The organism is Parabacteroides sp. AD58 (assembly GCF_023744375.2).
Lineage (GTDB): Bacteria > Bacteroidota > Bacteroidia > Bacteroidales > Tannerellaceae > Parabacteroides > Parabacteroides absconsus.
This window is the reverse complement of sequence record NZ_CP146284.1, coordinates 2,595,343-2,826,028: the sequence shown is the minus strand read 5'-3', so window position 1 is coordinate 2,826,028 and position 230,686 is coordinate 2,595,343. Positions and strand designations below refer to the sequence as shown.

The 230,686-nt window shown below is 43.0% G+C and carries 167 protein-coding genes, 1 tRNA gene and 1 pseudogene (1 of these 169 cut by a window edge); 87 read left to right on the top strand and 82 right to left on the bottom strand.

Annotation, left to right across the window (positions count from 1 at the left end):
• Nucleotides 1-785 carry the 5' end (the start) of a nucleoside kinase gene (locus NEE14_RS12050; protein WP_251966707.1) on the bottom strand. It extends 883 nt beyond the left edge of the window, so the window shows 785 of its 1,668 coding nt (coding positions 1-785); its start codon is at nucleotides 783-785; its stop codon lies beyond the left edge, outside the window.
• An 83-nt stretch (nucleotides 786-868) separates the two neighbouring features.
• Here NEE14_RS12050 and NEE14_RS12045 point away from each other — a divergent pair, with 83 nt between their 5' ends.
• Both NEE14_RS12045 and NEE14_RS12040 read left to right on the top strand, forming a co-directional pair.
• Nucleotides 869-2,554, top strand: coding sequence for a Na/Pi cotransporter family protein (locus NEE14_RS12045; protein ID WP_251966706.1), 1,686 nt, complete (start codon nucleotides 869-871; stop codon nucleotides 2,552-2,554).
• A gap of 41 nt (nucleotides 2,555-2,595) precedes the next feature.
• Entirely contained in the window at nucleotides 2,596-3,840 is a 1,245-nt protein-coding gene (locus tag NEE14_RS12040) for an ectonucleotide pyrophosphatase/phosphodiesterase (protein WP_251966705.1), read from the top strand.
• Nucleotides 3,841-3,888: 48 nt separating this feature from the next.
• Here NEE14_RS12040 and NEE14_RS12035 read toward each other — a convergent pair whose 3' ends face one another.
• On the bottom strand, nucleotides 3,889-5,280 hold the full coding sequence (locus NEE14_RS12035) for a family 16 glycoside hydrolase (protein WP_422394710.1): 1,392 nt from the start codon (nucleotides 5,278-5,280) through the stop codon (nucleotides 3,889-3,891).
• Between the two features lie 311 nt (nucleotides 5,281-5,591).
• Here NEE14_RS12035 and NEE14_RS12030 point away from each other — a divergent pair, with 311 nt between their 5' ends.
• A complete protein-coding gene (locus tag NEE14_RS12030; protein WP_251966703.1) occupies nucleotides 5,592-8,852 on the top strand; it encodes a DUF2723 domain-containing protein in 3,261 nt (1,086 codons plus the stop codon).
• Nucleotides 8,853-8,859: 7 nt separating this feature from the next.
• Complete coding sequence (locus NEE14_RS12025) at nucleotides 8,860-9,471, top strand: polysaccharide deacetylase family protein (RefSeq protein ID WP_251966702.1); 612 nt, start codon at nucleotides 8,860-8,862, stop codon at nucleotides 9,469-9,471.
• A gap of 17 nt (nucleotides 9,472-9,488) precedes the next feature.
• On the opposite strand, the gene NEE14_RS12020 is transcribed toward NEE14_RS12025, so the two are convergent.
• Entirely contained in the window at nucleotides 9,489-10,511 is a 1,023-nt protein-coding gene (locus NEE14_RS12020) for a Fic family protein (RefSeq protein WP_251966701.1), read from the bottom strand.
• A 223-nt stretch (nucleotides 10,512-10,734) separates the two neighbouring features.
• Here NEE14_RS12020 and queG point away from each other — a divergent pair, with 223 nt between their 5' ends.
• Both queG and NEE14_RS12010 read left to right on the top strand, forming a co-directional pair.
• Nucleotides 10,735-11,676, top strand: coding sequence for a tRNA epoxyqueuosine(34) reductase QueG (gene queG / locus NEE14_RS12015; protein ID WP_251966700.1), 942 nt, complete (start codon nucleotides 10,735-10,737; stop codon nucleotides 11,674-11,676).
• Between the two features lie 2 nt (nucleotides 11,677-11,678).
• Nucleotides 11,679-12,968 (top strand): S28 family serine protease, encoded by a 1,290-nt coding sequence (locus NEE14_RS12010; protein ID WP_251966699.1) that lies wholly within the window; start codon nucleotides 11,679-11,681, stop codon nucleotides 12,966-12,968.
• 6 nt (nucleotides 12,969-12,974) lie between these two features.
• Here NEE14_RS12010 and NEE14_RS12005 read toward each other — a convergent pair whose 3' ends face one another.
• The 9 genes from NEE14_RS12005 to hflX form a co-directional block, all read right to left on the bottom strand.
• Nucleotides 12,975-13,826 carry a helix-turn-helix domain-containing protein gene (locus NEE14_RS12005; RefSeq protein WP_251966698.1) on the bottom strand — a complete coding sequence of 284 codons (852 nt, stop codon included), beginning with the start codon at nucleotides 13,824-13,826 and terminating at the stop codon, nucleotides 12,975-12,977.
• Nucleotides 13,827-13,900: 74 nt separating this feature from the next.
• A complete protein-coding gene (locus NEE14_RS12000; RefSeq protein ID WP_251966697.1) occupies nucleotides 13,901-15,013 on the bottom strand; it encodes a glycosyltransferase family 4 protein in 1,113 nt (370 codons plus the stop codon).
• Nucleotides 15,010-15,831 carry a glycosyltransferase family 2 protein gene (locus NEE14_RS11995; protein WP_251966696.1) on the bottom strand — a complete coding sequence of 274 codons (822 nt, stop codon included), beginning with the start codon at nucleotides 15,829-15,831 and terminating at the stop codon, nucleotides 15,010-15,012. The genes NEE14_RS12000 and NEE14_RS11995 overlap by 4 nt, the downstream gene beginning before the upstream one ends.
• A 1-nt stretch (nucleotide 15,832) precedes the next feature.
• Entirely contained in the window at nucleotides 15,833-17,326 is a 1,494-nt protein-coding gene (locus NEE14_RS11990; RefSeq protein ID WP_251966695.1) for a glycosyltransferase family 2 protein, read from the bottom strand.
• A gap of 6 nt (nucleotides 17,327-17,332) precedes the next feature.
• A complete protein-coding gene (locus tag NEE14_RS11985; protein ID WP_251966743.1) occupies nucleotides 17,333-18,049 on the bottom strand; it encodes a glycosyltransferase family 2 protein in 717 nt (238 codons plus the stop codon).
• Nucleotides 18,050-18,376: 327 nt separating this feature from the next.
• Nucleotides 18,377-19,162, bottom strand: coding sequence for a porin family protein (locus tag NEE14_RS11980; protein ID WP_251966694.1), 786 nt, complete (start codon nucleotides 19,160-19,162; stop codon nucleotides 18,377-18,379).
• Between the two features lie 79 nt (nucleotides 19,163-19,241).
• A complete protein-coding gene (locus NEE14_RS11975; protein ID WP_251966693.1) occupies nucleotides 19,242-20,102 on the bottom strand; it encodes a hypothetical protein in 861 nt (286 codons plus the stop codon).
• A 6-nt stretch (nucleotides 20,103-20,108) separates the two neighbouring features.
• Nucleotides 20,109-20,681: a DUF4254 domain-containing protein gene (locus tag NEE14_RS11970; RefSeq protein WP_251966692.1), complete on the bottom strand. Its 573-nt coding sequence runs from the start codon at nucleotides 20,679-20,681 to the stop codon at nucleotides 20,109-20,111.
• A 43-nt stretch (nucleotides 20,682-20,724) separates the two neighbouring features.
• Entirely contained in the window at nucleotides 20,725-21,936 is a 1,212-nt protein-coding gene (gene hflX, locus NEE14_RS11965; RefSeq protein ID WP_251966691.1) for a GTPase HflX, read from the bottom strand.
• A 92-nt stretch (nucleotides 21,937-22,028) separates the two neighbouring features.
• On the opposite strand from hflX, the gene NEE14_RS11960 reads away from it, so the two are divergent.
• The gene (locus NEE14_RS11960) at nucleotides 22,029-23,762 is read left to right on the top strand and encodes a T9SS type A sorting domain-containing protein (RefSeq protein ID WP_251966690.1); all 1,734 of its coding nucleotides are present in this window, start codon (nucleotides 22,029-22,031) and stop codon (nucleotides 23,760-23,762) included.
• A 298-nt stretch (nucleotides 23,763-24,060) separates the two neighbouring features.
• Here the strand turns inward: NEE14_RS11960 and NEE14_RS11955 are convergent, their stop codons facing one another.
• Nucleotides 24,061-24,384 (bottom strand): hypothetical protein, encoded by a 324-nt coding sequence (locus NEE14_RS11955; RefSeq protein WP_338578730.1) that lies wholly within the window; start codon nucleotides 24,382-24,384, stop codon nucleotides 24,061-24,063.
• Nucleotides 24,385-24,977: 593 nt separating this feature from the next.
• Here NEE14_RS11955 and NEE14_RS11950 point away from each other — a divergent pair.
• Nucleotides 24,978-25,760: a DUF6261 family protein gene (locus NEE14_RS11950; protein WP_251966688.1), complete on the top strand. Its 783-nt coding sequence runs from the start codon at nucleotides 24,978-24,980 to the stop codon at nucleotides 25,758-25,760.
• Nucleotides 25,761-25,861: 101 nt separating this feature from the next.
• Here NEE14_RS11950 and NEE14_RS11945 read toward each other — a convergent pair whose 3' ends face one another.
• The 4 genes from NEE14_RS11945 to NEE14_RS11930 all read right to left on the bottom strand — a co-directional run bounded on the left by NEE14_RS11945 (nucleotide 25,862) and on the right by NEE14_RS11930 (nucleotide 29,581).
• On the bottom strand, nucleotides 25,862-26,485 hold the full coding sequence (locus tag NEE14_RS11945; RefSeq protein ID WP_251966687.1) for an outer membrane beta-barrel protein: 624 nt from the start codon (nucleotides 26,483-26,485) through the stop codon (nucleotides 25,862-25,864).
• Between the two features lie 15 nt (nucleotides 26,486-26,500).
• A complete protein-coding gene (locus tag NEE14_RS11940) occupies nucleotides 26,501-27,130 on the bottom strand; it encodes a DUF4136 domain-containing protein (RefSeq protein ID WP_251966686.1) in 630 nt (209 codons plus the stop codon).
• Between the two features lie 36 nt (nucleotides 27,131-27,166).
• The gene (locus tag NEE14_RS11935; protein ID WP_422394709.1) at nucleotides 27,167-27,727 is read right to left on the bottom strand and encodes a DUF4251 domain-containing protein; all 561 of its coding nucleotides are present in this window, start codon (nucleotides 27,725-27,727) and stop codon (nucleotides 27,167-27,169) included.
• Nucleotides 27,728-28,057: 330 nt separating this feature from the next.
• Nucleotides 28,058-29,581 (bottom strand): GH3 auxin-responsive promoter family protein, encoded by a 1,524-nt coding sequence (locus NEE14_RS11930; RefSeq protein ID WP_251966684.1) that lies wholly within the window; start codon nucleotides 29,579-29,581, stop codon nucleotides 28,058-28,060.
• Nucleotides 29,582-29,663: 82 nt separating this feature from the next.
• Between NEE14_RS11930 and NEE14_RS11925 the strand changes: the two genes are divergently transcribed.
• The 5 genes from NEE14_RS11925 to yidD are packed head-to-tail and all read left to right on the top strand — an operon-like array spanning nucleotide 29,664 to nucleotide 32,804.
• On the top strand, nucleotides 29,664-30,677 hold the full coding sequence (locus NEE14_RS11925; protein ID WP_251966683.1) for an ATP-dependent 6-phosphofructokinase: 1,014 nt from the start codon (nucleotides 29,664-29,666) through the stop codon (nucleotides 30,675-30,677).
• A 43-nt stretch (nucleotides 30,678-30,720) separates the two neighbouring features.
• Entirely contained in the window at nucleotides 30,721-31,443 is a 723-nt protein-coding gene (locus NEE14_RS15860; RefSeq protein WP_422394653.1) for a DUF4271 domain-containing protein, read from the top strand.
• On the top strand, nucleotides 31,440-32,189 hold the full coding sequence (locus NEE14_RS11915; RefSeq protein WP_251966742.1) for a uroporphyrinogen-III synthase: 750 nt from the start codon (nucleotides 31,440-31,442) through the stop codon (nucleotides 32,187-32,189). The genes NEE14_RS15860 and NEE14_RS11915 overlap by 4 nt, the downstream gene beginning before the upstream one ends.
• 7 nt (nucleotides 32,190-32,196) lie before the next feature.
• Nucleotides 32,197-32,586: a ribonuclease P protein component gene (gene rnpA / locus NEE14_RS11910; RefSeq protein ID WP_251966681.1), complete on the top strand. Its 390-nt coding sequence runs from the start codon at nucleotides 32,197-32,199 to the stop codon at nucleotides 32,584-32,586.
• Entirely contained in the window at nucleotides 32,583-32,804 is a 222-nt protein-coding gene (yidD, locus tag NEE14_RS11905; protein ID WP_251966680.1) for a membrane protein insertion efficiency factor YidD, read from the top strand. Before rnpA ends, yidD begins: the two co-directional genes overlap by 4 nt.
• Before the next feature lie 7 nt (nucleotides 32,805-32,811).
• Here the strand turns inward: yidD and NEE14_RS11900 are convergent, their stop codons facing one another.
• Complete coding sequence (locus tag NEE14_RS11900; RefSeq protein WP_251966679.1) at nucleotides 32,812-33,348, bottom strand: GNAT family N-acetyltransferase; 537 nt, start codon at nucleotides 33,346-33,348, stop codon at nucleotides 32,812-32,814.
• Nucleotides 33,349-33,456: 108 nt separating this feature from the next.
• Between NEE14_RS11900 and NEE14_RS11895 the strand changes: the two genes are divergently transcribed.
• From NEE14_RS11895 to bla, 5 genes are all read left to right on the top strand, one after another.
• On the top strand, nucleotides 33,457-36,204 hold the full coding sequence (locus NEE14_RS11895) for a DNA gyrase/topoisomerase IV subunit A (protein WP_251966678.1): 2,748 nt from the start codon (nucleotides 33,457-33,459) through the stop codon (nucleotides 36,202-36,204).
• Nucleotides 36,194-37,048 carry a DUF3316 domain-containing protein gene (locus NEE14_RS11890; protein ID WP_251966677.1) on the top strand — a complete coding sequence of 285 codons (855 nt, stop codon included), beginning with the start codon at nucleotides 36,194-36,196 and terminating at the stop codon, nucleotides 37,046-37,048. The genes NEE14_RS11895 and NEE14_RS11890 overlap by 11 nt, the downstream gene beginning before the upstream one ends.
• 5 nt (nucleotides 37,049-37,053) lie before the next feature.
• Nucleotides 37,054-38,073, top strand: coding sequence for a S41 family peptidase (locus NEE14_RS11885; protein WP_251966676.1), 1,020 nt, complete (start codon nucleotides 37,054-37,056; stop codon nucleotides 38,071-38,073).
• Between the two features lie 69 nt (nucleotides 38,074-38,142).
• A tRNA-Leu gene (locus NEE14_RS11880) sits at nucleotides 38,143-38,224 on the top strand.
• Nucleotides 38,225-38,296: 72 nt separating this feature from the next.
• On the top strand, nucleotides 38,297-39,202 hold the full coding sequence (gene bla, locus NEE14_RS11875) for a class A beta-lactamase, subclass A2 (protein WP_251966675.1): 906 nt from the start codon (nucleotides 38,297-38,299) through the stop codon (nucleotides 39,200-39,202).
• 618 nt (nucleotides 39,203-39,820) lie between these two features.
• Here the strand turns inward: bla and polA are convergent.
• Nucleotides 39,821-42,589, bottom strand: coding sequence for a DNA polymerase I (polA, locus tag NEE14_RS11870; protein ID WP_251966674.1), 2,769 nt, complete (start codon nucleotides 42,587-42,589; stop codon nucleotides 39,821-39,823).
• 101 nt (nucleotides 42,590-42,690) lie between these two features.
• Between polA and NEE14_RS11865 the strand changes: the two genes are divergently transcribed.
• On the top strand, nucleotides 42,691-43,662 hold the full coding sequence (locus NEE14_RS11865) for a polyprenyl synthetase family protein (protein WP_251966673.1): 972 nt from the start codon (nucleotides 42,691-42,693) through the stop codon (nucleotides 43,660-43,662).
• Nucleotides 43,663-43,719: 57 nt separating this feature from the next.
• On the opposite strand, the gene deoC is transcribed toward NEE14_RS11865, so the two are convergent.
• The 19 genes from deoC to NEE14_RS11770 all read right to left on the bottom strand — a co-directional run bounded on the left by deoC (nucleotide 43,720) and on the right by NEE14_RS11770 (nucleotide 69,149).
• Complete coding sequence (gene deoC, locus NEE14_RS11860; RefSeq protein ID WP_251966672.1) at nucleotides 43,720-44,667, bottom strand: deoxyribose-phosphate aldolase; 948 nt, start codon at nucleotides 44,665-44,667, stop codon at nucleotides 43,720-43,722.
• Between the two features lie 3 nt (nucleotides 44,668-44,670).
• Nucleotides 44,671-45,006: a nucleotide pyrophosphohydrolase gene (locus NEE14_RS11855; protein WP_251966671.1), complete on the bottom strand. Its 336-nt coding sequence runs from the start codon at nucleotides 45,004-45,006 to the stop codon at nucleotides 44,671-44,673.
• 2 nt (nucleotides 45,007-45,008) lie between these two features.
• Entirely contained in the window at nucleotides 45,009-45,461 is a 453-nt protein-coding gene (gene dtd, locus NEE14_RS11850; protein ID WP_251966670.1) for a D-aminoacyl-tRNA deacylase, read from the bottom strand.
• Between the two features lie 11 nt (nucleotides 45,462-45,472).
• A complete protein-coding gene (gene uvrC, locus NEE14_RS11845; protein ID WP_251966669.1) occupies nucleotides 45,473-47,296 on the bottom strand; it encodes an excinuclease ABC subunit UvrC in 1,824 nt (607 codons plus the stop codon).
• Between the two features lie 81 nt (nucleotides 47,297-47,377).
• A complete protein-coding gene (gene mnmG, locus NEE14_RS11840) occupies nucleotides 47,378-49,255 on the bottom strand; it encodes a tRNA uridine-5-carboxymethylaminomethyl(34) synthesis enzyme MnmG (RefSeq protein ID WP_251966668.1) in 1,878 nt (625 codons plus the stop codon).
• Nucleotides 49,256-49,326: 71 nt separating this feature from the next.
• Nucleotides 49,327-49,800 carry a DUF4252 domain-containing protein gene (locus NEE14_RS11835; RefSeq protein ID WP_251966667.1) on the bottom strand — a complete coding sequence of 158 codons (474 nt, stop codon included), beginning with the start codon at nucleotides 49,798-49,800 and terminating at the stop codon, nucleotides 49,327-49,329.
• The gene (locus NEE14_RS11830; RefSeq protein WP_251966666.1) at nucleotides 49,797-50,204 is read right to left on the bottom strand and encodes a hypothetical protein; all 408 of its coding nucleotides are present in this window, start codon (nucleotides 50,202-50,204) and stop codon (nucleotides 49,797-49,799) included. Before NEE14_RS11830 ends, NEE14_RS11835 begins: the two co-directional genes overlap by 4 nt.
• The gene (locus NEE14_RS11825) at nucleotides 50,197-50,706 is read right to left on the bottom strand and encodes an RNA polymerase sigma factor (RefSeq protein WP_251966741.1); all 510 of its coding nucleotides are present in this window, start codon (nucleotides 50,704-50,706) and stop codon (nucleotides 50,197-50,199) included. Before NEE14_RS11825 ends, NEE14_RS11830 begins: the two co-directional genes overlap by 8 nt.
• Complete coding sequence (locus tag NEE14_RS11820) at nucleotides 50,696-51,151, bottom strand: DUF4252 domain-containing protein (protein WP_251966665.1); 456 nt, start codon at nucleotides 51,149-51,151, stop codon at nucleotides 50,696-50,698. The genes NEE14_RS11825 and NEE14_RS11820 overlap by 11 nt, the downstream gene beginning before the upstream one ends.
• A gap of 618 nt (nucleotides 51,152-51,769) precedes the next feature.
• The gene (locus tag NEE14_RS11815; RefSeq protein WP_251966664.1) at nucleotides 51,770-52,513 is read right to left on the bottom strand and encodes a NigD-like protein; all 744 of its coding nucleotides are present in this window, start codon (nucleotides 52,511-52,513) and stop codon (nucleotides 51,770-51,772) included.
• Nucleotides 52,514-52,654: 141 nt separating this feature from the next.
• Nucleotides 52,655-54,103 carry a subtype B tannase gene (locus NEE14_RS11810; RefSeq protein ID WP_251966663.1) on the bottom strand — a complete coding sequence of 483 codons (1,449 nt, stop codon included), beginning with the start codon at nucleotides 54,101-54,103 and terminating at the stop codon, nucleotides 52,655-52,657.
• Between the two features lie 121 nt (nucleotides 54,104-54,224).
• A complete protein-coding gene (locus NEE14_RS11805) occupies nucleotides 54,225-54,899 on the bottom strand; it encodes an ABC transporter ATP-binding protein (RefSeq protein ID WP_251966662.1) in 675 nt (224 codons plus the stop codon).
• A gap of 49 nt (nucleotides 54,900-54,948) precedes the next feature.
• Nucleotides 54,949-57,306 carry an ABC transporter permease gene (locus NEE14_RS11800; RefSeq protein ID WP_251966661.1) on the bottom strand — a complete coding sequence of 786 codons (2,358 nt, stop codon included), beginning with the start codon at nucleotides 57,304-57,306 and terminating at the stop codon, nucleotides 54,949-54,951.
• 19 nt (nucleotides 57,307-57,325) lie between these two features.
• Nucleotides 57,326-59,719: an ABC transporter permease gene (locus tag NEE14_RS11795; protein ID WP_251966660.1), complete on the bottom strand. Its 2,394-nt coding sequence runs from the start codon at nucleotides 59,717-59,719 to the stop codon at nucleotides 57,326-57,328.
• A 383-nt stretch (nucleotides 59,720-60,102) separates the two neighbouring features.
• Nucleotides 60,103-62,487, bottom strand: a complete 2,385-nt coding sequence (locus NEE14_RS11790; RefSeq protein ID WP_251966659.1) for an ABC transporter permease — start codon at nucleotides 62,485-62,487, stop codon at nucleotides 60,103-60,105.
• 243 nt (nucleotides 62,488-62,730) lie between these two features.
• On the bottom strand, nucleotides 62,731-65,100 hold the full coding sequence (locus NEE14_RS11785) for an ABC transporter permease (protein ID WP_251966658.1): 2,370 nt from the start codon (nucleotides 65,098-65,100) through the stop codon (nucleotides 62,731-62,733).
• Between the two features lie 35 nt (nucleotides 65,101-65,135).
• Nucleotides 65,136-66,383 carry an efflux RND transporter periplasmic adaptor subunit gene (locus NEE14_RS11780; RefSeq protein WP_251966657.1) on the bottom strand — a complete coding sequence of 416 codons (1,248 nt, stop codon included), beginning with the start codon at nucleotides 66,381-66,383 and terminating at the stop codon, nucleotides 65,136-65,138.
• An 11-nt stretch (nucleotides 66,384-66,394) separates the two neighbouring features.
• Nucleotides 66,395-67,867, bottom strand: coding sequence for a TolC family protein (locus NEE14_RS11775; protein ID WP_251966656.1), 1,473 nt, complete (start codon nucleotides 67,865-67,867; stop codon nucleotides 66,395-66,397).
• Between the two features lie 160 nt (nucleotides 67,868-68,027).
• Nucleotides 68,028-69,149 carry an ATP-binding protein gene (locus NEE14_RS11770; protein ID WP_022456064.1) on the bottom strand — a complete coding sequence of 374 codons (1,122 nt, stop codon included), beginning with the start codon at nucleotides 69,147-69,149 and terminating at the stop codon, nucleotides 68,028-68,030.
• Nucleotides 69,150-69,349: 200 nt separating this feature from the next.
• Between NEE14_RS11770 and NEE14_RS11765 the strand changes: the two genes are divergently transcribed.
• Nucleotides 69,350-70,717, top strand: coding sequence for a sigma-54-dependent transcriptional regulator (locus NEE14_RS11765; RefSeq protein ID WP_251966655.1), 1,368 nt, complete (start codon nucleotides 69,350-69,352; stop codon nucleotides 70,715-70,717).
• Nucleotides 70,714-71,982 carry a sensor histidine kinase gene (locus tag NEE14_RS11760; RefSeq protein ID WP_251966654.1) on the top strand — a complete coding sequence of 423 codons (1,269 nt, stop codon included), beginning with the start codon at nucleotides 70,714-70,716 and terminating at the stop codon, nucleotides 71,980-71,982. The genes NEE14_RS11765 and NEE14_RS11760 overlap by 4 nt, the downstream gene beginning before the upstream one ends.
• Nucleotides 71,983-72,225: 243 nt before the next feature.
• On the opposite strand, the gene ybeY is transcribed toward NEE14_RS11760, so the two are convergent.
• The 3 genes from ybeY to NEE14_RS11745 are packed head-to-tail and all read right to left on the bottom strand — an operon-like array spanning nucleotide 72,226 to nucleotide 73,406.
• A complete protein-coding gene (gene ybeY, locus NEE14_RS11755; RefSeq protein ID WP_243323405.1) occupies nucleotides 72,226-72,657 on the bottom strand; it encodes an rRNA maturation RNase YbeY in 432 nt (143 codons plus the stop codon).
• A 42-nt stretch (nucleotides 72,658-72,699) separates the two neighbouring features.
• Nucleotides 72,700-73,023 (bottom strand): nucleotidyltransferase family protein, encoded by a 324-nt coding sequence (locus tag NEE14_RS11750; protein ID WP_251966653.1) that lies wholly within the window; start codon nucleotides 73,021-73,023, stop codon nucleotides 72,700-72,702.
• A complete protein-coding gene (locus tag NEE14_RS11745; RefSeq protein ID WP_251966652.1) occupies nucleotides 73,005-73,406 on the bottom strand; it encodes a nucleotidyltransferase substrate binding protein in 402 nt (133 codons plus the stop codon). The genes NEE14_RS11750 and NEE14_RS11745 overlap by 19 nt, the downstream gene beginning before the upstream one ends.
• Before the next feature lie 113 nt (nucleotides 73,407-73,519).
• Between NEE14_RS11745 and NEE14_RS11740 the strand changes: the two genes are divergently transcribed.
• Nucleotides 73,520-74,323 (top strand): alpha/beta hydrolase, encoded by an 804-nt coding sequence (locus tag NEE14_RS11740; RefSeq protein WP_251966651.1) that lies wholly within the window; start codon nucleotides 73,520-73,522, stop codon nucleotides 74,321-74,323.
• Nucleotides 74,324-74,343: 20 nt separating this feature from the next.
• On the opposite strand, the gene NEE14_RS11735 is transcribed toward NEE14_RS11740, so the two are convergent.
• Entirely contained in the window at nucleotides 74,344-75,891 is a 1,548-nt protein-coding gene (locus NEE14_RS11735; RefSeq protein ID WP_251966650.1) for an ATP-binding protein, read from the bottom strand.
• A gap of 61 nt (nucleotides 75,892-75,952) precedes the next feature.
• The gene (locus tag NEE14_RS11730; RefSeq protein WP_251966649.1) at nucleotides 75,953-77,185 is read right to left on the bottom strand and encodes a nucleoside recognition domain-containing protein; all 1,233 of its coding nucleotides are present in this window, start codon (nucleotides 77,183-77,185) and stop codon (nucleotides 75,953-75,955) included.
• 136 nt (nucleotides 77,186-77,321) lie between these two features.
• Between NEE14_RS11730 and NEE14_RS11725 the strand changes: the two genes are divergently transcribed.
• From NEE14_RS11725 to NEE14_RS11715, 3 genes are read left to right on the top strand one after another with little or no spacing between them, the layout of a single operon-like run.
• On the top strand, nucleotides 77,322-78,284 hold the full coding sequence (locus NEE14_RS11725) for a 2-hydroxyacid dehydrogenase family protein (protein ID WP_251966648.1): 963 nt from the start codon (nucleotides 77,322-77,324) through the stop codon (nucleotides 78,282-78,284).
• Nucleotides 78,281-78,994 carry a DNA alkylation repair protein gene (locus NEE14_RS11720; RefSeq protein ID WP_251966647.1) on the top strand — a complete coding sequence of 238 codons (714 nt, stop codon included), beginning with the start codon at nucleotides 78,281-78,283 and terminating at the stop codon, nucleotides 78,992-78,994. The genes NEE14_RS11725 and NEE14_RS11720 overlap by 4 nt, the downstream gene beginning before the upstream one ends.
• A 39-nt stretch (nucleotides 78,995-79,033) precedes the next feature.
• The gene (locus NEE14_RS11715) at nucleotides 79,034-79,816 is read left to right on the top strand and encodes a TIGR02757 family protein (RefSeq protein WP_251966646.1); all 783 of its coding nucleotides are present in this window, start codon (nucleotides 79,034-79,036) and stop codon (nucleotides 79,814-79,816) included.
• A gap of 21 nt (nucleotides 79,817-79,837) precedes the next feature.
• Here the strand turns inward: NEE14_RS11715 and NEE14_RS11710 are convergent, their stop codons facing one another.
• Nucleotides 79,838-80,209, bottom strand: a complete 372-nt coding sequence (locus tag NEE14_RS11710) for a winged helix-turn-helix transcriptional regulator (RefSeq protein WP_251966645.1) — start codon at nucleotides 80,207-80,209, stop codon at nucleotides 79,838-79,840.
• A 147-nt stretch (nucleotides 80,210-80,356) separates the two neighbouring features.
• Between NEE14_RS11710 and NEE14_RS11705 the strand changes: the two genes are divergently transcribed.
• Both NEE14_RS11705 and NEE14_RS11700 read left to right on the top strand, forming a co-directional pair.
• The gene (locus NEE14_RS11705) at nucleotides 80,357-80,770 is read left to right on the top strand and encodes a cupin domain-containing protein (protein ID WP_251966644.1); all 414 of its coding nucleotides are present in this window, start codon (nucleotides 80,357-80,359) and stop codon (nucleotides 80,768-80,770) included.
• A 126-nt stretch (nucleotides 80,771-80,896) separates the two neighbouring features.
• Nucleotides 80,897-82,201, top strand: coding sequence for an alpha-L-fucosidase (locus NEE14_RS11700; RefSeq protein WP_422394708.1), 1,305 nt, complete (start codon nucleotides 80,897-80,899; stop codon nucleotides 82,199-82,201).
• Nucleotides 82,202-82,451: 250 nt separating this feature from the next.
• On the opposite strand, the gene NEE14_RS11695 is transcribed toward NEE14_RS11700, so the two are convergent.
• Nucleotides 82,452-83,177, bottom strand: coding sequence for a DUF6261 family protein (locus tag NEE14_RS11695; RefSeq protein ID WP_251966642.1), 726 nt, complete (start codon nucleotides 83,175-83,177; stop codon nucleotides 82,452-82,454).
• 527 nt (nucleotides 83,178-83,704) lie between these two features.
• Between NEE14_RS11695 and NEE14_RS11690 the strand changes: the two genes are divergently transcribed.
• A complete protein-coding gene (locus tag NEE14_RS11690) occupies nucleotides 83,705-84,211 on the top strand; it encodes a hypothetical protein (RefSeq protein WP_251966641.1) in 507 nt (168 codons plus the stop codon).
• A 115-nt stretch (nucleotides 84,212-84,326) separates the two neighbouring features.
• Here NEE14_RS11690 and NEE14_RS11685 read toward each other — a convergent pair whose 3' ends face one another.
• Nucleotides 84,327-85,535 (bottom strand): MFS transporter, encoded by a 1,209-nt coding sequence (locus tag NEE14_RS11685; protein ID WP_338578729.1) that lies wholly within the window; start codon nucleotides 85,533-85,535, stop codon nucleotides 84,327-84,329.
• A 292-nt stretch (nucleotides 85,536-85,827) separates the two neighbouring features.
• Here NEE14_RS11685 and NEE14_RS11680 point away from each other — a divergent pair, with 292 nt between their 5' ends.
• From NEE14_RS11680 to NEE14_RS11545, 28 genes are all read left to right on the top strand, one after another.
• A complete protein-coding gene (locus NEE14_RS11680) occupies nucleotides 85,828-89,772 on the top strand; it encodes a hybrid sensor histidine kinase/response regulator transcription factor (protein WP_251966639.1) in 3,945 nt (1,314 codons plus the stop codon).
• A gap of 217 nt (nucleotides 89,773-89,989) precedes the next feature.
• Entirely contained in the window at nucleotides 89,990-91,042 is a 1,053-nt protein-coding gene (locus NEE14_RS11675) for a family 43 glycosylhydrolase (protein ID WP_251966638.1), read from the top strand.
• 19 nt (nucleotides 91,043-91,061) lie between these two features.
• The gene (locus tag NEE14_RS11670) at nucleotides 91,062-92,030 is read left to right on the top strand and encodes a glycoside hydrolase family 43 protein (RefSeq protein ID WP_251966637.1); all 969 of its coding nucleotides are present in this window, start codon (nucleotides 91,062-91,064) and stop codon (nucleotides 92,028-92,030) included.
• 428 nt (nucleotides 92,031-92,458) lie between these two features.
• Nucleotides 92,459-93,022 carry a cob(I)yrinic acid a,c-diamide adenosyltransferase gene (locus NEE14_RS11665; protein ID WP_251966636.1) on the top strand — a complete coding sequence of 188 codons (564 nt, stop codon included), beginning with the start codon at nucleotides 92,459-92,461 and terminating at the stop codon, nucleotides 93,020-93,022.
• 136 nt (nucleotides 93,023-93,158) lie between these two features.
• Nucleotides 93,159-93,380: a DUF2795 domain-containing protein gene (locus NEE14_RS11660; protein ID WP_005633363.1), complete on the top strand. Its 222-nt coding sequence runs from the start codon at nucleotides 93,159-93,161 to the stop codon at nucleotides 93,378-93,380.
• Between the two features lie 220 nt (nucleotides 93,381-93,600).
• Entirely contained in the window at nucleotides 93,601-94,545 is a 945-nt protein-coding gene (locus NEE14_RS11655; protein WP_251966635.1) for a PorP/SprF family type IX secretion system membrane protein, read from the top strand.
• A 4-nt stretch (nucleotides 94,546-94,549) separates the two neighbouring features.
• Nucleotides 94,550-95,989 carry an SUMF1/EgtB/PvdO family nonheme iron enzyme gene (locus NEE14_RS11650; RefSeq protein ID WP_022455522.1) on the top strand — a complete coding sequence of 480 codons (1,440 nt, stop codon included), beginning with the start codon at nucleotides 94,550-94,552 and terminating at the stop codon, nucleotides 95,987-95,989.
• A gap of 28 nt (nucleotides 95,990-96,017) precedes the next feature.
• A complete protein-coding gene (gene gldL, locus NEE14_RS11645) occupies nucleotides 96,018-97,049 on the top strand; it encodes a gliding motility protein GldL (RefSeq protein WP_251966634.1) in 1,032 nt (343 codons plus the stop codon).
• Between the two features lie 53 nt (nucleotides 97,050-97,102).
• Nucleotides 97,103-98,671 carry a gliding motility protein GldM gene (gene gldM, locus NEE14_RS11640; protein WP_251966633.1) on the top strand — a complete coding sequence of 523 codons (1,569 nt, stop codon included), beginning with the start codon at nucleotides 97,103-97,105 and terminating at the stop codon, nucleotides 98,669-98,671.
• Between the two features lie 54 nt (nucleotides 98,672-98,725).
• Nucleotides 98,726-99,805, top strand: a complete 1,080-nt coding sequence (gene gldN / locus NEE14_RS11635; protein WP_251966632.1) for a gliding motility protein GldN — start codon at nucleotides 98,726-98,728, stop codon at nucleotides 99,803-99,805.
• Nucleotides 99,806-99,993: 188 nt separating this feature from the next.
• Complete coding sequence (locus NEE14_RS11630) at nucleotides 99,994-103,146, top strand: glycosyl hydrolase (protein ID WP_251966631.1); 3,153 nt, start codon at nucleotides 99,994-99,996, stop codon at nucleotides 103,144-103,146.
• Nucleotides 103,147-103,228: 82 nt separating this feature from the next.
• A complete protein-coding gene (gene uvrA / locus NEE14_RS11625; protein WP_251966630.1) occupies nucleotides 103,229-106,015 on the top strand; it encodes an excinuclease ABC subunit UvrA in 2,787 nt (928 codons plus the stop codon).
• Nucleotides 106,016-106,155: 140 nt separating this feature from the next.
• A complete protein-coding gene (locus tag NEE14_RS11620) occupies nucleotides 106,156-106,731 on the top strand; it encodes a superoxide dismutase (RefSeq protein ID WP_251966629.1) in 576 nt (191 codons plus the stop codon).
• A 293-nt stretch (nucleotides 106,732-107,024) separates the two neighbouring features.
• Complete coding sequence (locus NEE14_RS11615; RefSeq protein ID WP_251966628.1) at nucleotides 107,025-108,023, top strand: FecR family protein; 999 nt, start codon at nucleotides 107,025-107,027, stop codon at nucleotides 108,021-108,023.
• Between the two features lie 255 nt (nucleotides 108,024-108,278).
• Nucleotides 108,279-111,653 carry a TonB-dependent receptor gene (locus NEE14_RS11610; protein WP_422394652.1) on the top strand — a complete coding sequence of 1,125 codons (3,375 nt, stop codon included), beginning with the start codon at nucleotides 108,279-108,281 and terminating at the stop codon, nucleotides 111,651-111,653.
• Between the two features lie 14 nt (nucleotides 111,654-111,667).
• A complete protein-coding gene (locus NEE14_RS11605) occupies nucleotides 111,668-113,506 on the top strand; it encodes a RagB/SusD family nutrient uptake outer membrane protein (protein ID WP_251966627.1) in 1,839 nt (612 codons plus the stop codon).
• A 138-nt stretch (nucleotides 113,507-113,644) separates the two neighbouring features.
• A complete protein-coding gene (locus tag NEE14_RS11600) occupies nucleotides 113,645-115,639 on the top strand; it encodes an FAD-dependent oxidoreductase (RefSeq protein WP_251966626.1) in 1,995 nt (664 codons plus the stop codon).
• A 12-nt stretch (nucleotides 115,640-115,651) separates the two neighbouring features.
• Nucleotides 115,652-118,666 carry an FAD-dependent oxidoreductase gene (locus NEE14_RS11595; protein ID WP_251966625.1) on the top strand — a complete coding sequence of 1,005 codons (3,015 nt, stop codon included), beginning with the start codon at nucleotides 115,652-115,654 and terminating at the stop codon, nucleotides 118,664-118,666.
• A complete protein-coding gene (locus tag NEE14_RS11590; protein WP_251966624.1) occupies nucleotides 118,663-120,534 on the top strand; it encodes an FAD-dependent oxidoreductase in 1,872 nt (623 codons plus the stop codon). The genes NEE14_RS11595 and NEE14_RS11590 overlap by 4 nt, the downstream gene beginning before the upstream one ends.
• Before the next feature lie 446 nt (nucleotides 120,535-120,980).
• Complete coding sequence (locus NEE14_RS11585) at nucleotides 120,981-122,654, top strand: hypothetical protein (protein ID WP_251966623.1); 1,674 nt, start codon at nucleotides 120,981-120,983, stop codon at nucleotides 122,652-122,654.
• A gap of 14 nt (nucleotides 122,655-122,668) precedes the next feature.
• On the top strand, nucleotides 122,669-124,102 hold the full coding sequence (locus tag NEE14_RS11580; RefSeq protein WP_338578728.1) for a DUF3863 domain-containing protein: 1,434 nt from the start codon (nucleotides 122,669-122,671) through the stop codon (nucleotides 124,100-124,102).
• A gap of 149 nt (nucleotides 124,103-124,251) precedes the next feature.
• Nucleotides 124,252-125,232 (top strand): IS30-like element IS4351 family transposase, encoded by a 981-nt coding sequence (locus NEE14_RS11575; protein WP_005794072.1) that lies wholly within the window; start codon nucleotides 124,252-124,254, stop codon nucleotides 125,230-125,232.
• A 412-nt stretch (nucleotides 125,233-125,644) separates the two neighbouring features.
• Nucleotides 125,645-126,211 carry an RNA polymerase sigma-70 factor gene (locus NEE14_RS11570; protein WP_251966621.1) on the top strand — a complete coding sequence of 189 codons (567 nt, stop codon included), beginning with the start codon at nucleotides 125,645-125,647 and terminating at the stop codon, nucleotides 126,209-126,211.
• Nucleotides 126,212-126,327: 116 nt separating this feature from the next.
• A complete protein-coding gene (locus tag NEE14_RS11565) occupies nucleotides 126,328-129,933 on the top strand; it encodes a glycoside hydrolase family 38 C-terminal domain-containing protein (RefSeq protein ID WP_251966620.1) in 3,606 nt (1,201 codons plus the stop codon).
• A gap of 262 nt (nucleotides 129,934-130,195) precedes the next feature.
• On the top strand, nucleotides 130,196-132,169 hold the full coding sequence (locus NEE14_RS11560; protein WP_251966619.1) for a family 20 glycosylhydrolase: 1,974 nt from the start codon (nucleotides 130,196-130,198) through the stop codon (nucleotides 132,167-132,169).
• 176 nt (nucleotides 132,170-132,345) lie between these two features.
• A complete protein-coding gene (locus tag NEE14_RS11555; RefSeq protein ID WP_251966618.1) occupies nucleotides 132,346-133,146 on the top strand; it encodes a KilA-N domain-containing protein in 801 nt (266 codons plus the stop codon).
• A 133-nt stretch (nucleotides 133,147-133,279) separates the two neighbouring features.
• A complete protein-coding gene (locus tag NEE14_RS11550; RefSeq protein WP_251966617.1) occupies nucleotides 133,280-134,140 on the top strand; it encodes a head GIN domain-containing protein in 861 nt (286 codons plus the stop codon).
• 65 nt (nucleotides 134,141-134,205) lie between these two features.
• Complete coding sequence (locus NEE14_RS11545) at nucleotides 134,206-134,994, top strand: head GIN domain-containing protein (protein ID WP_251966616.1); 789 nt, start codon at nucleotides 134,206-134,208, stop codon at nucleotides 134,992-134,994.
• A 282-nt stretch (nucleotides 134,995-135,276) separates the two neighbouring features.
• Here the strand turns inward: NEE14_RS11545 and NEE14_RS11540 are convergent, their stop codons facing one another.
• Genes NEE14_RS11540 through NEE14_RS11520 form a run of 5 tightly spaced genes read right to left on the bottom strand, consistent with a single transcriptional unit; the run spans nucleotide 135,277 to nucleotide 142,316 of the window.
• Nucleotides 135,277-136,203: a bifunctional riboflavin kinase/FAD synthetase gene (locus NEE14_RS11540; RefSeq protein WP_251966615.1), complete on the bottom strand. Its 927-nt coding sequence runs from the start codon at nucleotides 136,201-136,203 to the stop codon at nucleotides 135,277-135,279.
• A complete protein-coding gene (locus tag NEE14_RS11535; protein WP_251966614.1) occupies nucleotides 136,200-139,778 on the bottom strand; it encodes a tetratricopeptide repeat protein in 3,579 nt (1,192 codons plus the stop codon). The genes NEE14_RS11540 and NEE14_RS11535 overlap by 4 nt, the downstream gene beginning before the upstream one ends.
• Nucleotides 139,779-139,825: 47 nt before the next feature.
• Nucleotides 139,826-140,629, bottom strand: coding sequence for a metal ABC transporter permease (locus NEE14_RS11530; protein ID WP_251966613.1), 804 nt, complete (start codon nucleotides 140,627-140,629; stop codon nucleotides 139,826-139,828).
• A gap of 18 nt (nucleotides 140,630-140,647) precedes the next feature.
• Nucleotides 140,648-141,067 carry a phospholipase gene (locus NEE14_RS11525; protein WP_251966612.1) on the bottom strand — a complete coding sequence of 140 codons (420 nt, stop codon included), beginning with the start codon at nucleotides 141,065-141,067 and terminating at the stop codon, nucleotides 140,648-140,650.
• A 13-nt stretch (nucleotides 141,068-141,080) separates the two neighbouring features.
• Nucleotides 141,081-142,316, bottom strand: a complete 1,236-nt coding sequence (locus tag NEE14_RS11520) for a 3-phosphoshikimate 1-carboxyvinyltransferase (protein ID WP_251966611.1) — start codon at nucleotides 142,314-142,316, stop codon at nucleotides 141,081-141,083.
• 153 nt (nucleotides 142,317-142,469) lie between these two features.
• Here NEE14_RS11520 and NEE14_RS11515 point away from each other — a divergent pair, with 153 nt between their 5' ends.
• Nucleotides 142,470-143,264 carry a nitrilase-related carbon-nitrogen hydrolase gene (locus tag NEE14_RS11515; protein ID WP_251966610.1) on the top strand — a complete coding sequence of 265 codons (795 nt, stop codon included), beginning with the start codon at nucleotides 142,470-142,472 and terminating at the stop codon, nucleotides 143,262-143,264.
• A gap of 254 nt (nucleotides 143,265-143,518) precedes the next feature.
• On the opposite strand, the gene dusB is transcribed toward NEE14_RS11515, so the two are convergent.
• Together dusB and NEE14_RS11505 are read right to left on the bottom strand one after the other, a co-directional pair.
• Nucleotides 143,519-144,502 carry a tRNA dihydrouridine synthase DusB gene (gene dusB / locus NEE14_RS11510; RefSeq protein ID WP_251966609.1) on the bottom strand — a complete coding sequence of 328 codons (984 nt, stop codon included), beginning with the start codon at nucleotides 144,500-144,502 and terminating at the stop codon, nucleotides 143,519-143,521.
• Nucleotides 144,503-144,578: 76 nt separating this feature from the next.
• Entirely contained in the window at nucleotides 144,579-144,740 is a 162-nt protein-coding gene (locus NEE14_RS11505; RefSeq protein ID WP_251966608.1) for a hypothetical protein, read from the bottom strand.
• A gap of 192 nt (nucleotides 144,741-144,932) precedes the next feature.
• Here NEE14_RS11505 and NEE14_RS11500 point away from each other — a divergent pair, with 192 nt between their 5' ends.
• Nucleotides 144,933-145,616 carry a DUF554 domain-containing protein gene (locus NEE14_RS11500; RefSeq protein ID WP_251966607.1) on the top strand — a complete coding sequence of 228 codons (684 nt, stop codon included), beginning with the start codon at nucleotides 144,933-144,935 and terminating at the stop codon, nucleotides 145,614-145,616.
• A 206-nt stretch (nucleotides 145,617-145,822) separates the two neighbouring features.
• Here NEE14_RS11500 and NEE14_RS11495 read toward each other — a convergent pair whose 3' ends face one another.
• Nucleotides 145,823-146,833 carry an aspartate-semialdehyde dehydrogenase gene (locus NEE14_RS11495; RefSeq protein WP_251966606.1) on the bottom strand — a complete coding sequence of 337 codons (1,011 nt, stop codon included), beginning with the start codon at nucleotides 146,831-146,833 and terminating at the stop codon, nucleotides 145,823-145,825.
• A 130-nt stretch (nucleotides 146,834-146,963) separates the two neighbouring features.
• On the opposite strand from NEE14_RS11495, the gene NEE14_RS11490 reads away from it, so the two are divergent.
• On the top strand, nucleotides 146,964-149,312 hold the full coding sequence (locus tag NEE14_RS11490; protein ID WP_251966605.1) for a lamin tail domain-containing protein: 2,349 nt from the start codon (nucleotides 146,964-146,966) through the stop codon (nucleotides 149,310-149,312).
• A 160-nt stretch (nucleotides 149,313-149,472) separates the two neighbouring features.
• Here NEE14_RS11490 and NEE14_RS11485 read toward each other — a convergent pair whose 3' ends face one another.
• The 5 genes from NEE14_RS11485 to NEE14_RS11465 form a co-directional block, all read right to left on the bottom strand.
• Nucleotides 149,473-151,002: a glycoside hydrolase family 10 protein gene (locus NEE14_RS11485; RefSeq protein WP_251966604.1), complete on the bottom strand. Its 1,530-nt coding sequence runs from the start codon at nucleotides 151,000-151,002 to the stop codon at nucleotides 149,473-149,475.
• A gap of 153 nt (nucleotides 151,003-151,155) precedes the next feature.
• Nucleotides 151,156-152,928 carry a signal peptide peptidase SppA gene (gene sppA / locus NEE14_RS11480; RefSeq protein WP_251966603.1) on the bottom strand — a complete coding sequence of 591 codons (1,773 nt, stop codon included), beginning with the start codon at nucleotides 152,926-152,928 and terminating at the stop codon, nucleotides 151,156-151,158.
• 18 nt (nucleotides 152,929-152,946) lie between these two features.
• Nucleotides 152,947-153,618, bottom strand: a complete 672-nt coding sequence (locus NEE14_RS11475; protein ID WP_251966602.1) for a DUF2461 domain-containing protein — start codon at nucleotides 153,616-153,618, stop codon at nucleotides 152,947-152,949.
• Nucleotides 153,619-153,828: 210 nt separating this feature from the next.
• The gene (locus NEE14_RS11470) at nucleotides 153,829-154,182 is read right to left on the bottom strand and encodes a thioredoxin family protein (RefSeq protein ID WP_251966601.1); all 354 of its coding nucleotides are present in this window, start codon (nucleotides 154,180-154,182) and stop codon (nucleotides 153,829-153,831) included.
• A 131-nt stretch (nucleotides 154,183-154,313) separates the two neighbouring features.
• Entirely contained in the window at nucleotides 154,314-155,828 is a 1,515-nt protein-coding gene (locus tag NEE14_RS11465) for a DUF6377 domain-containing protein (protein ID WP_251966600.1), read from the bottom strand.
• 563 nt (nucleotides 155,829-156,391) lie between these two features.
• Between NEE14_RS11465 and NEE14_RS11460 the strand changes: the two genes are divergently transcribed.
• Nucleotides 156,392-156,814, top strand: a complete 423-nt coding sequence (locus NEE14_RS11460; RefSeq protein ID WP_022455343.1) for a PH domain-containing protein — start codon at nucleotides 156,392-156,394, stop codon at nucleotides 156,812-156,814.
• A gap of 99 nt (nucleotides 156,815-156,913) precedes the next feature.
• Nucleotides 156,914-158,257, top strand: coding sequence for a dihydrolipoyl dehydrogenase (gene lpdA / locus NEE14_RS11455; protein ID WP_251966599.1), 1,344 nt, complete (start codon nucleotides 156,914-156,916; stop codon nucleotides 158,255-158,257).
• Nucleotides 158,258-158,321: 64 nt separating this feature from the next.
• Here the strand turns inward: lpdA and NEE14_RS11450 are convergent, their stop codons facing one another.
• Nucleotides 158,322-160,010, bottom strand: coding sequence for a SulP family inorganic anion transporter (locus NEE14_RS11450; protein WP_251966598.1), 1,689 nt, complete (start codon nucleotides 160,008-160,010; stop codon nucleotides 158,322-158,324).
• Between the two features lie 267 nt (nucleotides 160,011-160,277).
• Between NEE14_RS11450 and rnr the strand changes: the two genes are divergently transcribed.
• Entirely contained in the window at nucleotides 160,278-162,449 is a 2,172-nt protein-coding gene (rnr, locus tag NEE14_RS11445) for a ribonuclease R (RefSeq protein WP_251966597.1), read from the top strand.
• Between the two features lie 96 nt (nucleotides 162,450-162,545).
• On the opposite strand, the gene NEE14_RS11440 is transcribed toward rnr, so the two are convergent.
• Together NEE14_RS11440 and NEE14_RS11435 are read right to left on the bottom strand one after the other, a co-directional pair.
• Nucleotides 162,546-163,274: an SAM-dependent methyltransferase gene (locus NEE14_RS11440; RefSeq protein WP_251966596.1), complete on the bottom strand. Its 729-nt coding sequence runs from the start codon at nucleotides 163,272-163,274 to the stop codon at nucleotides 162,546-162,548.
• 113 nt (nucleotides 163,275-163,387) lie between these two features.
• Nucleotides 163,388-165,721 (bottom strand): family 20 glycosylhydrolase, encoded by a 2,334-nt coding sequence (locus NEE14_RS11435; RefSeq protein ID WP_251966595.1) that lies wholly within the window; start codon nucleotides 165,719-165,721, stop codon nucleotides 163,388-163,390.
• A gap of 430 nt (nucleotides 165,722-166,151) precedes the next feature.
• Between NEE14_RS11435 and ruvB the strand changes: the two genes are divergently transcribed.
• The 6 genes from ruvB to NEE14_RS11405 all read left to right on the top strand — a co-directional run bounded on the left by ruvB (nucleotide 166,152) and on the right by NEE14_RS11405 (nucleotide 174,967).
• Nucleotides 166,152-167,177, top strand: coding sequence for a Holliday junction branch migration DNA helicase RuvB (gene ruvB, locus NEE14_RS11430; protein ID WP_251966594.1), 1,026 nt, complete (start codon nucleotides 166,152-166,154; stop codon nucleotides 167,175-167,177).
• Between the two features lie 117 nt (nucleotides 167,178-167,294).
• Nucleotides 167,295-168,794 carry a lipopolysaccharide biosynthesis protein gene (locus tag NEE14_RS11425; RefSeq protein WP_251966593.1) on the top strand — a complete coding sequence of 500 codons (1,500 nt, stop codon included), beginning with the start codon at nucleotides 167,295-167,297 and terminating at the stop codon, nucleotides 168,792-168,794.
• An 83-nt stretch (nucleotides 168,795-168,877) separates the two neighbouring features.
• Nucleotides 168,878-170,242, top strand: coding sequence for a TIGR00341 family protein (locus NEE14_RS11420; RefSeq protein WP_251966592.1), 1,365 nt, complete (start codon nucleotides 168,878-168,880; stop codon nucleotides 170,240-170,242).
• A 4-nt stretch (nucleotides 170,243-170,246) separates the two neighbouring features.
• Complete coding sequence (locus tag NEE14_RS11415) at nucleotides 170,247-172,388, top strand: S46 family peptidase (RefSeq protein ID WP_251966591.1); 2,142 nt, start codon at nucleotides 170,247-170,249, stop codon at nucleotides 172,386-172,388.
• A gap of 261 nt (nucleotides 172,389-172,649) precedes the next feature.
• Complete coding sequence (locus NEE14_RS11410; protein ID WP_251966590.1) at nucleotides 172,650-173,564, top strand: dihydrodipicolinate synthase family protein; 915 nt, start codon at nucleotides 172,650-172,652, stop codon at nucleotides 173,562-173,564.
• Nucleotides 173,565-173,722: 158 nt separating this feature from the next.
• Nucleotides 173,723-174,967 (top strand): MFS transporter, encoded by a 1,245-nt coding sequence (locus tag NEE14_RS11405; RefSeq protein ID WP_251966589.1) that lies wholly within the window; start codon nucleotides 173,723-173,725, stop codon nucleotides 174,965-174,967.
• A 99-nt stretch (nucleotides 174,968-175,066) separates the two neighbouring features.
• Here NEE14_RS11405 and NEE14_RS11400 read toward each other — a convergent pair whose 3' ends face one another.
• The gene (locus NEE14_RS11400) at nucleotides 175,067-176,428 is read right to left on the bottom strand and encodes a TrpB-like pyridoxal phosphate-dependent enzyme (protein ID WP_251966588.1); all 1,362 of its coding nucleotides are present in this window, start codon (nucleotides 176,426-176,428) and stop codon (nucleotides 175,067-175,069) included.
• A gap of 135 nt (nucleotides 176,429-176,563) precedes the next feature.
• Here NEE14_RS11400 and NEE14_RS11395 point away from each other — a divergent pair, with 135 nt between their 5' ends.
• From NEE14_RS11395 to NEE14_RS11385, 3 genes are all read left to right on the top strand, one after another.
• Nucleotides 176,564-177,793 (top strand): hypothetical protein, encoded by a 1,230-nt coding sequence (locus tag NEE14_RS11395; RefSeq protein WP_251966587.1) that lies wholly within the window; start codon nucleotides 176,564-176,566, stop codon nucleotides 177,791-177,793.
• Between the two features lie 66 nt (nucleotides 177,794-177,859).
• Nucleotides 177,860-179,074 carry a DcaP family trimeric outer membrane transporter gene (locus tag NEE14_RS11390; protein ID WP_251966586.1) on the top strand — a complete coding sequence of 405 codons (1,215 nt, stop codon included), beginning with the start codon at nucleotides 177,860-177,862 and terminating at the stop codon, nucleotides 179,072-179,074.
• Nucleotides 179,075-179,078: 4 nt separating this feature from the next.
• Nucleotides 179,079-179,966, top strand: coding sequence for an SDR family oxidoreductase (locus tag NEE14_RS11385; protein ID WP_251966585.1), 888 nt, complete (start codon nucleotides 179,079-179,081; stop codon nucleotides 179,964-179,966).
• 515 nt (nucleotides 179,967-180,481) lie between these two features.
• Here NEE14_RS11385 and NEE14_RS11380 read toward each other — a convergent pair.
• Entirely contained in the window at nucleotides 180,482-181,981 is a 1,500-nt protein-coding gene (locus tag NEE14_RS11380) for a potassium/proton antiporter (RefSeq protein WP_251966584.1), read from the bottom strand.
• A 110-nt stretch (nucleotides 181,982-182,091) separates the two neighbouring features.
• On the opposite strand from NEE14_RS11380, the gene NEE14_RS11375 reads away from it, so the two are divergent.
• From NEE14_RS11375 to NEE14_RS11360, 4 genes are all read left to right on the top strand, one after another.
• Complete coding sequence (locus NEE14_RS11375; protein ID WP_251966583.1) at nucleotides 182,092-184,773, top strand: transglutaminase domain-containing protein; 2,682 nt, start codon at nucleotides 182,092-182,094, stop codon at nucleotides 184,771-184,773.
• A gap of 169 nt (nucleotides 184,774-184,942) precedes the next feature.
• A complete protein-coding gene (locus NEE14_RS11370; protein ID WP_251966582.1) occupies nucleotides 184,943-185,533 on the top strand; it encodes a non-canonical purine NTP diphosphatase in 591 nt (196 codons plus the stop codon).
• 8 nt (nucleotides 185,534-185,541) lie between these two features.
• The gene (locus NEE14_RS11365) at nucleotides 185,542-187,833 is read left to right on the top strand and encodes a two-component regulator propeller domain-containing protein (RefSeq protein ID WP_251966581.1); all 2,292 of its coding nucleotides are present in this window, start codon (nucleotides 185,542-185,544) and stop codon (nucleotides 187,831-187,833) included.
• A gap of 15 nt (nucleotides 187,834-187,848) precedes the next feature.
• Nucleotides 187,849-188,844 (top strand): acyltransferase family protein, encoded by a 996-nt coding sequence (locus tag NEE14_RS11360; RefSeq protein ID WP_251966580.1) that lies wholly within the window; start codon nucleotides 187,849-187,851, stop codon nucleotides 188,842-188,844.
• Between the two features lie 69 nt (nucleotides 188,845-188,913).
• On the opposite strand, the gene nadA is transcribed toward NEE14_RS11360, so the two are convergent.
• Nucleotides 188,914-189,897, bottom strand: coding sequence for a quinolinate synthase NadA (nadA, locus tag NEE14_RS11355; RefSeq protein ID WP_251966579.1), 984 nt, complete (start codon nucleotides 189,895-189,897; stop codon nucleotides 188,914-188,916).
• 406 nt (nucleotides 189,898-190,303) lie between these two features.
• On the opposite strand from nadA, the gene NEE14_RS11350 reads away from it, so the two are divergent.
• Both NEE14_RS11350 and NEE14_RS11345 read left to right on the top strand, forming a co-directional pair.
• Nucleotides 190,304-191,092 (top strand): alpha/beta hydrolase-fold protein, encoded by a 789-nt coding sequence (locus tag NEE14_RS11350; RefSeq protein ID WP_251966578.1) that lies wholly within the window; start codon nucleotides 190,304-190,306, stop codon nucleotides 191,090-191,092.
• 7 nt (nucleotides 191,093-191,099) lie between these two features.
• Entirely contained in the window at nucleotides 191,100-192,353 is a 1,254-nt protein-coding gene (locus NEE14_RS11345) for an alpha/beta hydrolase family protein (RefSeq protein ID WP_251966577.1), read from the top strand.
• On the opposite strand, the gene NEE14_RS11340 is transcribed toward NEE14_RS11345, so the two are convergent.
• The 6 genes from NEE14_RS11340 to NEE14_RS11315 all read right to left on the bottom strand — a co-directional run bounded on the left by NEE14_RS11340 (nucleotide 192,344) and on the right by NEE14_RS11315 (nucleotide 198,446).
• On the bottom strand, nucleotides 192,344-192,556 hold the full coding sequence (locus NEE14_RS11340; protein WP_251966576.1) for an immunity 17 family protein: 213 nt from the start codon (nucleotides 192,554-192,556) through the stop codon (nucleotides 192,344-192,346). The two genes, NEE14_RS11345 and NEE14_RS11340, sit on opposite strands and share 10 nt — an antisense overlap.
• A 26-nt stretch (nucleotides 192,557-192,582) precedes the next feature.
• Entirely contained in the window at nucleotides 192,583-193,002 is a 420-nt protein-coding gene (gene tsaE, locus NEE14_RS11335; RefSeq protein ID WP_022454982.1) for a tRNA (adenosine(37)-N6)-threonylcarbamoyltransferase complex ATPase subunit type 1 TsaE, read from the bottom strand.
• Between the two features lie 73 nt (nucleotides 193,003-193,075).
• Nucleotides 193,076-194,629: a PglZ domain-containing protein gene (locus NEE14_RS11330; RefSeq protein ID WP_251966739.1), complete on the bottom strand. Its 1,554-nt coding sequence runs from the start codon at nucleotides 194,627-194,629 to the stop codon at nucleotides 193,076-193,078.
• A 67-nt stretch (nucleotides 194,630-194,696) separates the two neighbouring features.
• On the bottom strand, nucleotides 194,697-195,476 hold the full coding sequence (locus NEE14_RS11325; protein WP_251966575.1) for a radical SAM protein: 780 nt from the start codon (nucleotides 195,474-195,476) through the stop codon (nucleotides 194,697-194,699).
• Nucleotides 195,477-195,610: 134 nt separating this feature from the next.
• The gene (locus tag NEE14_RS11320) at nucleotides 195,611-197,629 is read right to left on the bottom strand and encodes a helix-hairpin-helix domain-containing protein (RefSeq protein ID WP_251966574.1); all 2,019 of its coding nucleotides are present in this window, start codon (nucleotides 197,627-197,629) and stop codon (nucleotides 195,611-195,613) included.
• A gap of 10 nt (nucleotides 197,630-197,639) precedes the next feature.
• The gene (locus NEE14_RS11315; RefSeq protein ID WP_251966573.1) at nucleotides 197,640-198,446 is read right to left on the bottom strand and encodes a hypothetical protein; all 807 of its coding nucleotides are present in this window, start codon (nucleotides 198,444-198,446) and stop codon (nucleotides 197,640-197,642) included.
• Between the two features lie 225 nt (nucleotides 198,447-198,671).
• On the opposite strand from NEE14_RS11315, the gene NEE14_RS11310 reads away from it, so the two are divergent.
• Nucleotides 198,672-199,199, top strand: coding sequence for a DUF4294 domain-containing protein (locus tag NEE14_RS11310; RefSeq protein WP_422394707.1), 528 nt, complete (start codon nucleotides 198,672-198,674; stop codon nucleotides 199,197-199,199).
• Nucleotides 199,200-199,205: 6 nt separating this feature from the next.
• Here NEE14_RS11310 and NEE14_RS11305 read toward each other — a convergent pair whose 3' ends face one another.
• The gene (locus tag NEE14_RS11305) at nucleotides 199,206-199,736 is read right to left on the bottom strand and encodes an RNA methyltransferase (protein ID WP_022454988.1); all 531 of its coding nucleotides are present in this window, start codon (nucleotides 199,734-199,736) and stop codon (nucleotides 199,206-199,208) included.
• Nucleotides 199,737-200,393: 657 nt separating this feature from the next.
• Between NEE14_RS11305 and NEE14_RS11300 the strand changes: the two genes are divergently transcribed.
• The 8 genes from NEE14_RS11300 (at nucleotide 200,394) to NEE14_RS11265 (ending at nucleotide 208,479) form a co-directional block, all read left to right on the top strand.
• Nucleotides 200,394-200,753: a helix-turn-helix domain-containing protein gene (locus NEE14_RS11300; RefSeq protein WP_251968791.1), complete on the top strand. Its 360-nt coding sequence runs from the start codon at nucleotides 200,394-200,396 to the stop codon at nucleotides 200,751-200,753.
• Nucleotides 200,654-201,748 carry an IS3 family transposase gene (locus NEE14_RS11295; RefSeq protein WP_317259029.1) on the top strand — a complete coding sequence of 365 codons (1,095 nt, stop codon included), beginning with the start codon at nucleotides 200,654-200,656 and terminating at the stop codon, nucleotides 201,746-201,748. Before NEE14_RS11300 ends, NEE14_RS11295 begins: the two co-directional genes overlap by 100 nt.
• Before the next feature lie 466 nt (nucleotides 201,749-202,214).
• Complete coding sequence (locus tag NEE14_RS11290) at nucleotides 202,215-203,348, top strand: GNAT family N-acetyltransferase (protein WP_251967800.1); 1,134 nt, start codon at nucleotides 202,215-202,217, stop codon at nucleotides 203,346-203,348.
• A gap of 16 nt (nucleotides 203,349-203,364) precedes the next feature.
• Nucleotides 203,365-205,233 carry a DNA topoisomerase IV subunit B gene (locus tag NEE14_RS11285; protein ID WP_251967801.1) on the top strand — a complete coding sequence of 623 codons (1,869 nt, stop codon included), beginning with the start codon at nucleotides 203,365-203,367 and terminating at the stop codon, nucleotides 205,231-205,233.
• Nucleotides 205,234-205,237: 4 nt separating this feature from the next.
• Nucleotides 205,238-205,699: a pantetheine-phosphate adenylyltransferase gene (coaD, locus tag NEE14_RS11280; protein WP_251967802.1), complete on the top strand. Its 462-nt coding sequence runs from the start codon at nucleotides 205,238-205,240 to the stop codon at nucleotides 205,697-205,699.
• Between the two features lie 34 nt (nucleotides 205,700-205,733).
• Nucleotides 205,734-207,329, top strand: coding sequence for a S41 family peptidase (locus NEE14_RS11275; RefSeq protein WP_251967803.1), 1,596 nt, complete (start codon nucleotides 205,734-205,736; stop codon nucleotides 207,327-207,329).
• Nucleotides 207,329-207,871 carry a chromate transporter gene (locus NEE14_RS11270; protein WP_251967804.1) on the top strand — a complete coding sequence of 181 codons (543 nt, stop codon included), beginning with the start codon at nucleotides 207,329-207,331 and terminating at the stop codon, nucleotides 207,869-207,871. Before NEE14_RS11275 ends, NEE14_RS11270 begins: the two co-directional genes overlap by 1 nt.
• Before the next feature lie 56 nt (nucleotides 207,872-207,927).
• Nucleotides 207,928-208,479, top strand: a complete 552-nt coding sequence (locus tag NEE14_RS11265; RefSeq protein ID WP_251967805.1) for a chromate transporter — start codon at nucleotides 207,928-207,930, stop codon at nucleotides 208,477-208,479.
• Nucleotides 208,480-208,489: 10 nt separating this feature from the next.
• Here NEE14_RS11265 and NEE14_RS11260 read toward each other — a convergent pair whose 3' ends face one another.
• Nucleotides 208,490-210,688 carry a patatin-like phospholipase family protein gene (locus NEE14_RS11260; protein ID WP_251967806.1) on the bottom strand — a complete coding sequence of 733 codons (2,199 nt, stop codon included), beginning with the start codon at nucleotides 210,686-210,688 and terminating at the stop codon, nucleotides 208,490-208,492.
• A gap of 155 nt (nucleotides 210,689-210,843) precedes the next feature.
• Between NEE14_RS11260 and NEE14_RS11255 the strand changes: the two genes are divergently transcribed.
• Nucleotides 210,844-211,239: a VOC family protein gene (locus NEE14_RS11255; RefSeq protein WP_251967807.1), complete on the top strand. Its 396-nt coding sequence runs from the start codon at nucleotides 210,844-210,846 to the stop codon at nucleotides 211,237-211,239.
• A gap of 125 nt (nucleotides 211,240-211,364) precedes the next feature.
• Here NEE14_RS11255 and NEE14_RS11250 read toward each other — a convergent pair whose 3' ends face one another.
• From NEE14_RS11250 to tyrS, 9 genes and pseudogenes are all read right to left on the bottom strand, one after another.
• The gene (locus NEE14_RS11250) at nucleotides 211,365-213,287 is read right to left on the bottom strand and encodes a SusD/RagB family nutrient-binding outer membrane lipoprotein (RefSeq protein ID WP_251967808.1); all 1,923 of its coding nucleotides are present in this window, start codon (nucleotides 213,285-213,287) and stop codon (nucleotides 211,365-211,367) included.
• A gap of 19 nt (nucleotides 213,288-213,306) precedes the next feature.
• A pseudogene (locus NEE14_RS11245) lies at nucleotides 213,307-216,488 on the bottom strand (SusC/RagA family TonB-linked outer membrane protein).
• 446 nt (nucleotides 216,489-216,934) lie between these two features.
• A complete protein-coding gene (locus NEE14_RS11240; protein ID WP_251967809.1) occupies nucleotides 216,935-219,607 on the bottom strand; it encodes a 4-alpha-glucanotransferase in 2,673 nt (890 codons plus the stop codon).
• Between the two features lies 1 nt (nucleotide 219,608).
• Complete coding sequence (locus tag NEE14_RS11235) at nucleotides 219,609-220,988, bottom strand: SLC45 family MFS transporter (protein WP_251967810.1); 1,380 nt, start codon at nucleotides 220,986-220,988, stop codon at nucleotides 219,609-219,611.
• A gap of 22 nt (nucleotides 220,989-221,010) precedes the next feature.
• Complete coding sequence (pulA, locus tag NEE14_RS11230; protein ID WP_251967811.1) at nucleotides 221,011-223,014, bottom strand: type I pullulanase; 2,004 nt, start codon at nucleotides 223,012-223,014, stop codon at nucleotides 221,011-221,013.
• Between the two features lie 196 nt (nucleotides 223,015-223,210).
• A complete protein-coding gene (locus NEE14_RS11225) occupies nucleotides 223,211-224,803 on the bottom strand; it encodes a RagB/SusD family nutrient uptake outer membrane protein (RefSeq protein WP_251967812.1) in 1,593 nt (530 codons plus the stop codon).
• Nucleotides 224,804-224,818: 15 nt separating this feature from the next.
• Complete coding sequence (locus NEE14_RS11220) at nucleotides 224,819-227,800, bottom strand: SusC/RagA family TonB-linked outer membrane protein (RefSeq protein WP_251967813.1); 2,982 nt, start codon at nucleotides 227,798-227,800, stop codon at nucleotides 224,819-224,821.
• Between the two features lie 373 nt (nucleotides 227,801-228,173).
• Complete coding sequence (gene rbr / locus NEE14_RS11215; protein ID WP_251967814.1) at nucleotides 228,174-228,752, bottom strand: rubrerythrin; 579 nt, start codon at nucleotides 228,750-228,752, stop codon at nucleotides 228,174-228,176.
• A gap of 543 nt (nucleotides 228,753-229,295) precedes the next feature.
• A complete protein-coding gene (tyrS, locus tag NEE14_RS11210) occupies nucleotides 229,296-230,588 on the bottom strand; it encodes a tyrosine--tRNA ligase (RefSeq protein ID WP_251967815.1) in 1,293 nt (430 codons plus the stop codon).
• Nucleotides 230,589-230,686 lie beyond the last annotated feature (98 nt).

Here is a 230,686-nt window from a genome sequence, read left to right as displayed (position 1 = left end):
TCCGAAGCATGGCCTTGCTCCAGCGCCTTATTCAGATCGCCGACATTGTTCAGGCCGAGAGCCCGCTGCAGGTTCAAATGCTCTTTATAAGCTTCAAACATCTTGTTCTGAAGGACCTTTGGCGCCAAGACTTGCGGATTCGTCCGCTCCGGCACACGCAGCAATGCACCATCCAGATAAGGCTCCAGGTCAAAGACGGGTACATATCCGGTAGAAGGGGCCAGACCGCCATAGAAATAATTGACATATCCGTCCAGTTCATAATACGAAGCATAAAGCATTCCGCTCGATTCAATCAGAGTCGCTTTATCTTCCATCCCGACTTCACGGAACATACGAATAGCCTTTTCCGACTGTACCGTATGCAGTTTCAGAGGAATATCCGCATCCACTATCTCCTGCATCCGTTGACGGATCTGCGCCAGCATATCAATATCGGCAGACTTCCCGTTATGAATCGTACAGAAATAACCTTTTGAAATGGAGTGTTCAATATTTAATGTAGCTTCCGGAAAGACATCATGTACAGCCTTCGAAAGGACATAACACAACGTACGCACATAGGTACGCATACCCGATGGATTTGTGTAATCTACAAACTCAATATCTTTCGGTTGCCAGCAGGTATAAGTTAAATCTTGTGTCCGGTTATTCACCTGGGCATTCAACGGACGATAAGGTAAGGGCTCTCCTACAATTATATATATATCCAAAAGCGAAGATCCAACCGGCACCTCATAGTAGTTACCGGTGTTTTTGCAATAAATAGTAATCTGTTCAGCCATAAAATTCAGTCTATTTTATTATTTTTGCATCACTAAAGGTAGAAATATTAATCGGATATTCAATCCACTTAAACTTATTTTAGATGGACTATTCATTTTTTGACCTTCTCCGTCTGATAGGATCATTGGCTTTGTTCCTATACGGCATGAAAATCATGAGTGAAGGTTTACAAAAGTTCGCAGGAGACAGCTTGCGAAAGATCCTGACGGCGATGACAACCAATCGAGTCACAGGAGTGTTAACCGGAGTATTGATCACCGCCTTGATTCAATCTTCATCTGCGACCACCGTGATGGTAGTAAGTTTCGTCAACGCCGGACTTCTCACCCTGACACAGTCTATTGGAGTCATTATGGGAGCCAACATCGGAACAACCGTAACTGCCTGGATCATCTCGGCTCTCGGATTTAAAGTGGATATATCCGCCTTTGCTTTACCCCTGCTGGCTTTTGCCATCCCTCTTTTCTTTTCGGGCAAAAGTTCACGCAAGTCGGTTGGTGAATTTATCTTCGGTTTCTCTTTCCTGTTCATGGGACTGGCCAACCTAAAAAACAATGCGCCGGATTTGAGCGCCAACCCGGACATGCTGGCCTTCGTACAGAATTATACAGATATGGGCTTCTTCTCAATCCTGTTATTCCTGTTTATCGGAGCCATACTGACCATGATCGTACAGGCTTCGGCCGCAACGATGGCCATTACGCTGATTATGTGTGCCAACGGCTGGATTGACTATCATTTAGGTGTAGCCTTGGTTTTAGGAGAAAATATCGGAACAACCATTACAGCCAATCTGGCAGCATTGACAGCAAATACACAGGCACGAAGGGCCGCACTTGCCCACCTGATGTTTAACCTCTTCGGTGTAGCCTGGGTGCTGATTGTATTCTATCCGTTTACCGGAGCGGTTTCCTGGTTTGTCACCCATGTCATGAAGATTACAGATCCGGCAGTCGCAGTATCCTTTAAGCTGGCTGCTTTCCACACAGCCTTCAACATCAGCAATACATTCATTATGATCTGGTTTGTCAACGTGATAGAAAAAACCGTTTGCGGAATCATCCGGACTAAACAGGAAGATGAAGAATATCGTTTGTCGTATATCACAGGAGGTATGTTATCAACAGCAGAACTCTCTATCCTTCAAGCTCAGAAAGAAATTACCCTGTTTGCCGAACGGACGACAAAAATGTTTGGCATGGTAAAAGAATTACTATACGAAAAAGATGAAAACAATTTTCTCAAGACTTACAGCCGCGTAGAAAAATACGAGAATATCAGCGACCGCATGGAAATTGAGATTGCCAATTACCTTACCCAAGTAGCCGAAGGCCGGTTAAGCTCGGAAGGTAAAGAAGAAATCCGAGTTCTGCTACGCGCTGTCAGTGAAATTGAAAGTATTGCCGACTCCTGCAATAATCTGGCACGCTCCATCAAACGCCGGAATGAATTCAAATCCGTATTTACAGAGGAGCAGAACAACCACATTGATCAGATGTTCAAGCTGGTAAGCAGCGCCTTAGACCGCATGAACGCAATCATGCACAAATCGGATCTAAATCCGAACGACATTAATGAATCATACAATATAGAAAATGAAATCAACAACTACCGCAATCAGCTGAAAGCACGTAACATTGAAGATATCAACAACAAGCTGTACCAATATCAGGACGGTGTTTACTATATGGATATGGTCAGTGAAAGCGAAAAGCTGGGCGATTATGTTATCAATGTAGTTCAGGCTTTGATAGAAAAGAAAATTTAAAGGATAAATCTTGTCAGGCTTACGAACTAAAATTTATTTATATGAACCGTTTTAAATCATTTGTGCAGGTATCCGGCCTGTTGTTGATGAGCTGGATCCTGTTTTCATCTTGTTCAGAGAAAAAAGAACAGGAACATTATGTAGTAGTTCTGTCGATGGACGGCTTCCGTTCGGATTATCCGCAACGGGCTCATACGCCCATATTGGACTCGCTGGCACGCGTAGGAGTAAAAGCCGCTTTCCGCCCCTGCTATCCGAGTGTTACCTTCCCTAACCACTACAGCATGGCTACGGGTCTGCATCCGGATCATCATGGGCTGGTACACAACACCTTTTGGGCAACAGATTTAGACAGTAGCGTGTATAAGATCAGCGACCGGAAAGCCGTGGAAAATCCGGCTTACTACGGGGGTGAACCCATCTGGAATACGGCCGAACGCCAGGGAGTACGGACAGCCACTTATTTCTGGGTAGGCAGTGAGACCGCAGTAGGAGGAAAACAGCCTTCGATCTGGAAGAAATTTGATTCGAAGGTTCCGTTTATGGACCGGGCAGACTCGGTTATTGCCTGGCTGAAGAAACCCGAAAAGGAACGTCCGCACCTTATCATGTGGTATATGGAAGAACCGGATCACAGCGGACACGTCTATAGTCCGGATTCATCGGCTGTAGTACCGGTCATAGAAGACTTGGACCGTGTTCTGGCACATTTCTTTAACCAGGCACGCCAGCTGGATATTTTCAAACAGATTGACTTCATCATTGTTTCAGATCACGGCATGGCTACTTACAAGCCGGAGAATTACGTAAACTTAGGAGATTATCTTCCGCGTGACAGTTTCGAAATGGTGGTAGAAGGAGTTCCCACTTTGCTGTATCCACGAGCCTCATATACAGAAAAAGCCTATGAAATCCTTAAAACGGTACCCAACGTAACCGTATGGAAAAAAGGAGAGGTACCGGATCAATTCGTATACGGCACAAATCCGCGTATCGGCGACCTGATTGTTGCCCCCAACATCGGCACCATGGTTCATTTCCGCTCTAAGGAAGAAGCCAGTCCGGCTTTAGGAGGAGCGCACGGATATGACAACTTCCAGCCGGAAATGGAAGCCATCTTCTATGCGGCCGGCCCGTCATTTAAACAGGGGATAGAAGCACCGGCCATGGCGAATGTCAACTTATATGGTCTCATAGCGCATTTGCTACAGATTGAACCGGCGCCCAATGACGGAGATCTGTCTGTCGTCCTCCCATTATTACGTGAATCAAACGAACAGAAATAAAATCCGTTTAGAAAAGAGAAGGGGCGCCATCTGACGTCCCTTCTTCTTTTAGAACTTATTATAAATGACCACGGGACGGGTCCGGCGAATACTCATCGTCGGGAACCAGAGATCATCCGGAGTCAGACCACAAGCCTTAACAGCTTCCAGACTGTATTCCAGTTTTCCAAAGTTGGCATCTACGTTATTTGTACCAAAAGTAAACTTAATACCCCGCTCCTTCGCCATACGGATAATCTTCAGACTTGGGATCCGGTAACGGGCATTGATTTCGAGGGCAATCTGATACTTTTGCAGCACATCCAATACCCGGTTAATCCGGTCATCAGTCCAGTATGTATCATAATCAGCCTGCATATCTTCAGGCAGATAAGTCGGATTGGCAAAGATATCAGCCGGCTCGTTTGTCAGAATCTTTACCGTCTGGTCCACCAGATGATCCATGTACTGTTCTTTTGTGATACCGTCATAATGCACTTCTTCCGGACGATAGATACGAGAAAGACGGCCTTTATGATCGACAATCGTCATAGCATCCGTAAACAGATAGTCAAAAATTCCCAATGCTTCCTGTGAGAAAGTGGCCGTCCACTTCCGGCCTTCACCCTGTACGCCACAAAGGAAAGGCATATTCTTTACTTCATCATAATAAGCATAAACTTCATCATCATTTGCCAGCATACGGCCCACTCCGCCTTCTCCCGCATTAGGAGCCACGCCATAATTGATACCGTAATTCATCGACATGGCCTGCGCCATTTCTTTCGTCAGTCCTCCTTTCAGATGCACATGGTAATCAATTACCGGAAAGTCTTCCTGCTGAAAACGGATAACCAGATCCTTTTGTTCATCGACAGCCGGCATGGTATCACATTCATTGATCGCATCATCCGGCAATGCCGTGATCTGCAGATTCCGGAAAGACACCTCTCCCTGAACTCCACAGAGAGCGATATGACCGCTTCCCAGCAACTGCTTGGCATGAGCTTCCGTACGATAAGGCTGGGAAGGTTCGGTATAACAGACCACCGTCGTATCCTGCACAGAAATGGAAATGTTCTTTCCACGGACAGCGATCTCGAACGGGAACCAATCTCCGTCTTTTGCCAAGGAGCGGTACAAGTTGCGCACCGAAGCCAAACTACCCGTTTTACAAGACCCATCTATCGGACCGTTGTGGAAGATCACCTCGTATCCGCTTTTTCCATCCGTATGAAAACCTAACCGGGCCTCAGCCTCCGACTGGGTTAAGGCTTCCCCTTTCAAGATAAAGTTCTTATAGGTACCCTCTGCCAACCATGACGATCCGGCCGTCACCTTCAGTTCGTTACCTTCCAGCGTTTCTTGCTGAGCATTCGTAAACCGGTCTAAAGTCTGAGTCGTACGCGACTGCGTACAAGCGGTTAAGAATCCGGCACAGACAGCCATCACGATTCCCATCCGCTGCAGGCAAGTTCTAACCTGCCTCTTGAAAAAATGTCTGTTCATAAAAGAATTATTTTTAAGATCTGTAATAGCATCGCAAGTTATAAATTTTTCAGCTAATATCGAATTTCAGAAAGAATGGAAATATAATGATATTTGTCAGGATCTTATTCAGGTCTATCCGGATATTGTTTTTTAGTACTCTTACACAATTTATAGGCCAATCCATCGTTAATTTGTAAATGCAAATATGTACATTTGCATTTGCTTTGCATAAAAGCTTGTAGACTAAGGCAAAAATAATTAATAATTACTTTATACAACGTATGGAAAAGTATAAACTGATCAACAACACATTGGGGTGGATTGTCTGTATTATCGCTTCGTGTGTTTATTTGATGACGATGGAGCCCACCGCCAGCTTTTGGGATTGCGGTGAGTTCATTTCTTCAGCGTATAAACTGGAAGTAGGGCACCCGCCCGGAGCACCGTTCTTCATGCTGACGGCCAATCTGTTTACCCAGTTTGCTTCAGATCCTTCTACCGTAGCCAAAATGGTGAATACCATGTCGGCACTGTTCAGTGGTCTGACCATTCTGTTCCTCTTCTGGAGTATCACGCATCTGGCAAAGAAAATTGTAGTAGATGATACAAAAGAAATAACCATGAGCCAGATTATCACCATTATGGGTGCCGGTCTGGTGGGAGCTCTTGCGTATACATTCAGTGATACATTCTGGTTCTCAGCCGTAGAAGGTGAAGTATATGCTTATTCCTCTTTATTTACAGCCCTGGTATTCTGGCTGATCTTAAAATGGGAAGCCGTAGCTGATGCTCCGCATGCCGACCGTTGGATTGTGCTGATTGCCTATCTGATGGGATTGAGCATCGGTGTCCACCTGCTGAACTTGCTGTGTATTCCGGCCATTGTGTTGGTCTACTACTATAAGAAATTCCCGAACCCGACCATGAAGGGTACGCTGATTGCCTTGCTGGTGTCATTCGTTATCATCGCTTTGATGATGTACGGTGTGGTACAGGGACTGGTTGAGATCTGCGGATACTTCGAACTGTTCTTCGTGAACGTATTAGGCATGCCATACAATACGGGTGTTTATGTATACGTATTGGCATTAGCCGGCGTATTGATCTGGGCGATCTGGGAAACTATGCGGGATGAAATTCATCCGCTTCGCCTTCGGATCTCATTCTTATTATCCGTCATTCTGATTGGTATACCGTTCATTGGCAGCGGCTATGTCATTGCAGCCATATTGAGTATTGCACTGGCAGCCTACTTGTTCATGAACAAAAAATTAAATCTGAAATTACTGAATACAATTCTGATCAGCCTGATGGTCATTGTTGTAGGATATTCTTCTTATGCCCTGACATTGATCCGCGCTACGGCAGATACACCGATGAACCAGAACGCGCCGAAGGATATCTTTACATTACGAACCTATCTGGCCCGTGAGCAGTATGGACAGACTCCATTATTGTATGGACAGACCTATGTTTCAGAAATCAAACGAAAGAACGAAGGAGGTGCCTGTGTTGCGGATACAAAAGAAGGCGATCCGGTATGGACACGTATTTCTAAAAAAGATCCGAAAGAAAAAGACCGGTACTATGTATCACGTCATAACACCGAATATCAGTATGTAGATGAGCTGAATATGTTGTTCCCACGTATGTACAGTTCGGATGGGCGACATGTGCAGGCCTATAAGGAATGGGCTCAAATTAAAGGGCAGCCTGTGAAGTACAACCAATGTGGAGAAACCAAATCGGTAATGAAGCCGACGTTTGCCGAGAACCTGCGTTTCTTCTTCTCCTATCAGCTGAACTTCATGTACTGGCGTTACTTCCTGTGGAACTTCTCCGGCCGGCAGAATGATATTCAAGGACATGGAGAGGTACAGAATGGTAACTGGATCACCGGTATCAAGCCCATCGATACCATGCTGGTGGGTCCGCAAGACGATATGCCAAGCGATATTATCAACAACAAAGGCCATAATGTCTATTATATGTTGCCTTTACTGCTAGGTCTGCTAGGTCTTTTCTACCAGGTATATGCTGGAAAGAAAGGCATACAGGGATTCTGGATCACCTTCATGCTCTTCTTCATGACCGGTATTGCCATTGTGCTTTACCTGAACCAGACTCCTTACCAGCCCCGTGAACGAGACTATGCTTATGCGGGTTCCTTCTATGCCTTCTGTATCTGGATCGGTTTTGGTGTAATTGCTTTGGTAAAATTACTGGAGAAATATGTCAAGCTACCGTCTGTTGCGGCAGCCGGTATTGCTTCTATCGCGGCTTTATTGGTACCTATCCAGATGGCCGGACAGAACTGGGACGATCACGACCGTTCCGGACGTTATGTCTGCCGTGATTTCGGAGCCAATTACCTGGAATCTTGTGAACCGAATGCGATCTTGTTCACCAACGGTGATAACGATACCTTCCCATTGTGGTATGCACAGGAAGTAGAAGGCATCCGTACTGATGTGCGCGTCTGCAACACCAGCTATCTGCAGACCGACTGGTATGCTGATCAGATGAAGAAACAGGCGTATGAATCAGAACCGCTGCCTATCTCATGGACACATGATGAGTATGTGCAGGGTACACGCGACTTCGCTTATATCTTCCCGATGACAGACAAACCGATCGATCTGAACACAGCCTTGGAATTTGTACGCAGTGACGATCCGAAATACAAGAAAATCCCAGGATTCAGTCAGCCGCTGGATTATATCCCGTCTGAAACCCTGATTTATCCGATTGATTCGGTAGCTCTGGCACAAGGCGGTCTGTTGAAAAATATGGATGTGCCGGTACCGGCCAAGGAAATGACTATCAACCTGAAAGGCAAGGATGCACTGGGCAAGCAGGAACTGTTAGTACTGAACATGCTGCAAACCAACGACTGGAAGCGCCCGATGTATTATGCGATCACGGTTAGTCCGGATCAGTTCGTAAAACTGGATCCGTATTTCCAACAGACAGGTATGGCTTACCAGATTGTCCCGATGCAGACCAAGAACACGGTGAAGGCTGTCAATGCAGACAAGATGTTCGACAATGTAATGAACAAGTTCAAGTGGGGCGGTGTAGACAAGCCAGGTATTTATCTGGATGAAAATGTCATGCGGATGTGCAAGAGTTACCGTATGGTATTATTCGGAAAACTTGCAGCTACACTGATTCATGAAGGCAAAAACGACAAGGCTCTGCAGGTTCTTGATAAGTGTATGGAAGTATTGCCACCTGAAAATGTTCCGCTGGATTATAGCGCACTTTCAATTGGTGAATATTATTATACACTCGGACAAAAAGAAAAAGGACATAATATTCTGAAAGCGATCGGAGATGACTCTATGCGTAACCTGAATTGGTATTTCCGTCTGAACCCGAAACAGTTTGCTTCCGTTGCAGATGATTTGAATACCAACCTTTATGTTCTGCAGGAGATTATCAACATTACAAAGGATAAGGATCCGGAGCTGATGAATCAATATAAAGAAGAGTTCGACAACTTCCGTATGGCCCTCTCTTCTTTACAACCTAAAGAATAAAGACAAGATGTTTATCGAACAACCGCCCTGGTTTTACAGGGCTTTGTTCCCGGGGGTAACCTGGAGAATTCCGGCACAGCCGAAGTGTGTGTATCTCACCTTTGACGACGGCCCAATTCCCGAGGTTACCCCTTGGGTTATAGATATATTGGACCAGTACGGCGTGAAGGCGACCTTCTTCATGGTGGGAGATAATGTGCGTAAGCATCCGGATATCTACCGGATGGTGGTCGAGCGGGGACACCGTATCGGCAACCATACCTTCAATCACATCCAAGGAATCCGCTTCCTGACCCGTAATTATCTGGCAAATACTGACAAGGCTGCCGAGTGGATCCCGAGTAATCTGTTCCGTCCGCCCCATGGGCACATGCGTATCCCGCAGGTCTTCAAGCTGCGGAAAAAATACCGCATCATCATGTGGGATGTCGTGACCCGCGATTACAGTCCGCGGCTTACGCCCCCACAAGTACTCGACAACGTGAAGCGATACGTCCGTAACGGATCAATCATCGTGTTCCACGACTCACTCAAAGCCGAGAAAAACATGCGTTATGCCATGCCCAAGGCCATCGAATGGTTGTTGCAGGAAGGATACGAATTCCGCGTTTTTGAATAAAGGATTGTTTGATTATTCTAATCTATTTTTTCTATCATCTGCCAGTGCCCACCTTTATCCGGCCCAACGCGCTTGAGTATTCCTTCTGCCTTCATCTTGGCGATATGCTTTTCCACTGCTTTGGGGGTTATACCTATCCGCTCGGCAAGGGCAGCCGCACTTAATGAATTATCTTGAGATAGCAGAGAGATGATTTTCTCCCTGCTTTTCATCTTTTTCTCCCTAATTTCTGTCAGTTTCTCCCTACTATCCTGAATATCTTCAATGGAATTACGATAAGTTTCAATGTCATGAGTAAGGTTCTTGACCATAGTGGCAGTCATAAATTTCCGGAATATACTTAAATCATCATTTTCCCGGGTTTCCACCAATGCTTTGATATATTCTTCCTTATCACCCTTAAGGATTTTGGTTGGAATCAGCCCAAACTCAAATTGAAGCATGTTCATTACAAGACGTGCCATTCTGCCGTTACCATCAGCCCACGGATGTATGGTCACCAAATGATAATGAGCATCAAAGCTGAGCTCGTACAATTGCGCCATGCTTTTATTTACATAATTTTTTCGTTCTTGATTCAACCAATTACAAAACTCTGTGAGTTTTATCGGGACTTTACTGTAGTTTATATATGATTTGCCTCCGACTCCTGCCGTAACATTCAACAGACGCAAGTCTCCCTGTGCAGATGAAAAATCTCCCAATGCCGTCTTATACTCCTGTCCGGTATTCTTCATGACAAGAGCAGAAAGACTTTTCAGCAGATCAATGGTGATATCAGTATGTACATGAACCAATTTTATAGCCGTTTCATAAGCGTTTTTAAGATCAAGATTCATGTTCTGCTCTGTGATAGTTTTCCCTTTCAGGCTGATTCCCTGGTCGAACATGATTTGATTTTCAAGCTCTGTTATAGTCGATCCCTCGATAGCCGTAGAATGGGTAATAAGTGAATACAAATAGAACTTGTCATAATCTATCTGCTTGTCTATTTCCAATTCCCGATACAGGGAAATCAATTTTTCGAGTTCGGTTTGCATATGATCTTCTATTTTTCACAAATATATATTTTTCTCCCTACTTTTCGTTTTTTTCTCCCCACTTAATTTGATTTTCTCCCTACTTTTTAGCAATAAAAGAAAATAGAATCTGTATTCCTCTCCTGTTTTATATGTGATAAGTTTGTTGTATCTTCGTACGATAATCCTTTTGTACCAAGGGGAATGGTGCATAAAAGGGAGATACACAATTTTTTGTTTGTCGATGAGTGATCAAATAGCTATGACATCTCAAAAGATCAAGGAAGAGGCAACTCGGCTGGGATTTTCAGCCTGCGGTATCGCCCGGGTAGAGCCGGTGGAAGAGGAGATGCGACGACTGGATGCCTGGCTGGCGAAAGGCTACCAGGCAGGAATGGCTTATCTGGCAAACCATCGGGAGATACGTCGTGACCCGCAAGGACTGGTGGAAGGCGCACGAAGCATCATATCAGTCGCCCTGAATTATTATCCGGCTTGCAAACGTGATCCAGATCAGCCCCATATTGCCTATTATGCCTATGGACAGGATTACCATGTAGTGGTCAAAGAAAAGCTCCGCCAGCTCTGGCAGTATGTGGTCCGGAACCTCCCGGAGGGAACGGCAGAAGAGGCCCGTGTCTTTACCGACTCAGCCCCTTTGTTGGAGCGCTATTGGGCGTGGAAAGCCGGACTGGGATGGATTGGAAAAAATACCCAGCTGATTCTGCCGGGGAAAGGCTCATTTTTCTTCTTGGGAGAGATCGTGACAACCTGGGAAGCCGATGCTTACGACGAGCCTGTCCCGTCACGCTGCGGGAGCTGCGACCGTTGTCTGCGGGCCTGTCCAACCGGAGCATTAGAAAAAGCCTTTACCCTGAATGCCAATCACTGCCTGTCGTATCTGACAATTGAAAACCGGGAAGATATTCCGCCCAGAGAAGCCCAACTACTAGGAGATCGGTTGTATGGCTGCGACACTTGCCAGCAGGTCTGCCCCTGGAACCGTTTTTCCCAACCAACCCAAGAAGCGGCCTTTCAACCTTCGGAAGCTCTTCTCCGTCTCCAAAAAGAAGACCTGAAAATGTTCACAAAAGACGATTATAGTCGTATCTTTGCCAAGTCGGCCGTCAAACGGGCGAAATATGAAGGATTGTTACGAACCATCAAACATTTAAAATTAGAATAACCATGAAGAGAAAACTGAATTTATTATTTCTTTCATTCTTCTGCGTGTTGCTGGCAATGGCTGCCCCCGGTGAACTGAAAGAAAAGCTGCAGTCTTTACAAGGAGTGAGCGATATCGAGACCCTGAAGACAGAGTTGTATCCCGAAAAATACCTGGTACGTGTAACACAAGAGGTCGATCCTATAGGTAAACAAGCAGGAACCTTCAAACAGCGGGTCGTATTATGCCATATCGGATTTGACCGTCCGACAGTTTTGGTGACAGAAGGATATGGCGGAGCATATGCACTGCGCGAGAACTACCAGGAAGAACTTTCCAAACTTTTGAATGCCAACGTTGTCTTTGTTGAATACCGTTATTTTCTTGAATCCAAGCCAGATCCTCTCAATTGGGACTATCTGACTGCTGAAAACTCAGCATACGATTTACATCATATTACTGAACTTTTTAAGCAGATCTATAAAGGCAAATGGATCAGCACAGGCATCAGCAAAGGAGGACAGACAACAACACTTTATCGGGCCTATTTCCCGGATGACGTAGACTTCTCTGTTCCTTATGTTGCTCCTTTAAACCGAGGAGTAGAAGACGGACGCCACGAGATCTTCCTTGAAAAAGTAGGAACCAAGGCCGAACGTAAAAAGATTCGGGACTTCCAGATGGAAATTCTGAAACGCAGAAGTGAATTGATGCCGTTATTTGAAGCTTATGTAAAAGAAAAAGGATATGTATTCCGCGTTCCTACTGACGAGATCTATGATTACAGTGTCCTTGAATATCCGTTCGCTCTCTGGCAATGGGGTACTTCGGTAAATACCATACCGGCTTTAAATTCTGATAAAGAGACATTGTTTAAACACTGGATGCAAATCAGTGATCCTTCCTATTTCTCCATCGGTCAGGATACTGAACCTTTCAATGTTCAAGCAGCCCGCGAATTGGGATATTATGGATATGATACTAAACCTTTCGAAAAATATCTCTATATCAAAAGCAGCAAAGGTTATTTGAACCGTATCATGCTGCCCGACGAGTTACGGGATAAAATCGAATTCCGCCCGGAATTATATCAGAAAGTCTATAACTTCTTGAAAGATAATGACCCGAAAATGATCTTTATCTACGGTGAAATCGATCCATGGAGTGCAACCCGTATTCCTATTTTCAAAGGGAAGAAAAATGAGCAGGTTTATATCCAGCCACGTGGCAGTCACCGCTCACGCATCAGCAACATGCCGGAAGACATAAAGGAAAAGATCATGAAACAAATAAACGAATGGCTGGCGGAATAATAACCGTCAGTCGTTCGACTTACTGTTCCGGTATTCCTGCGGACTGACACCCACATACCGCTTGAAATACTTGCCAAAGAAAGAGACATTATTGAAATTCAACGAATCGGCTATCTGATAGATCGGCAGGTTCGTTGATTTTAATTGTGCTTTGGCATCCATGATTACCATATTGGATATAATTTCCATACATGTGCGCCCTGTAGTCTGTTTGACAATCGTACTCAGATAAGCCGCTGTAATACCTAATTTACTGGCATAAAAAGCAACATTCTTCTCCTTGGTATAATGATCCAGTACCAGTTGCCCGAAATCCTGACTGATCCGTTCGGCAGGCGATAAATTACCCGTATCCACCTTACGGTTACTGTAAAGCGAACTGATCGCATAAATGAGACAATAATACAAATGGCGAGAGAGCTCCCGGTTCTCAAGGCTAAAATGTTCTTTTGTCCGAATCCCCAATTTAAAATAATCTTCAATCAGTTCCACCATTTCTTCCTTGAGAGGCACAACCGGATTATGTTTGATAGTATAAGTAATATCCAGCAACGATTTAACAGGATTGAGCGAACGGAGAAAGTCTGATGAAAAACCAGCAAAATAAATCTCCACATCCCCACGAATCTGATTCACCTGAAAGATACTACCCGGTAAAACCACCAAAAACGAATTGTCAGAGACATGATAGTCGACCAGATTGATAGAAGCGTCAATGTCACCTTTCTTACACAGCACCACAATCTCCGCCTTGATCCGGCAAGGGAAATGGGCATATAAGTTCAAAATGACTGAATCAGTCAGGACACCAGTCAAAACATCTTCCGGCAAATCTATTTTAGGCAATTCGTTTTCCATGTTCTGTTATTCTTTTATCTAAGTAACTGTCCCTTTTTGGTTAACTACAAAGAAAAGCATTTTTCCGCATATTCTCAATACCCATTCAGTACTTTCTGATATGTATCCAACTTCTTCCGGGCTGTTTCTTCCCAGGTAAACAGTTGAACACGGCTCTTCCCTTTCGCGATCAGTTCCTGCCGCCGCTCCTCATCTTTCAGCAGATGAGATAAAGCCTCATACATAGACACTTCATCTTCGGGATTAAAATATTCTCCGGCATCGGCCGCCACTTCCGGGAAACAGCTGGCCCGACTCAACGCAACCGGGCATTCATTCAAAAAGGCCTCCAGAATAGGAATGCCAAAACCCTCATACAAAGAAGGATATACGAATAAACGGGCCTGCTGGAACAACTGTCCCAACTCAAGATCATTTGCCTGGAAATGCAGTACACGTTTATTTAATCCGGACTTTTCTATACGTTCCTGTTCCCGACTCCTCCATGGCTTTCCCGTACAAATCAAACACAAATGCTGGTCCTCAGCAGCCAGACGGACAAAGACATTCCAAAAACGGTCGAAATTCTTGTATCCGTTCCGGTCACCAACATACAAAACATACCGTTCAGGCAAATGCAGCCCGTTATACGGTTGTTTCTGTTGCTGGATACCATGATAGATCACATCAATTTTATCCTCCTCAACAGGCAGGAAATGAAGTAAATCCGCCTTTGTCTGTTCACTGATGGCAATAACCCGGGATGCATGCAGAATTGTCTCATGTTTCCAGGCTTTCATCTGCTCAGCACGCCCTAAGCTGGCCGAGAATAACTCATGATTCATATCATGGACCGTAATCACATAGGGTTTATTGGCAGGTAATTCTTCTAAAAAATACGGATGATAATAAGTCGGATGGAAAAGATCGTAATCGCCCCGATGAAGTCGCTTAATACTGCCTTTCCGGTTCCACTGCTTTACTATGCCTTTAAACCATTTATAAGGTCGTTCAGGCACATACATTCCCTGAAAAGGACGACAGGCTCCTTCCCGCAGATAATGATTGGTAGTCAGCCGTAAGGAAAGCTCCGAATGCAAAGGAAGGTTCTCGATCAGTTCATAGAAATAACGCGAAATACCTCCAAATTTCTGCATTTCGAAAGCCTGATGATCAAATAATACGGTAATGTTATTCTGAGTGCTCATTTTAATCTCTTTTTAGCAATCCGATGATAGTTTTTTTCACGCATCTTCTGCACATAAGATTGAGGCAGACAATGCTGCAAACCATCCTTCAACTTAACACGCAACACTTTGAAAACGAACCAGAGCTTCCACGACAAACGATCAGCTTTCCCCTGAATACGGGCATATTCCCGATTTACCTGCAACCGGTTTTTAGAAGAGGCTCCTTCTTCCGATTCATACCAGGCAATCGTACGGTGTATGTATCTGAAATGTCCGCCCTGTTGATAATAACGATAAAAAAAGGCATAATCAGCGGCCAAAAGATAGTGCAAATCAAATTTTTCACGCCGCATCAGATCTCCTGCAACCAAGGTAGACTGATGACAGAAAGCCATTTTCTTCCGCATATAACCAATCGGCTTAGGTAACATCGTAACATCTCCAAATTGAAGATGCAAAATCGTATCGCCATATATTACTTGTTCGGATGGCCGGATATCGGTCTTGAAAAGGTCTTCCAGCACTCGTGAATCAGCAAAACGATCTCCTGCGTTCATAAAGTTTATCCAATCGCCTTTCGAATAGGAGAGACCCTTATTCATTGCATCATAAATACCCCGGTCGGGTTCGCTGACAACGACCAGACGGATCCCTTTTGCTTCAAACAGAGGCTTCTTTTCTTCTATCAGCGACAGGGTACGATCAGACGAACCACCATCAATCAGGATATATTCTAAAAAAGGATAGGTCTGCCCAAGCACAGAATCCATTGTCATCAGAATGGATTTTTCGGCATTGAAACAGACAGTAATTATAGATACAAGCGGATTCTTCATATCAAACAGTTTGTGCTTTTTTCTTTCGATATTCCAATTCTTCATCTACATATTTCCGGATGAGACCCAGGCATTCCTGCGCGTCAAAACCACGGGCTTCGGCATAAGCTTCGGCCATCACCGACAACATCTCATCACTTCCGGGCAAGCGTTCGAAGTTCTTGCATCCTTTTTCCAAGCCTATTTTTCCGAACGACAAACGGTTCAGGTCGATAATCTCGATCTGTATTTCCGGAAGATCATCCCGAAACAGGATATTCCCTGCCGAATAATCTTCATGATAAAATCCGGCGTCGTGCATCCGGGCCGTTACCCGACCAATAGCTCTAAGAATCTCTGTCTGACGAGAAAATGTATGGGTAGCAAAATCACGGTAGGTATAAGGACACTCAGACTTGAGGCAGACAAAATAGCTCTTGTCAAACAAGCCGGTATGGCCTCTGGTCAAATAACCGACCGGTTCTGGAGAACCAATACCCTTCTCTCGGAACATACGGGCATACAGACAGGCTCTTTCTGCCTTCGAGGGACGAACATAGGCGTAAACAAAACGATTCAACAGATGAGGCCGTTTATACGACTTAACCACAAAGGTCTTTTCTCCAATCGTGACTTCCCGCAGTTCGTTTCTTCCCTTATAGATACAAACACCTTCTTCCTCAAAATGAGCTGGTAACTGAAAAAGCCAGTTGCCCATTTCTGCATACTTGGGATATATGAAAGCCTCCATCGGATGAATCAGCCGACTGAAGAAATTGATCACACGTGACCAGCTTCGCTGATAACGCAAGGGACCTCCTAATTCCCAGAAAAAGAAATCAGCATACTTTTGGTTTAATACATCTATTACATGCTTTTTCAAAGAGCGATCTGATACTCGTTTCGAATAATTACGGATGCGATAATATAACCCGGTCTCTGGAAGACGAACGACCTCACCTCCATCTTTTAGGACTCCTATCCAAAAAGCCCAATCCTCACGGGCAATAATTGTTTCATCGTAACCACCAATCCGTTTCCAGTCGGACTTCCGAAACAAGGCACTGGCCGGAAGCATATTCTTTCGAGCCAATAACGAACGCGTATATCTGGGCAATTTCCATTCTCCGCTTCGTGCTCCAAAAAATTCAGCACGACATGTAACGCATTTAACAGACGAATCCTTTTCTGCTACTTCAACAGCTTTTTCTATATAATCTGCGACAATTCTATCGTCTGCATCTAATGGAAATATATAAATACCGGATGCTTTTGAGATAGCATGATTACGGGCAGCTGCGACACCTCCGTTCAGCTGTGTATAGACATGGATCCGAGGATCTTCTTCAGCCAAGCGACGGGCCACAGCCAGAGACTGGTCTTTTGAGCCGTCGTCCATCAGTATTATTTCCAAAGAAGGATAAGTAGAAGCCTGCACCGAACGGACAGTTTCTTCCAGATAGGTCTCCATGTTGTAAACAGGAATAACGACAGATACTAAGGGCTGCTGTTCCATAGATGATCAGATTTTATCCAGTCCTTTAGTGAATTTCAACCAGTAATACTTCAACGGATTGGTATATTTCAACTGTTTCCACGGACGGCTGCCGTGCGGACGATGCCATACGGGCAGATCCATAAAGAGATAATTACGGAAACCCTGTTCAAGAGATTCGTGCGAAATCGTCACATCAAACCAGTTCTTGCTCGGATCGAGTCTGTGAAAATCAAATGCCTTCAACAAGTTGAGAGAAAGCAAGGAACAGCAGAAGCTACAATGTTTCTTCACCGCACAAACTTCTTTAGGATAGTTGGAAGCATAGAGATACGGATAATTCACCACGCCATTCTCATCGACCGTCACCGCAGCTGCAATACCACAGTCCGGATGGGCCAGGGCACCATCGAATAAACCTTGCAAGGTGTTTTCCCGCACAATCACATCCGATTCGACAATCAACAACCCTGCTTCGGCTTCGATAGCTCGCTTTTGAGCCGTTTGTAATACCAGCAGATAATTGGGAGACGGATGCGTAGTAATATCACGCAAATGAACCAGTTCGAAGCCTAGCTCCCGAGAAGCTTCCTCCAAGCGGCGCGTATTCTCCTCCGTACTGAAGTCATTATATATCGTATAAGTCACCGGAATCTGCCAGCGCGAGGCAAGTACAGCTCGAACCGTTTCAAGTGTCAGATCGATTGAATCTTTCACTGGTGTGATGATATGAACCCGTTTCATGCTATTATCTGTCGTCATGTTTATAAAGGATTTATCCGAATGCAAAGGAACGCAATCTTTTTGGATGAGCAAAATATCCTACAGGGCTTTTCCTCTCCTCCCGCCGGGAAATCATTTTCCGAATCTTCGGAAACCTTCCTGCCGTCGGGAAAATACTTTCCGAATCTTCGGAAACCTTCCTGCCACCAGAAAAATACTTTCCGGATCTTCGGAAATCTTCCTGCCACCAGAAAAATACTTTCCGGATCTTCGGAAACCTTCCTGCCGCCGGGAAAATACTTTCCGAATCTTCGGAAACCTTCTCGCCGCCAAGAAATCGTTTTCCGGTTAAAAAGAATATCCTATCGTAAAACTGGCTGTATGGTATTTGCAGCCAATCTCATCATATTTTGACTCCTTGCCCAATCCCAGATCATAACTGAACTTGGCTGAAAAATGATTGATTTCAACGCCTGTTTCGGCTGCTACTCCCCAGTCAAAACGATAATAACCATAATCATATACATTATTTTCAAACACATTCTTTGATCCAATATATTCATCTTGTAGATCAATCATGCTTACGATTGATTTGTTTTTGCCATTCACACCAACGGCCAAATAGGGCCCCAAGGACATATGGAAACCTATCTTATCATTTAATTTCCAGTTATAACGGGCCATAATGGGTAGTTGAAGATAACCTCTGTAAGCTTTTGACGCATAAAAAGAGGCGGTTTTATATAAGATATCGCCTACTGGCTTTTCAGTGCTGACGTATTCATAATATCCACTATTCGGATTATAGTAGCTATACATCGAATAAATGGTTCCGTCTTTTAAAAGATATGAATCGACATTGACTTCTTTTCCTTCATTGTCCTTGGCTGTTCCACTTAAATATCCTGAACGAATGGTTCCTTCTCCTCTTTGGACATAATACAACCCGCTTTGCAAGGAAAAACCGGTTTCTCCGAAATCGTAACGCACGGCAGCGCCGACTTTATATCCTACCTTGGCCGGAGAGTTTGCATATTTCGTTACGTTAAAGCCCGCTTCCGGGGTAAATCTCCACTGTGCCTGGGCAGCTAAAGCGCCACATAGCATCACTCCAATCATCCAACTCTTTTTCATATTTCCTGTCTTTTAAAGTTTTCTTTTACTCCTAAGACAAGAAATACCGGAAAACCCCTATTCTAGGAAGGCAGAAAAGTCAAAAACAGCGGATATAAGCCAGAGAATAAGAATCATACAGGAAGTCGTGCAAACCGTGGCGGTACCGGAAAGAGATGATATTCTTTTTGATCTCATATTCCAATTTTGTGCGGAGAAGCAACGGGCGGTCACCATTGTCCTGATAACCACGGAAGCCAACCAGATCACAACGGGCAGAAAGATTCTTCCAAGCGCCACTGATGGCACCACCATAGCAGATGGCGTCGTTCTGACGGTTATCGTCCAAGTTGGTCATCCAGCAATAGAAACCCGCCAACCCTTCGATGCGGATAAACGAATTGTATGTCGGATTCTTCCAAAGATCACGCCCGATATTGGCATCAAACCAATAAGAAGCGGCATCGGTATAACGGGCATCACACAGACGGTTACCACTGGCAGTCTTTAAGTTGGCACTCACACTGATATCAGCCCATTTCTCACTCCGAAGTACCTGATAGAAGAAGTTCAATACGATATCCCCGTGACAGGGAATAGCAGGTTCTGTTTCGACAGCCGAACGTTCGTCGCGCACCGCTTCCGACGTCTTATACCATTCCGAGATGGTCCAGTTAGCCATTACACCAGCTTTTCCATTCGCAATCGGGATATACAAACGGGCAAAAATATCCTGTGTCTGGTCGCCCGGCATGGTATGATATTCTCCCCTCACTTCCACCTCCCAGCGTGAAGGTAACTTTCCACCCATCAATTCAGGAAAAGGGAAGGCGTTCGGACCAAAATAACGGGGAGAGTAGGTCAGGAATTCTCGCTTTTCCCACCATTCTTCAGCCTGCAGAACGGATATACAACAGAAAAGGGCCACAAGAAGGCCCCACAGTTTTCTATTTGTTTTCATTTTGATTCAGGGACGATATAACTTCATTTGTTTATACACTTTCATAAGTTTCCGACCTTGGCGAATCTCCGTCAATAACTGATCGATAGCAGTTGATAAATCCTTACGCTGCTCTTCCAAGACTTCCAGCTTCTTCCGAAAGCGGGCAAGATATACGTCTGATACATCCGTTCGTTCTGTTTCCTTACGGGTATGATAGATCTTCAACTCTAAGATAGACAAACGGTCGATAGCCCATGCCGGACTCTCCGTATTTATGGTCGCCTGAGGCAAAGGCTTCACTCCTTTGTACCGGTCTTGTAGCAAGCTGTCTATCAGTTCCACCAGATCGACCCGTTCCTGATTCATCTTCTCGATTCGCCTGACAACTTCCATCATTTCGGCTGCATCCTGATCCGGTTGATGGATGATGTCCATCAAATGCCATTGAACAGCATCCACCCAATGTTTCAGATACAGGTAAAATTCGAAGCTATTGACAGGATAAGGATTATGCACTGTGGCATTCACGCTGTCTGTCACATGATAGGCCTCAGTGCCTTGTTCAAAAATACGATAGGATGATTCACTAAAACTCATACGCGCCTCTTGTCTTAAAAGTCTGAGAATTCTGCTCACCATTTTATTCTTCCTCGTACTGTTGGAAAAGGAAGTCATTATACGGGAAACGGGTTACATGTATTTGTTTTACCCGCTCATACAACAAGGCTTTCAATTCCTCGATATTTGTCTTTTCCTTGGCCGAAATAAAAATACAGTTATCCTGCATCTTTGCCATCCAGGTACGTTTCAACTCATCCAGGTCTATATTTTCCCGTTTCCTCGGAGTCAGATCATCTTCATCTTTCGGAACAAATGTAAACGCATCCACTTTATTAAAGACCATGATCATCGGCTTTTCCCGGTCATCTATTTCAGCCAGTGTCTTGTTGACTACTTCTATCTGCTCTTCGAATGTCGGGTGTGAGATATCTACCACATGTACCAACAAATCGGCTTCCCGAACCTCATCCAAGGTCGATTTAAACGATTCTACCAGCTCAGTCGGTAATTTACGGATAAATCCGACAGTATCAGAAAGCAAAAACGGAAGATTCTCAATGATGACTTTCCTGACGGTTGTATCCAATGTCGCAAAAAGCTTATTCTCGGCAAAGACATCACTCTTGCTCAACAGGTTCATCAAAGTTGATTTTCCTACGTTCGTATAGCCCACCAACGCGACGCGCACCATCTTCCCACGATTCTTCCGCTGAACACTCTTCTGCTTGTCGATATCCACCAGTTCTTTCTTCAACCGGGATATTTTATCTAAAATCAAACGCTTATCGGTTTCCAGCTGGGTTTCACCCGGGCCACGCATACCTACACCACCACGCTGGCGTTCCAAGTGGGTCCACAAACGGGTAAGTCGCGGTAACATATATCGGTATTGTGCCAGTTCAACCTGTGTCTTGGCATGGGCCGTCTGAGCACGACGGGCAAAGATATCCAAAATCAGGTTGGTACGATCCAATATCTTCACCTGCAGTTCCTTTTCAATATTTCGGAGTTGCTTAGCAGAAAGTTCATCATCGAATATGACCAGACCGATTTCATTTTCTACCACATACTCTTTGATTTCCTGTAATTTTCCGGTACCGACAAAAGTAACAGAGTTGGGTCCGTCCAGCTTCTGATAAAAACATTTGACGGCTTCAACACCGGCAGTATCGGCCAGGAATGCCAGTTCGTCCAGGTATTCCATCACCTTCTGTTCGTTCTGCTGTGGTGTAATCAATCCCACCAGAACAGCTTTTTCTGATTGTGCTTCGCTAATGATAAATTCTTTCATGCCACAAAGATAATCATTTCAATTATTTTCTTTATCTTTAGGGCGAATTATAAATCTGGTATCATAACGATACTAACTAAAATCAATTGACTATGAAAAAGTATCTTCCTTTTCAGGCTATTTTAATAGCTATCGTGCAATGGGTTTCCAACAGCCCGATCAGTGCACAATCTGAGTGGTTTTCTCCGCAGCAATGGGAATCTTTGATTCAAGATCCACAGAAAAATCCGATTATCAGGGATACTGTATTATATCAGAGCTTTGATTCAGACAATCCGCTTTCCATCAATTATTCGGTTTCCGGCCAGTATGACTTCTTTTATCCACAAGAAGAAGGCATACAGGGAGCATCCGACAGTCGGGCTATCCGGCTTTACCCCGGAAGTACATTGACGATTGATACCTTGATCTATCCGGCATTGAAAATGGCAGAAATACATATTCCTTTTGCTTTCCAGCATGTCAACAAAGAGGAAGATATCTATTTTACAACTTACTTCTATTCAGGGGCTACAGAATCTGATGCGCGCCCATATACTGTGATGAGCAACGACTGTTCCCGGTATTTCAGACAAGTCTATGCTGGCAGACAATGCTTCTATAGGGGCAGAAGAGCAGATCCCTACCAGCTTCAAATCGAAGTTACGAAACCGGCTTCGGCAAGTAATGGCTATTATTGCATAGACAGTTTATTCCTGGTAGGAAATATTGAACAGTATTCTTTATTACAGCAATCAGGAACCTGGCATGATCATGCCTTATGGTCGCATGATTATCCCAGCCTCCGTCGAGTGGCATTAATCGATGCGGATGTCCAGATCAACCAGGCGGCCGAATGTCTTCATTTAATCAATAACCAGAAAGGAATACAGATACAGCCAGAAGGGAGCTTACAAACTCAACAAATGACCACCTTTCATACTTTCGACGAAAAAGGAAAATGGTATTTTGTTTCTTTCCCGCATGATGTATATCCAGAAGGAATTGACTCTCGCTTTCAGTTGGGTGATGCCTCCACCATGACAACCGAACCCGTCAACAATATACTTTATATCCTGACATACGACGGAAAAAGAAGAGCGGATAACAATCAGACAAGTGGAAACTGGAAAGTCATTTCTACCGATGAAGTTGTACCCGGAGAAGTTCTTCTGCAAAGAGGGAAAGGTTACCTGATTGCTATCGATGAGACCGCAGCATATCAGACCTTAACCTTTTCGTCCCCCGAACATCAGCAGATCCGTCTTACAGACAACGCTTCTGTCGGAATAGAGGCACAGCTTCTACAAAGTGGGAGTGAAGCTCACAACGGATGGATTTTATGCGGGAATCCGTATCCTTCAGCCTTATCGCTCCAGGAAATTCTGCCCAATCCGGCCTTAGACGGGAATATTTATATTTATAACGGGACAGATTATGATAGCTATCCTATTGGTAGCAATTATAAGATTCCTGCAGGCAGTGCCTTTTTTATCAAAGCCAACCATGACACCAACTTGGCTTTCCAAAAGAAGGATGATGATGCCTCATCAACAGTGTTAAGGCAGATAACTCTTCCTTATCAAGGCAAAGAGCCGGAGAATCGGCTCCTTACACAAACGGCTAAAGCAGCTCAGCATTTTCACTATGCAATCATAAATGGAAAGATCCGTATCACAACAACTTCTCCGGGAGAATTAACACTATATAATGCCCTTGGGATAAAAATAAAACATTGTCATTTGACAAAAGGAGAGAGGGAATATGCTTTACCTCAACAGCCAGGAATCTATTTTCTGCATCTTATATCCGGCTCACAAACCGAATGTATTAAAATCAGAAAGTAAAAAATTAATACGCAGGTAATAGCATTTCGCATAATCAATTGATACTCCATATCGCATGAAAATTTTCTATTGACGATTAGCATTAAACATATGTGTAGCTGGGTTCTTTATGTCTTTCTTTTCCTGATATTTTTCTCTTCTAATCTAAGAGGCAACTAAAAAGACAAGGCTTCTACTCAAGTACTACAAATTCCCCACGAGAAGCTGAAATCCCAGCTTGCCTACCCAAGCAGCTGGGATTTCTTTACGCTTCGCTTGGCATTTGCTTATATAGCTTCCGTTAGACCGGGGCAATAATTCAATCCTGTTTTTTCTTTTCTTTCCATTCTTTTCTCCATAACATAACACCTTGTATCACAAATATAGGAATAGAAATAACAGACAATGGCATCAGTACATCATCATTTTTTGCAGGAATAAAAAGAAATGAACAAGCCATTGATACAAATACGACATTCCAAAAACACACTTTGCTTTCTTTATTACCATACAATAAAGTAATATAAGCTATCGGTATCACGATTTTCAACAAGGCTGAAACTTCTCTAAAACCACTTGAAGAGCTTGATAATACGCCCCATAATAATAATGCGCAAATAAAATAAATCCATTTCATATTCATAACAGAATTTATTTTCCCTCTCTCCCAGCCCCCAAAAGAGAAGTGGTTTATAAAACGAAAGCGTGAGACTGTGTACTATTCATTCTTGAAGGTCCTAGGAAAACCCGAAACACAAATAGACAGCAGCCCCACGCATATATACGTGAAGGCCGCTGTGCTATTCTTGTGTTTCTTTGAAAATTTCCTAGGTTTTCAAGAACAAGAATAAGCACAACGCTTTATTTTCTAACATGTCCAACGAATGGAATAGCTCCAATCTGGCGGTAAAGGTAGTAAAAAATGAACAAGAGAACTGTAATCTTCTTCGAAAAATTCCTTACATACAGGCAGGAAAGTTCTAATCTGCATGGATTTGAGGTTTCTGATGGGCAAGGAAATACAAATCTTAGCAGAGAAGCAGTTTCCTGAGGGCAGGAAAGTCTTCCGCTTGACAGAGTGACAGTTTTTGGTACACAAAAAAAACTCATCCGGACGGATCAGCGTTTTCCTGCCTATGGAGATTTTTCAAGCAAAGAAAATTGGTTCTTACCAAAAAGGGAATTATCTTTAGGGCAATTATCTTATTTTATTCACTTAATAAAATCAATGATGCCATGAAGCAAATTGAAGTATTTTATACAAAAAGTTTACGTAACAACGAAGATTATGGTTTCCACACATTAGTAATCAAAGCCCTCAACTATTTGCCGGTCGTTTCTGAAGGGACAACAGATCCGTTGAAAGCCACACGAGAAAATTACGTATCGAGATTTGAAGCGTTCGATAAGGCTTATATGCAAAACACCAAGCTGGATGAGGTGGAGGCGCTCAGTGCGGCCGATGCTGCCGTCGACGAGGCGTATTCGGCTTCGCGGGCTTTTATTAACGCCATGCGCCGGCATCCGGATGAAACTAAGCGTGCTGTAGCAGAAGAAGTCGGTCGGATTTACGACAAGTATGGCAACCCGGTAAAGTTAGGACATTCCGAAGAACTGAGCGTCTTGCGCAACCTGCTACAAGAAATTCAGAGTTACATCAACAGTTATCTGGAACCAATTTATTTTACAGAATGGAGGGATTATCTTTCTGAAACGACGGATGCTCTGGAGGAAGCGATGAGAAGCCGTACCAATGCAGAGAGCCGGAAAGACAAAGGGATTATCCAGTCAACCCGAGAAGCCACAGACGAAGCGTATCGTCAGTTTACTGACCGCGTCAATGTCGTAACGGCCTACGAAGGAGGTACCAAGTACGACCAGTTCATTGACTATGTGAATGCCCTTATCAAGCAACACCGGGCAAATCTGAAGGCCCGTACGACCCGAAGCAGCAAGAAAAAAGACGAGAACCTGACGTTCGAGCCGGTTAAACAGACTGAAGAAAATCCTCAGGAATAACAGCAAACAGGTGGGCAACCATCGGAAGGTAACTGACCGTTACCCGGAGATGAGAGCCCGCCTGCTGCTTATTGTGTATTTATGATAAAATGAGGGAAAGATCAGAAGCAGATACCGACCCGAAAACCGATGTTATTACGTCCGTCTTCTACGAAATTCAGCAGATTGGTCTTGTTGGTAGCATAGCTGTAATAAAGAGCCACATGAAAGCCGTAGCGGTAATAACGCTTCGGGTTGATGTTCATACCGACTTCCGGTGAAACATAGAATCCCCACGGACGTTCGTAGATACTGGATACATTTAGATATGTCGTATTCTGTTCATACATGGCACCCAGTTTGGCAGCTACATAAGGACGAATATATCCGTTGTCGTATAAATAATAACGGCCAAACGCTCCAAACGGAACCTGGAAAGAAGATTGCTGCTGATCGGTCGTCAGCGTTGCCGTTGAAGACAAGGGGAACGTAGCCCGATCGACATAACGGTGATTCGTATGGAACGAGGCAAACACACCGGCCGTCCATTTAGAAGTAATTTCATAGCCGGCATCCAGGTTCATTCCCCAGCCGCTGAACTGATTCGCATAATCGTTCTTGCCAATCGGCGCATTCAATTGCCAGTCGAGGTTAAAGCTCAGATCATCGGCAAACGACTGTGCCTGTCCTTTGATTCCTATCAACGACAAACACAACAGGCATAAACTTGTTAATATCTTTTTCATTGTATGATTCTCCTTTTATTTACGATTGATATATGATGATTGCTCAAACGACTGCTGGATAGCCCGCTGGATCAGCATTACATCTGTATGCGAATTACCGTATGTCAGGCCTTCGCTGCTGGCTAACCAGATAACCGGAAGCCGGTTACTGTCTGATTCAGCTTCCCGTAAATCCACCATTTCAAGGACGATATTGCCGGTCTGATAACTATAGCTTACCGGATAAGGATAATACCATCCGCCTGTCCAGAACGAACCCCAGTAGAACGGATCCCACCAGCCGTCCCAGAAACCGCCGACAAAACCAACCATATTCACATTATTCTTGATGTAAGTCATCTGCACACCCAGATCGGCATCCGCCTTGTTGTCGGTCCGTGTGTACCCACGACTGTTCATTTCCGTTTCTACCTCGGCCACCAGTTTATCTGTATTCTCATTGCTGACATAAGCTGTTTTCAAGCCACCTCCGGCTGTCAGTATGCTATCAGGCAAATAATATGTCTTAGCACTTGCGAAGTCGGCCTGGTCGTCATACTGCGTATATACGGTAAAATCGCTGTCAAGCTGATTGAGATCAGGGTCTTTCTCACAGCTGCTCAAAGCGATTCCTGCAAAAAGCAGGTAAAGTATGTTCTTTTTCATCTTCATAAAATTTTAATCGTTCTTTTACACCATTCGTTATAAAGCATTCCCTTTAAAGATAGAGCTTTGCTTCAAAGGCAAGATATGCCCACTCAACCGCAGTTCATTAGAATTGAATGTAGGCAAGATCAGCAAATCAGCCGTATTGCTTCCATTGGCCAGAGAAATCGTTACACGGGCTGAAATACCCACACCCATCACATCAAACGAAACATGCAGGTTTCCTTTCTTATCTTCTGTCAACTTATAGTTACTGATGCTTCCATCCAGCGTAATGCCACCCAAACCGTTCGGACCGCTTACGGGGATGTTAAAGGCCACCTGCACGGTTGCTTTATCATCTTTGACGGCTACGAAGTTTGTATTCGAATTAACATAGGCAGTCGCTCCGTTCTTCAAGACTACCCGGTCGGCTTCCAAGGCAAAATCCTGATTCTCGAGAGAGGTCTTTGCCTGTTTAAAATAAATGGAGTCCAACACGGCCTGTTCCTGTCGAGCTTCCTCTTTAGCCTTAGCTCTTTCTTCGGCTGTATTCTGTGCCTGTACCTGTAGACAAGCACAAAGTGCTATCAAAATAGTAATCCATATTTTCATAATGCTATTTGTTTTATTGGTTTCCTGACAAAACATCTACAAGATCCCGACCAAGCGACTAATTACGAAAAGACATATTAACAATCTGATAAAGGGCAATATACAACAAAAAGTCACTTATGGATAACACTTTATTCACAAAACCGCCTCAATTAAGCAACTTCGGTGAATCTTTTACAAAAACCTCTTATACCGCATTTTATAGAAAATAAACGTAAGGAAGGACTTCTACACGAAACAAATTGATTTAAACTTATGCCAGTTTGGCAGGCTTCGTTAAGAAACCTGCATAGATTTAAATTGATGATAAGCTCAATGACAGGATGTCAGCTTTTATTTGTTCATCTGATTATTGATGGCCAATAACTCATCCAGGATCTTCCGGTCGTTCGACAGACGGGGAATCTTATGCTGTCCACCCAGCTTGCCTTTACTGCTCAGCCACTGATAAAAACAGCCTTCATGTGCCATAATCACCTCCAGGGGCTGCAAGGAGATTTCCTTATAACGCTTCGCCTCATAATCCGAATTGGCCCGTTGAAGCGCTTCATCCAATAATCGGGCAAACTGAGAGAGTGATTCGGGAGTTTTCTCAAACTCGATCAGCCACTGATGACGGCCTTTGGCCCGGTCGAGCAAAAACAAAGGTGCAGCTGTATATTCTTTCACCCGTGCCCCTGTAGCCACACAAGCTTCGTGAAGAGCTTTGTCGGCATTATTCACCATCAGTTCTTCCCCAAAGGCATTGATAAAGTGCTTTGTTCGTCCAGTAATTACAAACTTATAGGGCGAAACAGAGGTAAAACGAACCGTATCTCCAATTAAATAGCGCCACAAACCTCCGGGAGTAGAGATAACCATGGCATAGTTCTTACCCACTTCCACACCTGTCAGCGGAACGACAGCCGGATTAGGCGAATCCAGTTCGCTCATCGGGATAAACTCATAAAAGACACCATAATCCAACATCAATAACAATGATGAATCAGCCGGATCATCTTGAATGCCGAAGAAACCTTCAGAGGCGTTATAGGTTTCCATATAATGCATCTTGTCAGACGGAATGAGAGATTTATACTCTTCTTTATAAGGAGTAAAACTGATTCCACCATGGAAAAACACTTCCAGATTAGGCCATACCTCAGTCAGGTAGTCTTTCCCGCTCTTCTTCAAGACTGCTTTGATCAGGACGAGCATCCACGAAGGAACCCCCGAGATGCTGTTGACATCTTCCCGCCAAGTACTTTCCACAATCGCTTTGATCTTGCTTTCCCATTCGTCCATCAGAATGATTTCTTTTTTGGGTACCCGGATCAGATTAACCAGAGGATTCAGGTTCTGTAACAGGACTGCTGACAAGTCTCCACAATGAATTTGCGAATTGACGGGCGACGGACTATGGCTACCACCTAATATCAGGCCCTTACGTCTGAAGAAATGACTGGAAGGATTATTACGCAAATACAAACTCACCGTATCAAAACCACCCTGATAATGGCATTGTTTCAATACTTCAGGCGTAACAGGCAGAAATTTACTTTTATCACTGGTAGTTCCACTGCTCTTGGCAAACCAGCGGGTCATGCCCGGCCAAAGGACATTTGATTCACCGCGCAGCATCCGCTGGATATCGTCCTTTATCTGGTCATAGCTCTGTACCGGAAAACGATTTTTATAATCATCATATCCTTTCACATGACGATAGTCATATTTCTTTCCCCACGAAGTATCCTGAGCCTGATGAAGCAGTCTGCTGAGCTGTTGCTCCTGTATGTCGCCCGCCTCAAAAGTATATCGTGCAATAACCTTATTTCGCGGTCTAAAGAACTGATATATGAAGTTTGTCAGAAAATCCATAGCCCATTTTTATTTCTTGCGGAGCAAAGGTAATTATTCTCCTTTTATTTTTACCTTTGTGAAGAACAAAAAGAATAACTCTATGAAAATCGGAATTCTCTCATCGGGCGGTGATTGCCCCGGTATTAACGCCACAATCCGCGGCGTCGGAAAAACAGCCATAACTCATTATGGAATGGAGGTTGTAGGTATTCACGGCGGTTTTTCAGGACTGCTCAACAAAGATACGGAAGTTTTAGACGAACACAGTCTGTCAGGCATTCTGAATTTAGGAGGTACCATCTTAGGAACCTCGCGCGAGAAAGGCTTTCGGGAAATGCTGACATCTGTTGATCAGGAGAAGTCGCAGTGTATTCTCCAGGCCTATCAGGAACTGGGACTCGACTGCCTGGTATGTATTGGTGGAAACGGTACCCAGAAGACCACCAACCTGCTCTCGGAACACGGACTGAATGTAATTGGCTTACCCAAAACGATCGACAACGATATCTGGGGAACAGAAATCACCTTCGGGTTTGATACGGCTGTCAATATCGCCACCGAAGCCATCGACCGTCTGCATTCAACGGCCAGCTCACACAGACGAGTCATGTTGGTAGAAGTCATGGGACATAAAGCCGGATGGATAGCCCTGTATGCCGGTATGGCCGGTGGAGCCGATGTCATTTTAGTACCCGAACTCGGTTTCAATCCGGAAGTGGTGAATGAAGCTATCCGCGAACGAGCCCGCAAAGGCAAACAACATTCGATTGTTGTAGTTGCTGAAGGCGTGAAGCTTCCGGATAAACGCAAGGCTACAGACTTTCTGATGAAAGAAATTGAAGAAGCAACCGGTATAGAAACCCGTAAGACCGTATTAGGTTATATCCAGCGAGGTGGTAATCCTTCACCGTTCGACCGTAACTTGGCCACCCAGTTAGGAGGTTATGCTACCGAACTAATCGCCAACCGGCAATTCGGACAGATGGTTTGTGTCAAAGACGGAGCAATCAGTTCAATTCCTTTAGCTGAAGTAGCCGGTAAACTCAAACTGGTGACACCAGAGCATAATCTGATCATTCAGGGGAAAAGAATGGGGATTTCTTTTGGAGTATGAAGGGAAAGCGTACCTTTGTACCCAATTTTAGAATAAGACCAGGATGTTTGAAGGGTATGTAGGGATTCGTTTATGGAGCGGACAGTTGATGGAAGACGTTTGGTTCTCCATCCTGTTTGTTCTGTTTTTTCTGTTCGCCATTCAGGCGCGCATCCACGTAAAATCGTTTATTAAAATATTCCGAAACCTCGGATTCAGCACTTCCTCTAAAAGTGGGAATACCGATCTTTCAATCTATTACAGCAAGTCCCTGCATATCTTTTTAATAGTTCAAGCTCTGATACTGACTACGGTCGCCATTACCCAGGAGGCATATCATCTTGGATTTCTGAATAGTATCGACAAGAATAAATTGTTATTTGCTTTATCTCTTACCTTTTTGTCGGTTGTATTATTCTACCTCATCCGGCGTATTATTTATTACCTGTTGATTTATACCTTCGGCCGCCCGGAGACTTACCGTCAATGGGTTATCCTCTACAATTCCATTATCAGTGTATGGGGAATCGCCCTTTACATTCCGGTTGTCTGCATGAGCTTCCTTGGGAATTATCATATTTGGGCCGTCTGTTTATTTATTCTTTTCTATATTTTGTTTCGTTTTGCAATAATTTATAAGTCGATACGTTTATTTTACATAAAAAAGTTCGATTTATTCTATTTAAGTTTGTACCTTTGCGCCCATGAAATTTTGCCCCTTTTAATTTCATATAAGGGCTTTGTTTTTTTGTATAACTTTATCGAGAAAAGTGCTTTATGGCATTGAATATCAAAAGACTATTAGTATCACAACCCAAGCCGACATCAGAGAAGTCGCCATACTTTGATCTAGCAGAAAAATATGGAGTGGAAATAGAATTTCGCCCATTTATCAAAGTAGAGCCTTTGTCATCAAAGGAATTCAGACAGCAGCGAATTTCCATATTAGATTATTCGGCTGTAGTATTTACTGCCCGTACAGGTATTGACCACTTCTTCCGGTTGTGTGAAGAATTGCGGGTAACTATTCCGGAAACCATGAAATATTTCTGCATCTCGGAATCAATCGCAGTATATTTACAGAAATATATTGTTTACCGCAAGCGTAAGATCTTTTTCGGTGCAAGCGGGAAGCTGGATGATTTAGTAACCATTATTGCTAAGCATCCTAAAGAAAAATATCTGGTTCCGGTTTCGGATGTACATAAAGACGATCTGAAGTTAAAACTTGAGGCTAAGAAAATTGACTTTACGGAAGCTGTCATGTATCGCACGGTGAGCAACGATTTCAAAGCGGATGAAAGCTTCGATTATGATATGCTTGTATTTTTCAGTCCGGCCGGAATTTCTTCTTTGCTGAAGAATTTCCCGAATTTTAACCAGAAAGACATCCGTATCGGATGCTTCGGACCTACTACGGCTAAAGCGGTAAAAGATGCCGGCTTACGTCTGGATGTAGAAGCTCCGACACCCGAAGCACCATCAATGACGGCTGCTTTGGAGCAATATTTGAAGAAAGAATCTGGTAAATAATAAAAGAATGACAATTCGCAGGTACACTTTGTCGAAAGCCGAACGCCTGTCGAGGAAACGGGATATCGACCTTCTCTTTGCAGAAGGACAGTCGTTTATCGCTTATCCTTTACGCGTTGTCTATACGGTAATCGACGAACAAAGAAGTGTACCTGCGTCTATTTTAATCAGTGTCTCAAAAAAGAAATTCAAGCGAGCTGTCAAACGGAATGCTGTCAAACGGCAGATCCGCGAGAGTTACCGACTTCGTAAGTCGGTTCTTCACGAACCACTCCTGACGGCTGGCAAATTCCTGACAATTGCCTTTATCTACCTAGAGAAAGAGCTTGTTTCGTACGAAAACATGGAGAAAGCCATGGAAAAAGCCGTCCGTATGTTAGGAGAAAAAATCCAATGAAGAAGTTTCTGACAAGTCTGCTGCTCATCCCAATCTATTTCTATAAATACTGTATTTCTCCTTTAACTCCGCCTTCTTGCCGCTTCACACCGACCTGTTCGGAATATGCGGTTCAGGCACTCAAGAAATACGGTCCGGTAAAAGGACTGTACTTGGCCGTCAGACGTATTCTGCGTTGTCATCCATGGGGCGGCAGCGGTTATGATCCCGTTCCCTGACAAAGAATTACAGCCACTTCAGCGGCTCTTTGTACACGTTGGTCTTGATCTTCTGGATGCAGGCCTGCATATCATCGGGCTTATCTGTTCCCATAATCCACAGTGGGCAGCTATCTTCATCTTTCCGGTACGAAGGCTGAACATAATCCTTACAGATTACCCGGAATCCATTCCGTTCATAGAACCCGATCCGCCGGACAGCCATCGCTTCTATGGCTGGTTCAGCTTCCAGTACCTGCAACTTGGGAAGATGCTTTTTCCAGTAATCCAGAATCTGTTGTCCGATCTTACGATTTCGCATTTCCGGGAAAACGGCCAGATGCTCCATGTAATAAAAATCTCCTAAATCCCAATAAATAGTCAATCCGCAAAGTTCACCATTATCTTCAACGGCATTAAACGACATGTCGGGGACTAACTCGATCATCCGGAACAGCTGTTTCCGGTCTCTTCGTTCTTCTTCCGGAAAGGAAAGCTCATACAAATCCATCAACCGGGATAAATCCGGATCATTCACCTGTGTAATTCGTCTCAGTTGTATCATAAAAAAACTATTTAGTGCTCAAATATAGCTAAAAACCTTGAATTTTTCGTATATTTACCCCCAGTTTACTAATTGGGAGAATTTGACAGGAAAGCCAGAATAACAGATATGAGACCAGAAGATATCGATAAAAATAATATATCCGAACAAGACGAGCTGAACAAAAACAAAGCCCAAGATACGCCGTCAGAAGAGAACGAAGTGAATGATGAGCAGGAAAACAGCCAGGAACATTCTGAATACAAAGTGCCGGATAAATCGTCCGACCGCATCACACACCATCTTTCCGGTATGTACCAAAGCTGGTTCCTCGATTATGCCTCTTATGTCATTCTGGAACGTGCTGTACCTCACATCAACGACGGTTTAAAGCCCGTACAGCGCCGTATCCTGCATTCTATGAAACGGCTGGATGACGGTCGTTATAACAAAGTGGCCAATATCGTTGGTCATACCATGCAGTTCCATCCGCACGGCGACGCTTCCATCGGTGATGCCTTGGTGCAATTAGGACAAAAAGACCTGCTGATTGACTGTCAGGGAAACTGGGGTAATATTCTGACGGGCGACAGCGCGGCTGCTCCCCGTTATATCGAAGCACGCCTTTCCAAATTTGCCTTGGAAACTGTATTCAATCCGAAGACAACCCAATGGCAGGCTTCTTACGACGGCCGCAACCGCGAACCGGTTACATTGCCGGTCAAGTTTCCACTGTTGCTGGCACAAGGTGTGGAAGGAATTGCCGTAGGTCTTTCTTCCAAAATTCTTCCGCATAACTTCAACGAACTGATTGATGCATCCATCTCATACCTGAAAGGAGAAAAGTTTGCCTTGTATCCGGATTTCCAGACAGGCGGATACATCGATGTCAGTAAATACAACGACGGGGAACGTGGCGGTTCGGTGAAGATCCGTGCCAAGATCAGTAAGCAAGACAACAAGACCCTAGTCATTTCTGAAATCCCGTATGGAAGGACAACATCATCGATCATCGAATCTATTCTGAAAGCAAACGATAAAGGCAAGATCAAGATCAAGAAAGTAGATGACAACACGGCGAAGAATGTTGAAATCCTAGTGCATCTGGCTCCGGGCGTTTCATCAGATAAAACCATTGATGCCCTGTATGCTTTTACGGACTGCGAAATCAGTGTTTCTCCCAACTGCTGTGTCATTAAAGACGACAAGCCACATTTCCTGACCGTCAGCGACGTTTTAAAGCACTCAACGGACAACACGCTGTCGCTGCTGCAAAAAGAGCTGGAGATCGAAAGAGGTGAATTAGAAGAGACCTTGTTCTTTGCTTCATTGGAGAAAATATTCATCGAGGAACGTATCTACAAAGATAAAGAATTCGAACAGGCAGCATCGATGGACGAAGCAATCGCCCATGTAGATAGGCGACTGACACCTTTCAAGCCCCAATTCATCCGCGAAGTCACCCGTGATGACATATTAAAGCTGATGGAAATCAAGATGGCCCGCATCCTGAAATTTAATACGCAAAAATGCGAAGAGCAGATTCTGCAGATCAAGACAGACATCGCCCGCATCCAGGATCATCTGGCCCACATTGTCGATTACACAATCCAATGGTTCCAGATGCTGAAAGAGAAGTATGGAAAGCGTTATCCACGACTGACGGAAATCAGGAGTTTCGACACGATCCAGGCGACTAAAGTGGCCGAAGCCAACGAGAAATTATATATCAACCGCGCGGAAGGCTTCATCGGAACTTCCCTGAAGAAAGACGAGTTTGTGTGCAACTGCTCGGATATCGACGATATTATCATTTTCTACCGTTCCGGTATCTACAAGATCGTCAAAGTTTCAGAAAAGATGTTTGTTGGGAAAGATATCATTTACCTGAATGTATTCAACCGCAACGACAGCCGGACGATCTATAATGTGATTTACCGCGATGGGAAGATGGGAACCAATTTCATCAAACGCTTCGCCATTGGCGGCATTACACGCGACAAGGAATACAATCTGACCAAAGGGACAGAAGGCTCGCGTATCTTGTATTTCAGTGCCAATACCAATGGAGAGGCAGAAACGGTAAAAGTAATTCTGAAACCGAAGTTGCGCCAGAAGCTGCTGATGTTCGAAAAGGACTTCAGTACGATTGCCATTAAAGGACGCAGCTCGATCGGCAATACACTGACGAAGGCTGAAATCCATAAAGTAGTATTAAAACAACGGGGAAGTTCTACGTTAGGCGGACGTATGGTATGGTTCGACTGGGATGTGCTACGTCTCAATTATGATGGAAGAGGAGAGGAGTTAGGAGAATTTCAGAGTTCAGACCTGATCTTGGTAATCCGCCGTAACGGCGAATATTATACAACCAATTTTGACTTGAGCAATCACTATGAAAGTGATATCCTCGTCATCGAGAAATTCCAGCAGACAAAGATATGGACAGCCGCCTATTATGACGCCGATCATAAGGCGCCTTATCTGAAACGCTTCTATCTCGAGCCCGGCAACCGCAGGAATCTGTTAGGTGATAATCCCAAAAGCAGTATTTATCTGCTGACGGATGAATGTTATCCCCGCATAGAAATCATATTCGGCGGCTTTGACAGTGCACGCGAACCGCTCATCATTGAAGCGGAAGAGTTTGTCGTGGCACGAAGTGTCAAAGCCCGGGGGAAACGTTTGACTACGCACCTGGTAGAAACGATCAATGAGCTGGAACCGACCCGTCATCCGGAAACTCACCAGTCTTCGGAAGAAGAAGAAGAACCGGCTGAACCGGAAACAACACCTGCCGAACCGCAGGAAAACCCGGAAGATGTACGGGATGAAATTATGGGACAGATGAAGTTGTTTAAAGACGATGATGTATAGAATTCTTTCCTGCCTGCTCCTGCTTTTCTGGTCAATTCCTGCTTTCCCGCAGGAAGAAGAGCCCACAGAACCGGTCAACGCCGCTACGCTGATCGGTATCGGCGGTTACAACCTGATGGATACTTATCTGACACCCGGAAGCCGGATTCCTTATACAGGCTGGGGACTTCGTGTGATGAACGAAAGGGCAAAAATGACCCGGCTGGCAGATCATCGTATTTCACGCCAGCAGATTTTCAATGCCGATATCGCAAGTATCCGGAACGGAGCAGGCACGACACAGGCCTTCAGCGGCTTTTTGGATTACACGTTGGGATATCACTATCACTTCCATCCCATTCCGGCCTTAAAGCTGCTTGCAGGCGCTTCTGTGCACGCCATGGGAGGATTCATCTACTGTACACGTGTCAGTAATAACCCGGCATCGGCCAAAGCCGATCTGGATCTGAATCTGTCGGTCCAGGCAATCTATAATTTCCAAATACGGAATTATCCGCTGACCATGCGGTATCAAGCGGAAATACCTTTCATCGGCATTCTTTTCTCACCCCATTACGGGCAATCTTATTACGAAATATTCGACCGTGGGAACAAGTCGGGCATCGTACCGTTCACTTCGTTCCACAACAAACTGGCCATGAAGAATTACCTGACAGTCGATTTCCCCGTCGGGAAATTCACCTTCCGAGCCGGTTACTTGAACAGTCTTTATTATCTGGATGTAAATCAGATTCAGAGTTATATTATCTCGCATTCCTTCGTCATCGGCTTTGTAAAAGAATTTATAGCCTTTGGCGGCCGGAAAATGCAACAGACATCCAAACATAACAGCGTATATTATTGATGAAGATGAAACAGTGGTGGTTGATAATCAGTCTAATCGGTCTCTCCGTTCTCGTTTCCTGCCAGGATACGGATGAGTATTCGACGGATCCGCGAGAGAATTTCGAAGCTTTGTGGAAAATACTGGATGAGAATTATTGCTTCTTTGATTACAAACAGGTAGACTGGGACGAAGTGCACGACCGGTATTCCGCCCAATTGACGGACACCATGAACCAGTTCGCGCTGTTCGACCTGATGGCTGAAATGCTGGCCGAGCTGAAAGACGGGCATACAAACCTGTATTCCAGCTTCGACGTGGCACGGTATTGGGAGTGGTATCAGGCTTATCCGCCTAATTTCTATGACGATCTGAATGAACTGTATTTAGGGAAAGACTATAAGATTGCAGGCGGACTGAAATATAAGAAAATGCATAACGACCAGATCGGTTACATCCGCTATGCCAGTTTTTCAAGCGGCATCGGTGAGACGAACCTCGATTATGTGCTCTATTACTTCAAAGACTGCAAGGCCCTGATTATCGACGTACGCGACAATGGAGGAGGAACGCTAACCTATTCAGACCGCTTTGCCTCCCGATTTACCCAGGAACAGGTCTTAAAAGGATATATTCAGCATAAGACAGGCAAAGGACATCAGGATTTTTCCGAGCCTTATCCGGTTTATTTGGAACCAACTGCTTATATTTGTTGGCTGCGTCCGGTAGTTGTGCTGACCAACCGTTATTGTTACAGTGCAGCGAATGATTTCGTACAGACCATGCGGATCTTTCCACAAGTAACGGTCATGGGCGATAAGACAGGCGGAGGAAGCGGATTACCGCTCAATTCCGAGCTTCCGAACGGCTGGCAAGTGCGTTTCTCGGCTTGCCCGATGTTCGATCCGGACAAGAATCTGACGGAGTTCGGTATCGATCCGGACATACACGTAGAAATAACAGAAGAAGATTTAGCACGAGGTGTGGATACAATCATAGAAAGTGCCATTCTGTATTTACAAGGGATCATCGACAAAAACGAATAACCCAAAAGTGAATTTGGCGGAAAAATTTGTTTTTACAGAAAAAAGCATTACTTTTGTAACCGATTTCAAGCGGCTGTGGTGTAATTGGTAGCCACGTCAGACTTAGGATCTGATGCTTCACGGCGTGGGGGTTCGAGTCCCTTCAGCCGCACAAACAAACTCCTCGTAAACAATTTCTGTTTGCCAGGAGTTTTTTTTATAGCTATAATTAATTACTGAGGTTATGAGAAGAGAGTCAAAAGGTATTTTCTTATTCGTCTGTTTCAGTTTGCTGGCCTTTTTCGGGAAAGCACAATCTGACGACTTGGGTGCACGATTGAAACAAACGCTCGCCGGAAAAGCTGCGACCGTCGGCGTCGCTGTCATATTCAACGGCAATGAATTAGTAACGGTCAATAACATGTACCGCTATCCGATGATGAGTACCTATAAATTTCATCAGGCCCTTTCCGTGCTCGATTACCTCAATAAAAACGAGAAAGACTTATCGACCGAGGTTTTAGTCAAACAATCGGAACTGTTAGCCAATACGCACAGTCCGATGCGTGACGCTAATCCGAAAGGGAATTTCCTCATGAGTGTAGGAGACTTATTGAAATACTCGCTTATCGACAGCGATAACAATGCCTGCGATGTCTTGTTCGATCTGATAGGCGGCCCGAAGGAAACCGAGAAATATATTCACAAACTGGGAATTGAAGACGTGGCTATCTCGCAAACCGAATCGCTGATGCACGCCAATCCCGACAATTGCTTGCTCAACTGGTGCAAGCCGTCGTCGGCCGTCCTCTTGCTGGAAACATTCCTGCAGCAACCGGTATGCAGCAAAAGCCAGAAGTTATTTATCGAACGGGCTATGGCCGATTGCAGCACCGGAAAAGACAAGCTGAAAGCCGGACTCCCGAAAGACGTCCTGCTAGCCCACAAGACCGGCAGCTCTGATCGCAACGAATTTGGCTACAAGATAGCCGATAACGACATGGGCTTCGTCGTATTGCCTAACGGACAATATTATACCATTGCCGTTTTCGTGATGAATTCACGCGAATCAGACAAGAAGAACGCCCGCATCATTGCTGATGTTTCCCGCGTTGTCTATGAATATTTCATCGAACACTATAAAAAATAAAACTATTAACATTAATTATGTACGAAAGTCTTGTCTGGTCTATTGACAAGCCGTACATTTGCAATGTGGTTTTTTCATAATAGTATTAGATTTAAGGTTAACAAAGTTTGATTAGGGGTTGTCGTGAGACAGCCTTTAATTGTTTATAGACGTACCGAAACTTTTTCCCCTTTTTCCAAATCCATTTTCAAGACTTTATTATTCATCATTCCCGGGATAATCATTCTTTTCCGATCGATTTGTCATGCAAATCCTACGACGTTTTAATTGTTTGACAACTGTGCTAAAGCTTTTCCATAGAAGTCAAAAAGCTTTAGCACATATATGGAAAAGCTTTACGACTACTGTCAAACAATTAAGAAGTAACGAGAATCAAATGCAAAACCAACGAGAATCAAAAAACATTCCTACGAGACAAGGAAAGGAAAGCCTAGGGAGATGCCAACAAAGCCTCAAAAAATGGTTTCAAAACCGGAATCAGAATTTTACAGCCTATTACCCTATCAATAAAAGCATTACGGATAAAAACAGACAATTTAACCCCTTCAAAACTCGAAAATTTGGAAGCGACCTGACCATCGGCCCGAAATATGCGAGTTTTGGAGGGGTTAAATATGATTAATGAGCCTCCAACCAGTTTTTCCCTTCACCGCAATCGGCTATCAAAGGCACGCGAAGTTGCAGGACGTGTTCCATACAATCCAATACAATTTCCTTGACACGGTCGAATTCTTCTTTCCGGACATTAAAATTCAATTCATCATGTACCTGAAGAATCATCCGGCTTTTCAGATGCTCCGCTTCAAACTGCTGATGAATATGGATCATCGCCAGCTTGATGATATCGGCCGCACTTCCCTGAATGGGCGCATTGATCGCATTTCGTTCAGCATAACCACGCACGACAGCATTGTGCGAATTAATATCCGGCAAAAAGCGTTTCCGCTTGAACAAGGTTTCAACATACCCCTTTTCTTTGGCCACACGAATACTTTCTTCCATATATTCTTTGACCCGCGGATAGGTTTGGAAATAGCCATCGATTAGCTCTTTTGATTCGGCCCTCGGAATGCCCAAACGCTCGGCAAGGCCAAAGACCGAGATTCCATAAATAATACCGAAATTGGCAGTCTTGGCTTTCCGGCGCATATCGCTGGTGACTTCTTCTACCGGAATACCATAAATCTTGGCAGCTGTAGCCGCATGAATATCCGCTCCGCTGCAAAAGGCTTCTACCATGTGCGGATCATTACTCAGGTGAGCCATCAGACGCAATTCAATCTGCGAATAATCGGCCGAGAAGAAAATGCAGTCATCATCGTCGGCAATAAAAGCTTTGCGGATCTCACGCCCCAATTCATCCCGCACCGGAATATTCTGTAAGTTCGGATTGGTGGAACTCAAACGTCCGGTAGCGGTTACAGCCTGGTTGAACGAGGTATGAATCTTTCCGGTTTCTGGATGGATCAACGCCGGCAACGCATCAATATATGTACTCAGCAGTTTCTTGATGCCACGATATTCCAACAACTTGCCGACGATCGGATGTTTTCCCCGTATCTTTTCCAAGACTTCTTCGCTGGTACTATAACCGCCTGTTTTGGTTTTCTTCGCCTTTTCATCCAGCTTCAGCTTGTCAAACAAGATTTCACCGACCTGTTTGGTCGAATTGATGTTGAAGGTTTGGCCCGCCAGTTCATAAATAGACTGCTCCAGGGCGATCAGCTGCTGGCTCAGGACTTCAGATGACTGCTTCAAGGCTTCTGTATCCAGTTTTACACCCGTTGCCTCCATTTCAGCCAGGACATAGATCAAAGGCATTTCCATCTCAAAGAACAACGTTTCTACGTCTTCCTGCTTCAATAACGGAGCAAAGTAATGCTTCAGCCGCAATGTCACATCCGCGTCTTCGGCGGCATATTCTTTGATCTGCTCGATCGGAACTGTTCGCATTGAGGCCTGTTTCTTTCCTTTCGGACCGATTAAATCTTCAATCGGAACCGTCTTATATTTCAGATAAGTCTCCGCCAGATAATCCATGCCATGACGTAATTCCGGATTCAGCAGATAATGAGCGATCATCGTATCAAATAAAGGTCCTTTCACCCGAACACCATACTTCCGCAAAGCCAGGATATCGAACTTGATATTTTGGCCGACCTTTTCAATCTCCGGATGCTGTAAGGCTGGCGCCAAGCGAAGAACGATATCAGTAGCTTCTTCGCGGTTTGCCGGAACCGGGACATACCAAGCTTCCTGTTCACGAATAGCAAAAGACATACCGACCAAAGCAGCCGTCAATGGATCCAGACCTTCCGTTTCTGTATCGAAAGCAAACGATTTTTCCCGTAACAGCTGCTCACATAAAGCGATTTGTTTCTCTGCTGTATCAGCCAGGTAGTAGGAGTGAGGTGTAGTCTGTATATCGGCCAGAGAAGAAGTCTCCGGCTCGACTGCTGGTTCTGTCGCAAACAGATCAAACTGAACGGCTGCCGCCGGTTCCTTCGTGGCTGGAGAAGCCGTTGATTCACCTTTCAACCGGTTGATAAAGGTCTTAAATTCCAACTCCGTGTACAGCTCAACCAAACGATCTTCGTCTGGTGCCACCCGTTTACACTGGGCAGCATCAAATGTAATCGGCACATCCGTCTTAATCGTTGCCAAGAACTTCGAGAAACGGATCTGCTCTACATTCTCTTCCACCTTCTTCTTCTGGGCTCCTTTCAGTTTATCTGTATTTGCCAACAGATTCTCGATCGAACCAAACTCGGCTAACAGCTTCTGTGCGGTCTTCTCACCAACGCCGGGACAACCCGGAATATTATCAGCCGTATCGCCCATCAGACCGAGCAGATCAATCACCTGGGCCGTGGATGTCAGCTGATACTTTTCCAGCACTTCCGGAACACCCAGCACTTCATAGTCACCGCCAAATTTCGGACGATACATATAAATATGATCTGCCACCAACTGGCCGTAATCCTTATCGGGAGTCATCATATACACCTCAAAGCCTTCACTGGCGGCCTGTTTAGCTACCGTTCCGATCACATCGTCGGCTTCATAATAAGGAACCTCCAGAATCGGAATACGGTAGGCCTGAATAATCTCCTTAATGACAGGAACAGACTGCCGGATAACTTCGGGCGTCTCTTCACGCTGCGCCTTGTACTGTTCGAAGGCTTCGTGCCGGAAAGTCGGTCCTTTCGGATCAAAAGCAACAGCAATATGTGTAGGTTGCTCACGCTTCAGAATATCTTCCAGCGTATTGATAAAGCCAAAGATAGCCGACGTATTTACACCTTTTGAATTGATTCTCGGATTCTTAATAAAAGCATAATACGAACGATAGATCAATGCATACGCATCTATAAGGAATAGCTTCATGTCTTTTAACAGGTTTTTTGATGTGACAAATCTCGGTAAATGTACAAAAAAAGTCGCTTACTCGATACTTTTTGTTACATTTGCGCATCGTTAATTCAGATATGGTAGATAGAAGTATTATAGAAAAGCCTGTAGCCGCAGAATTTGCCCGCTTCAATGATGAATTCGAATCATCATTGCGGAGTGACACGCGTCTTCTTCAAGCAGTCATAGACCGGATTCTGACATCAACCGGAAAGCATGTCCGCCCGTTATTGGTCTTATTGGCAGCTAAAGCTTGTGGGAATGTAACTGAAAGTACTATCAATGCCGCAGTATTCCTGGAATTATTGCATACAGCAACACTGATACATGATGATGTCATTGACGAGACAAAACAGCGCCGTGGCGTTCCTTCTCTCAATGCCGTCTTCGATAACCGGGTAGCTGTACTAACAGGCGACTATGTATTGTCATCTGCCTTAATCCGTTCTATCCAGACCGGAAACCTTCGGATTATTGGAATCGTCTCCAATTTAGGGAAAGACCTTTCGGAAGGAGAAATCAAGCAGATGGAAAATGCCGACGAGAGCATCGTCGATGAAGCCTGCTACATGCAGGTCATTTATAAAAAGACAGCAACCCTGTTAGCGGCCTGTACCACGATCGGAGCCATTTCTGCTGACGCTTCTGAAGAGAATATCCAGCTGCTGCATGAATTTGGTGTCAACTTAGGATATGCCTTCCAGATCAAAGATGATATATTTGATTACTTCCACGAACTGAATATCGGGAAACCGACCGGGAATGATATTCGGGAAGGGAAAGTAACCTTACCTTTACTGCACGCACTCAAGCAGGGTAGGGAAGAGGCGGCTCATTTCCTTGACATCATCTTGCGGAAAGATTTCACCGATGAGCATATTGAACAGCTCATTTCGTTTGCCAAAGCCAACGGCGGTATTGAATATGCCGAAGCCAAGATGCAAACATACTATCAACAGGCTGTAGATATTTTACAGAAACTGCCGAATTCACCGGCAAAAGAAGCCCTCGAGAATTTAGCGAAATACGTCATTACACGTCAGAAATAAGAAAGAGGCATAGAAGTTCCAAAATCTATGCCTCTTTTTCTTATTTATAAACCGATATTACTTACCTAAACGGTGTTCGATATCGCCCACCAGACTGCTGGCTCCAATACGGAATAAATCGTTTGTCAGCCATTCATTGCCCAATACTTCCTTGACAATCGTATAATAGTTGACTGCATCTTCGGCAGTACGGATTCCTCCGGAAACTTTAATACCAACTTTACGACCGGTCAATTCGTGATAACGGCGAATTACCTGACACATCACATAGGCAGCTTCCGGCGAAGCGCCCGGATAACCTTTGCCAGTAGAAGTCTTGATAAAATCAGCATTCGAATATAAGGCCAAAATAGATGCCTTACGGATATTCTCAGCCGTAGCCAACGCGCCCGTTTCCAAGATTACTTTCAGATGAGCATCCCGACAGCTATCCTTGATTTCGGCCAATTCATCGCACATATCCTCGTAATTTTCCTCCATGAAATAGCCTAAATTGATAACAACATCTATCTCATCTGCTCCCTGCATCACGCACATGGCTGTTTCTGCCACCTTTACTTCCGTAAATGTCTGGGAAGCCGGGAAGCCACCACTCACAGCTGCAACCTTTACATGCTCAGCCGTCAATGCCTGCTTGACTGTTTCCACGAAAATAGGATATACACAAATAGCCGCTACATTAGGCACATCCGGACGCGTACCTTCATAATCATTAACTGATTCAACCATCTTCCAGATACTCTCTTTCGTATCCAGGCTAGTCAATGACGTCAGATCGATGAAACCGTGGATTTTCTTCAATACTTCCGGCGTGAAGTTCTCTTTCGCATGCTTATCCAATAGAGCGGTCACCTGAGCTTTTACTTCCTCATTGGTTCCGGCTGGTTCAAATTTACCAAACGCCTCATGATATTTGTCGGCATTGACCTTGGCAAACTCTTCAGAACGTTCTTCCATTCCGTGATCATGTTCGCAACCACAATGGCAATCGTGCGTATGTTCCATATCTTATAGTTTTTGATTGTTTATATGTCTTTCTTTATCGCGATCCGTCTTCTTCTGCAGATTCTTTTCAAAGGCAGCTGTCAGGTCGATTCCTGTCTGGTTTGCCAAACAGATCAACACCCACAGGACATCGGCCATTTCATCGCCTAAATCTTTCTGCTTGTCACTTTCCTTAAAGGACTGCTCTCCATAAATACGGGCAATCAAACGGGCGACTTCACCGACTTCTTCCGTCAGAATCGCCATATTCGTCAGCTCATTGAAATAACGGACACCATACGTCTTTATCCATTCATCAACCCGTTGCTGCGCTTCTCGAAGCGTTACTTCCTGTTCCATACTTATTTTTTGTTCTGCGTATCGATCCAGATTGTTACCGGACCATCATTCAACAATTCCACCTTCATGTCGGCACCAAATGTTCCGGTCTGTACTTCCTTTCCCAAATGAAGCCCCATTTCAGCACAGAACTTCTCATACATCGGAATAGCGAAATCCGGTTTAGAGGCCTTTAAATAGGAGGGACGATTTCCTTTCTTCGTAGAAGCCTGCAAAGTAAACTGGCTGACAACTAAAATTTCGCCGCCTATTTCTACGACAGAACGATTCATAACCCCGTTTTCATCGTCGAAGATACGCAAATTACATATCTTCTTACAAAGCCATTCAATATCTTCCTGCGTATCCCGGTCTTCTATTCCAACCAGGACCAGCATACCTTTTCCGATCTTTGATTTCAACGAACCATCAATCGTAACGGAAGCATGCTGCACACGCTGAATTACTGTTCTCATATTATATAAACTTATTTTGTTGTTTCTTGGTTCAAACTTTCTTTTACTAATCTGGCCTTCGCTTCGCCTACTACTTTTGCCAAATCTTCCAGATTCGCTTCCCGAATTCGTTTCACGCTCTTAAACTCCAACAGAAGGGCTGTTTTCGTCTTTTCACCGACACCTTTGATTGTATCCAATTCCGAACGGGTTTGTCCTTTGCTCCGTTTGTCTTTATGGAATGTAATAGCAAAACGATGCACTTCGTCCTGCATACGAGTCAGCAGATGAAACAACGGACTGTCTAATTTCATGCCGATCACTTCCGGAGGAAAGCCATACAACAATTCAGCCGTCCGGTGACGATTATCCTTGGCCAAGCCGGCAATTGGAATGGAAAGATGTAATTCATCCTCCACAACCGAACGCACTACTTCCATTTGTCCCTTTCCACCGTCAGTAATAATCAAATTGGGTAGGGGAGCTTTTTCATCCAGGAGCCGCTGATAGCGCCGACGAACAACTTCCTTCATGGAAGCATAATCATCAGGACCGACAACCGTTTTGATATTATATTTCCGATAATCCGACTTGGAAGGTTTTCCCATCTTAAAGACTACACAAGCCGCAACCGGATCACTTCCCTGAATATTGGAATTATCAAAACATTCGATTTGAACGGGCAATTCTTTCAGATGTAACGCTTCCTGAATTTCTTTCAGCAAACGTGTATTCCGTTGTTCCGGATTCAATTTCTCGGCCTGCTTCAATTTATCGACTTTATACTGCTTTCCATTCATAATCGATAAATCCAACAATTTTTTCTTATCGCCCCGCTGAGGAACGGTAATTGTCACGCCATCGAGTTCCAGATCCAAAGGGAAAGGAACAATAATTTCCCGAGCCCGACTTTCGAAACGCTTTCGCATTTCAATAATACCCATGACCAATAAATCCTCTTTGCTTTCATCCAATCTCTTTTTATACTCGAATGTATAGGCTTGGACAACGGCGCCATTTCCGATATGCAGATAGTTGATATAAGCAGACGGATCATTTTCGGTAATCGAAAATACATCTATATTATGCAGCATCGGCGGAACAACCGTTGATCGGGAACGATAATTTTCGATGGCTTCATACTTTTCCTTTACCTTTTGTGCTTCTTCAAACTTCAGCTCAGCAGCCAGCCGTTGCATCTCGTCAAAGAGATGTTTACTTACCTGCGAAATGTTTCCCCGCAGGATTTCCTTAATTTCCGAAATATTCTGCTGGTATTCTTCCAGTGTCTGTAAACCTTCGCACGGACCTTTACAGCGTTTGATATGATATTCCAGACAAACCTTATACCGTCCTTCCCGAATAGACTCGGGGGTTAACGGATACTTGCAGGTGCGGATTGGATAAAGATCCTTGATCAGTTGCAACATCACTTTGGCTGTATAAACAGAAGGATAGGGGCCATAATAACGGGAACCGTCACGAACGATATTCCGCGTCTGATAAACCCGAGGAAAATATTCATTCTTGACTACGATCGAAGGATAAGTTTTATCGTCTTTCAATAAGACATTATATCGCGGATGATATTGTTTGATCAGATTATTCTCCAACAGCAAGGCATCTTCTTCCGTCTCTACTACGAAATACTTGATATCTCGAATCTGCTTCACAAGTACCCTCGTCTTATTGCTATCATGCTGTTTATTGAAATAAGACGACACCCGTCGTTTCAGGTTCTTTGCCTTTCCAACATAGATGATCGTCCCTTTCTCATCAAAGTATTGATAACACCCAGGCTTCTCCGGGATAACCGCCAAGATCGTCTTAATATGTTCAAGTATATCTTTACTCATCCGTATTTCTATTCATTTATTCTCCTAAAACCAGCCATTTACATGAATCACCTAAAGTAATGTTTCACGTGGAACATCAGCTTAACGTCCCATCAACACCAATAAGATATTAATATCGCTCGGGGAAATTCCAGGGATTCTACTTGCCTGAGCGATGGTTTCAGGATCAATCCGGCAGAGCTTCTGCCGCGCTTCGGTCGATAAAGATTGGATACTGTTATAATCGAACTTTCCTTTAATCCGGATATTCTCCAAACGGTTTATCTTGTCGGCAATCATTTGCTCGCGCTTGATATATCCGCTATACTTCATCAGGATTTCGGCAGCTTCAATAATTTCTTCCTTACGAGACAAGGATACTTTATCGAGTTCCGCTTTTAAGGCAGGAATCAAATCGGCCAGCTTATACAAATCCAACTGCGGACGAAGAACCAGATCAAAGAGTTTGCAACCATGAGCTAGGGGAGCAGTGCCCAAACTTTCCAGACCGGCATTAATATATTGCGGCTTGACTGAATAATTCTCACAGAAATGAATCAGCTGATCGCGCTGCTCTTTTTTCTCCTGAAGTAAATGATAACGGTATTCGTTGGCCAAACCTAATTGATAAGACTTTTCCGTCAGACGCATATCCGCATCGTCCTGACGAAGCAGAATACGATATTCAGCCCGCGATGTAAACATACGATAGGGTTCATCTACACCTTTTGTTACCAAGTCATCGATCAATACGCCAATATAAGCTTCATCTCGTCCCAAGACAAAAGGATTGCCTCCATGACAATTAATATGCGCGTTGATGCCTGCTACCAGACCTTGGCCGCCGGCTTCTTCATATCCGGTCGTACCATTAATCTGTCCGGCAAAGAAGAGGTTCTTGATTTGCTTCGTCTCCAGATTATGATTCAACTGTGTCGGATCGAAGAAATCGTATTCAATCGCATATCCCGGACGATAAATCTGCACATCACGGAAAGCTGGGATTGCCTGCAAGGCTCGCAACTGTATCTGCAAGGGCAGGGAAGAAGAGAATCCGTTCAAATATAATTCATGTGTATTTTCGCCTTCCGGCTCCAGGAAAAGCTGATGCTGGGTTTTATCGGCAAACGTAACGATCTTCGTTTCGATACTGGGGCAATAACGCGGACCAATACTTTTAATCTGTCCGTTGTAAAGAGGAGAGTCGGGGAGACCTTCCCGAAGAATTTCATGAACACGTTCGTTGGTAAAGCAAGTCCAGCAGCAAAGCTGTTTCAATTCGCGGTGTGACGTATCCAGATAAGAAAACTTATGGAAATCGTTTTCACCGGGTTGTTCTACCAAATCTTCAAAGTGTACGCTCCGGGAATCAATACGCACCGGCGTTCCGGTTTTCATTCGGGAAGAACGGATACCTAAAGAGACCAACTGCTCCGTCAGTCCTGTCGAAGCTGGTTCCGAAATACGACCGCCCCGAATTTGAGTCCGCCCGATATGCATCAAACCATTCAGGAATGTTCCGTTGGTAAGGACAACCGCTCCGGCACGAAACTCAACCTGCATGCCAGTCTTTACGCCACAAACGCGACCGTTCTCGATGATCAATTCGTTTACGCTGTCCTGCCACATCCACAGATTCGGCGTATTTTCCAGGACGTGCCGCCAGGTTTCAATAAAGCGGGCACGATCACTCTGCGCTCTCGGGCTCCACATAGCCGGACCTTTACTCCGATTCAGCATCCGGAATTGAATGGCTGTCCGGTCGGTTACAATCCCCATAAAACCACCCATCGCATCGATTTCACGAACGATCTGTCCTTTGGCGATTCCTCCGACAGCCGGATTACAACTCATTTGCGCAATCTTGTTCATGTCCATCGTGATCAGCAACGTACGCGAACCTAAATTGGCCGCAGCGGCAGCGGCTTCGCAGCCCGCATGTCCTGCTCCTACTACTATTACATCGTAATCGAATCTCATCTCTCAATATCTTAGTTTCTTTCTGCAAAGATAGTTAGAAATGAGATAGGATTTATGAGGGAAGTATGGTTTTACTTTTTGTTATCATTTTCGGATTGTCCGGCCAATTCCTGCATATCATCCATGGTAAAATTGCCTGTCATCCGGATAACCACATAAGAAGAATCGGTATCGGCCAGCATAATCATCTCATGGAGTTTGTCGCCGTTCTTCTTCACCATAAAGTCGGCTTTCGTTCCATCCGATTTTACCTTCATCCACGATTCATAGGTTTTACCAATGGCGGCATGAAAGTCTTTTTTCATCTCTTCACGGACGGCAGCATCTTCAGTTGACAGCACTTGCAGGTTGTCAATCTTTCCTTTCAGATGAATCAGGTTCAAACCGGCAGCCGAGAGTTCCGGCATCATCTGAAACATGGATTTGGATATATAAACCGAGGATACATGATCCATATCGGAGAACTTATCAAATAACTTGTCCTGTGCATAGCCCGTCAAGCTTAAGCACAATAAGCAAACGATTAAAAGAATCTGATGTTTCATTTTGTCTGATCATTTATATGTTTCGTCACTACTGCATGTATCTTTTCCATTTCCTGCCGGGCCTGATTCATTTCGCCAAAGCCTTTATTCAGGTTTTGCGACAACAAAGTCAAGGCTTGTTCGGCAGCCATTGCGGCTTCCTCCGGATTATCGAATGTATCTTTCGGTCGGGCATCTGAAGCCGAGAAATAAGCTGTTGTCCCTACTCCCAATACCAGCAAAATACTTGCTGCCACACACCAGCGTCTGATCCGGTTTCTGTACATTGGAATACGGACCGATTTCTTTTCATCCGCTGCCAGCCGGTCAATATGCCGTTCGAGTCGCTCTTCCAGATGTACCGGCACCTGGCTTTGATCCTTCAACGCCCGTCTGATTAATTCGTCTATTTGCTGATCATTCATTTCCATACAGTTTTTTGAATTGCTCGCGTATTGTTTTCCGGGCACGCGAAAGTAAAACCCGAATATTGCCGGCGGTGTAACCGGTGATCTGTTCGATCTCTTCCACTGAATAATCTTCCACACCCTGCAACCTCAGTACCTGTTGCTGATTCAAGGGAAGCTCATTGATCCAGCGCTGCACTTGCCGAATCTGATCTTTCTCTTCCGTTTCCTTTTCCGGAGATGAGTCAGACAGAAACTCTCCTGCATCTTCCAGCTCGGCTGCCGGCTGACTGGCCCGCGGAGAACGAAGATAATCCAGGCAGAAATGCTTGACCAATGTAATGGCATACGCTTCTGGATTCCGGACAGCCGCCAGCTCTTCCTTCCGTTCCCACAGACGTGAATAAACTTCCTGTACGATATCCTCAGCTTCTTCCTGATTCCCGACCAAGGCAAATGCGATCCGATAAAGCTTTGCATGAAACGGAAGATAAAGACGCTTAAAGATATCAGCGGTCACTTCCATGATCCTGTATGACTTGTTCGATATCCGATGGTTTAATCTTTCCTTTCAGGCGAACGACAGCCACCTCGTCGTCGACATGACAAATCACCATCTCCCGAATCATTTCATCTTTTATCTTCACGAATATCTTGGTCCGTTCCCCATTTTCCGAATGCGAAACAAGCGGTTCAAAGTCGGGGTCATGTAAGTCGGCTATAGCCTGTCCAAACTTCGTCCGGACTTCATCCGAACAATGCTCCAGACACAAAACGTCGATGTGCTTTACTCCGTAAGTATCCGTAAACATACTGCCGAGAGCCATCGCTGCAGTGCCTAAAGAAACCCGTGTCACTTCCTGCTGCGAGGCCAGTTCATCTATAAAATGCTCCATGCCTCTCGCCTGCATTCCGGTTGCAGCCATCCATAAAAGTCCCGCCAAAAATAAACCTTTCATCTTCATATCCGTTAGTTTTATCTATTCATTAAACATTCATTCAAGCGAGCTTCGCCAGTCGTGCACGTTTTCTGAAGCGCTTTCATTTATATGACGATTTAGCCACCGCATTCGTTACAAAATAATCGGGATTTTTTGAGGATACAAATCTAGGTAATCCATACAAAAAGTTTCAATCATACTTGAAACTTTTGGCAAAAACAGAAAAAGTTTCAACTATACTTGAAACTTTTGGAAATTCTGGAAGAAAAAAAGAAAATCCAATAGGGAAAACTTACTCATCCGCAGACGGAAAAAGTCAATTCTAACGGGAAATTCTTTAGTTCACGTCGTGAACTAAGTAATCCACGCCGTGAACTACTTAATCCACGGCGAGAACTAAGTAATTCACGACGTGGATTAAAGAATTACTGACGAGGATTCAAACTTTTCCCGGCGAGTATTAAAGTTTTAATCGGCAGTATGGCAACTATCACCGGTCTCCTATCAGAACTAGGAAACGTACCGACAGAAAAAAACCGTAGCACAAACCTGTTTCGTTTGTACCACGGTTCTATGCGTTCATTCAAGACTTGTCGCACACGCGAGATAAATTCTCAACCTAGCTGTGCACACCTACGATGCTTACTCCAGCGACAAAGTCGCCCGTTCAGAAGCAATAGAAGCACTTGCGGGTGTTGACTTACGAGAGCAATAATCGAACTCAGCCGACTTTTCTCCGCTGTAAGAATTCCATTTCAGCTTTAGCTTCACAGTCTTTCCTTCTGTATCCGGCAGACTGTCTAATTTGAAAGCCACCAGTCCGTCGGCCATTTCACCGTAGGTATTACCATAAGCGTTGTGACGGAATTCTACTTCATACGGATTTTCCGGGTTATTCGTCGAAAGCAAGTTGACGAAATGCTTCGAGCCATACGAAGAAGTGGTCCGGAAACGCAGCGTCAGATAACCGTCTTCTGCAATAGTTACCCAGTCACCTACCATCTCAACCGGATCTGTTCCATAAATTGAATCATTCTGCAGGCCTAAATCGGGAGCCATATTCTTCGTCAGAATACTATCAATCCAATTAATATGAACAGCCTTTGAATAACCATCGCTCGGCTCATCTACTTCTGAGAAGTTCGTCAAGGCTCTCACCTCTTTTGAGCCGAACGGAGAAGAAGTCATATTAACCGGCAGCAGCGTTGTTGTATCATCCAACTGCAAGAAGAAAGAATTCTCGCCCGTAGGTTTTACGGTAACCAATGCATTCGGAATGGTCAGATAATACGCGTCATTATCATCATTATCCAAACAAGACTGAAATCCCATTGAACACACGGCAGCGACTGCCAATACCATCCATTTCTTAAAACTTAATTTCATAATGCATCTTTATTCGTTAACTGTTTATTCGTTTTCTAATAATAATGCAGGAAGCGATAAAAATGCTGCATGAGAATTGTTAATTAATAGTAGCCTTAAAAGAAAGAAGGCTCTCCCTCACTGAAGGAAAGCCTTTCTACGTTATAAAATCTGTTTGATCCAGTCAAACAAGTCATCGAGATTGTAATCTCCGGTATGCGGACGATTCCAAGGCAAGGCAAAATCAACCTCATAACCGGCGTTCATCAATTTCGTCGCCAAGTTTACTGGTACCGGGAAACTGGTATCCCGGTCGCGAGCTCCGTGGCGGATGTACCAATAACGTGCATGCGTACTATTAGAATCCTGAATAAAATTCATCGGATTCATAATCCGGACTAGTTCTTGTATATGGCTGTCGAGTTCTGCATTGGCATTTCCCGTTGCTTTCAGCAGACTAAAGGAAGTAAAATTTACAGAATTTCCTGTTCTATCACCAAATAGTTGGTTTTCGGGAGTCGGTTTATCCGTTAATACATGCAAGGCATCGAAAGCCGGCGGAGTCTTCAACGGTTGCGTCGAGACTACATAATTCAGATATTGGTCCATATCTATATCCACGACAAATTCACTCGATCCCCCTTTATTCGGTTTGTAATAAATGATTCCGGCATCATCCGGTAAAACACCACCTTCGGCAATTGCCTTTTGAGCAGATTTAATCAAGAAATGTTTAATATAATCTAAGTAATTCTGATCAGTTAAAGGCGTTCCGTCTGCCCTCTTCAACCCTAAGCTATTCAGATAAGCAGGATAGGCAGCAGCCAGTTCCTTAGATACCGCATCTTGATCGTCGTTCAACTGACGTTTTTTCCGATTTGTACAACCATACAGCCATTCATAAGCCATATCAGCATGGTTCAAATCCGTTATCGGGCAATAACAAACCGAAGCATATACGTCGTCACGCGCATTAGCCGCGCCCATTGCTTTCAGATACGGTTCGTAAGCCGGATTATTACCCGTCGTTCCCAACAAAGCAGACATAGCTCCGCCCGCACTTGTTCCGTCTGTAATGATCTTTTCTGCATCTCCCGGCATGATAGCATCATTAAAACGCAAATAACGAATGGCAGCTTTCAAATCCACCAAACCAGCCGGAGCACGGCCCGTGAAAGTTGTTTTCCCATTCTGGCCGGAGACTTCCGCATTCCAACCTCGCGAACCCGGAATACAAACCGCATAACCTTCGAGTAAGGCACGACCCGTCGCATCCGTTTCGGAAGGCTTTTCCGCTTTGGCAGCCATGTATCCACCTGTATAAGTCCGGAAGAAAATAGGAACACCGGCCTCTGTGGCTAAAGCCGATTCGGGCACATAGAAGTTCAGATACTGGTAAGTTGAATCTTCTACGTTTGTTACATAATAGATTTTCTCGTACGCCACGTACTTGACGGTCTTTCCATCCGGCATAACCAAGGTGCGTTGTTCGCCCTTTTCCGAATTAAATTTCAGAGCAACGTCATTCCCTGAAATTGATATTGGAGCAGCAACAGCTATTTGCACCATTGCTCCGAGCCCCAATATCCAAGAAAGGCTCTTCTTATCCATAACAATTATTTTAAATATATGTAGTGTTTGTATTCACTCATATTTTTGTACAGCAAAAGTATCGATAATCTTTTGGATAACGAGCCTCATAAACGTGTAAAAAATCCTAATCGGAATATGCTTACAACTGCACTTCGTTTACCACCTGTCCGTCGAACAGATTGATGGTTCGCCCGGCATAGCCGGCATCATGCTGCGAGTGCGTTACCATAACAACGGTTGTTCCCTCTTTATTCAATTCGGTTAATAACTCCATCACTTCTTTTCCGTTCTTTGAATCCAAGTTACCGGTCGGCTCGTCGGCCAGGATTAACTTCGGATTCCCGACAACGGCACGGGCAATCGCCACACGTTGCTGCTGACCGCCAGACAACTGCTGCGGGAAATGCTTCGAGCGGTGACTGATCGCCATCCGGTCCATCGCTTCTTCGATACGGCGTTTCCGTTCGTTGGCAGGAATACCCATATACAAAAGCGGCAATTCGATGTTCTCATAGACATTCAATTCTTCTATCAGGTTGAAGCTTTGGAACACAAAGCCGATGACACCTTTCCGCAAGTTCGTTCGCTGCGATTCGGTATATTTCGAGACCTCTATGCCGTCGAGATAATACGTCCCGCTGGTTGGATTATCCAACAAGCCCAGAATATTCAGCAAAGTGGACTTACCACATCCTGAAGGTCCCATAATAGCGACGAACTCGCCTTTCTTTACTTCGATGCTTACGTTATTCAATGCCCAAGTTTCCACCTCGTCTGTACGGAAAACCTTCTGTAAATTTTCTGTCTTAATCATATCTTTTCTGTTTTTAAGTTTGTTCATTTCTTTGTTTCCAATCGGCCTTTCACTCAACTTTCAGGCACTTCACCGGATCAACCTTCATCAAAACATACGCCTGAATACCTACAGTAATGACAGATACCAGCCAAATTACCAGGAAAGGCAACAGCCAGTCAAGTATCGAGAAAGATACATGATAAGCAAACTGCTCCAGCCAGTTGGAAAGCAGTCCGTATGTTATCGGAAGAGCGATCAGATAAGCTATCACAGCATACACCATAAACGGCTTGTTCAGGAGCCAGACAATCTGCCAACGGCTGGCGCCATGTATTTTCCGGATACTGATTTCCCGTATCCGTTGGCGCGTAGCATACCACGTAATACCAAACAAACCGAATAAAGTCAGCAACAATCCGATCACGGCATACACAGTGATGACCTGCGCAAAAGAGACAAACCGCGCATTCCGTTCCATAAACAAGGCGTGCATATCCATATATTGGAAGGCTTGCTTCGCATTGATCTCTTCCCATATCTGAGCTATCTGACGGATCGTCTCTTCTTTATCTTCCGGACGAAGTTTGATATGCAATACATTCGCCTTACCCAAGGCCGACGAAGCAGGCAGGTGAATGGTAATCGGTGTTATCTCCTTCTCCAACGAATTGATCGGAAAGTCTTCAACGGTGCCACCGATTACATATAAAGAATCGGCATAGGTATCAAATTCCTGTAATGAACGACCAATCGGATCTACGCCTGCCGGTACCAACTGACGCACGAAACTTTCATTGACCAATACCGGATAAGCATATTCTTGCTGAAGCCGAGCCGGCGAATGTCCCGTCAATTGCCGGATATGCATCGTCTCCAAGAAAGAAGAATCACTGTATAACGTCAGCAAATAAGAACGCTTTTCCGTACCGTCCGGTTGGGGAATCTGCAACTCCCGAATGGGAGAATTCAGCACAGAGCCTAGCGACAAAGATATCGATTCGATTCCCGGTACCCGCTTTTCCAGTTCAGCCTTCAAAGGCGCTGCCGGAGGCGAAAACATATCTCCCGTTTCGATCAATCCTTCGTAATGAGATGCCTGTTGCAGAATCATACGTTGTTGTTTCTCTCCGATGCAAGTGGCCAATACCAAACCACAGGAAATGGCAAACTGGACGACAACCAATACCGCCATCAGTATATGTTTTCTCTTCCCGTTCGAGACCATTTTATATTCAGAATACGACCAGCGCATCAAACGCCGGCTGGCATACCAGGCCGGAACAAGAGCCATCACCAGTAAGAAACCAAGTAACAACGGAAGAACTTGTCCGCTGAAGAAGAAAGCAAACGTCATCCGAGACTTCAGTACCGCATTGAACACCGGTAATACATCCGCAATGATCAACAAGGAAAGCAAGAACGAGATCACTACCGTCAGCGCCACATCACCCAATAACTGCATCCGGATTTCACGAAGCGTTCCACCCATCAGTTTCTCCACATGAATCATCTTTAACTGCTGCATCAGCCGGCTCAAGTTCATATTGGTATAATTGCAGCAGGCAATCACCAAGATCAAAATAGCAGCCAGCAAACCGATATACAATAACTGTACCTGGCTTTGCTGGATAAACGGAAGCGGTTGCTGGCTCGTTCCCTGTGACTGGACAAAATAAAGGTCAGGCAACGAATCCACATAATATTGAGTCTGATCCGGCATCATTGTCTGAATCGACTTGTCTGCCCGAATCGCCTTTTCCACCTGTTCTGCCGAAACATTCGGCAATAACTTCAAGAACGTGGCTCCACCCCAATAATCAGCTGTCTTACTTGTTAATACATCATACTTCAACAACGACTGAGTTTGCTCGGCCAATACCGTAACCACTTCATAAGCCGTTCTCTTTCCTTCCGATTCTGTTTCCAAGGTCTTGCCCAACGGATCTTCTTTTCCAAAGATTCGCTTTACCACAGATTCCCGAATGGCTATCTTATTCGGACTGGAAAGGGCTTCCTTCAAATCTCCTGAAATAACGTCAACCGGAAAGAAAGTCGGCAAAGTAGAATCAGCCCCAATCATTTCCAAATCGGAATATGTCTGTCCTTTATACCTAACAGAAGCAACATACTCCTGTATCTGCATAAAACTCTCCACACCGGGAATCTTCTTCTGCACATCCGAAGCCGCCTCTATCGAAGCAAAAGCCACTTTCTGCCCGTCATCAAACGGATTATCCTGCCGCAAGCAGAAGATCCGTTCCTTATCCGGATTATCCCGCTCCATAAAATAATCATGGATAAAATAAGTCAGCAACAGATTCGTCCCAGCCAATCCGATCGACAAGCTGATCACGGCAATGAGGAAAAACACTTTGTTCCGCCACCACCCGCGTAAAACCATCTTCAGTATAAACCCGTATTTCATATCATTCTTATTAGATGTATTATTCCCTTTTGATGACATCTGCTGGATTAATCCGAGAGGCACGCCGGACTTGTCCATACAAAGTCAGCAAAGCGACCAAGGCGACCAATACTCCTGCAACCAGAAATATCCAGAAAGACAAAGGTGCACGATGAACAAAAGTTTCCATATATCGCTCGATACTGAGATAGGCTACGATAGAACCAACCAGATAGGCCAACAACAGGACGTAAACATACTTCTTGATCAATAACCGGTAAATATCGCCGACTTGTGCACCATGTACTTTCCGCAAACCAATCTCCCGATAACGTTGACGAATATCATAAAGCGAAAGACCGAACAAACCCAGACAGGAAATGCCTACAGCTATCAAAGCAAAGGTGATGATCACCAACATCACTTTCCGGTCTTCTGCATGTAGCTTGGCAATCTCGTCTGTAACCAATGAATACTCAAACTCGCCACTTCCAATGGCTTCGGCATATACTTGCTTGAGATAGGCAATCGCTTCCTTTTCTTTGCCGGGAACGAAAGATATATAAAGTGCATCTCTGGGATCACCTTCGTTAAACACAAATACGATCGGTTGATTTCCTCCTGACAAATGTCCGCTCCGGAAGTCTTCCATCACCCCGACAATCTCATGAGGCTGCGGCGTATTCAATCGCTCAAAACTATTCCACCACAAACGACGATTGGGCGTTACTTTCTCTGTTCTCCAATCCTTAATATGCAAAGCATGCAGAAAAGCCCGATTAGCAATTACTTTATATTGTACCAACTCATCTCCATCATTCCAAGTACGCCCTTCCGTCACTCGAAATCCAAACAACTCCATATACTTCTTATCAGTATAAAGATAAAAAGCGTCCGTTTCTTCTCCGTTCTCTGCCTTAAAATGTAAAGGGCCACTCAATTGATACGGAGGTTCACCATATACAAAGCCTGTCAGCACAGGAGATTCTTGCAGACGTTTCTCTATCAACGCACAAGTCGACTTAGCTTTAGCCATTTCCTTGTCGTGTTCTTCGATTGACATGGAATAGAGCGACGGATTCTCCCGCCAGATACGGCATTGAATCACGTTCTCTGCCTGATAACCTACGTCTGTATGCAGTAAGAAATAGAGTTGCCGACTTAAATAGATCGCTGCAACCACCAGACAAAACGTAATGATATATTGGAAAAACAGAAAGACAAAACGGGAAGCCAACGATTTACCTCCGACAAAGACCGAATGCAACGAACGGACAGGTACTGCATGGGTATATTTCCAGAACGGATAAAGAGCTGTCAGGAACGGCAAGACAAACAATACACTTCCCGATAACAGCCAGTCAAATCCAGAATCCGATTGTACCGGAATACCGTACTTCGTAGCTACTACTTGTCGGGTGACTTCTACGATCAACCAAACTACCAGCAAAGCGATCCCGTTCAGACACATATTCTCGACATACAATTGTCCGAAGATTTGCTTCTTACTCGCTCCGAAGATCTGTTTTATACCTAATTCTTTCCCTCGCTTCTGCATTACCACCGTGTACAGATTCACGTAATTGAACAAGCCAACCAACAAGATCAAACCCGATACCAATGCCAATAACTTCAAGACATCCGTATTTCCACGCAAGAACGTCTTAACGTAGATTTGTACCTCTTGATTCAGATAAAGTTCTCGTAGCGGATACATCCGATAAAAGATTTCTTCATCCATGGTATAACTTAATTTCATGGGTTTCGCATTCTTCTTATTCAATGCCACAACATCTTCCGGACGATAAAGGCGTACTACTTCGTATGGCACCAGTGACCAATCTGTCAATTCAGTGGAAAATACCATATCAAACTGAAAAGAAGACTTTGTAGAAGGTTGACCAACTACACCTACGACCCGAACCAATTTCCCGGTTGACGTTGTAAATTCTTTTCCTATCGGACTTTCTTTTCCAAAGATACGTTTTGCGAAAGTATGTGTAATCAAGGCATCATTCGGAGCCAGCCTCATCGTTCCTTCCAGACAAGGATAAGGAATCAACTGAAAGAACGACGTATCGACTACTAACGAGTTTAAGTTATATCGAGAACTTCCCGTTTCGATAAAGTCTTCTTCCAACAAGATGAACCGGCTATATCGTTCGACAGACGGATCGTCCAACGGATTTCGGAATTCCACATCCTTATTCGGATTCCCGCTGCTTGATAACCTAGCACTTCCGTCTTCTTTTACTTCAGCCGTCAGAAATGTCCGATCCAATTCCGGAACAAAGTGGTTTACCGTCATTTCCTGATGAATATAACGTACTAAGATAAACACACAAGCCAAACTCAGTGCCAAGCCTACTACATTAATCCCCGTATAAGTCTTAAAACGGAAAATTGTTCTCAATGATAACAACACGTGTTTCATACTTTCTTCTTTTATATCTACAAACACATAAACAAAACGTATGCCAAACAGATAAATACTATGTTTACAACAACTTAACGGACTACCTACTGATAATCACCTGTGCGTCTTCGCACAAATAACGTGCACGAACGCACAGTCATCCTCGTTATCTATCGTTCATACCTGATAAACTTGTCAAGCCCGGAAGAAAAAGTAATGATCCGATATCCTATTCTTTAGTTCACGACGCGGATTACTTAGTTCACGTCGTGAATTACTTAGTTCACGTCGTGGATTACTTAGTTCACGCCGTGAACTAAAGAATTTGTCAAATAAATCCAACTTTTCCTTCCGACTCTTTCCAACTTTATCTCCTGGGAAACGGAAGAATATATCCCAACTTATTCCCGCTTCACTACATCCGCCGGATTAATCTGTGCCGCCAGGTTTATCTGCCAGAACAGTGTTCCCAACGAAATAACCGATACCAACAGTAAGGACCACAAGAAGATTCCTGCCCCCAGCGGCGCTTTAACCGCGAAATTCTCGGTATAACGGATAATCACAGCTACGGCTACCGGTATCGAAACGGCAAAGGATACCAACAACAGGAACATATATTTCCGGAATAACAAGCGGTAAATATCTTTCAGTTGGGCACCGTTCACTTTCCGGATACCTATTTCACGATAACGCTGTCGGACATCAAACAAAGATAAACCAAACAAACCCAAACAAGATACCGCAATGGCTACCAAGGCAAAGACAGTATAAATATGTGCTACCTGGCGGTCTCGCCGGTAAAGAGCCTGCATATCATCTTCGAGAAACGAATATTCAAAGTCTTCCGATCCATAAGTATCAAGTTCTACCTTCCGTAAATAATCCAATACATCTTTCGTATGGCCCGGAGCACAAGCTATCTGATAACAATCACCGCCATAACCTACAAACACCCGATAAACAGTTGGCTTAATTCCTTCACTCACATGACTCATATATGTATCTTCTACCACCGCACAAATGGGCATCCACGGATCTTTTCTGGAAGCACGCACATTACTGTCTTCTGCTATCCGGGCATTCTCGCAACTATCGAACCCAAAAGCTTTCATTGCTGCTTGGTTGGCAACGAAATAAGTAGCTGTTTTATCATCTGTTTCCGGTAAAGCTCCTTCCAAAACTTGTATATCAAACAGGTGAAAGAATTCTACACAAACCGTATGTACCTGAACATTCTGAACCTGGCCTGCTTCGTTCGTAAACAGAGTGCTGTATCCCGGATTCGGCAACCAATCGTAGCCATTTGTCCATTCTTGGATATGCGGACAAGCATTCAGTTGCTGGTCAATGTGATTAATACGATCTACACGTTCCTGAATCTTTGCCGGATCTCGATAGATAGCCATGTCGCGCGACTCATATATCAAATTGGCTTGAATGATATCTTTTGTCCGAATACCCGGATCAGTATGCAACATCAACGACAATTGTTGGTTGAAATATAAAGAAAGAGTAATGAGTAAGAAACAGAACAGATACTGTACAAAAAGAAATACCATACGTACCCGAACCGAACGGCTGCTTTGACCGATAGACTGAATCGAAACAATCGGCGACATCCGGCTATACTTGAAATATGAATAACCAGCCGTCAATAATGGAAGGAACACCAAGACCACAACCGAAAGCTGAACATCGAAAATGGTATAAACAAAATGATAAGCTAATAAGTGTTCTATCCAGGGCGTTGTAATCTCCATCCATAACCAGGCAAAGAACAAAGCAATGCCGACCAGTAGCAAGTTCTCTATCCACATTTGCCCAAACAGACCTTGAGGATGAATCCCGAAGATTCGTTTCACCCTGTATTCTTTTCCTCGCTTCAAAGAGGAAACCAAATACAAGTTCAGGAAGTTGATCACACCTGTCAGGAAAAGCAACAAGCAGATACCGCCAATCACATACAAATAGGAACGAACTCCGTAACTGAACATCTGATCTTCGCGGAGTGATTTCATAATCGATTCTTCCCAATAAATCTCTTTCAAAGAGATAAAGGAAAAGGTTTCCTGCCGCGTATCTATATCTTTCATTTGAGGATTCACAAAACGGGGAATCGAAGCAATCCGATTGATTTCTGCCATATCCGTGCCCGGTGAAAAACGATAAAACTCGGTCGGAATACGTTCCCAATGTTCCGATAAAGAGGAAGAGAGCAAGACATCAAATCGAAGCAAGGTCTTACAAGTTGGTTCGGCTAATACACCGGCCACCGTTACATCCTTCCCGTTACTATACCGAAGCACTTTTCCCACCGGATTTTCTTTTCCGAACAGTTTACGGGCAAAAGTTTCCATCAGGTAAGCCGACTGCGGATTATCCAACGACAACTTTCCTTCAACTACCTGATATGGAAACAACTGAAGATAACCACTGTCCACTGCCAGCACATTCGCCTGGAAACGTTGGTTTCCCGACAATACATAATCGTCTTGCATTGTAATTGCGCTCCCGATCATCTCGATAAAACGAGGATCAATATAGGTACTATCTTTCTCGTTCCCGTTCGAATAACTGCTTAATCCCCGAGAACCTTCCATGTCAACAATCACACCATACACCTCATTTCGGTCCACACAATGTGTATCAACCGTCAGTTCCCGATGGATATACCTCATTAAAATCAGGCAACAAGCCAAACTGAACGACAATCCCAAGATATTGATTATCGTATATGCCTTGGACCGAGCCAAGAAACGCCATGCATACGTCAGTGTTTTCATTGTATCTATTTTTTAATTCTTTTTCCTTTTTCTAAATCCTCGGACGATGCTTCCGCTGTTCGGGAAGCTTTGTCCGAGTGTCTGACAGGCCTTCCTTTTCTCAGGAAGCATCGTCCGAGTACTCCGACAGACCTTCCGCAGCTCAGGAAGCATCGTCCGAGCGTCTGACAGGGCATTTTTTCCAGAAAACGTATCGTCCGAGTAGTCTGACGGTGCTTTTTCTTCAGAAGAAGCATCGTCGAGCTATTCCCGCTTGATGACTTCCGCCGGATTCTCATGGGCGGCACGCCAGACACGCCAACTAATACTCAACCCGACTACCAATAACAAGACAAGAAAAACGCCCAATGCCGGAGCAATCGGAATTGGCATCTGGCGCGTGTAGGTTTCTATCCAATGTTTAACCAAGATATAAGCCAACGGAAATGCCGGCAATGCCGCTAACAGTAACAACACGATATATTCCCGATAGAATAGCGAAAGGATATTCCGTACCGTAGCACCGTTGACTTTCCGAATGGCTATTTCCTTACGACGTTGTTCGCAAGTGAGCGTCACCAATGAATAGATGCCAAAGATAGCTACCAACATACAAACCAACGAGGCGAATGCCAGCAAACGGGCCAGCATGGCTTCGGATTGCAGGTATTTATTATAGGACTCTTCTTCATTGACAAGCCTAATTTCTTTATCCGGAGCTTCTTTCCGGCAAAGCTGTTCAATTGCCGTGCGGCAAGCGTCCCATGTTCCTTCCTTGAAACGGAAAAGGATACCATTTTGCAACAGCATCAATCCCATTTCATCCCCGATAACAAATCCCGTATTCGGCATTTGCTCGGTCGGAGCCTTATATTGGAAATCTTTCACCACACCTTTGATCACTTGATTGGGAATCGGCATCCCGGTGTTTATATGTTTTCCGATCACTTCTTCCGGTGTATATCCCATGCGCCAAGCCAACGATTCATTGATTACAATCTCTCCATAGCCAGAAAATTCATTCAGCCATTCACCAGCCAAAAGCGTAAGCCCATAAAAGCGGGCCAACGTTTCATCTCCCACAAAAAGATTGATGGGTATCGGCACATCCAGCTTCTGCTCTAATCCTTCCCATTGTTGAATCTGCCCAACGGCTGTCCCTATATCCGACACCAAGGGACGATAATCGGCCGGAAGGACTTCGGTAATCATCGGTAGTTGTTTCAACTTCTCAACGAAAGGTGAAGTATTTTCTGTCCTGTCGAGGGCAAAATAACCCCGGTTGTGTAACTCTATTCCTAAATCATGCTGGCGCAAATAATCCAACTGACGGTTCATCCATTGTGTGCCCGTCATAAAAAGCATACAGATAAAAAGCTGGAAGACAATACTGCCTTTCCGGATCCACGTACGGAAACGACGTTCGCTCTCTCCATTTCCTGATCCCTGCAACTGCCTACGTTGGATGCCATAAATCACACCGATTGCCACACCCAGCAGCAAAACAGAAATAAGTATCAGGAAGAGCAAAGCTTCTCCATACAAGGAAGTTCGACCGGCATCCGTTCCTGTCAACTCCAGGAAAGCCGGGAAAAGGATTTCCATAACTAACATCCCGATCAGGAACGAACCCATCAGCAGAAGCAAGAACTCCAAACCCAACAAACGGACTAACGACTGTATCGACGCACCATGTACGAGACGAAGCATCATTTCCCGTTTCCTGACTTGCATCCGGTTAATAAACAAGGTCAAATAATTCATCAGCGCACAGAGAATCACCAACAAACCGGTTACAGAGAAATAAACGATGTACCGGAAGGTAATGCCACCTTCACTTTGATTGCGGAAGTCTTTCGCATAGCGCAATTCCGTTAAAGGCGTAAGATATAAACGTTCAATACCGGTATTCCGTACTTCATTTGGATGTATCAGTTCATACGGCAGATTCTCGCTTATCTTGGCTTCCAACGCCGGAATATCCGTTCCTTCTTTCACCTTTACCAACATCCTCCAAGTCTGATTCCACCATGTCCGATCTTTCCGCGGATCACCCATCAAAGCAATTGGGAAATTGGTATGCCGGTTATTCACCCGAACAATCGCGCCAATCATTCTTTTATCATCAGTCCATATTTCCAATTCCTTTCCTAACGGATTCTCATGGCCAAACCAAGCCTTAGCGGTTTCTTCCGTAATAGCTACTTCCTTGGAGCGTTCCTGCATGAAGTTCCGGTTTCCATCCACCAATTGGACATCCATCATCTGTACCCAAGCACTGTCGGCCGACGATAAGAAAGCTTGTTCGTACCGTCCTTCTACCTTGACCCGATATTCATACGAAGAGAAAGGAGCAAACGATTCTATCTCCGGAAAGTGTTCTTTCAGATACGCCCCTAATGGAACCGGCACACGCCACGTAATCCGTCCTTCGGCGAAACCATCATTCACCCGCACCAAATAAAGTCGGTCAGCATCTTTCCGGAACTGATCGTAAGTCATCTCATAATGAATCCAAAAGGCAGACAAGACGAAGCAGACAAAGCCTGCCGCCAAACCCAGCATACTAATTCCCGTCTGCACTTTATACTTCAGCAGATTCCGGATTGCTACTTTCAGGTAATGTTGTATCATATATCTAATATTTCTATCATCAATAACATAGACTTCTAAAACACCAGCTCTTCCGCTTCACCAAAGGTATCGTATCCGGAAACAATGACCAAGTCGCCAGGTTGTAATCCTTCTGTGATCTCATATTGACGAGGATTCTGCCGGCCAATGGTTACCGGGACTTTTACAGCCCGCGTCTTGTCGGCATTGACTTTATAAATCCACTGTCCACCGGTTTGCTGATAAAAGTTTCCACGTGGAACGACTAACGCCTGCTCGGGTTGTCCTAATTCGATTTGTACCCGAAAGCTTTTCCCCAGTCGGACATTCTCCGGCATTTCTCCAGTAAAGACCAAATCTACTTCAAAGAGACGATCTTTCACCTCCGGAATCACCTTACTGATCTTCAACGGATAGCGTTTTCCCTGATAAGTAATGGCAGCCGGCAAGCCGGTAGTAACCCGATCTATATAATATTCACTGAGGGACGTATGAATCTTAAACTGGTCCATCACCTTGACTTCCGCGATATTCTCTCCGGCAGCCACCTGTTGTCCGGGCGTTACTTTCACGAAACTCAGTTGTCCGTTTATCGGAGAGCGGACTACCAAATCCTCAATCCGTTGCCGACTTCGTATCAATTTCTTTTCTTCCCGGTCACGATCGTTTTGCAATAGCTCTTTTCGGATAACTGTCATGGAAGAATCACTCTGAAGGCTTTTCAACTTCAGGCGGGTTGATTCCGTCTTATATCGATACTCATCTTCCGATACTTCCAGCTGGGCTTTACTGCGAATTCCCATCGCATACTCTTCCTTTTCGAGCGAGAAACTCTTCCGGATCTTGTTCAACTCATACTCGGCTTCCAACGTCTGTTGCTTTAAAGTCAGACTCTTCTGTTCCATCTCCAGGGCTTTCTCCTGATACGAAATCCGTTGTTTCTCCCATTCATCCTGCTGATCTTCTATCTCGCGCATCAAATTCGGATTCGTCAGCGTCAGAATCGTATCGCCTTTCTTCAGCAAACTGCCTTCTTCTCCGATGATCTGATCCACATTTCCGGCTTCCCGCGTATTGACAATAATCGTCAGAATCGGATGGACAATGCCTTCTACATCTACATATTCCATAAAGTCGGCTTGTTTTACTTCTTCTATCTGAATATGTTCCGCGTTAATCCGCAACCGTCTCGGACCAGAAGCCAATACAATCACATAAATCAGGCCACAGCATACCAGGAAAGCTCCGGCCAAGTAATAACGGTAACGTATGTACCAAGGTTTCTTTTCTAGTTTTATATCCATAAGAGTTTCGTTTATATTTCGGGTAAATTTTCACTTAACGGGCAATTCTGTTGGAAATCATATTGCGTCATACTACGCAACCCATAATACAATGTCCAATAGGTTTTCATCGCCGACAAATAATTACGCTGGGCAGCATCCTTTTCGGTTGTGGCAGCATTCAAATCCAGGATAGACGACTTTCCCATCAGGTATAACTTCATGGCTACTTCATAACGTTTACGGGCCGTTTCATCCGTCTTCTGGGCTACCTGTACTTGCTTCGCCTGCAAGTTAAACTGTCGCACCATCTTCCGGACATTCAGTTCGAAGTCGGTCATGGCTTGGCCCACTTGCGTATCAACCAGCTCCATTTGAGACTTTGCTACGCGGACTTTTCCTTTCCCACGTCCCCAATCCAGAATCGGAATGGCTAATGAAAGACTCACATACTGCTGATTCAACGGATTCCGATAGGAAGCCCTTAATTCTTCTCCGGTCTGTGAAAGACCAAACTGCAGATACAAATCGGCCTTTAGTCCCCGTTCAGCCCGGGCTGCTGCCAGATTGCTTTTACTCTCCAGTCGCATCCGTTCATAAGTTTCCATTTCCGGACTATAAGCATACGCCAGTTCCAAAGCCCGGTCTAATGGTACTTCAAACGCAACAATATCTTCGACACTCGGAAGGACTTCCAGATTCTCATCTTCCCGCAAACCTAAAAAAGAACGGAATGTCAAGGCGGCGTCTTCTACTTCTATCTGAGCCTTCATCACATTCGTTTCTTCATTCAGCCGGTTTACTTCCAGCTGCAACATCTCATTCTCCGATATGCTTCCGATCTCATACCGACCTTTTGCATACCGGTATAATGTATCTGCCGAAGCATAATTAGACTTGGCTATTTGCAGGTTTGCCTGCGCCGTTGCCAGACTGAAAAACAAATCACATGTTTTAGAGGCAATCAGCTCCAAAGTTTCCGCATAGCTTTTCTTGGCTTCCCGAAAACGTACCGGTTCAATACGCCGGTCCCACTTCAACGAATTATAACCGAAAAGCGACTGACGGTAACCAATGGTAATCGGTTGCGTATTATAAGCCTTCGTTTTTGTCGTCAGTTCATCCATCCGCTGTGTAGCTGTCTGTATAAACAAGCTACCACCCGTAAACCAAATATTCTGACTGATCGAGAGAGTCAGGTCCGTACTCAACTGGTTCTGCCGGATAAACTGTTCGGTTCCGTCGGGTTGTGTTACCTTATTAATCTGCCGGTTCAGATAAGGCGAAGAAGTCAAGCTGACTCCCGGCAGATAATTGGCCCGAAAGTAGCGGTAACTCCAATAAGCAGCCCGATAAGTATGTGCAGCCGCCTGCGCTTCCGGAGAATAAGCTTGTGCCAATTCAATCGACTGCTTCAATGTCAATTGATGTTGGGCTTGAGCAATACTTGTTAAAGTCAGCCACAGGCTTCCACTTAATAAAAGTATAGTCCGATAGAGTTTCATATAGACACGATTTATCACAAACACAAATTCAAATATCGTGCCATACCCGTAACCTATTATATGATAGCGATATATAGAAAAAGGAGAGAATTAACTCCGTGCGATTCTGCACAAAAAACGTGCGGGAACGCACGGAGAAGGCCTATGGATAGTATAGAAATTATCGAAGAAAGGACCAGAAATGATCTGGAGTGATTACTTCATAAATAGAATTCTGATAATTCTCAGCAAATGATTTGGGCATTTTCGCCTTGGCTTTTGTGTTCCATTTAAACTCATATGCCCGTAAAATACCATCTTCTTCTTCAATCAAATCTATTTCCTGCTGTTCATGGGTTCTCCAGAAATATAAATTGGCAAAACTCGATGTATAAGCATTTCGTTTCACCCGCTCACTTACCATCAGGTTTTCCCATAAAGCTCCGACATCCGTTCGTAACTCCAAAGGAGCGAAATTTGAGATTACTGCATTGCGTATGCCATTATCATAGAAATAGACTTTTTTCCCTTTCTTTATCTCATTCCGAATATTCCGGCTAAATGAATCCAGACGAAACACGACAAAGCATTTCTCCAATAAATTGATATAAGATTCAACCGTACTTCTGTCCACTCCCAATAAATTACTTAATTCATTATAGGAGACTTCACTTCCTAATTGCAAAGCCAAAGCCCGTACCAGTTTCTGAATCAAATCCGGTTTCTTGATTCCTTTGTACGTAAATAAGTCTTTATAGAGATAGTTATTGGTTAGCGACATCAAAGTCCGCTTAGCATCTGCCGGTTCATTGACCACTTCCGGATATAATCCGTAAATCATCCGGTTCTCCAACAATCGTCTTTCTTCTCTTTCCGAAGTCGCATCTGCCAATTCCGATAAAGAAAACGGATACAGATTATGTTCCAACAAACGCCCAGTTGCCGGTTCATTGATTTCATTTGCCATATCCAACGAGGAAGAACCGGTAACTATCACCTGCGTATCCAGTTTCAAGTCTCCAATGATCTTCAAAACCAATCCAATATTCCTGACACGTTGCGCTTCATCTATCAGGACTAAATCGTAGGGTGATAACAAATGATTTAACTCCGTAGATGTTTTCCCTTCCAGTTCCAGTACATCATCCACGTTATCACAATTCAAAGACAGGATTTTTCTGAATCCTCCTTCTATGGCCGACAACAATGTTGTCTTGCCTACCTGTCTGGCTCCCAGCAGAACAATAACTTTCTTCCGCCTGAAGTCTGCCAGAATCTTATCTTCAATAATCCGCTTTATCATCGTATCGCTTTTCCACAAAAATAGAAGAAAAAGTGTTTCTAACCACAAATTTTACCCGAATTTTGCGGTTACACCCACAAATTTCGGCAAAATTCTAAGGATTTAATCGATAAAATCCTTTTTCTTTCCGTGCGATTCTGCACAAAAAACGTGCGGGAACGCACGCACAAGGTATTTGTATTCCTTGTATCTTTGCCTGTATGGAAGAAAAAGGGAAAATATTGATTATCGACGATAACGAAGATGTTCTGTTTGCTTTGAATATGCTGCTCGAACCGTATATGCAGAAGATCAAAGTAACCACACAGCCTGCGCGTATCGAACACTTTATGCGGACATTCCAGCCGGATGTGGTTTTGCTGGATATGAACTTCAGGCGTGATGCCGTAAGCGGACAGGAAGGTTTTGAATGCCTCGAACAAATCCTGAACATCGATCCGCAGGCGGTTGTCATTTTCATGACGGCTTATTCGGATACGGAAAAGGCCGTCAGGGCGATTAAAGCCGGAGCGACCGACTTTGTATCCAAGCCCTGGGAAACAGAGAAGTTATTGGCGACGCTTTCTTCTGCTATCAAATTGAGCCATTCCCGTAAAGAAGTAGGTCGCCTCCAGGCACAAATGAATGCCTTGAAAGGAGAGCCAGATCTGCCGGAACTGATCGGTGAATCGCCGGCCATGCAGAAAGTGAAAGAAACAATTACCCGCCTTTCTGAAACGGATGCGAATATCCTCATCTCGGGCGAGAACGGAACGGGAAAAGACCTGGTGGCCCGGTTACTGAAATATTATTCTCCCCGGCGCGACGATGCCTTCATTACCATCGATCTGGGCAGCATTCCGGAACAACTCTTCGAGAGTGAACTGTTCGGATACGAGAAAGGAGCGTTTACCGATGCTCGCAAGTCGAAACCCGGACGGATGGAAACGGCTTCCGGCGGTACGTTGTTTCTCGATGAAATCGGTAATCTGTCTCTGCCGATGCAAGCGAAACTCCTGACGGCAATTGAGAAGCGTTACATCACACGTTTGGGAGCTGTCGAACCGATTCCCATCGATGTCCGTCTGATTTGTGCCACCAATGCCAACCTGCATCAACTGGTAGCCGAGGGGAATTTCCGTCAGGACTTGCTCTATCGTATCAATACCATCGAACTGATCATTCCGCCGCTGCGCGAACGGGGTGAAGATATTCTGTTATTGGCCGAGCATTTCCTGAAACATTATAACCGGAAATACAAGAAAGAGATCAAAGGCTTCAGCCGGGATGCCAGTGCCAAGTTGATGAAATACAAATGGCCGGGCAACGTACGCGAGTTACAGCACGTATTGGAACGCGCCGTAATCCTCAACGAAAGCAGCCTGTTGCGTCCGAACGATTTTCCGTTGTATCCGGCAGCACATGAGCGGAAACAACCCGAAGACAACGACCTGAATCTGGAACAGGTAGAACGAAAGACCATCGAACGTGCCTTGCGGCAAAGCAACGGTAATATGACCTATGCCGCCGAGTTATTGGGAATCACCCGTTTCTCCCTTTACCGTAAAATCGAAAAGTTAGGCTTATGAAAACCTATACGCTGACAATCGCGCTCCACATCGCCGGAATTATCCTTTCGGCTCTGTTCCTTGCCTACAGTCTGCTGCAGGAATGGTTCTTTTGCAGCGTATTCAGCGTATTGGCTATCGTGAGCATCAGTATCCGGCTTTATATCCTGCAGATGCGGCAGGTGAAGTCCTGGCGTTATCTGGTCGATTGTCTGTTGCAACACGACTTAACCCAAATGGTTCACGCCCCGTTTAAAGACAAAGCCATGCAGGAACTGGCGACCGATTTATCGGCCGCCCTTCGTTCATTGCGCCAGCAATTGCTGAATGAAGAAGTAAAAAGACAATATTACGAAAGCTTATTGAACAAAGTCGATACCGCCGTCCTCGTTGCCGATAAACAAGGGAAGATAGACTGGACGAATCGGGCTGCGGATACGTTATTGGCATCTTCGCCTTTCTTGCCTGATGAGATTCTGACGGCAATCCGGAAGAAATTGCCGGTAGTCCGTTACACCCGGCAAAACCTTCCTTTAGACTTATCTATTAACATGACCCGTATTTTTCTGCAAGGATGCGAACGATGGATTGTCAGTTTAAAGAACATCCACGCGACTTTGGAACGGAACGAGATGGAAGCCTGGCAAAAGCTGATCCGCGTTCTTACGCATGAAATCATGAATTCCATTACACCCATTATCTCGTTGGCCGAGACCTTAAGCGAACGATGTAAAGAGTCTCCGGAAGAAACCCGGAACCGCCAGCATCTGCAACAAGGCTTGAACATCATCCGCCGTCGTAGCAAAGGTCTGCTGGAGTTTGTAGAGAATTACCGAAAACTTACACGCATTGCCCCGCCGGTTAAAGTCCGTATTCCAGTCAAAGACTTCTTTGCCGACCTGAAACGCCTGAATCCGGAGCCATATATCCACTTCCAGCTGGCCGACGAGTCTTTGGAATGGGAAGCCGACCGGGCACAAATGGAACAGGTCTTCCTGAATTTACTGAAGAATGCCCGCGAGGCTTGTGCCACTGTGAGCGAACCAAATATCCAAGTCCGGGCCGAATCAAACGGAAAAGAGCGGATCTTCATCATCCAAGACAACGGAGAAGGTATCCTTCCCGACGTACTGGAACGGATTTTCATCCCGTTCTTCACCACCAAACCCAATGGTTCCGGTATCGGCCTCAGCCTTTGTAAACAAATCATCACCCTGCATGGCGGCAGCATCTCGGCAACTTCCGGAAACGGTCAGGGCAGCTGTTTCCGAATCCTCTTTCCCTAAACTTCCGAAGGGCGGTACATAAACTTTCAATGGTAGGCAACCATTCTTTCTTTTCCCGGCAGATATTCTTTAATCCACGCCGCGGATTACTTAGTTCACGCCGTGGATTAAGTAGTTCACGGCGAGAATTACTTAGTTCACGACGTGAACTAAAGAATTCTTCAGGAGAAACACAAAAAACTCCCGGTAGAATTTCAGTTATCTATCGGGAGTTTTCAAATTTATTCCGCAGAGAGAATAAGGTCACTGCTTGCATTCTTCCGGTAAAATCGCCAAGGCTTTATTTTCGTTTGCCTCCATGATTTCCCGTTCGCCCGGACCTTTGTCGTTGATTCCGCAAAGATGCAGAATCCCGTGGATAATAGTCCGGTGCAATTCCTCGTTATATGAAGTATGAAAAGCCTCGGCATTCGTCTTGACCGTATCCAGGCTGATGAACAAATCGCCGGAAATCTTGTTTCCCTCCGTATAATCGAACGTAATGATATCCGTATAATAATCGTGTTGCAAATACTGGCGGTTGACTTCCAGGATCTTTTCGTCCGAACAGAATATATAACTGATGTCGCCCGTTTTTTTGCCATACGTCGCAGCCACAGCTCTCACCCAACCGCTCACTGCCTGTTTATTGATTGCCGGAAGTTCAGTATCTTCCGCATAAAAAGCTATTGCCATATCTCATGTTTTTATTGTCTGCAAAGGTACGAAAAGTTCGTTTTATTTATCTCGTCGGTAAATGGTTCGGCCAACCCGGTCAATATGTTCTTTCAATGCCTCATTTTGAATGCGCCGATATAAGACGACATCCACAAAATAAGGTAACAGTGAGGCTTCCAAATCCGCTAGGACAGCCGAAAGATCATCCTTCTCAAGGTCTTCTCCCTTAATAGCCAAATCAATATCGGACGCCGGTTTATAGTTTCCTTTTGCCCGGGAACCAAAAACAACGGCTTCTTCTATATGCGGATAACGGGATAAAATGTGCCGCAATATCGCCAGTTCCTTTTCCGACAATCCCATATTTACAATCCCATCAACCATTGGTGCAAATCTTTTAGTAAGAAATAATACGTCTGCTGAATATCAGCGATAACTTCTTTTGCGACCTCATCATCGTAGGTATGAGCCGTCAGATTACGGTCATTCAAAGCCTTCAGCCATACATCTCCCTGCTGAATATAGCCACATTGAAACGCCTGCCGAAGCGTTGCCCGGGGCGAAGGAACCGTAAAGCCTTCCATTTCCAGATAATCTTTCAACGTCTTCCAAGCCAGTTCAAAAGTAAACTCATAGATTTGTATCAATCCGGCTTGCAACAAGACATTATCCGGATCATTCCGAATGATCTGAATCGCGTCCGTTAGTCGTTTAAATGCTTTATCAAAGTTTTGGAAACGTTGCTTCCATCGAACATCTACATCCATACTATCCAGTTACTACGTTCAACATTTACCTTACCGGTATGATTATCCCTCTACAAAGGTACGAAAGTAAGTAAATATCTTTACCTTTGCAGGAAACAGAAATCAAAAATATCATGAAAAGAATTGTTGTGCTAATCATCTTAAGTTGCCTTTGTGCCTGGCAAGCAATAGCTGCCGATTACCGTTACGAACGAAACATTGCCTACCGACAGACAAATGACACGTATGCCGATTCGATGTGCCGGCTGGATATCGCTTATCCGGCCAATGCCAAGGAAGCTCCCGTGGTTGTCTGGTTTCACGGAGGTGGCCTGACCGGAGGAAAGCGGGAAATACCGGAGGCGTTATTAAAAGAAGGTTTGATCGTTGTAGGAGTTGAATACCGCTTGTCACCAAAAGTAACTATCCCGGAGATCATTGATGACGCGACACAAGCTGTCAGCTGGACATTCGATCACATTGCCCAATACGGAGGAAGTACCCAAAAGATTTATTTATCGGGTCATTCTGCCGGAGGTTATCTGATTGATTTAGTAGGATTGAATAAAAGCTTATTAAAGAAATACGGAAAGGATGCCGACCAGATAGCCGGACTGATTCCCTTCAGCGGACAAGTCATTACACACTTTGAAGCTCGCCGCCGCATGGGAATGCCGCCATTACAACCCTTGATCGATTCGATAGCTCCGCTCTATTACGTTAGGAAAGACTGTCCGCCTATCCTGATTATCTCAGCCGACAGGGAAAAGGAATTGTACGGAAGATATGAAGAGCAGGCATTCTTCCACCGTTTATTCAAGTTATTGGGGCATCCGGATGCAACACTGTATGAACTGGACGGATATGATCACGGGAATATGCCGATAGCTTCTTTCCCATTACTCCTGCAATTTATCCGTGAACACGAAAAGAAATAACCATAACAGCCGAAAGCCGGTTATCTCACCAGCCATTTCTCGATATTCCGAGTCGCGTTGCTGAAGTTCACACCTACTTTGAACAAGCGACGCGGATCGGATGCGAAAGGCAAAGCGTACTGCTTTTCTTCTATCTGCTGTAAGGCTTCCTCGGCCGTACCGTCTAACTTAAATTCCATTACATAGATGAACTGGTCCGTGCGAATGACTAAATCCACACGTCCTTCGGATGTATGATATTCGGCCTGTGTATAAAATCCTACCAAGCGGAAGATGATGAACAGGACATTCTGGTAATGCAATTCCAAATCTCGTACCAGCTCGTATGGCGTATCCGAGAAGAAACTCTGAAGACGTTTCATGAATCCGTCTATATCACCCGAACGCACTTCCTTGACAAAGTTCACGATATGAAAAGCCGAACTGCCCGAACGGATATGCGCATAATAAGGCAATAGGAAGCGGGTAAAGCCTTCTTCCACTTCCTTATTCGGGAAACCCAATGTATAAGTCTCAAATTCCGGATCATAATCCTTGATCGTCAGATAACCGCTCTGATAAAGTACCGGGATCGGAGATGAATCCACCGTATCAATGCCGGTCAGCGTATCGGCCGTCGCCTGTTCATACGTCAGATGTTCCAACGGATAATGATTCTCTTTCAGTAATTCCACCAGATACGTCGGCGTTCCTGTCTCGAACCAGTAATTACGGAATTGCTTACTCTTCAACACATTCAACAAACTAAACGGATTGTACATACCGGATGTACGTTCAGCAAAATGATAACCGTCATACTGTTCCTTCAATCTTCGGCAAGTATCCTCATAACTCATACCGACAGCTTCTGCCAACTCTTGAATATCTGTCGATAATGTTGCATATAATTCCTCTTCACTGATACCGCATAAGCCTGCAAAATCTCGGATAAGCGTTATATCTTCAATATTATTCAAGTCACTGAATACACTAACCTTACTGAACTTTGTCACACCGGTCAGCAACGCAAACTGCAGATAAGCGTCCTTGCTTTTCAGTACTCCATAAAAAGCCTTCAGGATATTCCGATAGTTAGATTGGAGCTCTTTATTATGGATTGCCTGTAGCATGGGTTTGTCGTATTCGTCAATCAAGACCACCACATTCCGGCCTGTTTTCTCAGCCGCCCGTTGAATAACACCCTTAAAGCGGAGAGATAACGTCGTTTCACTTTCCTGTGTTCCATAAAGACGTTCCCACTCACATAAGGTATCATTCAGAATAGAAGTCAAGCTATCTACCGAATCATAGCGCTGAGCATTCAAATCCAAATGCAATACCGGGTAAGTTTTCCAGTCTTTTTCCAATGAAGCCATCGCCAAGCCTTCGAACAGTTCTTTCTTCCCTTCATAATAAGCCTGCAAGGTTGAAAGCAACAGACTCTTTCCAAAACGGCGGGGACGACTCAGGAAATAATACTTTCCCGTCTGAACCAGCTGATAGACCAAGGCGGTCTTGTCCACATACAAATATCCTTCCTTGCGGATATTCTCAAAACTCTGGATGCCTATCGGATATTTTCTGTTCATAGCTTCTCTGATTTGAGGGTTGTCGTTTTACAAAGGTAGTATTTTCTCTCTGTTTTCTATCCTATCCAAAGAATAAATAAGCCATAGCTATAGCCGCAATCGCTCCGGCCAAATCTGCCAGTAAAGCACAGGGAACCGTATATCGGGTATTCTTAATGCCTACACTTCCATAATAAAGCGCGACTACATAAAATGTAGTATCACACGAACCTTGGACAATAGAAGACAAACGACCCACAAATGAGTCCGCTCCATACGTATTCATCGCATCGAGCATCATACCGCGCGCACCACTTCCGCTTAACGGTTTCATCAGAATAGTAGGAAGAGCCTCTACAAAGTCGGTATTCAAGCCCAGAGAACCTACACAGAACCGAACACCTTCAATCAGGAAATCCATCGCTCCCGAAGCACGGAAAATCCCAATTCCAACTAAGATAGCAACCAAATAAGGTATAATCGTAATGGCCGTCTGGAAGCCTTCTTTCGCTCCTTCAATAAAAGCATCATAGACATTCAGCTTTTTACGGACGCCACTCAGGATAAATCCGCAGATAATGGTAAACAGCAAAGTATTGGCAAAAAGGGTAGAGTAGAGAGAAACCTGTTCTTGTGTCATCGAATGGAACAACCAGATCAGGCCACCAATCAAAACTGCCATACCGCCAAAGAAAAGCAATAAGTTCCGTTGCAGGATATTTATCTTCTGCTTAAAACAGACCGCCAAGATAGCCACCAACGTAGAAATAAATGTAGCCAACATAATTGGTAAGAAGACATCCGAAGGATTGGCTGCTCCTAATTGCGCCCGATACATCATGATCGTAATGGGAATAAGCGTCAATCCGGAGGCGTTGATGCAAAGGAACATAATCATAGGATTACTGGCGGTGTCTTTCTCCCGGTTGAATTCCTGCAACTGTGTCATCGCTTTCAGTCCCATCGGCGTAGCCGCATTATCCAATCCCAAGAGATTTGCCGACAAGTTCATGAAAATAGAGCCGGTCACCGGATGATCTTTCGGTATATCCGGAAAAAGCTTACTGAATACCGGAGAAGCCATCCGCGCAAATGCCTGAATCACGCCTCCTTTCTCTCCAATCTTCATAATACCTAACCAGAGAGATAATATACCGGTCAGCCCCAATGAGATCTCAAAGCCTGTTTTCGCTGAGGCAAACGAAGCATTGATAATCTCCGTAAAGACATTCGTGTCGCCCAAGAAAAGCAATTTGCAGGCAGCTACGACAAAAGCTATCAGAAAGAAAGCAATCCAAATATAATTCAGTACCATATGTTCTGTTTTTTAGGAAGCAAATATAAGAATATCTTTCCATTTCCAAGCTTCTAGTATATCCGGCTATTTCAAATAGCCAGGATTTTTTGTATGTTTGTACATTACTTTCGCAACAACTAAAAGAAAAGCGACCATGATAAAAGTATTAGTAACCTACGATATGTTCCGTGAAGGATTTACAGAGCTGGAAAAGCTGTATGATGTAACTTTCCCTGAAGGACGAGATTTTTCCTACGAAGAAGTATATGAAATGATCCCGGAATACGATGTTCTGTGTTCAATGTTCGACTTTCCGGTCAATAAGAAACTAGTGGATCATGCTCCAAAATTGAAACTGGTATCCAACTATGCCGTCGGATATAACAATATTGACGTGGCATATTGCATAGAAAAAGGAATCACCGTGACGAATACACCGGCACCGGTTACAGCTCCGACCGCAAATATTGCGTTGGGATTAATGCTTGATGTGGCACGCCGTATAACAGAATGCGACCGTAAACTACGTCGGTTAGGAAAACAGATGAAGGTTGGTGTGCTGGAGAATTTAGGTATTCCTATTGACGGAAAGACATTAGGTATAATCGGTATGGGACGTATCGGACAGGCTTTGGCCAAACGGGCAGTAGCGTGTAACATGCATATTCTGTATCATAATCGCCATCGGTTGTCACCCGAAGAAGAAGCTTCCATCCCTGCCCGCTACGTATCCAAAGAGGAATTACTGGCTCAATCGGATTTTGTTTCCCTCAATGCACCTTATACACCCGAGACCTATCACCTCATCGGAGAAGAGGAATTCAAGCAGATGAAGTCTTCAGCCGTATTAATCAATACAGCCCGTGGTCCGTTAGTCGACGAACATGCGTTGGTAAAAGCTTTACAAGACGGAACCATTCATGGCGCCGGCCTGGATGTTTTCGAATTTGGCGATCATCCATTGCCCGAATTATTAGAGTTGGAGAATGTCGTTCTTACACCCCACATCGGGACCCAGACATACGAAACTCGTGTCATCATGGCACAAACCGTTTGTAATAATGTAATCGGTTTCCTGGAAGGCGACCGTCCTATCACCCGTGTATTGCATCCATGAAAACGGCTTCTTTTATCATAGACGAACTCCAATCGGTCGCATCAACCGAAAAAGCAGCACATTTGAGCCGCTTTTTCAAAACTGGTCCCGGAGAATATGGGGAAGGTGACAGCTTCATGGGTATTCCCGTTCCGCTGACGCGCAACATTGCCAAAGCGAATATAGATACGCCGCTGGAAGAATTACAAATCCTGATCCATTCTCCATGGCATGAAGCAAGGCTTTGTGCGCTACTCATCCTTGTAGAACGCGTCAAGAAGAAAAAGACGACTGATGAGGAACGCTGTAACATCTACCAGTTTTATCTGAAGAATACCCGACACTGTAACAACTGGGATCTGGTCGATTTAAGTTGTCCGACTATCGTAGGCGGTTATCTTCTGCATCAGCCAGACCATAGTCTGCTGTACCGGTTGGCCGAAAGTGACAACCTGTGGGAGCAACGCATTGCGATTGTCTCTACCATAGCCCTCATCCGCCACGATCAGTTTGACGACACCCTTGCCCTTTCCAGGCAACTGATGAACCATAAGCACGACCTTATGCACAAAGCCGTTGGCTGGATGCTTCGTGAAATCGGTAAGCGCAACCGGGATGTCCTTTCCGAGTTTCTCGATGAATATGCCACCCGTTTACCCCGCACGGCTCTTCGTTATGCCATCGAGCATTATCCGGAAGAGGAAAGACAGGATTTCCTCCGAAAGAAGTAACAGTAGATTTTGTCTTCAGTTTATAACAAGTGAGAATTTATGAACAAGAAAATAGCAGAAGAAATTCGTGAACTGGCGAAGAGATATCATACTCCAGATTTTATTACCCGTGATCCGATCCAGTTTCCTCATCATTTCACAGAGAAAAAGGATATTGAAGTCTCTGCCTTCATCACAACCTGGATTACTTTCGGAAAACGGGAATGTGTTATCCGGAAATTAAACGAATTCCATCAGGCTATTGATTGGAAACCTTTCGAATTCATCCGCGATACAGACAATATCAACCAGGTGATTTCGACGATGAATAAAGGGAAGAAGTTTTATCGGTTCTATTCTTACGTGGATTTAAGAGCCCTTTGCATGAGACTCAATAAGATCTATACCGTCTATAACTCCTTGGAAGAGGCTGTTATGCAGACAGAAATAGGACCGGATATGCACCGAAATGCCCATATTCACCTATATAAATTACAATCATTGTTTTCCGGGATCAAAGGAATCCCTGAGCCATCCAGCTATTCTGCCTGCAAACGCCTGGCTCTATTCCTGCGCTGGATGGTGCGACAAGATAAAACTGTAGATTTAGGTATCTGGAAACAGGCTCTTAAGCCCAAAGACCTGATTATTCCGTTAGATACGCACGTAACCAAAATGGCAATCCGCCTCGGACTGATTCCAGAGACTAAATCACAAACGCAGCATATTGCCCAGCAGATTACGGATCAGTTAAGAGAAGTATTCCCGGATGATCCTTGCTTAGGAGATTTTGCTCTCTTCGGGAAAGGGGAAGAAGAGGCTAATCAAAAGGGAATCGAGTAGGAGCGACCTTCATCAACGGAATTATTCTTTCACCTCTTCCGGGACATCCAGTTTAGCTCTTTCCTCCAGAATCTGTTCCTGATTATCCAATGCCCAACGGACCAATTCTTTCAACAGGGGCATCAGACTACGGCCACGGTCGGTCAGTGTGTATTCAACGCGTGGCGGGACTTCCGGATAGACATCCCGTTTTATCAGTCCATCTGCTTCAAGCGTACGTACCGTTAATGTAAGCATCCGCTGGGAAATATCGCCGATAGACTTCTGAATCTCGTTGAAACGCATCGTACCGTTCGCGTCTAATGTAACTAAAACCAACATAGACCATTTACTGCCAATGCGACTTAAGATATCCCGAATCGGACAAAATTTATGATGATGAAATTCTTTCATATTTTTAACCCTTTACTATCTGTCTGTAAACGAATAATCGTAACAAAAATGTTACTGACGAACGTCGCTGTGCCTTCTTGACTGCCTCTATTCTTTCGTTCATCTTTGCATCACAAATATAAAGAACACTTTTAAATTTAACAGATTATGGAACAGAAAATGGCAACAATCAGCGGTAAGAATTTCACAAGTATTGAAACTGGATCGATGAACGAATGGAAGGAAAAGATCTTCCTGAAAGAAGCGACAGGTGCAACAGCTACCGAGATTTCCATCTCGACATTGCAACCCAACGAGGCTACGCCGTTTTTTCATGCTCACAAGCAGAATGAAGAGACCTATATCATTCTGAGTGGGAAAGGTGATTTCCAGGTAGACGATCAGTGTTTCCCGATTCAAAGCGGCAGTGTAGTTCGCGTAGCTCCCGAAGGAAGCCGTTCGATGCGTAATACAGCCAACGAACCGATGCATTACATCGTTGTACAGGCAAAGCAGCATTCACTGGAACAATTTACCTTTACCGACGCTACGATTCTCGAGCAGGCTCCTTTGTGGAAATAAAAAGCGGACTGTTTTTTCCCTATTTCCCTTGAAAATCCCTCCAGAAGTGTTACATTTGTATGTCAAACATTAAATTATAATACAATGCGAACACATTTAATGGCCCTAAGCATTGCATGGTTAGCAATGTCAATGCAGCTTCCGGCTCAGGAAGTTGCCAGTACTCAAACAGATGAGCAGAAGGAAAAACGGATGGAATGGTTTGAAGAAGCCAAACTGGGTATCTTCATCCATTGGGGAATCTATGCCGTAAACGGCGTATCGGAAAGTTGGTCTTTCTACAATAATTATCTGCCTTACGATGAATACATGAGCCAGACCAAAGGTTTTACGGCTTCGAAATACAATCCGAAGGAATGGGTGGATTTGATTCAGGAAAGTGGTGCCCGCTATACGGTACTGACCACCAAGCATCACGACGGTGTCGCTTTGTGGGATACGAAGGCAGGCGACCTGAGCGTTGTCAAATCGACTCCGGCCGGAAAGGATCTGGTGGCGCCCTTCGTGGAAGAAGTTCGCAAACATGGACTGAAGTTAGGATTTTATTATTCACTCCTCGACTGGTCGCATCCGGATTATCCGAACAAGACCAAGACAGAAACCCGGTATAAAGACGATCCGGCCCGGTGGAATAAGTTTGTCCAGTTCAATTTTGCCCAATTATCAGAACTGAATAAAACCTGGAAACCGGATCTGTACTGGTTTGACGGCGACTGGGAACAAAGTGCCGAGGCGTGGAACTCCAAAGGAATTGTCGACCTGCTTCGTTCTACTAATCCGAATGTCATTATTAATTCGCGTATTCAGGGATATGGCGACTACGCGACTCCCGAACAAGGTGTCCCGGTTGTCCGGCCGAAAGACAAATACTGGGAGTTATGTATGACGATGAACGATTCGTGGGGATATCAGCATACAGATACAAACTACAAGACGCCCTATATCTTGTTGCGCACGTTTGTTGATTGCCTCAGTATGGGCGGAAACTTATTGCTCGACATTGGTCCTAAAGAAGACGGAACGATCCCGGAAGAGCAGGTGGCTATCCTGAAGGAATTCGGCCGGTGGATCAAGAAGCATAAAGAAGCGGTTTACGAGACACGTGCCGGTATTCCGGCAGAACATTTCCAAGGCTATACCACCTTGAACAAAGCCGGCGACATCCTGTATCTGTATCTGCCGTATCGTCCGAACGGTCCGGTCGAGATTAAGGGATTGATGAACAAGGTAAACCGGGTTTGGGTAGTAGGAAACGGAACGATGCTTTCCTATAAGGTCTACAACAAGAACTACTGGAGCGAAGTTCCAGGCAACTTGTATATTGACGTTCCCGACCGGGTCCTGGATGAGCAAATCACCGTATTGGCCGTCTTACTCGACGGACCTGTCAAATTATACCGTGGAGAAGGACAGGTGATCTCTTCGAACTAAGACGAGAGACGCTCTTCATTCCGGATTCAGAAATAACGAGAATCGATTTCGAAACAAACGAGAAACGGAACCGATTCTCGTTATTTTTGTATTCTTCCTCAGTAGTATCAGAATCTATCCGCAGATATTTGGGTTCTTTCTTTTTTTCCCCCATCTTTGTTATCCACAAGCAGACTTATTCTATTGTATCATGAAAAAGGCAACAGCCGGTCGTCCGTAGATTGGACATCATGTTTTTCATTCCTCACAATCATTGCGCCTTTTTCTTATTACGAGTTGTCCGCCCTTTCAAGATCGCTTTCTGGCGGTCGATCAACGCATTCATATGGTCGATAAACGTGGCGTACGCCGCATCGCCCTCATAGGCCGCCACGACATTCACTTTGCCCACCAAATCCCGATAAGCCGCCTCGGTTGCCAAGCGGGTTTCCTTCACAATGCCCACCTGTATGCGGCTTTGTTCGTCGGTACGGTTGTTCATGGCATCCATCAATGAAGCCGTAGTCTCAGCAATGTATTCTCGCCACATCGTGAAACCGATCGTCTCGTCATCCCCAAGAGCCTCCAGGTCCGTGAGCAAGTTCTGCAACACACCCAGTTCCTTCACCTGAGCCAACTTCGTCGGATTTCCATATTTTTCATACACCGCCACATACGATAATGCGGCATTGCGTATCATCGAATCCGGATGGCGTGCCATCGCCTTCGAATACGCGTAAGACGCGCCCCACGCCTCGTCGGCTGCCGCATCCGCCGCCTCGACAGTCTGTACCGAATCCAACTTGTTGGAAGTCTCTAACGCTTCATCATACGCATCCAATTTTTCAATATAAGCTTCCTTTACCGCCTTCAGTGGAGCCACACCTTCACCCGGGTCGGCTGGCAGATTGTCCATTTCTTCCTTCACCAACGTGAAAAAGCCAAAGGCTTCTTCGTTTTGCAATTGACTGATGCTCAAATTCTGAATTTCCTTCATAATAAAACACGAATTGAAAGATTAAACAAGTTTTTGTCACTGCTAAAAGTAATCTATCCCAAAGAAGATTGCAAGTTTTACATTCGGAAAAGGACTATGTTTTTCAGCAAGAAAAACCAATACGAGAGAAGCTAAAATGACAAAAAGATCAGGAAATAACATTCTGTCAAGATTTCTATCCAAAAAGTGCTTTTTCAAGAAGAATCCGCAAAGATTTTCATTAGAAAAGTCTTTTCTAGTGTCATTCTTCCAAGATTTTGGTCATCCAAGCACTTTTTCAGTCCTAATCCGCCAAGATTTTGACCGTCCAAGTACTTTTTCAAGGCAAATCTTTGAAATTTCCTCCTAAAAAAGCACTTTGCCGGTAAGAATCCGCCAAGAGAAGTGGAGAAAAAGAGATTAAAAAGATTCACTTCTGAAGGTATATCACCCAATTATCCTCTTTTCAGAGAATGATTTATCCGTTTAATTATTTATATTTGCGAAGTTAACATGAAAACATCCCCCCCAATAAATCCCTAATAGTTATGAAACAGTTCTTATGCACATTGATTTCCATCACCAGCCTTTTTATGGGAATGGGTTGCGATGACAAAGATGAATTGCCGGCTCCGGGATACGATACGATTGATGTATCCATCCACGCATTCCTGCAAGACGCAGAAGGGAATGACCTGTTTAATCCCGAGACAACGGGTTGCATCAATCCGGACAATATCTGGATTGAACCGGGTGCGGGCACGGATCTTACCCCGTATTTTCCTCTACAAGAAATACCGAATGGAAGCAGCTTTGGCAAAACAGAGCAAGGCCTCAGGTATCTCGGGTTTACACCTTCTTTTCAGACAGGCGGCAAGTACACGCTGGATTATATTCATTGGAGCGATGACTGGGTGGACACGGTACGCTGCGAATTACGTCACCCTGCTATCCTTACAGACATCTATGTAAACGGTAAACACATCTTGCCTGACGAAGCCCTTGCAGAACAACTAGGCCGTGCCGTCATCTTTGTCCGCCCGGGAAAAGAATAAGCGTCTTTGCTCACTTCCGATACCGGAATAATTCTACACCGAAGCGACAGGCAATAAGGGCGAGAAAGACAAGCCTGTTCTTTCCCGCCCATTCACTTCCTAAGTATGAGGCAACTTATACTTCTTCCCGTTTCAACTCGACGGGTTTAAAAGCAAACACAAAGAATAACAATAAGATCAATGAAACTCCTGATGAGATCAGGAATAATACAGGCCAATCGCATTTATCGCCATCACGGAACATATCAATCAGCCATCCGTTCCATAACGTGCCAATCAAGAATCCGATTCCCCATACCAGGAAGAATAAAAGTCCCTGTGCACGGGCTTTCATCTCTTTCGGCGCTACCTGGTCTGTATATACCTGTCCGCCTACATAGAACAAGCCAAAGATCAGCCCATGTACGATGATTCCGATATAATAAAACCACTGCGCGTCGGTTTCGGCTCCCAAAAAGAAGGCAAAATAACGAACAAACAAGGCCACCAGACCATAAATCAATGTCTTCTTGATACCCGATTTTACCAGAATAGAGGTCGTAATCACCAGGAAGAACATCTCGGCAAGTTGTCCTAAGTTTAGGGTAACCGTAATATTCTGCACATGTTCGTCTGCTAAAATCATCGAACCATATACATGATACAAGGTAAACGGAATGATCGACAGAAAAGTCAGGATCATGAAGATCCGGTAGTTCTTGTCTTTCATCAGCGAGAAAGCACTGAAACCTGTAATATCCATCAGAGAAATGGAGGAAGCCTTCGAAGTGGCCGGAGGCGTATGCGGCAGTCGCAGATTCATCAAGGCAGCCACAAAGCAGACAGCCGCCCCGCAATACATCGGCAGGTTCGTATCGTCAAAAGCAGGCAAATGCATCACATACAAAGCGATGATACTAAAGATACCGGATGCCACCCAACCTACTGAACCGAACATCCGGATGCGCGGAAACTGCTCGGCAGGCGCGTGCTGCATGGCAATCGTACTTGTAAGGCTCTGCGTCGGCATGTGGCAAAGCATAGCCAGCACCACACTCACCATCAGTCCCGGAAAAGCATCCTGCCGGGCGGCAATCAGCAAGAAGATACCCGTCAGCACATTCAGTACCGCCAGGATTTTCTCGGCTGCGAAATAGCGGTCGGCTATGGCTCCGATAAAAGATGAGGCCATAGCGCCGATGGCCATCGAACTTAACACCAGAGAAATCTGGTAAACTTCGAGTTTTAAGGTATGCGACAGATAGGCAGCCAAAGGCACCCACCATACGGCACTCAGCATATACTGAAGAAACATCATGACGCAAAGCTGTATCTTCGTGCCCATGCTTGTCGCGTTGTTGCTTGTGTTAATCATAATACTTATAAAAATTAGTGCTTAATATTCGTCGGTCTTGTATCACAAATGTAAGTCGAAGGCATGCGGGAAACGGCTTGAAATCATGCCTTTCTTTTGCATATTTGTCTCATTTTCGGAGAATCAAGCCCCTGTTGATACAATACTGCATATTTCTGATACAATATCTAATGCTTAATAAGCTTTCTCTTTTCCTTTGACAGACGTCTGCAGTTGACATATTTTTATGTATCTTTCGGTCGTCAATCTTCAAATCCGGTATATGAAGCACACTTTGTTGATCGTCTGTCTTGTTAGCCTGCTTTCGCTCTTTTCCCTGTCGGCGAAAGAGGTGAATTATATATTCCGCCATTATCAGGTAGAACATGGCCTGAGCGATAATATGGTTACCAGCTGTATCCAGGATAAAGACGGGTTTATCTGGATTGGCACGCGCGACGGCCTGAACCGCTTCGACGGGTATTCTTTCAAGGTGTTCCGCCACGATCCGGAAGTCAGTTCCACGTTAGGCAGCAACTGGATTACTTCATTGAACTGTGATCAGGAAGGCAATCTGTGGGTCGGTACGTTGGCTGGCCTCTTCCGGTATGACAAAGAACAGGAATCGTTTCATCATTTATCCCTGACAGCCAATAAACGTATTCCATCCTTCCAGTTCGACCGCCAGAACCGGTTGTGGATGCTGATGGACGGTAATCTTATCTGCTATGACCAGACGGATAATCCTTATCGTATCTTTGCCCATCCCGACAACTTGGCCTATACGTCGTTCTGCATCACCACCAATCAGGAAATATGGGTGGGCGACAGCAATGGCTCGCTTTCCCTGATTCATGAAAAAGAAGATCGGATAGAAACCTTCCCGCTCTTTCCCAACCAGCCGGCCCGGAAACTGCAGATGCTATATCCATCCTCATTTGCCCATCGTATCTATGTGGCGTATGAACATGACGACATCAAGATATTCGATACCGATTCTCATCTTTTCCAGGATTTGCATATTCAGGAAGCTAACCAGCTGACGTTTCTCATCAACAGTCTGATGGAAAAGGAAGAAAACGAGCTTTGGATCGGAACGGATTCCGGACTTATCATTTATCAGGCCAATACAGGCGAATGCCGCCGGGTACAACAGGATCCGCGTGATCCGTATGCCTTGTCGAGTCAATATATCTCCGCTTTCTGCCGCGATCGGGAAAACGGAATCTGGATTTGTTTCCACCAGAACGGCATCAATTATTATTCGCCTTTCCAGCCCTTTCAGATCTATTATCCGGGCGATGGTCCGAACTCCATGAAAGGAGAAGTAATCCGGGATATCTGTACAGATAAGTTCGGAAATATCTGGATCGGGACCGAAGATGCCGGTATCAACTGCCTCGACAAACGCACGTCTCTCTTTACGAATTATCAGCCTCTGCCCGACAATTCCGGTATTGCCCATACCAATATCCGCAGTCTGGCGGCTTCAGATAACTTTTTATGGATCGGGCATGTCATCCACGGAATCGACAAGATGGATATCCAAAGCCGGAAGGTTGTCAAGCGATACAGCTTACTTAAAGATTCTGCCAGCACCAAGAACAGCTCGGTCCGTTGTATCAAAGTTTTGCGCGAAGGACAAATTTATGTAGGAACCGACGACGGTGTCTATAAATACGATTATCTGAACGACTGCTTCCGTTATGCGCCCCAGTTCCCGGCTTATTCGGTCCGCTGTATCTATGAAGACCGGTTAGGACGAATCTGGACAGGCATGTTCAACCGAAGTTTCTATTATAACCCTATCAGCAACACCGGGATGTATCTCCCGTACGACAAACTGAATACTCAGCGGCACAACTTCGTCAACGATATATGTGAAGATCCGGAAGGCAATATGTGGTTTGCCACCATGGAAGGAGTCATCAAATACGATTTCCAGACCGGTGAATCCGTTCATTATACCGTCAAGAATGGAATGCCGAGCAATGTGGTCTTCAAGATTCTCCCGGACGAAGAAGGCTGTCTCTGGATCAGTTCGGCAAACGGATTGGTACGACTGGAGACCAAGACCGGGCTGATAACCACATATACGGAAAATCATGGATTGATCTCCCGGCAGTTTAATGAGAACTCTGCCTTTAAAGATACGGAGGGGAATTTCTATTTCGGCTCCATCAAGGGATTCATTCATTTCCATCCGGAGGAAGTCTGGAGCGATCCGCTTCCCGCCAAGGTCCACCTGCATACTCTTGAGCTCGATAACCAGGAGCATGTCCTCAATATATCACCAGATTCTCCTTTGACCCGAGTAACCTTGAAGCATAACGAGTCTACTTTCAATATCAGCTTTTCCACCTTGAGTTTCATGGCTCCTGCATCGGTTCAGTATGCATATCGGATGAATGGGGGTGAAGGACGGTGGACTGACATAGGCGAGCGCAACACCGTCTATTTCACCAATCTGCTTCCGGGGCATTATCTGCTCGAAGTCCGTGCCACCAACTTGTCCAATCGCTGGAGCCCGACTGTCACCCGCCTGGAAATAGAAGTATTGCCTGCGTGGTGGGCGTCTTTCCCGGCCAAGATAGTGTATGGGTTGGTTATTCTCGCACTTGTCGGATCGGTTCTCTACTGGTGGCGCAACAAGACCCGACAGGAAATGGCCTACAACATGCGCCTGTTTGAAGATCAGAAAGAGAAAGAGCTCTATCAGGCCAAGATCGAATTCTTCATCCATATTGCCCACGAAATCCGCACGCCGCTTACCCTGATCAAGAATCCGCTGGAGCGGGTGCTGCAGGATAAAGGTTTGCCCGGCAAGGTGGAAGAGTCGCTTCGACTGATGGATAAGAATGTATCCCGGCTGTTATCGCTGGTGAATCAGCTGCTCGACTTCCGCCGGACCGAGATAGAAGGTTATCGGCTGAACTTCGTCCGCACCAATCTGATGGAACTGCTGAAAGAAACCATGGGACGGTTTCAGGAATCGGCCGCTTCACAAGGACTGGTGCTCAACTGGACTTCTTCCATGACAGAGCTTTATGCCTATGTCGATCGCGAAGCTGTCACGAAAATAGTCAGCAACCTGCTGGCCAATGCCATCAAATATGCCCGGAAAAACATACAGATTCATTTTCAGCTCAAGGATCAGGACCTGATACAGATTGACTTTAGTAACGACGGGAAAACCATACCGGAAGAATTGCGGGAAAAGATATTCGAACCTTTTTATCGGGTTCCGGATGCGGCGGGAAAGACTGGAACCGGACTGGGCTTACCTTTGGCACGTTCATTGGCCGAAATGCACCACGGGACGCTTTCTCTCATACAAAGTACAGATCTTGAAATGCCTACCTGCTTCCGCCTTCTCCTGCCGCTGAGGCAACACGAATCTATTCAAGAACCGGAAGAAGAGCATAGCATCGAGCCGGCATCCGATCTGCAACTGACTTATCAGGAAGGCCGGGCAACTATTTTGGTTGTTGAAGACAATGCGGAAATGCGGACTTTCCTGGCTGAGGAATTGAACAGCCTGTATAATGTATGTGTTGCCGTAAATGGGGCCGATGCCATCGAAAAGATGCATCACCAGAGTATTCAGTTGGTAATAAGCGATATTATGATGCCGGTAATGGATGGTCTGGAGTTATTGAAACAGATCAAGACAAATGTTGAATTCAGCCATGTTCCCGTTATCTTACTGACAGCTAAAACCACTACACAATCCAAGCTGGAAGGGCTGGAATCAGGCGCCGATGCCTATATCGACAAACCTTTTACCATGAACCTGTTGTTGGCCCAGATCAGCAATTTACTGACGAACCGGGAACATATCCGTCAGTTTTATTTTAAATCACCCATGGCCAACATGAAGTCGATTGCCTATTCCAAGACAGACGAGCAGTTCCTCGAGAAACTAAACGGTATCATCCTGGAACATATCAGCGATCCGGAACTGGACGTCAACCAGATAGCCGAACTCATGCACATCAGCCGTCCGACATTATACCGAAAGATCCGGGAAATCTCAGAAATGACACCGAACGACCTCATCCGCATCACCCGTCTCAAACGGGCAGCCGAACTCTTGCTGCAAAGCGATATGAAGATTTACGAGATAGCCGAGGCCGTCGGCTTCCGCTCACAATCGTATTTCAGTACGAATTTCATCAGTCAGTTCGGCGTCAGTCCTTCTAAATATGCGAAGGGGAACAAAGGGTAAACAAAACTTTCGTTATTTGTGCGACACTATCTACGGCACCATCCTTTCCAGTACGGAAGATGAAAGAAATGTCTCCACTTATAGACAATCGTCTGAGCAATTATACGCAAGGTTTGATCGGGAATTATTATCTTTGCCTGACGAAATTTGCTGCCTGATACTGGGAAATGCAGTTTCACTCAATTCTCAATTTCAATCGTCACCAATTTATATCAACATGAAATACATACTTAGTTTATTCAGCTCGTTTTTACTCCTCGCATGCGGAGGCAATGAATCTTCTACAAACCAGGAAGAAAGTACCCATCCTTCTGATTCAACAGTCGTTGTAGGATATCGAAATCCGGTGATCCGCATTTCGGCTCCTGATCCGACAGCCATCCGGGTGGACGACGGAACTTATTATCTGTATGCCACCGAAGATATCCACAATCTGCCGATCTTCAAATCCAAAGACATGGTGCATTGGGAAGAAATTGGTACGGCCTTTACAGATGCGACGCGCCCGAACTTCGTCGATAACAATCCCGAAGGGAAGAAGGCGGCTCTCTGGGCTCCCGAAATCCGGTATATCAAAGGAAAATATGTGCTGTTCTATTCGTTGGCTGAATGGGGTAATCATTGGATCAGTACCGTAGGTTATGCCGTTTCCAATTCGCCCGAAGGTCCGTTTACACCGAAAGGAAAGGTGTTCAACAGCCGCGATGTTGATGTAGAGAATTCCATCGACCAGTTCTTCTATGAAGAAGACGGCAAATACTATATGATCTGGGGCAGTTTCCGGAATATTTACATCATGGAGCTGAATGTAACAGACAATCTGGATATCACACCGAAAGTAGAAACCAAACAGCAGCTGGCCGGAAATGCCTATGAAGGAATCAATCTATGGAAACGAAACGGCTATTATTACCTGTTTGCTTCTATTGGTTCCTGCTGTGAAGGAGAAAACAGCACCTACACAACGGTAGTAGCGCGCTCGGAAAACCTATTCGGTCCGTATGTCAACAAGAAAGGAGAGAAGATGCTCGACAATGCCCATGAAATTGTTGTCCACAAGAACAGCCGCTTCGTAGGAACCGGGCACAATGCCATTCTGCAATTAGACGACGAAGGTAATACCTGGATGTTGTATCATGCCTTCGAATTGAGCAATCTGGGAGCACAACGTCAGGTTTTGCTCGACCGTATTCTGTGGGATGAAGACGGTTGGCCTTATGTAGATAAACTGGAGCCTTCCGAGAATGCTTATCCTCCTGTAATTAAATAAATCATTAAATCGTAATTCTATGTTCAACAAAATTATAACAACTTGTGCACTGGCCTTTTTAGCCATGCTCAGCTGTGGAGCCGATGAGCCGGTTCCTTCCGGAACTCCTGACAAGGAACCGCCTACAGAGGTCTTATCAAATACCTTGCCAATTGCCGATCCGTATATCCTGCTTTATGACGGCACTTATTACGCCTACGGGACATCCATAGGCAATGGCTTCGAGGTATATTATTCAGACGACTTGGAATACTGGAAACGCTCTTCTTCATTGGCATTAGATGAAAAAGATTCGTACGGGGATCATAACTTCTGGGCTCCTGAAGTCTATTATATCGAAAAGGAAAAGAAGTTCTATCTGTTCTACTCAGCTGAAGAACACATCTGCGTAGCTACTTCCGACTCGCCGTTAGGCCCGTTTAAGCAGGATGTTCAAAAACCAATCCGCGAAGAGGGAAGTATTGATACTTCTGTCTTCTTTGATGATGACGGCAAGGCTTATTTATACTTCGTCCGTTTCAATGACGGGAACGTCATCTGGTGTGCCGAATTGAAAGACAATCTGAAAGAGATCAAGGAAGAGACCCTGACACAATGTTTTGCTGCCACCGAGCCTTGGGAACTAATCTTGCCGAAAGTAGTAGAAGGTCCGTCTGTCATCAAGCAAGACGGGAAATATTACCTGATGTATTCAGGCAACGGATATACCAGTCAGGATTATGCGATCGGCTTTGCTGTAGCAGACTCGCCTTTCGGCCCGTGGAAAAAGTACGATAAGAATCCGATTCTTCATAAATATAAAGGATTAGTCGGTGTCGGACACGGAGCTCCTTTCATCGATAAAGAAGGTCATTGGCGCTATGTATTCCATGCACATAAAAGTCTGACGGAAATTCACCCGCGCGACGCTTACATCGTAGATATGTCCTTGAAAAACGGAGTTATCACATTAGACGGAAATTTAATCTGTCCGAAAGTGATTAAATAAATCTTTTCTCATCATTTTCTTGGCAGAGTATTTATCTGTATTTGTCAGCAGATAAGTATTCTGCCTTCTTTTTATTTGCAAAGAAACGACCTATTCCTGCTTTCCCGGCAATTCTTTTATTTGTTTATCGTCATAAACTAATTAATTCACAGAACTGAATTAATTAAATCACTAATATGAATCAATCAAATCACCAATATGAATTAATCAATTCACATATGTGATGCAATAAATTTATAGGTATTTTTATATGAAAAATAAGGAATAAAACATTAGTTAACAAGACATTAACACCAATTTCTCCACTTAACAGCATAAACCATCAATCAGCAGCCTTGAAAAAAGGAAGCAGACCTGTATCAACTTGAATAATAATGATTATCTTTACAGCCTTGAGTTGAAAACAAAACTATAATAAAAGAGAACGTATGGCAAAAAGTTTGATATATACCCGCACGGGAGATAAAGGCACAACATCGCTGGTGGGCGGACAACGCGTATCGAAAGCCGACCGCCGTATTGAGAGTTATGGTACCATTGATGAATTAAATTCATTCATCGGTCTGCTGATGACAGCTATCGAAGATCCGGAAGACGAGAAGTTCCTGCTGTTTATCCAGCATAAGCTCTTCACCATCGGTTCTTATCTGGCCACCGACCAGTCGACTACCGAATTAAAAATCGAAAGTCAGGTCACTCAGGAAAGCATTGAAAAGATCGAGCATGAGATTGACCGCATCGACGAGACACTGCCCAAGATGAAGAATTTTGTATTGCCGGGCGGTTGCCGTTCAGCCTCCTTAGCTCACGTATGCCGCACCGTATGCCGACGGGCCGAACGCCGCATCTACAGCCTGGCAGAACAGGCCGAAGTAGAAGATCCGGTACTGATATTTGTCAACCGTCTTTCCGATTATTTATTCGTATTGGCACGAAAAGAATGCCTGAAGCATAACGGCAAAGAAATTATTTGGGATTATACTTGCATCTAAAAAATATTGTTATACATTTGCGGAAAATTTGGAACCGAGGCCGTGCCAAAACGTAAGGTGTACAAAACGAAAGACCAACGTATTTTGTAAAAACCAGTTACATCTTGGCGCTCCCTCTTTTAATACTATAGAAACTATGTATTGGACATTAGAGTTAGCTTCAAAATTGGAAGATGCACCTTGGCCTGCAACCAAAGACGAATTGATTGACTATGCTCAGCGTTCAGGTGCACCCTTGGAGGTGATAGAGAACCTGCAAGAAATGGAAGACGAAGGCGAGATTTATGAATGTATGGAAGATATCTGGCCTGATTATCCGAGCAAGGAAGATTTCTTCTTTAACGAGGAAGAGTATTAATACATGTCTGGCAAACGGTTGGTCTTCAAGAAGCCAACAGGCAGGCAATAGAAATATGAACATTCAATTAATCGAGTATTGTCAAATGATGTCAGCGAGGTAGTAAGGCTCAAAAAGCTTCTCTACCTCGTTTGTTTTTTTGTCACTGAAAAACAATAGAAAGCCGATTGTCCCGTTATAAGTTTAATGGTTACGGATATCTCGTAAGGAAACAAACAGCATGAAGCGAATACTTTTTCTGATCATATTAGGGTGGTCGGTCCTGCAAGGGCTGAAAGCGCAGACGGATGCGGCATTAAGCCATTATTTCATGGCGACGGCGTATTATAATCCTGCGGCTGCCGGATCAACAGAAGATTTAAAAATGCTGGGGTTGTTTAACCGACAATGGGTAGGATTTCCCAATGCCCAACAATCATTCTTTGTTACAGCCGATATGCCCTTGAAAATCGGGAAGACCAATCACGGTATCGGTATAGCGGCCTATACAGAAAGTATCGGACTGTTTCAAAATACATTCGTAGGTGCCCAATATGCTTATAAGCAAAAGCTCTTCGGCGGTGTATTAAGCGGAGGTATACAAATCGGCTTCGTAACGGAATCATTCAAGGCCGACAGTATATACATACCTCAAAGTCCTTTCCACCAGCAGGAAGATGAAGCCTTTCCGCAAGGGACAGTCAGCGGCATGGGACTCGACCTGAATGTCGGGTTGTTTTACACCCATAAGAACTTTTATGCCGGCATCGGTTTCACCCATGTGACATCACCGGAGATACAATTAGAAGAAACCGTATACACATATATCGGAGGAATGCTTAATTTTATGGGCGGATACAATATTCAGCTGAATAATCCGTTGATAGTATTAAAGCCTTCCGTATTTTTGTTAACAGATACGAAAAATTATCATCTGGATGTAACAGCACGGATGGAATATAATAAGATGTTTAATGGTGGTATCTCCTGGAAGATGAACGAATCAGTCGGAATCCTGCTGGGAGCGAACATCGGGAAATTCAACATCGGATATTCTTTCGGTTATCCGACAACGGCCATACGAAACGTATCATGGGGAAACCATGAACTCGTGGTTCAGTTCCGGTTAAAACTGAAAAAGACAAAGACAGGAAATACTAAACATAAAAGCGTACGGATATTATAAGTATATGAAAAGAATAGGGCTAATACTTCTGGCAGTGGTTTCACTGCTGACCTCTTGTGGCAGATCGCTTTCGAATGCGGGAGGAGAAGTCACGGGAGCACGTTCAATGGCAATCAACGAACCGGCTCCTTACGGGATGGTGCTAATCAACCGGGGATCTTTTGAGATGGGACCGGCTGAAAAGGATTCAATCTGGGGAATCATGCCGGATAAGAAAGGAATTTCGGTAGATGCCTTCTGGATGGATGAAACGGAAACGACGAATGCTGAATACCGCCAGTTCGTGTATTGGGTACGCGACTCTATTATTCGTGAACGTCTGGCTGATCCGGCTTACGGAGGCAACGACTTGTTCAAGATCACTGAAGACAAATATGGTGATCCGGTAACACCACACCTGGACTGGAGCCGTCCGATTCCCTGGAAAAAGGCAAATGAGGATGAAATCCGAGCCATCGAAAGTGTATATTATACCAATCCGGTAACCGGAGAAAAGAAACTGGACCCGAAGCAGATGGTATTCAAATACGAATGGTATGACTATACAGCTGCCGCCTTACGAAAAAATCAGATGGATCCGGCAGACCGCGTGCGAAATACCGATATCAAGGTTGACCCGAACGAAGTCATCATGATCTCAAAAGACACGGCCTACATCGACGAAGAAGGGAACATCGTCAATGAAACCATCACACGTCCGAGAAGCGGACCATGGGATTTCCTGCATACACGGATTGTCAATATCTATCCGGATGAGAACTGCTGGGTAAACGATTTCAACAATTCATATAATGAGCCTTACACCCGTATGTATTTCAACCATCCGGGTTATGACGATTATCCAGTTGTAGGTGTATCCTGGGAACAGGCCACAGCCTACTGTGTCTGGCGTACAAACTTATTCAAACAGTCATTAGCTCTGCCGGCCGGACAAGTCATTGAGCCATTCCGCCTGCCGACTGAAGGCGAATGGGAATATGCGGCCCGCTGCGGTAAGAACGAGAATAAATATCCCTGGGCTGGCGACAACCTGGTTGGAGGAAGTGGAAAAGGTTGCTTCTTAGGTAACTTTAAGCCAGGAAAAGGTAATTATACAGAAGACGGTCACCTGATCACATCACGGGTCGGTTCGTTTGCTCCCAATGAATTTGGTCTGTACGATATGGCCGGAAACGTATCAGAGTGGACTTCTACCGCCTATACCGAATCAGGCCCGAATCAGATGAGTGATATCAATCCGGAACTCCGTTACAATGCGGCCAAAGAAGATCCGTATGCCCTGAAGAAGAAAGTAGTCAGAGGTGGTTCGTGGAAAGATGTATCGCAGTTCATCCGCTCGGATATGCGCAGCTACGAATATCAGAACGAAACCCGATCGTACATCGGATTCCGTTGTGCCCGCACACAGATCGGATTCTCCAAATCGAAAGGGAAAAAGAAATAAGAGTATAAACGAATAAAGATATAGTTCCATGGGAAAATATAGAAGATATAAGAATATTATAGAAATGTTCCTTTCGAGTGAGAAAGGAAAACGCGTATTGAACTTCTGCTACAGCTGGGGTGCATCAGTCGTAATCATCGGTGCCTTGTTCAAGTTGCTGCATTTACCGTATGCCAACCAGATTCTGTTCGTGGCGATGATTACGGAAGCTGCCGTATTCTTCATCTCAGCCTTCGAACGTCCGAACGACGAATATCATTGGGAAGATGTCTTTCCGGTTCTTAAATCGAAGAATCCGTTAGACCGTCCGGACTTCACCAAAGGAAGTGAAACCAACGGAGGAAATGGTATTCAGGTAGGTGGTGTCGTCATGAATATGGGAAACGGAGCTCCGGCTTCAGGCAGTACAGTGAGTGGAGCAGCGGCAGCAGCTTCCTTAGGATTGAATGTAACTGAAGAAGATACCCGCAACCTGTCTGACAGCATCAAGAAACTGAGCGGAGCAGCCGAACAAATCTCAAAAATGGCGGAACTGACCGAAGCTACTCAGAAATATCTGGAACAGTTGTCGTCGATGTCTGAACAAATGGAAAAGTTCTCGCAAGTGACCAATTCATTGACAAGTGCATCCGATACGTTATTAAATGCATACCAGCATATTTCCGATAATTCGGATGGCATCAGCCAGAACTCAAAAGGCTATGTACAGCAGATGGAAGCCCTGAACCACAATATCAGTGGTCTGAATGCCATTTATGAAGCCCAGCTGAAAAGTATCAGCATGCAGATTGAAAACATCGAACAGATCAATGCAGGTTTGGCCCGCATTAAAGATATGTACAATGGTTCGGTAGTAGACAGCTCGGTATTCCGCAGTGAAACGGAAAAGATGACTCAGCAGTTAGCTCAACTGAATCAGGTATACAGCCGATTATTACAGGCCATGACTGTTAATATGGCTCCGCAACAGCCCATGTATCAACAACAGCCCTATCAACAACCGATGTATCAGCAGCCGTATGGTTACCAACAGCCATATAATGCCCCGAAACAAGGATGAGTGAAATAAGAATAAAGTTATATAGAACGATTTTGCAGGAAAACAGATAAACAATGGCAGGAGTAGCAAACAATCCGAATTCGCCACGCCAAAAGATGATCAATCTGATGTACTTGGTGTTCATTGCCATGATGGCACTGAATGTATCATCAGAAGTATTGGATGGCTTTGAGCTGGTGCAAGACAGTTTGCGCACTTCCATCGACAATACGAAACAGCGCAATGACATTGTTTCCAACGAACTGGAAGCCTATTACCAGACAAACCCCGAAAAGGTGAAGGAATGGTACCAGAAAGGTCGGGAAGTGAAGCAAAGATCAGATTCCTTGTATAATTACATACAGGATCTGAAACAGAAGATAGCCGTCATCGCCGATGGCAAAGAAGCGAATGTGGATAACATTGAACATAAAGACGACCTGGAAGCAGCAGCACGTGTTATGCTGGCTCCTATAAAAGGTGAAGGGAAAAACTTGCGTGAATCGATTGATGCCTATCGAACCTGGATGGGAGAATTGGTACAAGACTCAGCAAAGACTCGTATTATTGAAAATGTGTTGAGCACAGAGCCTCCACATCAGGCTGGTATTAACACCCGCACTTGGGAAACAGCCTTGTTTGAGAATATGCCGGTAGCTGCGGCCATTACCTTATTGACAAAGATTCAAAGTGATATCCGGTATGCTGAAGGAGAAGTCCTTTCTCATTTATTAAACAGCGTTGATGTCGGAGACTACCGCGTCAACCAGATTACAGCACAAGTCATACCGCAGAGCCAGATCGTGATGCGTGGAAGCCAGTACCAGGCGAATATTGTTTTATCAGCCGTCGACTCCACCAAACGGCCTACTATTTTCGTAAATGGGAAAGAACTGCCAGCCGAAAAAGAAGGTGTATTTACGGTAGGCACAGGAGCGACCGGAACATTCCCGGTAAAAGGATATATCGAGATGCCCAATAGTGATGGCAGTATGAACCGTTATCCGTTCGAAAGTGAATATTTCGTTACAGAACCGAGTGCAACAGTAGCTCCCACCTTAATGAACGTCTTGTATGCAGGTATTGCCAACCCGATCCGTATTGCTGTTCCGGGTGTTCCAAGTGGCAATGTGACTGCTTCAATGACAAATGGAACGCTGACACGCAAAGGAGATCTGTGGGAAGCCCGTCCGTCAAAAGTAGGGACAGAAGCTGTTGTCACCGTGAATGCCCGCATGGCAGACGGCCGGAATGTAGAAATGGCCAAGACATCATTCCGTGTACGCGCCTTACCGGATCCGATGCCTTACATCGAATATAAGGATGAAAACGGAAACGTCCGGAAGTTCCGGGGCGGAAAGATTTCTAAACGCAGCTTAGTGGAAGCCAATGGAATCTTGGCAGCGATTGATGATGATCTGTTGAACGTAAAATATACTGTACAGAGTTTTGAGCTGACATTCTTCGATTCGATGGGTAATGCCATCCCTGAAGTGGCACAAGGAACGAATTTTTCTCAACGGCAGAAAGATTATATCCGACGCCTGTCAAGAGGAAAACGCTTTTATATCACCAACGTGATTGCAAAAGGTCCGGACGGCATCGAACGTAAGATATCGACTATAGAAGTGATCGTCAACTAATCAATCGGGTTCAGAAAAGATCAATTACGAAAGAAAACAAATAAATAACGTCTTATGAAACGTATCTATTATATAGTGGCTTGTTTGATTTCCCTAATGACTATTCTTCCGGCAAATGCCCAGGAAGATAATGGAGGAACGCAGACAACACAGCAACAGCGCAAAGGACCACGTGCCAGCCGAGGGGAACGAGCTGCGACAAAAGAAGAGAGCGGACTACCGGAATTGTCGGTTCGTGCGCAAGACCTGAATGAACGCTTGACCCAACAGGTTGGAAATGCCCGCTGGATGCGCGTGGTATATCGACAGGTCGATCTGACAAAAGAAAAGAATACGCCTTTATATTACCCGATTCGCCCGATGAACGGACAGATGAACTTATTCACATTGATCTTCCAACTGCTCAGTGAGAATAAGTTGAAAGTTTATGAATACCTGGACGGTTATGAAGTATTCGATGACGAACATCTGGTAAATTTCAAGGAAATGCTGGACCGTTTCCATGTATTTTATGAAGAAGTGGAACCGAAGAACGGTGGCGAACCGTCATTAGTCATCAACGAAAGCGATATTCCTTCCGAACAGGTGAAATCGTATTATGTCAAGGAAATGTGGTACTTCGACCAGAACAATTCACTGTTCGACGTTAAGACATTAGCTATTTGTCCATTGTTATCATCCGATAACGATTTCGGCGAGACCACCAGTCCGATGTTCTGGTTGCCTTATGAAAATATCCGCCCTTATTTGCATACGGCTTATATCATGACTTCCAACCTGAACAATGCGATGACATTTACCATCGACGATTATTTTCGCCGCCGGATGTTTGATGGAGACATCATCAAGACACAAAACCTGATGAACCAGCCGTTGCAGGCCTATTGTCCGACTCCTGATTCATTAAAGAAAGAGCAGGACCGTATTGAAAAGCAGTTAGTCTCATTCGAAGATTCTCTATGGATGAAACCTGATACGACCTTGCTGAAAGAACTCGAAGCTAACCAGAAAGGAAAGAAAGCAAAGGCGAAAGAAGCGAAGGTAAAAGAGACAAAGACAGAAAAAGTAAAAGCGCCGAAAGCACAGAAAGCTCCTAGATCCACAGGTGCCGTTCGAAGCGTTCGCCGCAGATAAAAATAAAAGCAACTGAGTTAAATTATAGCGGGATGTCGCAGCTGCGACATCCCGTTTTTTATTTGTAGAAAAGGAAATTGGCTCTATATCAATATTGATAAAACAAATATCAAAAAAGAAAGGCCGCATAGCAGAAAAACCTTCTAAATTTGGCAGAAATATCAGATACATACTTAATCAAGAGGACCATGAAAAATCTATTTTGGCAGGCTATATTGGGAGTAACCTTATCCATTTCAGGAATAAGCTGTTCGTCTGATCCGCTCGAATCCGGATTCAAGAATCCATCCAATCAGGTACAAACTTCCGTTTATTGGTATTGGATTTCAGGAAATATATCGGAAGAAGGTGTAAAGAAAGACTTGTATGCCATGAAAGAGGCCGGTATCAACCGGGCTTTTATCGGAAGTATGGGCGTAGAAGGTATTGAAACGCCGTATGAAAAGGTAGCTTTCGGTAGTGAAGAATGGTGGAAAATTCTGCATACAGCCTTAAAGACAGCCACAGAGTTGGGTATCGAAATCGGAATCTTCAATTCACCCGGCTGGAGTCAGTCCGGAGGGCCTTGGATCAAGCCCGAACAAGCCATGCGTTACCTGACTTCCACCAGCTGTCAGATAGAAGGTGGGAAAAAGATTTCCATCCAATTAGATAAACCAGCCAAGGATTTTCAGGATGTTCGTGTCATCGCTTTTCCTGCCTTGGAAAAGGCAGATACTGTGTCATCGGGAAAAGTAATATTTCCAAAAGACCCGAAACGGCCGTACGAAGTAATCCTCAAGACCAAACCGGGCTTTACTTTGCGGACCATTTCATTTTATCCTTCAGAAAAGCCGATCAATACAACGGCCCAGTTATTTGCCGAACAGAACGGAGCCTATAAATTAATAGATGAATTTGTCCTCGACCGCTTCAATGCTGCACTGAATGTGGGCTTTGATCCGTATGCTCCGGTTGTCATTTCTGTTCCGGCTATTCAGGCCAGTCGCTTTAAGGTAGAAGTTGAGGCAACAGCTGCCGGAAGTGAACTCAAAGACATTATTCTGTCATCAGCACCACAAATCGAACGTTATCCGGAAAAGAGTCTGGCCAAAATGTTCCAAACACCGCTACCTTACTGGAAAGAGTATCAATGGCGTGAACAACCGGCTTTAGATAATGCATCATGGGCGATCCATTCAGATCAAGTCATCGATATCTCTTCCTGTCTGACAGGTGATCAGCTTACATGGGACGCTCCGGCCGGGAAATGGGTCATCATGCGGACTGGTATGTGCCCAACCGGTGTAACTAATAGTCCAGCAGAACCAATAGCCACAGGACTGGAAGTTGATAAGATGAGTCGTGAACACGTGGCTGCCCATTTTGACGCTTATATGGGAGAAATCATTCGCCGTATTCCGGAAGCCGACCGGAAATGCTGGAAGGTTGTTGTACAAGACAGTTATGAAACAGGAGGACAAAACTTCACGGATGACTTTATGGAGTCATTCAAGTCTCGCTATGGCTATGATCCTTTACCTTTCCTGCCTGTCTATAAAGGATACGTAGTAGACAGCCAAGACAGATCAGACCGTTTCCTTTGGGATGTACGCCGACTGGTTGCCGACCGTGTTGCCTATGATTATGTAGGTGGATTACGGGATATTTCTCATAAATACGGATTAAGAACCTGGTTAGAGAATTATGGACACTGGGGTTTCCCCGGAGAATTTCTCCAGTATGGAGGACAATCGGATGAAATAGGCGGTGAATTCTGGAGCTTCGGTGATTTAGGGAATATCGAAAACCGGGCAGCTTCTTCTTGCGGGCACATCTATGGCAAACAACGCATCTCCGCAGAATCCTTTACCAGCGGTGGCCGCCCATTCAACTGCTATCCTGCAATGATGAAACAACGCGGAGACCGTTTCTTCAGTGAAGGCATCAACAGCACTTTGTTACACCTTTGCATATCGCAGCCTTCAGATGAACGTGTACCGGGAGTAAATGCCTGGTTCAGCAGTGAATTTAACCGGCTGAACACCTGGTATCCGCATATGGATTTATTCACGTCCTATCTGAAACGTACCAACTACATGCTACAACAAGGATTGAATATTGCCGACGTTGCCTATTTCATCGGAGAAGATGCTCCTAAAATGACAGGAATCACGCAGCCGGCTCTGCCGAAAGGATATCAGTTCGATTATATCAATGCTGAAGTCATTGAACAGGATTTGTATGTAAAGGATGGTTTACTAACACTTCCTCATGGGACACAATATCGGATGTTAGTATTACCGGAATTAAAGACAATGCGACCGGAATTACTGGAGAAAATTGCATCGCTACTCAACGACGGCGCAGTCATTTTGGGTCCAGCACCGGAACGTTCTCCGAGTGGAAAAGATTATGAGAAAGCGGATCAGCAAGTAAAAGCCTTGGCTGATAGCTTGTGGAAAGGACTAGACGGAAAACAAACGCAGGCCGTACAACGAGGGAAAGGCTGGCTTCTGTATGGCATGTCCATGCAAGAAGCATTGGAGAAGATAGGCTGTGTACCCGACTGCCAGATACCTGAAACATCTCCTGTCTTATATGCACACCGGCAAGCTGAAGGAAAAGACATTTATTTCCTGTCCAATCAAAGTGATCAGGAAATAGAAGTGACACCTGAGTTCCGCATAAAAGGGAAACAGCCCGAATGGTGGGATGCTACCACAGGAAAGATCCGTCGGTTACCAGCATTCGAGTTTACGGAAAACGGAACACAAGTTCCTTTACGGCTGGCTCCTTTCGAAAGTGCATTTATTGTATTCCGGCAGACAGGCAAAGCTTCGGCAGAAGGTATCGATGCAAACTGTCCACGCCCGGAAACATGGATGGCATTGGATAAGGATTGGAACGTTACATTCAAGGATTCGATACGAGGACCGAAACAAGCGCAATCATTCGATCAGTTAATCGATATCAGCACGCATCCGGATGAATCCATCCGTTATTATTCGGGAACTATTGTTTACGACAAACAGATTAGCATCGATCAGTTGCCGGCTGGAAACATTTACCTGAATCTGCAAGACATAGGAGTTACAGCCAAAGTAACTGTAAACGGCCAATATGCAGGTGGCGTCTGGACACCACCTTACCGACTGGACATATCAGAATGGTTACATAAAGGGAAGAATCAAATCTCGGTTGAAGTAACCACAACCTGGCAGAACCGCCTGATTGGAGACAGCCGCCTGCCGGAACAGGAACGGACAACGTGGACGGCCTGCAACGGATGGAGCGAGAAAGATCCTTTACAGAAATCAGGATTAATCGGACCAGTCACGCTGGAGGTTGTAAAAAGGTAATGATTCTAAACGGGATTGAAAGGGTTTATTTGTCAGAACGCCGGAACTTGTTTATTTTTGCATAAACAAGAGAAGGGAAAATATGTCCGAGAATAATTCAATCTTCATTAAAGGTGCCAGAGTCAACAATCTGAAAAATATAGATGTTGAAATACCTCGCAACAAACTGGTGGTGATAACGGGACTGTCGGGTAGCGGCAAATCATCATTAGCTTTCGATACGTTGTATGCCGAAGGGCAACGGCGATATGTGGAAAGTCTTTCAGCCTATGCCCGTCAGTTTTTGGGACGCATGAGCAAACCGGAATGCGATTACATCAAAGGAATCCCGCCAGCTATTGCCATCGAGCAGAAAGTCAATACGCGGAATCCGCGTTCAACGGTAGGCACTTCGACCGAGATTTATGAGTATCTGCGCTTGCTTTATGCCCGTATCGGAAAGACTATCTCTCCAATTTCAGGGGAAGAAGTAAAGAAGCACCAGGTAAGCGATATTGTCCGGACAGTATTGGAATACCCGGACGGAACACGCTTTGCCGTCTTTGCCCCAGTTATTCTTCTTGAAGGCCGTTCGATGAAGGAACAACTGGAGATCTTGCAGAAGGAAGGTTATACCCGCTTGTTTATTCATGATAAAGCCTATCGTATTGCAGAAGCCTTGGCTGACCCGAAGTTATTGGAAGAACCAATTGAACTGTTGATCGACCGACTGGCTGTTTCGCAAGAGAAATCATTGCGAAGCCGACTGGCTGATTCGGCAGAGACTGCCTTCTTCGAAGGACATGGCGTTTGCCGAATTCGTATCTATTTACAGGACCAAGTCATCTTGAAAGAGTTTTCCAAGAAATTCGAGGCTGACGGCATGACCTTTACCGAACCGACCGACATGATGTTCAGCTTTAACAATCCGCTAGGCGCTTGTCCGGTGTGTGAAGGCTTCGGGAAAGTGCTGGGAATCGATGAGAATCTGGTCGTACCGGATAAAAGTCTTTCGGTCTACGAAGGCGCCGTAGTCTGCTGGAAAGGCGAAGTGATGGGCGAATGGTTGAAAGACTTCATCGTCAGCAGTGCCCGCTATGATTTCCCGATTCATCGTCCTTATTACGAACTGACCGAAAAAGAAAAGGACTTGCTGTGGCACGGAGCCAAAGGTGTACATGGCATCGACGATTTCTTCAAATATGTAGAAGAGAATCTATATAAAATCCAATATCGGGTCATGTTGGCCCGCTATCGGGGTAAGACCGTTTGTCCGGCTTGTAAGGGAGCTCGCTTGAAACCGGAAGCTTTATACGTAAAAGTAGGAGGAAAGAATATTGCAGAAGTCGTTGCCATGCCAATTACTGAAGCCAAAGCTTTCTTCGACCATTTGAATCTGGACGAGAACGATGCCGCAATCGCCAGTCGCTTACTGACAGAAATTAAGAACCGTCTTCAATTCCTGCTGGACGTTGGTTTGGGTTATCTGACGCTCGACCGCCTTTCTTCTTCCTTATCAGGTGGAGAAAGTCAGCGTATCAACCTCGCCACTTCTTTAGGAAGCAGTCTGGTGGGTTCATTATATATCTTGGATGAACCGAGTATCGGTCTGCATTCCCGCGATACCGACTTGCTGATTCATGTTTTGCGCCAGTTACAACAATTAGGGAACACGGTTGTTGTCGTTGAACACGACGAAGAAATCATCCGGGCTGCCGATTATATTATTGACATCGGTCCGAAAGCCGGACGCTTGGGTGGTGAAGTTGTCTATCAGGGCGACGTAGCTCATCTGCAAAATCAGAGTAACAGTTATACAGTCAGATACCTGACGGGAGAAGATAAGATTGAACTTCCGCTTTATCGCCGTCCGTGGAACAGTTACATCGAAGTGAAAGGTGCCCGGAAGAATAACCTGAAAGGAATCGATATTAAATTCCCGTTAAACATATTGACAGTCGTAACTGGAGTCAGTGGTTCCGGTAAAAGCTCATTGGTCCGTGATATCTTCTATGAAGGCGTCAAACAACATCTGGACGAAGCCCGTCTGACGGTAGATTGTTCCGGATTAACAGGAGATTTAAACCGGATCAAGGCTATTGAATACGTCGATCAGAATACAATTGGGAAAAGTTCCCGTTCAAATCCGGTGACGTATGTCGGAGCCTACGATGAAATCCGCAAACTCTTCGGTGCACAGCCTCTGGCCAAACAACTGGATTATTCTGCCGCCTATTTCTCCTTCAATAAGGAAGGCGGACGTTGTGAAGAATGTAAAGGTGAAGGCCGCATCACGGTAGAGATGCAATTCATGGCAGATGTCACGTTGGAATGTGAAGCTTGTCACGGCAAGCGTTTCAAGTCGTCCGTTCTTGAAGTAGAATATCAGGGGAAGAACATCTACGACGTATTGGAGATGACTGTCAACCAGGCTATCGAGTTCTTCTCTCAAAATCCCGGAACACAAGAAAAGAAGATCATCAAAAAGTTAGTACCGCTACAGGAAGTAGGCTTAGGTTATATCAAATTAGGACAAACTTCCTCATCGCTGTCTGGAGGAGAAAACCAGCGCGTCAAACTGGCCTTCTATTTAGGACAGGAAAAGCAGCAGCCAACACTCTTCGTCTTCGATGAACCGACAACGGGGCTGCATTTCCATGATATCAAGACCTTATTAAAGGCTTTCAATGCTTTGATAGAACGAGGCCATACGGTAGTCATTATCGAGCATAACATGGACGTCATCAAATGTGCAGACTATGTCATCGACTTAGGACCGGAAGGCGGAAAGAACGGCGGTAACCTGGTTTGTGCCGGAACACCGGAAGAGATAGCCGCCTGCCCATCTTCCTACACCGGACATTACCTAAAGGAAAAGTTAGCTGATTAATAGCTATTTTCTAAACTTAATGCCCTGCCGAATTGTTAGTTTATTAGTACTTGACCTATAAGTTATGAACACGAGAATCAGAGACTTATAAACTCAGGGACAAACAACTGATAAACTAACAAACTTAAAAACGAAAAGATATGATGCATCAGATGCCCAAGCTTCCCTACGAGATGGAAGCACTCGCTCCGTTGATGAGCAAAGAAACATTCGACTTTCATTATGGAAAGCATCTTCAGACGTATGTAAACAACCTGAATAAACTGATTGTAGGAACGCCCTATGAAAACCTGGAACTGGAACAGATTGTCTGCCAGGCAGACGGTGGAATCTACAACAATGCGGCTCAAACTTGGAACCACACTTTCTTCTTCCAGTTATTAACTCCCAAACAACCTTCATTGCCGGATGATTTGGCTGGATTGTTGACGCGCGATTTCGGTTCGGTAGATCAATTCAAAGAAGATTTCACAAAAGCAGCTTTAGGACTTTTCGGGTCAGGTTGGGTATGGCTTGTGCTTGGCAAAGACGGAAAGCTGTCTCTGCTGCCTACATCCAATGCAGGTAACCCGTTAAAAGACGGATTGAAACCATTATTGGTTATTGATGTATGGGAACATGCCTATTACATTGACTACCGGAATAACCGGGCCGCCTTCATCGAGGCTTTCTGGAAACTAGTCAATTGGGAAAAAGTAGCCGATCTCTTAGGATAATTATATTTCAATACCCATATATTAAGGAAATAGCTTTAGCATATTAGTCAAAATGTCGTAGCCTTTTATATTTTTGACAGATGTGCTAAAGCTTTTTCATATCTGTCAAAAAGTTTTAGCACATATATGGAAAAGCTTTCCGACAACTGTCAAACAATTAAAAAGTAACGAGATTTTCTGCTATTGAATGGTTACTTTCTATGATATCCCGCCTCAAAAAAATGAAAAAACCTGCTAGTCTGTTTAGGATTTAGGTAATTTCGCCTGTCTATATAATTAGACAACGGACAAATATGGAACAGAAGGGAAATATCCGCATAGAAGAATTACTTCCTCGGTACTGCGATGGGAATGTGACAACAGAAGAAAGATATTTGGTAGAAGAATGGATAGCAGAATCAGAAGAGCATCAAAAAATTGTTCGCCAAATGTATTTAATTAACCTGTCGGCCGACACACTTTCGGTGATGAATCGTGTACAGCCGGAAAAAGCCTTGCAGAAAGTAAATCGCCGTATTCTGCAGTCTGAGGCAAAACTATGGCTACACCGAATTGAACGGGTGGCAGCAATCTTATTTCTCCCATTACTCGGTTTGTACTGGTTCTTTCCATATACAACTGAGAAAGAAGTCCGCTGGCTAACCGTGAAGACCAATCCCGGCATGACCACCCAACTGACCTTACCGGACGGTTCTCATGTTTCCCTGAATTCCGAATCATCCATATCTTTCCCGGAGGTATTCATCGACCAGACACGTAACGTAAAGCTTTCCGGGGAAGCCTATTTTGAAGTTACCAAAAATCCGGAACAACATTTTATTGTATCGACTCCACACCAGGCAGTCGTAGAAGTATTAGGCACATCCTTCAATGTAGAAGCATTTGCTCACGATTCTACCATTGCCACTACTCTAGTAGAAGGAGCCGTCCGCTTCAAATATGAAGGGAAAGAAGTAGCCATTCATCCCGGAGAAAAGATTGTATATAACCGCCTTAGGAAACAATATGAAACCTTCAAGACCAATGGAGTCTCGGAATCTTCTTGGAAAGACGGAAAACTGATCTTCAGTAATACACCTTTTAACGAAGCCCTTCACATGCTGGAGAAACGTTATTATGTTCAATTCAAAGTGTCCAATCCTAAATACCAACAAGATGCATTCACCGGCACATTCACCAATCAGCGCTTAGACCGTATCCTTGAAATTTTCCAAATTTCATCGCATATCAAATGGCGTTATATTACTTCTCAAGATAAATCAGAGAAGAAGCAAATTATTGAAATCTACTAAAAACAATCAAGGCGAAAAAAATTATATAAAAAAGTTGTCATTTCGTTTAGGAATCTCTTTCTTTCGTTTGTCTTACATATAAAGAGAATAAAACTTAAATATTAAACTTAAATCATTTACATCATGAAAATGGAATCTTCTTAAAAACACACAGGGAAAATGACCTACCTTTCCCCCGTATGAAATGAATTAGTTAACCGGTTTGTTTGACGACAAGTCATTAAATCATTTTTCACCTCAAAAGCACACAAACTTATGCAAAAAAATCGCAAAACACCTTTATCTCCGGTAAAAAAGTCTTTCCAAACGACTTTTGAGAAAAGAACTCCGATTCTTATGAAATCATTATTTTTTGCCTGTTTGATTGGATCGGCAGGAATAGTTCAAGCAACTAATACATACGCTCAGACTACCACGATTAGTCTTAATGTAGAAAATCTCACAGTTGGAGAAATTCTTCAGCAAATTGAAGAAAAAACAGATTTCTCATTTTTTTACAACAACCGTCATGTAGATCTGAACCGCAGAGTATCGGTTTCAATGAACGAAACCAATATCTTCAACATTTTAGATGCCATCTTCACAAATACAGATGTCATCTATAAAGTTGTGGATAAACGTATTGTATTAACTCAAAAAGATGAGTCTTACCCCAGTATTCAACAAACTACCAAGAAAATTACTGGCACTATATTTGATGATGATGGTACACCCGTTATTGGAGCTAATGTAATGGTCAAAGGGACAACTAACGGAACCATTACTGATATGAATGGCAAATTCTCATTAGATGTAGAAGAAGGAGCCGTCTTACAAATCTCTTATATTGGTTACGCAAACCAAGAAATTATAGTAGGAAATCAAACCAACCTCTCTATAGCATTGAAAGAAGATGCTGAAGCTTTGGATGAGTTAGTAGTTATAGGATATGGAACTGCTCGAAAAATCGATTTGACAGGTTCAACATCATCTTTAGGAGGAGAAAAGCTACAAATGCGAAATTCTCCTCAATTATCTAGTCAACTACAAGGACAAATGGCGGGTGTCCAAATAACCCGTTCAAGTGGAGACCCTTCTGCTGGTTCTACTATCCGAGTACGAGGTGTTACGACTTTATCTACAAATGACCCGTTAATTATTATCGATGGTGTTCCTGGAGAAATTAACGATGTAGCACCTGAGGATGTAAAGGATATTCAAGTACTTAAAGATGCTGCTTCTGCTGCCATTTATGGTTCACGTGCTGCAGCAGGTGTTGTTTTGATTACAACCAAACGAGCTAAAAATAAAGATTTCCATCTTTCTTATAATGTTGAGTATGGAATTGATGCCCCAACTGCTGTCCCCAAATTTGCAAATGCTGTGCAATGGATGACAGGGTATAATGAACTTGCATATAATGATGGAGCTTCATCACTAAATTCAGCTTATTCTGAAGACTTGATTCATAATTATGCTCAACTACGAGCTGAGAATCCAGATTTGTATCCAGATACAGATTTCTTAGATTTAGCATTGAAAAAAACAACACATCATCAGCGCCACTCTTTTTCACTCAGCGGTGGTACAGAAAAGCTAAAAACTAACTTCAGCCTTAATTATTATGAATCAGAAGCTTTATATAACAATAAAGATTATGAGCGTTTTAATGTTCGATCAAACAATGACTATACAATAAATGATTGGATTCATGCAAACGTAGATTTGAACTTACTTTACTCGCAAACCAATACTCCACATACTAGCATGTATAGCTATATGTTTTCGGCCCCTATTTACAATGCTTTTTGGGCTGACGGCAGCTATGCAGATGGGAAAGACGGTGACAATCCTATAGCACAGCAAGATTTAAGTGGAATAAATAAATCTGAATATTATCGGGCTGGAGGTAAAATCCAATTAGATCTTACTCCCGTTGAAGGCTTAACGCTTACTGCCGTTGCAGCTCCACGGTATACTTTTAATAAAGGCAAAGACCATAAAACGGCATATGATGTATACCGGATTAATGGTGATGCAATTCCTGGAGTGGGTTACTCTTCTACAAGCCTAAATGAGACACGTAATGACACTCGTAGCCTGACAATGCAGTTTTATGCCAACTATAAATTCCAAATAAAGCGGCATTCTATTGGCTTAATGGCTGGTTACGAAGATTATTCTTACAAATGGGAAAACGAAGGCGCTTCAAGGACTAATTATACATTGAATAATTTCCCTTATTTAAATTTAGGTCCGGAAGACTACCAATATAACAGTGGAAGTGCAGGGCATAATGCCTATAGATCATTCTTTGGTCGTATCATGTATTCATGGGCCGATCGGTATATGTTACAAGCCAATATTCGTTCGGATGGTTCCTCTCGTTTCGCGGACGGACATCGTTGGGGAACTTTTCCTTCGGTCAGTGCCGGTTGGGTAATTTCTGAGGAACCTTGGTTTAACAAGAATGTTGTAAATTATTTAAAGCTTAGAGGTTCTATAGGACAATTGGGTAATGAACGTATCGGTTCTGAATTTCCATATCAAGCAAAACTTACTTTTGGAACAAACTTTTTACCCAATATGTCTACAGGAACTGCAGATGTTGTACAAACAGCTTATCAAACAGACTATGCATTTAATGATATTACATGGGAAACAACAACTACTTATGGTCTAGGAACAGACATTACACTTTTAAACAATCGCCTACGAGGATCTGTTGACTATTACTATAAAAAGACCGTTGATATGCTAATGCAAGTCGGTTTCCCATCGTATTTTGGTTATAATGCCCCACAAAACAATGCGGCCGATATGAATACTAAAGGATGGGATCTGGAACTTTCATGGAGTGATCAGATCAATGATTTCCGTTATGGCGTTAGTTTCAATCTTTCTGATTATCGTTCTAGAATGGGTTATATGGCCGATCGACAAAATATTGATAATAATAAAATAACAGAAGAAGGATCATATTATCAAGAATGGTATGGATATAAAAATTTAGGGATAATCCTAAATGAAGCTGCAATGTATGACGAAAATGGGAATAAAATTCCCGTATTAACGAACAATGATTCAGCAGGAAATATCCGCTACCAAGATATTAATGGAGATGGTATTATAACTGCGTCTGGAGATCGCGTTCGTTTGGGTAATTCCTTACCTGAAATGCAATATGGCGGATCACTTTGGGCTGAATGGAAAGGATTTGACTTTAATTTGTCTTTCCAAGGCATAGGACATCAATTAGTTTATTGGTCATGGGCCGATAAACCATATAACAATCAAGCTTATGCATGTCCTTTGAATTTAATAGAAAGCCATTGGAGTCCAACAGCAACAGATGAGGAAAATGCAAAAGCAAAATATCCGAAACTAACAACTAATGATGCTAATATTTATGCCAACAGTGATTTCTATCTATTTAATGGTGCATATATGCGTATCAAGAATATCTCTTTAGGCTATACAATTCCGTCAAATATTACTAAGAAGTTTTTTGTCAATAAATTAAGGGTTTACTTCAGTGCCAATGACCTCCCAGCTTTCTCTAAATATCCGGAAGGTTATGATCCAGAATGGGACCGCAGTAGTGATCTTATCACATCTTCTTATATATTTGGTCTTAATGTATCATTTTAATTAAAAACAGCAATATGAATATAATAAATAAATTTTTAACAACAGGGATCATAGCTCTTTGCTTGACATCCTGTGCTGATCTTGATTTAAATCCTCTGTCTGAAGGATCAAGTGAAAATTGGTATCACGACGAAACCGAAATCGAAATGGCTCTTAATGATTTATGGCGTCCAGACTTTTTCCCTATTGATGCTATCTATTGGGATGACGATTTATTAAATAGAAATGGCTCCAATGAAGTGACATTAGGGACCATAACTTCACAATGGGGAGAAGCTTCAACCCGCTGGAATTCTCTTTATAAGGCAATAGCCCGAGCTAACAAAATTTTGCAAGCTTTGGATAATGGAACAGCAAGCGGGCTAAGTGAAGCAAAAATTAACCAATATAAAGGTGAGGCTTATTTCATGATTGGATTTGCTTATTGCGAATTAGCCACATATTATGGCGATTGTGTATTAAATAAAGGAATGACATTGGAAGAAGCATATACTGCTGTTCGTACCCCTAAAAGTGAAATCTTGGCTTACGCCTATGAGTGCTTAGATAAAGCAGCAGAATATTTACCTACTTCATATACTGGGCAACAACGTCCTACTAAAGGAGCCGCTCTTGGTTTCAAAGCTCGTTTTGCTCTTTTCCACGAAGATTGGGAAATAGCTATTGATGCAGCTGAAAAATGTATGAATTTAGGCGTCTACAAATTACATGACAACTATTTAGAAATGTTTAAAGCCAACAGTTCTCCTGAATTTATGTTTTACTTTAAAGGAGATCTAACCTTGAAAAAAGGTTATGGATTTATGGCAAATGTTAGAGATTTTGCTATCCGCAAAGTTGGAGGGCATTGTAACCAGAGTCCCTCACTAGAGTTGTTCTGTTCATATACTTGTACTGACGGACTTCCTATTGATGAATCACCCCTATATAACCCAAAAGATCCATTTGTTAATCGAGATCCTCGCCTTACAATGTCTATTCAGCCATTTAAGACCAAATATTCTGCCGATTATAAAGAATATGAACAGTCTAAAATAGATGGAACATTTCCTGAGAAGTATCCTGATTACATCACTCTTGGATATGAATATAACCCAAATCCTTATGCTAATAAGGTATATGAAGTATCTTCAGGGCAAATGGTCTTAAGTACAGACTCTAAGGCATCCAATCAGCATTCTGCTTATAATGGACTCATCATACGCAAATTTGTTAAAGATGATTGGAAAGACTTTAACAATCATGGTTTAGTTGCAGACAACTGTTATCCTTATCTTCGGTATGCTGAAGTTCTAATGACTTACATTGAAGCCAAAAATGAATTGGGGCAATGTACACAAGAAGACTTGGATAAAACTATTAATCTGATTCGAGAACGGGCTTATCGTGGTACAGGAATAAATTATCCTCGTGTCGAAATAACTTCACAAGCAGCATTACGTAAAATTATTCGAATGGAACGTCGCTCTGAATTTGCATTTGAGGGATTACGCTATCGCGACTTGTTACGTTGGCGCATAGCAGAAAAATCCCATAACAAATCTATGTATTATTTATCTCGTGCATGGTCTGGTTCAGCAGACTGGAATGGATTAACTGGAGATGAATCGAATCTGGTTTTATCTTCCGACTTCTTAACTATATTAAAAAATTGGGATGACGGAAACTTTCCAATCGGAGGTATTCCTGAGATCGATGAAGACGGATTACCAGATCTTTCACCGATGGAAAAAGCAGGATACATTACTACATTCTACAAAATGTCATTTGATCCTAATAAAAATTACCTATGGCCTATTCCAGCTGATGACATATTAGTTAATAGTAATTTAACTCAAAATGAAGGATATTGATGCAGGCTTAATCATCTATAAATAAAACATCATATGATGTTTAGTTGAATTTAAGGCCCTAGTTACATATCTGTTTAATTATTACTTATCAGATACTAACTAGGGCTAATTTATAATAATCAATTATGGCATAATAATATGAAAATAAAATATTTACTTATCATTTCCTCATTATGTTTGTTTATCTTTTCGTGTCATAGAGAGCAAACAACGAATCCTGTAATAGACGTTGATATCTGCGTTTATGGCGGTACATCTGCAGGAGTAATTGCAGCATATTCTGCACATAAAATGGGAAAATCTGTAGTTCTTATCGAACCTGGAAAATATTTAGGCGGAATGACAACAGGAGGATTGGGCATGACAGACATCGGGAATAAATATGCAGTTACGGGTTTAGCTCGTCTATTTTACAGACAAATAGGTAAACATTATAACAAATTTGAACAATGGACATTTCCACCAAGTGTTGCTACAAAAGTAATAAATCAGTTTGTAGAGGATGGAGATTTGAATGTTCTGTATAACAGACGCATCATTAGCTCTGTAGTCGAGAATAAAAACATTAAAGCTATCACCCTGGAATCTTCAAAAGAGTCAGATACAAAGAGCTTAATTGAAGTCCATGCCAAACAATTTATAGATTGTTCTTATGAAGGTGATTTAATGGCTAAATCAGGTGTTTCATATACAACTGGACGAGAAAGCAATGCCGAATACGGAGAAACTCTAAATGGCGTACAAATCTCATATTGGCATCAATTTCCCGACGGAATTGATCCTTATAAAATAGAAGGTGATTCTACAAGCGGTTTATGTTGGGGGATAAGCAATAATACGCTAAAAGAGAAAGGTTCTGGGGATAAATTAATCCAAGCCTATAATTTCCGTTTATGCTTAACGGATGTTCCGGAAAACCGAAGACCTTTTGAAAAACCAGAAACTTATGATCCGAGCAAATATGAATTATTGGCAAGGGCTTTAAAAAAAATGGAGCCTACTATAGATAATTTCTTATTATTCAATTGGGGAATAATGCCTGATCATAAATATGATGTAAACAATAAAGGACCATTATCCACGGATATGATAGGGATGAACTATGAATATCCGGAAGGCAGTTACGTAACACGGGAAAAAATATGGAAAGATCATGTAGAATATACAAAAGGATTACTCTATTTTATGACACATGATGAAAGAGTACCTGAACAATTGCGAAATAAAATCTCAGAATTCGGATGGGCAAAAGACGAATTTGTAGACAATGACAACTTTCCGACTCAACTATATATTCGGGAATCGAGACGTTTAATTGGCGAGTATGTTATGACACAGAAGAATTGTCAAGGAACTGTAACCGTTGATGATGGAGTTGGCTTTGGAGCATATGGAATGGATTCACATAATTGCCAACGTATAGTCATCAATGGGATGGTAAAGAATGAAGGAGATGTACAAGTTGGAGGCTTTTCACCCTATCCAATTTCATACAGAAGTATTGTACCTAAACAAAATGAATGTCAGAATCTTATTGTTCCAGTTTGCTTATCTGCAACGCATATAGCTTACGGATCAATAAGAATGGAACCTGTTTTTATGGTCTTAGGTCAGTCTGCTGCAATAGCTTCCTCTTTAGCTATTGATGACAAGAAAAGTGTGCAAAACATTGACGTACACAAGTTGCAGACTATTTTAGCAGATGATCCTTATTTAGACGGCTCAATTCCGGAAATACTGGTAGATGATACAGACTCGTTAAAAATTAAAATGACAGGAAACTGGTCTAATAAATCTGGGCACCAAAGCTATAAATCAGGTTACAAATTTGCAAATGGGAAAAATGCTTCATTTACATTTAACCCTGTTATTAAAGAATCAAGTAAATATGAGATTTATTTCTTCTGTCCATCTTTACCAGAGCAGGATATGCCTCAATCTTTATCATTCGAGATTAAGCATGCAGATGGAACTGAAATAAAACAAATAGACCTTTTGAATAATAAAAATTCATGGGTATCTTTAGGCGTTTATAATTGCTCAGAAGGTAAATCGTCTTACGTTAAACTTGCAACAACTCGACCAACGGACAGATTATTTGCAGACGCTGTTCTTTGGGTTCCACAACAATAATAAATTAAAACTATGATAACACGACGAGATTTCTTTAAGATTACAGCAGCAAGTGGAGCTCTTGCCGCTTTTGCCGATATAAAAGGGGCCAAAGCCACCATCAATAAAGTTATGCCTAATTCAGACTATTGCCTGGAACAAAAAAAAGAGATTCCTATAATAGCAGATGTTGACTTAATTGTAATCGGAGGAAGTTCAAGAGCTGTTGCAACGGCTACAGTTGCTTCAAAAAACGGATGTAGTGTGTTTCTAATAGCTTCATTACCCTACTTAGGGGATGACATTTGTGGATCATTCCTATGTGATGTTCAAGAAGGAGAGATATTACACACTGCACTATCAAGAAAACTCTTTTTTGGGAGAAAAGACTTTTGCCCATTATCTGACAAAACTATATTAGAAAAAGAGCTGATAGATAATGATGTTAAGTTTCTGTATAGTAGCTATGTTTCAGATGTTCTTGTTGAATCATCATCTGTGCTGAGAGGAGTAGTTATTGTAAACAGATCAGGACGTCAGGCTATCCGAAGTAAAATGATTATTGATGCTACACAAGATAGTATAGTTTCTTTAATATTAGATTTGCCACGTGAACAAAAAGGCAAAGGATTTATTGACTATTATTACACCGTTGTCGGTAATAAAGTCAAAGAAGAACCAGACTTCTTCTCATCTGAGACTCTTAAAGAATCCGCACTATCAAAAGGAGAAAAATATCCTATAATCCGATATAAATACCGGAACAACCAATCTTCTCATACGTATGAATCTCTAATGGAAATTGAGCAGTTATTACGTTCTAAAACCTGGGATCCAGATCAAGTAGATAGTTCTGATCAGTTGTGGTATATACCTGATCAGAATGTCATCTGTGAGAATTATTATCAAGATAATCCTTCATCCGTTCGCCAATATCCTTTAGATGCATTTCGCCCCAAAGGCATATCGAATTTATGGATATTAGGTCCTTGTGCTGGAATATCAAGAGATTGTGCAGAAAAGATTATGCGGCCAATACAAGCCATGTGGTTGGGGGAACTTTTAGGAGAACAGATTGCCTTAAGGGCAAATAAAATTCAAGTATCAAACAAATGTCAAATCTATTCGAAAAAAATCGAAGCATTAAATTTAGGTTCTATCGGAGAAAACTTGTCTCCTTTACGGCCAATCGTACAAAAGGAATTTGTATCCTCTGACGTTTCTGCACTACCTATTTTAGGTGAATACGATGTAGTCATTTTAGGAGGAGGAACAGCTGGAGCTTCCGCAGGAATTTCTGCAGCTAAACAAGGTGTTAAAACTATCGTTCTTGAATACTTACATGGATTGGGTGGTTTAGGCACTTTAGGTTTAATTGGCTGCTACTGGGATGGTTTCCGGGAAGGGTTTACTGCTGTCATTGATGAAGGCGTTCACAATATGGCTCCTTCTGATCATCCCCGGCAAGAAAAAGACTGGAGACATCGGAGTGTATCAGATTGGAAAATGGAATGGTACCGGAAAGAGTTATTAAATGCTGGAGGTAAACTATGGTTTGGTGTATTAGGCTGTGGAGCTTTAGTTGAAAACAATACTGTAAAAGGAGTCGTGATAACCACTCCTTTTGGGCGAGGCATTATCTTATCAAAAATTCTAATTGACAGTACTGGAAGCGCAGATATTGCTATCGCAGCAGGTGCTCAATATGAATATACGGGAGCTAAAACACTTGCCATACAAGGTGCCGGCGCTGGTATGCGCAACTTAGGAGATTCATATAACAATAATGACTGGTTGTTTATTGATGATACAGACATTTTAGATGTATCAAGAACTTTTGTACAGGCTAAAATTAAAATGGCCGGGAACTATGACATTGTAAAAATACCTCAAACGAGAGAACGTAGAAGAGTCATTGGAGAATATATTGTTTCCGTCTATGATGTACTGAATCATCGTCGCTATGCCGATACGATTTCATTCCATCAAAGTTCTTTTGACACTCACGGAATGATTGTTGATCCCTATTTTATACTATCTCCTCCAATGAAACGGCATGTAATCTACAATGCTGATGTTCCTCTTAGAAGTCTTCTTCCTAAAGGAATAGAAGGAATATTGACTACAGGATTAGGAGCAAGTGCAAGTCGGGATGCGATGCCTGTAATCCGGATGCAACCTTGTCTTCAAAATCAGGGTTACGCAGTTGGATATTTGTCTGCACAATGTGTAAAAAAAGGAAAGACACTTCGTACTATTGACATAAAAGCTATCCAAAAGCATTTGGTAAAAATAGGGAATTTGCCTGAGCGGGTTTTAACCGACAAGAACTTTAAAGCATTTAGCAATGCTGAAATGCGTCAGGCCGCAGATAATGTAACAGATAATTATAAAGGATTGGAAATATTACTGACTGATCCGACACGCTGTATTAAATTCATAAAGCAAAAGCTTCCTCAGACAAAGATTGATGAGGAAAAGGTTATTTTAGGAAGTATATTATGTATCTTAGGAGATAGTTCTGCAGCTGAATTTCTGGCCAATGCCATACAACAACAAGGACATTGGGACCAGGGTTGGCATTATACAGGAATGCATCAATTCGGAATGAGTTTAAGCCCATTAGATGCTTTAATTATGGCTTTAGGAAAAAGCAAAGCAGCCCAATATCTGTCTGTCGTCTTAAAAATGGCAGAACAATTGTCCCCAGAAGATTACTTCTCTCATTTTAGAGCGATATCAATGGCTACAGAGTCCATGAAAAGTAAAGATTCTGTTCCAATATTATATCAAATGTTAACGACACCGGGAGTTCGGGGACATTCCATAAAATCATATCGGGAAGCTTGTAATGATGTGGTCCCGGGAGATATTGATGTATCAACCCGAAATCTGGCATTAAAAGAATTACACTTGGCCAGAGCCCTATATTTATGTGGAGATAAAGATGGAACAGGCCAAAAGGTACTGGAACAATATGCCAAAGGTCTGCAAGGACATTATGCACGTTATGCTTATGAAGTTTTACAACTAAATATACAAAAATGAAAAGACTTGGTTTTATTATAATAGAATTGATAATATGCGTACAAATACTTTGTGCACAATCGTACTATGATTTAGTTATCATTGGAGGTAATCCGGGAGGAATTATGGCAGCTATTTCTGCAGCCAAATTAGGGCAAACTTCTGTTATTTTAGAACGGACAGAATATATTGGTGGTTTGCCAGCCAATGGGTTAGGAGCGACAGACATAGCAACAAGAAATGCTACAACAGGACTTTTCAAGGATTTTGTTGATAGAGTATACCAATACTATGTTTCCACTTATGGGGAAAAATCCTCACAAGTTCAATTATGTAGTAATGGATACCATTTCGAGCCCTCTGTCGCTACCACCGTTTTTCAAGACATGATAGCTGAACATAAAGATAAAATAACCATATTGACCATGCGTCAATTTGATTCAGATCCTAATAACCTCATAGTAAAAGACAATAAAATCAGCAAGATTATTGTTACCAACCGTATAACGGGTGATAAAGAGATTTACGAAGGTTCGGTCTTTCTTGATGCCACTTATGAAGGTGATTTAGGTGCAGCTGCAGGAGTTCCTTTCAGAGTAGGGCGCGAAGGGAAAGATGAATTTAACGAACCTGGCGCAGGCCGAGTATATAAATATTGGGGAGGAATTGAAGGTGAAGGTTCTACATTCCAAGGAGACAACGCTGTTCAGGCTTACAATTATCGTTTATGCTTGACAAATAATCCAAAGAACAGAGTCCTATTTCAAAAACCTAAAAATTATAATAGAGAAGAATATGCATCAATCATCAATGATGTTTGGACGGGACGTAATACAGATAAAGCGATGCAGTCCATAACACAAAAGATGATGGAAGAAAACAAAATCAGCATTCAAAAAGGAAATGAATCAAAATTACCAGGAGATAAGTGGGGAATAGCCAAAGCCACCAATATTGTGCATTTACCGAATATGAAAAGTGATGCAAATAATCAGCATGGGGTATTTGTATCCACCGATTTACCTGAAGAAAATTGGCCTTGGCCCACTTCTTCATGGGAATGGAGAGATAAATTTGCCAAACGCTTGAGGGAATATACAGAAGGCTTGTTCTACTTTATCCAAAATGACCCAGAACTTCCTGACCAATTCATCCAGAATACCCGTGAATGGGGATTAGCTAAAGATGAATATACGGATAACGGGAACTTTCCACGCCAAGTATATGTCCGTGAAGGACGCAGGTTTGAAGGCTTATATTTCTTCACAGCTCATGATGCATTGCCTGTTAGTATTGGATCTCGCCCACCTATACATCAACAAAGCATTACGGCCAGTCATTATGCTTTAGATTCTCATGCTGTCAGGAAAAGAGAAGAAGGACGTATCCATCTGGATGGTTTTCTAAGTTACCCGACTGCAGTTTATACAGTGCCTTTTGGAGTAATGGTTCCCAAGTCTGTCGATAATTTATTACTACCGGTTCCTGTATCCGGATCTCATATCGGTTTTTCAACATTACGCATGGAACCATGCTGGATGGCTATCGGACAAGCAGCAGGAATTACGGCGTCAATATCAATTCAAGACAAAGTAAAAGTTCAAAATATCAACATTCAGAAATTACAGGACTATTTAATTGATCAAAATGCAACATTAATATATTACAAAGATGTTAACGTCAGCTCTGAAGATTTCAGAATGGTTCAATATATGGGACTTAAAGGTTATTTACCCGACTGGGAAGCTTGTTTAAACGATCCTATTGATAAAGAAACTTTTAATGCGTGGATGAAGCTATCAGGCATGAACTTGGATTATACATCCGGGAAAGTAACTCGCAAAGATATCTTATATAAGATATACCAGTTCTTACGAAGCAACGAATAATCCAAGCACGAGAACTTCCATTATCAATGGATATGCCACAATCGAAAGTGAATATGAGAATAGAGATTCTCACATGAAACAAACTTTCTTGATGCCGGGCACAGATTATTTCAGCCCATAAGATGGTGAATTGACTTGCCCTCCGCAGTTTACAATTCGTCCAAAAACTCGTACAGGATATAAATTGTGGAAGTTTATGGCAGAAATATCTTTTCTGATTATCATATCACCCGTTATCCAGAAGTTTTACTAATTTTGGCAGAAGCAACATTTGAAAAAGACAAATGCATAAAGATAACGGATTAAATATGCAAACCGAAATCAGAAGAGAATAAATCATAGAATTGACATTTGAGGGTTTCTGGCGAGCAGATTTAAGATTCCGGCTATTCACATCAAATGAATAGCCGGAACATTATAAAGAAACACTTATTAATTATAAAGATATGTCATTCAAAAGTTTAAGTTCTTATATTGGGATATTGCTTATTTTTAGTCTGAGTAGTTGTCATTTATCAACAAAAAAGGACGACATTTCAAAAACCCAGGCTCCACGAATTATCAACATCATTAATTTTATCCGACAAACAGACTATCGGATAGAAAATTCTGACTCATTATTATATCAAACAGTAGAAGAACAATTAAATCTCATCAACCGATATAACCTGCCTGCAACATTCTTGTTACAATATGATGCATTAATCAAACCAGAGTATCAACAACTATTAAAATCTCAATTAAACCAACAATCGGAAATAGGAGGTTGGTTCGAAATCACACAACCGCAGGTAGAAGATGCAGGATTGGAATGGAGAGGTGAACATTCATGGGTTTCTCACGCCAATATTGCGTTCAGTACAGGATACACAAAAGACGAAAGAGAGAAATTAGTTGACGTGTACATGGAAAAATTCAAGGAAATATTCGGGGAATATCCAAAATCGATGGGTTCATGGTACATCGATGCACATACCCTTAATTATATGTATGAAAAATACGGCATAATAGCTTCTTGCAACTGCAAAGATCAAATCGGGACCGATGGTTATACGCTTTGGGGCGGATATTGGAACCAAGCGTATTATCCAAGTAAACTAAATGGATACATGCCAGCCCAAAGCCAAGAACAGCAAATTCCCGTTCCTGTATTTCGTATGCTTGGAAGTGACCCGATCTATCAATATGATGATGGATTAGGAAACGACAGACAAGGTGTGATCTCGTTAGAACCGGTATATACACAAGCAGGGAAAAATAGAGCGTGGGTTCATTATTTCTTCAACGCGATAGTTGACCAACCCTGTCTGGCATTCAATTATGCGCAGGCCGGACAAGAGAATTCTTTTACCTGGGATGCAATGAAAGATGGACTTGAAATGCAGATTCCTATCATTGACTCTCTCCAAAGAACCCAGAAGGTACAAGTATTGACATTAGCTGAAACCGGAAAATGGTTTAAAGAAAAATTCTCTATAACTCCGGCAACTGCAGTAACCGTATTAAATGACATTAGGAATGAGAATAATAAAACCGTCTGGTTTAATAGCCGATATTACCGTGCTAATTTACTTTGGAAAAATCAGGACTTCAGTTTCAGAGATATTCACTTATTTGATGAACGTTTTAAATCCCAATATGTAGATAAACCAGGTGAAAGCAGCCAATTTTTCTTCTATACGTTACCGATGGTCGACGGATATATGTGGAGTACTCCTGAAGATCGTGCTGGAATGCAAATTGTTCAGCATAGTGCATCCGGAGAGAAAAAGGTGGTCCGGCTCAATCCTCCTACAATAACTGAACCCGATACTAAAACATTGGTAGTAACTTGTACAGACGTGGAAAACCATTCTTTCAAGATGACTTTTACAGAATCAGATTTTGAAATAACTTGCGATACAAATGACAAAGATTTCAGATGGAGTTTAGACTTGCATACAGCCTCATCTGAACTTCCTTTCAAAGAAATTGAAGGACAAAATATCATGGCAGATTTTCAAGGATTTAAATATGTCATTCGTTGTTTGGATGGAAAACCGGAAATATCCGGCGACTGTGCATTACGTATCTCTCCGGTACAAAATCGAATAAAAATTGATTGCACCAATAACCGATAAACATAGATATAAACATGAAAAAGAAAAGAATACATAATCTTTGTCGTTGCTTGCTGAGCCTGCTACTAATAGGTTCAAGTCTGTATATCCATAAAATATCAGCGACTGAAAATCAGGGTCAGCCTCTTCAATTAAAAGGTGGCAGATTTGTAACTTTGTGCATTATGATTCGCACCTCTCCATGGGAAGTTTCCCGAGATGTAAAGCTGCATCCCCGTGATGAAGGAAATTGGCATTCACTCGAACAAGTAAAGGCTTTACGAGAGGCTTTTGCCAAAAATAATCCGGATGGAAGATTAACATGGGGTTTTACATTGAATGCGTTGGAAGATCAACGGCCTAATTACCAGGAGATACGGGATTTTGCCGTAGAATGCCAGAAAAAATATGGAGATGAAATATCTTATTTCCCAGGATATTTCCCGGCCATGTATTTACCTCGAGAAAGAGTTAATAAAGAAATGTCTGAAGCTATTCATGAAATTTCAGAAATGGTTGGAAATGGATACCGACCCAAATGTATCATGGGTGGCTTTCTGTCGGCCGATAACTTGAAATACTTAGCGGAAAAAGAGAATATACATGTTGCCCATGCTGTTATATGGAGCCAGCACAGTATTGATGGAGGTGGAGCCGACGGTTCTCCATCATATCCTTATTATCCGTCAACACAGCACTTTTGCAAACCTGCACAAAGGAAAGATGATTTTATTGATTGTGTGAACTTAGACGGATGGACAATGGATTTCATTTGTGCACGGCAAGCCGGACAAAAAGGTCATGCGATTACAGAATATAACAGCCGCAGAGGCGTCGGGCCCATTGAAACTTATAAAGGATGGGGACTGGATTTAGGTCACTATGAAGTCATGCATACTCAATCCATCCATTTTGATAAAGGAGTCGAATTAAACGGTTTCGGTTGGGTCACCAACATTTGGGAAGCTCAGATGTATTATGAGTTTGGAAAAGAGTTTATCTGTCAGGCCATGGAGAAATGGGTAACTGATACCAAAAAACGATGGCCCGATGTTCACTTTGTTACTTTTGGCGAATTCGGAGAATTATGGCGCTCCGAATACAAATCCAATGATGATTGGAATTATAAATTCGAAGAACGTGGTTCAGGATTTGGAGATTCCTACAATAACTTAGAAATAAAATGGTTCATGAACAAAGAATTCCGTTTAGCTTTATTGCGAGACTGGCATAAAGAAGGTTCTCCAACTTACGTCATCGATTTTACCCGCTATGATTTACCAGCCCATGAACCCGCAGATCCTTCTCCAGAATATCCTATAAAAGACTGGAGCTTAATGAACGTAATCAACCAAAAAGGATTACGGGAACAAGATAAACCAAGGCAGTTAAATGAATTAAATCCTACAGATCAGGATTTAATCAAGAATTTTTATCCGGAATTATTTAAACTTGAGTTCAACTTATAAATGCAACTTTTTGGGTGCGGATAATAAGCAATAAAAACATTTATTTTTCAGAGAGGAAAGAGAGACAATGTCCCCCTTTCTCTCACTCTGAATGGATAAAGTTTGCTATCTTTGCTTTAATTGTCCGTCCAAAGAAAAAAAAGTTGCAGATGAGCAAACATATAACCGAGGAACAAAGGTATGCAATTTCTATGATGTTGCAAATACCGATGAGCAAAAAAGCAATAGCGGAAGCTATCGGAGTAGATAAAAGCACTGTTTACAGGGAGATAAAGCGCAATTGCGACGCCCGAAGTGGTAGCTATAGCATGGAGCTTGCCCAGCGAAAAGCAGACAGGCGCAAGCAGCAAAAACATCGCAAGGAAGTGCTTACACCGGCAATGAGAAAACGGATAATAAAGCTGTTGAAGAAAGGATTCAGCCCGGAGCAGATTGTCGGCAGGAGCCGCTTGGAGGGAATTGCGATGGTATCTCACGAAACGATATATCGCTGGATTTGGGAGGATAAGCGGCGGGGTGGCAAACTGCACAAATATCTTCGCAGACAAGGTCGCAGGTATGCCAAACGTGGTTCTAAAAATGCAGGGCGAGGATTTATCCCAGGCAGGGTGGATATTGATGAGCGTCCCGAGATAGTGGAACTGAAGGAGAGATTTGGTGATTTAGAGATAGATACAATTATTGGTAAGAACCACAAAGGTGCCATTCTTACCATTAACGACAGAGCAACAAGCAGGGTCTGGATACGCAAGTTGTCGGGAAAAGAAGCCATCCCGGTAGCTAAGATTGCAGTATGGGCACTGCGGAAAGTGAAAAACTTAATACACACAATTACGGCTGACAATGGAAAGGAGTTTGCAAAGCACGAGGAAATTGCGCAAAAATTGGAAATAAAATTCTATTTTTGCAAACCATACCACTCATGGGAACGTGGTGCCAATGAAAACACCAACGGGCTTATCAGGCAGTATATCCCAAAGGGTAAGGACTTTAGTGAAGTAACCAACAAACAGATTAAGTGGATTGAAAATAAACTCAATAATCGACCTCGTAAAAGACTTGGATACCTCACGCCAAACGAAAAATTTAAACAAATTATTAATCAGAATTCTGTTGCATTTGCAAGTTGAATTCAGCAAATAATAGGTAAGTTTCATGAAAAAATGCAGGAGCTATATTTATTTCAATTCTATATAAATATAATTCCTGTATAATATACGATATATTCTTTAATTCACCATTGTGATGTAATTAAATTATATAAGTGAATTAATCACATCACAATGGTGAATTAATTGATTCATATAGGCGAATTAATTAAATTGTAATAGGGAAAATATGAGATTTATCCTGTAAAACAACAATTTATTATGGATTCAGGACAAAGGTTTACAATAACTTTTCCCCTTATTTCATTTCTTCTTCAAACGAGCCATTCATAAGAATCAGAAAATCAAAAAACAAATCGGGAATTTGATTTTTTCTTTCGGATACGTATCTTTGTGGTAATTGTTCTTAAGCACGTGTAAGACTTGGGGAAATATGGAATGGAGTTGTGAAGAAGACATCATCCGTGATCTGCAACACGGAGACAGGAAGGCTTATTCTTTTCTGTTCAAGAAATATTATCCCTTGCTATGTGCCTATTGTTCGCGTTTTGTTTCACTGGAAGATGCTGAAGAGATTGTACAAGACACCTTGTTCTGGTTATGGAAGAGCCGGGAAGAGATCTGTATCAACAAGTCATTGGGGCAGTATCTGCTACGGACGGTTTATCATAAAGCCCTGAATCAGATTGAACACCAGAAGGTTCAGGCAAATGCCGAAACTATTTTCTACGAACAAATGCAATACCTGTTGCATGACACCGATTATTATCAGCTGGAAGAACTGAAGAAAGTGATGAAGCAGGCCATTGAAGCGCTGCCGCCCACTTATCGGGAGGCATTCGTCATGCACCGCTTCCAGCAGATGAGCTATAAGGAAATAGCCGACCAGCTGCATGTCTCAACCAAAACGGTAGATTACCGCATCCAGCAGGCCCTAAAACAATTACGGGCAGACCTGAAGGATTATCTTCCACTACTTGTTTTGTTATCGTTGCATTAAAAACAAATTTTATACATAAACAGCTTATATCTATAAATTTATCTGTGTATATTTGCATATGCCAACTTCGTGTTGGCACTAATCGTGTTTTTATAACTTAATTCAATAGAACTAGTATGCAGACAAAGGTTTTAGCTTTAGCTTTAGCCTCATGTATGACATTCAGTACAACTTCGGCTCAGAACAACGAAGGGAAAAAGATGAAAGCCTACATGGTGGCCGATGCCCATTTGGACACACAATGGAACTGGGATATCCAGACAACCATCAAACAGTATGTATGGAACACTTTAAGTCAGAATCTCTACTTACTCGACAATTATCCCAATTATGTATTTAATTTTGAGGGAGCGGTAAAGTATTCATGGATGAAGGAATATTATCCGGATCAATACGAGAAGATGAAAAAGTACATTGCCAACGGACGCTGGCATCTGACCGGTAGTGGCTGGGACGCCAACGAAACGGTGATTGTATCTCCTGAATCATGGTTACGTAATATCCTGTTGGGACAGAGCTTCTACCGTACGGAATTCGGGAAAGAAAGTACAGACATATTCCTGCCAGACTGTTTTGGATTCAGTTATTTCATTCCTACATTAGCTTCACATTGCGGACTGATCGGTTTCTCTACACAAAAACTCGGATGGAGAAACAATGCTTTCTTTGAAGGTGGGAAGAAATATCCGTTTACTATCGGACTTTGGCAGGGCATCGACGGCAGCCGCATCATGATGACTCACGGTTTCGGATACGGAGAAAGGTTTAAAGACAGCGATCTCTCTTCTAACAAGAGACTGATGAAAGAAATTTCTGAAAGTCCGCTCAACATGGTTTATCGCTATTATGGTACAGGCGATACAGGCGGCTCACCAAACCTGCCTTCTGTTCGTGCGGTCGAGAAGGGTATCAAAGGCCAGGGTCCGATCGAGATTATCAGTGCTACAAGCGACCAATTATACAAAGACTTTCTCCCGTATGAGAATCATCCGGAATTACCGGTATACGACGGTGAACTGTTTATGGATGTACATGGTACCGGATGTTATACCTCACAGGCAGCCATGAAACTTTACAACCGCCAGAATGAACAGTTAGGCGATGCCGCCGAACGTGCTTCCGTTGTAGCAGAATGGTTAGGACAGGGAGAATATCCGCAACGCGATCTTACCGAAAGCTGGAAGCGGGTGTTCCTGCATCAGTTCCATGATGACCTGACCGGAACGAGTATTCCGCGCGCATACGAGTTTTCATGGAACGATGAACTTATCTCACTGCAGCGTTTTTCAAAGAATCTGACCAACGCGGTCAGCGGAGTAGCCAACCGAATGAATACCAATGTATCCGGGACACCGGTTATCATATACAACACGCAGGCATATCCTGTTAGTAATGTAACGTCAATAACGCTTCCGGACATGGCAGTTTCCTATCATGTGACAGATGCCAAAGGACATAAAGTAGCTTCTCAGATAGTGACAGACTCCAAGGGAAACCGCAGCCTGCTCGTTGATGCAAGTGTACCCGGAACCGGATTTGCTGTATATAGTGTTAAGGCTGGCGGAAAAGCGGCTACTTCCGTATCGAAGGATGCCAATGTAATCGAGAACTCTGTTTATAAGGTTACAGTCGATAAACAAGGTAACATAGCTTCGCTTATCGACAAGCGTAACGGCAAGGAGCTTGTTGCTTCCGGTAAGTCTATAGGCCTCGTCGTGTTTGACGACTGCAAGTCGGAGGCATGGCCGGCATGGGAAATACTTAAACATACAGTCGACAAGGAACCAGTCATTATAAAGGAAAACGTAAGCGTGAAAATGGTTGAGAACGGTCCGCTGCGTAAGTCTCTGCTTATCTCCAAGAGTTATGGAGACTCAAAGATCAACCAGTACATTCGTCTGTATGAGGGAAGTCAGGCCGACCGCATCGACTTCTACAACGAAGTGGACTGGCGTTCGCTCAATGCACTGCTGAAGGTACAATTCCCGCTCAACGTAAGTAATGAGAAAGCGACTTACGATATCGGCTTGGGAAGTGTAGAACGTGGCAATAACCGCGACAACAGCTACGAAGTATATTCGCATGAATGGACCGACCTTACAGACCGTTCGGGCGACTATGGAGTAACTATTCTCAACGACTGTAAATATGGATGGGATAAGCCCAACGACAACACAATCCGTCTGTCGCTTCTCTATTCTCCGAAGCCGGGAAACGGTTATACCTATCAAGAACGTCAGGATTTCGGATACCACGAGTTTACCTACAGCCTCATTGGTCATGAAGGACGGCTTAATAAGGCAAATACAGTACAGAGAGCAACGGCCTACAACAGTCCGCTGCATGCTTTCGAATCGCCTAAGCACAAAGGTGATCTGGGACGTGAATTCTCTTTCGCATCATCAGATAACGACCATGTGATAGTCCGTGCGTTAAAGAAAGCCGAGAATGGCGACGAATATGTAGTACGTGTTTATGAAACAGCCGGAAAGGATACTCAGACCGCTACTATTTCTTTCGCTTCGAACATCGTAAAAGCGGTTGAAGCCGACGGAACAGAGAAGGAGATAGGCAGCGCATCATTCAGCGGTAACAAACTGAACGTAAATATCAAACCATTCAGCGTAAAGACCTACCGTCTGAAACTTGAAGGCAATGTTTCTGAAAAGGCCGGAACATGCTATGCAAATGCACAGAGCCTGGAACTTCCGTTCAACAAGAATTGTTTCTCACATAATGAATTCCGTTCAGCCGGCGACTTTGAAGGCGGTAACAGTTATGCGGCCGAACTCTTGCCAAAAGAAGGACTGACGGTAGACGGAGTACATTTCACTTTCGGCGAAATGGATACCTTCAACGGACTGGCTTGTCAAGGTGATACAATCAAATTACCGGCCGACGGCAACTATAATAAAGTATATCTGCTTGCGGCTTCATCGGCTGGCGACCGTACAGCTACCTTCACGGTCGGCAACAGCAAACAGACCGTGAATGTTCCTTATTACACAGGCTTCATCGGACAATGGGGACATGAAGGTCACACTCAAGGATATCTGAAAGATGCTGATATTGCTTATGTAGGAACGCACAGCCATTCGAGATTTGAAGACCGGGCATATGAATTCACTTATATGTTCAAATATGGCATTGATATACCAAAGGGCACTACAGAAATCATTCTTCCGACCGATAAGAATGTTGTCATATTTGCTGCAACTACCGTAAACGAAAGCAACACGGTCAAACCGGCAGGTGAGTTGTTCCGCACAAACAATAAGACAAATGAAGCGAATACACAGATGGCTCGTACCAATATACTCAAAGGCGCAAAGATCATTTCAGTATCAGGTGCCGTAAACGATAACGAAAGCGCCGAAAAACTGATTGATGGAGATATGGAAACCAAATGGTGCGACACGAACAACGCTCCCAACTATGTCGCTTTTGACTTGGGAAGTGAAAAGACTTTCAGCGGATGGAGAATTGTAAACGCAGGATCCGAAGAAACAAGCTACATCACTCGTGCATGTTTGTTGCAGGTTCGTAACTCACTTACGGAAGAATGGAAGACAGTCGACATGATCGACGGCAACAGAAACAACGACGTGGATCGTAACATCAAAGCGGCGAAAGCACGTTATGTACGGTTGTATGTAACCGGACCGGCACAGTCAGTCAATGAAAGTACAACACGTATATACGAATTCGAACTTTATCAATAAATCATACAGATAAAGAAAAAGGACTGACAGAGCGGCTGTCTTGCGGATATCGGCAAGACAGCCGCTGTTATTATATCACCGGACGAAAGATACATCAGACCAAAAATCAGTCGGAAATTTGAGTTTTCCAAACGGATACGTATCTTTGTGGAAATCATAGTTGACGGTTATAAAGCGATGCAGATACAATCACATATGCAGGCTTTATTACCAGAAAACGAGAGTTTCGGTATAGCAGTATCATCAATCCTCATAAATTATCATGACAAAACAAATTTATCTTTTCTTGCTGATCACTTTTTGCCTGATGTCTATCACCAACATACAGGCAGATATCAATCAGAAACCGTTTGTGATTCCCGAATTAAAGGAATGGAAAGGAGCAGACGGCGATTTCATTCCTACGAATACGACTCGTATCACTTACTCGGAAAAAGAGAATGGAAGCCGCCAGATAGCTGAACAACTGGCTGCCGATTATCAGACTATGTTTGGGAAACAGATTCAGGTTGTTGCCGGTAAAGGAAAAGCCGGAGATTTTGTCTTACAGCTGAAGGCTGACAAGAAGCTGGGAAATGAAGGATATGCCATCCAGATTAAAGACCGGGTGATTCTGACTGCACCTACTACTAAAGGACTTTTCTGGGCAACACGTACCTTGCTTCAGCTGGCAGAACAGGACAAACAGCAGGCATTGCCTAAAGGAGAAATCCGAGATTTCCCGGATTATGCCATCCGAGGTTTTATGTTGGACTGCGGACGAAAGTTTATCCCAATGTCTTTCCTTCGGGATTATGTCAGGATCATGTCGTATTATAAAATGAATACCTTCCAAATTCACTTGAATGATAACGCTTTCAAGCAGTACTTCGAACACGACTGGATGAAAACCTATGCGGCTTTCCGCCTGGAATCGGAGACTTTCCCCGGTTTAGCTGCTCCCGACGGACACTATACCAAGAAAGAATTCATCGAACTGCAATTACTGGCTGACAGCTTGGGCGTGGAAATCATCCCGGAAATAGATGTGCCGGCTCACTCGTTGGCCTTTACCCAATATTGCCCGGAAATAGGAAGTCAGGAGTACGGCTTGGACCACTTGGATTTATTTAACCCGAAGACATACGAATTTGTCGATGCTTTGTTCAAGGAATATTTGGAAGGAGAAAACCCGGTATTCCGAGGGCCACGCGTACATATCGGTACAGATGAATATTCCAATAAGAAGAAAGACGTCGTAGAGAAGTTCCGTGCCTTTACCGATCATTATATCCGTTATGTAGAAAGCTTCGGAAAACAAGCCTGCGTCTGGGGTGCTTTGACCCATGCTCAAGGCGACACGCCTGTCAAATCAGCAAATGTACTGATGTCGGCCTGGTATAATGGATATGCCGACCCGGCGGAAATGATGAAACAAGGCTATCAGCTAATCAGTATTCCGGATGACTTTTTATACATTGTTCCGGCAGCCGGTTACTACCATGATTACTTAGATACCGAACAACTTTACCGGGAATGGACACCGGCAAAGATAGGAAAAGCTGTATTCGATGAGCAGCATCCACAAATATCCGGAGGAATGTTCGCTGTATGGAATGATCATTACGGCAACGGAATATCCACCAAAGATATTCATGACCGTGCTTTTCCTGCCATGCAGACATTGGCCGTCAAGATGTGGACAGGCACAAGTACTGCTCTGCCTTACCAGGAATTCGATGCTGCCCGCATACATCTCAGTGAAGCTCCGGGCGTCAACGTAGCTGGTCGGGTAGGGAAGAAGCCCGCTTGTGTGATGGAACTGGCGCAAGTACAATCCGGACAAACGACTGAACTAAAGGAAATCGGTTATCCTTATTCCGTCTCTTTCGAAATCGAAGGAGCGAAAGAAGAACCTGGAACCGTCTTGTTCCGTTCACCCGATGCCGTGGTTTATCTGGCTGATCCGATTACCGGACGTTTAGGATTTGTACGTGATGGGTATCTGAATACCTTCAATTATTACCTTCCGGTAGGACAAAAAGTAAAGCTAACTATTTCGGGAGACAATAAACATACAGCATTATATGTCAACGACCAACTGAAAGACGATCTGACGATCCAGACACGTTGGTTCAACGAAGGAAAAGACAAGATGAGTTATGTCCGTACCTTGGTTTTCCCTCTGCAGAAAGCCGGACAATTCAACAGTCAGATCCACCAATTGAAGGTGTATAATTATTGGGTAAATGACTGAATAACTTCAGATATTCATAAATAAGACGATTAATCAAATTACAAAGGTAAAGCATGGAAACAAAGAGCTTGAATAAGATCATGTTCGATTCTTTACCTTTGTTCTTACCTTAACTAAATATTCTTATTCATATTTATATACTCCATTTTTAATCTCTAAAAAACAAAACTACCATTATGGCAAAAATTAAAGTTCAAAATGCAGAAATATCTGTCGTATCATACAATGACAATGACTATATATCGCTAACAGACATGGCCCGTAGCCAAATGCAAGACCATATTATCTTTCGATGGCTCAGTTTAAAAAGCACACTAGAATATATTGGAGAATGGGAAATCTTGTATAATCCTCATTTTAATTGTACCGAATTCGGTACAATTAAAAATATGGCGGGAAGTAATAGTTTCGTCCTTTCTGTGAAAACATGGATAGAACAAACTAATGCCATCGGTATTATCTCAAAAGCCGGACGATATGGAGGAACTTACGCACATCGTGATATTGCTTATCATTTCGGAATGTGGATAAGTCCACGTTTCCAACTGCTTCTAGTTAAAGAATACCAACGTTTGAAAGAACAAGAGCAAGCTCAAATAGGTTGGAGTGCTAAAAGAGAACTCTCTAAAATAAACTATCATATTCACACTGATGCTATAAAACAAAATCTTATTCCTCAAGAAATTACTCAAGCACAAGCAAATATGATTTATGCAAATGAAGCAGACGTTTTGAATGTAGCAATGTTTGGTATTACAGCTAAAGCATGGCGTGAACAGCATCCAGAACTTAAAGGAAATATTCGTGATTATGCTTCCATTAACGAACTTATTTGTCTCTCCAATATGGAAAACCTAAATGCAGTCTTTATAGAGCAAGGAATGCCTCAAAACGAACGAATACTTAAGCTCAATCAAATAGCTATTCAACAAATGAAAATACTTGAAGATGGTGGAAACAGGAAATTATTGAAATAAAAATATTCAATAAATAATTAAAATCCAGATAAATATAATCTATCTCACAATTTATATTCAAATTAATGAGCTTTTTTTGCAACCAAACTATTCTGAGGTGCGTCTTATAGATAAACAAATAAAATAAACAGATATGAAAACAAAAGGAATGATTGCATGGATTGCTCTGATAGCAATGATCATGGGAGGTTTCACAACTCCATTACAAGCGGAAAATATCGAAGGAAATGAAAAGCTAGTAACAAAGAATATTCAAATTGACGATTATACCGCAATTCAGATAGGTAATATCAATCAGTCGGGAGGTTCTTTCAAGTCGTTGTTTTCACTCATCACTTCCGGCGGAAACTCATCCTGCTTCCCTCAAGTATATTATCAGCAAGGGAATAAAACAACCCTGAAAGTAACAACCGACGAAAACATCTTACCCGTATTGACTTTTCAGGTAGAGAATAATGAGCTCAGAATACAGGCAAAAGAAGGAATATATATTTCTCCTAGTAAGTTATTGATAGAAACCTCGTCCAAAGACTTGAAGAAATTATCAATTGGCGGAGGAACGGATTTCTTTCTGAAATCAGCTTTAAACACAGAATCGTTAGAAGCGAATATATCTGGTGGCGGTAACATGGAGTTTAAGGAATCAGCAAAGATACAATCTGCCAGTTTCTCAATTAGCGGAGGCGGGGATTTAGATGCAACCCAATTAACATGTGAAGAGATTTACATAAAAGTATCAGGAGGTGGCGATGCTAATGTCGCCGGGAAAGCTCAACGAGCAGAGATGAAAGTATCGGGAGGTGGTGATTTAAATGCCCGCGATTTACAAGTAGATCATGTAATCTGTGATGTTTCCGGCGGTGGAGATATTACCGTTTACGCCGTAGAACAACTGGAAGCCCATGCATCTGGTGGAGGCGATATTTATTACAAAGGTAATCCAAAAACAGATACTTCTTGTTCTGGTGGTGGAGATATTCATCATATCAACTAAATTTTTCCTACATTTGTACAGGTTTGTGTAAATAGAGTTGATGTACAACTGTAAATGAAGGAAAAATGAAAACAAAAGGATTCTTATTGCTGGCATTCCTGTTCGGTCTGTTCTTGAATGCCAAAGCAGCCGACAATGTAAACGGCAACGGTACGTTGAGTACCAAGACCATTAAGATTGATGATTTCAACGAAGTGCGGATCGACGGAATCATGGACTTCAATTATGTTCAGTCAGACGATCCCGGTAGTTTGGAAGTAACATTAGATGAAAACCTTCATCAATATTTGAATGTCGATATTCACGACCGTATCTTGACTTTAAGCTTCGATAAGAAAGTAAAGGTTATTAAACTGACTAAGTTTGTCGTAAAGACGAATTCAAAATGGCTGAAGAAAGTAAAAGCGGCTGGTAATGCCAATTTCATGGTAAATAGTAAGCTGTCTGGCGATGAACTGGAAGTAAAAGCAAACGAGAATTGTTTGGTTCAGTTTAAACAGCCAATTGAAGTAGGTGTCTTGAATTTAGACGTTTCGGGCAGTGCCAATATGGTCGTTGAAAATATGAAGGTCGACAAACTGAACTGTAATATGGGCGGTTCGGGTTCCATCCGTCTGAAAGCCGGATCTGCCAATCAGGGAAATTATACGGTATTAAGCAGTGGTGACATTCATGCTTATGGTGTTGCAATCCCGGATGTAAAATGTAAAATGGCAGGCAGTGGTTTGGCAGAAATCCATCCGACAGGTAATCTGAATGCTACCTTGGTCGGTAAAGGAAACATCCGTTATAAAGGTCCGACCGCTGTACAACAACGTATCATCGGAAAAGGAACAATAGAAGAAGTGAAATAAAATACCTATAATCCGTGCGGAATGGAACCGTCCAAGTAGTTTTCCGGTTCCAATCCGCGCGGATTTGCATTGAAAAAGTACTTGGACGGTGAAAATCCGCAAAGAATCGGACTGAAAAAGTACTTGGACAGTCAGAATCCTGACAGAATGATACTAGAAAAGCCTTTTCTAATGAAAATCTTTGCGGATTCCTCTTAAAAAAGCACTTGGATGGCAAAAATCTTGGAAGAATGCAACTTTCCAAGAAATAAGAGAAAGATATTTCCGGCAGAGTAGAACGGTTCAACCCAGCAGGCGGTCGGTTTCGCAGCGGTCGGTTTCCAACTGCGCCTTCAAATCGGCCAGCGAAGGGAATTTACGGTTTGCCCGAAGCTGGTAAACGAACGAGACTTCCATTTCCGCGCCATACAAATCTCCCGAAAAATCCAATAAATACACTTCTATGGACTGACTATTCCCATCATCCAGTGTCGGTCTGTTTCCTATAGAAAGCATGCCTTTATAACGTTTACCGGAAAGAACAGCCCAGACTGCATAAACACCATTTCCGGGTAGGATCTTACGAGAATCTTCTACCGAAAGGTTGGCTGTCGGGAAACCGATTGTACGTCCTACCTGGTGTCCTTTTACAATCTTTCCCTTCAGAGAATAAGGATATGATAACAGAACTGCCGCCTGTTTCACCTCGCCTTCTGCCAAGAGCCGACGAACTTCAGAAGAACTTACTTTCGTCTGCCCATTATCATAAGGTAGAGCCTGGATCACATCCATTCCCAAAGCCTTCCCATATACAACATACTGATCAAATCCTTCGGCCCGATCATGCCCGAAACGATGATCATAACCTATCAGTAAAGCCTTTACCCGAAAAGCTTCGGCCAGTATTTTAGTAATAAATTCAGCTGCCGAAAAACGGGATAACTCCAACGTAAAATCGAGAACCAGACAATAATCCACACCTGTCGTAGCCAACTGGGTTTGTTTTTCCTCCCATGTATTCAATAATTTCGGCTGATAATCCGCATGCAGAACAGCCCTGGGATGTTCCCGAAACGTGATGACAGCCGAAGGCAAACCTTCCTTATCCGCCACCTTCTTCAACTGGTCTATCAGGAAACGATGGCCCAGATGTACACCATCGAAAAAGCCTATCGTTGCAACCAGTGCTTCCGGAAGTTCAACTTGTCTGCTTCTATCTATTACAATCATTCTTTACTCTTCTCCCTATTTTTACGTGCCTCTTCACGGGCTTTCAGCTCGGCTTTACGTGCTTTTTCCCGTTCCTTCAGTTTCTGTTTATAGGCCCGTTCTTTTTCCTTACGTTCTTTTTCCTTCTGCTTCAGCCGTTCTTTGTAAGCCCGTTCTTTCTCCTTACGGAGTTCTTCACGAGCCTTCAGCTTCGCTTTCCGATCGGCCTCAGCCTGTTTCAGTTTTGCTTTCCGGTCGGTTTCCAGTTTCCGCTCGCGTTCTTCTTTCGCCTTCAACAGTCTTTCTTCTTCAGCCTGCTGCTGCGCTTCTATTTCAGCCCGGATCTTCGCATTCAGCTCTAATTCTACCTGTTCGGCTTCCTGCTCTGCCTCGAATACCCGACGAGCTTCTTCTTTCTGCATTTCTTCAGCTTCCGCCTGCAAACGACGGATCTTTTCGATATCTTCCAATGTCAAGCCTTTGTCTTTCTCCGGTTTAGGAGCCGTAAAGTCAGGCTTTTCCTTTTCAGGCAACAGCTGTTCTTCCAATACAGGCTGAACCGTATCATCCGGCAGAATAACGGAAGTATCCGGAACAGTTACAACCGTACTGTCAAGAACCGACGGTTTTTCTACTTCCGGTACTGGCTGTTTCTCATCAGCTGGTATTGGAGATTCCGGAACATGCTGACGGGATGAGACTGAATCCGCCGGAACTGTCAAGGAATCTGCCGGAGTTGTTTCCGACGATTCATTGGCTTTCTTCTCAGCTTCTTCGGCCTGTGCCTCTTTTCGTGCTGCCCAGCGAGCTGCCAATTCCGGAGCTTTGTCATGGAAATGTTCATCGAAGAAAGCGACATACTCATCCAACGTCTTGCCATGCATCAATGTCTCGTAATTATCTTCTGATATAGGCAAAATATCAATAGCCTTATCCAAGTTTGAAGCATAGCCGCCTTGACCATAAATCATCTTATAATAATGCCAGGCCTCATCGAAATTATAGAAGCCGCTCAGCACAAAGATACTTGCAATCCCGGATTCTTCAAACGACATATCCAGCTGTTTTACCATAAAATTGGCGAAGTTATAGGCTGCCACGGTAAAGAGCAGCTGATTCCGATCGATTAATCCGGTCGGATAAATCATAACCATCCGGTAAGGAACATTCGGTTCTGCCTTAAAGGTCCGGGCCGAATCAGCCGCAGACAAAGAGCCGTCGTCGCCTGTTCCAAAACGAAGATTCCACGTCATTCCCGTTACGCCGCCCTGAACCATCTGACGACCCCGTAAAACACCTTTCAGCATCTCACCGGCCAGTTCCGAGACATCTTCTGAAGGATATTTATCCAGCAAGGCTTTCAAAGCAGTCTTGAAGCCTTCAGCATCGCCGGCCTGTACATAAGTCAACGCATCCAGGAACATAAACTTAGGTAACAGTTTTGCCAATGGATATTTCTGACTGACCATTCGGTAATTCCGGCGTACAGCCGAAGTATCTTCTGCCAGATAACGCTCGTATGTCTGTTCATAGATAGAATCCTGAACGACATCCATCATCCGCATATTATATTCATAATTCGGGTCGGAAATTGCCACAGCATAATCACTGCCCGGGAACTTCGCCATCATCTTCTGTTTATATTCCTCAGCTAAACCTGTATCTTTCAGGCGCAAAGCCATCAGATAAATCTGATAATAACTTTCCATCAGGTGCGAATTATCCGGGAAACGCTTCTCTAAATTCTGGAAAGCCTCTATGGAGAGCGATAGATCTTCCAGTTTATCCTTATAAATCATGGCCATGTTATACAAACCGTCCTCAATGATTACGTTCGAAGCTTCCACATCTTCAGGAGTCATAGGCAGCTGCTGCAAATAATATTCCCGCGACTTCGGATCATCCGAGCTTACGACAGAAGATGTATCTCCGGCACCACCGGCAGCTAAGTCAGCCAATTGTCCGCCTTCCATGCCTTCTTGGTCGGTTTCCTCACCCATATCATTCGGATCATTGAATGTTGTGAGCGTTTTCTTTCTCCGGCGCCAGTCATCTTCCAACGGGCGACGTCCCCATTTCCGTTGGAACTGAGTCTTTCCCTGAGCTACAGCCTGCGGATTATAGAAATAAAACGACGCGCTTCCTGAAGCCGTTGGCAGTGTAACCGTATTCGCTTCCGTACCCGGACGATTAATACCGGTTCCTTTTGCGCTCTGTTCAGCCAAGAATGCTTCTTTCTCGGCTTCCTCCTGCGCTCTCTTCTCTTCTTCCTTTACCTGTTCGATAATCTTATCAATCACGGCCAGACGTTCTTTCTCCGGCATCTTGGCCAACGTCTGCAAACTGTCCTGCAAATGGACGGCTTCTACATGGACAACCAGTTCGTCCAATACAGCCGATAACTTAGAAATACGCTCATAGTCTTTATATTCCTTCTGAATGCCGGCCAAAGCCCCACTGAAGTTCGGCTGCGCCTTTACATAGTCTCGTTTCTCGAAATACAAATCGCCCAAACGGATCTGGCAAAGCGCCTTGTCCAATCCATTCTGCGTACTTTTCTCAACACCTAATTCATAGTTCTTAATGGCATTGGCCGTATCTTCCCGGCTCATATAAACATTACCCAAAGCATAATACACCTGATCCAGCATGTCTTTATTCTTCTGGTTCTTGGCCATCCGTTCCAGACGCTTTACCACCTTCTGGTAATCACTGCCCGAAAAGACTTCCGTCTGACGGATACGAGCCGCAAATTCCAGTTCATAAGGCGGATTAGAACGAATAACTTCACCAAAAGTTTTATACGCCATGCCGTCCATTTCAAGAGAAGCATACATTTGTCCGAGTAAATACCGCATCCGGCTCTTCTGTAATCGGTTCTTTTCCGCTTTAATAGCGGTTCGCATATAAGGAATAGCGTCTTCAAACTGCTGATTCTTGATCAAATAATCCGCATAAACGGCAGCATACTGATTCAAGCACTTCTTCGGGATACCGTTTGTATTCAGTTTCCCCAAAATATCTTCTGCCTCATAATTCCAGCCCATCTCGGCATAACAACGAGCCTGCCAGAGTTTGGCTGAAGCAACCAGTTCTTCATCTTCCTTATAATGGCGGGTAATATAAGAGAAAGTTGCAGATGCCTGCAGAAAGTCGGCGTTATAAAACTGAGCTTCGCCCATTAACATCCAGCATTTCTTCAGGAACGGATTATATTCTTCCTGATTCTGCCATGTAACTTGTTTAGGATCTTTGCGCCAGCCGGCTTTCTTCTTCGGCTTGGTCTTGATGGAGTGTAATTTGATTGCCTTGTTGCTTTTCTCTATAGCCCGGTCGAAAGGTCCGCCTGTCTCAGCCTTTTCTTTCGGCTGTGCACTGATCGGATACATCAGAATCATATCAGAATAATTCTCCTTATAGCCAGTTTGCATCGACAACAAAGCCTCATCAAACGATGTTTTCCCGTTGTAATAGATATTAAAGCGAGAATTCAACGCATGATAAAAACGATTGAACCGGGTGTTTTTCTTTGTACTGCACGACCAAAGCAATGACACCACAAACAAAGCGACTATATAATAAAATCCTTTCTTCAAAACAACAAACGACTAACGACCTCTCATAAGAAGTAAATGCGTATATATTAACGTATCAGAAGCGCTTTTATTGCCTTTACAGCCAAAAAGAACAATACCAGTACCAAGATAATAAACGCGCCTGAAGGTATATTCAAATAATAAGACAAGAACAGACCAACGACGGAACCTCCAAAGCCGATCAGCACGCTGCCCCACATGATCTTCCTGAAATCGGAGGTTAATAAATTAACCGTGATCTGCGGTAATGTCAGCAAACTCATCAGCAACATGATACCAACCATACGGATCGCCAGTACAATCGTAACAGCAATCAGGCACATCATCATATATTCAATCAGACGGACCGGCAATTGCTGTGTTTTGGCAAACGCCGGATCAAAAGCTACATATATGATCTCTCGCGTAAAGATGCCGAACAGAAGAAGTACAACAATCGACAAAACTGCACTCGCTAAAATATCAGTTGGAGCTATGGTCAGGATATTTCCAAAAAGATAGGCTGACAGATTCGGAGCATAACCTGGTGTCAGAAAGATAAAGATCACACCTAAAGCCATTCCTAATGACCAGACTCCAGCAATTGCCGAATCTTCACGTATCTGCTGAGATTTACTGGCCCATTCTACACCAAAGGCAGCCAGGACGGCAAACAGCATAGCCGATGCGATCGGATTCATCCCTAAGTAGAATCCCAAACCCAAACCACCAAAGGACGCATGTGTAATACCTCCGCTGATGAATACCAGACGCCGGGAAACGATATATGTTCCCACCAGTCCACAGGCTATGGCAGTAAACAAACTACCTAACAGGGCATGTTGGAAAAAAGCATATTGAAACAATTCCATCTTTCTTACTTTCTCGCATTAATGAATTCTCCGCTCACCGACAATCAGAAAAGCCTCGTCCTTCAGTTCATCCGGCAAATTGATTCCACGCAATTGCAAACTGCGCAACCATCCGGCGACTTCAACTTCCTGTAAAGTAAACAAGACGTCTCGGAATTCATCTACAGCAGCTTCATCATAAGCATCCGCCTCCACACCTTTGAAGCGGTCAAGCTCTTCGTCATTATAATATTCAATTGATTTGCTGACGGCAGCCAACAAGCTATCCCGCTCGCATACTTCATGCTGTCCGCAGCATTCTTCAGGAATTTCCTTAGGTTCCGGTATCTCGGTAATTTCTCCCCGCTCCAGCATCTTCTGCAGTTTCCGGTTACGGAAATAACCTAAAATAGCAGCAACAATACCCAATACAACCAGACTTAATATGATATACCACATGGCTTCGTATGTTTTATACTGATTTTTCTTCTATCTGGAAACCGGCCTGTGCCAAATGCTCCCAATAATGAGGATAACTCTTACTGACTACTTCCGGATGAGCCATCTCAATTCCTGCCGGACGTACCAATGCCAGTGGAGCAAAGGCCATCGCCATCCGATGATCCTCGTAAGTTGCTATCACCGGATTTTCTTCTGCTTCACACCTTTCTCCATCCCATTCCAGGATGCTGTTGCAGCTGTCTTTCAACACATAGCCTAACTTACGCAATTCCTGCTTTAATGCTTCCATCCGGTCTGTCTCTTTAATCTTCAGACTTTGGAGTCCGGAAAATCGGAACGGTATATTCATGCCCGCACATGTTACCACAAAGGTCTGCGCCAGATCCGGTTCATTTACGAAATCATACACTAACTTACGCGTTACATTTCCGGTCTTTTTCAAGACAACACCGTCTGACGTAAACGAAGTTCCCACACCCAGCTGAGCAAACAGCTTGGCTCCGGCAGCATCTCCTTGCAAACTATGTTTAAACAATCCGTTCAGCTGTATGTCGGCCTGGCGTGACAAAGCCATCATTTCATACCAGTAAGAAGCCGCACTCCAGTCTGATTCCACCGTAAAAGGAATCGGATGATATTCTTGCGGTGCTACACGGATGGTAGCTCCTTTCCATTCAGCCTTCACTCCAAACTGCTCCATCAGCTGAAGTGTCAGTAAAATATAAGGCCGTGAAACAATATTCCCTTCCAGATGAAGTATCAAACCTTTCTCCATTAACGGTGCCACCATCAGCAAAGCAGAAATATACTGCGAACTAACGCCACCAGATAAAGAAATTTCTCCGCCCTGAAGTGCACTACCGAAAATCCGTAAGGGAGGAAAACCTTCCTTCTCGATGTACTCAATCCGAGCTCCAACCGCATTGAGTGCGTCTACTAATATCTTTATCGGACGATTCTTCATCCGCTCTGTCCCGGTAATTGTCCATTCACCTACGACCTTTGCCAGGAATGCTGTCAGAAACCGCATCGCTGTTCCTGCTGCCTGAATATCAAAATCCCGGTCGTTCGAGTTTAAAGCCTTAACCAGGACAGCCGTATCATCACAATCCGAAAGATTCTGGATAGGATAGGGGCTATAGCTAAGCGCATTCAGGATTAATGCCCGGTTGCAGATACTTTTCGATGAAGGCAGCTGCACAACAGCCTTCAGTGCTGCTTCCGGAGACTTTATTTTGTAATTCATACTTCCTCGTGTTATTTGGCTACAAAAATAAGGATTTCCACACGCATAAAAAAACAGAGAGCTGTCTGTTTTCATAAACTGCCCGTAACTCATGCCTCAAAACAGATTTTTCTGTTTAGTTTTATATCTTTGTGTTCACTAAAATGTATCATTATGCGTATAGGTCTCATCTTCATTCTGCTTGGATTTTCATTCCTGACTTCTACAGGTCGGACTCAGACAGAACAATCATCATTAAAAGTAGCTCTTGTACAAGCCCAACTTGCCTGGGGAAACGTAGATGCCAATCTGGAAGCTTTTGACAGACGGATCAGGCAGTGTACAAACTGTGACCTGATTGTTTTTCCCGAACTATTTACATCCGGCTGCGAAATGAAAAAGAAGAATGCACAGGAAAAGGCAGACTTAAAGGATCTGGTCGCCGCTCAATATCCCCGCATTATCCAATATATGCAGCAGTGGGCCCGGGAAACTCAGGCGCTCATCATCGGATCAACCATTTACAAAGAAGAGAATCTTTATTTCAACCGTCTGCTGGCCGTCTTTCCGGATGGGAAATATCAGATTTACGACAAGCACAACTGTTTCAAGAAAGGAAGCTTCTCGCCGGGCAAAGAACGCCTGATCTTTACCTGGAAAGGACACCGTTTTTCTCCTTATATCTGTTATGATCTCCGGTTTCCTAACTGGAGCAGAAACCAGGATGAATATGATACAGCCATCTATATTGCCAACTGGCCCGAATCCCGTCAAAGTGATTGGGAAAAATTACTGCAAGAACGAGCCATGGAAAATCAGGTAAACGTGATTGCCGTCAATTGTGTGGGAACTGATTCTGCCGGTATTGTATATCAGGGAGGCAGCCGTTTGTTAAATGCCGACGGAGAAATCGTAGCCCAATGTCCGGACAATGAAGAAACAGTCCTTATCGGCGAACTGAAGCAATAAGCCACGCAGCTGCATAAAATAAAAAAAGGTGCATTCCGACGCCTAAAGGAATGACACCTCTTTTAGCTCTGCAACGAAACAATCTCACGATTCCTTCATACAAAGACTTGTTAACCTTAGATCTAAAATACTATGAAAAAAACTCGACACAAAGATAATGTATTTCTTACATCATATATTGTCCGAATGTATCAATTTATTATAAAAACCAGGGAGTAAATTTATATATTCCTTTAAAAAAGGCTAAAACCATCTCAAATTTCGAATTTTTCGGGAATTGAATCCATTATTTCGAATAATTCTTTCACGGTTTCCGCCCGCAACATCGCCACGCGTGTCTGCTTAAAATCCGGAATGCCTTTAAAGAGAGAAGTGGCTGCCAAATGCCGGCGAATATGCAAAATGCCCCGCCGTTCGTCAAGTCGGTTCACACTGTCTGTTACCTGTTCTTTCAGAATATCCAGGTACCAATGAAAAGATTCAGGGGGCAATAATTCGCCCGTCGTCAGATAATGCTTGACTTCCCGGAAAATCCACGGCCGACCGATACTTCCTCGACCGATCATGACGCCATCAACGCCATACGTATCAAAGCGTTGCCTGCATATTTCCGCAGATGTCACATCTCCATTACCGATAATCGGGATCGTCATTCTCGGATTATTCTTTACCGCACCAATCAAAGTCCAGTCGGCTTCTCCGGTATACATCTGGGCACGTGTACGACCATGTATCGACAAAGCTGCAATACCGCAATCCTGTAATTGTTCGGCCAGTTCCACAATAATCTTATGATCGGCATCCCAACCCAAACGAGTCTTGACCGTAACCGGTATATTGACGGCTTTTACTACTTCCCGTGTGATTTCGAGCATTAAGGGAATATTCTGCAACATACCGGCTCCGGCTCCTTTTCCGGCAACACGTTTCACCGGACAACCGAAATTAATATCCAATATATCAGGGTGCGCTGCTTCGCAAATGCGGGCAGCTTCTACCATCGAAGCTACATCACGACCATAAATCTGGATGGCCACCGGGCGTTCTTCGTCTGACACAATCAGCTTCTGCTGCGTTTTGCTGACACTGCGGATCAAAGCGTCGCTCGAAACAAATTCCGTATAAACCATATCTGCCCCAAAACGCTTGCACATCAAGCGAAACGCAATATCCGTTACATCCTCCATCGGTGCCAGAAACACCGGCCGTTCTCCCAAATCTATATTTCCGATCTTCATATATTTACCTTACACATCATTATTCTGTGCAAAGGTACGGAATTTATTTGTGGCCTAAAAAAGATCAACCCTCGCTTCAATGCAACAAGATGGCCAGCGTCGGATTAAACGAAGCTTTCTGAACCGACAAACGGAACTCATCTACCAGCTGTTCGCAGTCTTCAATGCTCATACCCTGTTCCGGCTGATTCCAATGCCACATATTCACCTGTTTCTTTTTATTTTCTTTCTGTTTCATACGTTTATTCATTATTTATTGATTTGTAGTTATCCGTAAACTTTTATATGTTGTTTACCCATAAGACACATTCTTCCGAAAAACCCCTATTTGTCTTTCTTATTTTTCCGTACCACCTATGAAACAGAAAAAACAAAGTTTATGTTTACCAAAAGGCCATCTATTTTCTTTTCTTTATAACTTTGCCATATTATGTTAGGAACGATTGTCAATACCATTTGTATCATGATAGGCAGCACGGTCGGCAGTGTAGCCAAACGTGCCATCAAGCCTCAATATCAGAGTGCATTGTATCACGCCATGGGTTTGGCGGCCTTAGTTTTAGGAATCAATGCCGTTACTTCACATCTGCCGGAAAGTAATTATCCGGTCCTGTTTATCGTCAGTCTGGCATTAGGTACGTTAGTCGGTACTTTATTAGACCTGTCCGGCAAGTTCAACCGTGTCGTGCAACACTTCTCCAAGTCCAATCTGGCAGAAGGACTCTCGACAGGTATCTTATTATATTGTATAGGAACCTTATCGATGGTCGGGCCTATCATGAGTGCCCTCTACGGCGACAATACATATTTGTTTACCAATGCGACCCTTGATCTGGTGACTTCGACCGTCCTGGCCAGTACCTACGGATTCGGAATGATCCTGGCTGCCCCAGTATTGTTCCTGTTCCAAGGATCAATTTATCTGATTACTTCTTTGGCTGGTGACGTGATTTCAGAAGAGCTGATGAATGAGATTTCCATTGTGGGTGGTGTATTGATTGCCAGTTCCGGTCTGGCTATTCTCGAAATCAAAGACTGCAAAACATTGAATATGCTTCCGGCCCTAGCAGTTCCGGTATTTTTCTTCATAGCCAAATATCTGATTGGTTTTTAGAAGTTTAGACACAATAAACAAATTCTTAATATATGTAAATAAAAAAGCCGGCGTATTTTTGTCAATTTGCGCCGGCTTTTCATGAAAATACGCCGGCTTTTGCCCCAAATATAACGTCATTAAAAACAAAAGATACGAGAACTGAAAACGACTCTCATTAGTTTCGTTTTCGATTCTCGTATCTTTTAAAACGGGATATGTATATCTTATCGGATATTACCTACCTTCAACAAATATTCAGCAATTTGAACGGCATTCAAAGCGGCCCCTTTACGGATCTGATCGCTTACAGTCCAGAACGATAAACCATTCGGATTTGTCAGGTCCTTACGGATACGACCTACATACACTTCATCGTGATCGGCAACGAACAACGGCATCGGATATACTTTCTTAGCCGGTTCATCCTGCAGAACCACACCATCCATCTGAGCAAAGGCCTGACGAACTTCTTCCAATGAAAGCGGACGTTCTGTCTCAACCCATGTAGCTTCACTATGAGCACGCATAACCGGAACACGCACACAAGTTGCACTTACTTCGATATCTGAGTGCATAATCTTACGTGTTTCGTTATACATCTTCATTTCTTCCTTTGTATAACCATTATCTGTAAAGACATCTACATGCGGAATCAAGTTGTATGCCAACTGATAAGCGAACTTTTCAACAGTAGGCTCTTCACCATTCAACAACTGTTCGAATTGCTTCTTCAGTTCAGCCATAGCTGTTGCACCGGCACCACTGGCAGCTTGGTAAGTAGCCACATGTACACGTTTGATGTGCGACAGGTTTTCAATAGCTTTCAAAGCAACGACCATCTGGATTGTTGTACAATTCGGATTGGCAATGATGCCACGCGGACGATCCAGCGCATCTTCCGGATTTACTTCCGGAACTACCAGAGGAACATCCTTTTCCATACGGAAAGCACTTGAATTATCGATCATTACAGCGCCATGCTTTGTAATTGTCTCAGCAAATTCAATGGAAGTGCCGCCTCCAGCTGAAACGAAAGCAACATCGATACCCTTAAAATCGTCGTTGTGCTTCAGCTCCTTGACAGTATACTGTTTACCACGGAACGTATAATCACGTCCTGCACTACGAGACGAACCAAATAATACCAGGTTGTCTATCGGAAAATTTCTCTGATCAAGCACACGTAAGAACTCTTGTCCTACTGCACCACTTGCACCAACAATTGCTACATTCATTTCAGCGAAAAATTTAGTTTAAAAAGTTTGTATATTCGTTTACAATTTTTTATCTTTGCAATAAATTAATAACAAGCTGTTATCAAACAGCGTGCAAAGATAAACAATTCTAAAACAAAACTGGCTGGCTATGAAACAAATTTTACTTCTCTTACTCGTTAATCTTCCACTTTTGGTATTTTCACAGTTTCAGGAGACATTTGGATCTCATGAATTACCCGTTTTATGGACAGGCGATCGCCAGCAGTTTGTCATAGACAATGGCGTTTTAATGGTGAACGGTCAGGAACAAACTGAAACAGTTTCTTTGTCTTATCCTTATTCAATAGAAGGAGATGAACAGGAATGGGAATTTTATTTGTACCTGAAAAGTAAACCTACAGCCAAGAATCGTATTAAAATATTCCCTGCTTCTCCAGCTAAAACTCCTGCCGGATTTTACATCTGTGCCGGATATGACCGTTCTAACCGGTTAAGATTCGGAATAGATAATCAGGAAATCCAGGCCTTTAATGACTTTGATGAGGAAGAAAAATGTATTCTACATCTTATTATCACTTGCAAAGATCAAAAATATTGGACCTTATATGCCGGAAATGCGTTATCAGAAGAGGCAACTAAACAATCGGCTTCATTTGAATACAGTTATACATTCCCGGAACAAGCCCATTTTTGCATTCTGGTAACACATACGAAAACCAAAACAGATGATTTCGGTATAGATGATATCAGTTATCGGACAAAAATAACTGAACAAACGGAAGAGCCGGAACAAACCGAACAAAGTTCCGTAGAATTAACGGCTATTCAACCCATCAGTTTATCGGAAGTATCCTTTGAATTCAGTGGCCCCGTTTCGTTAGACGGAGCAATATATGCAATCTCAGGCTATGGCTTTGACGGGAAATGCGCTGCTATTCGAAGTATGTACCAAGATAGCAACCACCAGATTGTTACAGTCCGTTTACCTCAAGCAATGACTCTTGACCACGAATATACATTCTATATAGAAAATCTGAAAGATGAACAAGGAGGCATTATACCGGACAATTCTTACACGTTTCTTTTGCGTGAAGCAGAAGAAACCCCTGAAACTCCGGAAGAACAACCCGAGGCTCCCATTGAAAGTTATCCGGAAAAAGCCGTTAGGATAAATGAAGTCATGGCCGATCCGAAAGGATTGACAGCCTTACCCGAGACAGAATATATCGAATTGTATAATACATGCGACTCATCGATCGATCTTTCAAACTGGGAACTGCATTATGGCAATAACTCTGTGGCTTTAACCGGAATTAAAATCCCGGCACACGAATGGATCGTTCTGTATCGTTCCGGACAGGAAATAGAGGCGGGAAACGGACAAGTCTGCCCTTTAGATAAATTCCCTTCCGCCTTAGCGAATACCGGAAAAGAACTTTCTCTATACGATGGCAGCGGAAAACAGATTGATCAATATACTTATCCGAAAGCGAAACCCGCCTGTTCGTGGGAATATAGTGAGGAAGGCTGGCATCTTTCAACCGATCCACGCGGAGGAACACCGGGTGAAGCCAATTCGGGAGCAAAGGAGAATGAAGAAGAACCAGAAGAAGAGCCAAACGAACCGGAGGAAGAAACAAACCCAGAACCGGAAATTCCGGAAGCTCTGCAACCTCAACCCGGTGATATTATCTTCAATGAATTATTACCGGAACCCTTTGTCGATGGCAGTGAATACATTGAACTGTATAACCGCTCCAAGCAGGAATTAAGTCTGAAAGACGTATGCATTTCTACCCGAAAAACGGACGGTTCCTTGAATACCCGTTATCCTTTGGAAGCTTATCCGCAAACATTGCAGGCAGGTGATTATCTGTTGCTGACCAAATCGATCGAAGGTGTAGAGAATTTCTACTCACTACCGGCTTCCTTAAATTGGCTGGAATGTAAATTACCGGTACTTTCCAATACCGGTTCAACTATAGTTCTGTATCGGGAAGATGGAGAAATAATTATCGACGAAGTAAGTTATTCTCCCAAATGGCATGCACCCACTGTCAAGAACAAAAAGGGAGTAGCTTTGGAACGGAAAGATCCAGATAAAGATTCACAGAATGCCGACAACTGGACTTCGGCCGCTTCGTCGGCCGGTTTCGGCACACCTGGCTTGGAAAACTCACAATATCTGAGTGAAGAGACAGAAACAGATTCAGAAGAAATTGATGATCCGATTTATCAGCCAACCGGAACTTTTCAGATTCCGTACCGGCTCAATCAATCAGGCTATATGGCACGAGGATGGATTTTCGATTTATCCGGCAGAAAAGTAGCTTTAATAGCCGACAACACCTTGCTCGGAACGCAAGGATATTTAGAATGGAACGGAAAAGGGCGCGATGGTTCGCCACTCAATACAGGTATTTATATCATATATCTTGAACTATGGCATCCCGGCGGAAACGTCATCCGTAAGAAACAAGTATTATTAAATCCATAGGCTTTATTGTTTTCATAGTTCTTTTCAACAAATGAGTTGAATTTAGAACATGGAAGGCACAGCATGCGATATGTTGTGCCTTCATTTTTTTCTCCGCAGATCTTTGAAGTACTTCAAAGAACTTTTCTCTTCCGATAAACCCACAGAGTAACACAAGGATTTATAATTTCACTTTCTTGCTCTTCCCCTTCGGACTTTCATTATGGAAACGATCGACTGCCGTCACGACATAACGATATTTGATTTTGCCTTCATCGTAAGGCAGTTTATAGAACGTATTTCGGGTAATCCCTACGATCTTAGCCGGATTATTCAAATCTACTTCTTCCTTAGGATCGAAACGATAGATCACAAAATACCAGGCTAATTCCGGATTCGTCTTACTTTGTTCAGCTTTCCAATGCAGCAAGAAACCATCGGCCGTCCATTCTGTCTTCAGTTTCTTGACTTCTTCAGGAGCCCGGTTATGCATATTCGTATAAGCCGGGATCAATGCCGGATACCGATGATAATGACGCTGCAGACTATCAGCTACACCTTTGTTGTTCCAAAGAATTTCATTGGCCGGCCAAAAACAGTTACCTTCAATATGCGGCAAACGACGTTCATAACGCATCTTCCCGGTCAACTGATCCGCTTTCATCGTACGCGCTACATCTTGTCCGATATATAAATGGCCGCCATACGCATGTTTACTCCACCATTTAATCAAGGTTGTATAATCGGCCAGCGGATGTCCCATCTCCCAATAAATCTGAGGAATATTATAATCTATCCAGCCTTGTTTTACCCAATAGGTAATATCAGCATACAAGTCGTCGTAGTTCTGCAAACCATTCGTATTACTGCCGGAACCGTCCGGTGTATTCTTCTTATTCCGATAGATACCAAAGGGACTGATACCAAAGCGAACCCACGGTTTATTCAGCAAGATTGTCCGCTTGATCTCACGAATCAGCTTATTGACATTCTCACGCCGCCAATCCGCTTTCTGTTCAGGTGTATATCCTTTGGCTAAACCATACTTACGGAAACTCTTGTCGTCCGGGAAGAACTGTCCGGCTGCCGGATACGGATAGAAATAATCATCCATGTGAATGGCATCCACATCATAACGGGAAACAATGTCTTTTACCACCTTGCATATAAACTGACGAGACTGTGGCAAACCCGGATCAAAGAGAATCTGTTTGTTATAAGTAACAAACCATTCCGGATGCTGGTGATAAATATGCGAATCGGCAAACTTGGTATTTCCGGCTGTACTGATCCGATACGGATTTAACCAAGCATGAAACTCCATATTCCGTTTGTGGCATTCCTCAATCAAGAAAGCCATCACATCGAAGTTTCCTTCCGGAGCACGGCCCTGTTCTCCCGTATAGAAACGGCTCCACGGTTCCAGTTCCGAACGATAAAAAGCATCGGCTTCCGGACGTACTTGGAAAATAATGGCATTCATACCGCATTTCTCCAGGAAATCGAGTTTACGGATAAAGCTCCGCCGCATTTCCTTTACCGACATTTCCTTGTATTCTCCCTGAAAAGCCGTCTGAATCCAGGCACCCCGAAACTCCCGTTTCGGATTTTCTCCCAATACCAACGATTGTTTAACAGGCTGTTGTGTTGTTTTACACGACGACAAAACCGCTACAAACAAGACGAACATCCATTTCCAATACTTCAACATAAATAATCTAGAGTTAGCAAGTTCCTTCATTTATACGTTTTCAATATAGATAGATACAAGCAAACGAGTTGACAAGGTTTTCAGGTAATCTTTATAACAGAAAAGAACCTCACACCCTGTCAACTCGTCCACTTTTCAACTTATCGCTTCTAATTATAATCCTTGAATCAGATAAGGCATACGAGCCTGAATACCGGTCTGCGATTTCATGCGCTGAATGTTGGAATAAACGGCGAAGTCTTCGTCACCTAAAGCCGTACGAATGAATGAAACCTTCGCATCTCCCATCATTTTTTCCATATATTCCGTAAAGAAGTCTTTCTTGGTATTGGCTGTTGTTACTGTATAAGCCGTAACACCTGCCAACGAAGCAGCCTCTTCAATCGCAACGTCCATACCACCTAATTTATCAACCAAGCCACGATCCAGAGCCTGTTCGCCTGTCCACACACGGCCTTGTCCGATATGGTCAATCGAATCCTTCGGTAAACCGCGTCCGTCAGAGCAACGAGTCAGGAACAAATCATACGTATGTTCAACTCCTTTCTGCATCAATGCTTTTTCATCTTCGCGCATCGGGCGACTTATATCACCTAAGTCTGCATACGTATTTGTCTTTACAATATCCGTCGTTACATCCAACAATTTAAAGGTTCCTGCCATATTCCGGACAACACCAAAGACACCGATAGAACCTGTCAGTGTAGAGCGTTCAGCAATAATCTTATTAGCGGCACACGAAATATAATAGCCACCTGAAGCTGCATAGTCACCCATAGAAACAACAATCGGTTTCTTCGCTTTCAGATCTACAACTTCTTTCCAGATCTGTTCGGAGATATAAGCACTACCACCCGGAGAATTCACACGGAATACAACGGCTTTCACATCATCATCTTTAGCCAGCTTCCGCAATTCTTCAGCCATATCTTCCGAAATGACAGCTTCATCCATACCCATTGCAGAATTGCTCTTTTCGCGGATCTCACCTTCTGCATACAGAACAGCTATCTTATTGCTGCTTTCTTTTGTCTTTTCCGGAATAGCAAGCATCTTTTTCACATCGGCAGATACCATTTTATCATCAACCGGTTGTCCGGCCATCCGTTTTACGCAATCTTCTGCTTCCTTCCGATAAGCTAATGCATCTACCAGCTTGTAATCGACAGACAACTTCGCATCCCCTAAAGCCAAACCCTGATTCAGGAATGTATCCAACTCGGAAGGAGCGATATTACGAGACGCACAAATAGCCGATGTCATATTTCCCCAGATATTACCTAAGAAAGAAGTCAGCTGTTCCCGATTCGCATCACTGAACTTATCCGTCATATACGGCTCGACCGCACTTTTATAAGTACCTACTTTGAAGATATAAAATTCCATTCCCACTTTAGCAGCCAGGTTCTTGAAGAAAACTCCCTGAGAAGCCAATCCCACCAGACTAACGGCTCCTTGTGGATTTACAAATACAGAATCAGCAACACTGGCCAGATAATAGGTTCCTTGTGTATAATTATCCGCATATGAAACAATGAACTTTCCGCTTTTCTTGAAGTCCTCCAATTCCCGACGGATTGCTTCGAAACTGGCAAAACCGCCCGACATGCCACTGGCATCCAAATAGATTCCCTTGATCTTATCGTTTGTCTTTGCTTTACGAATCGCTTTTGTTATATCGACCAGCGACATAGATTCCGATCCATCACCAAACAAACCTTTAAAAGGATTCTCGGTTACCTGATCCGAAACCGTTCCTTCCAGTTTCAACTTAAATACAGTATTCTCCTTAGGTTTATATTCGGCTGACGAATTACTGGAAGCAGCAACGCCAACCAAGAAGGAAATGCCACCCAAGATAAGCAGTCCCATTGCAATCAGCACTCCAAAAATGGAGGCAAACATGGTTTGAAAAAAATGTTTCATAAATACTTATATTAATTATCAGATTCGTCCTAAAAATTCATCCACCGTATAATTTAAGAAACGGTTAAACGGCAATAATAATTGAAAATCAGCTACAGTCTTTTCCATCCAGTCCGGTTGCGTAAAGAAGCTGTCAGGCTTCTCCGCACAAACGCAAAAGTCTTTATGGCGTAAAATCTCACCATGAGCAAAATCTGCCGGATAACCGACAGGCATGCGTTTTAAGGTTTCTCCTTCCAAAGCCGGATAGGTCGCACGGAAAATAGGATCTTCCAAAATAGAAACAAATTCATCTATATGATCAAAGATATCACGACGCAGCATTTTCAGTAACTTGGGCGGCGGACACCATACACCACCCGACAACATACAATGTCCTGGTTCCAAGTGAAGATAATATCCACCTCGCATACTGGCATGCCCACCCAGCGCTATATAAGCGGCAAAATGATTTTTATAAGGTGTTTTATCTGGAGAAAAACGAATATCCCGATAAATACGGAACAGACAACCTTTCGCTTCTACATTCTTTATTTCCGGATCGAATAATGCGATCCGATTGATCAGCTCCTGTACTTCATCGATAAATGCTTCGCGCAGCCGATCATATCGGGCTTTATTCTCCTGAAACCAGATACGATTATTATTTTCTTTCAATTCCGTTAAAAACTGAATGATTTCTTCATTCATAACTTCCACATATTAAGTTCCCGCAAAGGTAAGAAAATTCAACTACCAGCTCTCTATATCTTATAAATAATTTAAAACAAGCTCTTTTATCCTACTTATGCAAATGAGCTATTGACAAAACTAACGAGAACCGTTATTGATTCTCGTTAGATTCGTTTTCAATATTCGTTAGTTTTATACCCGATCTTCTTGTTCAATGATCCAAAGCCATTACAACAATACAGTCTTGATAGCATATTCCAGATCAGACTTAGGCATAACACCACGTCCCATCTTCGGTTTACCTTCCATCGGAATAAATAATAATGACGGTACAGTACGGATATTAAAAAGCGCCGACAATTCTTCTTGTTGGTCAACGTCTACTTTATATACGTAAATCTGATCCTTATACTTGTCGGCCACTTCGTCTAAAATAGGCGACAAGGCCTTACACGGGCCACACCAAGTAGCGAAAAAGTCGATAATAGCCGGTTTATCTCCCAGATATTTCCATTCTTCACCATTCCATACATTTGCCACCTTAGCCGTAAAATCTTCCTTATTCAAATACGTTACACTCATATTCTATCCTCCTGTTTTAATTTATATTCCTTAGTAATTTGATAACACAAAAATAAGAAATATCCAGTTGAGAATCAAATATATAATATTTATGGCCTTATCAATTCTATTTATATATCCGTAAAAGAAGATCAACTTTGTATCTGTCCGACCTGTATTTCAAACTGTGTCTTGTCTTTGGCCTTGTTCCGGACTTTACTCCGATAATTATAAATCGTTGTCAGTGAATAACGCAAGAAACGGGCAATCTTATTACTATCCGTAATTCCCAGACGAATCAGGGCGAAAATGCGTAACTCAGTCGACAGCAACTCGCCTGGATGTGGATATATACGTTCCTCATCACGCAATAACGCATTGAATGATTCCACAAAATGCGGAAATAGACTTAAAAAGGTTTCATCAAAACTCTTGTAGAACTTTTCCCGTTCTTCTGTGATAAACGATTCAGATTTAATCGCTTTAAAAAGGTTTTTTAGATCTTTTGAAATCGACAAGTTTTCCAAAGAGCGCCGATAATTCTCCATCTTATCCAGATACATCGTGCACTGGTCCAAATAATGTACGATGTATTCCTGCTTAATCATATTGGCAGAAGAAAGCTCTTGATTTACCTGATATAACTGTTTGTTTACATGTTGCAGCTGCTCATTCATATTACTTAGTTCCAATCGGGCAATCTTCAGTTTGTGCATCTGTCTGGAAATATAAAGAACCATAACAGCTAACAGTAACATAACCCCTAAAGAAATAAACATAAGTATCTGACGCAAATGTTGTTCTTGTGCAGATTTGACCTTATAGGCCCGGTCAATAATCGGATAAGACTGCGTGATACTGATGGCCCGGAAGCGGGCATTGCAGAAAACTGCATCAGCCATTGAACGATTCAGATATTTATAAGCCCGCTCAATGTCTCCTTTCTGATACAATAAATAGGCAAGTTTATGTAGGGCTATATATTCTTTAATAGACAATTTCAAATCAACAATTGCCGATTTAGCCAAATAATACATTTCCAGCTCGACGTTACCTAACCCTTCATAAGCAGTCGACAGATCGAAGGCCACCAGACCTACTGTATGCCCTTCAATTAATTCAGGAGGAACACGCTGTAATACATCAACAGCTTCCTGATAAGACTTCCGTGCCATCAGCTGTCCGGCTTTCAACCGATAATAAAATTCCGTATCAGGAGTATACAAAGGGAGTAGCGAATCCCGATAGCTTGTAGAAGCCTGATAATATTTTTCCCGTTCTTTCAATGTTGACGAATAACCGGCTACCAATCCATATAAAGAACTACACATGGCATAATAATATTTCAACTGCCTGGTTGGCAATCTTTTGGAATCTATTTCCTCCAGCATATCAATAGCTTCTTTATACATTCCCATCGTAGAAAAAAGTTCCGAACGGTTCATTCTCAGTTCATCTTCATAATTCCAATGTTTTGCCCTTGCTAAATTTTCCTTTAAAAACACATAATGCAAAGCCGAGTCGGTCTGGTAATTAAAATATTCCCGAAACAGCTTATTGTAGATTTCATAACGGACCGAATCATTTCCGGCCAGTGAAATCGATTCCTTCAGCCGTTCAATCTTCTGCTCTTTCCGATTATCATATACTTTCCGATTATCTACCACCAGGTCCAACTCTTGTAAGACCGTGCGTAGACTATCCGAATAAATCGGTCTGGCTCCAAGAAATGAAGGCCAGAGAAAAAGTAATAGGATAAAAAAAGACAGACGTAACATGATTTGCAGGTATTAAATAATTGTCAGACCGTGTAAAAGTAATGATTTTCTTTTGAAAGAGCCACTTTTTCTCTCTAATAAAGCTTATTTAGTTTATATTTTCACTTTTAATTTATTACATAATAGCTTTGAAAACCAATATATTAATATAAATATTAATTTATATTCTATTTACTCAAATAAAAAAGAGCATATTCTCAATTTATTTTTGCAAATGTAAAATAAGGAGAAGAGGGAAAAAGCGATTTATGCCATAGGCAGATGGCAAAAGGTTGACGTTTGAGGACTTTTTTCTCCAAAGATACAAATTAGTGCTTAATCAAAACTTATCCTCTGTACCTGACTGCGTGATGCAGGTAGGTGCAGAGGTTTCTTTTTTCAAATACTTTTCGTAACTTGCCAGCTCAAATATAAAAACATTGTTTTAATACCGAATTAATAACTGAATCTATATGGATAGAACATTCAAATCGAAAATAGGCTGGTGGTATCACCTGATCATCTGGATCCTGGGAATATGTACGATATTATCATTCGTTAAAGGTCAAAGTCCGGTTAACATGATAACGCTACTGCTCGTAACCTTATTTCTGATCCATCTGATGTTGACTACCTGGTACAAAATAACAGCAGACGGAGTTTTAATTGTCCACTGCAGTATCTTTCCAGAAAAGAAACTTCCAGTAGAAGAAATTACAGCCGTCGAACCAAGCGCTCTGCCAGTTTCGAGTTATGCCTTGTCTTTAGACCGGCTTATCATTTATAAAGGAGACCGGCAATGGCTATTGATATCGCCGGTGAATAAGAAAGAATTCCTGAAATGCCTCCGAAAGTATAATCCGGATATTCAGGTAAAGGAACCTTTCCTCATGTAATTATAACCAGATGTCACCTTTATCCTCAGGATAATAAGGTTTCATCCCTGCATTGATAGATATTAATCCGTATATAAAAATTCAATCAATCTAATGAACATGAAATACGATGTAGCTATTATCGGCGGTGGACCCGCCGGATATACTGCTGCCGAAAAAGCAGCTAAAGGTGGTTTATCAACTGTTTTATTCGAGAAGAATGCCTTAGGTGGCGTATGTTTGAATGAAGGCTGTGTACCAACCAAGACGTTACTATACTCAGCAAAGACCTACGATCAGATCAAACATGCATCCAAATATGCAGTAAGCGCAGAGAATCCTACTTTTGATTACCCGAAAATCATTGCCCGGAAGAATAAAGTAGTGAAAAAGCTGACGGCCGGAATCCGCATGAAGATGAAAGAAAGCGGCGTGGAGGTTGTTGCCGGAGAAGCCATGATTCAAGGGAAAACTGCTGAAGGAGATCTCTTGATCCAGTGTGGAGAGCAGATTTATGAGGCCAAGAACCTGTTGGTATGTACAGGCTCTGAATCAGTTATTCCACCGATTTCAGGTGTAAATGAAACGGAATACTGGACCAGTCGGGAAGCATTGCAGAGTAAAGAGTTGCCGGCTTCTCTGATCATCATCGGTGGCGGTGTGATCGGAATGGAGTTTGCTTCGTTCTTCAACAGCATGGGAACTGAAGTTCAGGTAGTCGAAATGCTCGATAAGATCTTAGGTCCGATGGATAAGGAATTATCGGATATGCTTCAGGCAGAATATGCCAAACGAGGAGTTAAGTTCTACCTGGGACATAAGGTAACCGGTATTCACGGATCGGAAGTTACCGTAGAAAAAGACGGGGAGAGCTTTACTTTACACGGTGAAAAGGTATTATTGAGCGTAGGTCGTCGCCCGATTACCAAAGGATTTGGCTTGGAAACCTTAGCGTTGGAGCCATTCCGTAATGGGATAAAAGTCAATGAATATATGCAGACTTCTTTGCCAAACGTGTATGCATGCGGAGATATTACTGCATTCTCCTTATTGGCCCATACAGCCGTCAGTGAGGCAGAAGTGGCAATCGACCATATTTTAGGGAAATCCCGTGCGATGAGTTACAAGGCTATTCCTGGCGTTGTCTATACGAATCCGGAAATTGCCGGAGTAGGAAAGACGGAAGAGGAGCTGAAAGCCAGTGGAACGCCTTATCAGGTAAAGAAAATACCGATGGCTTTCTCCGGCCGTTTCGTTGCCGAAAATGAAATGGGGAATGGCGTTTGCAAGTTAATTCTGGCTGAAGACGGCACATTGATCGGTGCCCATCTGCTAGGAAATCCGGCTTCAGAATTGATTGTTATTGCCGGAATCGCTATTGAAAAAGGAATGAAGGCCGAAGAAATCAAATCTTTTGTCTTCCCACATCCAACAGTAGGTGAAATTATAAAAGAAGCTTTATAAAGTAAGTATAAACAGACGATGGGCAATGAATGATATCGCCCGTCGTCTGTTTTTAAAACTGTTCTTATTCTTTTCCGACACTTTCCCAGGCTTTTGCCACAGCTTCATTGATATTGCTGCAAATATTGTCTTCGCCTAATAGTTCATAGAATCCGGAACGTTCCAATACTTTATGCACCTTGTCATTTACTCCCGATAAGATGATGTGAATATTTTCTTTCTGCGACATGACACACAGATTAGTCAGGTTATGAATACCAGTTGAGTCAATGAAAGGGACTTTACGCATACGGATAATACGGATCTTCGGACGATCGCCCAACTGCGACATGATTTCCTCAAACTTCGTGGCTATACCGAAGAAGTAAGGACCGTTGATTTCATATACTTCTACGCCTTTCGGTAAGGTAAGATGTTCCTCGTGTACTTCCAAATCAGATTCTTTGTTCGGGTCGATTTCATCCCGAATCACAGAGATTTCGGTTGTCTCCATAACTCGTTTCATAAACAGAACGCAGGCAATCAAGAGGCCGACTTCAATAGCAACTGTCAGATCGAAGATAACAGTCAGGAAGAAAGTAATCAGCAACACGGTTACATCCGACTTCGGATTCTTCATCAATGCCAGGAAAGTACGCCAGCCGCTCATATTATAAGAGACAATAACCAGTACACCGGCTAAACAAGCCATCGGTATATATTGTGCCAACGGCATCAGGAATAGAAGGATCAGTAACAATACACCCGCATGAACAATACCGGCAATAGGTGAACGTCCTCCATTATTAATATTGGTCATCGTACGGGCAATGGCTCCCGTCGCCGGGATTCCTCCGAAGATAGGAGAAACGATATTGGCAATTCCCTGGGCAATCAACTCAGTATTTGAATGATGACGGTCGCCAATTACACCATCAGCTACGGTAGCCGACAACAACGATTCAATAGCTCCTAACACTGCAATCGTAACGGCTACAGGGAACAGGTTCTTGACAGCTTCCCAGTCTAATGCCGGAACAACAGCCTCCGGTAACTGTGCCTGGATACTAAATCGGTCACCGATCGTATCAATCGAAGTAATTCCGCCATAAGCCTTCATTAAATAAACGGCCAATGTCACGACAATTATGGCAACCAGCGAACCCGGAATCTTCTTGGAAAACTTCGGAGTAATCGCAATAATAAAAATACTGGCAAAGCTGACTAAGGCATTCCACCAGTTCACCGTATCAAAGTGACGGGCATAAACCAGCCATTTTCCAATGAAGTCGCCCGGAACCTTTTCTCCGTCGAAAGTAAGACCAAAAACATCGGCAATCTGGGTAGTAAAAATAGTCACCGCAATACCACTGGTAAAACCGACAATAATAGGATAGGGAATAAACTTGATGACTGCGCCTAACTTAAAGACTCCCATCAAAACCAATAAGATACCAGCCATCAGCGTAGCAACAGTCAGACCTTCAATCCCGTATTCCTGAATAATTCCATAGATGATAACGATAAAAGCTCCTGTCGGTCCGCCAATCTGAACCCTACTGCCACCTAAAAATGAAATGATAAATCCAGCCACGATAGCTGTAATGATACCTTTTTCAGGTGTTACACCCGAAGCAATACCAAAGGCAATTGCCAAAGGCAACGCCACAATACCTACAATAATTCCGGCCATAAGGTCGGTACTGAAATCCGCTTTAGAATAATTCCGGAACAACTCGAATAACTTAGGTTGAAAATCAATCTTATTACTCATCTTACTCATTTTTCTGCCTGTTATAGAATGAAGGCGCAAAAGTAGTAATAAAATATGAACAAATGTTTATTTTCCATAGATTTCTCTATATCAGCAAGAGAAATACAGAACGGAAATTGTTATATTAAAAAGAATAAGTAAATTTGTAAGAAGTATTTCCGGTTCCGTACACAAGATAAGCGACCCCAACTTATCCGTACAATCTAAAGCCGGCCTACAAAGGCAGGCTTATTCAACTTAAATAATTCACGTTAATAGTATAGCATTATGAATGCGAAGAAGAAAGATAAGGAGAAGAAAAAGGATAAAGACAAGAAAGGGAAAAACAAACGGATGAAAAAAGACGACATGCTGCAACGCATTACGTCACTGTTTGAATCATCTCCGTCTTTACCTCTCAATTATAAGCAAGTAAGCAAAGAAATAGGTGTTGATTCGCAGGTACAGAAATTACAGGTATCTGCTATGCTGGAAGATTTAGCTTTAGGCGGTTATTTAAAGGAAGTTGACCGCGGACGTTACTGCCTGAACCATATCGGAACAATCGCCGAAGGTACTTTTGTTCGCCGAAGCAACGGAAAGAATTCCTTTATCCCCGATGGTGAAGGAACGCCTGTATTTATTGCCGAACGAAATTCTGCTCATGCGATGGACGGCGACCGTGTGAAGGTTCAGTTGTTTGCCCGTAGAAAAGGAGCCGAGCCAGAAGGAGAAGTAGTTGAAATCCTCGAATCCAAAGAACGGGTATTTGTGGGCAAGCTTCAGGTTGCTAAAGGATTTGCCTTCTTAATCACCGAGAATAAGACCTTGGCCAATGATATCTTCATCCCGAAAGACAAGCTGAAAGGCGGGAAGAACGGAGATAAGGCTGTAGTCCGTATCATGGAATGGCCCGATGATGCCAAGAATCCGCTGGGCGAAGTAATAGATATCTTAGGAAAAGCCGGCAGCAACAATGCCGAAATGCACGCTATTCTGGCTGAATTCGGCTTACCTTATAAATATCCGGAGAATGTAGAGAAAGCAGCCAATAAGATTCCGGATACCATTCCTCAGGAAGAAATTGCCAAACGGGAAGATTTCCGGGATGTACTGACGTTTACCATTGACCCCAAGGATGCCAAAGACTTCGACGATGCCCTTTCAGCCCGCCAGCTGGATAACGGGAATTGGGAAGTCGGTGTACATATTGCCGACGTAACGCATTATGTAAAGCCGGAAAGTCTGATTGACCGCGAGGCTGAATCCAGAGCGACTTCGGTTTATTTGGTAGACCGTACGATTCCGATGCTGCCGGAACGGTTATGCAACCAAATCTGTTCGTTAAGGCCCAACGAAGAGAAACTCTGCTTCTCTGTTATCTTTGAATTAAATGCAAATGCAGAAATCGTCAAGTCGCATATTTGCCGGACCATTATTAAAAGTGACCGCCGGTTTACCTATGAAGAGGCTCAGCAGGTGATTGAGACAGGTGAAGGCGACTGCAAAGAAGCGATTTTGGCCCTGAACCAGCTGGCGCAGAAGCTAAGAGAGAAACGGTTTAAGAACGGAGCCATCAATTTCGACCGCTATGAAGTGAAGTTTGAAATCGATAAAGACGGAAAACCGCTCAGCGTCTACTTCAAGGTTTCTAAGGAAGCCAACAAGCTGATCGAAGAATTCATGTTGTTAGCCAACCGGACGGTAGCTGAATTCGTTGGTTGTCCACCGAAAGGGAAGAGCAAAAAGACATTTGTCTATCGTATTCATGAATTACCGGATCCGGAAAAGATGGAGAACTTTGCTACCTTCATCCGCCGGTTCGGTTACCGGTTCAAGACGGAAGGAAAGAAGAGCGAGATCTCGAAAGGCATTAATTCCCTGCTCGATCAGGTTCAAGGCAAGCCGGAAGAGAATCTGATTGAAACGGTTGCGATCCGAGCTATGCAGAAAGCGAAATATTCGACCGACAATATCGGGCACTATGGCCTGGCCTTCGATTATTATACCCACTTTACATCGCCCATCCGCCGTTATCCGGATATGATGGTTCATCGTTTGCTCGACCGCTACATGCAGGGAGGCAGAAGTGTGATCAAGAAGAAATACGAAGAACTCTGTGAGCATTGTTCAACGATGGAGCAGGTAGCAGCCAATGCTGAACGGGCTTCTGTCAAATACAAGCAGGTAGAGTTTATGAGTGACAAGCTCGGACAAATCTTCGACGGTGTCATTTCGGGCGTAACCGAATGGGGCTTGTATGTTGAACTGAACGAAAACAAATGCGAAGGCTTGGTTCCGATGCGTGACCTGGATGATGATTACTATGAGTTCGATGAAAAGAATTATTGCCTGATCGGCCGACGGAATAAACACCAGTACCGTTTGGGCGATCCGGTAACCATCCGTGTAGCTCAAGCCAACCTTGAACGGAAACAGCTGGATTTCCAGTTAGTATAAAAGCTGAAACCGCCAGAGAAGTTTCGGGAAAAAACCTTTCTCTGGCGGTTTTTATTAGCTGTTTGTCGTATCTGTCCTTTCTCTCCGCTACTTCTCTCAGAAATAGACGACATAATTCTTCTTATAAAACCGCGGCTGGAAGATGACAATCCCAATCTGATATAAATCGAACGTCAGAATGACATCTTTCCGGTTACAGATCTCTTTCCACAACACACGCATCTCCTGATTCGCCCGGATTCCTTCCAGGAAAAAGACGGTATCAGGCTGAATATGCTTCATTGCTTCCTCAAAATAAAAGCGGTTCTTCTCTTTTTTCTGAGCAGCCTGGAAGAAAACAAAATCGACCTGTCCCAATTCCTGCAAGGCCGCCGGTAATGTCTGCTCATAATCACCCGGGCACAACCGGGCTTTCGAATGATATTTCTGCAGGCTCCACGCCGTTGTTTCAGCTGATGAGGCGTCCTTTTCAAGGACAATGGCTTTCAGATCTGAAGCATAGGCCGTCATATATAAAGAAGCGATGCCGGCCGGCGACCCGATTTGCAACAGCGTTTTAGGCTTAAAGTAATTGACCGTACGGAACAACAGTTCGCCGTGCGTATGTTTTATATCTTTCCCGGCTAATTTGTTCCCTTTATGTACCAGTTGCCTTCGGATTAATTCAATATCTTGATAACAATAATAGCCGCACCGTTCATCAATCACCTTGGTAATAAAAGAAAAGGCAAAAGGAGAATGTACGCCAAAGCCCTTGCGGTAACGCAGAAAACGATATAACAGTATGGTTTCTCGCCAAGTATTGCTAAAAGGAAATAGATTCATTTTTATATGTCATAATTATAATAGAACTCAAACACGGATTCCATCGCGAAAACGACAGAATCCGTGCCAAATATACAGATAAACCGGATGATTCTGCATCATCCGGACGGTACTTAATTCAAAATAATTTCATCAACAAACAAGAATCCCGGCTGACCTTTTCCTCCATGCCAAGACGGAATCTTCTGTTCTGACAAGGCTTTTACCTTGACATAACGGGTCTTTACCGGATCAAACTTCAATTCATGTGTATAAACCTGGTTCGGATCACTTTCCTTCATCGCCGGATATGATTCGGAAGCCACTTCCTTGAATGTCTTATTATCGTCAGAAACAGCTACAGTAATACCACGGGTGTCAAAGATCCAGTCGCCTTTCTCGACGCAGGTATGCAACGTCATGGAAGAAATCTCTGTCGGTTCTTTCAGGTCAATGACAGCTTCCATATCGTTGGTATAGAAAGCGATCCAGCGGCCCGTCTTATAATTGCGGTTACCTGTCATACCATCTACCAGCACTGTTGCACCCGTAAATTCATACTGTTTGTTGATCGGTTGCAGCATGGTAATCGGTTTCATCGACGATTTACTGAAACTGATTTCATCTTTGGTTATCTTCGAGCTGCCCGACGGGCGGATAGCTACCGTACGCAACGTACAAGGCTTGTCAATCTTGATGACATCCGTATATTTCTCTGAAGAAGCAGTAGGTTCACTACCGTCTAATGTATAATAAACCGGAGCATTATCAATCGTACGGGCCGTCACATCCAACGTACCTGTCTCGGTGTTCGGTGTCAGATCCAGCATCACATCAAAGATATGTGTAGCATAATTCCATCCGTTCTTCGCATAAATATCAACCAGACGACTGACACGCTGCAGAAAGGTATCATAATTCTTCTTTTCAGGCGCGCACCATTGTGATTCACACAAAGCGGCCATACGCGGCAATACCATATATTGTACCTGCTTGAATTCAGGCATATATTCCGTCCATAAGTTAGCCTGCACACCGACAATATGCTTCTGTTCTTCCGGAGTCAAACCTTTCGGCATCGGTTCATAGCTGTAAACCCGCGCCATCGGCAGGTAACCGCCAATAGCTATCGGCTCTGTCTCGGTATCTTTCGACTGGTAATAATCGAAGTATAAGTACGTATTCGGAGTCATGATTACATCATGATGCTGCTTGGCTGCTTCGATACCTCCAGCTTCTCCCTGCCATGACATAACAGTTGCATTAGGAGCCAGACCGCCTTCCAGCGTCTCATCCCAACCAATCATCTTACGTCCTTTTGAATTGAGGAATGCCTCTGCTTCATGAATCACATAGCTCTGCAGACGTTCTTCCTTGGTATGCTTCGCGTCACTCTTCAAACCCAAGGCCTTGATCCGGGCCTGACATTTCGGACACGTTTTCCATTTATCTTTCGGACACTCGTCGCCGCCCACATGAATATATTCAGACGGGAAGATTTCTACAATTTCTGCCAGGACGTCTTTAATGAACTGAATCGTCTGATCATTACCGGCACACAATACATTGTCGGAGACGCCCCATTGTGTCCATACTTCATACGGACCGCCTGTACATCCGAGTTCCGGATAAGAGGCCAAGGCTGCCTGCATATGACCCGGCAGGTCGATTTCCGGAATAACCGTGATATATCTTTCTGCCGCATAGGCAACGATTTCTTTCGCCTGCTCCTGCGTATAGAATCCGCCATACGGTTTGCCGTCGTACTTACCGGAGTTATGGCCGATTACAGTTTCCTTGCGCTGAGATCCGATTTCCGTCAGTTTCGGATACTTTTTGATTTCGATACGCCAACCCTGGTCTTCCGACAGATGCCAGTGGAAACGGTTGATATTGTGCAAGGCCATCATATCAATATATGTCTTGATTTCATCGATAGAGAAGAAATGACGGCCCACATCCAGCATCATTCCCCGGTAACCGAAACGGGGTTGGTCATTGATTTCGACGGCAGGCAATTCTATATTAGCGCCTTCAGACACATCAACCGCCTTGCGCAACGTTTGGATTCCATAGAAAACACCGGCTTCACTGGGAGCTTTGATAACAACCTGACCAGCATCTACTTTCAGCTGATAAGCTTCTGGATTTTCGTTGGCCAGACCCAACTGCAGCAGAATGCCTCCTTTCCCGCCTTCACCTTCCTGTACTTTCAATTCGATACCGGTCTGCGTCTTTATATAAGAAGCCAAGAATTCGGCATTCCGTTTCATTTTCTCATTTCCGGCCGTATAATAAACAGTCACGCCATTCTTCAACAAGAAAGAAGAGGGCTGTGTGGCACTGATTTCCAAAGGCATGGGGACGACTTCGTAGTTGGCTACCGCCGTGGGCTGGTTTGAACAGGCAGTCATCAGCAGACCTGCTAACGAGCATCCCAAAAGATGTAACTTCGATAAAATTTGCATGATAATTGTATTTATAAATTAGTAAATTTAGATCTAACGTATTTTATCTGCTAATTTATTAAAAACTTTTCAAACGGACAAGAAAGAAGGATAACTTTCTCGTATTTTATAGCTGCCGACAAGGTTTTATCATCGTGCATTATCAGACAGATTCTTTTCAAACAGAGATAAATCTCCCTGTATGTATGGCCGTTTTCCGTTAACTTTTTATCGTTTCACCCGGGTGAAACGATCGTATCACGTATGTGGAACGATCGTACCACAAGGGTGGAATGATCGTACCACAGCTGTGAAACGATAAAAAATAGTTTGTTTCCGGCTTGAATTTATACAGATAGGGATAAACCGGACATGATAAATCTCTTTCTTTCCCCAACCAAATCCAACCGAATTATGTAACTTTGTGAAATAATTGCGAAACAGAAAAAGGATGGAAGACGACTTTGATATAAGAGACGCCCGGATGCCGGAGAGTGAAAGAGAATACGAAAATGCCCTCCGTCCGCTTTCGTTCCACGACTTCAGTGGGCAGGCGAAGGTGGTGGAGAACCTGAAAGTATTCGTCATGGCTGCCCGGATGCGTAAAGAAGCTCTGGACCATGTGCTGCTACACGGGCCTCCAGGACTGGGAAAGACTACACTTTCGAATATTATCGCCAACGAATTGGGCGTCGGTTTTAAGGTGACATCGGGTCCGGTACTCGACAAACCGGGTGATTTGGCTGGAGTATTGACTTCGTTGGAGAAGAATGATGTACTGTTTATCGACGAGATTCACCGACTGAGTCCGGTGGTGGAAGAATATCTCTATTCGGCGATGGAAGATTATCGGATTGACATCATGATCGACAAAGGCCCAAGTGCCCGCTCGATCCAGATAGATCTGGCTCCGTTTACGCTGGTAGGTGCTACCACCCGCAGCGGGTTGCTGACGAGTCCTTTGCGGGCCCGTTTCGGAATCAACCTGCATCTGGAATATTATGACGTATCGACATTGACACAGATCATCCTGCGAAGTGCCGATATCTTGAATATTTCGTGCGAGCTGAATGCGGCGAAAGAGATCGCTTCCCGCAGCCGTGGAACGCCCCGTATTGCCAATGCGCTGTTACGCCGCGTACGCGACTTCGCCCAGGTAAAGGGAAGCGGAGCGATCGACAAGGCGATTGCATGCTATGCCCTCGAAGCCTTGAACATCGACCGCTACGGACTGGACCAGATTGATAATAAGATTCTGACAACGATTATTGATAAGTTCAAAGGCGGACCGGTGGGATTGACCACGATTGCTACGGCTTTGGGTGAAGATCCCGGTACGTTGGAAGAAGTATATGAGCCCTTCCTCATCAAGGAAGGCTTTCTGAAGCGGACACCTCGCGGACGCGAAGTGACAGAACTCGCTTATACCCACTTAGGACGTATGCACGACGATGGGAACCAGGGATTATTGTTTTAGCTGACAAGTACATAACTTGACGAGAAAGCAAGTCGGCGAAGACTATCCATGTAGTTGGAAGCATGGTTGCTCCGCCAGCTTGCTAACAGACAAACTACTGATAAAAGAGAACAGATTATGGCGGGAGGAATGAAGCGGCTGGCTAAGGAAACAGCCGTTTATGGATTGAGCAGTATTATCGGGCGCTTTCTGAACTGGATGTTAGTGCCGATGTACACACGCGTATTTACCGATACCGGCGATTTTGGTATTGTCACTAACTTATACGGTTGGGTAGCTTTGTTATTGGTGCTCCTAACCTTCGGTATGGAAACCGGGTTCTTTCGGTTTATCAACAAGAAAGAAGAAACAGAACCGATGCGGGTTTATGCCACAACAATGGCATGGGTAGGCGGTTTATCCGGTGCCTTCCTGATATTGGTATTGCTGTTCCTGCGTCCGATAGCCCATGCTTTAAGCTACACAGCTCCGTTGGAATACTTAGGCATGATGTTGGGTATCACGGCCGTCGACGCATTCTGTTGCATTCCTTTTGCCTATCTGCGTTATGCGGGCCAGGCCTATCGGTTTGCCGGTATCAAACTGCTGAGTATCTTCCTCAACATCTTTCTCAACATCTTCTTCCTGGTGATTTGTCCGTGGTTATATACCCGTATGCCAGAAACAATCGGCTGGTTCTATCGCCCCGATTACGGAGTAGGATATGTATTCGTAGCCAACGTGATTACCACAGGTATTACATTCCTTTGCCTCTTGCCGAGTATGATGCCCGGCTTCAAGGCACGTCCGGACGGAACCCTACTGAAAGAGATGCTGCATTATTCATTTCCCATCTTGATTTTGGGTATTGCCGGTATCTTCAATCAGACAGCCGACAAGATTCTCTTCCCGCTCTTGTTTGACGACAAGACGGAAGCCTACCGCCAGTTAGGAATCTACGGCGCCTGCTTTAAGGTAGCCGTGGTAATGGTGATGTTCATTCAAGCCTTCCGTTATGCCTACGAACCCTTCATCTTTGCCAAGAACAAAAGTGAAGGAAATACAAAGGCATACGCTGAAGCCATGAAGTATTTTATCATCTTCTCCCTGTTTATCTTCTTAGGTGTCATGTTTTACATCGACATCATCAAATACTTCGTCGGCAGCCGGTATTACGACGGTCTGCAAGTCGTACCGATTGTCATGCTGGGCGAATTCTTCTTCGGTATATACTTTAACCTCTCTTTCTGGTATAAACTGATTGACCAGACCCAATGGGGCGCTTATTTCTCGATCATCGGCTGTGCTTCGACGGTAGCCATCATCATTCTTTTTGCTCCGACCTACGGATATATGGCCTGTGCCTGGGCATCATTCTGCTGTAATCTGCTGATGATGCTGCTCTCATACTTTATCGGTCAGAAGAAATATCCGATTCAGTACGACCTGAAGTCGGCAGCCATCTACTTTAGTCTGGCAGCCGTCTTATACATAGTCGGTATGTATCTCCCGGTTCCGTCGACAGCCGCGAAGTTGGCCTTCCGGACAATCCTGCTGATCGGCTTTCTCTGGTTTACCGTCCGAAGAGATTTACCGCTGACAGAAATCCCATATATCGGCAAGAAGCTAAAGAAATAAAGGGAAATATCGTAACAGGAAGCCGGTAATAGACGGATAAACTCAAATTATTCATACCTTTGTAATTTCTAATGAAGAAAACAATGGAGAAAGACGCGGTGAATAAATCAATCAAGGCTTTTTTTACTCGTATGCTTGACATCCGGCAGGAACAAGAGAACGAGCAGGAAACCATTGAGTCGATCAAGAAAGGAGTAGAGTTTAAAGGAACCAACTTATGGGTCCTGATCTTTGCTACTTTCATCGCATCGCTCGGCTTGAATACCAATTCGACAGCCGTTATCATCGGTGCGATGCTGATATCTCCGCTGATGGGACCGATTATGGGATTCGGTCTCGGATTAGGCATTGCCGACTTCGACCTGATTAAACGGTCTTTCCGAAACTTTGCTACTGCTACGTTGTTTAGTGTGATTACTTCTTCTATCTATTTTCTGATATCACCTATTAACGAGGCCCAAAGCGAACTGTTAGCCCGCACACAGCCGACATTATACGATGTATTGATTGCATTCTTCGGCGGACTGGCCGGTATTGTTGCCAGCTCTACCAAAAGCAAGGGTAATGTAATACCAGGTGTTGCCATAGCAACCGCCTTGATGCCGCCCTTGTGTACTGCCGGATTCGGCCTGGCTACCGGCAATCTCTACTATTTCTTCGGTGCCTTTTATCTTTATTTCATTAACACCGTATTTATCAGTCTGGCCACATACCTTGTCGTACGTGTTCTTAAATACCCGAAGAAAGTATTCCTCGACAAAGAAAGAGAAAAGAAGGTTACCCGATATGTCGGAATCATCGTTGTCTTTACCATCGTACCCAGCTTGTTCTTGAGCTATCGGCTGGTGAAGACGACTTATTTCAACCAGCAGGCACTGAACTTCATCAATACTGAATTGGCATTCCCCAATACGCAGGTATTGAGTAAAAGCATCACCGATACATCCGATAAGAAAGAAATCAAAGTGGTTCTGATAGGTGATAATGTGGCTGAAACGACAATTGAAGATGCCAGAAACCGATTGCCACGTTACGGACTGAAATACGTCAATCTGGTTGTACAGCAAGGATTCTCAGAACAGGAAACAGATATCAACCAATTGAAAAGCCTGCTTATGCAGGATTTGTATAAGAACAGCGAAGAAGTACTGCGGGCACAAACCTTGCAGATAGACTCGTTGCAACGCGAACTGAAGAGTTACCGGGACGACCGGCTTATGGCCGAGCAGTTGAAGCCCGAAGTTAAAGTTCTGTTCCCGTATATCCGGGAAATTTCCTGCACCCATACAAGTCTTATTCCCATCGACTCAGCAGCCCAGAAGCCGATTATGCTGATTTATGTCAAGAGTGCAGAAAAGGTATCAGCCGATAATAAAAAGAAACTGACCGACTGGCTGTCGGCCCGAACTGGAGTAAATACAATTAAATTACTAATAGAAAACGAATAAAAGAATGAATTTAAAGAAACAGATTTGGAGTGTTTTGCTTCTGTTTGCTGCTTTAGGCCAAGTATATGCCGACGAAGGCATGTGGGTATTGAAGGAGCTGAACAAACAGAACTTGGCTCGCATGAAAGAGCTGGGCTTCACGCCTACGTATGAACAGCTGTACAGTGAGACAGATCCGTGTGTAGCCAATGCCGTTGTCATCTTCGGAGGTGGTTGTACTGGAATCACTGTATCACAAGAAGGTTTAATATTTACGAACCATCACTGCGGATATGGTGCTATTCAACAGTTAAGTAGTGTTGAACATGACTACCTGAAAGATGGTTTCATCTCACAAAGTAAGGAAGAAGAATTGCCTGTTCCAGGACTGACTGTTAAGTATCTTCGCCAAACAATTGATGTATCAGAACGAATCAACAGTGCCATCAGCAAGATTGACGACGAATACAAACGGCTCATGGCTGCCGATTCTATCGGAAACGTATTATGTGATTCTATCGGTGTCGACGAATTCAAGCAGGCAAGCGTTATTCCGTTCTATTCAGACAACAAGTATTATCTGATTGTTTACAACGTATTCCGTGACGTCCGTATGGTATTTGCTCCACCCAGTTCAGTAGGTAAGTTCGGTGGTGATACCGATAACTGGATGTGGCCGCGTCATACTGGCGACTTCTCAATCTTCCGCGTTTATGCCAACGCCAATAATGAACCGGCTGAATACAGCAAAGACAACAAACCGTATTCTCCGAAATATGTAGCCGAAGTATCTTTGCAAGGATATCAGGATAAAGATTTCGCTATGACCATCGGCTTCCCGGGAAGCACCAGCCGTTATCTGTGCTCATGGGGCGTACAACAGCGTATTGAAGACGAGAATGTTCCTCGTATCGAAGTACGTGGCATCAAACAGGAAATCTGGAAAAAGGCCATGTCTGAAAGTGATGCTGTCCGTATCAAATACGCCTCTAAGTATGCAGGAAGCTCCAACTACTGGAAAAATTCCATTGGAATGAATAAAGGGTTGGCCCGTTTAGGTGTAATTGCCCGCAAGCAAGAGCAGGAACAGGCTTTTGCTGCCTGGGTAAATCAGGATCCGCAACGTAAGGCTAAATATGGTGAAGTACTCGACTTATTGAAAGAAGGATATACATCTGCCAATGAATACCAGCGTGCTTTGGTATATCTGTTGGAATCACTCGAAAGAGGAACAGAAATTGTCGGTCTGGCACGTATGGTAAACAGCTTCGACGCTGCCGGCTCAACCGATGAAGAACGTCAGATCTTCCTGGAAGATCGTATCAAGCCTTTCTTCAAAGACTACGAACCAACACTCGACCAGCAAGTACTGGCAGCTATGATGCAGATAGCAAAAGAACGTATTCCTGCACAATACCTGCCGGATGAATTCGCCAAGATCGACAAGAAATATAAAGGCGATTATAAAAAGTATGCTGCCGACTTATTCAAGAAGACCAAGCTTTTGTCATACGATAATATTGTAAAGCTGATCTCAGATCCGAAAAAGAATGCTAAACTGAAAAAAGACCCGGCCTTCTCTTTAAGCCTTTCTTCGTTTGTCGCCTTAATCGAATTAAGACAGAAGATGAACGACTCGTCTGATAAAATCTCAAAAGGCGAACGTCTGTATCTGGCCGGATTAATGGAAATGTATCCCGACAAAACATTCTATTCGGATGCCAATTTCACCATGCGTGCCAGCTATGGTAGCATTGGCGGATATCGTCCGTATGATGCTGCCTGGTACGATTATTACACAACCGAAAAAGGAATCCTCGAAAAGCAAGATCCGACCAACGACGAATTCTGGGTACAAGAAGAAATACTCGACTTAGTTCGCAGCCGTGACTTCGGACAATATGCAAACAAGAACGGTGATCTCCAGCTTTGCTTCCTCACCAACAACGATATCACCGGCGGTAACTCCGGTAGTCCGATATTTGATAAGAATGCCCGTCTTATCGGTCTGGCATTCGACGGTAACTGGGAAGCCATGAGTGGCGACATTGCCTTTGAACCGGAATTACAACGCTGCATCGGTGTTGATATCCGCTATGTTCTGTTTATGATTGATAAATGGGGAAAGTGCCCTCGATTAATTCAGGAGTTAAAGTTGGTAAAATAATTCTTCATTCTTTTATCTGTTATAAAAGATAAAGGAGTATTAAAACCTCATCTAGGCACAGATATACGGGAAAAATGGTATATATGCATCAGAAGTATCCGTTATATCTGTGCTTATTTTATATTCAACGACAACTATTTATTATTAATTCTCAATTTTCTATCAATCGGACCATCATTTCTGTACAAAAAATCACAAAAGCGTTTCCATTATTAAAAATTAATATGTATGTTTGTAACATCATTAAGAAAAAGTAGAAATATGGAAAAGATAAAAGGACTGATCGATGCTCCGTTTACTCCCATGCTGCCCAATGGAGAAGTAAACTATGAACCCATTCAGGCGTATGCAGATTTACTGGTAAGAAATGGGCTGAAAGGTGTTTTTATCAATGGTTCTTCCGGAGAAGGATATCTGCTTAGCGATGAAGAACGCATAAAACTGGCTGAATGTTGGATACAAGCTGTTCCAAAAGACTTCAAAGTTATTGTACACGTAGGCAGTACTTGTGTAAAAGCCAGCCGTAAACTTGCAGCACATGCCGCAGAAATAGGAGCATGGGGCATTGGAGCGATGGCAACTCCTTTTCCTAAAATCGGTCGCATAGAAGAACTGGTTAAATATTGCCAGGAAATTGCTTCAGGCGCACCTGCATTACCTTTCTACTACTATCATATTCCGGCATTCAATGGTGCCTATCTGCCTATGACAAGTTTCTTGGCTGCAGTTGACGGTGTTATTCCTAACTTTGCCGGAATTAAATATACATACGAAAGTTTATACGAATACAATCAATGCCGATTATATAAAAACGGTAAATATGACATGCTTCACGGTCAGGATGAAACATTACTTCCATCGTTAGCAATGGGTGGTGCACAAGGTGGTATTGGTGGAACAACCAATTATAACGGCCGTGAATTGGTAGGAATATTAAACGCCTGGGCTGCCGGTGACTTAGAGACAGCTCGTGAGAAGCAGAACTTTGCCCAAGAAGTGATTAATGTGATCTGCCACTATCGAGGGAATATCGTTGCAGGAAAACGAATTATGAAACTGATCGGTTTAGATTTAGGTCCTAACCGTATTCCTTTCCAGAATATGACTGATCAGGAAGAACTACAGATGAAATCAGAATTAGAAGCCATTCATTTCTTTGACAGATGTAATAAATAAAGAATTAGAAGGCTTGCTATGCCTTTACATCTTAAATACATGAATAAAACTCATTGATTATCTGTCAAGAGCTACAACTGTTAACGCCAGTTTGGAGACATAACAGATAAGTTCCTAACTTGAATCTATATTAACAACCAATAAATGATTGTAAGTGTATGAAAAAACACAAATATTATCCTTGGATCGTAGTTGGGCTGCTTTGGATTGTAGCCTTGTTAAACTACATGGACAGACAGATGCTTTCCACCATGAAGTCTGCCATGATGATTGATATCGAGGAATTGCAGTCGGCTGCCAACTTTGGACGACTGATGGCTATCTTTCTATGGATATACGGATTCATGAGTCCGGTAGCCGGAATGATTGCCGACCGAATCAATCGGAAATGGCTCATTGTGGGAAGCCTCTTTGTCTGGTCCTTCGTAACTCTCATGATGGGATATTGTTCCAACTTCCAGCAACTTTATATATTAAGAGCAGTTATGGGAATCAGTGAAGCTTTATATATTCCGGCAGCCTTATCTCTCATTGCCGATTACCATACCGATAAGTCCAGATCTTTAGCTGTTGGCCTACATATGACCGGTTTATACATCGGGCAGGCTTTAGGTGGTTTTGGCGCTACTGTAGCTTCTTCTTACGGATGGGAAGTAACTTTCCATTGGTTTGGTCTTATCGGCATCGCCTATAGTATTATACTGATTCTGTTCTTAAAGGATATGCATAGCGGACTTATCCGACAGATCACCAACACTACCGAAGAAAAGCTATCAGCCAAAAGCATGTTCGGCGGTATTGGTATGCTCATGGCAAATATTTCCTTTTGGGTTATTCTGTTCTATTTTGCGGCTTCCAGTTTACCAGGTTGGGCCACTAAGAACTGGTTACCCACTTTATTCGCTGAGAACTTGAATTTAGATATGGCAGAAGCCGGTCCGTTATCAACCTTCACCATCGCTTTCTCATCGTTTGTTGGTGTCATTGCCGGCGGTATTCTATCAGATAAATGGGTACAGAAGAACATCAAAGGTCGAGTTTATACCGGAGTCATCGGCTTAGCTATGACTATACCAGCCTTGTTGATGTTAGGTTTCGGACATAATCTGTTCCTGATTTTGAGTGGCGGACTTTGCTTCGGATTAGGATATGGCATGTTTGACGCCAATAATATGCCTATTCTTTGCCAGTTTGTTTCAGCCCGTCAAAGAGCTACAGCTTATGGAATCATGAACATGACAGGCGTTTTTGCCGGCGCCCTGATCACGTCTTTCTTAGGAAAATCAATGGATGGCGGTCATTTAGGCTACGACTTTGCCTTACTGAGCATAGTTATTGCCGCGGCAGTCTTATTACAATTATTCTGCCTGCACCCAAAAGTGAACAACAAGACGGATGAATAAATTTAACGGGGTTGATAAAAGAACAAAAATCCCTGAGCTAATCGACTTTGAATGTCAGTTGATGGCTCAGGGATTTTAGTTAGTTATGCAAACGAACTATCAGATGATATGTTCCAATTCACTCAGATTCTTCTTCACATCTTCATCAGTTACTTCATAATTCAGCAAGTCGCCTGCCAGATACAGATCGTATGCTGCCATATCAATTAAACCATGACCAGACAAGTTGAACAAGATTGTACGAGGTTTTCCTTCCAATTTAGCCTGGTTTGCTTCACGAATTGCGGCAGCAATCGCATGAGCTGATTCTGGAGCCGGAATAATTCCTTCGCTTTGAGCAAACATAACAGCAGCCTTAAATGTATCCAACTGCTGTACATCCACGGCTTCCATCATCTTATCTTTCAATAACTCACTGACAATAGAGCCGGCACCATGATAACGCAAACCGCCGGCATGGATATTGGCCGGAGCAAAGTTATGTCCTAATGTGAACATCGGAATCAACGGTGTATAACCAGCTTCATCACCGAAGTCATATTGGAACTGTCCACGAGTCAGCTTCGGACAAGAAGCTGGTTCAGCAGCAACAATACGAATATTTTTTCCTTCCTTGATCTTATGACGTAAAAATGGGAAAGAAATACCCGAGAAGTTAGAACCACCACCGAAACAAGCAATCACTACATCCGGATATTCACCAGCCATTTCCATCTGCTTCTCTGCTTCCAAACCAATTACTGTCTGGTGAAGCATAACATGATTCATGACACTTCCTAAAGTATATTTACAGTTCGGTGTACTCATGGCCAATTCAACAGCTTCCGAAATAGCAGTACCCAAACTTCCCTGATAATTTGGATGATCGGTTAGAATCTTTCGTCCGGCACGTGTACTCATACTTGGCGAAGCGATTACCTGCGCACCAAATGTCTGCATGATCGAACGACGATATGGTTTCTGATGATAACTAACCTTTACCATATAAACTGCCAGTTCCAAACCAAAGGCTTTGGCTGCATACGAAAGGGCAGCACCCCATTGTCCGGCACCAGTTTCAGTAGTAATATTGGTGACACCTTCCTGCTTGCAATAATAGGCCTGAGCCAAAGCTGAATTCAATTTATGTGAACCGATTGGGCTGACACTTTCATTCTTGAAATAAATATGAGCCGGCGTATCCAAGGCTTTTTCCAATCCGTAAGCACGAACCAGCGGAGTAGGACGCCAAACCTTATATAAATCACGAACCTCTTCAGGGATTTCAATCCAAGCATCTGTTGTATTCATTTCCTGATGAGCAGCACCCTTTGAAAACAACGGATACAAATCTTCTTCTACTAACGGTTTTTTTGTCTGTGGGTTCAACATAGGCATGGGTTTATGCTCCATGTCGGCTACAATGTTATACCAAGCTGTAGGAATATCCTTTTCCTCTAATAAAAACTTCTTTGTGTTCATCTTATTATCATGTTAACAATATAATCTGTTTTTTTCATAGGCAAAGGAACAAATAAAATTCCTTTATTCAAATGGATTTAAAAGAAATATATATATTTGGGGCGTAAACAGAAATAATTCGTAACAAATTGAAGCATGAAACCTAAAATTCTATTACTATTAGCCACCTTATGCTGTAGTTTTCCAATCTGGGGACAAAAGGAAAACTTCTCATACAAGTTTTATGGCTTCGTACGGGCCGACTTGTTTTATAACACACGAGCTACCATGGCGCCTGTCGATGGAAACTTCTATCTGTATCCTTTAGATAAACTTCCGGATACAGAAGGCAAGGACATCAATGCCGGTCCAAACGGTAGTTTCTATACTTTTACGACCCGATTAGGCCTGGATATCAAAGGTCCTCATGTCGGAACAGCAATGACTTCAGCAAAAGTAGAGACAGATTTTGGCGGATTCTCCAAGAATGTGGCCTTGTTGCGTATCCGACAAGCCTACGTTGCCCTCGATTGGGAAAGACATCAGTTACTGATTGGACAAACCTGGCATCCTTTGTTTGGCGCAGTCTTCCCGGATATTCTGAATCTTTCAACCGGAGCTCCGTTCCAGCCCTTTAACCGAAGTCCGCAGTTACGCTATCAGTATCAGACAAAAGAGATAACTTTAACCACATCGGCTATCTGGCAGATGCAATATACTTCCAGCGGACCAGACGGGATGAGCGAAGATTATATGAAGAACAGTTGCGTACCCGAATTCTATGTCGGTGCAGACTGGCAGCATGATAACGAATGGATTGCCGGAGCCGGCGCTCATCTGATTTCTCTTTCACCACGCAAACAATCGGAATGGGAAGGAAATATCTATAAAGTAAATGAACGAATGACAACTACTTCCTATGAAGCACACATTAAATATACCGGAACTAATTTCACAGTGGCAGCAAAGACCTTACTGGCCTCAGCCTTGGATCATACAGCCCTCTTAGGAGGATATGGAATTCATTCCGTTGATCCTCAAAATGGAAAACAGGAATATACCGCTTTCCGGCAATCAACTTCGTGGATTAATTTTACCTACGGGCAGAAATGGAAACCCGCCTTGTTCATCGGTTATACCAAGAATCTGGGAACCGGACAAAGCTTAGCCGATACAGAAACATTATATGGTATGGGATTGGATATTGACCAGCTGCTCATCACCAATCTAAATTTATCCTATAACCTACCACATTGGCAATTCGGTTTCGAAGGATCTGTCGGAACAGCCTGGTATGGCGATGTCAATGCCCGTAACGGACGAGTCGAAAATACGCATCAGGTAACAAATTTCCGTATTTTAGGGCTGATGATGTACTATTTCTAAGCCAACAAAGTCCTATAAATACAAAATAAAAGGCTACTTTTGCATTCAGCTAAACAAAAGTTTGATATGAACAGGAAATGGTGGCTGGCAGGATTTTTGTTCTGCCTGGTGTTTACAGGTGCTGCACAAAAGAAAAACTTCACGTACAAATTTTACGGGCAAGTCAGAGGTGATTTGTTCTATAACTCACGGGCCAATGGAGAAATTGTGGATGGTTTGTTTCATCTTTATCCGAAAGATCATGCCTATGATGCGGATGGAAACGACTTAAATGCTCAGTCTAACAGTAGCTTTTACGTATTATATTCCCGCTTGGGTATTGATATGACCGGACCTTCCATCGGGAAGATTGCCACATCGGCCAAGATTGAAACAGATTTCCGCGGAACGGGTACTTCGTTTGCTATTCTGCGTATCCGTCATGCCTATGTGAATCTGGCCTGGAAGCAGTCGGCTTTATTGCTGGGACAAACCTGGCATCCATTCTTTGGTGATATTTATCCGCAGGTATTGAACCTGAATACGGGTGCGCCGTTTAATGCTTTCAGCCGGGCTCCGCAAATCCGTTACCGCTTTGACAACGGACACTGGCAACTGACCGGTGCGGCCCTCTGGCAATTACAATATCTGTCGAACGGACCGAACGGGAAAAGCGAAGAATATATCAAGAACAGTTGTATCCCGGAATTCTATGCCGGCATCGATTACAAGCATGAGAACTTCCAAGCGGGTATTGGAGCCGAAGTATTATCTCTGAAACCCCGTACACAGAATACGGGAGACGGCAAGGTGTATAAGCTGGACGAACGAATCACATCCATGAGCTTTGAAGCGCATCTCCGGTATAAAACGCCCGACTGGTTAGTGGCTGCCAAAAGTACGTTAGGCGAAAATATGACGCATACCTGCATGCTGGGCGGTTATGGTGTAACGAGTATCGACGCCCGAACCGGCGAACAAACCTATACACCGTTCCGGCATTCGATGACGTGGCTGAATGTGGTTCACGGACAGAAATGGAAACAAGGCCTCTTTGTCGGCTATATGAAGAATCTGGGTACAGGCGAAGACATCATCAATCAGTACGGAACCGGACTGGAAGTCGGACAATTACTGACCGTTGATCTCCAGCTTTCTTATAATTTGCCTCATTGGAAATTCGGACTCGAATACAGTCCTTCGACCGGCTGGTTCGGTACAGCCGACAACCGCGGATGTATCCACGACACACATACTGTAACCAATCACCGTATTTTAGCGGCGATGATTTATATGTTCTAAGCGTATGAAGAAAATCTTGATTATCGGAGCCAACGGCTTTGTAGGGCGGCGTATCCTGACGCACCTGACTGGAAAGGAATATGACCTGACGGCTGTTTCCCTTCATGCCGACATACTGCCTCAACCGGGCTATCGGTTTGTGGAAGCAGATGTCAAACAAACAGATACCATCCGTCAGCTGATCTTATCAGTACAACCGGATGCCGTGATCAACACCTCAGCCTTATCTGTTCCGGATTACTGCGAACAGCATCACGACGAGGCGTATGCCATGAATGTAGAAGCAACTGCCGTTATGGCCCAGGCCTGCCAGGCATGTGGAGCACGCTTCCTGCATTTGTCGACCGACTTCGTCTTTGAAGGGAAAGAAGATTGCCTGCATCGGGAAGAAGACCCGACACAACCGGTTAATTATTATGGTGTCACCAAAAGGGAAGGAGAGAAGCGTATCCAAGAGATTTGTACCGATTATGCCATCCTGCGTGTTGTCGTTGTCTATGGAAAAGCATTACCCGGACAGCATGGAAATATTTGTCAGCTGGTGAAAAACAGGCTTTCTGCCGGACAAATCATCCGGGTGGTAGCCGATCAGTGGCGAACGCCTACTTGGGTAGGTGATATTGCCGAAGCAGCCGAACGGTTAATTCATCATTCAAAGTCAGGTATTTACCATATCTGCGGGGCAGAATACCTCTCGATTGCCGATATGGCTTATCGCGTAGCCGATTATTTTCACCTCGACCGTTCTCTGATTCAGCCCGTAACTACCGAAGAGATGCAGGAAAAAACTCCGCGCCCCCGTTTCAGTGGCCTAAGCATTGAGAAAGCCCGTCTGGAAATAGGTTATAACCCGCATACGTTTGAAGAAGGACTGGCAGAAATGAAAGACTGATCTACAAATAGCGTTGGCAGAAAAGACAGGATTCCTGAGAAAAAACGGACAAATTGATCTTTAATCGTCTTTTCTGCTAACGCATAAAAATGGATTCTTCGAATAAAATCCGTAAGAAAAGAGGGCTTTTTCCGGAAATTACCTGAGTTTATCTACAAAACTCGTTACTTTTACAAACAAATACGCCGGCTTTTGATGAAAAGATAGGCATGAATTTCAAGTTTCTTCGGCAGGAATTGGATGAAAAATGACGAGAAATTCGGGAAAATCCTTCGGTTTTCGTCGGAAAAAGGAAGTAATTTTCTCTTTTCAGGGCTTTTTCTGTGTATTTTCTTCAGAAATCCGAGATCAGCAAAACGGAGGATATCATACTTACAACCAAATATTTAAGAGTAAAAAACGACATTTTAAACCCTTCAAAACGCTCCTATTTTCAAACACATCGTACATAGGTCCGAAATACGCCCGTTTTGAAAGGGTTTCATTGACATTTTGACAATCTGAACAAATTGTCACTATTCGTTCTTCTTGAATGTATATTTCTTGACACCTAACTCTTTATACGATTCAAGCAGGGCTTTGTCGTCATCCGAAATCATCAGGACTTTATCGTCCTCTTTCAATACAGTATTCCCTTTAGGAATAAAATACCGACCTTCCCGTTTTACCATCACAGCCAACGTATGATCCGGAAGTTTTAAATCCATCAGACGATTACCATGAGCCAATACCGCCGGAGTCAGGTCGATTTCACTCATCACACTGCGGATATCTTCAGACAGTTCGATGCCAAACTCTTCCTTGAGTGCAGGCTTATCTATCAGCTTCAGCTTCCGTGCCATATAGGTCACCGTGGTTCCCTGAACCAACAACGAAAGAATGGTAATAAAGAACACGATGTTGAAGAAAACATGAGCATGTTCGATCCCGGCCAGCAATGGATAAGTAGCAAAGATGATCGGAACCGCACCACGCAGACCGACCCACGAGATATAAGCCCGTGCCCGCCAGGAGAAATTGCGAAAAGGAAGCAAAGAAATAAAGACACTAAGCGGACGAGCCACCAGAATCATAAACGCACCAATAAAGAGGCCTATATGTGTTACCGGTATCAGTTCGTGCGGATTCACCAGTAAACCTAACGTGATGAACATCACAATCTGCCAAAGCCAGGTAAATCCGTCGAAGAAAGTACCAATGCTCCGTTTATGGACAATCTTGGAATTACCGAAAATCAAACCGGCTATGTAAACAGCCAGATAACCATTGCCCTTTACCAACGTAACTACTGAAAACGTAAAGAACGAACAGGCCAATATCAGAATCGGATACAAGGAAGCATTATCTATATCTATCTTATTCACTAGCCATACAATAGCTTTTCCAAACAGGAAACCGCCAATCGCACCGATCACCAGCTGAAGAACCAGCATCAAAGCCGCCTGCGGCACACTCATGCCTTCCGATTGGATAACTGCAATCAGAATCAAAGTCAGCATATAAGCCATCGGGTCGTTACTACCACTTTCCAATTCCAAGGTCGGACGAAGATTCTCTTTCAGCAAAACACCTTTACTGCGCAATATGGAGAAAACCGAAGCCGAATCGGTTGACGACATGACCGCCGCCAATAACAACGATTCCGGAAAAGTCAAGGTAACGTATTTCGATGCCAGCATCGAAATGACATAAATAAATCCTCCGGTAATAAATGTAGTCAGTAAAACGCCTACCGTTGCCAAGACAATCCCTTGCGGAGCAATGGGTTTGATTTCAGCAACTTTCGTATCCATACCACCCGAGAACAAGATAATACTCAGAGCCAAAACGCCAATAAACTGCGTCAGTTTCGGATTATCAAACTGAATACCCAATCCGTCGCTACCGAATAACATACCGACACCCAAGAAGAGCAGCAAAGCAGGTAATCCGAAGCGATAACCAGCTTTACCGGCAAATACACTAAATATTAAAATGACCGATACGATCAACAAAATGCCTTCTGCACTTTCCATTATCCCTAAAAATATTAAAATTAGAATTATACATAATTTCAACGTAAAGTAAACGAAAAAAATCAAAGAAGAATCACTAACTTTGCATAAATCTCATTATTAACCTAAATATGAACAAAAAACATTTAATCACTTTTGTGTCTGCCTTGTTCTTATGGACGAGTTGTTCCAACAATTCTTCCTCTCATTTCATTTCAGACACCGCCTACAGAACTCAGGTAGAAACAGACTTCCAGTCCAGACAAACAACCTTGAGCGAGGGCAATTTGTTTACAGTATTCGATCAGTCTATGACGCCGGAAGAAAAGGAAGCTATGAGTTTCCTGTATGCTTACATGCCTGTTGGCGACATTGCTGATTACAGTGGAGAATTTTTCCTGAAGAATGTCCAGACTTCCTTCCAGGCCAAACAGGAAATGCCGTGGGGGAAACAGATTCCGGAAGATATATTCCGCCATTTCGTTCTGCCGATCCGTGTGAACAATGAGAACCTCGACGAAAGCCGTATGGTCTTTTATCAGGAACTGAAAGACCGTGTAAAAGGACTCTCATTGCACGATGCGGTGATCGAAGTCAATCACTGGTGTCATGAGAAAGTAATTTATACGCCATCCGACGCACGCACCAGTTCTCCTTTAGCCTCTGTCAAGACAGCTTACGGACGTTGCGGCGAAGAATCAACATTTACCGTAGCGGCTTTGCGTTCGGTAGGTATTCCGGCACGTCAGGTTTATACGCCCCGTTGGGCACATACCGACGACAATCATGCCTGGGTAGAAGCCTGGGTGGACGGACAATGGTATTTCTTAGGAGCTTGTGAGCCGGAACCTGTCCTGAACCTGGGATGGTTTAATGCTCCGGCAAGCCGTGGTATGCTGATGCATACGAAAGTATTCGGTAAATATCAGGGACCGGAAGAAGTCATGGTACAGACTCCGCTCTATACAGAAATCAACATCATCGGCAACTATGCCGACACAGCCAAGGCAACCATTAAAGTTGTGGATGCCAATCAGCAGCCTGTTCCGGACGCCCGAGTCGAATTCAAAGTATATAACTATGCGGAATTCTATACCGTTGCCAGCAAAACAACCGATGCCAATGGCGAAACCTTCCTGACATCCGGTAAGGGTGACATGCTGGTTTGGGCATCAAAAGACGGACAGTTTGGTTATGATAAAGTATCATTCGGTCAGCAAAACGAACTGACTGTCGTATTGGATAAGAAAGCAGGTGAGGCTTATACCATCGATTTGGATATTGTTCCTCCTCCAGAGAAAGCGAAACTGCCGGAAGTAACTCCAGAGCAAAGAGCTGAAAATACCCGCCGTATGGCTGAAGAAGATTCTATCCGCAATGCTTATGTGGCCACCTTCTTTACAGACCAGAAGGCAAAAGACTTTGCTAAGGAAATCGGTATGGACGCCACTGTTGCTACCAAGCTATTGGTTGGTTCACGCGGAAACTATCAGACTATCTCCAGTTTCCTGAAAGAGGCTTCAGCCAACGAAGAACAGAAAAAGGCAGCTATCGACCTGCTACAACGTATTTCAGCCAAAGACCTGCGTGATGTTTCCCGCGAAGTACTGGATGATCATCTGAAGAACAGTCCAGTTGTCGGAGACATTGATCCGGAAATCTTTGCACAGTACGTACGTAATCCGCGTGTGGCCAACGAAATGATCACGCCGTATAAGGCATTCTTCCAGAAAGCCATTGCGGAAGCAGACATGAAAGTATTCCAGGCAGACCCGATGAAGCTGGTAGATTGGGTGAAAAACAACATTACGATCGACGAAGAATGTAATTTAGGCGGAGCACCTATCTTTCCGGAAGGTGTCTGGAAAGCTCGTATAGCCGACAAACATTCTCGCGATATCTTCTTTGTTTCTTTATCGCGCGCTTTAGGAATTCCGGCACGTATTGACGAGGTAACTCGTAAGGTACAGGTATTTTCCGGTAAGGATATCATCGACATTAACTTCCAGGCTGCTGAACAGACAGCTACGGCTACCGGTACTTTACAGGCAGATTATAAACCTATCAAGGCATTGGAAGACCCGAAATATTATTCTCATTTCACCATTTCCAAACTGACCGACGGACGTTTGCAGTTATTAAACTACGAAGAAGGTGATGTAGATATGGGCAGTGGTGCAACCTGGAGTAATCTGCTAAAGAAAGGAACGCAAATGGATACAGGCAGCTACTTATTGGTTAGTGGTACACGTATGGCCAGCGGAACCGTATTGGCTCAGCTGACTTTCTTCAACATCGAAGAAGGAAAGACAACAAAAGTTCATCTGAATATGCGTGAAAACAAAGATGATATCCAGATAATCGGAAACTTCAACTCAGAGAATAAATACATCTCGGCTGAGACTGGTGAAGAAACCAGCCTGCTGGCTACAACAGGGCGCGGTTATTATGTCGTTGCTATCTTAGGAGCTCGTCAGGAACCGACGAATCATGCGATGCGTGATATCGCTGCAGAGAAAGATCAATTGGAAGCCTGGGGCAGAAAGATGGTGTTGCTCTTCCCGAATGAAGAAGGCTACAAGAAATTCGATGCGGCAGAATTCAATGGTTTACCCAATACTATTGTTTACGGTATTGACAAGAACCATGCTATCCAGAAAGAAATGGTAGCAGCCATGAAGCTGGAACATGCCAATACATTGCCGATTTTCCTTATTGCCGATACATTCAATCGTGTTGTATTTGTCTCTCAAGGTTATACAATTGGTTTAGGTGCTCAGATGATGCAGATCATTCATAAATTAGAACAATAATATTCTTTCTCCTTAGAGAATAGAAGGAAGCTAATCCCGGTCGTATTTAATCTCACGAATACGGCCGGGATTTATTTATTTCCACTATCTTTGTTTTTTATTGGCGGCCCATACAATGATTTACGGGTAAATACGTTATTGTACATATAAACATCTAAGTTTACATCTTATGAAATTAGTATTCGCAACCAACAATAAACACAAACTGGATGAAGTACGCAAGATTACTTCACATCATCCGGTCGAAATAGTCAGTCTGGCAGAAATCAACTGCTTCGATGATATACCAGAAACAGCCGACACATTAGAAGGAAATGCGCTCCAAAAGGCTCATTATATCCAGAAAAAGTTCGGACTAAACTGTTTTGCTGATGATACTGGTCTGGAAGTAGAAGCATTGAATAACGCACCAGGTGTTTATTCTGCCCGTTATGCTGGTCCGGGTCATGATTCGGAAGCCAATATGAAGAAGTTATTGCACGAGATGGAAGGAAAAGAAAACCGGAAAGCCCGTTTCCGGACAGTCATAGCTTTGGTTTGGAATGGAAAAACGTATACATTCGAAGGTATTGTAAACGGAACCATAACAACAGCCAAGCGGGGAGAAAATGGTTTTGGCTATGATCCTATTTTCATACCGGAAGGATATGATCAGACCTTTGCCGAATTAGGAGACAATATCAAAAACCAAATCAGTCATCGGGCAAAGGCCGTAGAAAAGCTGGATGAATTCCTGACTCAATTATCCGATCTTAAATGAACTGTCGCATGAATAAAATAGGTTTTCTGCTTCTGCTATGCTTTAGTTACATCTCGTCTGTTTATGCTCAATATGATAAATGGACGATACATCAGGCGTATAATAACACGGCATTAGTAACCGAGACTCCAAATTATGTGTTTGCTGTAGCCGACAGTTCGCTGTATGCTTATGGAAAAGAAGACCAGAGCCTGACAACCTATTCAAAGAAGAACGGATTAAGCGATAATAAAATAAAGGTAATTCGTTATCATGCCAATAAACACACGTTGGTGATAGGTTATCGCAACGGTAATATCGATCTGTGGAATGAAGACGGCATTTACAATCTTCCTTATCTGAAGAACAGTACATCCATACAAGATAAGACAATTAACGATATCTACTTCTCCGATAATTATGCCTATATATCGGCACAAGTAGGTGTTGTCGTCGTCAATCTCTCGAAAAAGGAAATTACAGATACGTACCGTATCGGAGCAGTCCGCTCGGTATGTATCATCAACAATACGTTGTATGCATTAACAAACACAGGCATCAGACAAGGAAAGTTGAGTGATAACTTGCTGGATGAAGCCAATTGGAATCAACTGGCAATACAAACTGATCAGTTTGAATTAAGCAACATCACTAAAATAGCCGACTTCCAAAATAAGCTATGCATGTGTGTTTCTGCAAAAGGAGTTTATTACCTGAACAATAACAACGTCACCAGATTCCTTCTTGACTACAATTTATCAGGGATGAAAGTAGAAAACGGAAAACTGATGGCATTTTCTCCGTATGGATTCTATGTATCTACTGATTTAGTCAACTTCCAAACCATTACAGGCGGACTTAATTCCTTAAAAGATGTCACTTATTTACAAACTGCCGATACGTATTGGTTAGCTTGTGGAATCAATGGAATCATGGGAGTTAAGAAGAAATCTGGCTCGAATTCATATGATGTTTTAGTTGACGGACTAACCATCAATAGTCCAAAAAGAAATTATGCCTGGGATTTAAAGTATGAAGGAGATAAACTTTGGGTAACTGGAGGCGGAAGATGGTTAAACCGATATTTTCGGACAAATACCATCATGACGTACGCCAACGGCCAATGGATTAATTACGATGAGCAGAAAATTGCCAAGCAATTAAATGCCTATTACATCCAAGATGCCTTAAACCTAGCTGTTGATCCGAATGATCCGACGCATACTTACGTAGCTTATTACGGCGAAGGTATTTTGGAATTGAAGAACGATACGGTACTTAACTGGTACAACTTGACTAATAGTCCTTTGGAAACATCCTTAGGAACAGACAGCCGGTACATCCGTATAGGAAGCACGACTTTGGATAAAGACGGAAATCTATGGATTACCAATTGTAATTCTACCTATTCCATTAAAATATTAACAGCAGATGGTCAATGGATCAATTATTCCAACTCAACGATTGCCGAAGCCCCCATCATTGACAAAATATTAATTACCAAACAAGGATATAAGTTTGCCAACTTCATTCATTCATCCAAACCGGGTTTTTTTGCCTTAAATGACAACGGAACAATTACAGATCAATCGGATGATGTATCTGAATATTATGTAGCTGTCAGTGATAACCAAGGAAATACTTTGGATGCCAGTATGTTTTACTGTATGACAGAAGATAAAGACGGTTATATTTGGGCTGGAACCAATATCGGACCGATTGTTTGTTATAATCCATCAAAGATAGAAGATTTACGGTTTAACCGAATTGTGCTGGCCGATGAATCCGATTACCTGTTAAATGGAGTCCGAGTCAACGCTATAGCTGTTGACGGCAGTAATCAGAAATGGATTGCAACCGATGGTTCCGGAGTTTTCCTGGTTAATGCCGACGGAACGGAAGTGATCGAAAACTTTACAACCGATAATTCTCCGCTTCCTTCCAATTCAATCAACAGCATTGCTATTAATCCGGAAAGTGGAGAAGTTTTCTTTGCAGCTGATGGCTATGGCGTTTTATCCTATCAGGGAGAAGCTACTGAAGGAAAAGAAAACTATTCTGATATACATGCTTACCCAAATCCTGTCAGACCGGACTTTGATGATAAAGTAATCATTACGGGATTGATGAGCAATTCCAATGTCAAGATTACGGATATCGCAGGTAACTTGGTTTACCAGACAAAATCAGTAGGCGGACAAGTTTCCTGGAATTGCCGGAACAGCAAAGGAAGTCGTGTGGCAACCGGCGTTTATTTGGTCTTGGCTGCAACACCTGAAAGTAAGGAAAGTGTTGTGACTAAAATCATGGTCATTAAATAAATGATTCAATCTGAAATGGAAAAACAGAGAATAGAATTTATAGATTTAGCAAAAGGCTTATGTATTTCTTTGGTAGTCTTGTTTCATATACACAGTTTTGAAACGACTACAGAAACGGCTCTTCGCTTTTTCAGAATGCCTTTGTATTATTTCCTATCCGGTATTTTCTTCAGAGAATATACTGGACTTCTATCTTTCTCCGTAAAGAAGATTAATAAGTTGATCATTCCTTATTTATTTTTTTTTCTGGTGGCTTATTTAGCTGGTATTGTCTGTCATTTTCTTCACTTCTATGAAAAAGGTATTATTGAAGAACCTTTCCATTGGAACATGATATTTGATATCTTCACCAAATTAAGTCGAGGAGATAATATTGGTTACAATTCTCCTATCTGGTTTCTGATTTCCTTATTTGAAGTGAATATTCTGTTTTATATCTTGCGGATTGGTATAAAGAATGATCGTATTTTATTACTTAGCGCTTTTCTGATTGGTATCTTATCTATCTTGGCAGGATTGAATAAGCTTCCTTATTTCATTGACAGATCGTTAATCGCATTTCCATTCTTTGCCGTTGGGTATTACTGTAGAAATCTTATTCTAACAACAAAGGAAATCGGGAAAGGGAAATTATATCTGTTTGCAGCATGTTGTTTTGCCTTTATTTATTTTTGTGCTACACTCTCAGAGCCAACCAGAGATACTTTCTTTATTCATTATCTGGCCGGATTATCGGGTATCGGCATGATTTTGTCGGTATCCAAAGCCCTCAATAAACTTCCCCTTATTTCATATATAGGAAGATATTCATTAGTCGTATTAGGTTTTCATACTTTCTTGGTCGGTCCCATGCGATTTATCTTTTCTTTCGCATCGCCAGTAGGTCAGTATATTTTATCTTTTATAGCCATAGCTATTCTGATGAGATTTTTGATAATTCCTATTTCCATCAAGTTCTTTCCATACTTTACGGCTCAGAAGGATCTGATTAAACTACCAAACAAAGAATAATAAAACAAGTATTGCTTACCGAGCAAAAGTCGTTCAGTAAGCAATACCTTTCATTTATCTTTCTTCTCATCACAAGCCTAACTGGGCGGAAATATCGAGCATACGCTGAATCGGACGAATGGCTTTTTGCTGAATGGCTTCATCCACAAAGATTTCGGGAAGTTCGTATTTCAACGTATTATAGAGTTTCTCCATCGTATTCAATCGCATGAAGTTACATTCGTTGCAGGCACATGTACTGTCGTTGGGCGGCGCTGGAATAAATTCTTTATCCGGACAAGCCTTGCGCATTTCGTGTAATACGCCGCTTTCGGTGGCTACGATGAATTGTTTGCCGGAAGACTTGATGACATGTTTCAGCAGTCCGGCTGTCGAACCTACATAATCAGAGATTTCAACGATGTATTTCCGGCATTCCGGGTGACAAATAACTTCGGCTCCGGGATGTTGTTTCTTCAGTTCCAGGATTTTTTCCAACGAGAATTGTTCATGTACATGGCAGGCTCCGTTCCAAAGCAGCATGTTCCGACCTGTAATGCTGTTGATATAACTTCCCAGGTTACGATCCGGACCAAAGATTATCTTCTCATCGACTGGCAGACTCTCAACAATCTGACGGGCATTGGTAGAAGTAACCACAATATCGGTCAAGGCTTTTACGGCCGCACTTGTATTGACATACGAAATAACGGTATGACCTGGATGTTCTTTTACAAAGGTTTCAAATTCGGAAGCCGGGCAACTGTCGGCCAACGAACAGCCGGCATTCAAATCGGGTACCAGTACTTTCTTGTTCGGACAAAGGATCTTGGCTGTCTCGCCCATGAAATGAACTCCACAAAGCACCAATATGTCGGCCGTTGTCTTGGCAGCCCATTGCGCCAAGGCTAAACTGTCGCCTACAAAATCAGCAATATCCTGAATCTCTGCTGTCTGATAATAATGAGCTAAGATAACGGCGTTCTTCTCTTTTCTCAGTTTATTGATCTCTTCTTTCAAATCAATCCCTGCCGGAACAGGTATATTCATATATCCGATAGACTGTGTTTGCATATCTCTCTTATTATTGGTTATATCCTTTTCTATTCCATGCAAAAATAAAAGGAATCGACTCATTTATACCATGGTTTCCCGACGAATTAAGTTAATCCAACAATAATTTAATTCGTTTTTATTTTATTTGCAGATTTGGTCCTACAGTATTTGCTAAAAAACCGATGAAGCAAAATCTGAAAAGTCGGATATTATTCTTGTCATTCAAACGAACAATTCTTTAGTTCACGGCGTGAACTACTTAAACCACGGCGTGAACTATAGAATTTCATTAGACTTCCGAAAGAATTATAAGGCAGATTTGTTTCTTTATCGCCTGCAAAAATGAGATATAATTCAACTCTTAAAATGAAAAGAGGAATCAAATAAATTTGTACTTTTGAAAACAACTTTAAAATCAAATCATATGAAAACACGTTCAAATTGGTTGATCTTACTGATCATTACTTTTTTATCCTGTAATCTGTATGCGGGAGACAAAACCAGCTTTTTGAAGAAACAGTTTACAACTTCCAATGGCTACAAACTCAATTATCGTATTCTTTATCCGCTGAACTATTCGCCTGACAAGCAATATCCGGTGATCCTCTTCCTGCATGGTGCCGGAGAGAAAGGCAGTGACAACGAAGCCCAGTTGCTGCATGGCGGAGATATGTTTGCTTCGTATGAGAATCAATCCAACTATCCTGCCATCATCATTGCTCCGCAATGCCCGGAAGGAGAAACATGGTCGCCTTATCTGCATCCGAGTCAGAATAACGGAAAAAGAGAATTTCCGTATTCAGCTCCGGCAACCAAAGCCATGAAGGCTGTAAAGGAAATGCTGGACAGTTATATTGATAAAGGAATTGTTGATACCAAACGCATCTATATTACCGGATTGTCGATGGGAGGAATCGGTACGTTCGATGTAGTTTGCCGTTATCCCAACTTCTTTGCTGCTGCTTCTCCAATCTGTGGAGGCGTAAACCTGAAACGTCTGGAAAACTTCAAGGGGAAAACAGGTTTCAGCATTTATCATGGTGCTGCCGATGATGTAGTAGATCCGCAGTTTTCAAGAGATGCTTATGCGACGCTCCAAAAGATTCATGCAGACGTTCGCTATAAAGAATATCCGGGTGTCAAGCACAACAGCTGGGACAATGCGTTTGCTGAGCCGGATTATCTGAAATGGATGTTCCAACATAGTCTATAAAAGAAAGATGAAACCTATCGGGTTATTTCTTTTACTGGTCTGTATTTTCGGTATGAAGGTACAGGCTCAGTCGTTTCAACCGGAAGAACATGCTACTTTTCAGACGAATCGGACCGACGGACGTTACGTTAGTTCGAGGGCCGTTGCCCATCAGCTGATGAAAGAACTCGAACCGGCTTTCAGTTTCCGGCCTTCGATGCAGGCAGCCGATTTTAAGACCTGGCAGAAACATGTCCGCCTGCAGATGGAACGATTAATGAAGCATCCACAATTACAGAACTTACCCGATCCTGTTTGTATTCGTACTGAACAACGGGATGGTTACCGGTTAGAAAAATGGGAAGCTTATCCATTGCCGGCTTGTGTTGTGCCGTTCTTAGTTCTGATACCGGATAATCTGGACGAAAAACATCCGTCTCCGGCTGTTCTTTGTATTCCCGGTTGGGGTGGAACCAAAGAAGAACTGGCTGGCGAACCACAGCTGTACGCGCCTGATAAACCGACCCAAGAAAGTAAGAACTCCATGGCTTATCAGTATGTCAAGGCAGGACTAATTGCTGTTGCCGTAGATAACCCGGGAAGTGGAGAGCTAGCAGATCTGGAAACAGAAGCGAAATCGTATGCATACGACTTCCAAACATTTGCCCGTTCGTTACTGGAATTAGGATGGAATTACTTGGGATATTCGTCTTATACCAACCAACATATCCTGAATTGGATGAAACATCATCCTCTCATGCGGAAGGATCGTTTGATCGTCAGTGGCTTTTCTTTCGGAACAGAACCGTTGATGGCGTTGGGAAATATGGATGAATCCATTTACGCCTTCGTCTATAACGACTTTCTTTGTCGTACCCGCGAACGGGATCTGGTATTGACGATGCCCGACGAGAAAGGACGACGTGGCTGGCCCAATGATATATCTCACCTGATTCCTGCCTTCCTCTGCAACTTTGACTTTCCGGATCTGGTAGCAGCCCTGGCACCTCGTCCGGTGATTTGTACCGAAGGCGGATTGGATCGAGATTTAAACCTGGTCAAACGGGCATACGAACTGGCCGGACATCCGGAGAACTTTACCTTTTATCATTATAAGGACTTACAAGACTCTACAAAGAGAAAGAATCTGATGACTTTACCCGAAGGTTTGGATGGAGAGACTTATTTTAAGCTGGTCAACGTACAGCCGGAAAATCATTATTTCAAGTCGGAATACATTATTCCCTGGATCAAAGAACTACTGGAGAAGGATCACCAGTAAATAAAGCCGACAACGCCGCACGCTATCAAAGCGATTCCCAAAAGGACATAAAAGATGCGTGCGCCGTTGCGACCAAACCGTTTGACAAATATCCTGGCTCCGTCGGTCTGGAAATACCAATCCAAATTCAATACCGAAGCTATGATGGAGAAAACACCCAACACTATAAACAAAACCAAGATGAAATATTCAGACAGCTGCATAATTAATTACTGTATTTCGTATTCAATCAATTTACTTCTACCGTTCGTGAGCCATCCGGATTCTCTGTAATCGTTACATCCACTACATCTCCCGGCAACAGATCTTCTACCTTTTCCGGCCATTCGATAAAGCAAAGCGCTCCACTGTAGAAATAATCTTCTGTACCGATATCTTCAGCTTCGCTCAACTTGTTAATACGATAGAAATCGAAATGGTAGATCAGTTCGCCCGTTGTTTCCGAACGATATTCGTTGATGATGGCGAAAGTCGGACTGTTGATGACATCTTCAACGCCCAATTCTTCACACAGAGCCTTGATAAAGGTTGTCTTTCCGGCTCCCATTTTCCCATGAAAGGCAAAAACCGTACGGTCGTCCATATTGGCAATGAACTCTTTTGCCGCTTCATGAATCGTATCTAAACTTGTAATCTGAATCGTTTTCATACTCATTTACTATTGTTATCTGCAAATATAGAGAGAAAGATAAAAAGGAACAACACTTATTTCCTTTCCTCCATCAAATCTTAGGCATCATCGTAATAAACGGAATGAGCATTTCTTCCATGGAAATACCACCATGCTGGAACGTATTCTTATAATACGACACATAATAGTTGTAGTTGTTGGGATAAGCGAAGAAATTCTCATTCAAGGCAAAGATGTATTTGCTGCTCAAATTCGGAGAAGGCAAACCTACCTTTTCCGGATCCCGGATCTCAAAGACTTCTTTCGGATTATAGTTCAGGTTCTTTCCAACCTTATACCGCAAATTGGTATTGGTATTCCGGTCACCGATTACTTTCACCGGCGTATCTACCCGGATTGTTCCATGGTCGGTCGTAACAATCACTTTATATCCCGACTTGGCTATACGCTTAAACAGTTCCAAAGTGGTAGAATGCTGAAACCAGGAACGAGTTAAACTCCGGTAAGCGGCTTCACTTTGAGCCAGCTCGCGTATCATCTTGCTTTCAGTTCGTGCATGAGAAAGCATATCGACAAAGTTCAATACAACTACATTCAACTGATTTTTCAACAACGAAGGAATCATTCCCAACAGCTTTTCTCCGTACTGCGAATCGTGAACTTTATTATAAGAGAACGTATATTTCTTTCGGAAACGGTCAATCTGTGTCTGAATCAAAGGCGCTTCATTCAGGTTCTTGCCTTCTTCGCTTTCTTCGTCTACCCATAAATCCGGAAACATCTTCTCGATCTGTGCCGGCATTAATCCGGAAAAGATCGCATTCCGGGCATATTGGGTCGCCGTCGGCAAGATACTGTAATACAAACTCTCATCGAAAGTATAGAATTCAGCCAGTAAATCTTTCACGACACGCCACTGATCCATCCGGAAATTATCAATCAGGATAAAGAATACTTTCTCTCCTTCGTCAAGCAAAGGGAAAATCTTCTTCTTGAATAAATCCGGACTCATCAACGGACGTTCGGCCGGATTGTTTATCCAGTCTACATAGTTTCGTTTGACAAACTTACCGAAAGCATTGTTGGCTTCTTCCTTTTGCATCAACAACATATCTTTCATGGTTACCTGACTGCTTTCCAGTTCCAGTTCCCAATAGATAAGCTTCTTATACACTTCCATCCAGTCGTCGGTCGTCAACGAATCATTAATCTGCATACCAATCTTGGCAAACTCCTGCTGATAACCTTCAGTAGTCGTCTGCGAGATAATGACATTCTTATGCACATTCTTCTTGATCGACAGTAATAATTGATTCGGATTAACGGGTTTGATCAGATAATCCGCAATCTTATTGCCGATAGCCTGGTTCATAATGCTTTCTTCCTCGCTTTTCGTTACCATTACTACCGGCGTATTCGGAGCTATTTCCTTGATTTGTGACAAAGTTTCCAAGCCAGTGAGACCAGGCATATTCTCGTCGAGGAAAATAATATCAAAACTTTGCTCCCGACAACAGTCGATAGCATCTTGTCCGCTGACTACCGGCGTTACTTCATATCCTTTTTCCTGCAGAAACATCATGTGAGGCTTCAGCAAATCAATCTCATCATCTGCCCATAAAACTTTGTCTTTCTTCATTGCGATATGTTGTTTTAAGTTCTTGAGTTTATAAGTCCTGAGTTATCCGTCAGCTATTTCTTCTGTTAACTGGTTAATAAGAAACCGAAACCTGGAATCCTATTTTCCGGGCACGTTCAGCAATAGCATCCAAATCTTCTTTAGAAACCTTGTACAATGTCTTTAACGGAGTTTCCCGGTCAATCGTATAAATCATTACCTGATTAGGATTTATTGCCTTCAAGGCTTCCAACCAACCGGTAATTTCCTCTTCGGTTGTGTTGTCCACTTTCACACCATCTTTTTCACCACGTAAAAACATCGTCTGAATAATTACCTTACCATTGAAGCGACAAAGGTTTTTCAACAACTTATCAAAACAGAATCCCGGTTTGTTAGGATTATCTATTTGTCGGATGCGGCTATCCAAGACCGAATCCAGTTTCATGATATTATCATCTACCTTGCATAAGGCTTCAAAGACTTCTTCCTTATCCAACATCGTAGAATTAGATAAGACAGCTACCTTGGCCGACGGACAATGTTCGTTACGAATGGCGATCGTATCTTCTATAATTCCGGCAAAATCCGGATGAATGGTTGGTTCTCCGTTGCCGGCAAAGGTAATCACATCTGGAACAAGTCCTTCTGCCCGCATTTCATCCAGCTTCTTGGTCAGTTGTTCTTTCACTTCTTCCCGCTTCGGCAGTGGCGTGCGCGTCCGATGATCTTCATTATATCCACATTCACAATAAATACAATTGAATGTACACAGCTTACCATCTTTAGGAAACAGATTAATGCCTAAAGAAACACCTAACCGGCGGCTATGTACCGGACCATAAACAATCTTGTCAAAAAGAATCGTTGCCATAACTTATTATTATTAATTCTTGTTTCTTCATTCGTTCATGAGCAAATGTACGAAAATTAGACATTACATGCACCCGAATAAACCTTCTTTTCACTTTATAATACCCACTGAACATAATCTGATAAAAATCCACCTCAGAACTTCCAGCGAAGCAATACGTTCAAATCGGTTTTGCCTTGTCCTTCAATTTCCTCCGTATCTGTTCCAATCCGGTCTCGATCTGTGTACCAGGTATGAGCGAACTTGGCAGATACAGTGAACCTTCTTTTCAGATCCCAACGGAAAGAGATGGCTGCCCGAAGTCCTTTTCCATAAAACGAAGGCATGTAAAAAGCATATAGGATATTCTTTTCATACGAACTGATGCGTGTCGCATAATTGTCGGTTGAAAACCAGGCGAAGTAAGTATCCAACTGCAACGGATATTTCACTGGTTTCCAGCCGGCACTTTGGGAAATCATATAACCCTTACTGGATTCTTCCGTATTTGCCGAGACAATACCATCTGCCGACGTTCGTAATTTCCAGGAATCACCTAATACATAAGTCGCCTGCCAGCGAAACCGATGTTGCCTGCTCCCTTCATCCTTCTCCTTTCCTTTATAACGAAGATAAGAGGAGAAATGTTGACTCGGTGTATAATCCAATTGAAACAAATACTCTTTCCCGGTCGAAGGAAAATCGATCTGGTATTTCAACCAAGGAAAACGATAGAAATCGGCATACCAAGACAGCTTCCAATGTCCGAAAGGTGTCCATTGGCAACCCAAATAGATTCCATGTTCGTTCTGCACCGTGCTGTTCTGTGCAAACGCATTTCCAAAGAAAGCCTGGTAACGGCGGTCATAATACCGATGCAACACCAGCAATGAGAAATAAGAAGCCGGTGTCAGTTGCAAAGCATTCAGTGTAGCAATGGCTTTATTGGCAGAGACAGCCGTTTCGCCATATAGTTTTCCCCACCGGTTTTTCCACATATAATCCACACTCATGTTGATATTCTTTTCTCCACGGAAAGCAAACCGATTATATAATTGCTCTTGTGGATACATGGTCTTTCCACCGAACGTATAATATACGGCCGTTATACCCAAATGATAATTCGGATGTGCCCAGCGGACGTTTCCACCAAACGTATGCATCGTGACCGTATGCCTTTTTTCCCAATCCCGTTGTAAACGATGCAAGCCGTCTGTCTTGATGGTTGGAAAGGTATCATTCTCTACCGCAGCATCCAGTTTCCGATACGAATAAAAGAAGTTAGCATCCCAAGCCTTCCAAGTAAGCGTTAATCCGCTTCCCCGGAAGAAATCCTGTTCGTTGGTTGAGAAATGTCGTCTGAAACCATTGTTCCTTCGTTCGGCCTGTGCTACCAAAGCCGAACGACTTGGCGAGAAATCGTTACTGATAACCAGCCCTTGTCCGAAAGAAACCTTATAATCTCCCAATACAAAGGTTTTCAACACCCCTTGTTCTTTTATCAACGCATGGAAGGAATAATAATCATATCCTTTCTGCTTTCCTGTCCAGAAAGGTTCGCCGGCATCTTTCTCGGCCACCAGACCAGCCTGTAAATAATCGTCAAATTCATAGGCATACCGCAAGGAAGTATAGAACGGTTCGCCCAGGTATTTCCGATTCGGATAACGGGCTAAAACAGAATCCGGATATGAACCATATCCTTTCTTTTGTTGTAAACAGCGGTCGTACCTGATTTGCAATTCATTATTTCCATATTTCAACAGGTTTTTCACTATAAGAGGCCGCTTATCAACCGTTTTTTCACCAACATAAACAAAGGGCAAAAGCAACTGGATGGTCTGATAATCCAAACCATTGACACCTTTCAATTCATAGATAGAAACCATTTCTCCATATTTCTCTCGATAGGCAACCAGCTGTCCGATCTGTCGGTCTGTCAGGAACGGCAAACGAGAAAGTTGTTCCGCCGTAACCTGATTCAAATCCATCGGATGTTCCGACAAGTAGGAGAGTTCGGTATAAAGAGCTTCCAACTGACTCTCGTTTGCTGATTCTTCAGCTAATTCTTCTATATATTCTTTCCACTTATCAACAGAAATAGATTCCTGGGAATAAGCATTATAACCACTTATAAACACGGTTATCAAAAGAATTATCAACTGCTTTTTCATACGTATCTGATTAAAAAGAATAAGACAAACCGACACCTGAACTCACACCCAATACCGGATGCCACAACGCCACTGCGTCCAATTGCCAATGATGAAAGGAAAAACCGACTCCCAAACTGGGAAGAAAAGGATCGGCTTGCAGACCTGCTCGTAATTGAAAACAATTCCAAACTTCGTACTCCATACCGAATCCGCCTTGTATCCGATGGTTTTCATCCACTCCTGCAAACGAAGTTATGAGCAGATTGTTGAGAACTTCCCAGTTGAAACCTATCTGAACAGCATACGTCCTAAGTTCTTTCAGATTCAAATCTTTAGCACTTGTACGCACGGAAGGCAAATCTCGTACTACACATCCAATCAACAACTTATCAAAGGGAATATAAACAATTCCGATATCGGTAGACAGACGGGCTGGTATCTCTTCATATAACTCCGATTGTATCCAGGTATATTGAAAAGAAACGCCCATCATCCAACGGGTATTCAACTGCTTTCCCAAGAATATCCGGGCCATGTTCTGCCGATACCGTTCGTATCCGAACGAAGCCAGATGAATACCGGTTGACAAATAAGCATTCGGGTATTGAAAACTTCCGTTGATACTGCCTAGTTCTTTTAAGGCATAGCGGTTAAAATAGTCCAGATGAATGACTTTCCCTGTTGATAACTGCACCAGAGCCGGATTGGAAAACGAAGAAAGAGTAACACTGTTTCCTCCTAAAGCCAACGCTCGTGTATCAGGCAAACGGAGATTTTCTTCTGCAGAAACAGAAAACAGGCAAATGAACAAAATGGATAGTCCCAACAGTTTCATAGTTACAGGAGTTTTGGTTATACATACTTCGCAAATATAAACAACGGAAACGAGTTCATCAAGTTTATCCGGTCGAAACTTGAATTAACAAATTAAACTCACAAGTTATCAACAGGATTTATACATTTGCATCGACTTATGAAACAGAGTACTATACATATCATGTTCGTCATTGGACTGAGTTGCTGGTTAGGCATATCCGAAAGTAAGGCACAATCCATCCGGATGAATACCTTGCCCGAAGGATATCACCGAGCGTATGTAGAAGGAAATGATACGATTGCCATTTTCAATCTGCGTGAAGTCTATATCTTTCCGCCAGTAAAGTTCCGCAACAAACGGGAAGAAGCGAAGTATTGGAAACTGGTACGTGATGTGAAGAAAACACTTCCATACGCTAAAATGGTATATGAAACCCTGATAGAAACATACGAATATATCGAAACCCTGCCGACGGAGAAAGAACGACAGGAACATCTTAAGCGGATGGAAAAGGAATTGTTTGCCCAATATAAGCCGGAATTGAAGAAGATGACGCTTTCGCAGGGTAAACTGTTGATTAAGTTGATCGACCGGGAGTGCAACCAGACCAGTTATCATCTGGTAAAAGCGTTCCTGGGAAGCTTCCGTGCCGGCTTCTGGAACCTGTTTGCCGGTATGTTTGGCGCCAGCCTGAAAACAGAATACGATCCGAAAGGTAAAGATGCCTTGACCGAACGGATCGTTGTCCTGGTAGAAAGTGGGGCGTTATAAACAGGTTTATAAGCCCAGCTGATTGAAAAACTCCCAAATGACAATACCGGTCGTCACCGATACATTGAGGGAATGTTTCGTTCCGTATTGGGGAATTTCAATACATAAGTCACAATTATCAACGACCGACTGTTGAACGCCTTTTACTTCGTTTCCCATGACGATCGCATACTTTTTCGTCTTGTCTAACACCAGTTTATCCAGCATGGTACTGCCTTCGGCCTGTTCGATGGCACAGACTGTATAACCCTGTTGCTTTAAGTTATCAACAGCTTCCAGCGTATCTTTGAAATACTTCCAGTCCACCGAATCTTCCGCTCCCAAAGCCGTCTTATGGATTTCTGCATGGGGCGGACATGCCGTGATACCACACAGATAAATAGATTCTACCCGAAATGCGTCGGAAGTACGGAATACCGAACCCACATTATTCAGGCTTCTCACATGATCAAGTACCACGATCAGAGGAATTTTCTCACTATTCTTGAAGGCTTCCGGTGTCAGCCTGTTCAATTCTGTTACCTTTAATTTACGCATAGCTTTATCTTTCCCGCAAAAGTAGTGAATAAATGTGGATAGCCCGTTAAAAACCTATTTATAACTCGTGCATACAAAATGAAAAATAAAGCTTGCAGAATCCAAAAAGTCGTCCATACAAGTACTTCTTCAGAATATCCAAAAAAGTAAATCATTAGTTTTGATGAAATATCCACAGGGTATTTTCACCTTTCAACGGCCTTTTCGGGTAATTAACTTTTCCACTACAGCTGTTTTTAACCAATATGTCCTTTATAATACTATCTGATTATAAATCAATAAATAAGAATAGTTATAACCTGTTGGTATCTTCTTGATATCTATTTACCGCATATTAATAACGAGACGGACAAGTATTCATTCCAAAAAGTTTTAACCAAATCAACCGACATATATTATCATCTAAGAGATTTAAAAATTAAAGAATAAAAAAGATATAATAATCATGATGAATGAAATCGTTGATAACGTTTGAAAAGTTGACTTTTGCTGTTGGATGAGGTGATTGGCGGTTTCTGTTCTTCATCCAAGGAAAGACAACCCGGTAAATGAATAACCGGAAAACAGGACAACCTGATCCGTGGATAAGCGGATGTTTATGCCTTTCTCGTTACATTGTCTTTTTGTAAATAAGGTTGACTCCTAAAAAACAAGAAGATGAAAGAAAGCAATTATGAACAAGAGAAGTTTCGGAAGAATCAGGAAAGAGAGATTTTCCGTTTGGTAAAGCAAGACAACGTCTCCATCCAGGAAGTGGTTCAACAATATGGAGTAAGTCGTTCGAGCATTTATCGAATAATAGCTACCTTTGAACGAGAAAATCCTCTAGAAGCAGAACTCATGAAAAAGCAAGGAAAAGACGTGACGCCGGAAGACTACAAGAAGCTCCTCGAAGAGTTGTCGTCACTGAAGAAAGCATTGGCCGAAGAGCGTTTGCGCGCAGATTTCTACCAAGAGATGGTCGCCTATGGCGAGGAAGTGTATGGCATAAAGCTAAAAAAAGCTGGCACCAAGTAGTCCGTAGGCTGCATGAAAGGGACAGGGAACGGTATAAGGTCGTTCCCCTGTGCCGTCTGCTTGGTGTGAGTAAACAAGCCTACTATAAGCATGAGGACAAGGTACTGCAACGTCTGATGGAAGAATCTTTCGTTGTGGAGTTTATCAAGGAAATCCGAGGGAAAGATCCGGGCATAGGAGGGAACAAGCTTTGGCAGATGTACCAGAGCCGGTTTGGTTCCCATAGCGTGGGTTATAACCGTTTCTATGACATCATCGAACGTTATGGCCTGAAAGTCCGTAAACGGAAAAGACGCGTCAAGACAACCGATTCCGACCATGAGTATCCAGTCTATCCGAATCTGATTAAGACATACATTCCGGATCGTCCCTGCCAGCTGATAGTCAGCGATATCACCTATATACCTTACTGGACAAAGCCGGAAACGGGCGAGTACGATTTCTGCTATCTTTCTTTAGTAACGGATTACTACACAAAGGAAATCATCGGTTACAGTGTGGGCGACACGCTGGAAGCCCGTTATCCTTTGGACGCATTGAACATGGCCTTGGCCTATTATAAGGGCAAGGATCTTAATGGATTGATCCATCACTCGGACCGTGGTGTCCAATATGCCTGTTACAGTTATATCTCCCGGTTGAAGGAACATCATATAAAGATAAGCATGACCGAAAGCGGCAATCCCAAAGATAATGCCGTGGCGGAACGAGTCAACAATACAATTAAGAATGAACTCCTTTTGGGGCAATCCTTTTACGGCGTATCGGAAGTTAAATCAGCTATAAGGATAGCGGTCGATTTCTATAACAATGAGCGTCCTCATTTGAGTCTGGACGGTATAACTCCTGCTGAAGCCTCCGCAATGAGGGGAACAATAAAGAAACGCTGGAAGAGTTATCGGGAATTAGCCATCCAAGGAGAAATGTCTAATGCCTTCGTTTCTGCCAACCAGGTGGAGACAAACTCTTTGGAGGCTTCGCGCCTCCAGCCGTAAGGCAAACCACCGCGGTGGTTTTTTCATTATTTTTATCAGGATAAAAGATCTTTGTTTATTTTTGCCCAAAATAAGAAAAGACAACCTGCAGGGTGAATAACAAAAAAATGAGTCAACTCAGTATATAAATAAGTTAAACTACAGTCAACCCCTTCTATTTATAAAGAGATTTTAAGTCAACCAAATTCGTTAAATGACACATTTATATCGTTCCACCTTAGTGGAATGATCGTACCACATAGGTGGAACGATTTCTTCACCCTTGTGGAACGATCGTTTCACAAGGGTGAAACGGTATAATTTTACCGAAAACCGTTTCAGATGAAAGTTAAACGGACTGATCTGCCCTCCGTTAAACAAGATAAAATCCTTATTTTTCTGTTGGTCGGATATGAAACCTGCGAAATCAACATACTTTACTTCTGAATTTTTTTCCTTAACTTTGCCAGTCAAAGCAGAAGAATCAATGAGCGTAATAATAAGAGAAGTAACGACAAAGAAAGAACTTAAGAAGTTTGTTAAGTTCAATATCGACTTGTATAGAGGAAACCCTTATCATGTACCCGGATTGATTGAGGAAGAAATGATGACTCTCGACCCGAAACGAAACCCGGCTTTCGAGGTTTGTGATTCCATCAGTTTTCTGGCTTATCGGAATGATCAGGTAGTCGGACGTATCACCGGAATAATCAACCGGGGAAGTAATGAAACCTGGGGACAGAAACGCGCCCGCTTCGGATTCGTTGATTTTATCGACGACCAGGAAGTGGTTGATGCCCTTTTCAAAGCGGTGGAAGACTGGGCCCGGCAGAAGGGAATGGAAGAGTTGCAAGGGCCGATGGGATTTACCGATATGGATCATGAAGGCATGTTGATAGAAGGATTTGACCAGATCGGAACCATTGCGACCATTTATAATTTCCCTTATTATCCGCAACACATGGAGCGTATGGGATTTGTGAAAGACCAGGACTGGCATGAGTTCAAAATCTTCGTTCCGCGTGAAGGCATTCCAGAGAAACATCAGCGGATTGGCGAGATCGTCAAGAAGAAATACGGCTTGAAGATCATGAAATTCAAAAATGCCAAGGAAATCATGCCATATGCACATAAGGTGTTCAATACGCTGAATGAAGCGTATGCTCCGTTGTATGGTTTCTCCAAACTGACACAAAAGCAAATTGACTACTATATCAATATGTATATTCCGATGCTTCGTTATGACCTGGTAACGGTAATTGTCCGGGAAGAAGACGACGAAGTAGTAGGCTTTGGTATTTCTTTGCCGAATCTTTCACATGCGATGAAGAAGGCAAACGGACATCTTTTCCCGTTCGGCTGGATCCATTTGCTGAAAGCCCTGAAGACGAAACCGAAGGTAGTCGATCTGTATCTGATGGGCGTTTTGCCTGAATATCAGAGTAAAGGGGTAAATGCCCTGCTGTTTAATGATTTGATTCCTATCTATAATAAATTAGGAGTTGAATATGCTGAAAGTAATCCGGAATTGGAAAGCAACAATGCTGTTCAGGCACAATGGGATTATTTTAAACGGGAACATCACAAGACCCGTCGCGCATTTATCAAGAAAATAGGATAATGGAAGAGGAGACAATATGGAAGAACTGAAAGAAACGTCACAGCAAAATACTGCATCGTATGATGACGACGATATTAAAACCCTCGACTGGATGGAACACATCCGCCGTCGACCGGGTATGTATATCGGTAAATTAGGCGATGGAAGTTATGCTGACGACGGAATTTATGTGTTACTGAAAGAGGTGCTCGACAATTCAATTGACGAATACATGATGGGATTCGGCAAGACAATTGAAGTGACCATCTCCGACGGTACCGTAACAGTTCGCGATTATGGCCGCGGTGTGCCGTTGGGCAAAGTCGTTGATGTCTCCAGCAAAATGAATACCGGTGCTAAATATGACAGCAAGGCCTTCAAGAAATCGGTGGGTCTGAATGGTGTCGGTATTAAGGCTGTCAATGCCCTGAGCAGTTATTTCCTGATTGTCAGTTGCCGTGACGGAGAATGCAAGCAGGTTGAATACAACAAAGCCATCATTACGAAGGAATCTGATATACAACCTACCACCGAAGCCAATGGCACGAAGGTGGTATTCGTACCTGATAATACGATATTCAAGGATTATCAGTATAAAGACGAATTTGTTGAAACCTTGTTGAAGAATTATGTCTTTCTGAACAGCGGACTGACGATTCTGTACAATGGGAAACGCTTTCATTCTAAAAACGGACTGGTGGATTTGCTGAATGAAAACATGACAACCGAGCCACTTTATCCCATCATTCATCTGAAAGGAGAGGATATTGAAGTGGTGATTACCCATAGCAACCAGTACGGAGAAGAATATTATTCGTTCGTAAACGGCCAGCATACGACGCAGGGCGGTACGCATCTGTCGGCTTTTAAGGAAGCTGTCGGACGTGTTATCAAGGAATACTACAACAAGAACTTCGATTATGCCGATATCCGGGCCGGTATTGTGGCGGCCATCAGTATCAAAGTGGAAGAACCTGTCTTCGAGAGTCAGACGAAAACCAAGTTGGGTTCGAAAGATATGGGACCGGATGGGCCGACTGTATCCAAGTTTATCAACGACTTTATCAAGAAGGAACTCGATAATTACCTGCATAAAGACCAGGAAACATCGGATATTCTGCTTCGTAAGATCCAAGAGTCGGAAAAAGAACGCAAGGCTATAGCAGGAGTAACCAAACTGGCGCGTGAACGTGCCAAGAAAGCCAATTTGCATAATAAGAAACTCCGCGATTGCCGGATTCATCTGAACGACGCGAAAGGTGACCAGAAAGAAGATACATGTATCTTTATTACCGAGGGTGATTCGGCCAGCGGATCCATCACTAAAAGTCGGGATCCGAATTTCCAGGCTGTATTCAGTCTGCGTGGAAAACCGTTGAACAGTTACGGACTGACGAAGAAGATCGTTTATGAAAACGAAGAGTTCAACTTGCTTCAGGCCGCATTGAACATTGAAGACGGTTTGGACGGTCTGCGTTATAACAAGGTAATAATCGCAACCGATGCGGATGTCGACGGAATGCACATCCGTTTGTTGCTGATTACATTCTTTCTTCAGTTTTTCCCGGATCTGATTAAGCAGAAACATGTTTATATTCTGCAGACACCTCTTTTCCGAGTCCGGAACAAGCAGAAGACCATTTATTGTTACAGCGAAGAAGAGAAGCAACAGGCTATCCTGGCCTTGGGAAAGAATCCAGAGATAACCCGATTCAAAGGATTGGGAGAAATTTCACCGGATGAGTTCCGTCATTTTATCGGAAAAGACATCCGCCTGGATCAGGTATCGATGAAAAAGGAAGACCTGGTGAAGGAAATGCTGGAATTCTATATGGGAAAGAATACGATGGAACGCCAGAATTTCATCATTGACAATTTGGTAATTGAAGAAGATTTGATCAACTGAGTATATGAAAGAAAGTGGACAGAAACAGGAGAGAATAGCTCTTTTTCCGGGATCGTTTGATCCGTTTACCATAGGACATCAATCATTGGTAAAAAGAGGACTGGCGTTGGCCGACCGGATTATCATTGCTATCGGCATCAACGAAAACAAACAATCCTGTTTTCCGTTGGAAGAAAGATTGAAAGCCATCCGTTCACTTTTTCAAGATGATTCGCGAATAGAAGTAATAACTTATCATACACTAACTACCGACCTGGCAGAAAAGACAGGAGCCCAGTTTATTTTAAGAGGTATTCGTTCTGTCATTGACTTTGAATATGAAAAAACAATAGCCGATATTAATCGGACATTGACCGGCATTGAAACTGTTTTCTTGCTGGCCGAACCGCAATATGCGCATATCAGTTCGAGTGCAGTGCGCGAATTGTTGCATTTTGGAAAAGATGTTTCGGCATTTCTTCCATAAAATTAAATGTGTTGGTTTATAAGTTTTTTAGTTAATGAAGCGAATAGCGTTATTGTTCCTTGGAATTGCAGCAGCATGTTTTTCGGCTGTTGCACAGAAACCGGATATGGATGCCCGGAAGTTACAGATGGCTCTATATGCGATCACCAACTTGTATGTGGATCCGACTGATGAAAGTAAGCTGGTGGAAGATGCCATTACAGGTATGTTGGAAAAACTGGATCCTCATTCTACGTATACCGATCCTGAAGAAACAAAAGAGATGACAGAACCGTTGGAAGGTAATTTCGACGGAATCGGTATTCAGTTTAATGTTTTGACAGATACGGTGTATGTAATTCAGGTTATACCTGGCGGTCCGTCGGAAAAAGTAGGTTTGGTTGCCGGTGACCGGATTGTACAGGTAAACGACACGGTGATTGCCGGCGTGAAGATGAAAACCACCGATATCATGAAACGTCTGCGCGGACCAAAAGGATCGGAAGTCCGTGTAAAAGTAAAGCGTAGTGGAGAACCGGAACTGTTGGACTTTACCATTGTTCGAGGAAAAATACCGGTGCATAGCATCGATGCCGTTTATATGGCAGACAAGTCGATTGGATATATCAAACTGAACCGTTTTGCCGCTTCTTCTACCCAGGAATTTAAAGAAGCCTTGAAGACACTTGATAAGAAAGGAATGAAGAAGTTAATTCTTGATCTGGAAGGTAATGGCGGAGGTTATTTGAATGTAGCCATCGAACTGGCGGATGAATTTCTGTCACGAGGAAAACAGATTGTATATACACAAGGATCCAAACAGAAAAGACAAGATGCCATTTCTACCTTACAAGGTTCTTTCGAATCCGGAGATTTGGTTATTCTGGTGGATGAATCATCTGCCAGTGCCAGTGAAATCCTTTCAGGAGCCGTACAAGATTGGGATCGGGGTGTGATTGTTGGTCGTCGTACCTTTGGCAAAGGATTAGTTCAGCGTCCGTTACCGCTTCCCGATGGTTCAATGATTCGTCTGACAGTAGCCCGTTATTATACGCCTACCGGACGTTGTATCCAGAAACCATACGAAAAGGGGAAAGGTGAGGATTACGCCCATGACCTGATTGACCGTTATAATCGGGGAGAACTGATGAGCGCAGACAGTATCCATTTCCCGGATTCGATGAAATACAGTACGTTGGCTAATGGTCGTACAGTTTATGGTGGCGGTGGTATTATGCCGGATGTATTCATTCCGATGGATACGACACGTTATTCAGATTATCATCGTGACATTGTGGCAAAAGGTTTAGTAAACCGGGTAGCCATGAATTATCTGGACCGGCATCGGGAAGAGTTGGGTAAAACATATAAAAAACCGCATGTCTATAAGGAAAAGTTCGTTGTGACAGATGAAATCATGAATGAACTGAAAAAGATGGCTGATGAGGCAAAGATAACTTTCAAGGAAGAAGAATATAATCGTTCGCTGCCTCTGATCCAATTACAGATCAAATCCCTGATAGCACGTGATCTGTTTGACATGACGGAGTATTTTCATATTATCAATGATGTAAATAACAGTTATCAGGAAGCATTACGTATCCTGAATGATGAAGAAAGGTATCACAAAATATTAGGAGTTAAACAATAATGTACTGGACGTTATTTCTGACATTTGTCAAGATAGGAACATTTACCATCGGTGGTGGCTATGCCATGCTGCCTTTGATTCAGCGGGAAGTTGTAGATCATGGTTGGATGACGAAAGAAGACTTTATTGATATTTTTGCCGTTACGCAATCGTTACCTGGTATTTTTGCGGTGAATATATCTATCTTCGTCGGATATAAATTGCGTAAAAATTTAGGAGCTCTCTGTTGTGCTTTAGGAACGATTCTTCCTTCTTTCCTGATTATCTTAGCCATTGCATTGTTCTTTACACATGTACGGGACAACGAGTGGATAGAGAAAGCATTCAAAGGCTTGCGTCCGGCCGTTGTTGCCTTGATTGCTGTTCCGTGTCTGACGACAGCCCGTTCCATCAAGCTTTCTTATAAACAATTGGTTATTCCTATTGGAGTCGCTTTGTTGATTTGGTTAGGTGGTGTTTCTCCGGCATGGATTATTTTGGCTGCTATTGCCGGTGGTCTGATTTATGGATTAAAAATTAAGAATTCGAAGTTAATCAAGTAGCTTTAAATTTATTGTTGATAAGTTTCTTGGATGGAATATAATTAAACTCAAAACTTATGATCTGGTTACAATTATTATATGTATATCTGAAGATTGGTATATTGGGATTTGGCGGAGGATACGCCATGTTGTCATTGATTCAGGCTGATGTGGTAGACAGGTATCAGTGGATTTCCTTACAGGAGTTTACTGATATAGTAGCTATTTCGCAGATGACACCCGGACCGATTGGTATCAACAGCGCGACTTATATTGGTTATACAGCAATTCATAATGCCGGTTATTCTCCGGCGATGAGTATATTGGGGTCATGTCTGACTACCTTTGCCGTATGTTTACCTTCATTCCTTTTAGTCTTATTAATTTCTTACTTCTTTGCCAAATTCAAGAATAATAAATATGTAGAGGCTGCCTTTTTAGGTCTTCGTCCGGCTACGGTAGGTTTGATTGCGGCTGCTGCCTTATTGTTGATGAATCATGAAAATTTCATAGACTATAAAAGTTTCTTGATTTTCGGTGTCGCTTTTATTTTGACATGGAAATTTAAGGTACATCCTATCTTGATGATCTTATTGGCGGGTCTGGCCGGAATTGTGATTTATTGGTAAGACGATTCAATTAGAAATAGTAACCTAAATTGAGGAAGAACTGAAGTTTTTGGGTTCTGTTTGATAGGCTGAAGGAAGCATTCATCGGACCAAACATACTGTTATAGGCATAGCTTAGACTGCCGCCCCAGATGTGATGTCCCTTCAGCAGATTAAAGAAGTTGTCTTCATGTACACCATAGTTGCCGGTCAGTGAAATATAATGCCGGCCACTGATGCGTTGCCGTAATTGCAGGCGTAACGAAAGAAAGGCATTGTCCAGAAATTCTACGTGATTAATTCCTGCGAAAGGTAACTGATGATCTAAGTAATGACCTTCCGTTTCTCCACCGACGGCATTTAGATATGGATAGGCTGCATCTCGTCCAATCAATACACGTCCGTAGACGGCTGGAAGAATACTAAAGTGACTGGTGACAGGTATTACAGATAAAAAATTAGCACTTAAAGCAGAAAAAGGCGTATGACCCTGATAGCCGACGAAATTATCGGTATATACCGTATAATCAGCTTTCAGTGAAACGCCCCGGTTCGGATAATAACTTCGGTCGAGTGTCTCGAAATGGGCCGAAACAAAATAGTTGATAAAGTTTTGTGTCTTGAGATCGATGGGAAGTTCTCCATTATTCAAGACCGATTTGTAATTGTAATGTTCATATCGGATGCCTGTCTGTACTTTAAAGCAGAGCCAATTCATATCAGAATAGGAAAACTCGGCAAAATGGTTGCGGAAAGTTGTATTGAGGGCTTTCTCTCCATAGTGGTAAATATCCAAATCCTGGTAAGTGAATTTATATGACAGATTCAGATTACGTAAGGGATTACGTTCGATAGAATAATCAACACGTCCGTATGTCTTTTTCCCTACGCGTCCCGTAATCGCAAATTTAGAGTGAAACTGAGTATGATAATCGAATTTTCCATTTAATAGGACGGCAATGATTTCTTCTGAATCAAACCGTAAGCCAACATTCACCGAACTGGCTGACTTGGGTTCTACAATTAAATGTAGGTCATGAACATCTTCGCCTGTCAGTTTGTAACTTACGTTAGAATAAGCATTGGTACCAATTAAAATAGACATGGCATGATGCAGTTTCTTGAGTGATATCCAGCTGTTTTCCTTTAATTGGCTGATTTGTAACAGCCACTTTTCATCTCGAGGATCAGCTCCTTCGAAATATATTTTACGGATCAGAAAAGAATCCTGAGGTTTAAGAACGGATGTTTTCGAATACGTATGAGGAAAAATACTGTCTGTTCCTATCTTTTCTTTAAGCGCAATCAGTTCATTCCATTGTCTGCGGGCAGCTTCTTCTCCACGTATAATCAATGTATCCAATGCTGTTGAAGTAAAGCTGGCCGAATTATAAGGAGCTGTGTTAGGACGGATAAGTAAATCGGTAATGGATGTATTGTGGGTATATTTGTCATAACCGTGTAAGGCTACAATTTGTCCGACTACATCAATCGTTGAATTTATATTTTGCAGGCTTTTCAAGTCGCTGGTTCCTAAATCAACACCAATGATTACATCAGCACCCATAGATTTGACAACATCTGCCGGATAATTATTATTTAGGCCGCCGTCGACCAAGATCATACTGTCTAATTTAACAGGAGTAAAAGCTGCCGGAATAGCCATACTTGCCCGCATGGCAACAGGTAAACTGCCCTTTTGGAAGACATAATCTTTGCCATCAACCAAATTTACGGCTACACAGGCAAAGGGTATCGGAAATGAACGGAAATCGACAGAATCATGGTAACCGATAGTTAAGTTGGAAAAGAGATTTTGCAGGTTCTGTCCTTTAATCATACCATCTACCAGACGATCTTTCTTATCAATACCGAAAGGAAGCGAGATGACATAACGTTCAGAATTTTCTTTTTCCGGGAACGTCAGGTTATCTCGTTTTACCCGGTCACTTAATAATAATTGCCAGTCTTGAGAAGCCACCATGCTGTCTATTTCTGCAGCTGAATATCCAATAGAATACAGTCCTCCGACAATAGCACCCATGCTCGTACCAGCTATATAATCAATGGGAATCCCTGCTTCTTCCAATACTTTCAGTACACCAATATGCGAAACCCCTTTTGCTCCGCCACCGCCTAAAACTAATCCGACCTTTTTACGGGCTTGGATTGAATCTGGACAGAAACAGACAATTATTAATATGTAACAGATGAGTTTTAGTAGTCGCATATTATTCTTTTTAGGACTTTAGATGGCAAAGATACTATATTCGATTCAATGAACGCTGTGCCTTAATTGTAGGAATGTAGGTTAATTTGTAGGGAAAAAGGATTTGTATTGAATAATAATATGTAATTTGGAGGCATTATTTAAAATACAATTTTATGGATATAACAAAGTATATGACAGGAATCCAACATGTTGGAATTCCAACAAACGATCTGGATAAGACGATTGCATTCTATCAGCGTTTAGGATTTGTAGTAGCTCATCAGACAGTGAATGAAAAAGCAAACGAAAAAGTAGCTTTTCTGCAATTTGGTAATTTAACCATTGAAACTTACGAGAATCATGCAGCAACATTGCGTTCAGGAGCCATCGATCATGTGGCCATTGACGTCAAGGAAGTTGATAAGCTGTATGAGGAAATCAAAGCGGGCGGTTTTCATATACTCAATGATTCAGTACAGTATCTTCCGTTTTGGGAAAAAGGTGTTAAGTTCTTTACTATTTTAGGTCCTAACGAAGAGCGAATTGAATTTTGTGAACGGTTAGCATAAGAAAAAGAAAATCTGCAAGAATTATATTTTATGTATACAATTCTTGCAGATTATTTTCCCCTGAATGCATCAATCGCTTATTCAGGGGAATTTTATATTCGGTGATAAGAAGTTATCTTAACCTATTAATGAATAGCCCACCACAACGGAGTCATTACATTATCCGGTCCACCTAACAATTCAATTGCTTTAGCATAACCTGTAGGGTCAGCATTGTTCAAGTTTGACGGGAATCTCAGACGCTGTGGATATAATTGCCAATTCTGACCTTGTGTATAAGAAGACGGCTTCCAATACGGTTCCATATCAGAACCTGTCAAAGTAGCTTCATTGGCTGGTATATCGAAGAACGGAAGACCTAAACGACGATAATCATTCCACATTTCCAATGCTAAGTAAGGAGTCTGAGCAATATATTTCTGAGTAATAATCTTAGTCAGCTGGTCATTCAGTTTCTTGCCCTTATACAGAATCTTATTAGCATCCGGATATTGGTAAGTCATTGTCTGAGCTGCATTTGTATAACCATCAACATAATTAACCGTCATATTTGTTGGTTCTGTAGTATGTGTAAAGCTAACAGAAGTACCTACACGGTTATAATCAGTAGAAGCCAGATAATTATCAACATACTGAGATACACCGAAATATTCAAAGCTGCTTCTTACACCACTTTCATAAGCTTCCTGAGCAGAAATACCTGTATTCCAACCATACAAAGAAGCTTCAGCTAATAAGAAGTATGTTTCCCACGGACCGAACCAAACACGTTTGTTACTACTGTTACAATAGTTTTTACCAAGCAGAACACCTGTATCCCAAATAGAACTTAATACTTGGTTTTTAGCAAATTTAGAAGACCAAGAACTATTCTGACCTGCAGGATAGTAATTCCAAGTAAACTGAGCATCCAGTTTGACAACTTCATTACCTTTCTCATCTACTAAAGCATGAGATGCATGTCCTTTGGATGAACCTTTATCAATATAGTTTTCGGCAGTCTGATCATTAGGTAAACAGAATATTTTCAATCCACGCGGATCAATATTCTCAGGAATACCATCCATCCAGAACTGTTTAGTTGGGTTATCCGTATTTTCTGCATAGTGCTGATCGAACTTCAATCCCATATAATTCATTGGCTTAATATAAGAAGCTAAATCTGGGCGTTGTTCAGTAACAGGAATACCGCCTAAACCAACCAATATATTTGACATAGTAGAAGACAAAGCCTGGTCATCCCAAGTACGCGTATAAACACCTGCCCATGCATTCCATTGATCATATTCCTGAATAGCATACATGTCATTTAATGTAGTAATAGAGGCTCCTTTTGCAGCATCCTCAAATTCTGATTTGGCTTTAGAAGGATTAACTTCAGATAAACGCATTGCATAGCGCATACGTAAACTATTACCTAACTTCTGCCATTTTGTAGCGTTGTATCCAAATCCCGGATCACCCTTAGCTTCGTCAGTTGTAGGTTCAACAGCCGTGTTGATAGACGCAGTTGCTTCTTTTAATTCAGAGAGAATATAATCATAAGTTTCTTCAACACTATTGAATGTTGGATTATCAACCATGAAAGCATCAAGAGGATAAGGACCGAATGTATCAGTATATTCTGCAATCAGAAGAGCACGCCAAATACGAGCAAACGCTTTAATATTGGGATAAAATTCAGCTTCATGACCAGTAACATCAGTCATGTTATCTACTCGTTCGACAGCAAATGTAGCATACTTCAACCAGTTAGTTACTTGATTAAAATAAGCTTGGTTATATCCATCATTATAACGACCTACGTTCAAGAATGACATTTCACCACAAACACGTGCTGCACTTGCCCAGTTATAAACTACTACACGCTCAGCCACATCTGGATCTTGCTGAGCCAAGTAAATGGCGTTATTCAAAAAATAATCAGGCTTTACATATTCTTCACCCACTTGTTCAGGACTGATATTCACATCTTCGAAATCAGAACAGCCTGCAAGTCCAAGGGTTGTAAAGCATAATCCGATAAATAATTTATTAATATTTTTCATTTTAGTCAATTTAAATAATTTAGAAACCAAGTGTTACGTTAAACAAGTAAGTACGAGAAGTTGGAGCTGCTGCATTTTCAAAACCTGTAGCATTCGTACTTGTGGCATAAACAGATTCAGGGTCTATACCATTCAAGTAGCTCTTGATCATCCAAACATTATTACAAGAAACACCTAATTTAACTTGCTGGAACGGTGTTTTACTTAATGATGCTTTAGGTATCGAGTAGTTTAATGATACATTACGCAAACGGATGTTGGTTGCATTGTATATATTTGCTTCACCGATACCTAAGTTACCACTAGATGTAGCTATGGCAGTCCAGTAATCCTGAGGTGTTACAGCTATTGTACTTGGTGTGTAACCTCCATTTCCATCAGAAATAACGCCATCAACAACAAAACTTTCACGCTGTCCGTTAGGTGCAGTGACGCCAGCAACACCATTAGCTTGTAAGATACGGTTAGTTCCAGAGAAAATATCACCACCAAAACGTCCATCAATTAAGAAACTAAAGGTGAAGTTTTTGTATGAGAATGTGTTGGTCCATCCTAATAAGCAGTTAGCCTGCTGATCACCGATTTTCTCTGATGAAGAAGTTCCCTGTGGTAACCCACTGTCATTTAATAACAGTTTTCCATAATAAGGACTGCTTTCGTCAGTAACACGTTGGAATTTAGTTCCCCAAATTTCACCGTAGTTTCCTCCGGCAACAGCATAAACATATAAGTTATCATAACCACCCAAAGAATAAGTCATGTTCTTATATTCTTCACCAGGCAACAATTCTATAATTTATTGCGGTTGGTAGAGAAGTTCAAGTTCATGTTCCATGCAAATTCTTTTGTTTGTACAGGCGTTGCATTTAACATGATTTCCACACCAGTATTCTGGATATCACCGGCATTGACCTTCATTGATTCATAACCAGACAAACGGTTCATCGGAATATTCAGCAACTGACGACGAGCGTTTGATTTATACCAAGCAGCATCTAATCCTAAACGGTTGTCAAAGAAACGAACTTCAGCACCGACTTCCCATGATGAAATCAACTCACTACGTACATCTTCGTTATATAATACTGTACCGTTGGTTTCACCCATGATACCACCTGTAGAACCATTGGTAGAGATTTTATATAAGTTATACAGCTGATATGGATCCAAGTCGTTACCTACCTGAGCGAAAGAAGCACGTACTTTAGCATATGTAAACCAGTCAGGCATGTTTTTATCTATCTTATTCATCATATCACTGATAACCCATGATACGCTGACTGACGGGTAGAAGAATGAACGGTTTTTCTTGCTCAAAGCTGATGACCAGTCATTACGGAAAGTTCCATCCAGGAATACCCAACCATCGTAGTTAATACCTAAAGTTCCATATAAAGAGTTGATCTTTTTATTCTCGAATGTTTGCTCTTGAGAAAGATCTCCTTTATCACCATTTGTAATCCAGAACTGATCAGGAACGGTCAGTTTTCCTAAACTGTTCTTTAATCCAGTTTTACGGCGCTCCATTAAGTTACCACCAAAAGTAACAGTACCACCCCATTTTCCGAATACATTATCTTTCTGGGCTGTGATTAAGAAGCTATAGTTGTTTTCGTAGAACTTTTGTTCTCCAGTACTATAGCGTCCATTATCCTGCAAAGGACTACCGTCATACAATTTAGTTTCTGTTTCTGTGAAGTACATATCACTACCGGCTTTGATTTCAGCATTTAACCAGTCTGTGAATTTATATTTCAAAGAAGCGTTCATCAAGAAACGGTTACGACTATCTTGGTTCAAGTTGTAATCTTGTGCCCAGTAAGGGTTCAGACCACTACCTCTTTGCCACCAGCGCATATCCCCATTAGCATCTTTGTTATTCTTAAAGTCAGTAATATCCAAAGAAATTGGAGTCGTATACATGGTAAGGAAGGTATTGGAATCATTATTACCTGATAACGGACGGTTTTTAGCAATGGTGTTGATGTATTGAATTTTTCCATCAAAAGACCATCTGTCATCCTTACCAAATGTAGAAGATGCACGCAATGTCATGTTTGTACGATGCAATTTAGCACTTGGGATCTTATTGGCATCATCCATACGGGTTGCAGAAGCATAGATTGATGTCTTATTATACATCTGAGAGAAAGAGAAACTTTCAGTTGTATTGATACCCGTATTGAAATAATTGTCAATATTATCGTAGTAAGTCATGTTTTGTGTATTACCTTCCCAGTCAGTATAGCTTTGGCCTTCGATTCTTGGACCCCAGCTATAACTTGAAGTTCCATCGTAAAGACCTTGTGTACCTTGTCCGAATGTTGTCTGACGTTCAGGTTTCATGAAGATTGTTTCAGCAGAAACAGAACCAGAAATAGTAATACCTAAACCAGGATTCTCACGTCCTTGTTTTGTTGTAATCAAGATAACACCATTACCTGCTCGAGATCCATACAAAGCTGCTGCTGATGCTCCTTTTAATACAGACATTGATTCAATATCTTCTGGGTTAATATCTGACAGACCGTTACCCATATCGATAGAAGGGTTCCACATATCATTGTTGTCTGCACCCGTAAAGTTATCCATAGGGACACCATCGACTACGATCAACGGTTGGTTCAGACCCGTAACAGAGTTACTACCACGTAACTGGATTTTAGAAGAACCGCCCGCACCGTTACTTGAACGGATGATCTGTACACCTGATACTTTACCAGTTAAAGCGTTAGCTAAGTTAGTTTCACGCGCTTGTACCAAATCGTCTCCTTTTACTTCCTGCATGGCATAACCCAAAGATTTTTCAGAGCGTTTGATACCTAAAGCGGTTACAACAACTTCTTCCAACTGCTCTGAATCTTCAGCTAAAGTAACGCTGATGGATGGTTGTCCAGTGTAGGGAATTTCTTGTGTGGCATAACCAATGTAAGAGATTTGAATGACATCGCCATTCTTCAAGCCTTCCAATGTGAATTTACCATCCAAATCGGTAATGTTTCCATTGGTTGTTCCTTTAATGATTACAGATGCTCCGGTAACCGGACCAAATGAATCAACAACTGTACCTGTGACTTTCCCGTCTTGCTGTGAAAAATCAATGCCAGGTTTAACCGGAGCTATTTCTGCATAGATATTACCAGTGAGGCTCAATGCAGTAGCTACTAGCAGTAAGCTAATCGATTTAGTTCTTCTCGGCATAGTAGATAAATATTACATTTGTTTATAAATAAATTGCTTAATCAACCTTTTTACGTAAGTTCAAACCAGACTACGTTAAAAACTGCATAAAAGCACAAACTATTTTTATGTCACACCTATGTAATAATGGTTAATTTTTTGTAATGGATAGATATTTAACATATCTCTATCTATTTATCTTGCAATATTATCAATTTAATAAGTTAGCATCTAACTCTGTTTCTTGGAAAAGTGGGCGTTTATTTATATTAATAGTGCTTATTTATCAAAAATAGGATGTATAGAATAATCTTTTTGTTTAATATATAAGTTTATTTCTTATTTTATTAAACCTGTGTTGCTTGTAATAATTTTTAGGTATGCAAATATACAAAGGCACGGGAAAAAGGACTCTTATGTGAGTTCTGAATCCGTGCCTTATAAATATATTCAATTGGGAACTATTTTTATTCCATTCTTCCCGACTTCCCGATCATGTCGCGGATACGGTCATTGAGGGCTGAACATTGCATCAAATCTTCGAGCGTGATGTGCATCCGGTACCGCCAATAATGACGTGGATTGGCAGGAACATTGATTCGTTCGGCATCTGCATCCGGATAACGTACTTCTTCATTGATCGAAAGCCAATCCTGCAGTGAGAGAATGCAGAACATGGAGTTGCCCAGCAGATGTTTCAACACGATGGAATCGCATAGCCAACCTGGTGCTTCAGCTGGATAATCACCCCAACCACCCAATACATCGTAGAAGAAACGGCGGGTGAGATTTGCGTCTTCGTGCCACCATCCGCGAAGGGTTGACATATCGTGGGTTGAAATAGTACATACCGAACGATATGGATAGTGTGCCGGATCACCAAATGTTTCGGCCGGATTCTTCGGCATACGTTGGATTTCAAGACTGAGGATACGCAATTCGTCCATTACTCCTTTCACACAATCCGGGATCATTCCCAAATCTTCACCACAAACAAGCATACGGGTCGAGTCAGTCAGTTCCGGCAACTTCTTCATGGCTTCGTGATACCAGAAATCATTATGGCGATGATAGAAGTAGTGCGTATAAAGCTGGTCGAAGGCTGATTTCTCTGAAGGAGTCAGACTTTCATATACCGGTTCATTCTGAACGGCAATACGTGGGTGATAAAGGTTCGGGTCTTTTCGGTCGACAACGAACAAGACGTTGTTGATCAACTCAAACAAACCTTTTCTCAACAGATTGCTCTGCGGATCGTTCTTCCCGTTGAAATGTTGTTCAACCAGGCGTTGTGTATTGTATTCTGGCCGTAAGGCATATTCGTGCGGTGTGATCTGGAATAGATATTCCTGCTTGACCTGGTCTTTTAGTTCTCCAAACTTTGCTTCCAGAATGTTTTCAGTTATATAAGGTTTGGTGAACGCTTCTTTGCGGAAGAACAAACCAAAACGATTGATCTCTTCGGCCGACATAGGCAGGGCAGGAACAAACTGGCCCAACAACCCTTGCACGGAATGTGAAGGAATTTCCCAAATACGGAAGAAACCTAAGATATGATCGATACGATAGGCATCGAAATATTCTGCCATTTTGCGGAAACGTTTTTTCCACCATTTATAGCCATCCTGTTGCATGGTATCCCAATTATAGGTAGGGAAACCCCAGTTTTGTCCGGTTTCAGAGAATGGATCGGGTGGTGCTCCTGCTTGTCCGTTGAGGTTGAAGTAATACGGTTCTGTCCATGCTTCTACACTGTTCGGACTAATGCCAATAGGAATATCACCTTTTAACAGTACACCTTTGTTACGGGCATATTCACTGGCTGTCCGCAATTGAACATGTAAAATATATTGTAGGAAATAATTGAAGCGGGCAACCGGTCGGCATTCTGTATCTTCCTCAGCCATTCGTGAAATAGTTTCTTCGTGATAAACCTGATGTTCCGGCCAGTTACGGAATACCGGTGTTCCGTATTTGTCTCTCAAATAGCAGAAGACGGAATAGGGCACCAGCCAGTGTTTGTTTTCCTTGAAGAACAGACGAAACTCGGTGGATTCCAATAATGTTTTTCCCATCTGTTGGAATAGGAGATGAAGATATTCCAGTTTGTATTGGTTTACAGCTTCATAATCTACTTGTGGCAGAGCATTCAATTCCTGTCGATGTTGTTCGAAACTTGCCCGTTGTTCAGCATCTTCTAATGTTTCCAACTGGTTAAGATCGATATACATCGGATGGAAGGCATAAATGGAAATGCTATTATATGGATATGAGTCGGTCCATGTATGTGTTATAGTAGTATCGTTAATCGGAAGAATCTGTACAACCTTTTGTCCGGTCAGGACTGCCCAGTCGATCATCTTCTTCAAATCTCCGAAATCACCGACACCGAAACTCTGTTCTGATCGGAGTGAAAAGACCGGTACTGCCACACCGGCTGCTTTCCAGGCTGGCAGATCAAAATGTACTTCATCATCAGAGATTACTAATAAATCACCTTCTTGCAGAGGTAAGGAAGATATCTGACGATTATTACCGCTGATCCATTCTCCTTCACAGTTATTTTCTGTATCCCATGCTAAGTATTTATATTCGAAAGGATATCTAATGCCCGTAGCATCAAGTAAGATACACCATTCATTGGGTCCGCAGGGTTGCATCATCTTGGGTGTTTTTACATCCCATTCACCTAAAATACGCTGGTTGCCACTAATGGCCAGTTGCCACTTCTTGTGTCGGAAGCGTGGGCAGCGTACTTTCAACAAGATAGATTTCGAATGGCTTATTTCCGTTCCAGATGGATAATAAGGAGCTTCTTCTCCGGAAAAAGCAGAACTGTAAAAGTATGAATCTTCCGGACGGTCGCGCCAGGCATCGTTCAGGATTAAATGAGTATAAGCTTGGTTCAAATTCAGACGTCGTTTAACCCCATTCCATTCCTTACGCGTACAAATTCCATCTTGGTAGATGGCATATTGATAGTTGATTTCTGTCGGGCAAGTAATCGGATCTAATTCCAGGCTGCCGCGCCAGATTTCACCATTACGGGTATGAAGCGGAAACTCCATACCGTCGGAGAATAGAATTCGGACATCTTCTCCCCAATGTGTATGATAAGGTAGTTGAAAAGAAATTTTCATATTAGTTGGATTTAGATGTTTCTGTTGAATGTTGTTTGATAAAAGAGACGCAAACCGCTCCAATCAGCAGGAAAATACCGGCGATAACCAACATATTGGTTTCAGGAGGTAATGAACCTGCTTCAGTTTGCATACGTAATAAAGAGCCTCCTGTAGCAGCTGCTACAATCTGTGGAACGCATATTGTACAGTTGAACAATCCCAAATAAGCCCCCATATGTCCGCCTTTAAGCGCATTAGTCAATAAGGTAAATGGTAAGGCCAGCATAGCTGCCCATGCACAACCTATCAGCAAAAAGGAAACGAACATACCATAAGGATTATGGATAAAATAGATGGAGATAAATCCGATGCCTCCTAAAATGAGGCTTAACGTATAAGCTAATTTAACTCGCTTGATATTCGGGATGACAACGGCCCAGATAACAGAACCGATTGCTTGTACGGCAAACAGAATACCAACCCAGTCGGCTGCATTCTGATACTCTACAGACTGCGTATTCAATACTACAGAAGAGATTCCGTCAATAACTTTTTCGACTACGGGTGCGTGAAAGGCTTGTGTAGCGACAGCACCGCTCGTATAGGTCCACATAAACATGAATGCAGCCCAGCAGAAGAATTGAACCAGTCCAACAGTCCAGAATACCGAAGGCGCATGTTTCAATAGAGTAAAGACATTGGTCTTCTCTTGTGGATTTTCTGGTTCTATCTGATGGTATTCTGCATATTCTTTCGGTGGATATTCTTTGACGGTAAAGGCTGTATAAAAGACGCACAAGACCAGTATTAATGCTCCTATATAAAATGAATAGATGACAGAATCGGGAATGACTCCTTTGGGAGCAATATTACTGATGCCTATCCAGGTAAAGATAAACGGAAAGAGATATCCTACCAGACTACCGGCATTACAGAGAAAGCTTTGGATAGAGTAGGCGAGACTTTTCTGCTTCTCGTTCACCATATCGCCTACCATCATCTTAAAAGGTTGCATGGCGATATTAATAGATGTATCGAGTAGCATCAGGGCAAACAGACCGAAGATCATAGCTTGGGCAACAGTAAATCCAAAACTCCCGGCATTAGGCAAGAGGCACATGACGATCAGTGCTAATGTCGCTCCGAGAAATAAATAGGGAATACGCCGTCCCCAGCGCGTCCATGTCTTGTCACTGGCAGCACCGATGATGGGTTGTACAATCATACCAGCCAACGGTGGCAATAACCAGAAATAACTTAACTCATGCGGATCGGCTCCCAGGGTGGAAAAGATCCGGCTGATATTGGCGCTTTGTAAGGCATACGCAATTTGTACACCAAAAAATCCGAAACTGATATTCCATAGCTTCCCAAAACTATGGTCGGGTATTGTCTTCATGTATTCAATGTGTTTTAGATGATTATTGATTCTTGATTAAGATGGTGGCCGACTGTGCATCCACTTCCAGATTCGGGCCTGTATGAGTTCCCAATCCATTGCGATCAGCTTTTCCATTTTTTACAACTACCTGATATGTATCATCCGGAATTTGTACTTTCCTATTAGTCTTATTGCTGTTCAAGACCACAATGATCCGCTGTGCTGAATCGACTCCTTGTATGTCCTTCAATTGAAAGGCTACTAAATTATCACCTTCCACTGGCAGGAATTCCAAATGCTCGCGTACTTTTTCAGCTGTTCCCAAATAGAAAGCTGGATGTGCCCGACGGATGGCGATCAGCTCTTTATAATACTGATATAAATCATGATACTTTGTTTTATTCGTCCATGGAATCGCATTGATGGCATCCGGACTTTTATAACTGTTGCCTACTCCTTGCTTGGTACGGAATAATTCTTCTCCACAGAAGATAAAAGGAATACCTTGTGAGGTCAATACGGCTGTCTGAGCCAATTTATCCAATTTAAGTACGGTTTCTTCCGACGTATCATTTCCCAATGTATTTATTAAACGGTCACGCAGGCAATGGTCGTCGTGGCAACTTACATAACTGATATGTTGGGTTGGTTCGGCTGCCCAGAATTCGTTGGCTTTTACTTGTTTATGTAAGACACCTCCGGCAATACCGAATTTTACTTCTTCTTCGTGTCCCGGCAGGCCTACTATAAAGGCTCCTTTATGATGATCAGAGAACGGACCGCGTAAACCGTCACGCAGATTATCGCTGAAAGCAGCAATACCTGGCATGCGATACGTATATTTCTTATAGGCAAGTTTATTTTCATCATATCCTAACTGACCGACAGCCCAGCCTTCGCCGTATGTCAGGATGGTTGGATCAATGGCGTTCAGTGCTTCCCGAATAGCGTTCATGGTTTCTATATCGTGGATAGCCATCAAATCAAAGCGGAATCCGTCAATGTGGTATTCTTTAGCCCAGTAACAAACCGATTCAACCATGTATTTGTGCATCATCCGGTGGTTGCTGGCTGTCTCGTTTCCACAAGCCGATCCGTTACAGAACTCTCCGTTCTCGTACATACGGAAGAAATAACCGGGAACTGTCCGTTCAAACGGGCTGTCGGCAGCTGAGTATGTATGATTGTATACGACATCCAGTACAACACGGATACCGGCTTTATGCAAGGCTTGTACCATTTCCTTGAATTCCTTGATTCGTGTGACCGGATTATAAGGATCAGTGGCATATGAACCATCAGGCACATTGTAGTTCTTCGGATCATATCCCCAGTTATATGCGTTCTGATCTAATTTTGTTTCATCTACCGAAGCAAAATCAAAAGAAGGCAGAATATGTACATGGGTAATGCCTAATTCTTTCAGGTGATCAATTCCTGTTTTTTCTCCATTGGCAGTGGTTGTTCCTGTTTCTGTCAGTGCTAAGAATTTTCCTTTATGTTGTATCCCTGATGACGGGTGAATGGAGAAATCGCGATGGTGCATTTCGTATAAGACAATATCTGCCGGATTTTTCATTTCCGGTCGGGTATCGTTATTCCAATCCTCAGGATTGGTTTCCTGGAAATCTATGATGGCGCCCCTGTCGCCGTTTACACCCACAGCACGGGCAAAGATTCCGGGTGTCTCTTTTTGCCATACATCATCGATATTCACTCTAAAGGTGTAGAATTTTCCTTTCAGGTCTCCTTGTACGGTTTGATTCCAACTTCCTTTCAGATCGGGATCGAGGGGAATGATCTGTTCCGGTTCCGGACTGTCGTATAAAGTGTAGATCCGGATTTCTGCTTCGATAGCAGAGGGCGCCCATAAAGAAAATTGTGTAGCTGCCGGCGAATAATTCATTTCACAAATTGGTTGATTTGGAATGGCGTAATCTGGTTCTGCAACAATTTGCATTCCTTCAACAGGTGGTATGGCATAAGTAAATTCAGTCATACATATACTCATGCAAATAAGTGTAGAGAGCTGGTTGATTTTCATGATCCTTGGTTTATTGATTAGCAATTAAATCTGGAACAAAGCTAATGAATTTCAAAATAAGAAAAAAGTTAAGGTTAGGTTTTTCGTATGTATTAAATGAATCAGGCACGGACAGTATAGATGTACACCATTGATGGGATATCTATACCCTCCGTGCCTGAAGAACACGTTAATTATATGTTTGCTTGTCTATTTTTTAATTACTGAAAGCTGCATAACCCGGATTCTGAGTTAAATTCGGATTTAACTGCCATGCATCCTGAGAAATAGGCATTAATTTCAGATGTTCACCTGTAAGACGAGCACAATTTGATTCTGGCCACATACCTTGGTCGTAACAACCGAAACGGATATCATCCTGTCGTGAATAGCATTCCCATGCTAGTTCTAAGCGACGTTCAAGTTGGACATCGGCAAGTGACACGCTTGAATAATCATGATCAGAATTGCCGTATGCACGTTCACGGATCGCATTAACTAAGGTTGTAGCTTCACCGGCATTACCTCCTCCTCGTAATAAAGCTTCTGCTTTCATTAAATATACATCAGCCAAGCGGAAAATATGGAAGTCATTTTCCATTGACGTTGTTAAGTCCGTAGCAAATTCCCATTTGAAGCAGCGGGCTCCATCATGCTGATTAACTGCACCCCAGTTAGAACCGGCATATTCTGTGCCAGGGATAATGGTAACATCAACTGTATGATTTAATTCATATCCATGGTCTGTTATAACAGGTTCTCCAGTAGTTTGATCAATAATCATTCCAATTAAGAAACTACCTTCACGACGAGGATCATCTTCCGGGAATAATTTTACATAATCCGGCTGGGCACAAATACCATTCCATGTATTTGCTGCATCAATTCCTAACGCTAAATAATCTTTATAGTGCAAGGTATTGTTGTGTAGTTCCCACTTGATATTACCATCGCTACCTGTATCGGCACTGCTGAAAGTAGCTGCTAAGATAGCTTCTTTTGAGTTCTGGTTGTTGACACTAAAATTATCTTTCCAATTAGGTTCCAAGGTATATCCCAACGACATAACTTTGTCGCAGTACTCAACTACCTTTTGATAATTGTTTTCAGATGTAGTTACGCCCCAAGCTTCTGCATTCAAATACAGTTTAGCTAATAAAGTATAAGCAGCACCTTGTGTAAATGAACCATAATTAGCAGTAGATACTGTTGGACAAATATCTTTAATCTCGTTTAGCTCTGTTGTTAACCAATCAAATACAGTCTGACGAGAAGAATTGTTAGGATATACTTTGTCTGTTGCACTGTATTCAACTAGTAAAGGTATATTTCCCCAATAATCCATCATAACATAAATCCAAAAAGCACGTACACCTCGTACATCAGCTATTTTAGTTTGTTTATCTGTTTCACTTAGTACTGTCGAATTCTGGAGCAGGTCGATTGCTGCGTTGCAAGTAGCAATTGATTCAGTAGCTGCATCCCAAGAGTCACGGATGCGAAGAGTCATACCTGTCCATGAATGCATATACATTTCTGCATACTGACCACCATCGTACCAGTCACCGCCTAAACGAGTCGGGACAACAGCCATAGAGCCGGCACATTCAGAGGTGTGCATGAAAGTTGTAGCAAAACGTTTCATTGTATTATGAGCGTTGCCTACCAGTGCGTTGATTTCAACATCTGTTTGGCCGAATGTTTCTGCAGGAAGTTTGTCATACACCGTTTCATCCAAATTAAAACATGATGTTAAACCTCCTAACATACATATTCCTGTTAAAAAAGATAATATAGTTTTTCGTTTCATAAGTAAATCTCCTTATTAGAATGTTAAGTTAACACCAAATGTAAATGATCTTGCTTTTGGCATATAGTTACGTGGTTCAATACCTGGATCCAGACCGGCATTATTATCAGTTGCTTCACCACGGAAGTTTTCTACTTCAGGGTCAAGACCTTTATAACCTGTAATTACGAACAAGTTTTGTCCTGCTACATATACACGTGCTTTTTCTAACCAGTCAATTTTCTTTGTATTGAATGTGTAACCTATTGACATATTGTCTAAACGAAGGTATGAAGCATTTTCAATGTAGTATGAGCATATACGAGAGTTCTCACGTAATACTAACAAATCATCATTGTCCATTGCATTGTTACCATCAATATACGTGTTGTTACCATAGGCAGCCAGCGGGTTATTCAAGACTTTGTTGCCGATAGTTCCACGGAAGAAGATGCTAGCATCCCAGTTCTTCCAAGAGAAGGTGTTATTCCATCCGTAAGTCAAATCCGGCTGGGCATCACCACAGTATGTACGGTCATCATCTGTAATCTGACCATCGCCATTGATATCTTCGATGATATATTTACCATTTTCATCTAATCCATTACATTTCAGCATATAGAATTGGCCGACAGGATGACCAACTTCAAGGACATGAGAGGTTACACCTGAACCACCACGGATCCATGGATCACCTACATATACTTTGCCTGTAGAATATAATTCGTTAGACAATTTTGTGATTTCATTTTTATTGTGTGCTAAGTTGATAGAAGTATTCCATGTGAAATTCTTATTACGGATAACGTCTAAATTCAATAAAATTTCAACACCGGTATTCTTCATATCACCTACGTTGGCAGCAATGGTATTATACACATAGGTAGGAGTAGAAACTTCATAATTATACAACATATCTGAAGTTCGTTTGTCATACCATTCGATAGTACCGTTCAAACGGCTGTTGAATAATGTAAAGTCTAAACCGATATTCAACATAGCTGTCTGTTCCCATTTTAAATCAGCATTGGCATTCTGTGACATTCGATAAGCAATAGGCCATGCTCCATTACTGTAATAAGTTCCGGCTGCTGAATACAGATCCAATGATTTATAAGGCTGTAAACCGTCTTGGTTACCTGTTACACCATAACCGGCGCGCAGTTTCAAGTCGTTTACCCAATTAACATCTTCCATGAAAGATTCCTGACTGATACCCCAAGCTGCAGATACGGATGGGAAAGTACCCCACTTATGATTGGCACCGAACTTAGAGGAACCATCTCGACGTACTGTAGCGGTGATCATATATCTTTCCAAATAGCTATAGTGGGCACGGGCAAACAAAGAGATCAATTTATATTCATTTCGGCTGGAAGTGATGTTACCAATTTGTAATAAGTTACCACTTTGCAGATTATCTGCTCCCATTCCTACCACAGCGAAGTTTGAAACTTGTGATCTTTGATCGGCATATTTATTACTTTCCCAAGAGTAACCGATGATAGCATCTAATTTATGCTGTTCGTCACTTCCGAAAGCTTTGTTATAATTACCTGTCCATTCCAACAAATCACGATCCCAAGTTCTTGCTTGGCGGACACCTAGACCTGTGGAACCTTGCCCTCTGGAGTTACGAGGATCTTGCCATTCACTATAATCAGAATTAAAACGACTCTTATACAATTGAACTTTGGTTGTCAATCCATCTATGATAGTGAATTGTACATCACCAGCTCCATAGAAATAGTTGTTTGTTCTTTTCTTATAGTTCTGATCCTGGTTCTGTACCGGGTTACCTTGGTCGTAATTGTGGTTCGCATCGGTGAAATAAGAACCATCTGCATTATAAACCGGATATACAGGCAACATGTTGTAGGCCAAGATGAAGTCATCTGCAAACGGCATCTGCATATCAGTCAGGGTAGCAGAACCGGTTAATCCAATACGCAAACGATCGTTAATGGCACGCTGCTGGAACTGGAAACGGAAGCTATGGCGCTTCATCCAGTTATCACGGGCAACACCGTTACGGTCCATATAGGTATAGGATGCACGGTAGTTGCTCTTTGATGAACCACCCGACAAAGACAAAGAGTGTTGCTGAGAAATACCTGTACGAGTCATTTCATCGAACCAATCAGTGTCATTGTTATATTTATCATAGATAGAAATATCTTTCCCTAACGCTTCATTGGCAGCTCTCCATTCGGCTGCATTCAGCATGTCGGGCTTGTTGGCAACAGTTGAAGCGGTTACATAACCGTCATAATTAATTTGCGTCTTAGATCCTGATCCACGTTTAGTCGTAATCAAGATAACACCACCGGCGGCACGTGATCCGTAGATGGCGGCTGAGGAAGCATCCTTCAAGACAGAAATTGATTCAATATCTGAAGGAGAAACTGTTGACATATCACCACCTGGAATACCATCGATAACGATCATCGGGCCCTGGTCGTTCTGTAAGGTTGAAGTACCACGCAACTGGATTTGTGAGCCACGGGTTACATCACCCGAACCAGAAGTAATGGTCAAACCGGCAACTTTACCTTGCAACAAGTCGGAAGCATCACGGGTTACACCTTTGTTGAAGTTTTCTTCTGAGACATTGGCAACAGAACCGGTAATTTCTTTACGAGTCTGTGTACCATAACCGATTGCTACAACTTCACCCAAGTTTACTACGGAAGATTCCAGTTTGATAGGAACAGTGTTTCGTCCTTTTACAGCTTCTTCAATGGAGTTATATCCCACGTAAGAAACTTGCAGGACTACATTTTTCATGTTTTCCACGTTAATAACATAATTACCGTCCATATCGGTAATTGTGCCATTAGTAGTTCCTTTTACTAGGACGTTCGCACCGATAACCGGTTCACCGTTTTCGTCCACTACAGTACCTTTAATCATACCTTTCTGTGCAAAGACAGCTCCTGTCATACAGAAAGACATCAACATCGAGACTGCTGCAGTCCTCGAATGTTTGAAAGAAGAGAACATTTTCTTTCTAAGCATAGACATCCTTTTTTCAGGTTAACTAAAAAATTTGTTATTCACGATTAGCACATAATCGTTATAATAAATCGAGTACAAATAGGCTAACTTTAACTAGAATTGTACTCTTTTCATTACGACGCTGTAAAAATAATAAAAAAAGTAATTAAACGGTATGTTTAACACTGTTTTTTTCTGAATTTATTTTAATGTTAGCTCTTTCGGTATGTATATATAATATAAGGTATAGGTTTTTATTTAAGTATTGTTGGAGCTTTCCCTTCGAAAACTCCTTTTCTTATATAGATTTATTTATAAAGTAAAAAAGCTGTTGCACATATTGTACAACAGCTTTTTTGTTAAATTTATCAGCCTATTATATCTTTTATGTTGATTAATAGTTTTGCTTCATCGGTTCGAAGTAAGCCTGCGGATGTAAACATGCCGGACATTTCAGCGGAGCTTTCTTGGCACTCAATACGAAACCACAGTTACGGCACTGCCACAAGATTTCTTCGTCTCTTTCAAATACTTTATCAGCTTCAACACGGGCCAACAGTGTGCGATAGCGTTTCTCGTGTTCTGCTTCTACCTTGGCAATCATACGGAAGGCAACTGCTATTTCCGGGAAACCTTCTTCGTCGGCTACCTTGGCAAATTCAGGATACATATCTGACCATTCTTCGTTTTCACCAGCAGCGGCAGCGGCTAAGTTTTCTTTTGTAGTACTGATGATACCAGCAGGATAGGAAGCTGTGATTTCAACCATACCGCCTTCCAGGAATTTGAAGAAACGTTTAGCGTGTTCTTTTTCCTGTTCAGCTGTTTCCATAAAGACAGCTGCAATTTGTTCGAAACCTTCTTTCTTGGCTACGCTGGCAAAATATGTATAACGGCTTCTTGCCTGTGATTCGCCTGCAAATGATTTCAACAGATTCTGTTCTGTACGTGTTCCTTTAATACTTTTTCCCATAACTATTTACTTTTTATTGGTTGATAATTTATTTATTCGCTTTATTTTTACAACAGACAAAAGTATAGATTAGTTTTTAATTGAAAGAATATATTTAAGTGGTTATTTTTATGAGTGAATAGAAGGAATCTATAAGTCTGATTAAGTGTAAAATACTTCTTTTTTTATTCCATGCCTATAAATGAAATAAAACGCGCCGGCTTTTGATCAAAATACGCCAGCTTTTCATGAAAACACGCCGGCTTTTTTCTGAAAGTAAATAGACTCTGCATTTAAAGCCAACGAGAATTGAAAAAGAAACCAGTGAAGATTGAAAATGATTCTCGCCAATTCTGTTCGGGCTTTGTTATATAAAAGAAAAAGCGCCTGTTATCTGTTGATAATAAGCGCTTTCTGAATTGTGAGTTGTCTCACGAGGATTCGAACCTCGACAGACAGAACCAAAAACTGTAGTGCTACCATTACACCATGAGACAATCCGATGCTTTCTTAAAAGCACTGCAAAGGTAAATACTAATTTTTACCTTTGCAAGTATTTTTCTGTTATTTTACAATTATCAAGTAATAATTTTTCTTGCCACGCTGTACGAGCAGATACTTATCGTCTAATAAGTGGCTGGTATTGATAATCATATCGGTGTCGCTGACTTTTTCTTTGTTGACGCTGACACCTCCGCTTTGGATCAGTTTACGCATTTCACCTTTCGACGGGAATATATTTGCTTTTTCTGTACAAAGATCAATCAGTTTGACACCGGCTGCAATTTCATCACGTGATACTTCAAACTGAGGAACACCGTTGAATACGTCGAGCAAAGTTTCTTCATCCAGTTTTTTCAACGCTTCTGAAGTGGCATTGCCAAACAGAATATTGGAAGCTTCGACTGCTGCTTCATAATCTTCTTCGGAATGAACCATTACGGTTACTTCTTTTGCCAATCGTTTCTGGAGCGGACGCAAATGTGGTGCGGCTTCCTGTTCAGCTATCAGAGCTTCGATTTCATCTTTAGGAAGAGCTGTAAAGATCTTGATGTATTTGGCTGCATCGGCATCACTTACATTCAGCCAGAACTGATAGAATTTATAAGGTGAAGTATAACGGCGATCCAACCAGATGTTACCTGATTCTGTTTTTCCGAACTTGCCACCGTCGGCTTTCGTAATAAGCGGACAGGTCAGAGCAAATACTTCTCCTCCGTTGGTACGGCGGATCAGTTCAGCTCCGGTAGTAATATTTCCCCATTGGTCTGAACCACCCATCTGAAGTTTGCAGTTTTTATGTTCGTAAAGATACAGGAAGTCGTATCCTTGCAACAGCTGATAAGTAAATTCTGTGAATGACAGACCATCGCGGGCTTCACCATTCAGACGCTTCTGTACAGAGTCTTTTGCCATCATATAATTAACGGTAATATGCTTACCTACGGTACGGGCAAAGTCCAGAAACGTGAAGTCTTTCATCCAGTCGTAGTTATTTACCAGTTCTGCTTTGTTGGGAGCATCTGATTCAAAGTCCAGAAATTTGCTCAACTGTTTTTTGATACATTCCTGATTATGACGTAATGTTTCTTCGTCTAACAGATTTCGTTCTGCTGATTTACCAGACGGATCGCCAATCATACCGGTTGCACCGCCTATCAATGCCAGAGGTTTATGTCCGCACCGCTGGAAATGTCTAAGGATCATAACGCTTACCAAGTGTCCGATATGCAATGAATCGGCTGTCGGATCAATACCCACATAAGCAGTCACCATTTCTTTTTCCAACAATTCTTCAGTACCCGGCATCATGGTATGAATCATTCCACGCCATCTTAATTCTTCTACAAAATTCATCGTATTAGTTCATTATAAATATGTTTAGTGTGGGCAAAGATACGATTATTAATTGATTTACGCCGGCGAAGTGTCACTTTTTTGTTTTATCGATAGAA

Bases quoted from the DNA above. Each gene is read 5' to 3' on its own strand.
- NEE14_RS12040 (WP_251966705.1), top strand. From the start codon at position 2,596: ATGAACCGTTTTAAATCATTTGTGCAGGTATCCGGCCTGTTGTTGATG.
- NEE14_RS11515 (WP_251966610.1), top strand. From the start codon at position 142,470: ATGCGTATAGGTCTCATCTTCATTCTGCTTGGATTTTCATTCCTGACT.
- bla (WP_251966675.1), top strand. From the start codon at position 38,297: ATGAGAAGAGAGTCAAAAGGTATTTTCTTATTCGTCTGTTTCAGTTTG.
- rbr (WP_251967814.1), bottom strand. From the start codon at position 228,752: ATGGGAAAAAGTATTAAAGGAACACGTACAGAACAGAATCTGTTGAAA.
- NEE14_RS11375 (WP_251966583.1), top strand. From the start codon at position 182,092: ATGAACAAAAAACATTTAATCACTTTTGTGTCTGCCTTGTTCTTATGG.
- ybeY (WP_243323405.1), bottom strand. From the start codon at position 72,657: ATGGCAATAGCTTTTTATGCGGAAGATACTGAACTTCCGGCAATCAAT.
- NEE14_RS11250 (WP_251967808.1), bottom strand. From the start codon at position 213,287: ATGAAAAATATTAATAAATTATTTATCGGATTATGCTTTACAACCCTT.
- NEE14_RS11450 (WP_251966598.1), bottom strand. From the start codon at position 160,010: ATGAGTAATAAGATTGATTTTCAACCTAAGTTATTCGAGTTGTTCCGG.
- NEE14_RS11275 (WP_251967803.1), top strand. From the start codon at position 205,734: ATGAAGCGAATAGCGTTATTGTTCCTTGGAATTGCAGCAGCATGTTTT.
- yidD (WP_251966680.1), top strand. From the start codon at position 32,583: ATGAAGAAGTTTCTGACAAGTCTGCTGCTCATCCCAATCTATTTCTAT.
- NEE14_RS11555 (WP_251966618.1), top strand. From the start codon at position 132,346: ATGGCAAAAATTAAAGTTCAAAATGCAGAAATATCTGTCGTATCATAC.
- NEE14_RS11525 (WP_251966612.1), bottom strand. From the start codon at position 141,067: ATGTGGTATATCATATTAAGTCTGGTTGTATTGGGTATTGTTGCTGCT.
- rnpA (WP_251966681.1), top strand. From the start codon at position 32,197: ATGACAATTCGCAGGTACACTTTGTCGAAAGCCGAACGCCTGTCGAGG.
- NEE14_RS11590 (WP_251966624.1), top strand. From the start codon at position 118,663: ATGAAAAGACTTGGTTTTATTATAATAGAATTGATAATATGCGTACAA.
- NEE14_RS15860 (WP_422394653.1), top strand. From the start codon at position 30,721: ATGTTTGAAGGGTATGTAGGGATTCGTTTATGGAGCGGACAGTTGATG.
- NEE14_RS11950 (WP_251966688.1), top strand. From the start codon at position 24,978: ATGAAGCAAATTGAAGTATTTTATACAAAAAGTTTACGTAACAACGAA.
- nadA (WP_251966579.1), bottom strand. From the start codon at position 189,897: ATGCAAACACAGTCTATCGGATATATGAATATACCTGTTCCGGCAGGG.
- NEE14_RS11400 (WP_251966588.1), bottom strand. From the start codon at position 176,428: ATGAACACAAAGAAGTTTTTATTAGAGGAAAAGGATATTCCTACAGCT.
- NEE14_RS11690 (WP_251966641.1), top strand. From the start codon at position 83,705: ATGAAACAGTTCTTATGCACATTGATTTCCATCACCAGCCTTTTTATG.
- uvrC (WP_251966669.1), bottom strand. From the start codon at position 47,296: ATGAGTAAAGATATACTTGAACATATTAAGACGATCTTGGCGGTTATC.
- NEE14_RS11725 (WP_251966648.1), top strand. From the start codon at position 77,322: ATGATAAAAGTATTAGTAACCTACGATATGTTCCGTGAAGGATTTACA.
- tyrS (WP_251967815.1), bottom strand. From the start codon at position 230,588: ATGAATTTTGTAGAAGAATTAAGATGGCGTGGAATGATTCATACCATG.
- NEE14_RS11600 (WP_251966626.1), top strand. From the start codon at position 113,645: ATGAAAATAAAATATTTACTTATCATTTCCTCATTATGTTTGTTTATC.
- NEE14_RS11240 (WP_251967809.1), bottom strand. From the start codon at position 219,607: ATGAAAATTTCTTTTCAACTACCTTATCATACACATTGGGGAGAAGAT.
- NEE14_RS11675 (WP_251966638.1), top strand. From the start codon at position 89,990: ATGAAATACATACTTAGTTTATTCAGCTCGTTTTTACTCCTCGCATGC.
- NEE14_RS11550 (WP_251966617.1), top strand. From the start codon at position 133,280: ATGAAAACAAAAGGAATGATTGCATGGATTGCTCTGATAGCAATGATC.
- NEE14_RS11530 (WP_251966613.1), bottom strand. From the start codon at position 140,629: ATGGAATTGTTTCAATATGCTTTTTTCCAACATGCCCTGTTAGGTAGT.
- NEE14_RS11300 (WP_251968791.1), top strand. From the start codon at position 200,394: ATGAAAGAAAGCAATTATGAACAAGAGAAGTTTCGGAAGAATCAGGAA.
- hflX (WP_251966691.1), bottom strand. From the start codon at position 21,936: ATGAAAGAATTTATCATTAGCGAAGCACAATCAGAAAAAGCTGTTCTG.
- NEE14_RS11810 (WP_251966663.1), bottom strand. From the start codon at position 54,103: ATGGATAAGAAGAGCCTTTCTTGGATATTGGGGCTCGGAGCAATGGTG.
- NEE14_RS11360 (WP_251966580.1), top strand. From the start codon at position 187,849: ATGGAAAAACAGAGAATAGAATTTATAGATTTAGCAAAAGGCTTATGT.
- NEE14_RS11410 (WP_251966590.1), top strand. From the start codon at position 172,650: ATGGAAAAGATAAAAGGACTGATCGATGCTCCGTTTACTCCCATGCTG.
- NEE14_RS12035 (WP_422394710.1), bottom strand. From the start codon at position 5,280: ATGGGAATCGTGATGGCTGTCTGTGCCGGATTCTTAACCGCTTGTACG.
- NEE14_RS11570 (WP_251966621.1), top strand. From the start codon at position 125,645: ATGGAATGGAGTTGTGAAGAAGACATCATCCGTGATCTGCAACACGGA.
- NEE14_RS11340 (WP_251966576.1), bottom strand. From the start codon at position 192,556: ATGCAGCTGTCTGAATATTTCATCTTGGTTTTGTTTATAGTGTTGGGT.
- coaD (WP_251967802.1), top strand. From the start codon at position 205,238: ATGAAAGAAAGTGGACAGAAACAGGAGAGAATAGCTCTTTTTCCGGGA.
- NEE14_RS11765 (WP_251966655.1), top strand. From the start codon at position 69,350: ATGGAAGAAAAAGGGAAAATATTGATTATCGACGATAACGAAGATGTT.
- NEE14_RS11615 (WP_251966628.1), top strand. From the start codon at position 107,025: ATGGAACAGAAGGGAAATATCCGCATAGAAGAATTACTTCCTCGGTAC.
- NEE14_RS11540 (WP_251966615.1), bottom strand. From the start codon at position 136,203: ATGATTGTAATAGATAGAAGCAGACAAGTTGAACTTCCGGAAGCACTG.
- NEE14_RS11425 (WP_251966593.1), top strand. From the start codon at position 167,295: ATGGCGGGAGGAATGAAGCGGCTGGCTAAGGAAACAGCCGTTTATGGA.
- NEE14_RS11580 (WP_338578728.1), top strand. From the start codon at position 122,669: ATGAAAAAGAAAAGAATACATAATCTTTGTCGTTGCTTGCTGAGCCTG.
- NEE14_RS11610 (WP_422394652.1), top strand. From the start codon at position 108,279: ATGCAAAAAAATCGCAAAACACCTTTATCTCCGGTAAAAAAGTCTTTC.
- NEE14_RS12000 (WP_251966697.1), bottom strand. From the start codon at position 15,013: ATGAGCACTCAGAATAACATTACCGTATTATTTGATCATCAGGCTTTC.
- NEE14_RS11985 (WP_251966743.1), bottom strand. From the start codon at position 18,049: ATGAAACGGGTTCATATCATCACACCAGTGAAAGATTCAATCGATCTG.
- NEE14_RS11720 (WP_251966647.1), top strand. From the start codon at position 78,281: ATGAAAACGGCTTCTTTTATCATAGACGAACTCCAATCGGTCGCATCA.
- NEE14_RS11565 (WP_251966620.1), top strand. From the start codon at position 126,328: ATGCAGACAAAGGTTTTAGCTTTAGCTTTAGCCTCATGTATGACATTC.
- NEE14_RS11380 (WP_251966584.1), bottom strand. From the start codon at position 181,981: ATGGAAAGTGCAGAAGGCATTTTGTTGATCGTATCGGTCATTTTAATA.
- NEE14_RS11780 (WP_251966657.1), bottom strand. From the start codon at position 66,383: ATGGATATAAAACTAGAAAAGAAACCTTGGTACATACGTTACCGTTAT.
- NEE14_RS11705 (WP_251966644.1), top strand. From the start codon at position 80,357: ATGGAACAGAAAATGGCAACAATCAGCGGTAAGAATTTCACAAGTATT.
- NEE14_RS11490 (WP_251966605.1), top strand. From the start codon at position 146,964: ATGAAACAAATTTTACTTCTCTTACTCGTTAATCTTCCACTTTTGGTA.
- NEE14_RS11390 (WP_251966586.1), top strand. From the start codon at position 177,860: ATGAACAGGAAATGGTGGCTGGCAGGATTTTTGTTCTGCCTGGTGTTT.
- NEE14_RS11980 (WP_251966694.1), bottom strand. From the start codon at position 19,162: ATGAAAAAGAGTTGGATGATTGGAGTGATGCTATGTGGCGCTTTAGCT.
- NEE14_RS11890 (WP_251966677.1), top strand. From the start codon at position 36,194: ATGATGTATAGAATTCTTTCCTGCCTGCTCCTGCTTTTCTGGTCAATT.
- ruvB (WP_251966594.1), top strand. From the start codon at position 166,152: ATGGAAGACGACTTTGATATAAGAGACGCCCGGATGCCGGAGAGTGAA.
- NEE14_RS11750 (WP_251966653.1), bottom strand. From the start codon at position 73,023: ATGGTTGATGGGATTGTAAATATGGGATTGTCGGAAAAGGAACTGGCG.
- NEE14_RS11485 (WP_251966604.1), bottom strand. From the start codon at position 151,002: ATGTTGAAGTATTGGAAATGGATGTTCGTCTTGTTTGTAGCGGTTTTG.
- dusB (WP_251966609.1), bottom strand. From the start codon at position 144,502: ATGAAGATCGGAAATATAGATTTGGGAGAACGGCCGGTGTTTCTGGCA.
- NEE14_RS11955 (WP_338578730.1), bottom strand. From the start codon at position 24,384: ATGAATATGAAATGGATTTATTTTATTTGCGCATTATTATTATGGGGC.
- pulA (WP_251967811.1), bottom strand. From the start codon at position 223,014: ATGAAAATCAACCAGCTCTCTACACTTATTTGCATGAGTATATGTATG.
- tsaE (WP_022454982.1), bottom strand. From the start codon at position 193,002: ATGAAAACGATTCAGATTACAAGTTTAGATACGATTCATGAAGCGGCA.
- NEE14_RS11930 (WP_251966684.1), bottom strand. From the start codon at position 29,581: ATGGATTTTCTGACAAACTTCATATATCAGTTCTTTAGACCGCGAAAT.
- polA (WP_251966674.1), bottom strand. From the start codon at position 42,589: ATGAAGCTATTCCTTATAGATGCGTATGCATTGATCTATCGTTCGTAT.
- NEE14_RS11885 (WP_251966676.1), top strand. From the start codon at position 37,054: ATGAAACAGTGGTGGTTGATAATCAGTCTAATCGGTCTCTCCGTTCTC.
- NEE14_RS11270 (WP_251967804.1), top strand. From the start codon at position 207,329: ATGTACTGGACGTTATTTCTGACATTTGTCAAGATAGGAACATTTACC.
- NEE14_RS11595 (WP_251966625.1), top strand. From the start codon at position 115,652: ATGATAACACGACGAGATTTCTTTAAGATTACAGCAGCAAGTGGAGCT.
- lpdA (WP_251966599.1), top strand. From the start codon at position 156,914: ATGAAATACGATGTAGCTATTATCGGCGGTGGACCCGCCGGATATACT.
- NEE14_RS11505 (WP_251966608.1), bottom strand. From the start codon at position 144,740: ATGAAACAGAAAGAAAATAAAAAGAAACAGGTGAATATGTGGCATTGG.
- NEE14_RS11545 (WP_251966616.1), top strand. From the start codon at position 134,206: ATGAAAACAAAAGGATTCTTATTGCTGGCATTCCTGTTCGGTCTGTTC.
- NEE14_RS11900 (WP_251966679.1), bottom strand. From the start codon at position 33,348: ATGATACAACTGAGACGAATTACACAGGTGAATGATCCGGATTTATCC.
- NEE14_RS11990 (WP_251966695.1), bottom strand. From the start codon at position 17,326: ATGGAACAGCAGCCCTTAGTATCTGTCGTTATTCCTGTTTACAACATG.
- NEE14_RS12005 (WP_251966698.1), bottom strand. From the start codon at position 13,826: ATGGAAAACGAATTGCCTAAAATAGATTTGCCGGAAGATGTTTTGACT.
- NEE14_RS11740 (WP_251966651.1), top strand. From the start codon at position 73,520: ATGAAAAGAATTGTTGTGCTAATCATCTTAAGTTGCCTTTGTGCCTGG.
- NEE14_RS11220 (WP_251967813.1), bottom strand. From the start codon at position 227,800: ATGCTTAGAAAGAAAATGTTCTCTTCTTTCAAACATTCGAGGACTGCA.
- deoC (WP_251966672.1), bottom strand. From the start codon at position 44,667: ATGGAACATACGCACGATTGCCATTGTGGTTGCGAACATGATCACGGA.
- NEE14_RS11995 (WP_251966696.1), bottom strand. From the start codon at position 15,831: ATGAAGAATCCGCTTGTATCTATAATTACTGTCTGTTTCAATGCCGAA.
- NEE14_RS12010 (WP_251966699.1), top strand. From the start codon at position 11,679: ATGAAGAGAAAACTGAATTTATTATTTCTTTCATTCTTCTGCGTGTTG.
- dtd (WP_251966670.1), bottom strand. From the start codon at position 45,461: ATGAGAACAGTAATTCAGCGTGTGCAGCATGCTTCCGTTACGATTGAT.
- NEE14_RS11970 (WP_251966692.1), bottom strand. From the start codon at position 20,681: ATGAGTTTTAGTGAATCATCCTATCGTATTTTTGAACAAGGCACTGAG.
- NEE14_RS11325 (WP_251966575.1), bottom strand. From the start codon at position 195,476: ATGGCAACGATTCTTTTTGACAAGATTGTTTATGGTCCGGTACATAGC.
- NEE14_RS11805 (WP_251966662.1), bottom strand. From the start codon at position 54,899: ATGATTAAGACAGAAAATTTACAGAAGGTTTTCCGTACAGACGAGGTG.
- NEE14_RS11770 (WP_022456064.1), bottom strand. From the start codon at position 69,149: ATGATAAAGCGGATTATTGAAGATAAGATTCTGGCAGACTTCAGGCGG.
- NEE14_RS11605 (WP_251966627.1), top strand. From the start codon at position 111,668: ATGAATATAATAAATAAATTTTTAACAACAGGGATCATAGCTCTTTGC.
- NEE14_RS11285 (WP_251967801.1), top strand. From the start codon at position 203,365: ATGGAAGAACTGAAAGAAACGTCACAGCAAAATACTGCATCGTATGAT.
- NEE14_RS12025 (WP_251966702.1), top strand. From the start codon at position 8,860: ATGTTTATCGAACAACCGCCCTGGTTTTACAGGGCTTTGTTCCCGGGG.
- NEE14_RS11680 (WP_251966639.1), top strand. From the start codon at position 85,828: ATGAAGCACACTTTGTTGATCGTCTGTCTTGTTAGCCTGCTTTCGCTC.
- NEE14_RS11350 (WP_251966578.1), top strand. From the start codon at position 190,304: ATGAAAACACGTTCAAATTGGTTGATCTTACTGATCATTACTTTTTTA.
- NEE14_RS11730 (WP_251966649.1), bottom strand. From the start codon at position 77,185: ATGGTACTGAATTATATTTGGATTGCTTTCTTTCTGATAGCTTTTGTC.
- NEE14_RS11975 (WP_251966693.1), bottom strand. From the start codon at position 20,102: ATGAAAACAAATAGAAAACTGTGGGGCCTTCTTGTGGCCCTTTTCTGT.
- NEE14_RS11320 (WP_251966574.1), bottom strand. From the start codon at position 197,629: ATGAAAAAGCAGTTGATAATTCTTTTGATAACCGTGTTTATAAGTGGT.
- NEE14_RS11895 (WP_251966678.1), top strand. From the start codon at position 33,457: ATGAGACCAGAAGATATCGATAAAAATAATATATCCGAACAAGACGAG.
- NEE14_RS12020 (WP_251966701.1), bottom strand. From the start codon at position 10,511: ATGCAAACCGAACTCGAAAAATTGATTTCCCTGTATCGGGAATTGGAA.
- uvrA (WP_251966630.1), top strand. From the start codon at position 103,229: ATGTCCGAGAATAATTCAATCTTCATTAAAGGTGCCAGAGTCAACAAT.
- NEE14_RS11385 (WP_251966585.1), top strand. From the start codon at position 179,079: ATGAAGAAAATCTTGATTATCGGAGCCAACGGCTTTGTAGGGCGGCGT.
- NEE14_RS11665 (WP_251966636.1), top strand. From the start codon at position 92,459: ATGGCAAAAAGTTTGATATATACCCGCACGGGAGATAAAGGCACAACA.
- NEE14_RS11700 (WP_422394708.1), top strand. From the start codon at position 80,897: ATGTCAATGCAGCTTCCGGCTCAGGAAGTTGCCAGTACTCAAACAGAT.
- NEE14_RS11395 (WP_251966587.1), top strand. From the start codon at position 176,564: ATGAAACCTAAAATTCTATTACTATTAGCCACCTTATGCTGTAGTTTT.
- NEE14_RS11265 (WP_251967805.1), top strand. From the start codon at position 207,928: ATGATCTGGTTACAATTATTATATGTATATCTGAAGATTGGTATATTG.
- gldL (WP_251966634.1), top strand. From the start codon at position 96,018: ATGGGAAAATATAGAAGATATAAGAATATTATAGAAATGTTCCTTTCG.
- NEE14_RS11290 (WP_251967800.1), top strand. From the start codon at position 202,215: ATGAGCGTAATAATAAGAGAAGTAACGACAAAGAAAGAACTTAAGAAG.
- NEE14_RS11835 (WP_251966667.1), bottom strand. From the start codon at position 49,800: ATGAAACATCAGATTCTTTTAATCGTTTGCTTATTGTGCTTAAGCTTG.
- sppA (WP_251966603.1), bottom strand. From the start codon at position 152,928: ATGAAACATTTTTTTCAAACCATGTTTGCCTCCATTTTTGGAGTGCTG.
- NEE14_RS11820 (WP_251966665.1), bottom strand. From the start codon at position 51,151: ATGAAGATGAAAGGTTTATTTTTGGCGGGACTTTTATGGATGGCTGCA.
- NEE14_RS11735 (WP_251966650.1), bottom strand. From the start codon at position 75,891: ATGAACAGAAAATATCCGATAGGCATCCAGAGTTTTGAGAATATCCGC.
- NEE14_RS11235 (WP_251967810.1), bottom strand. From the start codon at position 220,988: ATGAAGACAATACCCGACCATAGTTTTGGGAAGCTATGGAATATCAGT.
- NEE14_RS11785 (WP_251966658.1), bottom strand. From the start codon at position 65,100: ATGATACAACATTACCTGAAAGTAGCAATCCGGAATCTGCTGAAGTAT.
- NEE14_RS11745 (WP_251966652.1), bottom strand. From the start codon at position 73,406: ATGGATGTAGATGTTCGATGGAAGCAACGTTTCCAAAACTTTGATAAA.
- NEE14_RS11815 (WP_251966664.1), bottom strand. From the start codon at position 52,513: ATGAAATTAAGTTTTAAGAAATGGATGGTATTGGCAGTCGCTGCCGTG.
- NEE14_RS11585 (WP_251966623.1), top strand. From the start codon at position 120,981: ATGTCATTCAAAAGTTTAAGTTCTTATATTGGGATATTGCTTATTTTT.
- NEE14_RS11655 (WP_251966635.1), top strand. From the start codon at position 93,601: ATGAAGCGAATACTTTTTCTGATCATATTAGGGTGGTCGGTCCTGCAA.
- NEE14_RS11255 (WP_251967807.1), top strand. From the start codon at position 210,844: ATGGATATAACAAAGTATATGACAGGAATCCAACATGTTGGAATTCCA.
- NEE14_RS11855 (WP_251966671.1), bottom strand. From the start codon at position 45,006: ATGGAACAGGAAGTAACGCTTCGAGAAGCGCAGCAACGGGTTGATGAA.
- NEE14_RS11475 (WP_251966602.1), bottom strand. From the start codon at position 153,618: ATGAATGAAGAAATCATTCAGTTTTTAACGGAATTGAAAGAAAATAAT.
- gldN (WP_251966632.1), top strand. From the start codon at position 98,726: ATGAAACGTATCTATTATATAGTGGCTTGTTTGATTTCCCTAATGACT.
- NEE14_RS11620 (WP_251966629.1), top strand. From the start codon at position 106,156: ATGATGCATCAGATGCCCAAGCTTCCCTACGAGATGGAAGCACTCGCT.
- gldM (WP_251966633.1), top strand. From the start codon at position 97,103: ATGGCAGGAGTAGCAAACAATCCGAATTCGCCACGCCAAAAGATGATC.
- NEE14_RS11800 (WP_251966661.1), bottom strand. From the start codon at position 57,306: ATGAAATACGGGTTTATACTGAAGATGGTTTTACGCGGGTGGTGGCGG.
- NEE14_RS11435 (WP_251966595.1), bottom strand. From the start codon at position 165,721: ATGCAAATTTTATCGAAGTTACATCTTTTGGGATGCTCGTTAGCAGGT.
- NEE14_RS11695 (WP_251966642.1), bottom strand. From the start codon at position 83,177: ATGAAGGAAATTCAGAATTTGAGCATCAGTCAATTGCAAAACGAAGAA.
- NEE14_RS11945 (WP_251966687.1), bottom strand. From the start codon at position 26,485: ATGAAAAAGATATTAACAAGTTTATGCCTGTTGTGTTTGTCGTTGATA.
- NEE14_RS11370 (WP_251966582.1), top strand. From the start codon at position 184,943: ATGAAATTAGTATTCGCAACCAACAATAAACACAAACTGGATGAAGTA.
- NEE14_RS11630 (WP_251966631.1), top strand. From the start codon at position 99,994: ATGAAAAATCTATTTTGGCAGGCTATATTGGGAGTAACCTTATCCATT.
- rnr (WP_251966597.1), top strand. From the start codon at position 160,278: ATGAATGCGAAGAAGAAAGATAAGGAGAAGAAAAAGGATAAAGACAAG.
- NEE14_RS11495 (WP_251966606.1), bottom strand. From the start codon at position 146,833: ATGAATGTAGCAATTGTTGGTGCAAGTGGTGCAGTAGGACAAGAGTTC.
- NEE14_RS11790 (WP_251966659.1), bottom strand. From the start codon at position 62,487: ATGAAAACACTGACGTATGCATGGCGTTTCTTGGCTCGGTCCAAGGCA.
- NEE14_RS11670 (WP_251966637.1), top strand. From the start codon at position 91,062: ATGTTCAACAAAATTATAACAACTTGTGCACTGGCCTTTTTAGCCATG.
- NEE14_RS11760 (WP_251966654.1), top strand. From the start codon at position 70,714: ATGAAAACCTATACGCTGACAATCGCGCTCCACATCGCCGGAATTATC.
- NEE14_RS11520 (WP_251966611.1), bottom strand. From the start codon at position 142,316: ATGAATTACAAAATAAAGTCTCCGGAAGCAGCACTGAAGGCTGTTGTG.
- NEE14_RS12045 (WP_251966706.1), top strand. From the start codon at position 869: ATGGACTATTCATTTTTTGACCTTCTCCGTCTGATAGGATCATTGGCT.
- queG (WP_251966700.1), top strand. From the start codon at position 10,735: ATGAGTGATCAAATAGCTATGACATCTCAAAAGATCAAGGAAGAGGCA.
- NEE14_RS11345 (WP_251966577.1), top strand. From the start codon at position 191,100: ATGAAACCTATCGGGTTATTTCTTTTACTGGTCTGTATTTTCGGTATG.
- NEE14_RS11315 (WP_251966573.1), bottom strand. From the start codon at position 198,446: ATGAAACTGTTGGGACTATCCATTTTGTTCATTTGCCTGTTTTCTGTT.
- mnmG (WP_251966668.1), bottom strand. From the start codon at position 49,255: ATGAGATTCGATTACGATGTAATAGTAGTAGGAGCAGGACATGCGGGC.
- NEE14_RS11830 (WP_251966666.1), bottom strand. From the start codon at position 50,204: ATGAATGATCAGCAAATAGACGAATTAATCAGACGGGCGTTGAAGGAT.
- NEE14_RS11710 (WP_251966645.1), bottom strand. From the start codon at position 80,209: ATGAAAGAATTTCATCATCATAAATTTTGTCCGATTCGGGATATCTTA.
- NEE14_RS11960 (WP_251966690.1), top strand. From the start codon at position 22,029: ATGAAAAAGTATCTTCCTTTTCAGGCTATTTTAATAGCTATCGTGCAA.
- NEE14_RS11310 (WP_422394707.1), top strand. From the start codon at position 198,672: ATGAATACCTTGCCCGAAGGATATCACCGAGCGTATGTAGAAGGAAAT.
- NEE14_RS11305 (WP_022454988.1), bottom strand. From the start codon at position 199,736: ATGCGTAAATTAAAGGTAACAGAATTGAACAGGCTGACACCGGAAGCC.
- NEE14_RS11260 (WP_251967806.1), bottom strand. From the start codon at position 210,688: ATGCGACTACTAAAACTCATCTGTTACATATTAATAATTGTCTGTTTC.
- NEE14_RS12030 (WP_251966703.1), top strand. From the start codon at position 5,592: ATGGAAAAGTATAAACTGATCAACAACACATTGGGGTGGATTGTCTGT.
- NEE14_RS11775 (WP_251966656.1), bottom strand. From the start codon at position 67,867: ATGAAACTCTATCGGACTATACTTTTATTAAGTGGAAGCCTGTGGCTG.
- NEE14_RS11660 (WP_005633363.1), top strand. From the start codon at position 93,159: ATGTATTGGACATTAGAGTTAGCTTCAAAATTGGAAGATGCACCTTGG.
- NEE14_RS11415 (WP_251966591.1), top strand. From the start codon at position 170,247: ATGAATTTAAAGAAACAGATTTGGAGTGTTTTGCTTCTGTTTGCTGCT.
- NEE14_RS11225 (WP_251967812.1), bottom strand. From the start codon at position 224,803: ATGAAACGAAAAACTATATTATCTTTTTTAACAGGAATATGTATGTTA.
- NEE14_RS11795 (WP_251966660.1), bottom strand. From the start codon at position 59,719: ATGAAACACGTGTTGTTATCATTGAGAACAATTTTCCGTTTTAAGACT.
- NEE14_RS11405 (WP_251966589.1), top strand. From the start codon at position 173,723: ATGAAAAAACACAAATATTATCCTTGGATCGTAGTTGGGCTGCTTTGG.
- NEE14_RS11940 (WP_251966686.1), bottom strand. From the start codon at position 27,130: ATGAAAAAGAACATACTTTACCTGCTTTTTGCAGGAATCGCTTTGAGC.
- NEE14_RS11650 (WP_022455522.1), top strand. From the start codon at position 94,550: ATGAAAAGAATAGGGCTAATACTTCTGGCAGTGGTTTCACTGCTGACC.
- NEE14_RS11865 (WP_251966673.1), top strand. From the start codon at position 42,691: ATGGTAGATAGAAGTATTATAGAAAAGCCTGTAGCCGCAGAATTTGCC.
- NEE14_RS11470 (WP_251966601.1), bottom strand. From the start codon at position 154,182: ATGAGTGTAACGTATTTGAATAAGGAAGATTTTACGGCTAAGGTGGCA.
- NEE14_RS11575 (WP_005794072.1), top strand. From the start codon at position 124,252: ATGAGCAAACATATAACCGAGGAACAAAGGTATGCAATTTCTATGATG.
- NEE14_RS11560 (WP_251966619.1), top strand. From the start codon at position 130,196: ATGACAAAACAAATTTATCTTTTCTTGCTGATCACTTTTTGCCTGATG.
- NEE14_RS11500 (WP_251966607.1), top strand. From the start codon at position 144,933: ATGTTAGGAACGATTGTCAATACCATTTGTATCATGATAGGCAGCACG.
- NEE14_RS11925 (WP_251966683.1), top strand. From the start codon at position 29,664: ATGAAAATCGGAATTCTCTCATCGGGCGGTGATTGCCCCGGTATTAAC.
- NEE14_RS11365 (WP_251966581.1), top strand. From the start codon at position 185,542: ATGAATAAAATAGGTTTTCTGCTTCTGCTATGCTTTAGTTACATCTCG.
- NEE14_RS11440 (WP_251966596.1), bottom strand. From the start codon at position 163,274: ATGAATCTATTTCCTTTTAGCAATACTTGGCGAGAAACCATACTGTTA.
- NEE14_RS11460 (WP_022455343.1), top strand. From the start codon at position 156,392: ATGGATAGAACATTCAAATCGAAAATAGGCTGGTGGTATCACCTGATC.
- NEE14_RS11685 (WP_338578729.1), bottom strand. From the start codon at position 85,535: ATGGGCACGAAGATACAGCTTTGCGTCATGATGTTTCTTCAGTATATG.
- NEE14_RS11420 (WP_251966592.1), top strand. From the start codon at position 168,878: ATGGAGAAAGACGCGGTGAATAAATCAATCAAGGCTTTTTTTACTCGT.
- NEE14_RS11715 (WP_251966646.1), top strand. From the start codon at position 79,034: ATGAACAAGAAAATAGCAGAAGAAATTCGTGAACTGGCGAAGAGATAT.